Source organism: Arthrobacter sp. NPDC097144 (assembly GCF_044762205.1).
In the GTDB taxonomy this organism is placed as follows: Bacteria; Actinomycetota; Actinomycetes; order Actinomycetales; family Micrococcaceae; genus Arthrobacter_B.
Genome location: NZ_JBIWDW010000004.1, coordinates 56,109 through 282,082 on the forward strand (window position 1 = coordinate 56,109; position 225,974 = coordinate 282,082).

Below are 225,974 nucleotides of genomic sequence, written 5' to 3' on the forward strand. Positions count from 1 at the left end.
GCCGAATCAGGCCGCCGCCGCACCCAGCTGAGCAAGCTGCGCACCGCCGCAGCGGGGTCGGTTCTGGCGGCCGTCTCCATCACCGGCGTCGGCGTTGCTGCAGCTCCTGCCGGAGCGGCCGAGCTGCGGTCGTTCCTGGCACCGCTGGAGGGTTTCGACGACGCCGCACCGGACACCGGCAGGGCAGAGGATGCCGCCGGATCCGCCGCAGCGAAACGCCTTTCCGGAATCCGCGAGGACCTGGCCAACGCTGTTGCCTGGGGATCGGTAACGCAGCAGCAGGCCGATTCGTTCTACGCGCAGATGCAGTCCAGGATCTCCCGAGGGCTCTAACCGGAGGTGGGTGTTGAGGGCCCGCAGATGAGGTGTTTGGATCTCGATTCGTATCTTGGGCAAAAGTTCTGTAAAGTTATTTGAGCCGCAGTCGCTTGCGGCAGTCTTCCGCGAAGAGGTTGATCGCGAAGATGTTCGGCAGATTACCCGAGCGGCCAAAGGGGGCTGACTGTAAATCAGCTGGCAACGCCTTCACTGGTTCGAATCCAGTATCTGCCACCGAACGGGAAGAACCCGCTCCACCAGGAAACTGGTCGGGGCGGGTTTTTTCTTGCCCGCGCCGGGTAGGCGCCTTCACCGTTGAGCGAACAGCTAGAGACATCTCCGGGCACGGCCGATAGCGTTGGAGGATGGCAACTATCGACATCACCGAGGCAACGTTCCCCGAGACCATTGAGGAAAACGACATTGTGTTCGTGGACTTCTGGGCGGACTGGTGCGGCCCCTGCAAGCAGTTCGCGCCGGTTTACGACGCCGTTTCCCAGAAGCATGACGACATCACCTTCGCGAAGGTGGACACCGAGAAGGAGCAGGGGCTGGCAGCGGCTGCCGGCATCACCTCCATCCCCACGCTGATGGCTTTCCGCGAGAAGGTCCTCGTCTTCTCCCAGCCCGGCGCACTGAACGCCTCCCAGTTCAGCGAACTGGTGGACGCGGTCAAGGGACTGGACATGAAGGCCGTCCACGAGCAGATTGCCGCTTCCGAGAGCGGTCAGGCAGCCGCCGGTTCCGACGGCCAGGCCAACTAGCAGTACCCGGCACGGCCACAACGGCCCTGTCCGTACGACGGCGGCAGCCCGTCCGGCCGCGGAGGTTCCCCTGGGAGCCTCCGCGGTTTTTTATTGCCTCTGCGCCACTCTGTTCCCGCACCCCTGGGAGTTGTAGGCTCGGGTGCACCCTGAGCGGAGCCGCTTGGTCCGGTGTACCTTGCCGGCATCCGAGGCTGCCGCGGGGTCCATATCAACGACGATAGGACGAGGCCAAGACCCATGAGCGGAAACCGCGGAGTAGCCTACATCGAACCCGGTGTCGTGGAAGTGCAGGACATCGACTACCCAACATTTGAACTCCGGGACGGTCCCGGAGTAAATCCCGCCAATGTGGGACGCAAGGTGCCGCACGGCGCGATCCTGAAGGTGGTGACCTCCAACATCTGCGGATCGGACCAGCACATGGTCCGCGGACGCACCACTGCACCACCCAATCTGATCCTGGGGCACGAAATCACCGGCGAGATCGTGGAAACCGGACCGGACGTGGAATTCCACTCTGTGGGAGACCTGGTATCGGTTCCGTTCAACATTTCCTGCGGGCGCTGCAAGAACTGCAAGGAACGTAAGACCGGAATTTGCCTGAACGTGAATCCGGACCGTCCCGGCAGTGCCTACGGATATGTGGACATGGGCGGCTGGGTGGGCGGGCAGTCCGAGTACGTGCTCGTTCCGTATGCGGACTGGAACCTCCTGCGGTTCCCGGACAAGGACCAGGCCATGGAGAAGATCCTGGACCTGACCATGCTCTCGGACATCTTCCCCACCGGATACCACGGTGCTGTCACCGCCGGGGTGGGGGTGGGCTCCACCGTCTACATTGCCGGAGCAGGGCCCGTGGGGCTGGCCGCGGCTGCCGGAGCGCAGCTGCTGGGCGCCGCCGTCGTCATCGTCGGTGACCTCAACAAGGAGCGCCTGGCACAGGCGCGCAGTTTCGGCTGCGAGACAGTGGACGTCTCCCTCGGGGATCCAAAGGACCAGATCGAACAGCTCCTGGGTGTTCCCGAAGTGGACTGCGCCGTGGACGCTGTCGGGTTCGAGGCGCGCGGACACGGCCACGGCTCGGCCACGGAAGCCCCGGCCACGGTGCTGAACTCCCTGATGAACATCACTGCTGCCGGCGGCGCACTCGGCATTCCGGGGCTCTATGTGACGGGCGATCCCGGCGGGGTGGATGAAGCGGCGCAGAAGGGGTCGCTGAGCCTTGACCTGGGGACCGGCTGGGCAAAATCGCTTTCCTTCACCACCGGGCAGTGTCCGGTGATGAAGTACAACCGGGAGCTGATGATGGCCATCCTGCATGACAAGGTGCAGATCGCCAAGGCCGTGAATGCCACGGCGATCAGCCTGGACCAGGCACCGGAGGCCTACCGGGAGTTCGATTCCGGGGTGGCCCGCAAGTATGTGATCGATCCGCACGGGATGGTGCGCGCCTAACCGCTCAGTACCGCGGGTTTGGCGGCGCCTGCTGCCGGAGAAACGCAAAGGGCCGAAGCCGGAACGGTTTCGGCCCTTTGCGTGCGCCCAGTGCGCAGTTGCCTTCTCCTGGCTTTGTCCACGGAAGTAAGCTCAATGCGCCGGGTCCAGCTGTGCCAGCGGCCCCGGTGCACTCACTCACCTGATGCAGAGCCGGAAACGGGGATGTCATGTCCATTTGCAAGCCCGCCGCTCCACCCCTTCACAATGACCGAGCAGTTCACCGCTGTGCCCGCACCGTCAGCACCGGTAGCGGAGCCGTATTTCACCGGGACGGCCGGCCGTGAACGGCGCGGATACCGCCTGGGTCCTCATATGCGCGGGACTTGTCCTGTTCATGACCCCCGGGCTGGCGCTCTTCTACGGGGGCATGGTTCCGGTCCGCAACGTCCTGACCATGATGATGCAGAACATTATTCCGCTGGGCATCATCACCATCACCTGGGTTCTCGTGGGTTACACGCTGGCGTTCAGCAACCAGGGGAACTCACTGGTGGGGGAGTTTGACGCGTTCGCCCTGATCGACGTCGACACCCCCCAGTTCCACACCGTGGCCGCAGGAATCACCATCCCCACGCTTGCTTTTGTGGCCTACCAGATGATGTTCGCCATCATCACGCCGGCGCTGCTGACAGGTGCGACGGCGGGACGGCTGAAGTTCGCGGGCTGGACTGTTTTCCTGGCCGCCTGGTCCATCATCGTCTACCCCCAGGTGGCGCGCTGGCTGTGGAACCCCAAGGGATGGCTGACGCAGCTGGGCGCGCAGGACTGGGCCGGCGGAATGGTGGTGCATGCATCTGCCGGTGCCGCTGCCATCGCCGTGCTGCTGGTCGTGGGCCGCAGGCGGGGCTGGCCGAATCCCAAGACCTCTCCCAACAACTTGCCGGTCATGCTTGTTGGCGCAGGAATCCTGTGGTTCGGCTGGTTCGGGTTCAACGCCGGTGACGGACTGCAGGCCAATGACATCGCGGCCCAGGCCCTGATCAACACGCATGTTGCCGGCGGCGCCGCCATGCTGACCTGGCTGCTCGTGGAACGCCTGAGCAGCGGCCACTCGACCCTGGTGGGGGCAGTGTCCGGAGCGGTTGCCGGCCTGGCCACCATTACTCCGTGCGCGGGTTATGTGGGTACCGGGGCAGCACTCCTGATCGGGATGATTGCCGGCTGCGTGTGCTGCTTCGCTGTGCGGCTCAAGCACGTACTGCACTATGACGACGCGCTCGATGTCATTGCCGTCCATTTCCTTGGCGGTGTTCTGGGTTCGTTGCTGCTGGGCTTTTTTGCGGACAGCTCAATCAACTCGGTCAGCGAGGACGGCGTCTTCTCCGGCGGCGGCGGTCTGCTGCTCTGGCACCAGATTGTGGCCGTTGTCTGCGTGGTGCTGTTTTCCTTCGTCCTGAGCTGGATTATCGCCGTGATTATCGACCGCACCATGGGGCTGCGCGAGCCCGGTCCGGAACAGGAGGACTTGGACCGTATCCAGCAGGGTGCTTCCGGCTATGCGCTCAGTGGCATAACGTCCCGGCCCACCACCAGCGGACGGGGCGCGGAAACCGGCCTGCCCGCGGGCACCGGGACCGACGGCCTGCCCAATCCGCCGATCCATCTGATCAGTGCGGCAGTGGACACGGACCGCATCGACGGACTGCGGGATGCGTTGCTGCTCGCCGGCGCCAGATCCATGGAACTGGCCGATGCCGCCGTCTACTCCGGCAAGGTCCGCACGGAGAACTTCCGCGGCGACCAGCGGAAGATGGACTTCGAGGACCGCCTGCGGGTTCAGGTCGCCGTGGACGATGAGCACGAAGAGTCCGTGACGGCAGTGCTCAAACGGTTCGGTGCCGATTCAGCAAGCATGTACCGGGTGGCCATCACGCCGTACTAAACACCGGTTCCCTACTTAATTCTCCGCGGCGGCGGGGCTATTTGCTCACACGGCAACTCTTGGTAGCGTTCGGGGCATTGAATGCCCCGCAGCCAAAGGAGCCTGCCTTGACCTCATATGCCTCGTCGCCCTCCCCGGTGCCCCTGCTGCTGGAAACCATAGGAGCGAACCTGGACCAGGTTGCTCTGCGTTATCCGGACTCCCGGGCAGTGATTGATGTCCCGTCCGGGCGGACCTGGACCTATGCGGAGTTCAACAGCGACGTCAATGATCTTGCTGCCGGCCTCATCGCGCGAGGAATCCGCGCCGGAGACCGGGTGGGTATCTGGGCACCCAACTGCCCGGAATGGACCCTCATCCAATACGCCACCGCAAAAGCAGGCGCCGTCCTCGTCAATGTGAATCCTGCGTACCGCCAGAGCGAGCTGGATTTCGTGGTGAAGCAAAGCGGCATGCGGATGCTGTTCACCGCGCCCAGCGATCCCCGGAACGATTACGAAGCCATGGCCACCAGGGCACTGACCGTTGCCGAATCCCTGACCGAGCTGGTGGTCCTCACCGGGCAGGCTGGTGACGGTTTCGGTGCACTGGCTGACGACGGGCGCCGTGCCGGAGGCGGACCGCTGACGGAACGGATGGCCGGACTTCACCCCCAGGACCCGATCAACATCCAGTACACTTCCGGGACCACAGGCTTCCCCAAGGGCGCCACGCTCACGCACTCCAACATCCTGAACAACGGGTACTTCATCGGCGAACTGCTTGGCTACACGGAAGCGGACCGCGTGGTGCTTCCGGTCCCCTTCTACCACTGCTTCGGCATGGTGATCGGAAACCTTGCGGCTCTCTCCCACGGCGCCGCCACGGTCGTTCCGTCCCGGACCTTCAACGCGGCTGCCGCGCTTGAAGCGGTACAGGCTGTTCAGGCCACCTCCCTGTACGGGGTTCCCACCATGTTCATTGCCGAGCTGGCCCTGGACAATTTCGCCGACTATGACCTCTCCTCGCTTCGCACCGGCGTCATGGCAGGCTCACCCTGTCCGGAGGAGATCATGAAACGGGTCATCCGGGACATGAACATGTCCGAGGTGGCCATTTGCTACGGCATGACGGAAACCTCTCCCGTGTCCACCATGACCCGCCGCGGAGATTCACTGGAGCGGCAGACACGAACCGTGGGACGCACCATGCCGCATCTGGAGACCCAAGTGGTGGATCCGGGCACCGGCGAACAGGTTCCTTTGGGGACGATCGGCGAGTTGTGCACCCGCGGATACAGCGTGATGTCCGGGTACTGGAATGAACCGGAGAAAACCGCCGAAGCAGTCGACGCCGAGGGCTGGATGCACACCGGTGACCTGGCCCGGATGGATGAGGACGGTTACGTCAGCATTGAAGGCCGGATTAAGGACATGGTGATCCGCGGCGGTGAGAACATTTATCCGCGTGAGATAGAGGAGTTCCTCTACTCCCATCCGTCCATTCAGGATGTGCAGGTGATCGGTGTGCCGGATGAGCGCTACGGGGAGGAGCTGATGGCCTGCATCATTGTCGTTCCCGGGGCTCCGGAACCCGACGCCGCCGCCATTGCGGAGTTTTGCCGCGGACGTTTGGCGCACTACAAAATCCCGCGGTACGTGCAGGTTCGCGGCAGTTTCCCCATGACGGTGTCGGGAAAAATCCGCAAAGTGCAGATGCGGGCGGAAGCAACGGAACAACTGGGAGCGGGCTCGCCGGATGCGCCGGCTTCGGCCCGGCCCTAACGGTTGCGGTGGTCCTCCGGGGTTAGCCGCGGGCCGTAGGTCTGCTTGCGGAAACCGCTGAGGACCAGCAGCCGCACCACCCGCTGCCGATGCCCGCGCCAAGGTTCGAGCAGCGCCAGCATCCCGGCGTCGTCCGTCCTGCGCCCGGTCAGCGCGTCACCCACATACGCGGCCAGATGGAAGTCGCCCACGGACACCGAATCCGGTGCTCCATGGGTGCGCTGGGTGATTTCCGCAGCGCTCCACGGACCGATTCCGGGCACCGAGCACAAGCGGGCCGTCAGGTCCTCACCGAGCGGAACGCCCGCCAGACGTTCCAAACCGGAGGCGACGGCGCAGGCCCGCAGGATGGTTCGGGAGCGGTGCAGATCCACCCCGGCGCGGTGCCACTCCCAGCTCGGGACACGGCGCCAGGCCGACGCAGCGGGCGGAACCTTGAGCCCGGCCGGTGCCGGTCCCGGCGCATCGGCGCCGTACCGGGACAGCAGATACCGCCACGAATAATAGGCCTCCATGGCCGTGACCTTCTGTTCCAGGATGACGGGAACAATGCTGTCCAGCATCCGGCCGGTCGCGGGAAGCCGCAGTCCGGGGTTCCGGCGTCGGGTCTGCGCTACCGCGGCGGGGAGGGTGGCAGTGAAATCCGGGTCATCGAAGGAGGTCCAGTCGTCGGTTTCCCCGAGCAGGGCGGGAACACCTGCCAGCGCTGCCTCCGCGCCGGGCCCCCAGGCACGGGCCAGTACACGGGCCCCCGGTGCGGGGGCGGGCTGTTCGGTGAGGGCAAGGGTGGCGTCGCCTTCCGGCGTCGAGAACGCCAGCCACACAACACCGGGACCGATCCGTACCGCTGGATCCTTCCGCCCGTGGGCGAGGATGCCCAGTGACTGGGCTAAACGGAACGGCCGGTTCGATTCCCACAGCAGGGAAAGGGACGCGGCTCCGGGTCCGGAAGCAGCGGACACCGGTACAGACAGGGACATAACTCCATCGTCGCACGCACCTCCGACAGCCTTCCCCCGGGAGCGGGAACAGCCGGTGTGGCTTTTGCTACGCTGCGTTCCGGGGAAAGCTGGACCGTTCGGGGTGAACAAGTAACGTGTTGCACATGAAGTATGCCAACACAGTCCTGGACCTAATCGGCAAGACCCCGCTGGTGAAGCTGCACCACGTCACGGAGGGCATTGCGGCCACCGTGCTGGTGAAACTGGAATACCTGAACCCGGGCGGATCCATCAAGGACCGCATCGCGGTCCGGATGATCGAGACCGCGGAACGGGAGGGCAAACTCAAGCCCGGCGGAACCATCATTGAGCCCACCAGCGGCAACACCGGCGTCGGCCTGGCCCTGGTGGCCCAGCAGAAGGGCTACCGCTGCATCTTCGTCACCCCGGACAAGGTGGGAGTGGAAAAGCGCAACGTGCTGCGCGCCTACGGTGCGGAAGTAGTGGTCACGCCCACCGCCGTCGCGCCCGAAAGTCCGGACTCCTACTACGGGGTTTCCGACCGTCTGGTGCGTGAAATTCCCGGTGCCTACAAGCCGGACCAGTTCTCCAACCCGTCGGCCCCGGTGAGCCACTATGAGTCCACCGGCCCGGAAATCTGGGATGACACGGACGGCACGCTGACCCACTTCGTGGCAGGAGCCGGCACCGGCGGCACCATCACGGGCACCGGCCGCTACCTCAAGGATGTGTCAGCGGACCGCCCCTCCGGTCCCGTGCGGATCATCGCAGCTGACCCGGAGGGTTCGGTCTACTCCGGCGGCACCGGGCGTCCCTACTTCGTGGAGGGCGTTGGCGAGGATATGTGGCCTGGCAACTATGACCCTGCCGTTCCGGACGAGGTCATTGCCGTGAACGACGCCGAATCATTTGCCATGACCCGCCGGCTCGCCCGGGAGGAAGGACTGCTGGTGGGCGGCTCCTCGGGGATGGCGGTGGTTGCGGCGCTGCGCGCGGCACGCGGGCTGGGCCCGGACGACGTCGTGGTGGTGGTGCTGCCGGACAGCGGCCGCGGCTATATGGGCAAAATCTTCAACGATGAGTGGATGCGCTCCTACGGTTTCCTGCAGGGGACCGAGCAGGAGTCTGCCGTGCAGGATGTCCTGGCCACCAAGGACGGATCGCTCCCGGATTTGGTGCACACGCATCCGAATGAAACCGTCCTGGATGCCATCAATATCCTGACCGAATACGGGGTCTCCTGCATCCCCGTCCTCTCCCAGGAACCGCCGGTGCGGATCGGCGAGGTTCTCGGATCAGTCGACGAGCGCTCGCTGACGGAGAAGCTGTTCCGCGGCGAAGCCAAGCCCACGGACAGCATCAGTGAACACATGGGACCGCAGCTGCCGCTGATCGGCGCCGGGGATTCGGTGAAGGCCGCCAGGGAGCGGCTGCGGGAGCACGACGCCGTCATGGTCACCTCCGAGGGGGCGCCGGTGGGAATACTCACGCGGCATGACCTGCTGTCCTACATGAGCGTCTAAGCAAACAGCCAGTTGAGCAAGGAGCAAACCATGAGTGAAGGCTTTAACACCCGCGCCATCCATGCGGGCCAAACCCCTGATCCCACCACCGGTGCGGTAATTCCGCCCCTGTACCAGAGCACTACCTACGCCCAGGACGGCATTGGCGGACTGCGCAACGGATATGAATACGGACGGGGCACCAACCCCACCCGCGATGCCCTGCAGGACCAGCTTGCCGCGCTGGAAGGGGGCGCCCACGCGTATTCGTTCAGCTCCGGGCTGGCCGCGGAAGATGCGCTCATCCGTGCGCTGCTGGCGCCGGGGGACCATATTGTCCTGGGCAACGATGCGTACGGCGGAACGTACCGGCTGATCAACAAGGTCCTCTCCGCCTGGGGCATCACCAACGCCGCCGTGGACATGTCCGACGCCGGTGCCCTCACCGCAGCCATCGCCGCCGGCAACACCAAGATGGTGTGGCTGGAAACGCCGTCGAACCCGATGATGAAGATCTCCGACATCGCCGCCGTCGCCCAGGCCGCGCACGACGCCGGAGCCTGGCTGGTGGTGGACAACACCTTCGCGTCGCCGTATCTGCAGCAGCCGCTGGCCTTCGGCGCGGATATCGTGGTGCACTCCACCACCAAGTACATTGGCGGGCACTCGGACGCGGTGGGCGGAGCGGTCATCCTGAACGACGACGCCGCCGCCGAGAAGATCGGCTTCATCCAGTTCGCGGTGGGCGCAGTGTCTGCACCAATGGAAGCATGGCTGACCACGCGCGGGCTGAAGACCCTGGGCGTGCGCATGGACCGGCACTCTTCCAACGCTCTGGCCGTTGCCACCTGGCTGCAGGACCAGCCGGCCGTGGAAAACGTGCTCTACCCGGGGCTGGAAAACCACCCCGGCCATGCCCTGGCCAAGGCCCAGATGAAGGACTTCGGGGGAATGGTCTCGGTCACTTTTAAGGGCGGAGAAGCTGCCGCGCGGAAGGTGGCGGAATCAACGAAGGTATTCACCCTGGCCGAGTCCCTGGGCGGGGTCGAATCCCTGATGAACTACCCGTCAGAGATGACTCACGCCTCCGTCAAGGGCACCGAGCTGGCGGTTCCGGAGAACCTGCTCCGGCTTTCGGTCGGGATCGAGGACGTCGAGGACCTCATCGCTGACCTCGAGCAGGCGCTGGGACGGCTCTAACCGGGAACCGTGATCCGGGGGCTACCGCCGGCCGAAGAAGCGCCGCCGGGCCTTCGGATCACGTTCCTGGAAGAACCTGCTGCTCTGCGGAAGCCAGAGAATCAGCACACACAGCAGCAGCAGGGCCGCCAGGGCAATCAGGGCCGGGCCGCGGAACAGCAGCGGCACCCCCACGATCAGGCCCACGGTGGTGAGTGTTTCGCGTGCGCTGCGCTTGCCGGTCCGCAGCCGCAGGACGGTGAACACGATCAGCAGTGCCACCGCCAGCACCACGCAGCCCAGCCCGGTCAGTGCGGCGGTGTCCCGGTGCTGGGTGTGGGCAGAGACGATGAAGGAAACTCCGGCTGCACCCACCAGGAATGCCGCGGCCAGCCAGGCAGCTGAAGCAGCACGGATGATCGAGGGCAGGGGAGTGCGCGGGCTGCGCGGCGCCGGCGGGCGGATGGCGGCTCGGATCACTGGCGGCCGGCCACCACGGGCGTCCGGGTCTCCGTGTCATAGCGGTAGACTTCACGGCCGCCGATCCACACCTTCAGGGCCCGCTGCATCACGTCCAGCGGGTCTCCGCTCCACAGGACGATGTCGGCGTCCTTGCCAGGTTCCAGTGAACCGATACGGTCCGCCAGACCCAGGACCTTGGCCGGATTGATGGTCACCGCGCGCAGCGCCGTCTCCGGGTCCAGTCCTTCCTTGACGGCCAGGGCCGCCTGGTAAATCAGGAAGTTGATGGGAACCACCGGGTGGTCGGTGATGATGGAGATTTCCACGCCCGCGTCCGCCAGCTTTCCGGGGTTTTCCATGCTCCGCTGGCGCAGCTCCACCTTGGACCGGGTGGTGAACAGCGGGCCGATCAGCACCGGCACGCCGCGCTCGGCCAGCACATCGGCCAGCAGATGCGCCTCCGTGCCGTGGTCCAGGACCAGGTCATAGCCGAACTCGTCGGCCAGCCGCAGGGCCGTGCCTATGTCGTCCGCCCGGTGGGCGTGCTGGCGCCACGGAATTTCCCGGCGCAGCACCATGGCGAGCGCCTCAAGCTGGGGGTCGCGGTCGTCGTCGTCGTTCTTGCCCATGTGGTTCTGCGCATCCATGAACGCCTTGCGGATGACGAGCGCTGTGCCCAGGCGGGTGGAGGGTGTTTGCTTCTTGTCGCTGTAGACCCGCTTGGGGTTCTCGCCGAGGGCGGACTTCAGTCCGCTGGGGGAGCGGAGGACCATTTCCTCCACATACCGGCCGTGCGTGTGCAGGGCGACGGCGAGGCCGCCGATCGGGTTGCCGGAGCCGGGGTTAATGTTCACCGCGGTGACTCCGCCGGTCAGCGCGTCATCAAAACCGAGGTCATGCGGGTTCACGCCGTCAATGGCGCGGACACCGGCCATGACCGGATCCGTCATTTCGTTGGTGTCGTTTCCGGCCCAGCCTTCGCCCTCTTCATGCACGCCGAGGTGGGTGTGTGCGTCCACCAGGCCCGGCAGGAGCCACTGGCCGCCGGCATCGAGCACTTCCGCGCCCCCGGGAACCTGCACGTCCGGACCCAGCTCCCGGATTTTTCCTTCAGCCAGCACCACGGTGCCGGTGAACGGAGGGGCTGTGACGGGAACAACGCGTGCATTGATGATGGCCAGAACCGGTGCGGACATGAGCAACCTTCCAAGGGCGGATTGAGTGCGCCCAGCCTATCCTGCGCCCGGGAAAGTCCGTGGAGGCGCGGCCCGCCGGTAGACTTGCGAACGTAATATCTAGGCTGGCTGTAGTGCAGGGAGAATCATGGGCCTGAAGACCCGATCCGGAACGGCCCGGCTGGCGGTGACGCTGGCAGCTCTCCTCGCAGCAGTTGCCCTGGCCGTGGCCGCCTTTGTGATTTCCCCGCGGCACGGACTCGATTTCAGTGTCTACCTGACCGGCGGGCAGAGCGTGCTCGACGCCGGCGGCGCGCTGTACACCAAGGAACTGCAGTACCGCGAAGGCAGCAGCCTGCTCTTCACCTATCCGCCGTTCTCCGCTCTGGTGTTCGCTGTTTTGGCACCCTTCGGGCAAAGCATCGGGTTGAACATTTTCACCGGTATTTCGCTTCTGATTGCTGCAGCCACAGCTGTACTGGGAGTGCGTTACGCTTTCCGCCAGCCCAGCGTCCGGGCGGTCCTGCAGAACCACCGGCTGCGGCCGCTGGCCCTGGCCGCCATCGGTTTTGTGATTCTGCTCGGCCCGTGGCGGGAAACCCTGGCCTTCGGGCAGATCAATATCCTGCTGTTCGGGCTGATCATGGCGGACTTCCTGGTCAAGCGCGAAGGCTGGCCCGCCGGGCTGCTCACGGGTGTTGCCGCGGGCCTGAAGCTGACGCCGCTGGTCTTTGGCCTGTATTACCTGGCGCGCGGTGACTGGCGCGGTCTGCGCAACATGGCCTTTGGCTTCCTGGCCACCTTCGGGCTGGGTTTTTTGATCCTGCCGCGCGAATCCCGCACCTACTGGGCCGAGCTGCTGCCGGACACCTCCCGGATCGGCGGGGCGGGGTATGTGGACAACCTGGGCATCAAGGGCGCCATCCTGCACTTCACGGGCCCGGATTTCCCGGTGGACCTGCCCTGGCTGCTGCTGGCGCTGCTGACGGTGGCTGCTTCCACCATGATCATCCGGCTGGCCGGCAACCGCGGAGACCTGATGACCGCCCTGGCGGCAACGGCCCTGCTGATGCTCCTCATCTCCCCGGTGTCCTGGTCCCATCACTGGGTGTGGGTGGCCCTCTTCATTCCCGTGCTCTGGCGCAACATTGCGGATTACTCGCAGAAGGGCAGCGCAGTGCGGCGCTGGGGGATGGTTCTGCTGGTTTCCTCCTTTGTGGTCTTCCTGCTTTCTCCCAAGGCCATCGGCTGGCTGATGGGAGCACCCAACCTTGATTCCCAGGTGCCGACGGCGTGGCTGATGGCCTCCAGCATCGGCGTTTTCTGGGGTGTCGGACTGATGGTCTGGTGGCTGGTGGCGCTGTGGAAGAGCCGTCCGCAGCACTGGTGGACGCAGTCCGTGTCCGAGCAGATCCCCGCGCCCCGGGCGAACAAGGTCCAGTCCTAGCTGCACCGACCCCTCCGGCCCGTCGAGTGTCGCGAAAATGCCTCTGTCAGCGCGCCATTCGTGCATATTCTCGACAACCGATGTGTCTATCCGGCGGGATCTCGTCACTCGAGGAGAACCGCGAGTTCTCCGCAAACCGGTGACTGCCGGGGCAACCATCAGCGATGCCATCCGTTGTCCCGGAGGGCCCGGCGGGCCGGGGCAAGGACGGCCGCCTCGGGTTGGCGCAGCTGCAACCGGTTGACCTTGATTTGGCGCCACCCTGCCAGTGCGGTCAGCGCATCCCGTTCATTGTCCGAGGCCTGCTGCTCGGGCGTCAGATGATGCAATCCGTCATATTCGATGCAAACGCGGTACTCCGGGCTGCCTAAATCACTCCATACTGCCCGGTGGATTCGGGGCGATTCTATGCGGCAGTTGACCGTGAATTCCGGCAGGCCTCCGCGCAGCATCATTAGTCTGAGACGCGTTTCCGGTGGTGAATCCACTCCCACCCTCACGAGCGCCAGAGCTTCTTCGATCCGCCGCAGGAAGCGGGTGCCGTGAAGCGAAGCAACATAGGAATGCAGCTCCGCCAGGGGAATCTTGGGGATTCGCGGTGGACCGAAATCACGCCGGTGCGCGCTCACCATCCAGTCGGCAGCGGCAACTAAACTGTCCAGGTCCAAGCGGCCGGCTACATCGACCCAGGTCCGGGCAAAACCGGTTAGAGGTATCCCTGCGACGTCCTCGATTTCCGCCGGTGAAAGCCCTCGCCGATGCCCCTGGACTCCCTGCCGGACTATTGCCGCGCTTCCGGCAGGACGGGTGAAGTGCAGCAAGTCCTCGGCTTCCATCTGTGGAGGCAGCGGCATCCCGTACAGCTGCGCCGCGGTCACGTCGCTGACCACGGCGTCCGGCAGCAGAACAAGATGAGGGCGGATACGCTGAGCCAGCGATTGCTCCACGCCAACCGGCACCCGCACGCCACGGCTGACGGTTCTCAGGTCCCTGGCCCGGGTGCGTCCGCGGGAAACACCGCAGGCATCCGACTCCGGCAAGGCAAATGATCGCTGGGCCAGGGCAGAAGGAAGTTCAGATGCGGTGCGCACGCGTGGATCCTTTCAACACCGGTGCCGGCTGGTGTCGGACATCCTGTAGCAGTGGATTTGAGTTCCCGCGTGGAACAAAAGGCCGGCCTGTGCAGGGACTACGCCATCTCCTCAGCAGCAGGCCCGAGCCGAGTGTGGACATCACGCTGCTTCCGGCCATCGAGAGTAGGGATGGCGCCGCTTCGGGGCGTTCATTGCGGCATCGTCCCGACACTCGGCATCTCGGCCATTCGCCCGGCGGGCGGCCCGCAGCGCGGAAATGCTCCGTCGTGGAGGAGTGCCAATCGGGAAGCAGGCCTCGTAGGATGATCGGCATGACCCCGGGAACCCTGCTGGCCGTGTGCCGTGTCCATGAACTGCTGCCCACCACCGACAACACCGGCGTGACCGCGATCGACAAGCGCCCCGTCGCCGGCCCGGTGAAGGTGCACGGCCTCGGGTTGAGCGGGGACATCCAGGCCAGCCGCAAGCATCACGGCGGAGTGTCGAAGGCGGTGTACGCCTATTCGCAGGACGACGCCGATTACTGGGCAGAGGAACTGGGCACCGCCATCCGCCCCGGACTCTTCGGAGAAAACCTGCGCATCAGCGGCATGCCGGTGTCCGAGGCGGTGATCGGTGAGCGCTGGCAGATCGGGGACAGCACCGTCCTGGAGGTGACCTGTCCGCGCACTCCGTGCCGTAACTTCGCCGTGCGCATGAAGCAGCCGCGCTGGGTGCTCCGGTTCGCCCAGGCGGGCCGGACCGGAACCTACCTGCGGGTCATCCGCAACGGCAGCATCACTGCCGGGGATCCGGTCACCGTTATTGCCCGGCCCGAGCATGGAATCACCTCGGGAGACGTTTTCCGGGGGCTGACACCAGAACAGGCCGGCGTCCTCAGTGCTGCCGCAGCCGCCGGAAAGGTCAAGCCCTCGCCGGAAATCCTCAAGGTGCTCCGGACGCTGCAGGCACGGGAAACAGCCGGAGTTACCGCACCGGCACCGGTCCGGTAGGGCCCGATGCGGTGCCTCTGTGCCCAAGCTCACCGCGCGGTATGGACGGTCCGGCCCCTGCATGCCGTACACTTGAAACATCCCCCACTCCGGTATTCCCTTATTTTCCTGCGGTTTCTAACCGCAAGGTACGTTGTGTTGGGGCCCGCATTCTCGAATGCGGGCAGATTCATCTTTTGGGAGCGCCGGCAAAGAAATCGTCACACCGGCCACTGATCACAATCCAGTGAAATTGGTCTACAGCTGTGACGGAAAGTCCTGCCATGGGATTGCAATAGCGCCGGACTTACGTCCTGCGGCCGTTATGGCCGCACATCCCAATTGAATGAGGATTATTTCTTTTGCTTGACTCTGTAGAAAACACCGAAACCGCAGCAAACGCCGCTCCCGAGGCTGAAGAGAACCAGGTTCTCTTCACCGATCTCGGTCTTGATTCCCGCGTTCTGCAGGCCCTGGTTGATGTCGGATACGAAAAGCCGTCCCCCATCCAGGCAGCCACCATCCCCCTCTTGCTTGAAGGCCGCGACGTCGTCGGCCTGGCGCAGACCGGTACCGGCAAGACTGCCGCGTTCGCCGTTCCCGCCCTGTCCCTGATGGCGGCCCTGCCGGCCACCAAGGACACCCAGATCCTGGTGCTGGCACCGACCCGCGAACTGGCCCTGCAGTCCGCTGAAGCCTTCGCTTCCTACGCCAAGTACATGGACAACTTCACCGTCCTGCCCGTCTACGGCGGATCCGCTTACGGCCCCCAGCTGGCCGGCCTGCGCCGCGGTGCACAGGTTGTTGTCGGTACCCCCGGCCGCGTCATCGACCACATCTCCAAGGGCTCCCTGGACCTGTCCAACCTGCAGTACCTGGTTCTGGACGAGGCCGACGAAATGCTCCGCATGGGCTTCGCCGAAGACGTCGAGCAGATCCTGGCGACCACCCCCGCCGACAAGCAGGTGGCACTGTTCTCCGCCACGATGCCCGGCGCCATCCGCAAGATCGCCAAGAAGTACCTGAACAACCCGGCGGAAATCACGGTCAAGTCCAAGACCACCACCGGTGCGAACACCCGCCAGCGCTACGTGCAGGTCATGGGCCCGCACAAGCTGGACGCGATGACCCGCATCCTGGAAAGCGAAGACTACGACGGCGTCATCGCCTTCGTCCGCACCAAGATGGCTACCGAGGACCTGGCTGACAAGCTCAAGGCCCGCGGCTACCTCGCGGCAGCAATCAACGGTGACATCCCGCAGCAGCAGCGCGAGCGCACCGTCGAGGCCCTGCGCAGCGGCAAGATCGACATCCTGGTTGCCACCGACGTCGCCGCCCGCGGTCTTGACGTTGAGCGCATCAGCCACGTCATCAACTACGACATCCCGCATGACACGGAGTCCTACGTCCACCGCATCGGCCGCACCGGCCGTGCAGGACGCACCGGCGACGCCATCCTGTTCATGACCCCGCGCGAGAAGTACCTGCTGCGGGCCATCGAGAAGGCCACCCGTCAGCCGGTTGAGCACATGCAGCTTCCGAGCATCGACATTGTGAACAACAAGCGCCTGGCGAAGTTCTCCGAGCAGATCACCGAAACCCTGGCATCCGAGGATGTCTCGGTCTTCCGCGACCTGGTCACGACCTACCTGGCCGACCACGACGTCACCGCCGAGGAAGTTGCCGCAGCCCTGGCCGTTATGGCCCAGGGCGGCCGTCCGCTGCTGATGGAAGAAATTCCCCAGGCTCCGGCCCGCCAGCGCGAGCGCTCCGAAGGCCGCAATGACGGCAACGGCTCCCGCGGCCCGACACGCCCGCTGACCGAAGGCAATGCGACGTACCGCATCGCCGTCGGCCGCCGCCAGCGCGTCATGCCCGGCTCCATTGTTGGCGCCATCGCCAACGAAGGCGGACTCTCTTCGGCGCAGATCGGCGGCATTGACATCCGCGCCGACCACACGCTCGTCGAGCTCCCGGCTGACCTCAGCCAGGACCAGCTGCGCGCCCTGTCCCGCACCCGGATCGGCGGCGAGCTGATCCACCTCGAGCTGGACAACGGCCGCAAGCCGGCCCGCGAACGCGAAAGCGGCGGCTTCAATGACCGCGGCGACCGCGGCGGCTTCAAGAAGGATTTCAAGAAGCGCGACGGCGAGCGCAGCTTCGGTGACCGCAGCGGCAGCGACCGCGGCGGTTTCAAGAAGCGCGACGGCGACCGCGGCGGCTTCAAGCCGGCCGGCACCCGCGCACCGCGTTTCCGCGACTAATCACTGCATGAGCCGGTGCGGTGCCGAGAGGCGCCGCACTGACGCTGCGGATTGACGCACAAAAGAAGGGCACCTCTTCGGAGGTGCCCTTCTTTTCTCATTTATGCGCAGCGGTTCAGGGCCGCACAAGGCGCCCGGCCGGCGGCGCGGTTACGAAACGAGGGCGCGCTGGCCGTCCAGCCTCAGTTCAAGGTCATTCATGACGATGGCGGCCAGATCCTTCAGGGTCCGCACCTCACTTTCGGTGAACTCGCGCGGTTCCCGGTCCAGAATGCACAGGGTGCCCAGGTTGTAGCCGTCACGGCTTTGCAGCGGCACCCCGGCATAGAACTGCAGGCCGAACTCACCGGCCACCAGCGGATTGGCCAGCGTTCGCGGATCCACCCGTGCGTCGGAAACCACCCAGGCATCGTTCTGGAGGATTGCGGAGGCACACAGCCCCGGATCCCTGCCGATTTCTCCCACATCCGTTCCATGGGCGGACTTAAACCAGATGCGGTCCGTGTCCACCACGCTCACAATGGCCACCGGAACGGAGAACAGCCGTGCGGCCAGGGCCGTGATGCGGTCAAAGGCGCCGTCAGGAGGAGTGTCCAAGAGGTTGTAGCTGCGTACCGCTGCGAGCCGCTCAGCTTCATCAGCCGGAATCAGCGGCAGGCTCCTCCGGTGGCGGGAGCGCGGCGCAACAGCCAGTTCATACAGGGCGAGCGACGCCTCATGGGCGGATGGGCGGTCCTGCGGCTCCAAGGCCGTCATTGCACGCAGCAGGACCCGGAACCCTTCTTCCACGCTCTGAGGGATGGCAGGAGGGCGCAGGAGGCGTGCCACGGCACTTTCCAGGGCAGGCCCGGGGTAGGCGGAGACTCCGGTGAGGCACTGGAGCAGCACCAGGCCCAGGGAGTAAATGTCACTTTCAGGGCCCACGGCGTCGCCGCGGGCCTGTTCCGGGCTCATATAGGCCGCTGTGCCGGTGAAGGTTCCGCTCTGCGGCTGGGGATCCCGGGCGATCAGTGCCACGCCGAAGTCGGTGAGCTTGGCACGCAGCCGGGTGTCGTCGCCGCGATAGTCAAAAAGCATGATGTTGGCCGGTTTGACGTCCCGGTGCACAACGCCTTCGCCGTGCATGTAGTCGAGCCCCACGGCCAGGTCATAGCCCAACTGGGCCACGTTGCGGGGGTGCAGCGGACCGTCCTGCAGCCGGCGGCGCAGGTCCGGGCCTGAGACGAGTTCCATGACCAGATACACCTGGTGTTCTTCAGCACTGCCCGAGGTACGGTCCCCGGTGCGCAGATGGGTTCCGGCATCCAGCAGGGTGACCAGGCTGTGATGGTTCAGCCGCGCCAGGACTTTGGCCTCGACGTCGATCTGCTGCTGTTCCTCCGGAGTCGATGCTCCTGAACGGACCAGCTTGACTGCCACGTTCCGGTCCAGGAACTCGTCCCGGGCCCGGTGCACCGTGCCCATGGAACCGGCACCGATCATGTTCTCCAGACGGTATCGCCCGCCCAGCAGGGCACCGTCCGGGTACTGCGGTGAAACTGTCACCTATGCCTACTTTCTCGTACCATAAGCATACTGACAAGCAGGGGTCCGGCTTACCGTTTTTTGGTGTGCCGGGAGCCTCGAATAGGGCTCCGGGAGGGGGTCCCGGACACCCGGCAGGCAGTGGCGCGGATCACCTAATTGGTGCGGATTTTCGCCGATTTCACGTTCTCGAAAAGTGCTGGTAGAGTATTTACTCGTTGCCCCGATAGCTCAGTGGTAGAGCGCCATCTTGGTAAGATGGAGGTCCCGGGATCGATTCCCGGTCGGGGCTCTCAATGGGAGGGCCCGTGTTGCTAAGGCTGTTTGTTTTTGCAGAGGCCATTTAGGGACACGGGCTTCACTCATTTAGTGGCGGTGTAGCTCAGTTGGTTAGAGCGCACGACTCATAATCGTGAGGTCGGGAGATCGAGCCTCCCCACCGCTACCAGCAAAAACCCCCGGTTTATCCGGGGGTTTTTTGTTTGCCCAAACCCCGGCGGCAGCTGCCCGTCGCTGTGCGGCCGAATCAGCAGCCGAGCCCCTGGACTTTTAGTCAGGTTGCTTATTGTTGCCCTTCCTTCCTAGGGTGGAGACACCGAACCAAACGTTCCCGGGGCGGACCCCGCCCCAGGAACTCTGCGAAACGGAGGCAACATGTCTGATCATGATATTTCCGGCAAGAAGGTCGCTTTTCTCCTCACTGACGGTGTGGAGCAGATTGAGCTCACCAGCCCCTGGGAGGCCGTGAAAGCGGCCGGAGGCGTACCCACCCTGGTCTCGCCGTCCACTGGCACCATCCAGGGATTCGACGGTGTGGACAAGGGTGAAACGTTCACCGTTGACCTGGCCGTGGCGGACGCCAGCGCCGATGACTTCGACGCCCTAGTCCTGCCCGGCGGCGTAGTCAACGCGGACTTCCTGCGCGTGGACAAGGACGCACAGGCCTTCACCCGCGCGTTCTTCGAAGCGCACAAGCCCGTAGCCTCCATCTGCCACGGACCATGGCTGCTGATCGAGGCCGGCGTCGTCAAGGGCCGGGATGTGACCTCATACCACACGCTGGCCACGGACCTGAAGAACGCCGGAGCAAACTGGAGCGACGAGGAAGTGGTGGTGGACCAGGGCCTGGTCACCAGCCGCAACCCGGACGACCTGCCGGCGTTCAACGACAAGCTGCTGGAAGAAATCGCCGAGGGCGAGCACGAAGGGCAGCACGCCTAAGCACGTTCGGGACACGCGGCGCCAGCGCTGCGGCCCGTCCGGTCCGGGCGGGATAATGGGGCGGGAACGCGAATGCGTCTCCCGCCCCATTGCTTTAACTACGAACGTCGGAGGTCAGCTTGTGGGCACTGCTGTTGGCCGGTATCTGTCGGCGGGGATTTCCTGGGACGACGGCGGCCCGTACCTTGCGCTGAGCTCTCCTGACGGTGCTTCCCGGCAGCTTCGGCTCGACGCCGGAACACGGTTGTCCTACCGGGTGCTCCCCGGCGACGGCGGCGTGCTGAGGCACTGCCTGGGGTCGGTCCAGGTGCAGGACCGGCACAGCAGAATCTCCCGGCCCTGCCCGGCACATTCGCCCGCTGAACGCGGCTACCAGTGCGGGCCCTGCTTTGCCCGGGACGACTGGCGCCTGGTCCACAACGTCCACCGGTCGGGAATTGCCCCACCAGGACTGAAGCTCTACCTGGCCCAGCCGCACTGGCTTTACATCGCCACCTTCGCGGATGGAACCACCAAGGTGGGGACCGCCGCGGAGGGCCGCAAACGCCTGCGCCTGGTGGAGCAGGGCGCGGTGGCCGCCCGGTACATTGCCCGCGCTGACGACGGCCGGGTGGTGCGCATCCTCGAAGACCTGGTCACAGCGGAAGCGGGACTGGTGCAGGCCGTGCGCTCGGGCACCAAAACAGCTGCGCTGATGCAGCCGATGCCCGACACCGTCCTGGATCGCACCAACTGCGGACACGCTGCCGCAGCGCGCCGGCTGATCACCGGATCCGGCCTCGACGGGTTCACTGTGGCGGATGAGACCTGGCAGCGTCCCGAGCAGGCCGGCACCGTGCTGGGTGCAGCCGCGGCCGTGCCCTATCCGCTGGACCCGGGCGCCGGGGACCACGGCCTGGTCATCGAAGCGATGGTGGGTGCTTCAGCTCTGGTTGCAGCGGACGGCTCCGACACACCGTTCCTGGCGGATCTGGCCCGGCTCAAGGGCCGGCGGCTGCAGCTTGGCTCCTACCGGAGCCAGCTTCCGGCCCTGCAGTCAGCGCTCTTTTAGCCGTCGCATTCAGCCGCCGGGAGACACCGTGCCGCGGAGGTGACGGACGTCCCGTTTCGCGGCCCGAGGCGGGCCCCCTGTATTCTGGGGGGATGCTAAACACCCCGTGGGAGACCGGTTCCGCCCTGTACCGCAAGCTGGTGGTCTCCGCGCTCGTTATCTCCGGCGCCGGAGTGTTGATGGTTCTCATCGGCGCCCTGACGGATGCTCCGCTGCTGATGTACATTGCCGTCCCCGTGATTGTGGTGGGCATGTGCCTGCACCTCGGCGGTATGGTGGTTCGAGCCAGGGATACCCGGCGCAGGATGAAGGGAAGCAAATGAGCATCAACCCCGAGCTGCAGGGCCGCAGCTACCCCGCCGGAGAGCCCTACCAGGTGGGCCGCGAGAAAATCCGCGAGTTCGCCCGTGCGGTCAAGGCCGGCCACGCCGCCCACTATGACGTAGCCGAAGCCGCACGCCTGGGCTACGCCGATCTGGTGGCTCCGCCCACCTTCGCCGTCATCGTGGCCCAGCGGGCCGATGCACAGCTGATTTCCGATCCGGATGCCGGCATTGATTTCACCCGCGTGGTCCACGCAGACCAGCGCTTCACCCACCACCGTCCCATCGTGGCCGGCGATGAACTGATTGCCGAACTTCATGTGGACTCTGTCCGGGCCATGGGCGACGGCGCCCTGCTGACCACCCGCTCGGAAATCTCCACCACGGCGGGCGAGAAAATCACCACTGCCGTGTCATCCATCCTCGTCCGCGGAGAAGGGCAGTAACGCCGTGTCGATTGCATTGAGTGAACTGGCCACCGGACAGGAAATCGGCACAGCCAAACTGGAGATTTCCCGGGCGGACCTGGTCCGCTACGCCGGAGCTTCCGGAGACTTCAACCCCATCCACTGGAACGAGCGCTTCGCCCGCAGCGTGGAGCTGCCCGGTGTCATCGCGCACGGCATGTTCACCATGGGCGCGGCCGTGCAGCTGGTGACGGACTGGATCGGCGATCCCGGCGCCGTCCTTGATTACCAGACCCGCTTTACCCGGCCGGTTCCCGTTCAGGACGTCGACGGAGAGGCGGGCGCCGTCGTCGACATCACCGGAGTGATCGGAGCGCTTAACCCGGACGAGTCCACCGCCCGAGTGGATCTCACAGTGACGTTCAACGGCCAGAAGGTCCTGGTCAAGGCGCAGGCGGTTGTACGGATCTGGTGAGTGCTCTAACTTCTTTGCCCCTGGCCTCGCTGACTACGTCCCGGGTTGGCGGTCCCGCCCGCCGTTACATCAGTGCCGAAACCGAAGACGAACTGATCGGGGCGGTCCGTGCCGCCGATGAAGCGAAAGAGCCGCTGCTGGTGGTGGGCGGCGGGTCCAACCTGCTGATTGCCGATTCCGGCTTCGACGGAGCCGTGGTGCACATCGCCACCCGCGGCCTGGAGATCACCGAACATGAGGGCACCGTTACTGTGCGTGCCCAGGCCGGCCACCCCTGGGATGAGCTGGTGGCCCACACGCTGCGCGAGGGCTGCTCAGGACTTGAAGCGCTCTCCGGCATTCCCGGATTGGCCGGTGCGACGCCGGTCCAGAACGTGGGTGCCTACGGCGCCGATGTCTCGCACAGCATCACCGGTGTCCGGGCGTGGGACCGGGAGACCCGCACCATTGTGGACTTCTCCAATGAGGACCTGCAGTTTGGCTACCGCGACTCGGTGCTGAAGCGGGCCACGGACAACGGCTCGCCGCGCTACGTGGTCCTGACCGTGGACTTTGCCCTGACCCGGGGCATGGAGAGTGCACCTGTGCGCTATGCGGAGCTGGCCCGCGCCCTGGGCGTGGAGGTGGGGGAGCGGGCCGCTGCCGACGACGTCCGCCGCGAGGTCCTGCGGTTGCGTGCAGGCAAGGGCATGGTGCTGAATCCCGAGGATCCGGACACCTACAGCACCGGATCCTTCTTCACGAACCCTGTGGTTCCGGAGGCCGCCGCCGCCCACCTGCCGCCCGAAGCACCCCGCTATCCGGTGGCGGAGCCGGGCATGGTCAAACTCAGTGCGGCCTGGCTGATCGACCGTTCCGGTTTCCCCAAGGGCTTCGGCCTTCCGGAGACCGGCCAGGGAACGGAACTGGCCGGAGGGCGGGCATCGCTGTCCACCAAGCACACCCTGGCCGTCACCAACCGCGGCAATGCGTCAGCGGAGGATCTGCTGGCAGTGGCGCGGGCTGTGGCAGACGGCGTTGAGGACGCCTTTGGTATCCGGCTGCATCCCGAGCCGCTGCTGATCAACTGCTCCCTGTAGGGTCCGGCTGCGCAGTTATCGAATCTGGCACCGCACTGCAGGGTTCCGCTGCACACGGCGGGAAGCAGCGGTGCACCGCAGAACCTGCAGCACCCTGGAACGCGGTGCCGCCTAGGACGTGCTGCCCCGTTCCCGGCGCATGACTTCCGCCGCGGCCAGAACGTCCCGAACCTGCCAGGCATGCCAGGTCCGGTCCACCAGCGCCCGGCTGCAGAGCCACTGCACCAGCCGGGAGGTGAGGCTGACCTGGGTGCGGCGGTCCTGCAGCCCCGGGAGCAGCCACTGGGGCCCCAGAAAGCCGTGCAGCGTATAGAGCAGGTCCTCGGCATCGAAGAGCCGCACAAAGGCGTTCTCCGGCGCAAAAGCCCGCTCCAGATCCAGCAGTGCGGCACGGTCCGGCGTCAGGTACATCCAGCCGTCCGTTTCCAGATACAGCCGCAACTGTGCCAGGACCCTGCCGTACCGCGCTGCGGTAGCCGTCTGCTTGCCTTCGGCGCTGAAGGTGAAGAAAGTGCTGAGGATTTCTTCCACGGTGAACTTGTCCATAGCCGCACCTTTTCACCTGCCACTGACACTCGATGTGCAGACAAAAGCGGACCCCTTCCGCCATGAAGGGGTCCGCTTTTGTCTTGGTCCGGCCTGCGTCCTCGAGGGATTGCAGGCTCGCGTCCGGGCTGGGCCTAGAGGTTTCCGGTGGCGATCCGCAGCATGCGCCGGAGGGGTTCGGCTGCACCCCAGAGTAACTGGTCCCCAATGGTGAAGGCGCTGATGTACTGCGGGCCCATCTCCAGCTTGCGGATACGGCCCACCGGGATGTCCAGGGTGCCGCTGACGGCCACGGGGGTCAGCTCAGCCATGGAAGCTTCCTTGGTGTTGGGAACCACCTTGGCCCATTCGTTGTCTGCGTCGATGATGCGTTCAATCTCCGCCACGGAAAGATCCTCGGTGAGTTTGAGGGTCAGCGCCTGCGAGTGCGAGCGCATGGCGCCGATCCGGATGCATAGCCCGTCAAACGGAATGCGTCCGGCCGTATCCCGGCCCAGGATCTTGTTGGTCTCGGCGCCGGCCTTCCACTCTTCCTTGGACTGGCCGTTACCCAGGTCGGCGTCGATCCAGGGGATCACCGAGCCTGCCAGCGGCACGCCGAACTGCGAGGTGCCAAGGTCAGGATTCTTCTGCTGGGCCAGCACCGCACGGTCAATGTCCAGGATGGCCGAGGCGGGGTCCGCAAGCTGGTCCGCAACCACGGAGTTCAGGGACCCGAACTGGTTGAGCAGCTCGCGCATGTGCCGGGCTCCGCCGCCGGAGGCCGCCTGGTACGTCATCGACGTGCCCCACTCCACCAAGCCGTTGCGGAACAGTCCGCCCAGGCCCATGAGCATGCAGGATACGGTGCAGTTGCCGCCCACGAAGTTGCGCACTCCCTGGGCCAGCCCGGCGTCGATGACGTCCCGGTTCACCGGGTCCAGGACGATGATCGAGTCTGTCTCCATGCGCAGCGTGGAGGCGGCGTCGATCCACAGGCCGTTCCAGCCGGCGTCGCGCAGTTTGGGGTAAACCTCGGAGGTGTAACCGCCGCCCTGGGCCGTGACAATGATCGGCAGCTTGGCCAGTGCCTCAATGTCATAGGCGTTCTGGAGCTCTCCGGCGCCTTCGGCGAAGGCCGGCGCGGCGCCGCCTGCGTTGGAGGTGGAGAAGAACACGGGGTTGATCAGGTCAAAGTCGCCCTCATCCTGCATGCGCTGCATCAGGACTGAGCCGACCATGCCCCGCCAGCCGATGAAGCCCGCGGTGGGTACAGGGGTAGCTGCGAAAGTCATGTGTCCCAGTTTAGGGCAGGGTTGCTCCGCCGTGCTGATTGGTGACGCCGCTCTCGGCATCCCGGTCCCGGGTCCAGAGGGCAATCCGGTAGGAGGTGCCGTTCCCCGCCGTGTGCCAGCCCTCGGCGGGGCTGACCGCGGTAAAGCCCCAGTCCGGGCCCAGATGCGGCGCGTAAGTGTCACCTTCCGTACTGGCATCGATGACGGTGACGACGGCGGCGTCCGCCAGCGGAGCGGCGGCCTCATACAGCTGCGCGCCGCCCACAATCCAGATTTGCTCTCCGCCGGGGCTGTGGCGTGCAGTGTCCAGCGCCTGTTCCAGCGAGGCAACGACGACGGCGCCCGCCGGGGAAATCTCCTCGGCCAGCGTGTCGCTGGAGCTCACCACAATGTTGGTGCGGCCCGGCAGCGGGCGGTAGGCGGCGGGAAAGGACTCCCAGGTGCGCCGGCCCATGATGACGGGATGGCCGGCGGTTGTCTTCTTGAAATGGGCCAGGTCTTCAGGCAGGTGCCACGGCATGCCGCCGTCCCGGCCAATGACGCCGTCGAGGGTCTGGGCCCAGATCATGCCCACCAGCGGCCGCCGGACACCGGCCGGACCGGCGGCAGCGAGTGCCTCGTCCAGGTCCATGCCGGCGGGAGGCACCTCGGCGCGGCTGTCGCTGCCCGTGGGGAAATAGCGGATACCGGTGGATTCACTCAAGACAAGGCCTTTCAGACTGCTATGGGAGCTTTGATGCCGGGGTGGTGGCGGTAATCCAGCACCTCGAAATCCTCCAGCGCGTAATCGAAGATGGAATCCGGCTTCCGGGCCAGGCGCAGCTGCGGGTAGGGGAACGGATCACGGCTGAGCTGTTCGCGGACCTGGTCCACATGGTTGTCGTAGATGTGGACGTCACCGCCGGTCCAGACAAATTCGCCGGGCTCCAGGCCGGTCTGCTGGGCAACCATGAGCGTCAGCAGGGCGTAGGAAGCGATGTTGAAGGGGACTCCGAGGAACAGGTCGGCGGAGCGCTGGTACAGCTGGCAGGAGAGCTTGCCGTCCGCCACGTAGAACTGGAACAGCGCGTGGCAGGGCGGCAGGGCCATGTTGTCCACCTCGGCCGGGTTCCAGGCCGTGACAATGTGCCGGCGTGAATCCGGGTTGGTGCGGATACTCTCGACCACTTTGGCGATCTGGTCAATCTGTCCGCCGTCCGGAGCGGGCCAGGAGCGCCACTGGACGCCGTAGACCGGGCCCAGCTCACCGTCGTCGTCCGCCCACTCATTCCAGATACTGACTCCGCGCTCCTGCAGCCAGCGCACGTTGGAGTCTCCGCGCAGGAACCACAGCAGCTCCAGGGCCACCGACTTGAAGTGCACCCGCTTGGTGGTGATCAGCGGGAAGGATTCGCTGAGGTCAAAGCGCATTTGGCGGCCGAATACGCTGCGCGTTCCGGTGCCGGTACGGTCGGATTTCTGCGTTCCGTTGGCCATGACGTCACGGAGCAGGTCTTCGTACGGGGTTGGGATAGTCACCGCTCCAGTCTAGTCACGGCAGGGCACGGAGAGGGGGCAGCGGGCCCCGCCGGCAGTGCGATGCGCACCACTTGGCGCGGACCGCTGCCGGCAGCCGGCAGCCGACGGCCCGTGACCGTTAGTCGTCGAAGGCCCGAAACCGCTCCAAAGAAACAATCCGTCCCTCATCAGCGGAACTGACCTGGCAGATAACCGCTTCGCCCGGGGCCAGATAGGGGTCCTTCGCCGGCAACCCGATGGCCAGGCCGGTAGGCATGTGCCGTGCGAGTACCTCGAAGGTCAGGGGCAGCACCGGCCGGTGGGTGCACAGCACCACCGGCTTGGCTTTGTCGAACAATGCTTCCACTGCTTTGCGGGCCTTGCCCGGCTTCCGTTTGGCGCTGTGCTCGGTGATGGCGTCCACCGTTTTGAACTTCACAGTCCGGGTTTTCACATACGGGCGCACGGTTTGGACGCAGCGCACCCAGGGACTGGAAATGACCCGGTCCGGCAGCCAGGCACCCAGCAGCCGCGAAACGGCCTGGGCCTGGCGCAGGCCGGTCGCCGCCAGCGGGCGGTCTCCCTCGGCGCGGGTCCAGGAGGAGCGGGGCTTGGCCTTGGCATGCCGGACGATGATCAGCGGCCAGGTCCGCAGCCTGCCGTCCGCATGGGCCTCTTCAAGGGCACGCAGCGGCAGCCGGTCCGAGGGATTGGTCAGCTCGGCATGGGCTTCCGCGGGGGAGCACCAGCGGACTCCGTCCACTTCCTTGCCGTCGGGATGGGGTTTGCCCTCCTGGATGCGGGCCGCCCAGTAGTGGACAATCTTCATGCCTGAGGACACCGGGTACACCGTGGCCGGAAGCGGGATGCCCAGCCGGATCCGCACTCCAACTTCCTCTTCGACCTCGCGGACGGCGCACTCGGGCGTGGTCTCGCCGCTGTCGATCTTCCCCTTGGGCCATGACCAGTCCTTATAGCGGGGGCGGTGGATCATGAGAACTTCCAGTTCCCCGCCGCGGACCCGCCAGCACAAACCTCCGGCAGCAACCACCTTGATGTCTTCGTAGGCGGCAGGGTCCTCCCCGGGAATGGCTTTGCCGCCCGTCGCGTCCGCACCTTTCGTGCTTCGGGCGGAGGAAACCTCGGTGCGCTCACTCATGGAAGTCCCCGGTTCGGTGGACATGGCCATCAGCGGCGGGCGACGGCACGCTGGCGGGACCGGGAGGCGAGCAGCCAGGACTGCACGTCCTGCAGCGGCTCGCCCGCCTCGTCCTTGTGGTGCCGGGTCCAGATGCCGTCACTTTCGAGGTGCCAGCTTGCCGTGGTGGGATCCATGTAACGGTCCAGGAGGGAGATGAGGTTGGCTATGTCGTCCCGGGAGGCCAGCTGCACGAGGGCCTCCACCCGGCGGTCCAGGTTGCGGTGCATCATGTCCGCCGAACCGATGAACACCACCGGATCGCCGGCATTGGCGAAGGCAAACACGCGTGAGTGTTCCAGGAACCGGCCCAGGACGGAGCGGACCGTAATGTTTTCGCTGAGCCCGGGTACGCCCGGGCGCACCGAGCAGATGCCGCGCACTATGACGTCCACGCGGACACCGGCCTGCGAAGCGCGGTACAGGGAGTCGATGATCGCCTCGTCCACCATGGAGTTGACCTTGATGATGACGCGGGCGTTAAGACCGGCCTTCTTGTTGGCGATTTCCCGCTCAATGCGGTCAATCAGGCCGGACCGCACGGACCGGGGAGCCACCAGCAGGCGCTTGAAGGTGGACTTCGGGGCGTAGCCGGAGAGCTGGTTGAAGAGCTTCGTGAGGTCTTCGCCCACCTGCTCGTTGGCAGTCAGCAGCCCCAGGTCCTCGTAGTAACGGGCGGTGCGCGGGTGGTAGTTTCCGGTGCCGATGTGGCAGTAGCGCCGCAGCCCGTCCACTTCCTGGCGGACCACCAGGGAGAGCTTGCAATGGGTTTTCAGGCCCACGATTCCGTAGACCACGTGCACGCCGGCCTGTTCCAGCTTGCGCGCCCAGGAAATGTTGGCCTGCTCGTCGAAGCGGGCCTTGATCTCCACCAGGGCCAGCACCTGCTTGCCGGATTCAGCGGCGTCAATCAGCGCATCGACAATGGGGGAGTCCCCCGAAGTGCGGTACAGGGTCTGCTTGATGGCCTGCACGCGGGGATCCGCCGCGGCCTGCTCCAGGAACGCCTGGACGGACGTGGAGAAGGAATCGTACGGGTGGTGCAGCAGGATGTCCCGGCGCCGCATGGCGGCGAACACGTCCGCCGGCTTGGAAGTCTCGGATTCCTTCAGGAGCGCGCTGGTGTGGGGAACCTGCTTGGGATAATGGAGGTCCGCCCGGTCGATCCGGCTGATGCCGGCCAGTCCTCGAAGGTCCAGCGGCGCGGGCAGCGCATACACCTCGTCCTCTTCGACGCCCAGCTCGCGCACCAGCAGTTCGCGGATGCTGGGGTTGATGTCGGTGGTGACTTCCAGGCGGACGGGCGGTCCGAACCGGCGCCGCAGCAGCTCCTTTTCCAGTGCCTGCAGCAGGTTCTCGGCGTCATCCTCTTCCACCTCCAGGTCCTCGTTGCGCGTGACGCGGAAGGCGTGGTGTTCCATGACGTCCATGCCGGGGAAGAGCTGGTCCAGATGCTCGGCAATGACGTCTTCAAGCGGAATGAAGCGGGCCACCCGGCCGGCGACGTTCCCGGCGCGGGGTCCGTCCACGGAGATCAGCCGCGGCAGCTGGTCCGGGACCTTCACGCGGGCAAAGAACTCCTTGCCGCTGACCGGATTGCGGACCACCACGGCCAGGTTCAGCGAGAGGCCGGAAATGTACGGGAACGGATGCGCCGGGTCCACGGCCAGCGGCGTGAGGATCGGGAAGACCTTGGACGCGAACTGGCGGTGCAGGTAGGCCTTGGCGGCGTCGTCGAGCTCGTTCCAGCTCACCAGGTGGATCTGCTCCTCGGCCAGGGCGGGCCGGATCTGCCGGGCGAAGACCTCGGCGTGGCGCTGCTGGAGGCGGTAGCCGGCCTCCACGATGTGCTCCAGCTGCTCGATCGGGCTCAGGCCTGCGGCGGAGGGAACCGCCAGCCCGGTGGCAATGCGGCGCTTGAGGCCGGCCACGCGGACCATGAAGAATTCATCCAGGTTGGACGCAAAGATGGACAGGAAGCTGACCCGCTCCAGCAGATACAGATCCGGATCTTCGGCAAGTTCCAGGACCCGGGCGTTGAAGTGCAGCCAGCTGATTTCGCGGTCCAGAAAGCGTTCCGGGCTGATATCTCCCTCGGGGACCAGGGCCGGACCAAAATCCGGGATATCAATCCGGTCCTCCGTGGCACGGGGTGCCGACATGGACTCCGCGGACCCGAAAGTGTAGTGCGGCTCAGCGGCGGTATCGGATCCCATGGTCTCTCCCTGCAGTATGGCGGCGGTTCGGACGTGCCCCGGGCTCGCGCCCGGGGTGATGTCCGTCAAATCAACATTACAAGCTGTTTAGGCGTGGCTGGCCGCGTACATGACGTCAGCATCCCAGCGGACAAAACCGAGCCGTTTGTACAACGCCATGGCAGGGGCGTTGTCGGCGTCCACGTAAAGCATGATCGCCTGGAGTCCGGCGTCCTGCAGGTGCCGGATGCCGGCAACGGTGAGCGTGCGTCCCAGTCCCATGCCCTGCGCTTCCGGGAGTACGCCCACCACATAGACCTCGCCCATGGCCGGGTGCCCGCCGGCCCCCGGATGGACCTTGGTCCAGTGGAAGCCGAGGATGGCGCCGTCGTCGTCCCGGACCGCCAGCAGGAAACCTTCGGGATCAAACCAGTCCTCTGCCATCCGGGCGTCCAGGTCGGCACGCGTCATGCTGCCCTGTTCGGGGTGATGGGCAAAGGCTGCAGCGTTGGCCGCCAGCCAGGCATCCTCGTCAGCGCCGGGCCGGAAAGCACGCAGGGAGACGCCCTCGGGCAGGGTGGCAGCCGGCAGGGCTGCGGTGTCCGCACCCCGGGTGAGGCGCAGGCGCAGGAGTTCACGCACGGGGCGGTAGCCAAAGAGCCGGGCCAGTTCGACGGCGGCCTCATGGTTGCCGTGGGACCATGCCTGGGGTGCCGGGAGGGAACCGGCATTCACCTGCTCCTGGACCGAGGACGCAAGCGCGGTGCCCACGCCCTTCTCACGGTACGAAGGGTGCACCACCAGTTCCAGGACTCCCGCTTCTTCCGCGGTGCCGCCGGTCAGGACGGCCACACCGGCCAGCGCCTGGGTTTCTGAGGGACCAGCGGAGCCGTCATTGGCGCAGGTGGCAAAAACCAGCAGTTCGTCCGGGTCGGTTTCGGCCGAGCGCAGGTCAACGAGGGTCTGTTCGGAGAGCGGAGGATTGCCGTCGGCCTCGGCTGCGGCAGCCGCCAGCTCGCGGATTTGGGCAAGCAGATCCGGTTCGGGGGTCCCCTTGGTCAGGGTTACGGTCCAGGGCATCACACGTTCGTCTTTCATTGAAGAAGCGTAGCGCCCGGACGGCGGCGGCGGGCAAGCAGGCAGCAGCGAAAGCAGGTGCGGGCCACGGAGCCTGCCCTGCACTCCGAGCTCAGGCGTCCTGGCTTGCGGCCTGCGCCGATTCGCCGGCAAGGCGGGAGCGGGTGAAACGGTACCCGACGTTGCGTACGGTGCCGATCAGGTTCTCGTGGTCCGGGCCCAGCTTGGCCCGCAGGCGCCGCACGTGCACGTCCACCGTCCGCGTGCCCCCGTAGTAGTCATAGCCCCAGACCTCGTGCAGCAGCTGGTCACGGGTAAAGACCCGCCCGGGATGCTGCGCCAGGTATTTCAGGAGCTCAAATTCCTTATAGGTCAGGTTCAGGGCGGTGCCGTTGACGCGGGCGGTGTAGCTGGCCTCATCAATAACGACGCCGGACGCGCGGATTTCCGATGCTGCCGTATCGGATCCCGAATGGACCCGGGCTGACATCAGGCGCAGCCGGGCTTCCAGTTCCGCCGGGCCGGCGGAATCGAGGATGACGTCGTCGGCCAGCCAGTTGGCAGCCACGGCGGCCATGCCGCCCTCAGTCAGGATGAGGATCATCGGTGTGTCCAGACCCGTTGCCTTGAGCAGCTGCGTGAGGGAGCGGGCGCCCACCAAATCCCTGCGGGCGTCAATAAGCACCACGTCGCTGGGTTCGGTGTCCAGCAGTGCGGTGGGCTCGGCGGGAACAACCTGGACCTTGTGGTTCAGCAGGCCCAGCGCCGGCAGGACCTCCGCAGAAGGTCCCGGGCTGTTGGTCAGCAGCAGTATGTGCGACATGGATCCTCCGAGAGTTTGGGCGCACATCATCGGGCACAAGCTTGGCCACATCCGCAGGGGGCGAAGTGTTGAAAGTATACCCACGGCGCTCCTGCGGACCTGTAGCTTTCATCTGCACCGCGTAATAAGGCAGGATGGCTTAAGTGAAACTTTGGAGCGTAGCGGTGCTGGCGGCAGCAGCCCTCATTGGCATCGTAGGTGCTTCGTACTGGTCCGTGGCGGCAGTCGCGGTCGTGACCGGACTGCTTGCGGTGGCGGTCGGAATCGGCTGGCCGCACCTGTTGGACGTCCCCGCCAAGAAGACCCAGGGTGCCGTGCTGGCGCTCGCCGGAGCAGCCGCCTGTGCCGCAGCCTTTGTGGCCCCGGCCACCGCCCTGCTCGTCTGGCTGCCGGCCGTGGCAGCGGTGGGAGTAGGCGCCATCTTCCTCATCCAGCTGCTCCGGGGAACCGGCCAGGCGCAGCGTCTGGAGTCGACCATCGGCAACATTGCCGGGGTCCTGCTGACCGTCTTCGGATCCGGTTGGGTGGCAGCGGACCGGCTGGCCGCCGCCGACGGCAGCCCGGCGGGCCTCACCATCTCCGCAGCAGGCATCCTCGTGGCGCTGGCCGTCTCGCTCATTCCCCTGCCGGACCGGATTGCCGCACCGTTGGGCGTTGTCGCCGGCGCGCTGGCCGGTGCCCTGGCCGGTGAGGTGCAGCCGGAGGCCGGCGTTCATTTCGCCGCCGCAGCACTGATGGGGGCGGTTGGGGCTGCCGTGATAATGGCTGTGCGCCGGCTGGTGCTTTCCCGGGAAGACATTCCCAACCGCCGCGGACGGCTTGCGCTGGCACTGGCGCCCGTCGTCGCGCTGGGCTCCGTGGTCTACTTCATGGCCGCCCTGCTGATCCCCTGAGCCATCCGCGCAGCTGCCGCGGGCCCAACATTCCGTCCGGGCCGGCGCAGCGGCACGTCATGTGGGGAAACGTCTGCGGCTCCGGTTAGGATGTAGCTATGGATTCGCTCGTAGCTATTGAAATCTTTTACATCGTCCTGCTGGGCATCACCAGTGTTGCCATGGCCGCCTTTGCCGGCCTGGTCATCAGCCGCCTGTACAAAGGGCAGAAGTAACCCACCCGCAGCAACCTAAGGAGCAGGTGAGCGCCATGCCCATGGAGATCCCCACAGATCTAACCCCTGAACTGGTGCCGCTGTCATGGCTCCTTGGTGTCTGGGAAGGTTCCGGCAGGCTGGGAGAAGGCGAGGCCGACTCCGAGCACTTCACCCAGCGCGTCACCTTCAGCCAAAACGGACTGCCGTACCTGAAGTATGAGGCAGAGAGCTGGCTCACGGATGAGGAAGGCACCGTCCTGCGCCCGCTCGCCGTCGAGACGGGCTTCTGGGCGCTTGACCGTCCTCTCAATGAAGCCGACGGCGGCCCGGGACTGACGCCTGCGGATATTGTTCCGGCGCTGCGCAGCGCCGACGAAGTGGAGAAGCTCCGCAATGACAGCGGGGGCTTCGACATCACTGCCACCATTGTTCATCCCGGCGGGATCGCGGAACTGTACTACGGGCAGATCAAGGGCCCGCAGATTCAGCTGAGCACCGACCTCGTCATGCGCGGCGTCAACTCCAAGGAATACACTGCCGCAACCCGGATTTTCGGATTGGTCAACGGGGACCTGTTCTGGCGCTGGGACGTGGCCGACGGCGGCAACGCGCTGAAGGCACACGCCTCCGCCATCCTCAAGAAAACATCCTGATTCCTGTACCGCAGCTGCCGGGCGGAATAGCCGCCCGTTCAAGGACGTTGCACGTTTTATGACTTATCAGAGCCCTCTCCTGTCCCGCCACGGCGCGGTGGAAGCCGGCGGCCTCGATGCCGGCGTCGCCGCCCACTACGGAGACCCCCTGCGAGAACAGCGCGAACTGGCCAGGGGCAATGCCGTGACCGACCTGTCGCACCGCGGCGTGGTCACTGTCACCGGCCCCGACCGGCTGAGTTGGCTGAATACCCTCTCCTCCCAGAACGTGACCAACCTGCAGCCCGGGGAAAGTTCGGAGCTGCTGCTGCTGAGCGTCCAGGGTCGGATCGAGCACGACGCACGGCTGGTTGACGACGGCGCCGCCGCCTGGCTGATCGTCGAAGCAGCCGAGGCGCCGGCCCTTGCCGAGTTCCTGCAGCGGATGAAGTTCATGCTCCGGGTGGAGGTGGCCGATGTCAGTGCCGACTGGGCCGTAGCCGGAACCACCTCAGCCGTTCCGGAATGGTCCGGGTACCGTTCCTGGACCGATCCGTGGCCCAACGTCGGCCCCGGCGGATTTGCGTACTCAGTGGTGCCGGAGGACTCCCATCCCGGACGTGACAGGCCCTGGCAGGAGTACCTCATTCCGGCGTCGGAACTGGAGCAGGCAGTGGAGGCCTCCGGCCGCTCCCTGGCCGGCACCATGGCCTCCGAAGCCCTGCGGATTGCCGCCTGGCGTCCGCGGCTGGGTGCTGAAACCGATGAGAAGACCATTCCGCACGAACTGGACCTGATCCGCACCGCCGTTCACCTGGCCAAGGGCTGCTACAAGGGCCAGGAAACCATTGCCCGCGTGCACAACCTGGGCCATCCGCCCCGCCGCCTCGTTTTCCTTCAGCTGGACGGGTCCCAGCACACCCTTCCCGCGCCGGGGAGTGCGGTTCTGCTGGGGGAGCGCAGGATCGGCACTGTCACATCCGTGGCACAGCACTATGAAATGGGCGCGGTTGCCCTGGCCGTCATCAAACGGTCAGCGGATCCCAGCGTGCAGCTGGTGGTGGACGACGACGGCGAGCCCTACGCGGCTGCCCAGGAAACCATCGTGGCCCCGGACGCCGGCGCCGTCGTGGGACGCGCTACGGGCTTCCTGCGGACACCGCGGCCCTAGCAGCAGCCGGCAAGAAAACGTCAGACCCGGATACATCCCAGAGGAGATCTATGAGCACCCCGGAACCCCGTCCCGAAATCGACGACGACATCATTGAGCTTGCGGGCCTGGTGTTTGACGCCGCGCGGGCCGGAGACACCGACGGTATCCGCAGCTACTTGGACGCCGGGGTCCCGGTGAACCTGACCAACGGCTCCGGGGACACCTTGGTGATGCTCGCGTCCTACCACGGACATGCGGACCTTACCGCGTTGCTGGTGGAACGGGGCGCCCGCGTGGACACTCAGAATGACCGCGGCCAGACTCCGCTGGCAGGCGCCGTCTTCAAGGGCTACACGGAGGTAGTGAAGATCCTTGCAGCCGCCGGAGCGGATCCGGACGCCGGTACGCCTTCCGCCCGGGCAACCGCTGAGTATTTCTCCCGGCAGGAATTGCTGGAACTGCTCTAGCGGCGCTAGGAAGACAGCCGGACTTCCGAGCGGATGCCAACCGCAACGAAACCTGCCCCGGCGGCGGTCCGGGCTGCGCCAACGTTGTCCAGCGGAACCCTGTACTGCGGGATCAGCCCGGCAGCCATGGACTCCTCGACGGCCACGGACGTGATGTGTCGTCCCAGCCCCCGCCGGCGGTACGCCGGAGCGGTCAGCGAGACGATGTCGGCCAGGATCCCGTCACGGATGCTGTAGCCCGCTCCCGCCAGGGGAACAGTTGCGTCGGTGCTCTCATCGACCACTATGAACATCTGTTCCCGGTGTGCCAGGCCCGCCTCCGCCACGTCATCGGGAGGGCACAGGCGTTCCAGCTTCACCGCCAGGCCGCGGTCCTCGCTGACGGCAAGTTCGTCCTCCGGCTCCACCGGCGGCGGGAACGAATCGGCAAAGCAGAGATTCTCGGAACTGACCGTCCGTCCGCCGTACTCCAGGGAGAGGCCGGCGAGGGCAGTGCGCCGGCTCAGCTCGTCCGCTGACTTGCCGCGTGCGCGCCGGATGGCCCATTGGGGCCCGCAGAACACCTCGCGTCCAAACAATCGGGTGAAGGACACGCTGGGCGACTGATCCTGCACACTGTAGATGCGGGTGCCGTCTGCGGCACCCGCCAGTGCATCATCAGCCAGACCGAGGCGCCGGGACCAGGCGAGCTGAATGATCGCAATCGTGCCGGGGTCCAAGTTCATACGTTTCAAATTACACCGGTCTGCAAATTACACCCGTTCACCATGACGCGAAGCCGCTGCCGAATTGCCTGCCCGTTTAGCCAAACAGGATGGATGCTTCGTCGTACCGGCGCTGCGGAACCGTCTTGAGGTTGTCCAGGGCTTTTTCGAAGCCAACGTGTGCAATATCCGTTCCGTGCAGGGCCACCATGGTGCCCCACAGTCCGTCGATGACCGAGTCCACGGCAGCCATGCCGAGGCGGGTTGCCAATACGCGGTCATAGGCGGTGGGAACGCCGCCGCGCTGGATATGTCCCAGGACAGTGGCGCGGGTTTCGATTCCGGTGCGGGCCTCAATTTCCGGGGCCAGCAGTTCTCCGATGCCACCGAGCCGGGGCCGGCCAAAGGCATCCAGCCCGCGTTCGGAGTGGGGGGATTCCATGTCGGTGGTGACGAAGCCTTCGGCGACGACGACGAGAGGCGCACGGCCGCGGTCCCGGGCCTGCGTGACCCACTCCGCGATCTGGTCCAGGCTCTGCGGGTTCTCCGGGATCAGGATGGCGTGCGCTCCGGCAGCCATGCCCGAGTGCAGGGCAATCCAGCCCACGTGGCGGCCCATGACCTCGGCAACCATGCAGCGGTGATGGGATTCGCCGGTGGTCCGCAGACGGTCGATGGCCTCGGTCGCGATCTGCACCGCTGTGTCAAAGCCGAAGGTGTAGTCGGTCGCATCCAGATCGTTGTCCACGGTCTTGGGGACGCCCACGATGTTCAGCCCGGCATCGGTGAGCCGCTGCGCAGCTGCCAGCGTGCCTTCACCGCCAATCGCGATGATGGCATCGACTCCCAGCCGGTCCATTGTGGCCTTGATGTTTTTGGGTCCGCCGTTGGGTCCGTCGAAAGGATTGGTGCGGGAGGTTCCCAGAATGGTTCCGCCCTGCTTCGAGATGCCGCGCACGCTGCTGCGGGGCAGGTCGATGATGTCGCCGTCCACCACTCCGCGCCAGCCGTCCAGGAAGCCCACGAATTCCACGTCATGTACCTTGATCCCCTTCAAAACCGCTCCGCGGATCACTGCGTTGAGTCCGGGGCAGTCGCCTCCGCTGGTCAGGATGCCGATCTTCATGGTTGAAACCTCTGGTTCGGTTGTGGCGGCTGGTGGATCTTCAGCCTCGATTCTAGCCACCGCCGGGCCGGCAGCCATCGCGGCGGGACTCAACCGGCGTCATACGGGGCAAATGAGATGCACCCGGGCCCTTTGTGCCGCCGGGCTAGCGGTTCCCGAGCAGGCGTTCCAGCACAATGGTGCCGTCCGTTTTGGGCAGCAGGAGCCAGGCGGCGAGGTACGTCCAAACGCCTACAAACGGGAGCAGGAAGCTGAGCAGGACGGCGATCCGCACCGCCGAAACATCCCAGCCGTACCGGTCGGCAATTCCTGCGCAGACGCCTCCCGCCCAGCCGCGGGTCCTGCGGACCGGGGAGGAACGCAACATATTAAAGAAACGGTTCATAATCTACAGACTGCCTTTTCTGGAAGTGGATGGAAGGCGTTTCCGCCCGGGGTGAAACTCCATGGAGTTCGGTGCCTGGTTGTCAGGGGTGCTCCCGGTTGCGGCCGCCCATAGCGGCAATGGCACCCCCGACGAGCAGGGCGGCGCCTGTGCCAAGGGTCAGGCCGAGCAGGACGGCCAGCGGATCAAACGCAATATCGGTCAGCAGCCAGACCAGGATCAGGACGCCGGCTGCAGCGAGGAGCAGGCCCCACACAATGGTGCTGGTGCGGGCCGGACGCCGTCCGTCTTCGGCGGCGTCGAAGCGGGCATCGGATGAGGGTGAGGTGTTCATCGTTCGAGATCGCTTTCATTCACGGTTACCAGCACGTTGCTGGCGAAGCCCTTCACATGCACGACAAGCGGATCGCCGCCTGTGCCGTTGAGCCGGCGGTCCGAGGAACGCCAGATGCTGCCGGTCTCGGTAACGGTGCTGCCGTCGTCGATAATCACATTTCCGGCCAGCATGTCCGTACGGACCAGGACAGGAATGTCATTGGGCACCAGGATAGTGAGATCACTCGCGGCCACGGTCACCGGGACCTCCGCTGCCGGCCGCTCTTCATCCGAGAAATAGCGCAGATCAATTTCGCCGTCGACGGCTGCGAGCGCGTAACCGCCGGTGGCCGGAGAGGAGCTGGTGGGAGCCCAATTCGCCTGATGGGCCACGGCGACGTTGGTGTAGCTGCCAATACCCGTGCCGGTAGCTGCCGCGGATACCACGAGTGCTGCTGCCGTCAGTCCCGGAAAACCGGAGGAACGGCCGGCAGCGCCAAGCACCACGATCGCCAGGCCGTTGACCACGGCAGCTGCCGCAAGGGCGACCGCCACCGGCTGCTCGGGAGTAATCACGGAGAGGTAGTCCAGGGTCAGGACAGTTCCAAAGGTGAGCAGGACTGCTCCCAGGATGAGGGCGACTGCGGCGCCGCCGGGGCTCGTCCGCCGTCTGGCGGGAGCGGGCGGCTGAAAGGGCGGAGAATCAGTCCGGAAGCCGGCAGATGAGGGGCTCGGTTCTCCACCTCCAGCCCCCAACCCGTCCGGAGCCCGTGTCCCGGCCGCACCGCCGCTTCCGGATCGGGTCGCCAGCCAGTAGATAATCAGGCCAACACCGGCAACCGAAAAAAGCGTCCAGAAGAAACCGCCGAATACCCCGTCGTCAGCCCACCAGATGCTGGGCCCCGTGCCCAGGATGGTAGCGGTCAGGGCACCGGTGGTACCGGTGGTCCAGGTACCGCGCAGGGCCTCCTCCGCATGGATGCGGCCGTCCGGCTCGGGCAGAAAGGCCCACGCCAGGCCGTACAACAGAAGCCCGGCCCCGAACAGGGCAAGGACCACAAAAAGGCCGCGGACCAGGACAGGGTCGATTCCAAGGCGGGCGGAGATGCCGGAGCAGACGCCGCCGGCCCAGCGGTCGGTGCCGCGGACAATTCCCAGCGACCGGAGCCAGGGGAAGAACCCGTTGGGCCCCTGGCCGGTGCCGTTGTTTCCCGTGCCGGAAGGACGGTCCTGCTCGGCGTTGGGTATCCGGTGGGAGCCTGCGGCACCGGCAGGTGGAGGCAGGGGGCGGGTGGGAGCTGCGTCAACCGGCAGGGACTGCGTGGTTTCGCCGGCTGAAGCATCGGCGGGCGTTAGGCGATCGTTTCCGGCAGGGCCGGGATCTGATGGGTGCGGGGTCATGGTTCCATTCTGTCGGCGGAACTGTCCGACCGGATCCGGGATTTCCCTGAGATATCCCTGAGCGGGCCCTGAGAAAGCCGCCGGAGGCGCCTGAGGGCCGCCGCAGGGGCCCTCAACGTGCTTGGATAAGTGCATGAAGGCACCACTGCTCCGTCCTGACGCCCGTATGGTTGCGGGCGTCTGTTCCGGCCTTGCCGGGCACCTGGGCTGGTCCGTCAACCTCATCCGCGCGTCGATGGTGCTGCTGGCTGCAGCCGGAGGTGCCGGCCTGGTGCTCTATGCCTGGCTGTGGGTCCTGGTGCCCACAGCTGCAGAGGCGGAAGACAGTGCCGACAAAGAGCACCGCCCCCGCAGCCTGGCGCAGAATTTTGCGGCCCACTTCGGCGGACCTTCCGCCGCCGGCACCCGCACTTCCGGCGTGGAGGGCCCAAACGCCGAGGGGCCCGCTTCAGACGCCGGGGCGCCCGCTTCCCGCCCCCCGGCCGCTGCCCGCGGCTGGAGCCAGTTCGCTGCCGGCCGTGATGTCCTGGCTGGTCTGGCGCTGCTCGCCGTTGCCGCCGTCGTCATCGCCCAGCGGTTTGGCGCCGACGTGAACTGGCAGGTCCTGTTCCCGCTGGGCGCCATTGTTGCAGGGGCCGTGCTGGCCTGGTCCCAGCTCGATGATGCGCGCCGGGCCGGACTCATCAGCAGTGCCGGCGCGGACCGCCGAACCGGGGTCCTTCGGTTGGCGGCAGGGTTGCTGCTGGTAATTGTCGGAGTGCTGTTGATGGTTTCCGGCGCGTTCGCCTGGGACATCCTGCTCGCCGGGCTGCTGGCCGCCGCAGCTGTCCTGGGCGGCGTGGGGCTGGTGTTCGCACCCTGGGCCGTCAAGTACTGGCGTGACTTGGAAGCAGAGCGGGCAGGGCGCATCCGGGAACGCGAACGGGCCGAAATTGCCGCCCACCTGCACGACTCAGTGCTGCAGACCCTTGCCCTCATTCAGAACCGGGCCGGTTCAGAGCAGGACGTTCTTCGTCTTGCCCGCGCACAGGAGCGCGAGCTGCGCCGCTGGCTCTATCTCGACGATCCGCGAACGGCCGGTCAGCTGTCCGAGGCCGTCACCGCCGCAGCAGCCCATGTCGAGGACGAATACGGGTATCCCGTGGAAGTGGTGGCCGTAGGCGATGCATCCCTGACCTCCGCAACGGAGGCCATGGTGCTGGCGGCACGGGCAGCACTGATCAATGCGGCCCAGCACGCACCGGGCCCGGTGTCCGTCTATGTTGAATGCACCCCGGACCGGGCGGAAGTGTTTATCCGTGACCGGGGGAAAGGGTTCAACCCGCAGCAGGTTCCCCCGGACCGCCTCGGTGTCCGCGAGTCCATTGTGGGACGAATGAAGCGCCATGGAGGCACCGCCGTCATCCGCAGCGGCCCGGAGGGAACAGAAGTACGCCTGGCGCTTCCCCTCACCCGCACGCCTCCGGAAAGCACGGAGAACCACCCCGCAGCAGACATTCCCCACACATCGGAGCACCCATGATGACCGGCCCCATCGACGTTGTAGTCGTGGACGACCACGCAATTTTCCGCTCAGGCCTCAAGGCAGACCTGGACGCCCGGCTGCGGGTGACTGCTGAGGCGGACACTGTTGAGTCAGCCGTTGCCGCGATCCGGGCGCACCGCCCCGCCGTCGTCCTTTTGGATGTCCATCTGCCCGGCGGGGTGGGCGGCGGCGGAGCGGAAGTCATTGCCGGCTGCCGGGACCTGCTCGGAACCACGCGCTTTCTGGCCCTGAGCGTTTCGGATGCCGCTGAGGACGTGGTGACCGTGATCCGCGCCGGAGCCCGCGGCTACGTCACCAAGACCATTTCCGGCGCGGAAATCTCCGACGCCGTCGTCCGGGTGGCCGGCGGCGACGCGGTGTTTTCACCCCGGCTTGCAGGATTTGTGCTGGATGCCTTCGGGACAGCGGCGGTGGCGGCGGTCGACGACGAACTCGACCGCCTTTCCGCCCGGGAACTGGAAGTGATGCGGCTGATTGCGCGGGGCTACAGCTACAAGGAGGTGGCCCGGGAACTGTTCATCTCCGTCAAGACGGTGGAAACCCATGTATCAGCCGTCCTGAGGAAGCTGCAGCTCTCCAACCGGCACGAACTCAGCCGGTGGGCCGCCGACCGGCGCCTGCTCTAGGCGGCGCGGCCGAGGAATTCCGTCAGGCGGGACATGCCCTCGGCAAGGTCCTCATCGCCCAGGGCGTAGGACAGGCGAAGGTAGCCGGAGGGGCCGAACGCCTCGCCGGGAACCACCGCCACCTCCACCGTCTCCAGGATCAGGGCGGCCAGCTCCGCGGAGGTCTGCGGGCGGAGCGGACCGTTCACACCCGGGAACTCCTTGCCGAGCAGCCCGCGGACGTCCGCATAGGCATAGAAGGCACCTTCGGGCATGGGGCATTCGATGCCGTCAACGGAGTTAAGTGCCGCGACCATGGCCTTGCGGCGGCGGTCGAAGGCCTGCTTCATTTCCTCGACGGCGGTCAGCGGACCGGAAACGGCGGCAAGCGCCGCCATCTGGGACACATTGGCAACGTTCGAGGACAGGTGTGACTGCAGGTTGGTGGCGGCCTTGATGACGTCGGGGGCGGCAATCATCCATCCCACCCGCCAGCCGGTCATGGCGTAGGTCTTGGCAACACCGTTGAGCACAACCACCTTGTCGCCCAGCTCCGGTGCCGCCGTCGCAATGGAGGTGAACTCCACGCCGTCGTACGTCAGGTGCTCGTAAATTTCATCGGTGACCACCCACAGTCCGCGGGCAGCAGCCCACCGGCCGATTTCGGCAACCTGCTCCGCGGGATATACGGCGCCGGTGGGGTTGGAGGGGGAGCAGAACAGCAGCAGCTTGGTCTTATCGGTGCAGGCAGCTTCCAACTGCTCAACGGTAACCATGTAGCCCTGCTCGGGGCCCGCGAAGACCTCCACCGGAATGCCGCCGGCCAAACGGATGGCCTCGGGATACGTCGTCCAGTAGGGGGCCGGCAGCAGGACTTCATCGCCGGGATTCAGGAGGGTGGCAAACGCTTCATACACGGCCTGCTTGCCGCCGTTGGTGACCAGTACCTGGGACGGCTCCACGGGATAACCGGAATCCCGCAGGGTCTTGTCCGCAATGGCCTGCTTCAGCTCCGGGAGCCCGCCGGCGGGGGAGTAGCGGTGGAAACGCGGGGTGCGCGCGGCCTCAACTGCTGCGTCGACGATGTAGCCGGGGGTCGGAAAGTCGGGCTCACCGGCACCGAAGCCGATCACCGGACGGCCCGCTGCTTTGAGGGCTTTCGCCTTGGCGTCTACGGCAAGGGTTGCGGACTCCGCGATGGAGGCGATGCGCTCTGAAATTCGGCCGGTGGAAGGCATGGCGTTCCCGTCTGTGGTTGCAGTTTGATTCCCAATGGGACATGTGGAGTGCAGGGCCGCCTACTTCCAGGCGGCCACTTCCAGTTTAGGTGCAGCAGCGTGCGGCCGCGGTTTCTTACGCGGGCCGCTGGTGGAAGAAACGGCAGGTGAAGCCGCTTTTACGTGCCCCGACGGCGGTTCCGGAAGGCTTCCGGGAACACTGGGTGCGGCTGCCCAGGGACACCGCAGGGGCACCGCCGGGACGCTGTCCGGAGCGCCGGTTCGACGGGAGGCGAATCTTTGAGTAGACTTGATCTTCGTGTTGAAGTCATGACACTGGTCTGTGCCTGTCGGCGGTTCGCTGACGAGGGGTATTACCGGTAGAGTGGGTTCTTCCATAGGGTAGTGGCGCAATTGGTAGCGCAGCGGTCTCCAAAACCGCAGGTTGCAGGTTCGAGTCCTGTCTGCCCTGCGCACGGCTGTCATCACGGCAGCTCAGCAGAAGTCCTTCATGAAGCAGCAGTCCCAGCACATGCTGCGGCTGTGAACCGAACAGATGAGTGAGGCGATGGTGACCGAGACAGCTGCCAGCAGCTCCAAGGGACACCCCTCCAGCGGGCCCAAGAAGCGCGGCTTCTTCGCGGCAATTGCGCTCTTCCTGCGTCAGGTTATTGCGGAACTGAAAAAGGTGGTCACTCCCACCCGCAAGGAACTGCTGAGATACACCATTGTGGTTCTGGCCTTCGTGGTCGTGATGATGATTATCGTGACAGTTCTGGATTTTGTCTTTGGTGCAGGCGCGCTGGCGATCTTCGGCTCGGGCAGCGGCGAAAGCTGACTCCGGGCCTGCGTTTCGCCCCAAGGGCAGGAACCTCAGGCCTTTGAGCTAGAGCCAGTGACAAACCCCATAGAGCTCTGAAGAAGAAAGCAGGAATCTACGTGTCCGAGCAAGAACTCGAATCACAGATCAATGACGAAGCCGCTGATCTGGATGCCGAGGATGAAACAACCGCAGCAGACGCCGTTGAGGCGCCCGCCGAGGCTGACGTTCCGGCAGAGGATGCCGACGCCGCCGACGAGGTTGTGAACTCTGATTCCGCAGACTCCGAAGACTCAGAAGAAGAGCCCGAGGAAGATCCCGCAGAAGCCTTCAAGGCGAAGCTGCGCCGTCAGGAGGGTGACTGGTACGTCATCCACTCCTACGCCGGTTACGAAAACCGCGTGAAGGTCAATCTTGAGACCCGCATCCAGACCATGGACATGGAAGATAACATCTTCGAAATCCAGGTTCCGATGGAAGAAGTCGTCGAGATCAAGAACACCACCCGGAAGATCGTGAACCGGGTCCGTATTCCCGGCTACGTTCTGGTCCGCATGGAACTGACCGACGCCTCCTGGGGCGTTGTGCGCCACACCCCCGGTGTTACGGGCTTCGTGGGCAACGCCCACAACCCCGTGCCGCTGAGCCTCAAAGAGGTTTACTCCATGCTGGAGCACACCGTGGTTTCCCCGAAGATCGAAGCCGGCAAGCCCGCGCAGGAATCTTCCAACTATGCAGTGGACTTCGAGGTTGGCGAGCCCGTCACGGTCAACGAAGGACCGTTCGAGACGCTCCAGGCCACGATCTCCGAGATCAAGCCCGAGTCTCAGCAGCTGGTGGTCCTCGTGACCATCTTCGAGCGCGAGACTCCGGTGACGCTTGGCTTCGGCCAGGTCACCAAGCTGCAGTAGTACCAAAGACTTCGTTGTCTGCAGGTCCGCTTTACCCTGCCGGCAGCGTCCGGCCGCCACGCCATGGCGGCCACCAACCCGGACGGACGCTCCTGTTCCCCGGGAACATAATTTAGAGAAGGACCCTTTCATGGCCCCCAAGAAAAAGGTCACCGGCCTCATCAAGCTGCAGATCAACGCAGGTGCCGCCAACCCGGCTCCTCCTATCGGTCCGGCACTTGGCCAGCACGGTGTCAACATCATGGAATTCTGCAAGGCGTACAACGCTGCAACGGAATCCCAGCGCGGCAACGTTATCCCGGTTGAAATCACCGTTTACGAAGACCGTTCGTTCACCTTCATCACGAAGACCCCGCCGGCTGCACAGCTGATCAAGAAGGCTGCCGGTGTTGCCAAGGGTTCGGCAACCCCGCACACCGCCAAGGTTGCCAACCTGACCCAGGCTCAGGTCGAAGAGATCGCCACCATGAAGATGGAAGACCTCAACGCCAACGACGTCCAGGCTGCTGCCAAGATCATCGCCGGCACCGCCCGCTCCATGGGCATCACCGTAGAGGGCTAATTAGCTTTTTTGGTGAGGCGGGTCCGCCCGCCGAGCAAACATTTACACTTTCAAAAAGCTGTTCGTGCCACAGGGCACGACGGCGCGTGGCAGGGCCGAGCGCGGTCCGACAGACCACAACTGCACAAGGAGAAAAAGCAGATGGCAAAGCGCAGCAAAGCATATGAAGCAGCTGTAGCCAAGATCGATGCGGACAAGCTGTACGCACCGGTTGAGGCTGTAGAGCTGGCAAAGGAATCCAACCCCTCCAAGTTTGATGCGACCGTTGAGGTTGCTTTCCGACTGGGCGTTGACCCCCGCAAGGCCGACCAGATGGTCCGCGGCACGGTTAACCTGCCCCACGGTACGGGTAAGACCGCCCGTGTCCTGGTTTTCGCAACGGGCGAGAAGGCAGAGCAGGCTATTGCAGCCGGCGCTGACTTCGTCGGTTCCGATGACATGATCGAAAAGGTTGCAGCAGGCTGGGTCGACTTCGACGCCGCCGTTGCCACCCCGGACATGATGGGCAAGGTTGGCCGCCTGGGCCGCGTGCTCGGCCCGCGTAACCTGATGCCGAACCCGAAGACCGGCACGGTTACCCCGAACGTTGCCAAGGCTGTTAGCGACATCAAGGGCGGAAAGATCGACTTCCGCGTTGACAAGCACTCCAACCTGCACTTCATCATCGGCAAGGTGTCCTTCGATCAGCAGAAGCTGGCCGAGAACTACGCCGCAGCCCTTGAAGAAGTTCTGCGCCTGAAGCCGTCCGCGGCCAAGGGACGCTACATCCAGAAGGCAACCGTTTCCACCACGTTCGGCCCGGGCATCTCCGTTGACCCGAACGTCACCAAGGTTCTTGCCGACGCATAGTCCGGCTTAGGGGCGCCCGCGTCCCGGATCTGTCGCAGAGGCGGCCGCAGCATTTCGCTGCGGCCGCTTTTTTGTGCTCAGGCGCCAGGTCAGGCAGGATGTGGGCCATGACACTTCCTGCCGCAGAGATAGCACTGATGCCCATTCCGGCGAGCCTGGATATAACTGATCCTGGCGCGGCGGGTTTCACAGCGGCTGTTGAGCTCCTGAATGCGAATCTGCGGGAGATCTGGGGCAACGATGACTTTCGGGACGCGCCTGCGACGCAGCTGGCTGGCTTCCTTCCGTCCGCGATGCGGCGGCGGCTCCTGCTCGGGGCATGGGTTGGTGATGAGCTGGCGGGGGTGGCAACACTGAAACTGCCGCTGATGGATAACACCCATTCCGCCTGGGTGCATGTGACAGTGGCTTCGGCTTTCCGCCGCTGCGGCCTGGGACGCCGGTTGTATGCTGCAGCTGAACAGGCGGCGGCAGCCGACGGGCGAACGACCCTTCTGGGGGAAACGGACCACCCGGTGCGGTCCGGCGTTGCTGCCTCTTCCGTGCTGGCGCCCAAGAGCGGGACCGGGGCTATCCCCGGGGACAGTGCCGCATGCTTCGCCGCGGGACGGGGCTTTGAGCTCGAGCAAGTGGAACGGGTGAGCCTCCTGGACCTGGCAGGTACCACTGACTGGCAGGAGCTGCTGGACTCGGCCGTGGGCGCCGGCTCCGAGGATTACGCTCTGGAATTCTGGCAGGGGGCCTGCCCTGAACACCTTGTGGATGCCTATGCGCTGCTGCGGCAGAAAATGAGTACCGATGCCCCGATGGCAGGCCTGGACCTCGAGGAGGAACAGTGGGACGCGGCACGGGTGCGCGAGGGGGAACGGAAAGTGCGTGAAATGGATGCGGAGGAGCTGGTATGCGCCGTTCGCCACGTTCCCTCCGGACAGCTGGCCGGACATACGGTGCTCATGGTGTTCAACAGCAACCCCGAGGTGGCCTTCCAGGATGACACCCTGGTTTTGGAGGAGCATCGGGGACACCGGCTGGGCCTGCTGCTCAAGGCAGCAAACCTGGTGCGGCTGCGCGAGGCACTTCCGGGGGCGTTGCGGGTCTGGACCTGGAATGCTGCCGAGAACACGTACATGCTGTCCATTAATGAGATGCTCGGCTTCACCCCGGTCGGTTATTCGGGGGAGTGGCAGAAGGCAGCTGCGAAAGCCTGACCGGAGCGGATTTGGCCCGGCCGTGTTTGTCCCGTACTCTGGATATACCAAAGACCGTCGGTCGATGTGCTTTCAATCCCACTCTCATCCTGGATCTCCGGGACCGCGGGTGGACTCCGGTTGATCGGACATCCGAAAGTCCCTTCAGAGGGCGGCCTGCGCAGGTGAACGAACTCAGCCAAATGGTGCGCGTCAACGCGTTCCTGCTGCTAAGCCCCGTGCATCTGCCCGGGGCGTTTTTTATGTTCGGGACCCGATCCACCGGCACTATTCCCCGGAAGGAGGGTTATGGCAACGCCAACAAAGGTAACGGCAGTTGAAGAAATCACCACCGATTTCAACGAATCAACCGCTGCTGTCCTAACCGAATACCGCGGGCTCACCGTTGCACAGCTCAAGGAGCTGCGTCGTTCGCTCGGCCAGGACACCAAGTACTCGGTCGTCAAGAACACCCTGACTGGCATTGCAGCCAAGGAAGCCGGCATCGACGCGTTCGACGGCCAGCTTACCGGCCCCACTGCAATTGCCTTCATCAAGGGTGACGCAGTTGCAGCTGCAAAGAGCCTGACGGATTTTGCCAAGACCAACCCGCAGCTGATCATCAAGACCGGTGTCTTCGAGGGCAATGCCCTGGACGCTTCCGGTGTTGCCGCACTGGCTGCCCTTGAATCCCGTGAGCTCCAGCTTGCACGCGTCGCCGGTGTCCTCAAGGCACCGATGTCCATGCTGGCACGCTCGGTCGACGCTCTGCGCGTGAAGCTTGAAGAGGGAAGCGATTCTGCTCCCGCCGCGGAAGAGGCTCCGGCCGCCGCAGAAGAAGCTCCGGCCGCAGAAGCAGCCACCGAAGAGTAATCGCTCTTCCAATCCACACTCCGGTGCCGACGCACCAATAAGGTGCCCGCGCACCACTTATAGGAAGGACGCCACACCATGGCGAAGCTGACCAACGAAGAGCTCATTGAAGCCTTCAAGGAACTGTCCATCATCGAGCTCTCCGACTTCGTGAAGCTCTTCGAAGAGACCTTCGACGTTACCGCTGCTGCTGTTGCAGTTGCCGGTCCCGCCGCCGGTGCTGCCGACGCCGAGGAAGAGAAGACCGAATTCGACGTCATCCTCGAAGCTGCCGGTGACAAGAAGATCGCAGTCATCAAGGAAGTTCGTGCCCTGACTTCCCTGGGCCTGAAGGAAGCCAAGGACGTTGTAGACAGCGCCCCGAAGGCTGTCCTGGAAGGCGCTACGAAGGAAGCCGCAGAGAAGGCAAAGGAAGCCCTCGAGGCTGCCGGCGCCACGGTTACCGTCAAGTAGTAGATTTTCCCCCGCAGCTCCGGCTGCCGGATTCATCAAGGCCGCGTTCCGCAAGGAACGCGGCCTTTTTGCATATCCGGGTTGCCTGCCGTGAAGCCGCCGGTCCGGAAGAAGCACCCTGCCCGGCAGCAGGCACTACTGTGGATCCCGTTGATGCGGGCCTGACGGCGTGCTTCGGAGAATCAGGCGGGGGAGGGAACAGGGTCTATGGCACGGATGGTGCTGCTGTGGATTCTGGCCGCCGGCGCTGCTGCCTGTATTCTCACGGGCGCCCTGCCGCTGTCCGAGACCCGTGAACTGCTGGAACGAATAGGGCCGGTCCTGCTCTTCGTCACGGCGGCTACCGTCGTCAGCTGCCTTGCAGATGCAGCCGGGCTGTTCCGGGTGGCCACCCGCTTCATTTCGAGGGCAGGCCGGGGCCGCATCTTTATCCTGTGGCTTTTGGTGCTGGCGCTGACTGTTCTCTCCAGCATTTTTCTCTCGCTGGACACGGCCGTTGTGCTCGTGGCTCCGCTGGTGGTCTCCCTGGCCTGGTCCGCGCGGATTCCGCCCATCATCTTTGCGGTGAGCACAGTGTGGCTGGCGAACACCGCCTCACTGCTGCTCCCCGTGTCCAATCTGACGAATCTCCTGGCCCAGCAGCGGGCGGGCCTCCATCCGGTCGCCTATGCCGGACTCGTCTGGGCTCCCGCGCTGGCCGGGATCCTGGTTCCTGCCCTGCTGCTGTGGCTGGTCTTCCGCCGGCAGCTGCGGGGACGCTACCTGCCGCCGCGGGACCCGGTCCCGGTGCCGGACCGCGGGCTCCTCGTATTGAGCATGGTGGTGGTGGGCCTGCTGCTGCCCGCGCTGGTCAGCGGTATCGACGTATGGATCCCCGCCTGCCTGGCGGCGCTGGTGCTCGCCGGCGGATTCCTCGCCAAGCAGCGCTCTGCCCTGCGGCTGGACATTCTGCCGGTGCAGCCGGTAGTTCTCTCTGTCAGCCTTTTCGTCCTGGTCCAGGCCGCTCACGCCCAGGGACTCACCGGGTTTCTTGCCCAGGCAGCGGGGTCCGGCGAAACCTTCGGCGCGCTCCTGCAGCTGGCTGGCGCGGGTGCACTCGCTTCCAACGCAGTGAACAACCTTCCGGCGTATCTGGCACTGGAGCCGTCGGCTGAGAGTCCCGTCCGGCTGGCAGCCCTGCTGCTCGGCGTGAATCTCGGCGCCATCGTAACTCCCTGGGGCTCGCTTGCGACGCTGCTCTGGTATGACCGCATGCGTTCGCTTGGCGTGAGAGTCCGCTGGGGGCGATTCATTGCTGCCGGCCTGGCTGCCGCCGTCGTTACCGTGGTGGCGGCGACGGCAGCCCTTGCGCTGTCCAGCTGATGCGGGGTTACGCCTCGTCGCGGTACAGCAGCAGCGCTTCGCCCTGTCCGCCGCCTCCGCAGAGGGCAACGGCGGCCTTCCCCGAGCCGCGGCGCTGGAGCTCGAGGGCCGCGGTCAGGGCCAGCCTGGCCCCGGAGGCACCGATGGGGTGGCCGAGGGCAATTGCTCCGCCGTAGAGGTTGCACTGCTCCAGATCCATGCCGAGCTCATTGAGGGACTGCACGGCAACCGCTCCGAAGGCCTCGTTGATCTCGATGAAGTCCAGGTCCGATGTGCTCCAGCCAGCCCGGTCAAGGGCGGCGTATACAGCGTTGGAAGGCTGGGAGTGCAGGCTGTTGTCGGGGCCGGCCACCTGTCCCGGCGCGCCGACGACGGCGAGCACCTCCAGGCCGTTCTCCTCCGCGTAGGTGCGGGTGGTGAGGATCAGCGCGGCAGCCCCGTCGGACAGGGGAGAGGAGTTTCCGGCCGTGATGGTGCCTTCGGCGTGGAAAGCCGGGCGCAGGCCCGCCAGCGTCTCCGGGGTCGTATTGGGGCGGATACCCTCATCCGCGGTAAGGACAAGCGGCTCCCCGCGGCGCCGGGGAACTGTGACCGGCACGATCTCGGCGTCGAAAATTCCTGCTGCGACGGCGGCTGCGGCCCTCCGGTGCGAGGCAGCGGCAACTTCATCCTGCTCGATCCGCTTGATCGCCAGCTTGGTGTTGCCGCGTTCGGTGGAGACACCCATGGAGTCATTGTCGAAGGCGTCGGTGAGGCCGTCGTGGGCCACCGAATCAAGGACTGAGATGTTGCCGTAGTTCCAGCCCTGGCGGGAACCGGGCAGCAGGTGCGGGCCGCGTGTCATGGATTCCTGCCCGCCGGCCACCACCACGGTGGCTTCTCCGGCCCGGATGAGCCGGGCGGCGTCGGTCACGGCGGCCAGGCCGGAGAGGCAGACCTTGTTGACCGTGACTGTGGGGACGTCCCAGCCGATGCCCGCCTTGATGGCGGACTGGCGCGCAGGATTCTGCCCGCAGCCGGCCTGGACCACGTGGCCCATGATCACGGCGGAGACATCTTCTGTCCGGACGCGGGCCTTCTCCAGTGCCCCCGCGATGGCAAAGGCGCCGAGTTCAACGGCGGTGAAGGGCGCCAGTTGGCCGTTCAGCCGTCCCTGGGGGGTGCGGGCGCCGCCGACAATGACCACTTCGGTTCCGGCTGCGGCATCTTGGAATGGGCGGTTGCTCATGGCTGGGAAGTCACTTTCGTCGTTGAAATCTATCGTTGAAATCTCGGGTTTTTCCGGCGATTGTTCCGGCAAGGCAAACCCGCAGCAGACCGGACCAGCGCAGGGCAGCGGCGCTGGGCACACACTTCGCGCTGCAACAAGGGTACGCCAAGCAACCGGGGCCGGGGAGAGCAGGATCACAGGGCCGTGATGCACAGGGCGCCCCCGGCGCACGGATTCGGGCCATCGTGCGGTAAGGTGTCTGTATCCGATGCGTCAGCGGTGCGCCGGTGTAGCCTGTAGTTCCCCGTAGAAACGGTGTTCAGGAGATCCAATCCAGAGCAGACCGGCGGGTTGAGCATGACGCAGGGCAGGGGACCGGGTAGACTTGTCTGCCCATAATGCCCTATAGTGGATATTTGCTTCCCTCTCTTAACCTTCAGCCTTCATATAGCGGTGGGCTTTGTCCTGTGCCAGGCAGCGTTTCGCGCGCCCGGCAGGACGCAAGGACGCACACGGACCAGGTCCGTTAGTGCAGAGAAGGAGGCGCGAAACACGCCTGAAGGTCTGTGGAAGGATCCCTCTTGGTCGCCTCGAGCACCTCTAATAATGCAACCGCTAACATTCCGGAGAACATCGCTCCCCGGATTTCATTCGCAAAGATTCACGAACCGCTTGACGTTCCCAATCTTCTTGCCCTGCAGACCGACAGCTTTGACTGGCTTGTCGGCAACGAGCGCTGGAAAGCGCGCGTAGAAAAGGCAAAGCAGACCGGGGAGCAGGGCATTGCCACTACTTCCGGTCTGGCTGACATCTTCGAGGAAATCTCCCCGATCGAAGACTTCCAGGGCACCATGTCCCTGAGCTTCTCCGAGCCGGAGTTCGCCGACCCGAAGTACACCATGGCTGAGTGCAAGGACCGGGACGCCACGTACTCGGCCCCTCTGTACGTTAAAGCCGAATTCATGAATAACAACACGGGTGAAATCAAGCAGCAGACCGTGTTCATGGGCGACTTCCCCCTCATGACAGACAAGGGAACGTTCGTCATCAACGGCACCGAGCGTGTTGTTGTTTCCCAGCTGGTCCGTTCCCCGGGTGCCTACTTTGAGCGCACCGCTGACAAGACCAGTGATAAGGACATCTACACCGCGAAGATCATTCCTTCCCGCGGTGCATGGTTCGAACTGGAGATCGACAAGCGCGACCAGGTGGGCGTCCGCCTGGACCGCAAGCGCAAGCAGTCCGTCACCGTGCTGCTGAAGGCACTGGGCTGGACCGAGGGCCAGATCCTGGAAACCTTCGGTGAATACGATTCCATTCGCGCCACCCTGGAAAAGGACCCGACGGAAACCCGCGAGGATGCCCTGCTGGACATCTACCGCAAGCTCCGTCCGGGCGAGCCGCCCACGGTTGAGGCTGCCCAGACCCTGCTGGACAACCTGTACTTCAACCCGAAGCGCTATGACCTGGCCAAGGTTGGCCGCTACAAGATCAACCGCAAGCTGGGCATCGACAAGCCGCTGACGGATTCCGATGCTTCGGTCCTGAACAATGACGACATCGTCGCCATGATCAAGTTCCTGGTTGCCCTGCACGCCGGTGAAAAGACCGTTCCGGGCAAGCGCAACGGCGAAGATGTTGACATCCGCGTTGAGGTTGATGACATCGACCACTTCGGCAACCGCCGCATCCGCGCCGTGGGCGAGCTCATCGAGAACCAGATCCGCACGGGCCTGTCCCGCATGGAGCGTGTTGTCCGTGAGCGCATGACCACTCAGGACGTCGAGGCCATCACGCCGCAGACGCTGATCAACATCCGCCCCGTCGTGGCCGCGATCAAGGAGTTCTTCGGAACCTCCCAGCTCTCGCAGTTCATGGACCAGAACAACCCGCTCGCCGGACTGACGCACAAGCGCCGCCTGTCCGCGCTGGGCCCGGGTGGTCTGTCCCGTGACCGCGCAGGCATGGAAGTCCGAGACGTCCACCCCTCGCACTACGGCCGCATGTGCCCCATCGAAACCCCTGAAGGCCCGAACATTGGTCTGATCGGTTCGCTGGCGTCCTACGCACGGATCAACGCGTTCGGTTTCATCGAAACTCCGTACCGCAAGGTTGTCGACGGCGTTGTCACCGATCAGGTTGATTACCTGACCGCTGATGACGAAGTTGAGCGCACCATTGCCCAGGCAAACGCTCCGCTGCGCGAAGACATGCACTTCGCCGAGGACCTCGTCCTCGTCCGTGCCCGCGGCGGTTCCGGCGAGCCTGTTCTCGTTGAGCCTGAAGGCGTCGAGTACATGGACGTCTCCCCGCGCCAGATGGTGTCGGTGGCTACGGCCCTGATTCCGTTCCTGGAACACGATGACGCCAACCGCGCCCTCATGGGTGCGAACATGCAGCGCCAGGCTGTGCCGCTGCTCCGTTCCGAGCGCCCCGTTGTGGGTACCGGCATGGAGAAGTACGCCGCCGTCGACGCCGGTGACTCCGTTACCGCCGCCAAGCCCGGTGTTGTCACCGAGGTCTCCGCTGAGCTCGTTACCGTTATGAACGACGACGGCACCGAGTCCAACTACCCGATCATGAAGTTCGCACGCTCCAACCAGGGCAACGCGTACAACCAGCGGGTACTGGTTTCCGAAGGCGCACGCGTCGAGGTCAACAGCATCATCGCCGACGGTCCCTCCACGGACCAGGGTGAACTGGCTCTGGGTAAGAACCTGCTCGTGGCATTCATGTCATGGGAAGGCCACAACTACGAAGATGCCATCATCCTCTCGCAGCGCATGGTCTCCGACGATGTCCTGACCTCCATCCACATCGAGGAGCACGAAGTTGATGCCCGCGACACCAAGCTTGGTGCCGAGGAAATCACCCGTGACATCCCGAACGTGTCCGAGGAAGTGCTCTCCCAGCTGGACGAGCGCGGCATCATTCACATCGGTGCCGAGGTTGAAGCCGGCGACATCCTGGTTGGCCGCGTCACCCCCAAGGGTGAAACGGAACTGACCCCGGAAGAGCGTCTGCTGCGCGCCATCTTCGGCGAGAAGAGCCGCGAAGTCCGCGACACTTCCCTGAAGGTTCCCCACGGCGAGTCCGGAACGGTCATCGGTGTCCGCATCTTCGACCGCGACAACGACGACGAGCTGCCCCCGGGCGTGAACCAGCTGGTGCGCGTCTACGTGGCGCACAAGCGCAAGATCACGGACGGCGACAAGCTGGCCGGCCGCCACGGCAACAAGGGCGTCATCTCCAAGATCCTTCCGATCGAAGACATGCCGTTCATGGAAGACGGAACCCCCGTTGACATCGTCCTGAACCCCCTGGGTGTTCCGGGTCGTATGAACGTGGGCCAGGTTCTGGAAATCCACCTGGGCTGGGCTGCCAAGCAGGGCTGGAAGATCGACGGCAATCCGGAATGGGTCCAGAACCTGCCGGCCCTGCCGCGCGAGTCCGGTCCCACCACGGTTGCCACCCCGGTGTTCGACGGTGCCAGCGAGGACGAGATCACCGGCCTGCTGGATTCCACCAACGTGACCCGTGACGGCAACCGCCTGATCGGTGCTTCCGGTAAGGCCAAGATGTACGACGGCCGCTCCGGCCAGCCGTTCCCCGAACCCATCTCCGTGGGTTACATGTACATCCTGAAGCTGCACCACCTTGTTGATGACAAGATCCATGCACGCTCCACCGGCCCGTACTCCATGATCACGCAGCAGCCGTTGGGTGGTAAGGCACAGTTCGGTGGCCAGCGCTTCGGTGAAATGGAAGTTTGGGCCCTGGAAGCGTACGGCGCCGCCTACACGCTGCAGGAACTGCTCACGATCAAGTCCGATGACATCCATGGCCGCGTGAAGGTCTACGAAGCCATCGTCAAGGGCGAGAATATCCCGGAGCCAGGCGTTCCCGAGTCCTTCAAGGTGCTCATCAAGGAAATGCAGTCGCTCTGCCTGAATGTGGAAGTACTCTCCACCGAGGGCAACACGATTGAAATGCGTGACTCGGATGAAGAAGTCTTCCGGGCCGCGGAAGAACTGGGTATCGATCTGTCCCGCGCAGAGCCCAGCTCCGTAGAAGAGGTTTAGCCGAGCCGGCCGGTCCGCATCAGCGGGCCGGCCTCCGGCCGCCCCTTCCCGTACCCGAGACATTCAGATTTAGAGAACAAGAGAGAACAGGGACCCATGTCCAACGATTCCACGTTCGGCCTCATGCGAATCGGCCTTGCCACTGCGGATGAAATCCGCGGCTGGTCTTACGGCGAAGTCAAGAAGCCGGAAACCATCAACTACCGAACCCTGAAGCCGGAGAAGGACGGTCTTTTCTGCGAAAAGATCTTCGGTCCTTCCCGCGACTGGGAATGCTACTGCGGTAAGTACAAGCGCGTGCGCTTCAAGGGCATCATCTGCGAGCGCTGCGGCGTCGAGGTTACCCGTGCCAAGGTGCGCCGCGAGCGCATGGGCCACATTGAGCTTGCTGCTCCCGTGACCCACATCTGGTACTTCAAGGGTGTCCCGTCCCGTCTGGGCTACCTGCTGGACCTGGCTCCGAAGGACCTCGAGAAGGTCATCTACTTCGCCGCCTACATGATCACCTCGGTGGACGAGGAAAACCGCCACGCGGAACTTCCGAACCTGCAGGCTGAGCATGACCTGGAGCGCAAGCACCTGGTTGACCAGCGCGACGCTGACATTGCTGCCATTGCCAAGGACCTTGAGGGCGAAATTGCCCGTCTTGAGGGTGAAGGCGCCAAAGCAGCGGACAAGAAGAAGGCCCGCGACTCCGCCGACCGCCAGATGGCCAAGGTCCGCCGCGACGCCGACAACAACATCGAGCGCCTCGAGCAGGTTTGGGAGCGCTTCAAGAACCTCAAGGTCGGCGACCTGGAGGGTGACGAGGGCCTGTACCGCGAACTGCGGGACCGCTACGGCCTGTACTTCGAAGGCTCCATGGGTGCCGAAGCCATCAAGCAGCGCCTTGAGGACTTCGACATGCAGGCTGAGTCCGAGCTGCTGCGCGACATCATCCAGAACGGCAAGGGCCAGCGCAAGACGCGTGCCCTGAAGCGCCTGAAGGTTGTCAACGCATTCCTGACCACCACCAACAGCCCGCTGGGCATGGTCCTGGACGCCGTCCCGGTCATCCCGCCGGAACTGCGCCCGATGGTCCAGCTCGACGGCGGCCGTTTCGCGACGTCCGACCTCAACGACCTGTACCGCCGCGTCATCAACCGCAACAACCGCCTGAAGCGCCTGCTGGATCTCGGTGCCCCCGAGATCATCGTGAACAACGAAAAGCGCATGCTCCAGGAAGCTGTTGACTCCCTGTTCGACAACGGCCGCCGCGGCCGTCCGGTCACCGGACCGGGCAACCGCCCGCTGAAGTCGCTCTCTGACATGCTCAAGGGCAAGCAGGGTCGTTTCCGCCAGAACCTTCTGGGTAAGCGCGTTGACTACTCCGGCCGTTCCGTCATCGTTGTTGGCCCGCAGCTGAAGCTGCACCAGTGCGGTCTGCCCAAGCAGATGGCGCTGGAGCTCTTCAAGCCGTTCGTGATGAAGCGCCTGGTTGACCTCAACCACGCACAGAACATCAAGAGCGCCAAGCGCATGGTTGAGCGTTTCCGCCCGCAGGTCTGGGATGTTCTGGAAGAGATCATCACCGAACACCCGGTGCTGCTCAACCGTGCACCCACCCTGCACCGCCTGGGTATCCAGGCATTCGAGCCGCAGCTGGTGGAGGGCAAGGCCCTTCAGCTGCACCCGCTCGTCTGCGGTGCGTTCAACGCTGACTTCGACGGTGACCAGATGGCAGTACACCTGCCGCTGAGCCCGGAGGCCCAGGCCGAGGCGCGCATCCTGATGCTCTCCTCGAACAACATCCTGAAGCCCTCGGACGGCCGCCCGGTGACCCTGCCTTCGCAGGATATGATCATCGGCCTGCACCACCTCACCACCAAGAAGGAAGGCGCAGCAGGCGAGGGCCGGTTCTTCTCCACCGTGTCCGAAGCCCTGATGGCGTTTGACCTCGGTGAGCTGGACCTGAATGCCCAGGTCAGCATCCGCCTGGACGGCTTTGTGCCGTCTGCGGACCGGCCGGCTCCGGAAGGCTGGGAAGAAGGCACTCCCGCCCTCATCCAGACCTCCCTCGGCCAGGTCATCTTCAACCAGACCCTGCCGGCGGATTACCCGTGGGTTGAGAAGGTTGCAGACAAGGGCCAGCTGTCCACCATCGTGAACGACCTGGCAGAGCGCTACCCCAAGGTCATGACGGCGGCAACGCTGGATAACCTGAAGGACGCCGGTTTCTACTGGGCTACCCGCTCGGGCGTTACCGTTGCCATCTCGGACATCTCTGCGCCGATCGATAAGCCCGCCATCATGGAGGTTTACGAAGCACAGGCTGCCAAGGTTGAAAGCCAGTACGGCAAGGGTCTGATCGCTGAAGACGAGCGCCGCCAGGAGCTCATCGATATTTGGAACAAGGCAACGAACGAAGTTGCTGCGGCCATGCGTGCGAACATGCCCAAGGAAAACAACATCAACCGCATGGTGTCTTCCGGTGCCCGTGGTAACTGGCTGCAGGTTCGCCAGATTGCCGGTATCCGTGGCCTGGTGGCCAACCCTAAGGGTGAGATCATCCCCCGCCCGATCAAGTCCTCGTACCGCGAGGGTCTGTCGGTGCTGGAGTACTTCATCGCCACCCACGGTGCCCGTAAGGGTCTTGCCGATACCGCTCTGCGTACCGCCAACTCGGGTTACCTGACCCGTCGTCTGGTGGACGTTTCCCAGGACGTCATTGTCCGTGAGGAAGACTGCGGCACCGAGCGCGGCCTGAACGTGACCATCGCGGTTCCGGACTCCAACGGTGAGCTGCAGCTGCACGAAGAGGTCGAGAACTCGGCGTACGCCCGTACGCTGGCCACCGACGTCGTCGATCCCCAGGGCAATGTCCTGGCCAAGGGCGGCGACGATGTGGGCGACGTCCTGATCGCAAAGCTGTTCGAAGCCGGTGTCACCGACATCAAGGTCCGCTCCGTACTCACCTGTGAGTCCGCTGTCGGTACCTGTGCACTGTGCTACGGCCGCTCCCTGGCCACGGGTAAGACCGTGGACATCGGCGAGGCCGTGGGTATCATCGCTGCACAGTCCATTGGTGAGCCGGGTACCCAGCTGACCATGCGTACCTTCCACACCGGTGGTGTTGCTTCCGCGGAAGATATCACCCAGGGTCTGCCCCGTATCCAGGAGCTCTTCGAAGCACGTACCCCTAAGGGTGTTGCTCCGATCTCCGAGACCGCGGGCCGTGTCACCATCGAAGAGTCCGACCGCCAGATGCGTCTGGTTGTCACTCCCGATGACGGCTCGGAAGAAATTGCGTACCCGGTCCTGCGCCGTGCCCGCCTGCTGGTTGCCGACGGTGACCACGTTGAGGTTGGCCAGCAGCTGGTCTTCGGCGCGGTGGATCCCAAGCAGATCCTCCGTATCCTCGGCCCGCGCAAGGCACAGGAATTCCTGGTGGACGAAGTCCAGCGCGTGTACCGCAGCCAGGGTGTAGGCATCCACGACAAGCACGTGGAGGTCATCGTCCGGCAGATGCTGCGCCGTGTGACCGTGATTGAGTCCGGCGATTCGGACCTGCTCCCCGGTGAGCTGGCTGAGCGCCGCCGCTTCGAGAACGAGAACCGCCGCGTGGTTTCCGAGGGCAAGCGACCGGCTTCCGGCCGTCCCGAGCTCATGGGTATCACCAAGGCGTCGCTGGCAACCGAGTCCTGGCTGTCCGCTGCTTCCTTCCAGGAAACCACCCGCGTCCTGACGCAGGCGGCCATGGAAGGCAAGAGCGATCCGCTGCTTGGCCTCAAGGAAAACGTCATCATCGGTAAGCTGATCCCGGCCGGAACGGGCCTGCCCCGTTACACCGAGGTCACTGTCGAGCCGACCGAAGAAGCAAAGGCCAATCTGTTCACCGGCCCCAGCGCCTTCAGCGACTTCGACTACGCCGGAGTGGACGGCGGCCTGAGCCCCGAGTTCCATGCCATCCCGCTGGATGACTACGACATGGGCAGCGACTTCCGCTAACCCGCAACGCTGCCGCTGGCTTCCCGGCCGGCTGCAGTAAGGAAAGGTCCCGCACCGTTTGGTGCGGGACCTTTTGCGTTCCGGAAGGCCACCGGAGTCATATTCTGTTCGCATAGTGAACATCTGTACACTTGGCGAACAAATGGGTAGGGTGATCTCAACCACGTCATGCCGGGCAGCGGTGCAGGCAGGGCAGGGAACATCAACAAGGGAGAACCATGGAAATGGATGAAGGCCTGTTCCAGGACAGCCACGTTATTGAGGGGCCGGACGCCGCCCAGGCTTCCCAGGATGAAATCTCATCGGAAATTCGTGAGATCCACTCCGCCTACCGCAAGGGCGTGGAAGACGGGTTGCCGCCGGAGACCCAGCCGCGGCGGGACTTTGCCCCTTACCGCAGCTCGATCCTTCGCCACCCCACCAAGGACCTGCACCATGCCGATCCCGAGACCATTGAACTGTGGTCCCCTGCGTTCGGCCATCAGGACGTTCATGCACTGGAAAGCGACCTCACCATCGCGCAGAACGGAGAACCGCTGGGGGAGCGCATCATCGTGAAGGGCCGCGTCCTCGACGGCACCGGGCGCCCGGTACGCAACCAGCTGGTGGAGATCTGGCAGGCCAACTCAGCGGGCCGGTACATTCACAAACGGGATCAGCACCCCGCGCCGATCGACCCCAACTTCACCGGCGTCGGCCGCTGCCTCACCGGTGAGGACGGCAGTTATGAGTTCACCACCATCAAGCCCGGACCGTATCCCTGGAAGAATCACTACAACGCCTGGCGCCCGGCCCACATTCATTTTTCGCTCTTCGGCACGGATTTCACGCAACGCCTGGTGACCCAGATGTACTTCCCCGGTGATCCGCTCTTTGCACTGGATCCGATTTATCAGACGATCACCGATGCCAGGGCGCGGGAGGCACTCATTGCCACCTACGACCACAACGTGACAGCCCATGAATGGGCCACCGGCTACACCTGGGACATTGTGCTCAGCGGCAGCAACCGCACCTGGATGGAAGACGAGGACGCAGAGTGAACCCCGAGCAGAAACTCCAGCCCACCCCGGCACAGACCGTCGGTCCGTTCTACGGATACGCCCTGCCTTTTGACCGGGACAACCAGCTGCTGGCTCCCGGCCTGCCCGGAACCATTCGGCTGCACGGCACGGTGTACGACGGCGCGGGGGAACCAATTCCGGACGTCCTGCTGGAGATCTGGCAAGCGGACTCCGCCGGCAATATTTCCCGGGAAGCCGGTTCCCTGGTGCGCGACGGGTATACCTTCACCGGATGGGGCCGCACCGCCGTGGACGGAGCAGGAAACTACACCTTCACCACCGTGAATCCCGGTGCCGTCGAGGAAGGAGCAGCGCCCTTCATTTCGCTGCTGATCCTGGGCCGCGGGCTAACCCACAAGCTCCACACCCGCATCTACCTGCCGGAGGACGAGGAGGCGCTGGCAGGAGACCAGCTGCTGTCATCCCTGCCGCGGGAGCGCCGGAACAGCCTGATTGCCGCACGGGAAACCGACGGCGGGCTGCGCTTCGACGTATACCTGCAGGGTGAAAACGAAACCGTCTTCCTGTCTTTCCCCGGGGCCTAGACGATGGCATCATCAGCGGACGCGACGGACGCCGCAGATTACGGGCTGCTCTCACCGGTGTGGGCGGGTACTGCCGGGGCAGCTCAAACCGGTGACCGCCGGATCATTCAGGCAATGCTGGACGTCGAACTGGAATGGCTGCGGGTCCTGGCCGGCGCAGGTGTGATTGATCCGAGCCTGCCCGACGACGCCGCCCCCTCCTGCCGTGCGGAACTGTACGACCCCGCATCCCTGGCTGCCCGGTCCGCCGGCGGAGGCAACCCGGTGATCCCCCTTCTCGCGGATCTCCGAGCTCAGGTGCGGCACACCTCGCCGTCAGCGGCGGAAGCAGTGCACACTGCTGCCACCAGCCAGGACATCCTGGACACTGCGCTGATGCTCATCGCAGCGGAGTCAGTGGACGGCATTCTCGGTGATGCGCGGCGAACCATGTCCGCTCTGGCCGGACTTGCCGCCGAGCACCGCAGCACCCTTTGCGTGGCCCGCACGCTCACCCAGCATTCGCTGCCAACTACTTTCGGCCTCCGTGCCGCCCAGTGGCTGCAGGGGATGGGACAGGCGGCCGAAGCCCTCCAAACCGCAGCCGCCCGCCTGCCGTTGCAGTGGGGAGGCGCGTCCGGCACACTCGCGGCCCTGCGCGCGGCTGTGGATGCGCGCGGATCAGCAGCCGCGCCGCTGGAGCTTGCCGACGAGCTTGCCGTGCGGCTGGGACTGGCTGCGCCGCCCGCTCCCTGGCAGGGAAACCGGCTGCCCGTCGCTGCAATCGGTGCCGCCCTGCAGGACCTGCTGGCGGCTGCAGGCAAGATCGCCAATGACGTCCTGCTGATGAGCAGGCCCGAGGTCGGAGAGGTATCCGAGCCGCGGGCGGCCGGCCGCGGGGGGTCCTCGGCCATGCCGCAAAAGCGGAACCCGGTGTTGTCCGTGCTCATCCGCAGTGCCGCGCTGGCGGGGCCGGGCTTCGGCGTGCAGCTCCAGACAGCAGCCGGAGCGGCCGACGACGAGCGTCCCGGCGGCTCCTGGCACGCGGAGTGGCAGGCACTGCGTTCCCTGCTGCGGCTGGCCTCGGGTGCGGCAGGGAAGCTGGCGGAACTGACCGAAGGCCTCACTGTCAACACCGGCGCCTTGCAGGAAAACCTGGCCGCGGCCGGGCCGCTGGTGGTCAGCGAACGCCTCATGGCCACAGTCGCGCCGCTGCTGGAAGAAGCCGGACCGGGCAGCGGCAAGGCCCGTTTGCAGGCTTTGGTCAGCGCTTCCCAGACCACCGGCGATTCGCTGGCTGCACTGCTCAGGAAGGCAGTGCCGGCGCAGATGCTGTCCGATGCCGAGCTTGCCGCACAGCTGGATCCCGCCAACTACGTCGGTGAGGCCGCAGCTCTGATCGACCGTATTCTCGCCGCCTACCCCGTTGTTGCCGCCCACCCTGTAAGGAGCTCCCGGTGAGTCAACCCATCCTTAAGGCCAGCGTGCTCAGCAGTGCCGGTCCGTTTGCTCCGGTCCTGATCGCGGGGCCCTCACTGGGTACCTCCGCGGCGGCACTGTGGTCGGCCGCTGCAACTGCGCTGGAACAATTTACTGTGATTGCCTGGGACCTTCCCGGACACGGCCTTAGCCCCGCGGCAACCGAACCGTTCAGCGTGGCCGACCTGTCCGACAGTGTTGCCGCGCTGGTTGCCGGAGCACGAGCCGGCGGTGACATCGCTGACCGGCAAAGCGTGTATTACGCCGGAGTCTCCCTGGGCGGGGCTGTGGGACTGCAGCTGGGGCTGGACCACGCCGCCAGCTTCGAAGGGGTGGCGGTCTTGTGCTCCGGCGCGAAGATCGGCGATGCCGACGGCTGGGCCGGGCGCGCTGAAACGGTTCGAAACCAGGGCACCCCCGCGGTCCTGACCGGTTCCGCCGAGCGGTGGTTCGCCCCCGGCTTCATCGACCGGGAGCCAGCCGTCTCTGCCGCGCTCTTACACTCTCTCCAGGACGCGGACCGGTTCTCCTATGCCTTTTGCTGCGAGGCTCTGGCTGAATTCGACGTGAGTGACAGGCTCGGCGACATCACCCTGCCCCTGCTCGCACTGGCTGGCGGGCAGGATGCAGTCACCCCGCCGTCGTTCGCGCAGTTCCTTGCCGAACGCACCCCCAACGGTGCCGGCGCCGTCGTCGACGATGCCGCCCATCTGCTCCCCGCCGAAAAGCCGGCGGAAACCGCCGAACTGCTGCGCCGCTTTTTTGGCGCCGCGTATCAGGAAGGACTGTAGGACGCCGTGATTGAGGATGCAGGCAAGACCCAGCAGGACGTGTACAACGAGGGCATGGCGGTTCGGCGCGAGGTGCTCGGCGCTGCCCACGTGGATCGGGCGAACGCTGCCACGGATGCGTTCACTGAAGATTTCCAGGAACTGATCACCAAATACGCCTGGGGGAGTATCTGGACCCGTCCGGGCCTGCCCCGGACCATGCGCAGCGCGATAACGCTCACCGCGCTGATTGCCCACGGACACAGTGAAGAGTTTGCGATGCATGTTCGCTCGGCACTGACCAACGGACTGACCCGGAATGAAATCAAGGAAATCATCCTGCAATCGGCCATCTACTGCGGTGTTCCGGCCGCAAACTCCGCGTTCAAAACGGCGCAGCAGGTATTCGCAGAGCTTGACGTCCAGGAGATCCAGTGAACCAGGCCTACCTGTACGACGCTGTGCGCACACCGTTTGGCCGGTTCGGCGGTGCGCTGGCCGGAGTGCGGCCCGATGACCTGGGAGCGCAGGTCATCCGTGCCTCCGTGGACCGTGCACCCGGCCTGGATCCCGCGGCTGTGGATGAAGTGGTGTTCGGCAACGCCAACGGTGCCGGCGAGGAAAACCGCAACGTCGCCAGAATGTCTTCGCTGCTGGCGTCCCTGCCCACCTCGGTGCCGGGAACCACGGTGAACCGGCTGTGCGGCTCTTCACTGGATGCCGCTATCATCGCCTCCCGGCAGATCAACACCGGGGAAGCGGATCTCATGCTCGTTGGCGGCGTCGAGTCCATGAGCCGCGCACCCTGGGTGCTGCCCAAAAATGACAAGGCTTATCCCGCCGGAAACCAGACGCTGGCTTCCACCACGCTGGGCTGGCGGCTCGTGAATCCCGCCATGCCCGCGCAGTGGACGGTGTCACTGGGGGAAGCAACCGAGCAGCTGCGCGAAAAGTACGCCATCACCCGGGACCGCCAGGATGAGTTCGCGGCAAAGTCCCATGTGCTGGCCGCCAGAGCATGGGACGAGGGCCATTATGCGAACCTGACCGTCGCCGTCGACGGCGTTGCCCTGGACCGGGATGAATCCATCCGGACAGGCTCGACGGTTGAGAAACTCTCCACCCTCGCCACAGTGTTCCGCCCCGCCGGAAATGGTGCCTCCGGCGGGACCGTCACCGCCGGCAACGCTTCGCCGCTGAACGACGGCGCGTCCGCCGCCTGGCTGGGGAGCGAGGCAGCGGAGCGTCTTCTCGGGCTGGCTCCGCTGGCCCGCATCGCCGGGCGCGGCGCCGCCGCCAACGAACCGCAGTATTTCGGCTACGCCCCCGTGGAGGCGGCAAACCTCGCCCTCAAGCGTGCGGGGATCAACTGGAGCGATGTTGGTGCCGTTGAACTCAACGAAGCGTTCGCCGCCCAGTCCCTGGCCTGCATGGATGCCTGGGACATCGACCCCGGGATCGTCAACGCGTGGGGCGGCGCAGTGGCCATCGGTCATCCCCTCGGGGCCTCCGGCACTCGGATTCTGGGGACGCTGGCACGCCGGCTCCAGGCCTCCGGAGAACGGTGGGGCCTTGCCGCAATCTGTATCGGCGTCGGCCAGGGCCTGGCCATCGTGCTGGAAAACTCAACCACTACAGGAACCTAGGGGAAATCATGCTCAGGATTGTGCAGGATGTGGACGAAGCCGTTGCGCCCATTACCGACGGCGCCACCGTCATGATCGGCGGATTCGGCAAAGCCGGACAACCCGTGGAATTGATTGAGGCACTGCTGAGGCAGGGGGCCGCGAACCTGACGGTGGTGAACAACAACGCGGGCAACGGCGAGAACGGCCTGGCTGCGCTCATTGGAGCCGGCCGGGTGAAGAAAATCATCTGCTCCTTTCCGCGGCAGTCCGACTCGCAGGTTTTCGATGCGAAGTTCCGGACCGGAGAAATCGAACTCGAGCTGGTGCCGCAGGGCAACCTGGCCGAGCGGATCCGTGCCGCGGGTGCGGGCATCGGCGGCTTCTTCACGCCCACGGGGTACGGAACCATGCTCGCCGAAGGCAAGGAGACCCGAATGATCGACGGCCGGGGTTACGTCTTGGAATCCCCGCTCGCTGCGGACTTCGCCTTGGTCAAAGCACTGCGCGCCGACCGCAGCGGAAACCTCGTCTACCGCAAGACCGCCCGCAATTTCGGTCCCATCATGGCCGCGGCCGCCGCGAACGCCATCGTCCAGGTCCGCGACGTCGTGGACCCCGGAGACATCGATCCGGAGAACGTCATCACTCCGGGCATCTACGTGAACACCTTGGTGCGCGTGGCAAAGGAACAGGAGCCGGCAGCAGCATGAATACCTCAGGTACAGCTACCCGAACGGACACCGGCACGCGCCTGGACAAGTTTCAGCTCGCGGAACTGGTGGCGCGGGATATCGCTCCGGGCTCTTACGTCAACCTGGGCATCGGCCAGCCGACCCTGGTGTCCAACTACCTTGTGCCGGAACAAAGCATCACCCTTCACACTGAGAACGGGATGCTGGGGATGGGTCCCCAGGCGCAGGGAAATGACATCGACGGCGACCTGATCAATGCCGGAAAGATCCCGGTTACTGAGCTGCCGGGAGCGGCGTACTTCCACCACGCGGATTCCTTCGCCATCATGCGCGGCGGGCACCTGGATGTCTGCGTGCTGGGAGCATTCCAGGTCTCGGCTTCGGGCGACCTGGCCAACTGGCACACCGGTGCCGCCGATGCCATCCCTGCGGTCGGGGGAGCCATGGACCTGGCAACCGGCGCAAAAGACGTCTATGTCATGATGTCCCTGTTCACCCGTGAAGGGATCAGCAAACTGGTCCGGCAGTGCAGTTACCCCCTGACGGGGGTGGGCTGCGTGACCCGCGTCTACACTAATGAAGCGGTCTTCCTGCTGAAGGAGGGCGGCGTGCACGTGCGCGAAACCTTCGGAATCAGCTTCGAGGAGCTGAGTGCCGCGATGGACGTTCCGCTGATCCGCGATCCGGCCGGCGCCTGAGACAGGGCCGGCACCGCTATCCATAAGGGAGACATGAGCGAGAACTCCGCTGCCAGCGGCCAGCACGTCCAGTCACTGGCCCGCGGCCTGAACGTGATCCGGGCATTTGACGCCGACCACGTCAGCATGACCCTGAGCGAAGTTTCCCGCCGAACCGGACTTACCCGCGCCACCGCCCGGCGGTTCCTGCTGACCTTGGCGGACTTGGGCTACATGCGCACCGACGGCCGCAAGTTTGAGCTGACGGCCCAGGTGCTGAACCTGGGCTATTCCTACCTCTCGGGGCAGACATTCCCGCAGCTGGCTCAGCCTTTGCTGGAAGACCTCTCCCGCACTGTCCTGGAGTCAACGTCCGCGTCCATCCTGGATGGTCAGGAGATCGTCTACGTAGCCCGTATCCACACGCGTCGGCTGATGCGGGCCGGTATCGCCGTCGGTACCAGGTTCCCGGCCTACGCCACCTCTATGGGCCGGGTATTGCTGGCCGGCCTGCCGGATGCGGACCTGGAGCGGTACCTTTCTCACGTGCGGCCGGAGCCGCTCACGGAGCGGACCATAACCGCGGTTCCTGCTCTGCGTGAACAAATCCGCCGGGTACGCCAGGCCGGCTGGGCGGTGGTGGACCAGGAGCTTGAGGCGGGGCTGCGGTCTGTGGCCGTACCGGTCCGCGGTCCCGGGGGAGATGTGATTGCAGCCATCAACACGTCCATGCAGGCAACGCTGGGCGCCGCCGGGAGTACGCTGGATGAAGCTGTGGCGGCGGTGCTGCCGCATTTGCAGCAGACATCGGCGAAGATTACCGCCGCACTGGTGGCCGGGAGCTAGCTTCCGAATGTGATTCCACCCATACCGGCCGGCAGTGGAGCTTAAGTCTGTTAGACTTGTAATCAATTGTTTGTGTGGCAGTGGATGAAGGACGCTCAGCGTAGCGGACCTGTTTCCGGGTTGCAGGGTTCCTGTGCAACGAATGCCACACTTTTGCACGCCTACGGTCGCTTTCGGTGAGAGCTTCTGAGCTTTCACGGCATTGCGGCAACGACGACTTACGCGCATCGCCTCGGCTGTTTCGACAGCTGACAGCGGGGCGGAGCAACCAAGAGAATTTATCTCGAGAAAAAACGGAGAACACGAAAGTGCCTACGATTCAGCAGCTGGTCCGCAAGGGCCGGTCACCCAAGGTCTCTAAGACCAAGGCTCCTGCCCTCCAGGGCAGCCCGATGCGCCGTGGTGTCTGCACCCGCGTTTACACCACCACCCCGAAGAAGCCGAACTCTGCGCTCCGTAAGGTTGCCCGCGTGCGCCTGAACGGCGGCATCGAAGTTACTGCTTACATCCCCGGTGTGGGCCACAACCTGCAGGAACACTCCATCGTCCTCGTTCGCGGTGGTCGTGTGAAGGACCTGCCCGGTGTTCGTTACAAGATCGTTCGCGGCGCACTTGACACCCAGGGTGTTAAGAACCGCAAGCAGGCTCGCAGCCGTTACGGCGCGAAGATGGAGAAGAAGTAATATGCCCCGCAAGGGTCCGGCCCCCAAGCGGCCGCTCGTACTGGATCCCGTTTACGGCTCCCCGCTGGTCACTCAGCTGATCAACAAGGTTCTCGTAGACGGCAAGAAGTCCACCGCTGAGCGCATTGTTTACGGTGCACTCGCAGGCGCTCAGGAGAAGACCGGGGGAGACCCCGTTGCAGCCCTGAAGAAGGCCATGGACAACATCAAGCCGAGCCTTGAGGTCAAGTCCCGCCGCGTCGGCGGCGCCACCTACCAGGTTCCGGTTGAGGTCAAGCCGGGCCGTGCAACTGCACTGGCCCTGCGCTGGCTGGTTGGCTACTCCAAGGCCCGCCGCGAGAAGACCATGACCGAGCGTCTTCGCAACGAAATCCTGGACGCTTCCAACGGTCTTGGTGCAGCTGTGAAGCGCCGCGAGGACACCCACAAGATGGCTGAGTCCAACAAGGCCTTCGCCCACTACCGCTGGTAAAAAGCCTGGCCGACGGCGGCCGCTCCTGAAGGCCCTGCATCCCGCTTTGGCGGGGTGCAGGGCCCAAAGCAGATAAACGCAGTCGAACCGGCGAACACCAAATATAGGGAGAAACCGTGGCACTTGACGTGCTTACCGACCTGAACAAGGTCCGCAACATCGGCATCATGGCCCACATTGATGCCGGCAAGACCACCACCACCGAGCGCATCCTGTTCTACACCGGTGTCAACCACAAGATTGGCGAGACGCACGATGGTGCGTCCACCATGGACTGGATGGCACAGGAGCAGGAGCGGGGTATCACCATTACCTCCGCAGCAACCACCTGCTACTGGGACAACAACCAGATCAACATCATCGACACGCCGGGTCACGTTGACTTCACTGTCGAGGTTGAGCGGTCCCTGCGCGTGCTTGACGGCGCCGTAGCCGTATTCGACGGCAAGGAAGGCGTGGAGCCGCAGTCTGAGACTGTTTGGCGCCAGGCTGACAAGTACAACGTTCCGCGTATCTGCTTCGTCAACAAGATGGACAAGCTCGGCGCTGACTTCTACTTCACCGTCGACACGATCATCAACCGTCTTGGTGCCAAGCCGCTGGTTCTCCAGCTGCCCATCGGTGCCGAGAGCGAATTCGAGGGCGTCGTCGACCTCCTCGAAATGCGCGCCCTGACCTGGCGCGGCGACTCCAAGGGTGATGTCACCATGGGCGCCAAGTACGAAATCGAGCCGATCCCCGCAGACCTGCAGGAAAAGGCCGAAGAGTACCGCGCCGCACTGATTGAGACCGTTGCAGAAGCCAGCGACGAGCTGATGAACAAGTACCTCGAGGGCGAAGAAATCTCCATCGAGGAACTCAAGGCCGGCATCCGCCACCTGACCATCAACTCGCTGGTCTACCCGGTTCTCTGCGGCTCCGCGTTCAAGAACCGCGGCGTTCAGCCGATGCTTGACGCCGTCGTCGACTACCTGCCCAGCCCGCTTGACGTCCCGAACATCAAGGGCCACGACATCCGCGACGAAGAGGTCATCCTCGAACGCGCCGCTGATGCCAACGCTCCGTTCTCGGCTCTGGCATTCAAGGTTGTGACGCACCCGTTCTTCGGCCGTCTGACCTACATCCGCGTGTACTCCGGTCACGCTGCTTCCGGCGCCCAGGTCATGAACGCGACCAAGCAGAAGAAGGAGCGCATCGGAAAGCTCTTCCAGATGCACGCCAACAAGGAAAACCCGGTTGACGAGATCACGACGGGTCACATCTACGCTGCGATCGGCCTGAAGGACACAACCACGGGTGACACCCTGTGCGACCTTCAGAACCCGATCGTGCTGGAATCCATGAGCTTCCCGGAGCCCGTGATTTCCGTGGCCATCGAACCGAAGACCAAGGGTGACCAGGAGAAGCTCTCCACGGCCATCCAGAAGCTCTCCGAAGAGGACCCGACCTTCCAGGTCTCCCTCGACGAAGACACAGGCCAGACCATCATCGCCGGTATGGGCGAGTTGCACCTGGACATCCTGGTTGACCGCATGCGCCGCGAGTTCCGCGTCGAAGCCAACGTGGGCAAGCCCCAGGTTGCTTACCGCGAAACCATCAAGCGCGCTGTGGCCAAGCATGACTACACGCACAAGAAGCAGACCGGTGGTTCGGGCCAGTTCGCAAAGGTCCAGATCGCCATCGAGCCGCTGGACACTTCTGACGGCACGTTCTACGAGTTCGAGAACAAGGTCACCGGTGGCCGTATTCCTCGCGAATACATCCCCAGCGTTGACCAGGGTATCCAGAGCGCGCTCACCGATGGTGTCCTCGCCGGTTACCCGGTTGTCGGTATCAAGGCAAGCCTGCTTGACGGTGCTTACCACGATGTTGACTCCTCGGAAATGGCGTTCAAGATCGCCGGGCGTCAGGCTTTCAAGGAAGCCGCACGCATGGCGAACCCTGTTCTGCTCGAACCGCTGATGGATGTTGAAGTCCGCACCCCTGAGGAATACATGGGTGAAGTTATCGGTGACATCAACTCCCGCCGCGGACAGATGCAGTCCATGGAAGACGCCGCAGGCGTGAAGGTCATCCGCGCCCACGTGCCGCTGTCCGGCATGTTCGGGTACATCGGCGACCTGCGTTCCAAGACGCAGGGACGCGCTGTGTACTCCATGTCGTTCAACAGCTACGCCGAGGTCCCGAAGGCAGTTGCCGACGAGATCATTCAGAAGACGCGCGGAGAGTAAAACCCTGGTTGGTGTTCCGGGGGAAACTTTGGAACACCAGCCGTGTGCAGCGGGCCAGGGCTTCGGCCGGAAGCCCGCTGCATAGCCAGACTGAGCGGCCTCGCCAGGCTGCTGCGGATATACGGCAATTTCATCAAATAAACAGCCCCCAGTAGACTTACATCAGTTTCAGCAGCGAGAAGCGCTGTTGGAGATTGAGTCTTCAACCTTTCTAGGAGGAACCCGTGGCGAAGGCAAAGTTCGAGCGGACTAAGCCGCACGTCAACATCGGCACCATTGGTCACGTTGACCATGGAAAGACGACGTTGACCGCTGCCATTTCGAAGGTGCTTGCTGACAAGTACCCTGATCTGAATGAAAAGCGCGATTTCGCTGCTATCGACTCTGCACCTGAAGAGCGCCAGCGCGGCATCACCATCAACATCTCGCACATCGAGTACCAGACCGAGAAGCGCCACTACGCACACGTAGACGCCCCCGGTCACGCTGACTACATCAAGAACATGATTACCGGTGCAGCTCAGATGGACGGCGCAATCCTCGTGGTTGCCGCTACCGACGGTCCGATGGCTCAGACCCGCGAGCACGTTCTGCTCGCCCGCCAGGTTGGTGTTCCCTACCTGCTGGTCGCACTGAACAAGTCCGACATGGTCGACGATGAGGAACTGCTGGACCTCGTTGAAATGGAAGTTCGCGAACTGCTGAGCTCCCAGGAATTCGACGGCGACAACGCTCCCGTCGTACGCGTCTCCGGCCTCAAGGCTCTGGAAGGCGACCCCAAGTGGGTTGCGTCCGTCGAAGAGCTGATGGAAGCCGTTGACAACAACGTGCCGGACCCGATCCGCGACAAGGACAAGCCGTTCCTGATGCCGATCGAGGACGTCTTCACGATCACCGGTCGTGGAACTGTTGTCACGGGCCGCGCCGAGCGCGGTACCCTTGCCATCAACTCCGAGGTCGAGATCGTCGGTATCCGTCCGGTCCAGAAGACCACGGTTACCGGTATCGAGATGTTCCACAAGCAGCTTGACGAAGCATGGGCAGGCGAGAACTGTGGTCTCCTGCTCCGCGGCATCAAGCGCGAAGACGTAGAGCGCGGCCAGGTCATCGTGAAGCCGGGTTCCATTACCCCGCACACCGACTTCGAAGCCAACGTCTACATCCTGTCCAAGGATGAAGGCGGACGCCACAACCCGTTCTACTCGAACTACCGCCCGCAGTTCTACTTCCGTACCACGGACGTAACCGGCGTTATCACCCTGCCTGAGGGCACGGAAATGGTTATGCCCGGCGATAACACTGAGATGACCGTTGAGCTCATCCAGCCCATCGCCATGGAAGAAGGCCTCGGCTTCGCTATCCGTGAAGGTGGCCGCACCGTTGGTTCAGGCCGCGTCACCAAGATCATCAAGTAATTTTATTTACTTGCTGAGTCTTCGGTAAGGATCCGGCCTTCGGGCCTGGAAACAAGCCGATGAACGTCCCCGCTGCGCAAGCAGCGGGGACGTTCTTGCGTTAACGCGGCTTTAGCTCGCAGGCACCGGTGGAAGCCGCTATCCCCGGACGCCTGGCAAATGCTGCGGACGGTGCTGCAGGACCGGATTCACCGGGGGCGGCTTGGGGCAGCTGACGCGGACGGCCCGGTGGGGGAGTACCGAAGTGCTGGTGCTGCTTCTGGGCTTTGGCGTCGGTTGGTTCGCGCGGGGGAGCAGTCCGGCCTCCGGTGCGGCGGCCGGGCAGGCCGGTGGAATTGGAGAGCGGAACCAGACAGAACTTCTTGCCCGGGCATACGACGACGGATATGAGCTTGGCCGGCGATCAGCGTCCGGTGCCGTTGGCGCAGGAGTGCTCGCAGCGAGCCCGGAAGCGCCCGCCGAACGGGCGTCTTCACCCGCCTCACCTGCTGCGGTTGGCCGCCTGCGGGCGCTCCACAGCCTGCGGCCGTTGAGCAGGTGTTGGGAGGCTGTTTACGGTATGGGGAGCGGCCGGAGTCGCCTTTGCCGTCCTCTGGTACCTGCGCGGCTACATCTTTCTGGTGTGGGCCCTGCTGGCCGCGGGTCTGGCCGTCTGGCCGTTGAACCGGGTGCGGGCAGACACCGCCGCCGGGCCCGGTACCTAAACTCTGTCCGCCGCACGGCCTGGGGGCCGGCCAGCGGTTGGTTTAGGATCGTGTGATGGAACTGTTGATCATCCTTGCCGTGATTGTGGCTGTGGCCGGAGCCGTTGCCTGGGGACGCCGCACCTTTCGGCATGAAATTGACCGGACAAAGCGGATTCGCCGATCAAACCGCCGCCCTTAGGCGCGAGAGGGTGGGCTGACCGCGGTTTTCCGCGGCCGCTGCCCTGCGCTAAACTGGGGAACGTTGGCTTAGCGGACAAAGGCTGACCACGGCAACCGCCCGTGCGCAGACCAATGGCGCAGGGGCGTTCGCACCCTTAGTCCGACAAAGCACCACAGGGCCAAACAGCTGCGGATGACCGCGGCGGGCCCAACGGCAGCGATGCCGCCGATTGGCGCTATCGCCGCCGTTCTGGCAGACTAGAGAAGTTGTTCAAGCGCTTTTGTGCCCACATGTCTCCGGTTGATCTGAACAGATCGGCAAAAGGAACGTGATGAGATTGCGTCCCGGTCAGGATAATGCCTGATGCAGGGTCGAATCCTTCAGGGGAAAAGCCCATATATAACCCGCCCCCAATCTTGCCCAGGGCGTCGCAGATACAGCATCCGCGACACGCCCGAGCGCGGGGGTCGGAGCCTCGGCAGGGTGAGGAACCCGGATTTATCCGGATTCAGTCTGTTGGAGGAGTGCCAGGCCGTAAAGGCAGCTAGGTACAAAAACTGTACAGAGAGCAATACTCGAAGAAAGAGGCACGACGCCATGGCGGGACAAAAAATCCGCATCCGGCTGAAGTCGTATGACCACGAGGTCATCGACGTATCAGCACGGAAGATCGTTGAGACGGTCACGCGTGCAGGCGCAACGGTAGTAGGCCCCGTGCCGCTGCCCACGGAAAAGAACGTGTACTGCGTTATCCGTTCGCCGCACAAGTACAAGGACAGCCGCGAGCACTTTGAAATGCGCACGCACAAGCGTCTGATCGACATCATTGACCCCACGCCTAAGGCCGTTGACTCGCTGATGCGTCTTGACCTGCCTGCAGACGTGAACATCGAAATCAAGCTGTAGGGGGGGAGCGGATACTTATGTCTACTTCACTTACACGCCAGGTCAAGGGCCTTCTGGGCACCAAGCTGGGCATGACCCAGGTCTGGGACGAGAACAACAAGCTCATCCCCGTCACGGTTGTCCAGGCTGACTCAAACGTCATTACTCAGCTGCGCAACGCGGAAAAGGACGGCTACACCGCCGTTCAGATCGGCTACGGCCAGATCGACCCGCGCAAGGTGACCAAGCCGCTGGCCGGCCACTTTGAAAAGGCAGGCGTTACGCCTCGCCGCCACGTTGTTGAACTGCGTACCGCAGACGCCGACACCTACGAGCTGGGCCAGGAACTCTCCGTTGAGATTTTCGAAGCCGGCCAGAAGGTCGACGTCACCGGAACCTCCAAGGGCAAGGGCTTTGCCGGTGTCATGAAGCGTCACGGCTTCCACGGCGTCGGTGCCTCCCACGGTGCACACAAGAACCACCGTAAGCCCGGTTCCATCGGTGGCGCATCCACCCCGGGCCGCGTCTTCAAGGGCGTTCGGATGGCTGGCCGTATGGGCGCCGTCCGCCACACCACGATGAACCTCACGGTTCACGGTGTGGACGCTGAGAAGTCGCTGCTTCTGATCAAGGGTGCCGTTCCCGGCGCCCGCGGCCAGGTCGTCCTCGTACGCACCGCCGTGAAGGGAGCTTAGTCTCATGGCTAACGAAACCACTGTTGAATTCCCCGCAGCGCTCTTCGACGTTCAGACGAACGTTCCGCTTCTGCACCAGGTAGTAGTTGCTCAGCTTGCAGCTGCCCGCCAGGGTACGCACAAGACGAAGACCCGCGCAGAGGTCTCCGGTGCAGGCCGCAAGCCGTTCAAGCAGAAGGGTACCGGCCGCGCCCGTCAGGGTTCCATCCGTGCACCTCACATGACCGGTGGTGGCGTGGTTCACGGACCGACGCCCCGCGACTACAGCCAGCGCACCCCCAAGAAGATGATTGCCGCCGCACTTCGCGGAGCACTCTCCGACCGGGCACGCAACGGCCGCATCCACGTGCTGGAAACCCTGGTAGCCGGCGAAACGCCGTCCACCAAGGCTGCACGCGAGTCCCTGCGTTCACTTACCGAGCGCAAGAACATGCTCGTTGTCATCGAGCGCGCCAATGACGTTGCTGCACTGTCCGTGCGTAACCTCACCGCTGTTCACGTGATCTACGTAGATCAGCTGAACACGTACGACGTGCTGGTTGCCGACGACGTGGTCTTCACCAAGGCTGCCTACGACGAGTTCGTCGGCAAGAACACTGTCAAGGAGGACGCCAAGTGAGCGCGACCACCGCTAAGGACCCTCGCGACGTAGTGCTTGCACCCGTCGTTTCGGAAAAGAGCTACGGCCTGATCGACGAAGGTAAGTACACCTTCCTGGTCGACCCCCGCTCCAACAAGACCGAGATCAAGCTGGCCGTGGAGAAAATCTTCTCCGTCAAGGTCGACTCGATCAACACCATCAACCGTGCCGGTAAGCGCAAGCGGACCAAGTTCGGATGGGGACAGCGCAAGAACACCAAGCGCGCCATTGTCACCCTGAAGGACGGCACAATCGACATCTTCGGCGGTCCGCTCAGCTAGGGCGGAGACCACTTTAACGAGGAATAAATAATGGGAATCCGTAAATACAAGCCGACTACCCCGGGCCGTCGCGGCTCGAGCGTAGCCGACTTCACTGAAATCACGCGGTCGACGCCGGAAAAGTCGTTGGTACGCCCGCTGCCCAAAAAGGGCGGCCGTAACAACACCGGTAAGATCACGACCAGGCACAAGGGTGGTGGACACAAGCGTCAGTACCGTCTGATCGACTTCCGCCGCCACGACAAGGACGGCGTCGACGCTCGCGTTGCCGAGATCGAATACGATCCGAACCGTACCGCTCGCATTGCGCTGCTGCACTACGTTGATGGCACCAAGCGTTACATCATTGCTCCGAACAAGCTCAAGCAGGGCGACCACGTAGAGGCCGGAGCCGGCGCTGACATCAAGCCCGGCAACAACCTGCCCCTGCGCAACATCCCCGTGGGTACCACCATCCACGCAGTTGAGCTGCGTCCGGGCGGCGGCGCCAAGATGGCCCGCTCCGCCGGTGCATCGGTTCAGCTTGTTGCCAAGGAAGGCCGCTTCGCCCAGCTGCGTCTGCCTTCCGGCGAAATCCGCAACGTTGACGCACGCTGCCGCGCAACCATCGGCGAGGTCGGCAATGCCGAGCAGTCGAACATCAACTGGGGTAAGGCCGGCCGTATGCGCTGGAAGGGCGTACGCCCGACCGTCCGCGGTGTCGCCATGAACCCGGTCGACCACCCGCACGGTGGTGGTGAAGGTAAGACCTCCGGTGGACGCCACCCGGTCAACCCGAACGGTAAGCGCGAAGGCCGCACACGCCGCCCCAATAAAGAGAGCGACAACCTCATTGTGCGTCGCCGTCGTTCCGGCAAGAACAAGCGATAGGAGCCTGGAAACATGCCACGCAGCCTGAAGAAAGGCCCCTTCGTCGACCAGCACCTGTTCCTTAAGGTAGCGGCCGAAAACGAAAAGGGCACCAAGAACGTCATCAAGACGTGGTCCCGTCGTTCGATGATCATCCCCGACATGCTCGGGCACACGATCGCCGTTCATGACGGACGTAAGCACATTCCGGTGTTTGTCACCGAGTCGATGGTCGGGCACAAGCTCGGCGAATTCGCTCTGACGCGGACATTCCGCGGCCATGTGAAGGACGACCGCAAGGGCAAGCGCCGCTAGGCGCTGCTCTTTCGGCAGAAGACGAGAGAAGGAAAGCAATGGAAGCCAAGGCAATTGCGCGTCATATCCGCGTAACGCCTATGAAGGCCCGGCGCGTCGTCAACCTTGTTCGTGGCAAGCAAGCGAATGAGGCTCTGGCAATTCTGAAGTTTGCCCCCCAGGCAGCATCGGAGCCGGTACTTAAGGTAGTTCAGTCGGCCATGGCCAACGCACGAGTCCTCGCGGACCGTGACGGCGTGGCCTTCGACGAGGGTGACCTCTTCATCAGCGAAGCATTCGTTGACGAAGGGCCCACCATGAAGCGGTTCCAGCCCCGTGCACAGGGCCGCGCGTACCGCATCAACAAGCGGACCAGCCACGTCACTGTGGTTGTCGCAACCCCCAAAATCGAGGAGGAACGCTAAGTGGGACAGAAGGTAAACCCGCACGGGTTCCGACTCGGCATCACCACTGACCACGTATCGCACTGGTTTGCTGACAGCAACAAGCCGGGCCAGCGTTACAAGGACTTTGTCCGCGAGGACATCAAGATCCGTCAGCTCATGTCCACCGGCATGGATCGCGCCGGCATCGCCAAGGTTGAGATCGAGCGCACCCGTGACCGTGTCCGCGTGGATATCCACACGGCACGTCCGGGTATCGTTATCGGCCGCCGCGGCGCTGAAGCAGACCGCATCCGCGGCGAGCTGGAGAAGCTCACGGGCAAGCAGGTTCAGCTGAACATCCTCGAGGTCAAGAACCCCGAGATGGAAGCACAGCTTGTTGCCCAGGGTGTTGCAGAGCAGCTCTCTTCCCGCGTGGCTTTCCGCCGTGCAATGAAGAAGGCCATCCAGTCCGCACAGCGTGCAGGCGCCAAGGGTATCCGTATCCAGTGCTCCGGCCGTCTGGGCGGCGCTGAAATGAGCCGTTCGGAGTTCTACCGCGAAGGCCGTGTGCCCCTGCACACCCTCCGCGCGCAGATCGACTACGGTTTCTTCGAAGCCAAGACCACCTTCGGCCGCATCGGCGTGAAGGTATGGATCTACAAGGGCGACGTCACCGCTAAGGAACTGGCTGCACAGCAGGCTGCTGCACCGTCCCGCGGCCGCTCCAGCGACCGTCCGGGCCGTGGCCCGGCTGACCGCGGAGACCGTGGCGGCGACCGTCGTCGTCGTCCCGAGCGCGGCGACAAGGCTGCCGCTCCTGCTGCTGCAGAGGCTCCGGCCGCTGAGGCAGCTGCCCCCGCAGCAGAAGGAGGACAGGCTTAAATGCTTATCCCACGTCGAGTCAAGTTCCGTAAGCAGCACCACCCGGGTCGTTCCGGCGCTGCAACCGGCGGCACCGCAGTCAGCTTCGGCGAGTGGGGCATCCAGGCTTTGACGCCTGCGTATGTCACCAACCGTCAGATTGAAGCTGCTCGTATTGCCATGACGCGCCACATCAAGCGCGGCGGTAAGGTCTGGATTAACATCTACCCTGACCGTCCCTTGACGAAGAAGCCGGCCGAAACCCGCATGGGTTCCGGTAAGGGTTCTCCGGAGTGGTGGGTTGCAAACGTCAAGCCGGGCCGCGTTCTCTTCGAGATCTCCGGTGTTAATGAAGAGGTAGCTCGTGAGGCCCTGCGCCTGGCGATCCATAAGCTGCCGTTGAAGGCACGCATTGTGCGTCGCGAGGGTGGTGAATAGAAATGGCAATTGGTTCAAAGGAACTGGCACCGAAGCAGCTTGACGGCTTCGATAAGGACCGTCTCGTTGAGGAACTTCGCAAGGCCAAGGAAGAGCTGTTCAACCTGCGCTTCCAGTCCGCAACCGGTCAGCTGGAAAGCCACGGCCGTCTGCGCGTCGTAAAGCGCGACATCGCACGTATCTACACCGTGCTGCGTGAGCGCGAGCTGGGGATTCGTCCCGAGGTTGTTGCTCCCGTTGAGGAAGCAGCTCCTGAAAAGGCAGCGAAGAAGTCCAAGAAGAAGGCTACTGAGTCTGAAGCTGAAGCCAAGGTCGCTGAGGATGATGCCAAATGAGTGAAAACAAGAATGAGGCAGCAGTGACAACTGACGCAAACGGAGCCGGGCCCCGCGGGGACCGGAAGACCGCACGCGGCTACGTGGTTTCTGACAAGATGGATAAGACCGTCGTTGTTCAGGTTGAAGACCGCGTCAAGCACGCCCTGTACGGCAAGGTGCTTCGCCGCACTTCGAAGCTCAAGGCCCACGACGAGCAGAATGCTGCCGGCGTTGGAGACCTCGTGCTGATCGCCGAAACCCGGCCGCTCTCCGCTACGAAGCGGTGGCGCCTGGTCGAGATCCTCGAAAAGGCTAAGTAACCAGCAGTACATCCGGCCGGGCGCCGGCGGGCTGATCCCCTGGGGATGAGCCTGCCGGCAACCGCCAACCGGCGACAGGGCCCCGGCCGCGTTATCATCCGATTTCGCTTCCGGGGCCTTTTCGCGATAAACTTGAAATCTTGTCTGTGCGGTGCGGAAGTGTGTCCAGTTTTGAACTGCTCCTCCTCACCGCCGTATGAGACAAAAGCCCGATAATCTTGTTCGGCACTTTGCCGCGGTCCGCCGCGGTGCACCCCTGGCGGGGAAGTGCTGAGTACCAGTATTACGGGGTCCACCCATATCCGTTCCGCAAGGCTCATAGTGAGAACCGGCGCGACGACAGGAGTAATAAGTGATTCAGCAGGAGTCGCGACTGAAGGTCGCCGACAACACGGGTGCCAAGGAAATCTTGACCATCCGCGTTCTCGGTGGATCCGGCCGTCGCTACGCAGGCATTGGCGACACCATCGTTGCCACCGTCAAGGATGCAATTCCCGGCGGCAACGTCAAAAAGGGCGACGTGGTTAAGGCCGTCATCGTCCGTACCAAGAAGGAACGCCGCCGCCAGGACGGTTCCTACATCAAGTTCGATGAGAACGCTGCAGTGATCTTGAAGAATGACGGAGACCCCCGCGGTACCCGCATCTTCGGCCCGGTCGGCCGCGAACTTCGCGACAAGAAGTTCATGAAGATCATTTCGCTGGCTCCGGAGGTGCTGTAGTCCATGGCAAAAATCAAAAAGGGTGACCTGGTTCAGGTCATCACCGGTGCAAAGGCTGACCGCGGCGGCGACCGCGGCAAGCAGGGCAAGGTTCTGAAGGTTTACACCGACACCAACCGCGTTCTGGTTGAAGGCGTCAACACGGTTAAGAAGCACACCAAGGTTGGACAGTCCTCCAAGGGCTCCAAGACCGGTGGCATCGAGACTGTCGAAGCCCCCATCCACGTTTCCAACGTCGCAGTGGTTGACCCGGAAACGAAGAAGCCGACCCGTGTTGGCTACCGCCAGGAAATCGTCGAAAAAGACGGCCGTGAGCGCACTGTGCGTATCCGCGTCGCCAAGGGCTCTGGGAAGGACCTCTAATGACTGAGACCGTCACCAAGACCGTCCCCCGTCTGAAGACCCGCTACGCAGCGGAAATCAAGCAGACCCTGCAGGACGAATTCAACTACTCGAACGTCAACCAGGTTCCCCGCCTTGTCAAGGTGGTTGTGAACATGGGTGTTGGAGATGCCGCCAAGGACTCCAAGCTCATTGACAGTGCAGTCAAGGACCTGACCCAGATCACGGGTCAGAAGCCGCAGGTTACGAAGGCCCGCAAGTCGATCGCACAGTTCAAGCTGCGCGAAGGCATGCCCATCGGCTGCCACGCAACTCTGCGTGGAGACCGCATGTGGGAATTCGTCGACCGCCTGGTCACCCTGGCTCTGCCGCGTATCCGCGACTTCCGCGGCCTGAACGGCAAGCAGTTCGACGGCAACGGCAACTACACGTTCGGTCTGACCGAACAGTCGATGTTCCACGAAATCGATCAGGACAAGATCGACCGCGTACGCGGCATGGACATCACCGTGGTTACCACCGCAAAGACCGATGACGAGGGACGCGCGCTGCTGAAGGCGCTCGGCTTCCCGTTCAAATCCGAAGATTAATTACTACGTAACAGGTCCGACGGACTCCCGGCCAGGTGCGCCTGAGCCGGATATCCGCAGGAAACCGTTACGAGGGAGGGCAAGAGCCCAATGACAATGACAGATCCTGTCGCAGACATGCTCACGCGTCTGCGCAATGCAAACTCGGCATATCACGATTCCGTGTCCATGCCTTACAGCAAGCTCAAGGCGCGCGTTGCTGACATCCTGAAGGCCGAGGGCTACATCGCCGGCTGGAAGGAAGAAGAAGCCGTGGTTGGCAAGAAGCTGACCCTTGATCTCAAATTCGGTCCGAACCGCGAGCGTTCCATCGCCGGCGTGCGTCGTATCTCCAAGCCCGGTCTGCGCGTTTACGCGAAGTCCACCAACCTGCCGCGTGTTCTCGGTGGTCTGGGTATCGCAATCCTGTCGACGTCGTCAGGTCTCCTGACCGACCGCCAGGCCGCCAAGAAGGGTGTAGGTGGGGAAGTCCTCGCCTACGTCTGGTAGCAGGGAAGGGAAAGAAAAATGTCACGTATTGGACGTCTGCCCATCCCGGTTCCTGCCGGAGTAGATATCGCGATCAACGGCAACGTTGTATCCGTCAAGGGTGCCAAGGGAGAGCTGAGCCACACTGTGCCCAGCCCGATCACCGTCACTCTTGACGACAGCACCATCACCGTTGCCCGCCCGAACGACGAGCGCGAATCCCGTGCCCTTCACGGCCTGACCCGCACCCTGATCAGCAACATGATCACCGGTGTGACCGAGGGTTACAAGAAGGACCTGGAAATCGTTGGTACCGGTTACCGCGTCGTAGCCAAGGGCTCGGACCTCGAGTTCGCCCTGGGTTACAGCCATCCGGTTCCGGTCTCGGCACCCGAGGGCATCACGCTCACCGTCGTGGGCCCCACGAAGGTCACAGTGTCCGGCATCGACAAGCAGCAGGTGGGCGAGGTTTCGGCCAACATCCGCAAGCTGCGTAAGCCCGATCCCTACAAGGGCAAGGGTATTCGTTATGCCGGCGAGATTGTCCGCCGCAAGGTCGGAAAGGCTGGTAAGTAACCATGGCCATCAGCATTAATAAGAAGCGCAATTCCAAGAGCAAGTCGGCTGCGCGTAACCGCCGCCAGCTTCGCATCCGCAAGCGTATCTCCGGCACCGCGGCTCGTCCGCGTCTGGTGGTAAACCGCTCGGCCCGCCACGTATTCGTCCAGGTTGTCGATGACACCCGCGGCGTAACCGTGGCATCGGCTTCCACCATGGAAGCTGACCTGCGCGCACTGGACGGCGACAAGACCGCCAAGTCCAAGCGCGTTGGCGAGCTCGTCGCAGAGCGCGCCAAGGCTGCCGGCGTCGAAGCCGTTGTCTTTGACCGCGGTGGTAACCGCTACCACGGCCGCATTGCTGCAGTTGCAGACGGCGCACGTGAAGGTGGGCTGGCACTGTGACCGAGGTAAACAAGGAAAAGGAAAATCAGGTGACTGAAGCTACAGCTGCTGAGGCAACTGAGACCAAGGACGCCGCCGCTCCCGCCACTGACGACCGCCGCGGCGGACGCAAGGGCGAGCAGCGCTCCGACCGTGGAGGCCGCGGCGAACGCGGTGGCCGCGGTGGCCGCGATGGCGGACGCAACGATGAGAAGGACAAGTTCATTGAACGCGTCGTGACCATCAACCGCGTTGCCAAGGTTGTCAAGGGTGGTCGTCGCTTCAGCTTCACCGCTCTGGTAGTTGTCGGTGACGGCAACGGCATGGTCGGTGTTGGTTACGGCAAGGCCAAGGAAGTTCCCTCCGCAATTGCGAAGGCCGTTGAAGAAGCCAAGAAGACTTTCTTCCGCGTCCCGCGCATCGGTGGAACCATCCCGCACCTGGTCCAGGGCGAAGCTGCTGCAGGCGTCGTCCTGCTGCGTCCGGCTTCCCCGGGTACCGGTGTTATCGCCGGTGGTCCGGTCCGCGCCATTCTCGAATGCGCCGGTATCCACGACGTACTGTCCAAGTCGCTCGGGTCCTCCAACGCCATCAACATCGTGCACGCCACGGTTGATGCGCTGAAGCGCCTCGAAGAGCCTCAGGCAGTGGCTGCACGCCGCGGCCTGCCGCTGGACGAGGTTGTGCCTGCTGCGATGCTCCGCAACATGCAGAAGGCAGGTGCCTGATGACTACTCCGAAGAACGTTGCTGTCAGCACGGCAACTCTGAAGATTACTCAGATTAAGTCCACCATCGGTGGTAAGCAGAATCAGAAGGACACGCTGCGCTCACTGGGCCTGCGACACATCGGTGCTACCACCGTTCGTACCGCAGACGCCGTGACTGTTGGCATGATCAACACGGTTCCGCACCTCGTGAAGGTTGAGGAGGCGAATTAACATGGCCGAAGAAAACAACAATGAGCATGCGCTCAAGGTCCACCACCTTCGTCCGGCACCCGGTGCCAAGACGGCCAAGACCCGTGTTGGCCGCGGTGAAGGTTCCAAGGGTAAGACTGCAGGCCGCGGTACCAAGGGTACGGCTGCGCGCTACCAGGTCAAGGCCGGTTTTGCCGGCGGCCAGCTGCCGCTGCACATGCGCCTGCCGAAGCTTCGCGGCTTCAAGAACCCGTTCCGCGTCGAGTTCCAGGTTGTAAACCTGGACAAGATCTCGGAGCTGTTCCCCGAAGGCGGCGACGTCACGGTGGCCGATCTGGTTGCCAAGGGTGCCGTTCGCAAGAACCAGCCCGTCAAGGTCCTCGGAACCGGCGACATCACCGTCAAGGTGAACGTCACCGCCGATGCCTTCTCCGCCAGTGCGGCAGAGAAGATCACCGCAGCAGGCGGAACGACCACGGCGCTCTAAGCACCGTGTCCGTTTCGTGCAGCGACGTCGGACGGCCGGGAAACCGGCCCCCGACGTCGCCTGCGCGGCAAGCAGGACGTGAACTAAACTCTTGGCGGGCCGCAGCGCGGCCCGCTGGGGGTTTAGTTTTGTTTTAAGGCACTACCGCGCCGCGGGCTCCGGTAACGTTGTACGGAGCTTGAGCGGATAGACTCTGTTTTTGTTACCAGTCCAATCGGACTTCATATACTTCAGATCTCATTCAGGAGGACGCTTGCTTAGCGCTATTGGCCGGGCTTTCCGGACGCCAGACCTGCGACGCAAGCTGTTGTTTACGCTGGGAATCATCACTATCTTCCGCATGGGTGCTTTTATCCCGGCCCCGGGTGTTGACTACGGCAATGTACAGCAGTGCTTAGCTCTGGGTGCCACTTCGGGTGGCCTCTACGAATTCGTTAACCTATTTAGCGGCGGCGCCCTGCTGCAGGTCTCCATCTTTGCCCTGGGCATCATGCCGTACATCACCGCCAGCATCATCGTTCAGCTGCTGCGCGTTGTGATCCCGCACTTCCAGGCACTGTATGAGGAAGGCGCGCAGGGTCAGTCAAAGCTGACGCAGTACACGCGTTACCTCACCATTGCGCTGGGCCTGCTCAATGCCACCACGGTGGTCTCCCTGGCCCGCACCGGTGCGCTGTTCAACAACGCCTGCTCCGTGCCGATCATCCCGGACGACAGCATCATCACGATCCTGCTCCTGATCATCACGCTGACCGCCGGCACCGGCCTCATCATGTGGATGGGTGAACTGGTCACTGAAAAGGGCGTCGGCAACGGCATGTCCCTGCTGATCTTCACGTCCATTGCCGCCGGATTCCCGAGCTCCCTCGGCGCGATCCTGAGTGCCCAGGGCTGGACGGTGTTCCTTGGTGTCCTTGCCCTTGGCGTGCTGGTGGTGGCCCTCGTGATCTTCGTCGAGCAGTCCCAGCGGCGTATCCCGGTCCAGTACGCCAAGCGGATGGTGGGACGCCGTACCGTCGGCGGCACCAACACCTACATCCCGATCAAGGTCAACATGGCCGGCGTGATTCCGGTGATCTTCGCATCCTCGATGCTCTACCTGCCGTCGCTGATCGCCCAGTTCAACACTCCCGCCGAAGGTTCTCCGGCGGCTTGGGTCGTCTGGATCAACAACTACCTGACCAAGGGCGACCACCCGGTCTACATGGCGGTCTACCTTCTGCTGATCGTGTTCTTCACGTACTTCTATGTGTCGATCACATTCAACCCGGAGGAAGTCTCCGAAAACATGAAGAAGTACGGCGGCTTCATCCCCGGCATCCGGGCCGGCCGTCCCACCGCCGAGTACCTGCAGTACGTGCTTTCCCGCATCACCCTGCCCGGCGCCATCTACCTGGGCATTGTTGCCCTGATCCCGCTGATCGCCCTGGTGGCGATCGGTGCCAACCAGAACTTCCCGTTCGGCGGAACCTCGATCCTCATCATGGTTGGCGTGGGGCTCGAAACAGTCAAACAGATTGATGCACAACTGCAGCAACGTCACTATGAAGGGTTATTGCGATGACAAGAATGCTCATTATCGGGCCTCCCGGCGCCGGTAAAGGTACCCAGGCCGCCCGAATTTCGGAGCGGCTGGGAGTCACGGCAATCTCCACCGGAGACATCTTCCGGGCCAACGTAAAGAATGAAACGCCGCTGGGCGTCGAAGCCAAGAAGTACATCGACGCCGGCAACTTCGTGCCGGACTCCGTCACCAACGAGATGGTGCGCAGCCGCCTGATGGAGGACGACGTCAGGGACGGCTTCCTCCTGGACGGTTACCCGCGCACCGCTGCGCAGGTTGAGGAACTGGACGACATCCTGGCCAGCAAGGGCCAGAAGCTCGACGTCGTCCTGCAGCTGACCGCCGATGACGAAGAACTCGTCCAGCGGCTGCTCAAGCGTGCCGAGATCGAAGGACGCGCCGACGACAACGAGGATGTTATCCGCCACCGCCTGGAGCTCTACAAAGCCCAGACCGCCGACGTCGTGTCCAGCTATGACAGCCGCGGCATTGTGGCTCGGGTGGACGGGCTGGGCGGCATCGACGATGTCACCGAGCGCGTGATGGAAGCCCTCAAGGATATTAACTAAAGAGTTAGAAGAGATATGTTCGGCCAGCCTCGAATCCAATACAAAACCAACTCGCAGATGCGCACCATGCGCGAAGCGGGCCTCGTGCTGATCCGGGCGCTTGATGCAGCTGTCGAGTCTGCGGTGGTGGGGGCAACCACCGCAGATATTGACGCAGCATTCGCAGCAGTGCTCAAGGAGGCCGGCGCAACGTCCAACTTCCTCGGCTACCACGGCTACCCGGCAACGGTGTGCGTATCAGTCAATGAAGAGGTTGTGCACGGCATCCCCGGGAAGCGTGTGCTGGAAGACGGGGACATCCTCTCGATCGACGGCGGCGCCGTGGTCAACGGATGGCATTCGGACTCTGCCCGCACGGTCATTGTCGGTACTCCGGATCCGGAGGACCAGCGGCTGTCGGACGTCACGGAGGAAGCCATGTGGCACGGTATCGCCGCTGCCGCCAAGGGCCGCTTCGTGGGAGACATCGGTGCAGCCATCGACGACTATGTTTCCGGCGTCCCGGGCAAACCGCTGGGAATCCTCGAGGACTACGTCGGCCACGGCATCGGAACGGAAATGCATCAGGCCCCGGATGTGCTCAACTACCGGACCTCCCACAACGGACCGAAGCTGCGCCCCGGCCTCTGCCTGGCCATCGAGCCGATGCTGGTTCGCGGCAAGATCGAGACTGTCACGCTGGAAGATGATTGGACCGTGGTGACCACGGACAAGTCGCGTGCTTCCCAGTGGGAGCATTCCGTAGCCATCCATGACAAGGGAATCTGGGTTCTTTCGTCCCCTGACGGGGGAGCCTCACGGCTTGCCCCGCTGGGCGTGACGCCGGTGCCGATTCCCGAAGACTAGGCCCCGCCCGAGTGGTGCGCAGCCCGTTCCGGACTCCCGGGGCGGGCTGCTGCCTTTTCCGGCCTGCGGGCCGGCCGCCGGCGGGATTTAACTTAATGGCCGGTGTCGAGTAGTGTTATCTGTTGGTTGTCTCTACATTCGTGCCCATTTCCAACGTCACGGGCCGCTTCAAAACGGCCTGCCGCGCTGGAAGCCCGGCGGAAGCAACGAGGGAACCAAAGACATAAACCGTCCTGCGCGCATGCGCACGGACACAGACGTTAGCGGAGGATATGGCCAAGAAAGACGGCGTCATTGAGATTGAGGGCTCGGTCAACGAAGCCCTGCCCAACGCGATGTTCCGCGTTGAGCTGGCCAACGGCCACATTGTGCTCGCACACATCTCGGGAAAGATGCGTCAACACTACATTCGCATCCTCCCCGGAGACCGCGTTGTGGTGGAACTTAGCCCGTACGACCTCACTCGGGGCCGTATCGTCTACCGCTACAAGTAAAGACCCGCATCAACCAGCGTCCCGGACATTTGGGATGACGGCTGCCTGCGGTACAACCCTGCAACCACGCAAAGGATAACCATGAAGGTCCAGCCGAGCGTCAAGCAGATCTGCGATAAGTGCAAGGTGATTCGCCGTAACGGTCGAGTCATGGTGATCTGCGAGAACCCGCGCCACAAGCAGCGCCAGGGCTAATTTCCTGCTCACAGGGACGGCCCACGCGTAGTAGTAATTCAATATGGCAGTGCAGCGCTGATACGCGTAGCGCATACCCCCGGCACGGAGGCCGGGGACCTGGCAACAGGGACGCACTGCTTCAGACCTCCGGTGACACAAGAGGAGAACCGCCAATATGGCACGTCTCGCTGGCGTTGACATTCCCCGCGAAAAGCGGGTAGTGATTGCGCTTACCTATATCTACGGCGTGGGCAAGACCCGTGCAGACCAGACCCTGGCAGAGACCGGCATCAGCCCGGACACTCGCGTCAAGGACCTCACGGACGCTGAACTCGTTCAGCTGCGTGACTACATCGAGGGCAACTTCAAGGTTGAGGGTGACCTCCGCCGCGAGGTAGCCGCTGACATCCGCCGCAAGGTTGAAATCGGCAGCTACCAGGGTATCCGCCACCGTCGTGGCATGCCCGTTCACGGCCAGCGCACGAAGACCAACGCTCGTACCCGCAAGGGCCCGAAGCGTACGGTTGCCGGTAAGAAGAAGGCCGCCCGCTAAACCTAGCGGTGTGAGGCTACGGCCCCTTTAGCGGGCCACCAAAACCAAACTCTTTGTAGGAGAAGTAATGCCCCCCAAGACTCGTGGAGCGGTCCGCAAACCGCGTCGCAAGGATAAGAAGAATATCGCGCTGGGTCAGGCGCATATCAAGAGCACCTTTAACAACACCATCGTGTCCATCACGGACCCGTCCGGTGCTGTTATCTCATGGGCTTCCGCCGGTGAGGTTGGCTTCAAGGGCTCGCGTAAGTCCACCCCGTTCGCTGCGCAGATGGCTGCTGAAGCCGCTGCAAAGCGTGCCCAGGAGCACGGCGTCCGCAAGGTCGACGTCTTCGTGAAGGGTCCGGGATCCGGCCGCGAAACCGCTATCCGCTCGCTCCAGGCCACCGGCCTGGAGGTTGGCTCCATTTCGGACGTCACCCCGAGCGCGCACAACGGCTGCCGTCCCCCGAAGCGCCGCCGCGTCTAAGCAGCACTTGCGGTTCCGGTAATATCCGGCGGGCGGTCCACCCTTTGGGGCGGGCCGCCCATCGGACGCCTCCGGCTCCGGGCACGTGGCTGTTAAGCCGTCCAAGACGCCCGCGGAAAGACCCGTCGTCGTCGTTTCCACCATTTGTGTTGCGTCATATAGCGGACGCTCGCTGAAAGGAAATGCAAGTGCTCATTGCACAGCGCCCCACCCTCACTGAAGAAGTCGTAGCTGACAACCGTTCACGGTTCATCATCGAACCGCTGGAACCCGGTTTCGGCTACACCCTTGGCAACTCCCTCCGCCGTACGCTCCTGTCCTCGATCCCGGGTGCTGCAGTAACCAGCATTCGCATCGACGGCGTGCTGCACGAGTTCACCACGGTTCCGGGCGTGAAGGAAGATGTCACCGAGATCATCCTGAACGTCAAGAACCTGTCGGTCTCCTCGGAGCACGACGAGCCCGTGGTCGCCTACCTGCGCAAGCAGGGTCCCGGCGTCGTCACGGCTGCGGACATTGCTCCGCCGGCCGGCGTGGAGTTCCACAACCCGGATCTGCACATCGCCACCCTGAATTCGAAGGGCAAGTTCGAACTCGAGCTGACCATCGAACGCGGACGCGGCTACGTTTCCGCCAGCCAGAACAAGTCCGGTGACCAGGAGATCGGCCGTATTCCGGTTGACTCCATCTACTCACCGGTCCTGAAGGTGACCTTCCGCGTGGAAGCCACCCGTGTTGAACAGCGCACCGACTTCGATCGCCTGATCGTTGACGTTGAAACCAAGGATGCCATTGCACCGCGCGACGCAGTCGCCTCTGCCGGTACCACCTTGGTTGAACTGTTCGGCCTGGCCCGTGAACTGAACAGCGCTGCTGAAGGTATTGAAATTGGCCCGAGCCCCACGGATGCCGCACTGGCCGCCGATATGGCACTGCCGATCGAAGACCTTGAGCTGACCGTGCGTTCCTACAACTGCCTCAAGCGTGAAGGCATCCACACTGTGGGTGAACTCGTTGCCCGCTCCGAGGCTGACCTGATGGACATTCGCAACTTCGGTGCAAAGTCCATTGATGAGGTAAAGGCAAAGCTGGTCGAGCTGGGTCTGTCCCTGAAGGATTCCCCTCCCGGGTTTGATCTGGCCGCCCGTGCCGCAGCTATTGAAGAGGACGAGTCCGAATACTCGGACGACGAGCTCTAACACACGCAAAATATTGCCGTGCGGACGCTAAAGTCGCGTGCGGCACCGTTTGAGGAGAAAAAGTAATGCCTACACCCACCAAGGGTAAGCGCCTCGGAGGCAGCCCGGCCCACCAGCGCCTGATGCTGGCGAACCTGGCAGCCCAGCTGTTCGAGCACAAGCAGATCACCACCACGGTGACGAAGGCCAAGCGCCTGCGTCCCTACGCCGAGCGTCTGATCACGTTCGCAAAGCGCGGAGACCTGTCTTCCCGCCGCCGCGTCCTGGGCCTGATCTCGGACAAGGGTATTGTCCACGAGCTCTTCACCGACATTGCTCCGGCAGTCGAGAAGCGCGACGGCGGCTACACCCGCATCACCAAGATCGGCAACCGCAAGGGCGACAACGCTCCCATGGCTGTCATCGAACTGGTTCTGGAGCCCCTTTCGGCCAAGCAGGCCGTAGTGGCCGAGGCCGAAACCGCAGCTGCTGTGTCAGCTCCGGTTGAGTCCGCTGACTCGGCTGAGTCCGCTGAGTCCGCTGACTCGGTCGATTCGGCTGAGTCTGCCGACTCGGTTGATTCTGCCGACGAGGCAGTCGCAGAGACCGAAGAGAAGAAGTAATTTTTCCTCTCGCACTCCGTCCCTTAATATTGAGGGCATGAGTATTGAAAGGCCCGCCGTACCTGCAGAGGACGGCGGGCTTTTTCGTGTCCGGATGGACCTGTCCTACGACGGCGCCTCCTTCTACGGGTGGGCCGCGCAGGATGACCTGCCTACCGTTCAGGGAAGCCTCGAAGCAGCCCTCGAAGTCCTGATCCGCCGGCCCGTACGGGTTACCGTGGCTGGCCGGACGGACTCCGGCGTCCACGCCCGCGGACAGGTGGTCCATTTCGACCTCACGGGAAGGGAATGGCAGGGCCTGACCCGCGGAGCGTCGCTCACGCCGGAAGAGGCGCTGCTCCGGCGCATGCGGGGAATCCTCAACAAGGACCTCACCATGCCGCTGCGCAAGGCCAAGGCTGCCAAACGGGTCATACACGCCATGGAGGGGGCCATTACCGTCCACTCTGCGGCTCTGGCCCCCGAGGGATTCGACGCCCGCTTTTCTGCCCTGTGGCGCCGGTACAGCTACCGGATAGCGGACCGCGAAGCCAGCCGTGACCCGCTGACCCGCTCCGTGACCCTGTGGCATGACTTCGCGCTGGACGAGGACCGCATGAACCGCGCGGCGGAAGAGGTCCTGGGCGTTCGGGATTTCTTGTCCTTCTGCAAACCCCGCACCGGTTCCACCACAATCCGGGAGCTCCAGGAGTTCTCCTTTCTCCGGCGGCCTGACGGCGTGATCGAGGCCCACCTCAAGGCGGATGCCTTCTGCCACAACATGGTCCGTTCGCTTGTTGGCGGAGCAGTCCTTGTGGGAGCGGGGGAGCGGAGCCCGGAATGGCTGGGGCAGAGGCTCCAGGCCCGTATCAGGGATTCAGACTCCATGCTGGCCCCGCCGCACCCTTTGATTCTCGAAGAGGTCAGGTATCCGGCTGAGGAAGAGATGCGGCGCCGCGCGGAGAGCACACGCGCCATGAGGGCCCTGCCGGGCTTTTGACCTGGACCGGGAAGCAGGCTATTGTTTATAGTCGTTGTGCGTGTCCTACCTCGATAGGTCTATGCCCACGGGAGCGGCTCAGTTGCAGAGCCACCTGGCCCCGGGGAAATAGCCGAGTACATCAGGACCACTGGTTACATCAGTCCTCACCTGACCATCCGGTAAACGCATAGAGAAGCTGCGGAACATGTGGCATCCATATGGTCCGCGCCACCTAAGAAGAAGAAACGAAGGCAAAAACCGTGCGTACGTACACCCCGAAGCCCGGCGACATCAACCGCCAGTGGCACGTCATTGACGCCACCGACGTTGTCCTAGGCCGTCTTGCCAGCCAGACCGCAACACTGCTGCGCGGAAAGCACAAGCCGACCTTCGCTCCCCACATGGACATGGGCGATTTCGTCATCATCATCAACGCTGAGAAGGTTGCCCTGACCGGCGCCAAGCTCGAACAGAAGCGTGCCTACCGCCACTCGGGTTACCCGGGCGGCCTGTCCTCCGTCAACTACGCAGAGCTGCTGGAATCAAACCCGGTACGTGCAGTTGAGAAGGCCATCCGCGGCATGCTGCCCAAGAACTCCCTGGCTGCCCAGCAGATCAGCAAGCTCAAGGTCTACCGCGGTGCAGAGCACCCGCATGGAGCCCAGCAGCCCAAGACCTTCGAAATCACCCAGGTCGCCCAGTAGTTCTGGCCCGCCAACTAAAGAATTAATTCAAGGAGAATCGTGGCTCAGAACACTGAAGAGCTCAATGAAACAACCGAGGAGCTTTCCAGCTACACCTCGGAAACCCCTGATGCAGCTGAGGCTGCTGTCAAGGAACGCCCGGCACTGACCGTCGCCGGTTCGGCCGTTGGCCGCCGCAAGCAGGCAATCGCCCGCGTGCGCGTTGTTCCGGGCAGCGGCAAGTGGTTGGTGAACGGCCGCGACCTGGCCGCTTACTTCCCGAACAAGCTGCACCAGCAGGACGTCAACGAACCGTTCAAGATCCTTGATCTCGACGGCGCCTACGACGTTATCGCCCGCATCCACGGTGGCGGCCCCTCCGGCCAGGCCGGCGCACTGCGCCTGGGCGTGGCTCGGTCGCTGAACGAGATCGACCGCGACAACAACCGCGCAACCCTGAAGAAGGCCGGCTTCCTGACCCGTGACGCCCGCGTCATCGAGCGCAAGAAGGCTGGTCTCAAGAAGGCACGCAAGGCACCTCAGTACTCCAAGCGCTAAAAATGCGCCTACCCTGGCTGCTGCCGCTGCGCGTCAGCAGCCAGGGGTCTCCGGCGTTTTTGCGCGTTTGTCTCCACAAACGCTGATTCAGCGCCGTACCGAAAGGCCGTCCGCTTCTGCGGGCGGCCTTTTGGCGTACCCGGGGACAGTTTCAGGCCGGATCAGGTGCTTAGGGGAAAGGGGCGGAGTACCCGGAAGGTACCTCTTTTGCTGCCGGACGAGGGTACGGGAGGGTGATGTTGGCCGCTGAACCGCTCCCAAAAACCCGCCCCTTACCGGCATCCGCTTAGTAGCCCGCTCCGATAGGGTGGCACAATAGCCCAGTGGGCTGCCGGTTAGGCGGCCTCCGGCCCTGCCCCCTGTTTGAGGATTATGTGCGATGACTAGATTGTTTGGAACCGACGGCGTGCGTGGACTGGCCAATGGCCTGATCACCGCTGAAGTGGCCCTTGGCCTGGCGCAGGCGGCCGCCGTCGTTCTGGGGCACCGGCGCGTGGAAGGCGGCCGGCGTCCAGTTGCGGTTGTCGCCCGCGATCCCCGCATCAGCGGTGACTTCATCTCCGCTGCGGTGGAAGCAGGACTGGCAAGCTCCGGAGTGGACGTTTACGACGCCGGTGTGCTCCCGACACCCGCTGCGGCCTTCCTGATTGCTGATCTCGATGCAGACTTCGGCGTCATGATTTCCGCTTCCCACAACGCCGCTCCCGACAACGGCATCAAATTCCTGGCCCGCGGCGGCCAAAAGCTCGACGACGCCGCTGAAGACGACATTGAACGTGAAATGAGCAAGCCCAACCTGAGGCCCACCGGCGCCGAGGTGGGACGCATCCACCGCTTCGCTGACGCTGAAGACCGCTACGTGATCCACTTGCTCCAGACTCTTCCCAATCGGCTGGACGGACTCAAGGTTGTCCTGGACTGCGCCCACGGTGCGGCCAGCGGCTGCTCGCCGCAGGTCTTTTCAGATGCCGGAGCGGAAGTGGTGGTCATCGGTGCCGATCCCGACGGCATCAACATCAACGACGGCTACGGTTCCACTCACCTTGAAAACCTGCAGGCCTCGGTTCTGGCGCACGGCGCGGACCTGGGCATCGCCCACGACGGCGACGCCGACCGCTGCCTGGCCGTGGACCATGAAGGCACCGTGGTGGACGGGGACCAGATCATGGCCATCATGGCCGTTGCCATGAAGGACGCGGGCAAGCTCAAGGACAATGCCCTCGTGGCCACCGTGATGAGCAACCTGGGCCTGAAGCTCGCACTGCGCGAGGCCGGCATCTCCGTCATCGAAACCGGCGTGGGTGACCGCTATGTTCTGGAAGGCATGCGCGCAGGCGGGTACAGCCTGGGCGGCGAGCAGTCCGGCCACGTCATCTTCTCCGAGTTCGCCACCACCGGGGACGGCGTCCTCACCGGTCTCCAGCTCGCAGCGCAGGTCAAGCGGACCGGACGCACGCTGAAGGAGCTCACCGAAATCATGACCAAGCTTCCCCAGGTCCTGATCAACGTCAAGGGAGTGGACAAAGCGGCCGTCAACAGCAACGAAGCTGTCCGGCAGGCTGTCCTTGAGGCCGCGGAAACGCTGGGGGAGACCGGCCGTGTCCTGCTCCGCCCGTCCGGCACCGAACCCCTTGTGCGGGTCATGGTGGAAGCGGCGGACATGGAAACCGCAGCGTCCGTGGCCTCGAAGCTGGCCGAAACCGTTGAAAGCAACTTGGCGCTGGAGCCCTTCGCCCGCGCCTGACCGGTGCTGCTGCGCCCTGACAGGTACGCCGGACCCGGGGCGCTGCTGCTGCGGCTTACGTCTTGCGCAGCAGCATCCGGGTCACCGCATGGTCTGCATTCTTGGTCAGCACCAGCTGGGCGCGGCCGCGGGTGGGGAGCACATTGGTGACGAGGTTCGGTTCGTTGATGCGCTTCCAGATATCCAGCGCCGTGGCCCGGGCCTCTTCATCGGTGAGGGCTGCGTAGCGGTGGAAATACGATTCCGGATCCGCGAAAGCCCCGTTGCGCAGCGAGAGGAAACGCCGAACGTACCATTCTTCGATGTAGGAGGTACGGGCATCCACGTAGATGGAGAAATCGAAAAAGTCGCTCAGGGCCAGGCCGGCGCGCCCGTCAGCGCGTGTCCGGGCCGGAGCGAGGACGTTCAGGCCCTCGACAATCAGCACATCGGGACGCCGGACCACGATCTCCTGGTCCGGAACAATGTCGTAGGTCAGATGTGAGTACCGCGGCGCCCGGACTTCCTCTGCACCGCTTTTCACGGCGCTGACAAACCGCAGCAGCGCCCGGCGGTCATAGGACTCCGGGAAACCCTTCCGCTCCATCAGCCCGCGCCGCTTGAGCTCGGCGTTCGGGTAGAGGAAACCGTCGGTGGTGACCAGCTCCACGTTGGGGGTTTCCGGCCAGCGGCGCAGCATCTCCCGCAGCACGCGCGCGGTGGTGGACTTGCCCACAGCCACCGAGCCGGCAACTCCGATGACAAAGGGCGTCCGGGTGGTCTTCTCACCCAGGAATGTGGTGGTGGCGCTGTGCAGGCGGCCTGCAGCCGCCACATAGAGGTTCAGCAGGCGGGACAGCGGCAGGTACACCTCGCGCACTTCGTCAAGGTTCAGTTTTTCCCCGACGCCCCGCAGCCTGTGGATATCGTCCTGGTTCAGCGGGGACTTGATTTCGTTGGAGAGCCGGGACCATGTTTGCCGGTCCAGCTCCACAAAGGGCGTGTTGCCGTTCTCCGCTCCGTTGCCGGAGCCCTTGGCCGCCGGATATGAGCCTGGGTGTGATGTTCGGTCTGCCACTTTATGATTCTGCCCTGCCGGGCAGTCAAACCAAAACGCCGTCACCCCGGGCGTAGGACGGTGCCTTGGGGCACACCCCCGCTTGGCGCGGCTGCCGCTCTTCCCGGTACTCTTACGGGTATGTGTGGAATTGTTGGATATGCAGGCCGCCGCCCCAGTGCCGCCGCCGCAGCTCAGCTGAACAGTCATGAGCATGGCGCCCTTGACGTGGTCATGGAAGGCCTGCGCCGGCTCGAGTACCGCGGTTATGACTCCGCGGGTGTAGCAGTACTGACCGAGGCCGGGATTGACTCCCGCAAGAAGTCGGGCAAGCTGGCCAACCTGGTCGCCGAGCTGGAGGCCGCACCATTGCCCGAAGCCACCACCGGGATCGGCCACACCCGCTGGGCAACGCACGGCGGACCCACGGATGAAAATGCCCATCCGCACCTGGCCGACGAAGGACGCCTGGCCCTGATTCACAACGGGATCATCGAAAACTTCGCGGAGCTCAAGGCCGAGCTGCTGGAAGCCGGAGCGGAATTCATCTCCGAAACTGACACCGAGGTAGCCGCAGCCCTGCTGGCAGCCATCTACCGCGGCGAAGGCGGAGGGGACCTGGCCCGCTCCATGCAGCTGGCCTGCCGCCGGCTGGAAGGCGCCTTCACGCTCCTGGCCATTCACGCTGATTCGCCCGACGTCGTCGTCGCGGCCCGCCGAAACTCCCCGCTCGTCGTCGGACTCGGAGACGGCGAGAACTTCCTGGGCTCGGATGTTTCCGGGTTTATCGACTTCACCCGGCGCGCAGTTGAACTGGGCCAGGACCAGATCGTCACCATCACCCCGGAGCACGTCGAGATCACCGACTTCTACGGCAACCCTGCCGAGGGCACCGAGTTCAAGGTCGATTGGGATGCCGCAGCCGCGGAAAAGGGCGGCTACCCCTCCTTCATGGAGAAGGAAATCAACGACCAGCCGCAGGCCGTGGGCGACACGCTGCTGGGCCGCTCCGATATTGAGGGCCGGCTGACCCTGGACGAACTGCGCATCGATCCCGAAGACCTGAAGTCGATCAACAAGATCATGGTCCTGGCCTGCGGCACCTCGGCCTACGCCGGCCAGGTTGCCAAGTACGCCATTGAGCACTGGTGCCGGATCCCCGTTGAGGTGGAGCTGAGCCACGAATTCCGTTACCGCGATCCGATCGTGGACGGCAACACGCTGATCGTCGCGATCTCGCAGTCCGGCGAGACCATGGATACCCTGATGGCCGTGCGTTACGCCAAGGAACAGGGTGCCAAGGTACTGGCGATCTGCAACACCAACGGTTCCACCATTCCGCGTGAATCCGACGCCGTGCTGTACACGCACGCCGGTCCGGAAATCGCGGTGGCCTCCACCAAGGCCTTCCTGGCGCAGATCACCGCCGCCTACCTGCTGGGCCTGTACCTCGCCCAGCTGCGCGGGGACAAGTTCCAGGGGGAGATCAAGGACCTGCTGGCTGATTTGGGCAAGGTACCCGCAAAGATCCAGCAGGTGCTGGATAACTCGGGACAGATCAAGGAACTGGCTGAACTCATGGCCGACACCAAGTCGGTGCTGTTCCTGGGTCGCCACGTTGGCTTCCCGGTGGCCATGGAAGGCGCCTTGAAGCTGAAGGAGCTGGCGTACATCCACGCCGAAGGCTTTGCCGCCGGCGAGCTGAAGCACGGTCCGATTGCCCTGATCGAAGAAGGGCAGCCGGTGTTCGTGGTGGTTCCCTCCCCGCGCGGCCGCGACTCGCTGCATGCCAAGGTGGTTTCCAACATCCAGGAAATCCGCGCCCGCGGAGCCAAGACCATCGTCATCGCCGAAGAGGGCGACGACGCCGTCAAGGCCTACGCCGAGCACGTGTTCTATGTGCCGGAAACGCCTACCCTGCTGGCGCCGCTGCTGACCACGGTTCCGCTGCAGATCTTCGCCTGCGCACTGGCCACGGCCAAGGGGTATGACGTTGACCAGCCGCGCAACCTCGCCAAGTCCGTCACGGTTGAATAACCGATGATCATTGGCATTGGTGTTGACGTTGTTGACATGCCCCGGTTCGGACGCCAGCTGGAGCGGACACCGGGGCTGCGTACCCGCCTGTTCGTGCCGGCCGAGCGGGAGCTGAACCTGCGGTCACTTGCGGCGCGTTTCGCCGCGAAGGAAGCGGTGGCGAAGGCGCTCGGAGCTCCGGCCGGCATGAACTGGCAGGACTGCCAGGTGGATCTTGACGCCGCCGGCGCGCCCAGCGTGAGCGTGCGGGGCACGGTCGCTGCGGCCGCCGAGGCGAAGGGCGTACGCACGTGGCACCTTTCCCTGAGCCACGACGGCGATGTAGCCACCGCCATGGTGGTAGCCGAGGGTTAGTCTGTAGGCATGATCAGCGCCTACTCGGGCACCGCTGTGCGGGCCGCCGAAAAACCGTTGCTCGAGGCCGGGGACGGTCCGGAACTGATGCAGCGGGCCGCGTACGGGCTGTACGCGGTCTGCGCACGGGAGCTGCTTCGCCGGCGCGGCTCGCTGTACGGCAGCCGGGTCACCGTGCTTGCCGGTGCCGGCAACAACGGCGGCGACGCTCTCTACGCAGGGGCACGCCTGGCCGGCCGGGGCGCCGCGGCGACGGCGGTCCTCACCGCTGACTCCGCCCATCCCCAGGCCCTGGCCGCCTTTCGGGCGCAGGGCGGGAGAGTTATCCCCCTTGCTTCAGCAGCGGAGGAGGCTGTCCGGACCTGCGCCGATTCCGACGTGGTGATCGACGGCGTTCTTGGAACCGGCGGCAGGGGCGGGCTGCGGGGACCTGCGGCACGCCTCGCGCAGGAGCTGAATGGACGCACCGCCCCCACCGGCCGCGGCCCCCTCATGATCGCCTGCGACCTGCCAAGCGGCGTGGACGCGGACACCGGGCAAGCGGACGGCGAACACTTCACCGCGGACGTTACGGTTACCTTCGGTGCGCTCAAGACCGGCCTGATGGCCGGACCGGGGGCGGTGGCCGCCGGCCGGATTGAGCCGGTTGACATCGGCCTGGGAACGCCGCCGGGGCCGCGGGTGCAACGGCTCGAGACAGCGGACGTTGCACAGCTGCTGCCCGTTCCCCGCAAGAACGACCACAAGTACACCCGCGGCGTGCTGGGCATTGCGGCCGGGTCCGCGACCTACCCGGGAGCCGCGGTCCTGGCGACCGGAGCGGCCCTGGCCACCGGCGTCGGCATGGTCCGCTACCTGGGCCCGGAATCGGTGTGCCGGCTGATCAACGCTGCCCATCCGGAGGTGGTCTGCAGCAGCGGAACGGTTCCGCCCGCCCACGTGCAGGCCTGGCTGGCCGGTCCCGGGGCGGGAACGGATGAGGAACAGCGCCGCCGGGCCGTGGATGCCATGGCCTCCGGGCTTCCCGCGGTGATTGACGCAGATGCCATCAGCAGTGTGGAGCGCGGACTCGGCCCGCAGGTAATCCTGACTCCGCACGCCGGAGAGCTCGCGGCACTCCTGAGCAGGCTCAGCGATACTGTCAGCCGTGACCTGATCGAAGGTGACCCGCTGCGGTACGCCCGGCAGGCTGCCGAACTCACCGGCGCCACCGTGCTGCTCAAGGGGTGGGCCACCATCACCGCTGCTCCCACCGGGGAAACCTACAGCCAGGCTGACGCCACCCCGTGGCTCGCCGCCGCTGGATCAGGGGACACACTTTCGGGAATCCTGGGTGCCCTGCTGGCTACGGACCGGGACAGCCGGGACGCTGGGACTCCGCCGCCGCCCGGGCATTACGCCGCTTTCGCCGCCGCTGCCGCAAGTATCCACGGCCGCGCGGGCAGTCTGGCTGCGCAGGCGGGCCCGGTCTCGCCGTCGGCCTTGCCGGCCTCCGTGCGCGCCGTGATCGCAGAGCTGCTGACGGCTCGGGGCGGCATGAAACAGCCGGGAAAGCACCGCTCCGGCAAGGGTTAAATATGGAGTAGTAATTCCACTCGTTTAATGCTTGGCCCCAACTGGGGTAAAAACATAAGTAGACATACTATTTTTGTGTTGTCATCTGGAACTAGTCAGGAGCTCTACATGGAAGTTTGGCCGGGAGAAGCCTATCCGCTGGGCGCTACGTACGACGGAAACGGCACCAACTTTGCGCTGTACAGCGAAGTTGCGGACTCCGTCACACTTTGCCTGTTCGACGAGGACGGCAACGAGGAGCAGGTCAAGCTGACCGAGGTCGACGGTTACGTTTGGCACTGCTACCTGCCGCAGGTTCAGCCGGGGCAGAAGTATGGCTTCCGCGTGGACGGACCGAACGATCCCGCGAACGGCAACCGCTGCAATCCGAACAAGCTGCTGCTGGATCCCTACGCCAAGGCTGTTGCCGGCGAGATTGACTGGGACCAGTCGCTGTTCGGCTACAACTTCGGTGACGAGCATTCCCGCAATGACGAGGATTCCGCCCCGCACATGATGATGGGCGTGGTGATCAACCCGTTCTTCGACTGGGACGGCGACCGCAAGCCCAAGGTCCCGTACCACCAGTCGGTGATTTACGAGGCGCACGTCAAGGGCCTGACCCAGCTGCACCCCGACGTTCCCGAGGAACAGCGCGGCACCTACGCCGGCGTGGCGCACCCGTCGGTTATTGCGCATCTGCAGAAGCTGGGCATCACCGCCATCGAACTGATGCCGGTGCACCAGTTCGTGAATGACTCCACCCTTCAGGAGAAGGGCCTGTCCAACTACTGGGGCTACAACACCATTGGCTTCTTTGCCCCGCACAACGCCTACAGTGCCACCGGCGACAAGGGCCAGCAGGTGCAGGAATTCAAGGCCATGGTGCGCGCACTGCACCTGGCCGGGATCGAAGTGATCCTCGATGTGGTCTACAACCACACGGCCGAGGGTAACCACATGGGCCCCACGCTCTCCTTCCGCGGAATCGACAACGCGTCCTACTACCGGCTGGTGGAGGATGACAAGCAGTACTACATGGACTACACCGGCACGGGCAACTCACTGAACGTGGGCAACCCGCACTCCCTGCAGCTGCTGATGGATTCGCTGCGTTACTGGGTGACGGAAATGCACGTGGACGGCTTCCGCTTTGACCTTGCCTCCACGCTGGCCCGTGAGTTCTACGACGTCGACCGCCTGTCAGCCTTCTTCGAACTCGTGCAGCAGGACCCGGTAGTTTCCCAGGTCAAGCTGATCGCCGAGCCGTGGGATGTTGGCCCCGGCGGCTACCAGGTGGGCAACTTCCCGCCCCAGTGGACCGAATGGAACGGCAAGTACCGCGACACGGTCCGCGACTTCTGGCGCGGAGAGCCGTCCACCCTGGGTGAGTTCGCCTCCCGCATCACCGGCTCCGCTGATCTCTATGAGTCCTCGGCCCGCCGTCCGGTTGCCTCCATCAACTTTGTCACCGCCCACGACGGCTTCACACTGTATGACCTGGTGTCCTACAACGAAAAGCACAACGAGGCCAACGGCGAGGACAACAACGACGGCGAGTCCCACAACCGGTCCTGGAACTCAGGCGTGGAAGGGCCCACCGATGATCCGGAGGTCCTGTCCCTGCGTGCCCGGCAGCAGCGCAACTTCCTGGCCACCCTGCTCCTGTCCCAGGGCGTTCCCATGATCGCCCACGGTGACGAGCTGGGCCGCACCCAGCAGGGCAACAACAACACGTACGCGCAGGACTCCGAGCTGAGCTGGATCAACTGGGAGAGCATGGACGCCCCGCTGATGGAGTTCACCGCTGCGGTCAACACGCTGCGCGCCGAACATCCCACCTTCCGCCGCCGCCGGTTCTTCGACGGCCGTCCGGTTCGTCGCGGCGAGGGCGAGGCGCTGCCGGACATTGTTTGGCTCAGCGAAGACGGAAACCCGATGACCCAGGACGACTGGGACACCCCGGTGTCCCGCTCCCTGGGGGTCTTCCTCAACGGGCAGGGCATCTCCGGCCGTGACGCCCGCGGAGAGCGGATCACGGACCTGAACTTCCTGCTGTACTTCAACGCCCACGAGGAAGCGGTGAAGGTAACCCTTCCGCCGAGGGAATATGCCCCCATGTGGGACGAAGTCATTGACACTGCGGGCGAGTTTGCCGACTCGGGCTCCATTCCCGCAGAAGCGAAAATAACCATCGCTGCCAAGTCCATGGTGGTCCTGCGGGCGCACGAAGAGGAAGAGGAGCACGACCACTCGGTTGCGGCTTCCCTGGCGGCGCTGGCCGGTTCCAAGCAGCACAGCGGTGAGGCTGCCGTATGAGGACCCCGCTGTCCACGTACCGGCTTCAGATCCGTCCCTCGTTCACGCTGTTCGACGCCGCAGAGCTGGTGCCGTACCTCGCGGACCTTGGGGTGGACTGGGTCTACCTCTCGCCGATCCTGACTGCCGAAGAAGGGTCCGACCACGGCTATGACGTGGTGGACCCCTCTTCGGTCGACCCCGCCCGGGGCGGCGCCGAGGGGCTCAAAGCCCTCTCCGACGCCGCCCATGCGGCGGGCATGGGTGTGCTGGTGGACATTGTTCCCAACCACATGGGTGTTGCCACTCCTGCTGCCAACGCATGGTGGTGGTCCGTCCTGGAACAGGGCCGCGGCTCCCGCTACGCAGAAGCCTTCGACATCGACTGGGACGCCGCAGCCGGAAAGCTGCGCCTGCCCGTCCTGGGCGACGGCGACGACGAACTGTCCGCCCTGAAGCTGGTGGACGGTGAGCTGCACTATTACGACAACAGGTACCCGGTGGCACCGGGCACGGCATCCGAGGGGGACTCGCCCCGGGATGTCCATGCCCGCCAGCACTATGAACTGGTCAACTGGCGCCGCGCGGACAATGAGCTGAACTACCGCCGGTTCTTCGGGGTCAACACCCTGGCCGGCATCCGGGTGGAAGAGCCCTGGGTCTTCGATGAAGCCCACGCCGAAGTGAAGCGCTGGTTCGACGAGGGCCTGGTCGACGGGCTCCGGATTGACCATCCGGACGGACTGGCTGACCCCAAGGCCTACCTGTCCCGGCTGCGCGAACTCGCCAACGATTCCTACATCTTGGTCGAAAAGATCCTGGAACCGGGGGAAAAGCTGCCCGCGGAGTGGGAAACGGAAGGCACCACGGGCTATGACGCCCTGGCTGACGTTGACCGGTTGTTCGTTGACCCTTCCGGTGAGGAACAGCTCACCGCACTGGTACCCACCGAGCCGTACACCGACATGATTCACGGCACAAAGCGTGGCATCGCAGACCACCTGCTGAACTCGGAAGTCCAGCGCCTGGTGCGCCTGCTGCCGGCGGACTCGGGCCTGGATGCCGGGACAGCCGCGGACGCCATTGCTGAACTGCTGGCCTGCTTCCCGGTCTACCGCAGCTACCTGCCCGTGGGGGAGCAGTATCTGACGGACGCTGTCATTGCGGCTACGGTCCGCCGTCCGGACCTGGCTGCTGCGCTGCGGGTTTTGCACGGGCTGCTGAACCCGCTGGAGGCCGGCAGCACGGAACCCGTATCGCTGAAGGCCCTGGGCGAACTGGCTGCGCGTTTCCAGCAGACCTCCGGGATGGTCATGGCCAAGGGGGTGGAGGACACCGCCTTTTACCGGTATTCCCGCCTCACGTCGCTGAACGAAGTGGGTGCGGATCCGGCTCATTTCGCTGTGGAACCGGCTGAGCTGCACGCGCGGCTGCTGCGCCGGCAGCTGGAGCAGCCGGCCGCCATGACGGCGCTGACCACCCATGACACCAAGCGGAGCGAAGATACCCGGGCACGGATTTCGGTGCTCGCGGAAGTCCCCGGCGAATGGGCGAAAACCTTCACTGCCCTGGAGGAGCTGGCACCCATGGGTGACGGGGCCATGGCCAACCTGTTGTGGCAGGCCATTGTTGGCGCGTGGCCGCTCAGCCGTGACCGCGCCCATGCCTACGCCGAGAAGGCTTCGCGGGAGGCGGGGGCCAGCACCACGTGGACGGCGCCCAACTCCGAGTTCGAGGACCGCATGCATGCCGCCGTCGACGCCGCTTTCGACAACCCTGAGGTGAACGCGCTGGTGGTCTCCCTGGTGGAGCGGATCCGCAGCGCAGGGTACTCGAACTCCCTTTCCGCCAAGCTCCTGCAGCTGACCATGCCCGGCGTGCCGGACGTGTACCAGGGCACGGAGTTCTGGGACCGCTCCCTGGTGGATCCGGACAATCGGCGCGAGGTCGACTTTGACCGCCGCCGACAGGTGGCGGCGTCGTTTACCGGCGGCTCCGCCCCCGCAGCGGATGAGGACGCAGCGGCAAAGCTGCTTCTTACTACTCGGGCCCTGCAGCTCAAGCGGGAACGCCCGGAACTGTTCAGCTCCTATGTTCCGGTATCCGTTGAAGGCCCCGCCGCGCAGCACCTGTTCGGGTTTGACCGCGGCGGTGCGATTGCCCTGGTAACCCGTCTTCCGCTGAACCTGGAGCAGGGCGGCGGCTGGCAGGACACCGCCGTCGTACTGGAAAGCGGCACCTACCGTGACGTGCTCACGGACAGGACCCATCAAAGCAGCGGCCGGCTGGCGGCTGCGGATCTGTTTGGCATTTATCCGGTGGCACTGCTGGTTCGGGAGGACGGGGAATGAGGACCAATTTTGATGTGTGGGCTCCCAAGGCCAGCACAATGACCCTGGTGGCTGACGGCCGGAAGCTGTCGATGAGCCGCGGTGACAACGGCTGGTGGCATGTCCAGCACGCTGAGCTGACCGAAGATGTTGACTACGGCTACCTCATTGACGACGCGCAGACGCCGGTCCCGGACCCCCGGTCCCGGCGCCAGCCGGACGGTGTCCACGGCCTCTCGCGCACCTTTGATCCCGACCAGTACCGCTGGAATGACGCGGGCTGGGTGTCTCCGGGACTCGACGGCGAAGCAATCTACGAGATGCACATCGGCACGTTCACCCCCGAAGGGACGCTGGATGCTGCCATTGGCAAGCTGGATTACCTGGTGGACCTCGGCGTGCGCTACGTGGAGCTGCTGCCTGTCAACGCCTTCAACGGAACCCACAACTGGGGTTACGACGGCGTGCTCTGGTACGCCGTCCAGGAGACGTACGGCGGCCCCGAGGCGTACCAGCGCTTTGTTGACGCCGCGCACCAGGCCGGCCTGGGCGTCATCCAGGACGTGGTGTACAACCACCTTGGCCCCAGCGGGAACTACCTGCCGATGTTCGGCCCGTACCTCACCGAGGGCAAGTCCAATACCTGGGGAGATTCGCTGAACCTGGACGGTCCGCTGTCCGACACCGTCCGCCAGTACATTGTGGACAACGTCCTGATGTGGTTCCGCGACTACCACGTGGACGGACTGCGCCTGGATGCCGTGCACGCCCTGCATGACGAGCGGGCCGTCCACATCCTGGAGGAGATCGCTGTTGAGACGGAAAAGTGCGCACTGGAACTGGGCAAGCCCCTGTTCCTGATTGCTGAATCCGACCTCAACGACCCCCGCCTCATTACGCCCCGCGACGCCGGCGGCTACGGGTTGGACGGCCAGTGGTCCGACGACTTCCACCACGCCGCGCACACCAACCTCACCGGTGAAAACGGGGGCTATTACGAGGACTTCGATTCCATGGGTGCCCTCGCCAAGGTGCTGACCGAGGGGTTCTTCCACAACGGAACGTTTTCCTCCTTCCGGGGCCGCTGCCATGGAAGGCCCCTGGATAAGGACACCGTGTCGAGCCGGCAGCTGGTAGTGGCAACCCAGAACCATGACCAGATCGGCAACCGCGCGGCAGGGGACCGGCTCAGTGCAAGCCTGAGCTACCCGCAGCTGGCCCTCGCGTCCGTGCTGAACCTGACGTCCCCGTTTACGCCCATGCTCTTCATGGGCGAGGAATTCGGTGCCTCCACACCATGGCAGTTCTTCACGTCGCACCCCGAGCCCGAGCTGGGCAAGGCAACCGCGGAGGGACGTCTGCTGGAATTCGAGCGGATGGGCTGGGATCCGGACACCGTACCCAACCCCCAGGACCCTTCCACCTTCAGCAATTCCAAGCTGGACTGGTCGGAAGCGGACCAGGGCGACCACGCGAAGCTGCATGACCTGTACCGTCAGCTGCTGACCCTCCGGCGGGACCGGCCGGACCTGACGAATCCGGACCTCGGCAGCGTGGAAGTGGAGTATGACGAGGTGGGCCGCTGGCTGGTGCTGCAGCGCGGGGAAACCGCCGTCGCACTCAATTTCTCCGATGCTCCCCGCGAGGTCCCGGTTCCCTTCTCCGAGTCCACGGTGCTGCTCCAGACCGAACCCGCCGAGCTGTACGGGGATGCCCTGCAGCTCCCCGGCTACGGCGCTGCAGTCCTCGCGGCAACGAATGGCAGGATGTAATCCATGACATACATTGCCGCGGATAACCGCTACGATTCCATGCCCTACCGACGGGTCGGCCGCAGCGGGCTGCATCTTCCCGCCGTGTCCCTCGGACTGTGGCACAACTTTGGTGACGACAAGAAGTTTGAAACCCAGCGCGAGATCCTCCGCAGGGCCTTCGACCTGGGCGTGACCCATTTCGACCTGGCCAACAATTACGGCCCGCCCTACGGTGCTGCTGAGACAAACTTCGGCCGCCACTTCAAGGACGATTTCCGGCCCTACCGGGATGAGCTCGTCATCTCCTCCAAGGCCGGTTATGACATGTGGCCGGGGCCCTACGGCAACTGGGGATCCCGCAAGTACCTGCTCGCCAGCCTGGACCAATCGCTGGAGCGCATGGGCCTTGATTACGTGGACATCTTCTACAGCCACCGGCCCGATCCGGAAACCCCGCTGGAAGAGACCATGGGCGCCTTGGACACGGCCGTACGCTCCGGCCGTGCCCTCTACGCCGGCATCTCCTCCTACTCTCCGGAGAAGACGATAGAAGCTGCACGGATCCTGCAGGACATGGGAACGCCGCTGCTGATCCACCAGCCCTCCTATTCCATGCTGAACCGCTGGGTGGAGCACGGAGATCCGAACCTGTTTGCCGCACTGGAAACGGCAGGGGCCGGTTCAATCGCGTTCTCGCCGCTGGCCCAGGGGCTGCTCACCAACAAGTACCTCAACGGGGTGCCTGACGACTCGCGGGCTGCTGCCGGCAAGTCGCTGGATCAGTCCCAGCTCTCCGAAGACAACCTCCGGCGGGTGCGGGCACTCAATGACCTGGCCGAATCCCGTGGCCAGACGCTGGCCCAGATGGCCATCGCCTGGGTGCTGCGCCCGCAGGCCGGCGGCGGAGCGATCACCTCCGCGCTGGTGGGTGCCTCGAGCGTGAAGCAGCTGGAGGACAGCCTGGCGGCGGTGAACAACCTCGACTTCACGGCCGAGGAACTGGAAACCATCGACAAGCATGCCGTGGATTCCGACATCAATTTGTGGGCCGCCGCACTGGAAGCCTAAACCGTGCGGCTGCAACCTCCTCCTGGTGGTGCAGCCGGCGGGTTTTCGCGTGGTTTCCCCTGCACAGGGTTCTCCTGTGCAGGGGAGCCCCCGCCGGGAATGAAATAATGGTCGAGTGAATGACCAACAAGATGCTCCCGCCGTCGAACGCCAGGCCCTCATTGACCTAGCAGCCGTGCGGCACAACGTCCGTCACCTCGTTCGGCTAGTAAGCCCGGCCCGGGTGATGGCAATCGTCAAGGCCGATGCCTACGGCCACGGTGCCGAGCAGGTGGCACGCACCGCTCTGGAAGCCGGAGCCTCCTGGCTCGGCGTCGCCCACATCACCGAAGCCCTGGCGCTGCGAAGCGCCGGAATGACTGCGCCGGTCCTGGCTTGGCTGCATACCGTGGACAGCCCCTTTACTGAAGCCGTAGCCGCCAACGTTGACCTCGGCATTTCCGGATGGGAACTGGAATCCGTGGTGGCCGCCGCCCGGAAACTGCAGATCCCGGCACGCGTGCACCTGAAGATCGACACCGGCCTGGGCCGCAACGGCTGTCCGCCGGACAAGTGGGAGGCCCTTGTGGGCCGGGCCCTGGCCTATCAGGAGGAGGGGCTCCTGCGCGTGGTGGGCATCTTCTCGCACTTCTCCGTGGCCGATGAACCGGACCGTCCGGAAACCGACGAGCAGCTGGAACGGTTCCGCACCGCCGTCGCCGTCGCCGAAGACGCCGGAGTGGACCACGAAGTCCGGCATATCGCCAATACCCCGGCGGCGCTGTCCCGTCCGGATTCACACTTTGACATGGTGCGCGTGGGCCTGGGACTTTACGGCCTCTCACCCTTTCCCGGCCAGACGCCGGATGAGTTGGGCCTGCGCCCTGCCATGACGCTGAAGACCACCATTGCCAACTGCAAAGAAGTTCCCGCCGGCCAGGGGGTTTCCTACGGGCTGCGCTACTCCACCACCGAGCCCACCACCCTTGCCCTGGTGCCGCTGGGCTACGCCGACGGCGTTCCGCGGGTGGGCACCGGCGGTCCGGTCTGGGTGGACGGAAACGTCTATCCGGTGGTGGGCCGCGTTGCCATGGACCAGATGGTCATTGACCTGCAGACCACCGGGATCGCAGGAACCGGCAAGGATCTGGTGGGCCGCGAAGCCGTGCTGTTCGGCGGAGTCGGCCTGCCCTCGGTGGATGAATGGGCCGAAGCCAGCGGCAGCATCAACTACGAGATCATTACCCGCATCAGCTCCCGCGTTCAGCGGACCTACATCGACTCCGAGGCAGCCCAGGCATGAGCGAAGCAGTCAGCACCGGCGCATCGGCGCCGGTCTGGGAAGAAGAAATCCGCACCACCGACGCCCTGCAGACGCAGGCAGCGGCTGAAAGGTTGGGCCGGCGGCTGGCAGCGGGGGACCTGCTGCTGCTGACCGGTGAACTGGGCGCCGGCAAAACCACGTTCACGCAGGGCCTGGGCCGCGGACTCGGAGTCCGGCCGGGAATTATTTCCCCCACATTCGTGCTGGTGCGGATCCATCCCAGCCTCGGCCAGGGCCCGGATCTGGTGCATGTTGATGCCTACCGCCTCGGCTCCAGCGGTGAGATTGATGACATCGACCTGGAAAACACGATGGACACCTCGGTCACCGTCGTGGAGTGGGGGCGCGGGCTCGTGGAGCACCTCTCCGACAGCCGGCTCGACATCACGATCATCCGTCCCACCGGCGGCGGCTCCGCGCCGGTGCAGGGAACCGCAGGCCTCAGCTTCGACTACGACGACGATCCCGACGAAGAACGCGTTATCCGAATCGCCGCCTACGGACCGCGGTGGAAGGACACCCGGCTTTCCTAAGCACCTGCAGGCCGCGGCCGGCTGCGGAAAGCGGGCACCCAAAGGAGACGTAAAATAGGCACCGTGCTTATTCTCTCCATTGATACCTCCGCTATTGCCAGTGCGGCACTGCTGACCGGGGAAGGGGAGATCCTGGCCGAGTTCGCCACGGAGGACACCCGTTCCCACGCCGAAGTGCTGGCGCCGGGCATCTCCGACCTGATGGAAACCGCCGGCGTCACGGCCGCGGACATCGACGCCGTCGTCGTTGGGGTGGGACCCGGGCCCTTCACCGGTCTGCGCTCCGGCATTGTCACCGCCCGTACGCTTGGCTTCGCCTGGAACACGCCTGTGCACGGGGTGATGAGCCTTGATGCCATCGCCGTGGATGCGGCCCTGGACGCCTGGCGGCTGGGCGTCGACGAATTCGTGGTCGCCACCGACGCCCGGCGCAGGGAAGTGTACTGGGCGCATTACCGCAGCACCGGAGGAACAGCGCAGCTCCTGGCCGGACCGTTCGTCACTGACCCCGCAGAGGTCCCGGACCTGCCGGCCTACGGTGCGGGCGCAGGCCTGTACCCGGAGGTGCTGCGCGGTGTTGCGGACTTCGCCGGCACCCAGCCCACGGCCGCCGCGCTGGGGCGCACCGCCGTCGTGCGCCTGGTCCGCGGCCTGCCGCTGCTGGACACCACGCCGCTGTACCTGCGCGAGTCCGATGCCAAGGTGCCCGGACCGCGGAAGCGCGCCCTGTGAGCCGCGGCGCCGGAACCGCCGGCATGGCAATCCGGGCCATGACCGCCGATGACATAGCAGCAGTGGACGTCCTGGAGCGGGCACTGTTCCCGGTGGACGCCTGGCCGCTGCAGATGTTCCATGACGAGCTCAGCCAGGTCGATACGCGCTCCTACTACGTGGCCTGCGACGCCGACGGCACGGTGATCGGCTATGCCGGCCTCATGTGCGTCCTGCCGATCGCTGATGTGCAGACCATTGCCGTGGCCCCGGAGGCCGAAGGAGCCGGCATCGGCTCGGCTCTCCTGGCCACGCTCATTGACGAAGCCAAGTCCCGCGGTGCCGAAGACGTGCTGCTGGAAGTGCGGGCGGACAATCCCCGGGCGCAGCGGCTCTACCGATGGTTCGGGTTTGAACAGATCCACATCCGGCCGCGCTACTACCGCGACGGCACGGACGCACTGATTATGCGGCTGGCCCTTTCCGCCTGGAACGGGTCTCCGCGCGCAACAATGAAGGACGGGAAATGAACCGCACCGAGCCTCTGGTGCTTGGCATCGAATCATCGTGTGACGAAACGGGCGTCGGCATTGTCCGCGGCAGTGCCCTGCTGACCAACACGGTGTCCTCCTCCATGGATGAGCACGTCCGCTTTGGCGGCGTCATCCCTGAGATAGCCTCCCGCGCCCACCTGGATGCTTTTGTGCCCACGCTGCAGCAGGCCCTGGACGAGGCGGGGGTGACCCTGGCGGACATTGACGCCATTGCCGTGACCTCCGGACCCGGGCTGGCGGGGGCGCTGATGGTGGGCGTATGCGCCGCCAAGGCGCTGGCCGTTGCCACCGGCAAGCCGCTGTACGCGATCAATCACCTGGTGGCGCACGTTGGCGTGGGCGTGCTCGACGGCGGTGAACTGCCGGACAACCTTGGCGCACTGCTGGTTTCCGGCGGCCACACCGAAATCCTCAGCGTGAAATCACTGACCGGCGATGTGCAGCTGCTCGGGTCCACCATCGATGACGCCGCCGGTGAAGCCTACGACAAGGTGGCCCGCATCCTCGGGCTGGGCTACCCCGGTGGGCCGGCCATCGACAAACTGGCCCGCCAGGGAAATCCCAAGGCCATCCGTTTTCCGCGCGGCCTGACCCAGGCCAAGTACATGGGCTCCGCGGAGGAGCCCGGCCCGCACCGCTACGACTGGTCCTTCTCCGGCCTGAAGACCGCGGTGGCCCGCTGCGTGGAAGCCTACGAAGCCGCCGGCGAGGAACTGCCGGTGGCGGATATCGCTGCGTCCTTCCAGGAAGCGGTGGTGGATGTCATTACTGCAAAGGCGGTCCTGGCCTGCACTGAGCACGGGATCACGAACCTGCTCCTGGGCGGGGGCGTGGCGGCCAATTCCCGGCTCCGCGAGCTGACCCGGCAGCGGTGCGAGGCCAAGGGCATTTCCCTGCGGGTGCCGCCCATTTCGCTGTGCACCGACAACGGGGCCATGGTGGCTGCGCTGGGAGCCCAAGTGTTGATGGCAGGCGCCGAACCGTCCGGAATCGGGTTCGCGCCGGATCCGTCGATGCCGGTCACCAGCGTCCACCTCTGACCCGCAGCACCCAGGGAGCGGATATTGCCGCCGCCTCTTCGGTGCGGCGGCGGCCGAAGCTATATTGGCGTTACCTGTGGCAATTGCCTACCGAAGGAACGTCATGCCTGATGCGATGGTGCCCGGCGCCAAGACGAAGTTTTTGGAAACCAGTGCTCCCCTGACCGAGTCGGTCGGGGAGCTCACTGCTGAACAGTGGGCGGCCGAGTCGGCCTGCTCGGGCTGGAGCCGGGCGGATGTGGTGCTGCACCTCATCGATACCCAGCGCGAGTTTTTCGCCGGCCACGGAATGCGGCTCGGACCGCCGCCGGAGACCGGTGATCCCGCGGCCGCGTGGCGCACCCACCGGCAGGACGTGGCGGATCTTCTTTCGGATCCCGATGTTGCCGGACACCGGTTTGAGGGCTGGTCCGGAGAAACAACGGTGGGCAGGACCCTGAACGATTTCTACGGCTTTGACATGCTGGTGCACGGCTGGGATGCCCTCGCGGGAACCGGAGCCGACCGGGTGTTCTCCGACGCCGAGATGGACGATCTGGAAACCGCCATTGCAGGCTTTGGCGACCAGCTGTACGCGGAGGGAATCTGCCGGGGCCCGCTGGCCGCTCGGGAGGATGCGGACCGTCAGACCCGTATCCTGGCCAGGCTGGGCCGCCGGGGCTAGCGCGCCCCGGTCCTGCTCAGGCCTCGCCGCGCAGCTGCCGGATTCCGTCCTGAACGACGGCGCGCAAATCGCCGTCGTTCTCCGCCGCGATCCTCCGCTGGCGCTGGTAGCCGGCGCCGCGCTCAATGATTGCGGCTACGTCCGCCAGTTCGGCAGAGCAGCCGAGCTTCTCAGCCACGGGAGTCAGGCGGGGGAGGACGTCCTCCAGGAGATGGTCTGTCACGAGCTTTTCGTTGCCGGCAGCATCAAGGATGATGATGGCGTCGAGTCCGTAACGGGCGGCGCGCCACTTGTTTTCCTGAACATGCCACGGCGGCATGGTGGGAATGGTTCCGCCGTTTTCCAGGATGGTGGAGAACTCGTCCACCAGGCACTGGGTCAGGGCTGCCATGGCGCCCACGTCCTCAATGGTGGCCATGCCGTCGCAGATGCGCATTTCAATGGTGCCAAGGCCCGGGACCGGGCGGATGTCCCAGCGGATTTCACTGATGGAATCGATGACCCCGGTGGTGAACATGTCCTGCACATAGGACTCGTACTCGGCCCAGGAACCAAACTGGAAGGGCAGGCCAGCTGTGGGCAGCTGCTGGAACATCAGGGCACGCTGGGAGGCGTATCCCGTGTCCTCGCCGGACCAGAACGGAGAGGAAGCGGACAGGGCCTGGAAGTGCGGGAAATAGTTCACCAGCCCGTCCAGGACCGGCAGCACCTTGTCCCGGCTGTCCAGGCCCACGTGGACGTGCACCCCGTAGATGAGCATCTGCTGGCCCCACCACTGCGTGCGGTCAATCAGCTTGGCGTAGCGTTCCTTGTCCGTGACCGGCTGCGAGCGCGGGGCACTGAACGGATGGGAACCGGAACAGAAGAGCTCAACGCCCATGGGGTCGGTGACCCGGCGCAGTGCTTCGAGGGAGCGGGTCAGGTCCGCCTTGGCATCCTTGACGGTGTGGCAGATGCCGGTCACCAGCTCAACGGTGTTTTCCAGCAGCTCCTGTTTGATGTGCGGGTGCTCGTCCCCTTCACTGATGCCGGGGTGGGCGGCGCTGACACCGCGCAGGACCTCATCGGCTACCGACATCAGCTCGCCGGTTTTCCGGTCAACAAGTGCCAGCTCCCATTCAACGCCGAGGGTTGACTGTGCTGACTGGGCGAAACCGATGTGCAAACTGTCTCCTGCTGTATACGTAACCGTTGGAGGAACTCGGTCCCGCATGAAAGCGCGTGAGAACCTCTTTCAATCCTAGCGGCGGGAAACCGGGATGCCGTCCACCAGCCGGGACAGGGTCCCGGCTGTCATCGCGGTCCATACCGGGACTGCCTTCACCTGAATGTGCTCGCTGCGGGCATGCGCCCCTCCGCCCACTGCCCCCAACCCGCACAGGACGGGCACGCCCAGCGCGGCCACAAAGTTGGCATCGCTGGCTCCGCCCACGGACACATCCTGCAACTGCAGCCCGACGTCGGCGGCTGCCTCCCGCGCTGCCTGCAGCAGCGGGTTGATCTCCGGCGGCGCCATGGGCGGACGGTTCCAAAAGTGCTCGACGTCGATATCCACGCGCGCGTCGGACACGGCAATGGCATCCAGTGCTGTGTCCACCCGCTTCATTTCAGCTGCGTTCCTCACCCGGATGTCTATGACGGCGGTGGCGGACCCTGCGGCCACGTTGCTGCCGGATCCACCCTCGATCAATCCCACATTCAGGGAGGTGCCGCGGTCCAGGTCCGCCACCTGCACCGCATGGACCACGAACTCGGCCAGTGCGTGGATGGCACTGGCGCCGGCGGTTGGATCCAGGCCAGCATGGGCTTCCACGCCGGTGGCGCGAACGGTGAAGATTCCCACTCCCTTGCGTCCGGTCTTGACTGCTCCGTCAGCGCTCGCCTCCAGGACCAGCACGGCGTCCGCTTCCAGGGCTGCCTTCTCGATGAGCGGGCGCGAGTACACCGAGCCGATTTCCTCGTCTCCGTTGAACAGGAAGGTGACAGTGGGGCAGGGAATGTCCGCGTCCCTCAGCAGCTTCAACGCCCAGATGCCCTGCACCAGTCCGGTTTTCATGTCAAAGATGCCAGGACCGGACAGTACGCCGCCGTCGTCACCCCCGGCTGGGCCCTGCCAGCCGGCCAGGGTCCCTGCGGGCCACACGGTGTCATAGTGGCCCACGACCAGGACACGTCCGCTGCCGCTGCTTTCGTAGGTCAAGGTGAGCACCTCTCCGTACGTGCCGTCGCCGTCGAGGGTTTCGCGGTCAGGTTCGCCGAGGCGCTTGACGGCGAGATCCCGGACTGCAGCGCGGGCGGTCTCCAGCGCCGGCAGATCCCTGCTGTGACTCTCCAGCTCCACCAGGCCAATGATGTCCGCAAGGAGCATATCCGCGGCTTCCCGGGCCTTGCTGCCGAGGTCCACTGCGGCCTCTCCGGATTCAGTGTTTGTCGTATCCATGGTTCTCCTGTGGTGAATTGTTTCTGCGGTTGTTGGTTGGGGCTGCCGGTCAGATACCGAAGGGCAGTTCCAGGGCGTACCAGAGCATGAAAAAAGCAATCCAGACAACCCAAATGACCATGGCCAGCGGAATGGTGAAGGAGGCCAATGTGCCGATGCCTGCCGAGCGGCGGTACTTCTGGACAAATCCGAGGGCCATCACAAAGTAAGGGCTCATGGGGGTGACGCAGTTGGTCACTGAATCGGCGATCCGGTACATCGCCTGCGTAGTGGCCGGTTCAATGTCCAGCAGCATCAGCATCGGCACGAAGATTGGAGCGGCCAAAGACCACATGGCAGATCCGGAGGTGATGATGAAGTTCATGATGGAAATCAGGACGGCGATGCCCAGAAGGATGGCCCAGCCCGGAGCATTGATGCTGTCCAGGGTCCGCGCTCCGCTGATGGCAAGGACCTCGCCCATCCCGGTCCACTTGAAATAGGCCAGGAACTGCGAGATGGCAAAGAAGAGCACCAGGATCGGAGCCATCGACCTGATGCCTTCAACCATGGCCCCGGTGACGTCGGAACCCTTGCTGAAGGTGCCCGCAGATCGTCCGTACACCACGCCGACCAGGGCGAAGAAGAGGCCGATGACGAAGGCCATCCCGCCGATCACCGGAGAATTCAGGACCCCTCCGGCTTCGCCGCGGAACGGTGAATTGCCCGGCACGAGTGCTGCGGCAACCGCGGCAAGGAACACAAGGGCAGCAGCGCCCGAAAAGCGCAGCGCCCGCCGTTCCCTGGTGGAGATGCGCAGATCGCCGATTGACCCCGCAGCTTCCTCGCTGGCATCTGCTTCCAGATCGGGACGCTTCGACAGGACTTTTTCCACCACCACGGTGATGGTGAGGGCGATCAGCACCGAAGAGGCCAAGCTGAAGAAATAGTTCGCCAGCGGAGTTACTACAACGGCGGAGTCAATGGTGCCGGCTGCTGCCGTGGTGATCGAGGACAGCAGAACATCAGTGGTGGTCAGGGACGGGGAAGCATCGTATCCGGCGGAGATGGACACGAATGCCACGATCGCTCCCAGGACGGGGCTTTTGCCGACGGCCCTGAACACCAGGGCACCGAGCGGAATCAGGGTGACGTAGGCGGCATCGCCGGCAACGTGCCCGAGCATGGCAGCCATGGCGAGGGCAAAAGTCACATACTTGGCGGGCACCTTAGTGACCGTGTTGCGCAGGAGCGTGTCAATCAGCCCGCTCTTCTCGGCAATGGCGATGCCGAGCATCGTGGTCAGGATAGTGGCCAGCGGCGGGAAGGACGCAAAGTTCTCAACGGCGTCACCGATCATGGTCTGAATTCCCGCTGCGCTCAGGAGGCTTTTCACTGTCACGGCATCGCCGGTGCCGGGGCTGACGGCGGAGACTCCTGCCGCTTCCAGTGCTGCGCTGAGGACAATGACCACGCCGGCCAAAATGCAGAACAGCCAAAACGGATGCGGAAGAAGGTTGCCGACTCTTTCAATCGCCGAAAAGACCCGGAATGCCCTGCGCATTCCCCTGGACTGCTCAACTGCTGCGGCCTGCGCCATGGGTGCTCCCTGCTGAGGTGTAGTGACAGATCCTTGTCAGGCAACCTAGTGCAGGAAACGGTTCCGGAAAAAGAATGACTCGCGGCAGATTCCGGCTTTTGACACCGCGGCCGGAACGCGGCTAATCTCGCCCGCTTCATTCCGGGCTGCCACCGTGCCCGGACATAATGGGAGGATGCCCATCCTGAATAAAGACATGACGCTGTGCATTTCCCTGGCAGCGAGGCCGTCAAACATCGGAACGCGTTTCCACAACTACCTGTATGACCTGCTGGACCTGAACTTTGTCTACAAGGCGTTTGCCCCCGCGGACCTCGCCCAGGCGATAGCGGGCGTCCGCGGCCTGCCGATCCGCGGCTGCGCGGTCTCCATGCCGTACAAGGAGGACGTTATGGCGCTGGTGGACCGGATGGATCCCTCAGCGCAGGCCATCAGGTCGGTCAACACCATAGTGAACGACGACGGCGTCCTCACCGCCTACAACACCGATTACCTCGCCATCGCCCGGCTGCTCCGTGACCAACATGTCCCGGTCTCCTGGTCGGTGCTGCTCCAGGGGTCGGGCGGCATGGCCAAGGCAGTGGCAGCGGCGCTTCGGGATGCGGGATTCTCGGACGTCACCATCGCGGCCCGCAACGAGGCAACGGGCCGGGCGCTCGCTGACCTCTATGACTTCAACTGGCGGCCGAACACCGGTGAAAGCACCGCGGACCTGATCATCAACGTCACGCCGCTGGGTATGGCCGGAGAACACGAAGATGTCCTGGCCTTCTCCGAGACCACGCTGGCTGCAGCGCGCACGGTGTTCGACGTCGTCGCGCTGCCTTCCGAGACACCGCTGATCACCGCAGCCCGGGCCGCCGGAAAAGCCGTGATCACCGGCGCCGAGGTGATAGCGATCCAGGCCGAAGAACAGTTTGTGCTGTACACCGGTGTGCGCCCGACCCCGGAACAGGTCCGCGCTGCCAGCGAGTTCTCCCGCGCCTAAGCCGGGGCAGGGGCGGGTACCGGCTCCACCACAATGGCCACGCGGTCCTCACCCAGACGGGTCAGGATCAGGGTTGCCTTGCTGCGGCCCTTCCCGGAGCCGGTCAGCAGCTGCTTGCGCACTTCTTCGGGCGTGACGGACATGCCGCGCTTTTTGATGTCCAGGACACCGATCCCGTTGGCCTTGACCCACGCCTTGAGCGCCTTGACGTTGTACGGCCGGACTTCCAGCACCTTGTAGGCGCGGGCAAAGGGGGTTTCCAGCAGTTCGGGAGCCCCGATGTAGGCAATGTGCGGATCCAGCAGGTGCCCGCCGAGGGAACGCGCGGTGTCGGCGACCAGGCCTGCACGGATCACCGCGCCGTCGGGCTCGTACAGGTAGGCATCCACGGGGCCGACTGGAACGTCCTCCTTGCCGGGGGCATAGTCCAGGGGTGAGGTCAGCTCGGCCGCACCGTTGGGCCCGATCACCAGGGCCGCCCGGCGCACACCCTCGCGGCGCAGGGCGTTGAACCACAGGGTGGCTTCGGTGACGTCGCCGTCCACGGACACCCACTGCACTTCACAGTCTTTCGGCAGCGCCTCGTGCGGGATGCCCGGGCCCATCTTCACGCCCACCGGCAGCCCGCGCCCGGCCAGGGCTTCCACGAAGGACAGGGGCGGGGAAAAAGCCTCGGGATCAAAAATACGTGTGGTGCCCGAGGTGGAGGTGGTGCGGCGGGCCGGATCCAGCCAGACGGCGTCGAACCCGCTCAGGTCAAAGTCCTCGGCCGCGCCCTGCACCACCGATGCGTTGGGCCAGGGCATGAGGTTGATGGTGGCGGCAGCGGCGGTGATCTCGTCCAGCTCCACGGCTGTGACCTCCCGGTCCAGGGTGGCCAGGGCCAGGGAATCGGCACCGATTCCGCAGCCCAGATCCGCAACCTTCTCCAGTCCGGCCTGGACATAGCGCTGCGCGTGCAGGGCCGCAACGTTCAGGCGGGTGGCCTGCTCCAGTCCCGGTGCCGTGAACAGCATGTGTTCAGCAAAGGGCCCGAATTTGGTCCGCGCCTTCATCCGCAGCTTCGCCTGGGTGAGGACGGCGGCGACGACGTCGGGGGAGTGGCCGGCCTTGCGCAGGTCTGTGTTCAGCTTGAGGGACTCGGACTCCAGATACGGGCCCAGGGAGTTCAGCAGCTCCCAGCCTTCGGAGGTCAGAACGTGGGCAAGGGAGGTATCGGGCATGCTTACCAGCGTAGTAGTTCTGCCGCCGCACACGTTAGCTGTAGGTTGGGCGGCATGACGAAGATTGCCGCCGAACCGCTGTCCCTGCTGCGTGCGCGCACCAGTTACAAATGGCAGACCTATCCGGCTGACGTCCTGCCGCTGTTCGTGGCGGAAATGGACTATCCGCTGGCCGAACCCGTGCAGCAGGCGATCATTGGCCGGGTCCTTGCCTCGGACACGGGCTACGTTGCCGGCCCCGATCCAGTTGCCGCAGCCTTTACCCGGTATGCCGGACGGACCTGGGACTGGAATCCGGACCCCGGGGACGTGCGGATCACCACCGACGTCAGCGTGGCCATCGTGGAATGCCTTCGCCAAACTGTGCCCGTGGACGGCTCGGTGGTCATTACTCCGCCGGTCTACCCGCCGTTCTACGAATTGCCGCTTGAAGCAGAGGCTTCAGTGGTTGAGGTTCCCCTGCTGCTGACCGGCAGGGGCTGGCAGCTGGACCTGCCGGCAGTGGAACGGGCCTTTGCCCGCGGTGCCGATGCCCTGCTGCTGTGCAATCCGCACAACCCGCTGGGCATGGTGCACTCCGCGGAAACCCTGCGCGCGCTCGCGGACCTCTCCGCCAGGTACGGGGTTGCCGTGATCAGCGATGAGATCCACGCTCCGCTGACCTACGCGCCCAACACCTTTACCCCCTACCTTTCGGTCTCGGATAATGCCCGCGAGTTCGGCATCTGTGTCACGGCCGCCAGCAAGGGATGGAACATCGCCGGAACAAAGTGCGCGGTGATGGTTGCCTCCAGCGCCCGCACCCGCCTGCAGCTGGATTCCATGCCGGCGGAGGTCTCCGCGCGGACCTCCATCCTGGGGCTGCACGCCGCGGTGGCCGCGTACGACGACGGCGGGCCCTGGCTGGCGGGCGTCCTTGCCTCCCTGACGGACAACCGGCGGCTGCTGGGCGAGCTGCTGGCAGCCGAGCTGCCCGAAGTTACGTACCATCCGCCGTCGGCCGGCTACCTGGCCTGGCTGGACTTCCGCGGCCTGGGCTGGGGCACGGATCCCGCCGCAGTGGCCCTGGAACAGGGACGGGTAGCCCTGGAACCGGGCCTGAAGTTCGGCCGGCTGGGGGCGGGCTTTGCCCGGCTGAACTTTGCCTGCTCACCGGAGGTGCTGACCGAGGCCGTGGCACGCCTGGCCCGGGTGAGGGAGACTTCGGCGGGCGGCGACCAGCCGTGAGGACCGGCAGGCTGGAGGCCTTCAGCGATGGTGTCCTCGCCATCATCATCACCATCATGGTGCTGGAGTTCCATGTGCCCGCCGAACCCACGTGGCATGGGCTGGCTGAGGTGTTCCCCACCTTCTCCAGCTACCTGCTCAGCTTCATCTATGTGGGGATCTACTGGAACAACCACCATCACCTGATGCAGCTCTCCGCCACCGTTACCGGAGGAATCCTGTGGGCAAACCTGCACCTGCTGTTCTGGCTCTCGCTGATACCTTTCTTCACCCGGTGGATGGATGAATCCGGGTTCGCCCCGGTGCCTGTCCTGGTGTACGGGCTGAACCTGCTGCTGGCCGCCGTGGCCTTCAGCATCCTGCAGTACGCGCTGCTGCGCAGGGAAGGGCCGGACAGTCCGCTGGCAGCTGCCCTGGGACGGAATACCAAGGGCAGGATTTCGCCCCTGATCTATGTGGCCGGATGCGCCCTGACGTTTGTGCATCCCCTCGCAGGGGTAGCGGCCTACGCGGGTGCAGCCGCCCTGTGGCTGATTCCCAACCGGCGGATGGAGGCGCTGGTGGGATCAGCCGGCGGAAGCGGCGGGGGTGCGGAAAGCTAGGCCGAGTGCGGCCTGGCCGCCGAACCAGGTGGAGCTAGGCCGCGGGGGCCAGGATGCTCAGCTGCCGCGGGGCAAGAGCCGCTGTCCCGCGCCCGCCCAAAAGGGGCAGTGCCCCGGTTTCGGACGTACGGCGCAGCTCGGAGAGAGCCTTGGGGGTACTCGTGGCCTGATGGAGGTCCAGCACCACGTTCAACCCGGGGAGCGTGGCATTGGCACGGCGGGCCAGGACATACAGGACCCTGCTGTTTTGTTCGGTGACTCTGCCCCGCACCACCAGCCGTATCTGGCGCAGGTCGATGTCGAGCTGGATGACGACGCGAAGCTTTGGCTCCATGGACGGCCTTCCTCAGTGTGCCCGGCCCTTTGACCGGATCCCCACGCTAAAAGGCGCCCGCGGCGCGCCGCAACGGTGAAGCGCGATACTCCCTCAGGCGGAGTCAACTTAGGCCGAGGCGAGTAACCGGGCTAGGCGAAATAGACGCCGATCCGGTTGCCGTCGATTTCTTCAATCCTGATGTCGATGTCGTAAATGTCGCGCAGCACCGCCGGTTGCATGATCTGCACCGGCGGGCCCTGGTGGATCAGCCGGCCCCCGCGCATGGCAATGATGTCGTCCGAGTAGCAGGAAGCGAAGTTGATGTCGTGGATGACCAGCACCACGGTTTTCCCGAAGTCGTCGGTAAGCCGGCGCAGCAGGCGCATCATTTCCACTGAGTGCTTCATATCCAGGTTGTTCAGCGGCTCGTCGAGCAGCAGGTAATCGGTGCCTTGGGCCAGCACCATGGCAATGAAGGCCCGCTGGCGCTGGCCGCCGGAGAGCTCATCCACAAACCGGTCCGCCAATGCCGTGAGGTCCAGGTAGGCCATGGCCTCGTCGATGAACGCCTTGTCGGCGGCGGTGGGCCGTCCGCCGTTGTACGGGTAGCGGCCAAAGCCCACCAGGTCCCGCACGGTGAGGCGGACCGTCAGTGTGTTGTCCTGGCGGAGGATGGCCATTTTGCGTGCCAGATCCTTGCCCGGGGTTGCCGTGACATCCAGGCCGTCCACTTCAACGGTCCCGGTGTCCATCTTCAGCAGCCGGGAAACCATGGACAGCAGGGTGGATTTTCCGGCGCCGTTGGGCCCGATGATGGAGGTGATGCCGCCTTCCTTGATCTCGCAGCTGACGGAGTCGACCACTATCTGGCCGTTGTAGGACTTGGAGACGCCGGTTACGGAGATCATTTGACGTTGCCTCTCAGCAGCAGGATAAGGAAGACAATGCCGCCCATGAACTCAATGACGATGCTCAGCGCGGTGTCGAACGCGAAGATCCGCTCCAGGACCAGCTGTCCGCCCACCAGGGCAATGATCCCGAGCAGGACGGCGATGGGCAGCACCGCCGTGTGGCGGAAGTGGGAGCACAGCTGGTAGGCAAGGGAGGCAACGAGCAGGCCGAAGAAGGTCACCGGACCCACCAGGGCGGTGGAGACTGCCACCAGCACGGAGCAGATCACCAAAGTGGCGGTAACAGCGCGGGTATGGTCCACGCCGAGGTTGACGGCGGTGTCCCGGCCCAGTGCCAGCACATCGAAGGACCGGCGCATCCGCCAGGCCGGAATACTGACCAGCACCACAGCGGCGGCGGAGTACCCCAGCAGCGCGCCGTCCACGTTGTTGAAGGACGCAAAGAACAGATCCTGCAGGATGATGAACTCGCTGGGGTCGATCAGCCGCTGCAGCAGGGATGAAAAGCCGCGGAACATGGTGCCGAAAATGATGCCCACCAGCAGCATGAGGTGCAGGGACTTGCCGCCGCCGGTAAACAGCCAGCGGTAGAGCAGGAACGAGAAACCCACCATCAGGACGATCTCGATGACAAAGCGCAGCGGTTCGGACATGGAGAGGACAAACTGCCCGCCGAGGACAAAGACCAGAACGGTCTGCAGCAGCACATAAAGGGCGTCAAAGCCCATGATCGAGGGCGTCAGGATGCGGTTGCAGGTCACCGTCTGGAAGAGCACGGTGGACACGCCCACGGCATAGGCCACCAGGATCATGGAGGCGACCTTGATGGCGCGGCGCGGAAGGATGTATCCGAGGTTTCCACGCAGTTCGATGGTCATGAAGAGGGCCACAAGGGCGGCGGCGGCAATTCCGAGCGTAATGATCCAGAACTTGGGCGGCAGGGACCGCACCGGATGCCGGCGGTGCGAGACAAGGGCGGTGGGAAGCGGATTGGTGGGGGCTTCAGCGCCGGATTTCGTGCCGGGTTCAGCCACGGGAGGCACGCTTTCGCAGGAGCAGGTACAGGAACAGGACGCTGCCGATGGCGGAGACGATCACGCCCACCGGAATTTCATACGGGTAGCGGATGGTGCGCCCGATGATGTCGCAGGCGAGCACAAACCCGGCGCCGAAGACTGCCACCCAGGGCACGGCACGCCGGACATTGTCTCCGATCAGCAGCGAGACCAGGTTGGGAACGATCAGGCCCAGGAAGGGAATGGAGCCCACACTGACAACCACGACGGCGCTGATCAGGGACACGATAACCAGGCCCAGGGCCATCACCCGGTTGTAGTTCAGGCCCAGGTTGGTGGTGAAATCCGCGCCCATGCCGGCAACGGTGAAGCGGTCCGCCGCCAGGTAGCCGACGACGGTGAGGATTCCCACGATCCACAGCAGCTCATAGCGGCCGCGCAGGACACCGGAGAAGTCCCCGACCATCCAGCTGTTCAGGGTTTGCAGCAGATCAGTGCGGTACGCGAAGAAAGTGGTGACGGCGGAAATGACGCCGCCAAGCATGATGCCCACCAGGGGGACCAGGAGTGTGTTGCGCAGCGGAAGGCGGCGCAGGATGAGCAGGAACAATGCGGTGCCGGCCATGGCGAACACCGTGGCCGTGGACATCTTCATCATCAGGGAGGCACCGGGCAGCAGGACCGTGACCACCAAAATACCCAGCGACGCCGATTCCACGGTGCCCACCGTGCCCGGTTCCACGAACTTGTTCCGGGCCATCAGCTGCATGATCAGGCCGGCGACGCTCAGCGCCGTGCCCGCGAGGATAACGCTGAGGGTGCGGGGGACCCGGCTAACCCAGAACACCTGCCAGGCAACGGGGTCCCCGGACAGCAGCGAGCTCAGGGAGACATCGCTGACCCCCACGAACATGCTGGCCACGGCCAGCACCAGGACGGCAGCGGCACCCAGGGCGAGGCTTACAGCGGTACGCGGAAGCCGCCGTCGTCGGGCGGCAGCGGCGGCGGAGGGTGGAAGCGGTGCAGGGGGAGGAACCTGGGTGGAGGCAGGCACGGCGGCGGCGCTCATAATTCTGTCCGGTCTCGTTGGGTTCCGGCTCCGGCGCCGGAACCCAACGGTGAGAGAGGGTTAGGAGACGGCGTCCTGAACGGCGGAAACCATGCTGTCTACGTTGTTCAGTCCGTATCCGACGAGGTACCAGCTGGAGGCATCCAGCATCGTGATGTTGCCGTTCTTCGCGGCCTTGGTGCCGTCCACGAGTTCGTTGCTCATCACGGCGGAAGCGGCCTCGCCGCTCTGGCCCACGGCTACGTCGCGGTCAATCACGAACAGGTGGTCGGGGTTCTGGCTGGCGATGAATTCCGCGGTGATGGACTCGCCGTGGGACCCGTCGTGCTTGATGTCGGCCACCGGCGTTACGCCGAGGACGTCGTGGATGATGCCAAAGCGGGAACCGGCGCCGTAGGCAGTCATTTCACCGCCGCTGGTCATGACGATCAGGCCGGTGCCGGCTTCTGCGGTAACAGCCTTGGTTTCCTCGATGCGGGTATCGATCGCGGCGAGCTTTTCCTCAACCATGTCTTCCTTCTCGAAGATGCGGCCCAGCGTGCCTGCCGCTTCCTTGAAGGAATTGATGGAGTCCGCAGCGTCCACGCTGAGGTCGATGGTGGGGGCAATCTTGCTGAGTTCCTCGTAGGAGCCTGCAACACGGCCGGAGATGATGATCAGGTCCGGGGCGCCTTCGCTGATGGCTTCGAAGTCCGGCTCCTTCATGCTGCCGATCTTCTCGTACTCGTCTCCGGCGTATTTGGAGAGGCTTGCGGGATACGTGGCGGCAGGGACACCGTCGACATCGACGTCGAGGGCATCCATGGTGTCCAGCGCACCCAGGTCAAAGGTGTACACGGTTTCAGGGTTGACCGGAACCTCGGTGCTGCCCTGGGCGTGCTCCACGGTGATCGTGGACGGCTCAGCCGAAGCATCCGCTGAGGCTTCGGTTTCTGATCCGCAGGCGCTCAGCGCAAGAAGGGAAGCGAGTACGGTCCCGGCGACAAGGCGGGATTTGGCGGGAGTTTTCACGGTAGGGGCTCCAACTGCTTGGGTCGATCGTCCGGCCCGGTGGGGAACCCCACCAATAGGACAGAAATTTTCATTAGGACACAAAAACATTTGCTAATTCTGCGCGCCCTAGAAAACTACCGTGTTAGGACAGCCTAAGCAACTTTGGCGTCCCATCATGCGTCGCAGGTTCTCCCTGCGGCACTGAATGCCGCAAAAATTGGCACTCGCCTTGACCGAGTGCCAGCCCTTGCATAAAGTCGGACCTAGCACTCTCCTAGGGAGGGTGCTAATTCCCGAGGGAAGCGCCAACCGGCACCGCGACGACGGCCAGCGCCCACCGACGGTCCCCATCCGTTAGTAACTACGCAAAGGAGAGCCCGAGTGTCGGTCTCGATTAAGCCCCTTGAGGATCGCATTGTTGTCCGCCCCCTCGAAGCCGAGCAGACCACTGCTTCCGGCCTCGTCATCCCGGACACTGCAAAGGAAAAGCCCCAGGAGGGCGAAGTTGTTGCAGTAGGCCCCGGCCGCGTTGATGACAACGGCAACCGCGTTCCCGTGGATGTTTCCGAAGGTGACGTAGTCATCTACTCCAAGTACGGCGGAACTGAAGTCAAGCACGGCGGCCAGGAGTACCTGGTGCTGTCCGCCCGCGACGTGCTGGCCATCGTCGTTAAGTAGTTCACAAAGGAAAGCCCCGGCCAATCTGGCCGGGGTTTTCTGATGCAGGTGCAGATGTAGCTGTCGGAAAGGACACACACATGGCAAAGCAATTGGAGTTCAACGACTCCGCCCGCCGCTCGCTGGAGGCCGGCGTCGACAAGCTGGCCAACACCGTCAAGGTGACCCTCGGCCCGCGCGGCCGCAACGTAGTGCTCGCCAAGACCTGGGGCGCTCCCACCATCACGAATGACGGCGTGACCATCGCCCGCGAAGTCGAGCTGGATGATCCGTATGAGAACCTCGGCGCGCAGCTGGCCAAGGAAGTAGCCACCAAGACCAACGATGTTGCCGGCGACGGCACCACCACGGCCACCGTCCTGGCGCAGGCCCTGGTCAAGGAAGGCCTGCGCAACGTTGCTGCAGGCGCTGCTCCGGGCCAGCTCAAGCGCGGAATGGAGACTGCCGTGGAAGCGGTAGCCGCCCGCCTGCTGGAAAACGCCAAGGAAGTTGAAGGCAACCAGGTGGCGCACGTCGCCGCCATCTCCGCGCAGAGCATGGAGATCGGCGAACTGCTGGCCAAGGCTTTTGACACCGTCGGCAAGGACGGCGTCATCACCATCGAGGAATCCTCCTCGACGCAGACCGAACTGGTCATCACCGAGGGCATGCAGTTCGACAAGGGTTACCTGTCCCCGTACTTCGTGACCGATCCGGAACGCCAGGAAGCCGTCCTCGAAGACGCGCTGATCCTGATCAACTCCGGCAAGATTTCCTCCGTGGCCGAGTTCCTGCCGCTGCTGGAAAAGGCGCTGCAGGCCTCCAAGCCGCTGTTCATCATTGCCGAAGACATCGAAGGCGAAGCCCTGTCGACCCTGGTGGTCAACAAGATCCGCGGCACCCTGAACGTGGTTGCCGTCAAGGCTCCCGGTTTCGGTGACCGCCGCAAGGCCATGATGCAGGACATCGCCACCCTCACGGGTGCACAGGTTGTCTCCCCGGACCTGGGCCTGAAGCTGGACCAGGTTGGCCTGGAGGTGCTGGGCTCCGCCCGCCGCATCACGGTCACCAAGGACAGCACCACCATTGTTGACGGTTCCGGTTCGGAGTCGGACGTGGCGGACCGCGTTGCCCAGATCCGTGCAGAAATCGAACGCACGGACTCCGACTGGGACCGCGAAAAGCTGCAGGAACGCCTGGCCAAGCTCTCCGGCGGCATCGGCGTGATCAAGGTCGGTGCAGCCACCGAGGTTGAGCTGAAGGAAAAGAAGCACCGCATCGAAGACGCTGTGTCTTCGACCCGTGCAGCCCTGGAAGAGGGCATTGTGGCCGGCGGCGGTTCCGCACTGGTTCACGCTGCCAAGGCCCTGGACACCGATCCCGAGGTCCTCAAGCTTGAGGGCGACGCCGCCACAGCAGTGGGCCTGGTGCGCCGCGCCCTGGCACAGCCGCTGCGCTGGATCGCCGAAAACGCCGGCGCCGAAGGCATGGTTGTTGTTGCCAAGGTCACCGACCTCGAGGTCAACAACGGCTTCAACGCCGCCACCGGCGAGTACGAGAACCTGATCGAGGCCGGCATCATTGACCCGGTCAAGGTCACCCGTTCCGCCCTGCGCAACGCTGCGTCCATCGCCGCGCTGGTCCTCACCACCGAAGCTCTTGTGGTGGAGAAGCCGGCCGACGACGACGATGACAGCAACGGCCACCAGCACTAGGTGACCTGTTAGCCCCGGTGCCCGCGGTATCCCTGTGCGGCACCGGGGCTTTCGCGTGTCCGGGGATTTGCACCTCCGCAGCCGCAGAGGAACCGCTGTGATGGATGCCACCAGTAAGGATTTGGAATAGGGACCGGCCGTCTTTCGTTTTAGGATGGTAAGAAGCCCGCCGGTCCGTTCTCCGGCTTTTTCTTCCATTTCTCCATCCCTCCGGTCCTTCGCGAAAGAGGCGCAGTTTTGAGCCAGCAGTCCCCAGAGCATGACCCGTTCGGCTTCATTGGCCTGACCTACGACGACGTCCTGCTGCTGCCCGGCCCCACGGACGTCATCCCGTCCGAGGCGGACACCTCCTCACGGCTGTCCAAGCGGATCACCGTGCACACGCCGCTGCTTTCCGCTGCCATGGACACGGTTACGGAATCCCGCATGGCCATCGCCATGGCCCGCCAGGGCGGTCTCGGCGTGATCCACCGCAACCTGTCCATTCCGGACCAGGCTGAGCACGTGGACCGGGTCAAGCGCAGCGAATCCGGCATGATCACCAACCCGGTGACCATCGCACCGGACGCCACCCTGCAGGAACTGGACGACCTCTGCGCTCACTTCCGGGTATCCGGCCTGCCCGTGGTGGACGCCGACAATAAACTGCTCGGCATCGTGACCAACCGCGACACCCGCTTTATCCCGCGCGCCGACTACCCCCGCCGCAAGGTCAATGAAGTCATGACCCGTATGCCCCTGATTACCGGGCGCGTGGGGATCAGCGCCGAGGAAACCGTGGAGCTGCTGGGCAAGCACCGCATCGAGAAGCTTCCGCTGGTCGACGACGCCGGCCGCTTGCAGGGCCTGATCACGGTCAAGGACTTCGACAAGGCCGAACAGTACCCCCTGGCCACCAAGGACGAGGAAGGCCGGCTGCGCGTTGGTGCCGCGATCGGTTTCTTCGGCGACGGCTATGAGCGCGCCATGACCCTGGTCGAGGCCGGCGTTGACCTTCTCGTGGTGGACACCGCCAACGGCCACAGTGCCGGCGTGCTGGACATGATCGCCCGCTTGAAGAAGGATCCCGCCGTCGCGCACGTGGACATCATTGGCGGCCAGGCAGCTACCCGTGAAGGCGCCCAGGCGCTGATCGACGCCGGAGCTGACGCCATCAAGGTGGGCGTGGGACCGGGCTCCATCTGCACCACCCGAGTTGTCGCCGGCGTGGGCGTACCCCAGATCACCGCCATTTACGAAGCTTCCAAGGCCGCCATCCCGGCCGGCGTACCGCTGATCGCCGACGGCGGTCTCCAGTACTCGGGCGATATCGGCAAGGCGATTGTGGCCGGCGCCGACACCGTGATGCTCGGCAGCCTGCTCGCAGGCTCCGCCGAAAGCCCCGGGGACCTGGTCTTCGTCAACGGCAAGCAGTTCAAGTCCTACCGCGGAATGGGCTCCCTCGGCGCCATGCAGAGCCGCGGCAAAAACACGTCCTACTCCAAGGACCGCTATTTCCAGGCCGACGTACCCTCGGATGAAAAGCTGATCCCGGAAGGCATCGAAGGCCAGGTTCCGTACCGCGGTCCGCTGTCCGCCGTCGCCCACCAGCTCGTTGGCGGCCTGCGCCAGACCATGTTCTACACCGGCGCCCGCACCATCCCCGAGCTGAAGGCCAAGGGGAAGTTTGTCCGGATCACTCCGGCCGGGCTGAAGGAATCCCATCCGCACGACATCATGATGACGGCGGAAGCACCCAATTACGGCACCCGCCGCTAATACCGCAGCTCAGCAGCGCAAGCCGCGTCCCCCGTGTTTGTCACGGCAGGGATGCGGCTTGCGCTGTTTTAAGCCCCGGGCTCGTGGCTGGGATAACCTAGGGGTGTGAGTAATGAGATTGAAATTGGCCGTGGCAAGCGTGGGCGCCGAGCCTACTCCCTCGATGATGTGGCGATTGTGCCGTCCCGGCGTACCCGGGACCCGCAGGACGTTTCGATCAACTGGCAGATAGACGCCTATCAGTTCGAGATGCCGGTGATGGGCGCGCCGATGGACTCGGTGATGTCTCCTGCCACCGCCATCGCCATGGGCAAGCTGGGCGGCCTGGGCGTGCTGAACCTGGAGGGCCTGTGGACCCGTTACGAGGATCCGCAGCCCCTGCTGGATGAAATCGCCGTCCTGAGCGAAGAGAACTACAACCCCGAAGCCACCCGCCGGCTGCAGGAAATCTATGACGCACCCATCCAGGCGGAACTGATCACCTCCCGTCTGGCTGAAGTGCGCGACGCCGGCGTGACCGTTGCCGGGTCCCTGACCCCGCAGCGCACCCAGGAGTTCTACAAGACCGTACTGGCTGCCGGCGTGGACATCTTTGTCATCCGCGGCACCACCGTCTCAGCCGAGCACGTCTCCAAGACCGTTGAACCGCTGAACCTCAAGCAGTTCATCTACGAACTGGACGTTCCCGTCATCGTGGGCGGCGCCGCCGGCTACACCCCGGCCCTGCACCTGATGCGCACCGGCGCAGCAGGCGTCCTCGTCGGTTTCGGCGGGGGAGCGACCACCACCACCCGCCGGGCGCTGGGCATCCACGCCCCCATGGCCACCGCGATCGCCGATATCGCCGAGGCACGGCGCGATTACATGGATGAATCCGGCGGCCGGTACGTCCATGTGATCGCCGACGGCGGCATGGGCACCAGCGGGGACATCGTCAAGGCCATCGCCATGGGCGCCGACGCCGTCATGCTGGGTTCCGCGCTGGCCCGCGCGGAAGAAGCTCCCGGCCAGGGATGGCACTGGGGCCAGGAAGCGCACCACAGCGAACTTCCCCGCGGGGACCGGGTCCGGCTGGACACGGTTGGCCCGCTGCAGGAAGTCCTCTGGGGACCTTCGCACCACACCAACGGCACGTCCAACCTGATGGGCGCACTGCGACGTGCCATGGCCACCACCGGTTACTCGGATGTGAAAGCGTTCCAGCGCATCGAGGTGCTTGTGGCCCCCTACCTATCCAGCATGTAGTTCCCTAGAGTGGCTGCAGCGGACGCAGCGCCGGCGGGTCCCAGAGAGGAATCTGTTCCATGAGCAAAGATGCACTCAGCCCGGAATACCGGGAAGACGCCCTGGCCGCGCTGCGGTCCACAGCAGAACCCGGCCAGGAACTGGACATCCTGATTGTGGGCGGCGGCGTGGTGGGCGCCGGAGCTGCCCTGGACGCGGTGACCCGCGGTCTCAAGGTGGGCATGGTGGAGGCCCGGGACTGGGCTTCGGGCACGTCGTCGCGCTCCTCCAAGCTCATCCACGGCGGGCTGCGGTACCTGGAGATGCTGGACTTCGCGCTGGTGGCGGAGGCGCTCAAGGAACGCGGGCTGCTGATCCAGCGGATCGCTCCGCATCTGGTCAAGCCCGTACCGTTCCTGTACCCCCTGACGCACCGCTTCTATGAGCGCCCCTACGTGGGTGCGGGCATCATGCTCTACGACACCATGGGACTGACCTCGGGCAATTCCCGCGGGGTGCCCATGCACAAGCACCTCAGCAAGAAATCCACGCTCCGGGCGGCGCCCAGCCTCAAGGATGACGCCATGATCGGCTCCATCCGCTACTACGATGCCCAGGTGGATGACGCCCGGTACGTGGCGAACATGGTCCGGACCGCGGCGCACTACGGCGCCACCGTGGCCAACCGGCTTTCGGTGGTGGACTTCCTGCGCGAAGGCGAACGCGTGGTGGGCGCCCGGGTCAAGGATTCCGAGTCCGGACGGGAATTCGACATCTTCGCCCGCCAGGTGGTCAACGCCACCGGGGTATGGACCGATGAAACGCAGGCCATGGTCACCGACCGCGGGCAGTTGAAGGTCCGGGCTTCCAAGGGCGTGCACCTGGTGGTGCCGCGGGACCGGATCCAGTCCACCGTCGGGATGATCCTGCGCACGGAAAAATCCGTCCTCTTTGTCATTCCCTGGGGCAGGCACTGGATTGTGGGTACCACGGACACGGACTGGAACCTGGACAAGGCGCATCCCGCGGCCACCTCAGCGGACATCGACTACATCCTCGAGCACGTGAACCGGGTCCTCAAGACCCCGCTGACGCGCGAAGACGTTGAGGGCGTGTATGCCGGACTGCGCCCGCTGCTCGCCGGCGAGAATGATTCCACGGCCAAACTGTCCCGTGAACACGTCGTGGCGCATCCGGTACCGGGACTGGTGGTGGTGGCCGGCGGCAAGTGGACCACCTACCGTGTGATGGCCAAGGACGCCGTGGACGAGGCGGCCCGCGCCCTGGACGACAAGGTGCCCGAAAGCTGCACCTCCACCATCCCGCTGCTGGGGGCGGTGGGCTATAAGGCCGCCTGGAACCGCCGGCACCGCACCGCAGAGCACTACGGGGTGCACGTGGCACGGGTGGAGCATCTGCTGAACCGCTACGGTTCCCTGGCCACCGAGGTCCTTGAACTGATCCGCCAGAATCCTGAGCTGGGGGAGCCCCTGCCGGGAGCGGATGACTACCTGCGGGCTGAAGTCGTGTACGCCACCACCTCCGAGGGAGCCCGCCACGTGGAAGACGTGCTGGCCCGCCGCACCCGCATCTCCATTGAGTCCTGGGACCGAGGGGTGTCCGCGGCTCCCGTAGTGGCGGAGCTGATGGCTCCGGTCCTGAACTGGGGGCCCGAGCGGGTGCAGCAGGAAGTGGCCCATTACGAGGCCCGGGTGGAAGCCGAACGGCTCAGCCAGGAACAGCCGGACGACATCTCGGCGGACGCCGCCCGGCTGAAGGCCCACGATATTGCGCCGCTCATCTGACGTGGAACCCGAGCTCTCCCTGCAGGAAAGGGACGCAGTGCTGACGGTGCCTGAGATGGTGATCCTGGAGATGGAGGCGGCCGACCGCACGGACGCCGCCGCCCAGCTTGCCCAAAAGATGTACGAGCAGGGGCGAATCGATGATCTTGACGCGTTCCTTGAACAGGTAAACGCCCGGGAACACCAGATGGCCACCGGCCTGCCCGGAGGAATCGGCGTGCCGCATGCCCGCAGTAAGCATGTGCTGCAGACCTCGATCGCCGTGGGGATCACCCGCTACGGGCACAGCGTCGATTTTGGTGCGTCCGACGGCCCGGCCACCGTGATACTGCTCATAGCAACGCCGGCGGGTGCGTTCTCCGAACATCTGGAAGTCCTGGCCACCCTGGCGCGCTCATTGTTTCGCCCGGCCTTCCGGGATTCACTCCGCCGGGCCCATGATCCCGAAGTCATTGCCGAACTCATTAACTCCTCACTGGTCTTTTTTGATCACTGACGGCTGCGGAGGCCAAGCTGCCGGCATTGGGTTTTCCGCAGGGTTACGACGTACGGTTAAAAGGTGCTGAAAACTGCCCTGCAACCCCGCTGGATCCTCGCGCTGCTCTTTGCCCTCGCGCTGTCCGCGGTATTTGTCCTCCTGAGCCAGTGGCAGTTTTCAACCGCCGAGAGCGAGCCGCCTCCCGCAGCCTCCACCACCGAGGAAATCCGGCCCCTGATCGACGTCTTCACCCCCGGGGTGGAATTGACCGGCAGTGCAGCTGACCAAGTGGTGTCCATGAACGGATCCTTTAGCGTCGACGACACGGTGCTGATCGGCGAGCGGCTGTACGACGGTGAGACCGGCTACTGGGTGGTGACCGCATTTACCGTCGACGGAGCGCCCCAAGACGCCGTCATGCCGGTGGTCCGTGGCTGGGTTGCCGACCCGGACGACGTCGAGCCGGCCCCCTCCGGTGCCGCCGCCGTCGTCGGGCGCCTCCTTCCGCCCGAAGGCCCCATTCCGCAGGCCCCGGACGAGGACGGCATCCTGCCCAGCCTCGCCAGCGCCGAACTGATCAATATCTGGGACACCCCGGGCTATGCCGCCTTTGTGTCCGCGAATGAGATCACCGTGGGCGGCGAGGCTGCCCCGACCGGCAGCATGCGCACCGTGGACGTGGCAGCCCAGCCCCAGGAAACCTCGGTAAACTGGATGAACATTTTTTATGCCGTCGAGTGGTTTGTCTTTGCCGGGTTCGCCGTCTTCCTGTGGTGGCGCCTCGTGGCGGACGCCTACCGCAGCTCCCTCGAGGATGACGACGAGTACTACGAAGACGACGAAGACGACGACGAGGGCCCCGCGCCCGTGCGTCCGGCCCCAACCAGTGAGGTACAAAAGTGAGTGATCCCACAACTGCAGCAGCCCGGAAACCGCGCCGGAAGAAGCGCCGTTTTGGCGGCACCCACGCGCAGATCCGTTCTGCCCTGACGTTTTACAAGGTGTTCTCCTACGTCACGGGTGTGTTCCTGCTGCTGCTGTGCGTGGAGATGATCCTCAAGTACGGCCTGAAGATCGAAGAAATCACCGTTGGCCCGCTGAACCTGTTCACCGGCGTCCTGATTGCACACGGCTGGCTGTATGTGGTTTACCTGCTCTCCGACTTCCGCCTGTGGCAGCTGATGCGCTGGCCGTTCTCCAAGTTCATCCTGATTGCCCTCGGCGGTGTCGTCCCCTTCCTGTCCTTCATCGTGGAAGCCCGGACGCACAAGCAGGTCCTTGCCGAGCTGGCTGCCCACCCCGAAGCTGCTAAGCGCTACTGAAAAACCGGGAGTGCCGTGCACCACAGCAGTCCGGTGGATGTGCGGCTTGCAAGCTCCGGAGACTATCCTTGGAGGGTGACTAACTCCGCGACCCCTCCCATAGAAGAGCGCCCTGTCCTAGTTGTGGACTTCGGCGCCCAGTACGCCCAGCTCATTGCCCGCCGGGTACGCGATGCAGATGTCTATTCCGAGGTGGTGCCCCACACCTGGACCACGGAACAGATCATGGCCAAGAACCCGGCAGCGATCATTCTTTCCGGCGGCCCTTCCAGCGTGTACGCGGAAGGTGCACCTGCTGTCAGCGAAGGCCTGTTCGACGCAGGCGTCCCCGTCCTGGGGATCTGCTACGGCTTCCAGGCCATGGCCAGCGTCCTCGGCGGCAAAGTCGCCGAGACCGGCCTGCGCGAGTACGGCTCCACCGACGCCACAGTGGTGGGCGGTGCCCGCTCCATCCTCGAAGGCACCCCCGAGCACCAGAACACCTGGATGAGCCACGGCGACAGCGTCCAGGAAGCCCCTCCCGGATTCGACGTCCTGGCCACCACGGCCGGCGCCCCGGTTGCCGCCATCGCCAACGAAGAGAAGCGTCTCTACGGCGTCCAGTGGCACCCCGAGGTGAAGCACTCCGTGCACGGCCAGTCCGTCCTGGAGAACTTCCTCTTCAAGGGTGCAGGACTGGACCGCAGCTGGACCACGGGCAACATTGTCGAAGAGCAGGTCGAAAAGATCCGCGAGCAGGTGGGCAGCGCCCGGGTGATCTGCGGACTTTCCGGCGGCGTCGACTCCGCCGTGGCAGCAGCACTGGTGCAGCGCGCCGTCGGCGACCAGCTGACCTGCGTCTTCGTGGACCACGGCCTGCTGCGCGAAGGCGAAGCCGAACAGGTGGAACGTGACTTCGTGGCATCCACCGGCGTCAACCTCTACGTAGCCAATGAGCAGCAGCGCTTCCTGGAAGCCCTGGCCGGCGTCACCGACCCCGAAACCAAGCGCAAGATTATTGGCCGTGAGTTCATCCGCGCGTTCGAAGAAGCTGAACGCGCCATCATGGCCGAAGCAGAAGCTTCCGGCGAACCCATCCGTTTCCTGGTCCAGGGCACCCTGTACCCGGACGTCGTCGAATCCGGCGGCGGTGAGGGCGCAGCCAACATCAAGAGCCACCACAACGTGGGCGGCCTGCCCGAAGACCTGAAGTTCGAACTGGTGGAACCGCTGCGTGCCCTGTTCAAGGACGAGGTCCGCGCCGTGGGCCGCGAGTTGGGCCTGCCGGCGGAAATCGTTGGACGCCAGCCGTTCCCCGGCCCGGGCCTGGGCATCCGCATCATCGGCGAGGTCAACCAGGAACGCCTGGACCTGCTGCGCCGCGCCGACGCCATCGCCCGCGCCGAGCTCACCGCAGCCGGCCTGGACAATGATGTGTGGCAGATGCCGGTTGTCCTGCTGGCCGATGTCCGCAGCGTGGGCGTCCAGGGTGACGGCCGGACCTACGGCCATCCGATCGTCCTGCGTCCGGTGTCCAGCGAAGACGCAATGACCGCTGACTGGTCGCGCCTGCCGTATGACCTGCTGGCACGCATCTCCAACCGCATCACCAATGAAGTCGACGGGATCAACCGAGTGGTTCTGGACGTCACGTCCAAGCCGCCGGGAACCATCGAGTGGGAGTAGATTGACCGCGGGGGACAGCCGAACAGGCTGTCCCCCGCGTTGCTATGCCGGGCAAACGCGGCAAAAAGCGATAGTTTGGAAGGTATGCCAATTTGGTCAAGATCGTCGCGCGGAAGTGCAGAAAAGAGGGCATCAGTGTCTGAGCAGAATCCCGGGGACAGCGCCTCGGACTTCCTGCTGCCGTGGCTGGGACAACTGGGACAGCATGCCGGATCGGACACGTTGCTTCACTTCACCCCGTCAGCGTCCAACAGCATCGACCTGACTCACGCGCATCCCTCAGGGCTGGCCCAGTTGCTGGCAGGACGCCGCACGCGGCTGTCCACCCTGCTGCGTGACTCGGAGCAGTACGGAGCCGCCATGAAGGCCGGGCGCCTCCTGCGCGCAAAAATCTACGAACTAGGCACGGACCGGGGGATCGACGTCGGCTATCTGGCTGCAGGCACGGCCTCCTGGCGCTACGCCGCGGACGACGCCGTCCGCCCCGAGTCGCTCACCGCTCCGGTGCTGCTGACTCCGATTTCACTGACCGTGCACCCCTCCCAGGACGACTACGAGCTTCAGCTGACGGACAAGGCAGCCCTGAACCCGGCATTTATCCGCCACCTGCAGTACGAGCAGAACCTGGACCTCGATGCAGAAGCCCTGGCCCGGCTGGCCTACGGCACCGCGCGCCTAGATCCGCATCCCGTACTGGAGAAACTGCGGGCGGTCACCGAGCATGTCCGCGGCATCAACATCGAACACCAGCTGCTGGTATCCACCTTCGCCGACCTCTCCGATCTGGCCGAGGACAGCGCCCTGGACCCCGCCCACCCCATCCTGAGCGCGCTCATGGATGCAGCCCGCGGCAAGACCCCCTCCATTCCGGAAATGACGGACCCGGGACTCCCTCCCCTTGATGACCGGCTTCCCGCGGATGAGCTGCTGATCCTGGACGCTGACAGCGAGCAGCAGGACGTCCTGGACCTCATCCTGGACGGCCAGTCCATGGTGGTCTCCTCTCCTCCCGGAACCGGCCAGACGCAGACTGCGCTCAACGCCGCTGCCGCGCTGATGCATGCCGGCAAGTCCGTGCTTGTGGTTGCCGAACGCCGGGGAACACTGAACCAGTTTGTCTCCGAGCTTGATTCCCAGCACCTGGGATCCGCGGTCCTCCAGCTCAACGCCGGTTTGACCGAGCAGCAGATCAAGGACCAGCTGGTAAGGGCCATCGTCCGGAACGAGAAGTCCACTGCTCCCGAGCTGGAGAGCCTGCACCGGGTCCTCATCTCCAACCGGCATCAGCTGCGCGACCATGTGAAGTCCCTTCACAACGTCCGCGACCGCTGGGGCTGCTCGCCCTACCAGGCCATGCAGTCCCTGGCGGAGCTCACCTCCATGTCGCCTGCGCCGGCCACGCCTGTCCGGCTCAAGCGGAGCGTGCTGGACAGCATCACTGACCGCACCGAACTGACCGGCCGGCTCCGCCGCGCCGCCGAGCTGGGAAGCTTCAGCCGCGCCGCCACCAGCAGCCCCTGGTTCGGCGCCAAACTGCTCAACCGCAAGGAAACCGAAGAAGCCTTCGAGCTGACCCAGAGCCTGGCCAAGGACCTCCCCGAGCTCCGCGCCCAGGTGCTGGCTGTTGCCGAACATTCACAGATCCGCCTGGGAGAAACCTTTTCGCAGTGGGGTGAGCAGCTTGAACTGATGGTCGCCGTGCGTGAAAGCCTGGACAAGTTCACCCCGGATATCTTTGACCGGCCGGTGAGCGACCTGATTTCCGCCACCGCTTCCTCATCCTGGCGCCGCGAACGCGCCGTGGACATGAGCTCCATGACCCGGTCACGGCTCCGGCGCGTGGCCAAGGAATACATCCGTCCCGGCGTGCACATTTCAGACCTGCACTCCTCGCTCGTCGAGGTCCAGCAGCAGCGCGCGGTATGGGCCCGGTATGCCACCACCCAGCGCCATCCGTCAGTGCCCACCGGACTGGCGGACATCAACCGGTCCTACATCACCGTCAAGGACCAGCTGGACACCCTCACCGGCATCCTCGAGGGAACACCCTCCAAGCCGGACCTCGCCGAGCTGCCCCTGGATGAGCTGGAGAAGCAGCTCGATGCTCTGGCCGGAGACCGCGAAACCCTGGAAACGCTGCCCGAACGCACCCTGCTGCTGGACGAAATGCGGGATCAGGGCCTGGGTGAACTGCTTGACGACCTTGAAGCCCGTGAAGTGGAAGCCCGTCAAGTGGGATATGAGCTGGAACTGGCCTGGTGGCAGTCTGCCCTGGAAGCCATGATCAGCGGCGACGACTACCTGGCCATGTCCGATGGTGACAGCCTGCGCCGTCTGGAAGCCGAATACCGGTTGGCAGACAACGCCCATATTGCCTCCGGCAGTTCACGGGTGCGGTCTTCCCTGGCTGACCGCTGGCGCCGCGGCGTCAAGGCATCGGAATCCGACGCCACGATCCTGCGCGACGCCATCAAGAACGGTCCGCTGACGCTGGCGGACCTGTGCACGCAGTCCCCGGAACTGGTTTCCTCGCTGCTGCCGGTCTGGACCGCCAGCCCGCTGGTTCTGCCGATGGTCCTGCCCGGCAACTGGTCCTTTGACGCAGTCCTGGTGCTCGACGCCGAGTCCACGTCCCTGCAGGCCGCTGTTCCCGCCCTGGCGCGCGCTGCGCAGGTAGTGGCGTTCGGAGACGGGCAGCTTGGCGGTCCGCGTCCGTTCACGATTGGCGTGGAGCCCGTACCGGCAGCCGCGGTGCAGCAGGACATGGTCAGTGTCTTCGAAGCCCTGGCCAAGATCCTTCCCACCCGCACCCTGTCCACTGTTTACCGCGGCACGGACCGTGCGCTGCTGAACCAGCTGAGCCGCAGTTTTTACGACGGCCGGCTGACCACCGTTCCGCGCGGCTCCGACATTTCCTCCACTGAACGCTCGCTGGTTGTCGAGTATCTTGCGGACGGCACCGGCATGCCCAGTTCGGAGCATGAAGGCGTCGAAAGCGTCGCGGCCGAAGTGAACCGAGTGGTTGACCTGGTGTTCGAGCACATCCGCCGCCGCCCCCACGAGTCACTCGCGGTGGTGACGGCAAGCCCGCGGCACGCCGTACGGGTTGCCGAAGCAATCCGGGTCCAGATGGCCAACTTCCCGTGGGCCTCGGACTTCTTCACCCCGGGCAAAGAGTCCTTCCGCGTGGTTCCGGTGGACCGGGCAGCAGGTCTGGTTCGGGACAGCGTGATCTTCTCGCTTGGTTTCGGCCGCACCCCGCACGGCCGCGCACTGCACACTTTCGGGCCGCTCTCCTCGTCCCACGGACGTGGAAAGTTCCTCACCGCCATGACCCGCGCCCGCAGCAGGCTGCACGTCCTGACGTGCTTCCGGCCTGAGGACCTGGACAAAACACGGTTGGGCTACGGTGCCCTGGACTTCTACGAGCTCATCAGCCGTGAACTGGACTCCTCCGCGGCAAGCACTGCCCGGCGCGGCAGCGCGGCAGCGGATTCCGCTTCCCGCAGGTCCGACGGCGCGGGCGGAATCATGGATGAAGACGCACTGGTGGCGGATCTGGTGGAGCGGCTGCGTGCGCGCGGTGCGAAAGTCTGGGACCACTATCAGGGAACCATCGACATTGTGGCCACAGTTGACCGCAGCAACGCGGACGGTGAACCGACCGTTCCCATGGCCATCGAGTCCGACGGCACGGAGCATTACCGGACCATGAGCGTGCGTGAACGCAGCCGGCTGCGGCCGCAGCTGCTGGAACGGATGGGATGGCGCTACATGCCGCTGTGGACCATAGAGGTCTTCAGCGATCCCTCAGCCTGCGCCGACCTGGTGGGACGCTACCTGAACCTTCCCGCTCCCCGTGAAAATGACGGAAGGTCCGCCCGAACCGGGGGCACCTCGGTGAGCGGTTCACTTGCGCGCCGCGGCAGCCTTCTCTCGGCTCCTCACGGCAGCACCCGTGCGAAGGCAAATACGGCAGAGTCAGCCCGGCCCGCGCAGGCCAGCGGTTCGGAAGGCCCCGCACGGGAGGCCCGCCGGCCGTGACACCGAGGAAGCTGCACCGCCGCGCCAGCGGAGGAACCGTCAGCGGGCAGGCGAACCGGGAGACGCCCCCGGCGCCTGCCGGCAAGCCGCCCGCTGAACGGGCGGTTCCGAAGGTGAAGGCGGCCGAGGACGATCCCCGGGTGTGGGGGGACACACCGGAAGACCGGGATTCCTGGCTTCTGAAACAGCGTCCCCCGCACTGGGGCTGAGGCGGGGAACTAGCCTCCGGTCAGGATCAGATGAACCTGGCCGGAGCCCGATGCCGCGGCCAGGGCGGCAGCCTGGGCGGGGGCGGCAGCCAGCACCACCAGGGCACCGGTTTCAGCGGATCCCGGCCAGGCGGAAGCGCCGTCGGCCGCAGTCCACAGCACCGGCACAGCGGATGCCAAAAGAAGGGGATCGGCGGATACCGTGCCGTCCGAGCTGCCCGCCACCACGTCCACCAGCTGCCCCGGAGAGAGCAGCCGGGCCATGGCCGGGTCTGCGGGGCGGACAGACACTGCAACGGTCCCGGGGGGAGCTCCGGTCAGGAGTCCGGTTCCCACCAGAGATGTCTGCATCAGCGGACTGCCGCTGGCCAGGGGAGTAGCCAGCCGCCGGCCTGCAGCCTGATCGGGCGAGGTGAAGGAATCCGGGGGGACAGCGGCGGCGGGCATTGCCACCGTGCGAAGGTCCCCGGCGGTGAGCACTGCGCCCGCCGGCAGATCTGCGGCGGACACCACCACCGCATGGCCGCCGGATTCCGCAGGCAGCAGCGACTGGACGGCAATGCCGGCTGCTGCGCAGCACATGAGGGCGGCAAGCAGACGCCTGCGACGAAGGATGAACCGCCGCAGACGGAGCCTAAGACGGGATTCGGAGCGGGAGGTTGCCGCTGGATATGGCTGCACCCTCAGACCGTAGGCCGGATGCCCGCCGGGCTAAGACGCCCCGGGGGAATTGTGGACGGCCGCTCCCCGGATGTCCGGTGGGGAGGAGGGGCATCGAACGCGGTGCCTAGGAGGCGGCGGAACCGGTCCCGGCCGATGCGCCTGCTGCAGAGGAGGAAGCTGAAGAGCCCGAACCCGAAGATGCCTTGGCCGGGGCGGAGGCCGGAGCCGAGTCCGTCTTCGAAGGGGCCGCGGGAACCGAGTTCTTCGCGTCGCGCGAATCAGTGCGGTAGAAACCGGATCCCTTGAAGACCACCCCTACGCTGTTGAATTTCTTGCGCAGGTTGCCGCTGCAGGCAGGGCACACCGTCAGGGTGTCATCGGTAAAGGACTGCTGGATGTCAAAAGCGTGACCGCAGTCCTTGCAGGCATAGGCATACGTAGGCACTGTTACTTACTCCTCCTGAGAACCAAGATGTCAGGCCCCCGGCCCCGCTGGCCCGTGAAACGGCAGCTGGCACTCGGTGGCCTTGAGTGCTAACTATACACCGGGGGTGCCGGGAGCTCCGTCCACTGTGAGGGGGTCAACACACCGGTGACCGGTTCATCCAGGGAATCAGAGGTCCAGGATCCTGCGGGAGCAAATTCCGAGTCGTAGACCACTGCCACCGCGGGAATCGAATTGCCGGCCGACCGCAGTCCCGCCAGGAATCGGTCGTAGTAGCCGCCGCCCTTTCCCAGCCGGACTCCGTCCCGGTCGACGGCCAGGGCGGGAACGAGGAGAAGCTTCAGATCCGGAAGTTCCTCCACCTGCAGGCGCGGACCGGCCGGTTCGGGAACGGATGGAAACAACCCCGGGACAAGAGGCACCCCGGGTGTCCACCGGCACCAGGAGAGCATCCGGTCCGGCTCGCAGACAGGCACGACGACGTCGTATCCGCGCTCATGCAGCCCTGTCAGCAGCGGTGCAGTGTCCGGTTCCCGTCCCGCCGACAGATACGCGGCAACGGTGGCGGAGGAAGGAACAATCTCCGCCATGACGCTGAACGCCCGGGCGGCAAGTGCGCGGCCTGCAGCCGGCGGGACGTCGGCGGGAAGCTCCCGGCGGCGCCTGCGGTAGGCGGTCCGGGCAACGTCCTTGGGAACAGCAGAGCCAATCATGTGTCCATTGTCGCAAATGGCCCTTGCCAAATGACGGGCATTTGGGAAAAAGGGTCTGCGCTTATGTACTCTTACGGACATGACTTCTCGCGCCACCGTAACCAAAGCCGTAATTCCCGCAGCCGGGTTGGGTACCCGTTTCCTGCCGGCAACTAAAGCCATGCCGAAGGAAATGCTGCCGGTAGTCGATAAACCCGCCATCCAGTATGTGGTGGAAGAAGCGGTAAATTCCGGTATGTCGGACATCCTGATGATCACCGGCCGCAACAAGCGTTCACTGGAAGATCATTTTGACCGCGTTCCCTTCATCGAAAAAACGTTGGAAGACAAGGGCGACCTTGAAAAGCTGGCCATGGTCCGCGCCGCTTCCGAACTGGGAGAAATCCACTACCTGCGCCAGGGCGACCCCAAGGGCCTGGGCCACGCAGTGCTGCGTGCCAAGCTTCACGTAGGGGACGAACCGTTTGCCGTACTGCTCGGTGATGACCTGATCGACGCCCGTGACGAACTCCTGACCAAAATGGTGGAGGTCCAGGCCAAGACCGGCGGCTCGGTCATCGCACTGATCGAAGTTGAGCCCTCCCAGATCAGCGCCTACGGCTGCGCCGACATCTCCGTGGTCGAGGGTGAAGATTACGTCCGCGTCAACAAGCTGGTGGAAAAGCCCGATGTTGACGAGGCACCCTCCAACCTTGCCGTCATCGGCCGCTACGTCCTGCACCCGTCAGTCTTCGAAGTACTGGAGAACACCGGCCCCGGCCGCGGCGGAGAAATCCAGCTGACCGATGCGCTGCAGACCCTTGCCGCCCGTGAAGAGGGTGAAGGCGCAGGCGTTTACGGTGTTGTGTTCCGCGGCCGCCGCTACGACACCGGTGACAAGCTCAGCTACCTGAAGGCAGTTGTGTCCTTGGCCTCCGAGCGTGAGGACCTTGGACCGGACCTGCGCGAGTGGCTCAAGGAGTTCACCGGAACGCTCGAAAGCTGATGCTGTGTGGGGGTCGGTCATCTGGCCGGTAACGCTGGAATGCGGTGACGTGGGGCTGCGCCCCATCCGCTACCGCGACCAGCGTGAATGGACCGGCCTCCGCAGCCGCAATGCCGCCTGGATGGCGCCCTGGGAAGCGAGCAACCCGCTTCCCGGCGGAGACCTGCCGTCCTACGCAGGCATGGTGCGCAGCCTGAACCAGCAGGCCCGCCAGGATTCCGCCCTTCCGTTTGTCATCACCGAACGCGACGGACTGCGTTCGGTGCCGGCCATTGCCGGCCAGCTGACCGTCTCCACCATCGTGTGGGGATCTGCCCGCATGGCAACCCTGGGCTACTGGGTGGACGAGGCAAGAGCCGGCCGAGGGATCGCACCGACGGCAGTCGCGCTGGCCACCGACCACTGTTTTCAGACACTCGGACTGCACCGCATGGAAATCAACATCAGGCCGGAAAACAGCGCCAGCCTTCGCGTTGTCGAAAAGCTGGGTTTCCGTGATGAGGGACTGCGGAAGCGGTACCTGCATATCGCGGGGCAGTGGGCGGACCACCGAAGTTTCGCGCTGACAACCGAAGATGTTCCCGACGGCCTGCTGAAACCGTGGCTGGCGTCCCGATAAGGGAAAATGGGTCATTTTTTACCGGTGAAGCCCGACACACCGGCAGTAATGCGCTGTCCGATGTGGACTTTCTCATACCGTCATAGATGTGGACTTCCCTCTTAACAGCTCCCTGATCCTGGCCGTCACCGTTGGCCTCTGGCTGCTGTGGGTTGCCCCCTATCTTTTCCGCCGATCCAAGACCGCTGCCATGCCTGCCGCCGCGGCACCCGCAGCTGCCGCACCCGCAGCTGCCGCACCCGCGGTCCTGCCGGCTCCCTCGTCAACAGCCATCCGCTCTTCCATCTCCGCCGATGGACTGTCCCAGCAGGGGAACACCATGCATAACGACTCTTTCCACCAGCCCGGGAACGCCGGGGCAGGAACGGGCTCCGCACCCGCTAACCGGGGCATCGCGGGCACGCCGGAAACGGCTTCGCCGCGCCCCGATTTCTCGATCCGCTACGGCCGGACCGCCCTGGCCCTCGCCGGCGCCCTGGCTCTCGCCGTCGTCGTCATTGGGTTTCCGCTGGCCGTTTTCGGTGCCGCCTCATGGTGGCTGCCGGTGAATGCCCTGCTCGTGGCGGCCGGGGCAGTCGCCTCCCTGCGCGCCCTGGCCGTGCGGGACCGGCGGCTTCGCGTGGAGGCAGCGTTCCGTGACGCCATGAGTGTGGGCCGGCAGCCGTCGCCCGCACCGCAGCCCGATCCCGAGCCCCTGCCTGTTCCCGAGAAGCCCGTGCAGCGGCGGGAAACAGTCCTGTTCGACCGCGAGAGCTCCTCGGGTGCGAAAGCCGCCGCGAACAAGGGCACGGGCGCTTCCGCTGAAGCAAAGACCATTACGGCACCGGGATCTTCGGACCGCCCGCTTACTCCCGCGGAACTTCGCACCGCAGCTCTTGAGAGCGCCGCAGCTTCTGCGAAGAAGCCGTCCGACCGTCCCGCAGGCCCGCCCAAAACTTCCACCACGCCGTGGGAACCCGTAGCTGTGCCCAAGCCCATCTATGTTGAAGCACCCGTGGCCCAGCGCCCCGTTCCGGCACCCCTGGTTCCGCCGGAGACGCCCAAGTCCACTGCCCGGACCCCCCTCCGGCCCGGAGCAGCACCGGTAACCGGCAAGATCAACCTGGATGATGTCCTGCAGCGCCGCCGCGCCTAGAACACCGCGCCGACGCCGAACCGGCAGGAACCGCACAGCATGAACCGCACAGCATGAACCGCAGCACCCGGACCGCCGTCACCGGCGCGGAAGCTGTTCATAAGGCCAGGCTGGAGGGCCCGCACATGTCCGGGCCCCTGACGGCGGCACTGCGCCCCCTGGGGCTGGTGCCGCTTTCCTTTACCCATGTGCGCTCCCATCACCGTCCGGGCGCCGGCATCAGCGCCCTCTACCGGGTGCAGGCCGTGCCCCGCCGCTCGCGTTCCGCCGGCCAGCCTGCAGGCGCACCGGTGTGCCTGCAGATCGGTGCCACTACGGCGTCCCTTACCCCGGAACAAAGCAGGAACACGGTGCGGGGGGCACTAGGCGGCACGGACATGCGGCTCTGGGTCCATCCCCGCGATCCTGTCCTGAGCGGCCTGCCCTGGGCCACCAACGCCGCTGCCGTGGCACGCGGCGTGTTCGGCGGAGAAACGGACGGCAGGCACGCCGTGCTAAAGCTGGCTGCCTACCGTCCCCTTCGCCGGGCGGTAATCCGGGCAACCTTTCAAGAATCCACCGTGTATCTGAAAGTCCCGCAGCCGGAGCTGGCCGCGGGCCTTCGCCGCCGCGTGGAAGTGGCAGCTGCCGCCGGCCTGCCCGTTCCGCCGTTGCTGGTTATAGCACCGGAAGAAAACCCCGCCTCGGAATCGGTCCTGGCGCTGGGTGCGCTGCCCGGTGTGTCCCTCCACCGCCGGCTCAGCTCTGAGCCTGCTGCGGGTTTCGATCCGGGCTCCCTGACAGATCTCCTGGCCCGGCTGCCCGCCGCGGCCCTTGAATTTCCGGGCAGACCGTCCTGGGCCGAGCGGGTACTGGATTATGCCGCGGGTTCGGCTGCAGTCCTTCCGGCCTACGCAGAGCGGATCATGAACTGTGCCAGGGACGCCGACGCGGCGGCCCGTGCCGCGGATGCCGGGCCGGTGGTGCCTACCCACGGCGACTTTCACGGCGGAAACCTTCTGGCAATCCCCGGCCGCGGCGGCCCCCAACTCAGCGGACTGCTGGATCTGGACGGGCTCGGGCCCGGACACCGGGTGGATGACCTGGCGTGTTTCCTCGGGCATCTGTTCGTCTGTACCGCGTTGAATCCCGGCGTTGACGCGCTGCGCAGCACGGCCGAACGGTGCGCCGCGGCGTTTGCAGCCGAGACGGACCCGGCGGCACTCTACTCGCGGTCCGGGGCCGTCGCACTGACACTGGTTGCCGGTGCCGCCGGCCGGGGTCGCCTGGAAGCAGAACAAACCCTCGCCGCGGCGGAAGGACTCGTGGGACGCTCCCGCAGCAGTTCCTGACGGCCGGCCGCCCTAGGAGGGCGCCAGCTTTTCCAGCAACGGCTCGGTCCGGTACGGGATGTGTTCGTGCAGCGCCAGCACCGTTTCGCTGCGGATGACCCCTTTGATCCGCAGCACAGAGCGCAGCGCCTGCTGCAGGTTCTGGGTATCGGTGGCGGTGAGGCGGCACCAGACATCACCGCGGCCAGAGATCTCATGCACCTCAAGGATCTGCGGAAGGGTCCGCAGTCCCGCAATGACCGTGTCCAGTTCCCGGTGGGAGACCTCGAGGGTAACGAAGGCGAGGACGTCATATCCCAGGCGGGCCAGATCGACGTCGCGTCCGCCCGGGCGGACCAGCCCGGCCCGGTCCAGATGCTTCAAATGGCTTTGGGTGGTGTTGCGGGCAATGCCCAGCGTTTCACTGAGCTCGCCAATCTGTGCGCGGGGGTCGCGAACCAGTTCCAGCAGCAGCTTCAAGTCAAGGGCGTCGAGGTTGCCCATAGCGCTCATCTCCTCTCAAGGAAAACGGAGATATTGATCAAAACTGTCAAAATCGGGCAGATTTGACGCAGATCGGGTGCGGCAGGCTCCATCCTAAAGGGAATTCCATCAGAACCGTTCACGCGGTGACAAATGGAAGGGCCATCGGCACCGAGCACAAAGGGTAGGAAAAGCGCGTTGACAGTCCTTAGTGAACTGCGGATGCAGCCGGCTCCGGCGGGACGCCGCGAATGGGACGCCGCCCGCAGGCCGCGGCTGCTGCTGACCCTGGCGGTCATGACCATGCTGCTGGTGGGCGCCAATATCGCCACCCCGCTGTATCCGCTGCTGGGAGACCGGCTGGGCCTGACCTCCTTTGGTGTCACCGTGGCCTTCGCCTCCTATGTCATTGTCCTCGTGGCGGGACTGCTGCTGGTGGGGCACTGGTCCGACTTCATCGGCCGCCGGGCAGCCCTGGTGCTCGCCGGCGTCGTAAGCCTCCTGGGCGGCGTGCTGTTCGGAACCGCCTCAGGCATGGGCGCGCTGATTGTCGGCCGTGCCCTGCAGGGAGCATCGGTGGCCCTGGCCACGGGTGCCAGTTCCGCGGCGCTGCGGGAACTGCTGCCGCACCGTCCGGAATGGGCCACCCGCTTCACGCTCATGGTTTCCGCCGGGGGAGTGGCGGCGGGACCGGTGATCGGAGGCCTGCTCTCGCTGCTTCCCGCCCCCACGCTCACGCCGTTCCTGATCCATTCCACCGTTCTGGCGGGGCTGTTGATTCCCCTGTGCCGGCTCAAGGCCCGTCCTGCCATTGCCGCTCCGCCGCCCGGCAGGGTGCTGAAGGCACTGCGCCCGCGGCGGCTGGCCGTGTCTCACCGCGCCCGGGCCCAGTTCTGGATGGCTTCGGTCACCGGATTCCTGAGCTTCGCCGTCTTTGGCTTCTACCTGTCCCTGGCACCGACGTATTTCGCCGGCATCGCGGGGACGTCCTCCCGGCCCGTCATCGGCCTGCTGGCTGCCCTGGCCCTGGCCGCCTCCGCCGTCAGCCAGCTCACCGGCATCCGCGGCCGCTGGGTGGTTCCGGGCGGCCTGGCCCTGATGGCAGCCGGCGTGGCCCTCATCCCGGCCGCCGGCGCCCTGGGCAGCGTGCCCGTCCTGGTGCTGGCCTCCCTGGCGGCAGGATTCGGCCAGGGCATGGCGTTCCGTGCCGTCTTCAATGACGTTGCGGCCAGCGTTGAGGCCGCCCAGCATGCGCAGATCATCAGCACGGTGTACGTCATAACGTACCTGGGCAGCGCCATTCCCGTCCTGGGCCTGGGTGCTGCCGGCGCAGCCTGGGGGCTGTCGGTGTCGGTCATCTGGTTTGCCGCGGCAATTGCCCTCAGCTGCACCGTCTTGTGCATTTTCGCCCTGGTCCGGACCGTCCGCGCCGCCCGGCGCGCAGCCTGACCACTTTGGTCCCGGATCCCTGGAAGACCGGTGGACCCTGACCGCTGCCTAAAACGTGCCGATCGGTGCCGGTGGAAAGTAGGCTGGGCAAATGGATATTGTGCGGGGTAAACCAGCCGCGGGTTCAGGCACCCGAGTCATCGGGCTGGACATCGGCGGAACCAAGACCCAGGGGCTGCTCCTGGTGGACGGCATCCCCGCGGCCGAGGCCATGGCCGGCAGCGCCAACGTTCAAAACGTGAGCCCGGCGCAGGCAGCGGCCAACCTGGCGGAAATCTTCGCCTCCCTGGGCGCGGGAGCGGTGCAACGCGTCATCGCCGGGTCCGGAGGCATTGACACCGACGACGACGCCGCCGCCCTCCGCGCGCTGATCAGCCCGCATGTGCCGGGCGCGGTGGTGGATGTCATCCACGACACGAGGCTCATCCTGGCGGCGGGCGAAAGCCCCGCAGGCATTGCCCTGATCGCCGGCACCGGCTCGGTGGCCTGGGGGCTCAGCCCTGCAGGCGAAGAGGCACGCTCCGGCGGCTGGGGCTATCTCCTCGGTGACGAGGGCAGCGGCTACTGGGTGGGCCGGGAAGCCGTGCGTCACACCCTGCGCCGCTTCAACCTCGGGCAGGAACCGGATGAGTTGTCCGCCCTGCTGCTCGCTGCCTGCTCGGTTGATGAACCGGAGGATCTGATTTCGCTGTTCCACTCCGCCGAAACCGGACGGCGCTACTGGGCGTCCAAATCCGCCGTCGTTTTTGCCGCTGCCGTGCAGGGCAGCGCCGCCGCACAGGAGATTGTGGCAGCTGCGGCACGCCACCTGGCCGGGCTGGCTGCGGACACCGCCCGCCTGCTCGGCATCGACGGACCGGTGGTGGTTGGCGGCGGGCTCGGCATGAACCAGCCGCTGCTGCAGGACCGCCTGCGCCAGGATCTGGAGCGGTCCGGCTTGACCGGTATCCGGTTCCTGACACAGGACCCCGTTCACGGCGTGCGGTACCTGGCCGGACGGGACATCCAGCGTGGCTGATTTCGACACGCGCGTCGGCGCCTACGCGGTAATCATCCGCGACGGCAGCATCCTGCTGTCCCACTGGAGGGACCACGGCCACTCCAGCTGGACCCTGCCCGGCGGTGGACTGGAAATGCGCGAAGACGCCCCCGCCGCCGTCATCCGGGAGGTCCGCGAGGAAACCGGCTACACCGTGGAGCTGGAAGAGCTGCTCGGGGTGGACAGCATCTTCATCCCGCCCGAACACCGCTTTCCCGGTGAAGATCCCCGGCTCCTGCACGCGCTGGGGATTATCTACCGCGCACGGGTAACCTCGGGGGTGCTGACCCATGAAGTGGGAGGCAGCACGGACCAGGCAGCCTGGGTGCCGCTGGAGCAGGTTGCCGAACTGGGTGAAGCCGCCCTGGTGCAGGTGGGGCTGGAGATAGCCATCCGGACGCCCGCCTGTTCCGAATGAACTCAGAACGAACTGCTGGACTGCGTCCACCGTGTGTCCTACCGTGAACACACGGCAAGGACACACGCTCCGCAGGACTCCCCAAAACCCAACGGAAGGTATCCCCATGACCCCGCCGGAACCCGCACCTCGGGCCGCCCAGCCCATGATCAGTTTCCGCGGTGTCACCAAATCCTTTGCCGGGTCTGCGGCTGCTGCCGTCGAAAACCTCAGCATGGATATTGAGCGCGGTGCCATCACTGTGTTCGTGGGGCCTTCCGGCTGCGGGAAGACCACGTCGCTGCGCATGATCAACCGCATGGTCGAACCCACGGCCGGCTCCATCACCGTGGACGGCACGGACGTCAGCGGCGTCAAGGCCCCCGCCCTGCGGCGCTCCATGGGATACGTCATGCAGTCCGCCGGCCTGATGCCGCACCGCACGGTTCTGGACAATATCGCCACGATTCCCCGGTTGAACGGGCAGTCCAAGGCCGGCGCCCGGGCGCGCGCAGCGGAACTGCTCGACGTCGTCGGGCTGGCCTCCTCGATGGGCGGGCGCTACCCGGCCCAGCTCTCCGGCGGACAGCAGCAGCGCGTGGGAGTGGCCCGCGCACTGGCAGCCGATCCGCCGGTGCTGCTGATGGATGAACCCTTCAGTGCGGTGGACCCGGTGGTCCGGGCGGAGCTGCAGCAGGAATTGCTGCGGCTGCAGCAGGACCTGGCCAAGACCATCGTCTTTGTCACCCACGACATCGATGAAGCGACCATTCTGGGAGACAAAGTGGCCGTCTTTGCCGTGGGCGGACGGCTGGCCCAGTACGCGGCACCCGAGGAAATCCTGCGCGCCCCCGTGGACGACTTTGTGGCCGGCTTTGTCGGCCGCGACCGGGGCTTCCGGCACCTCTCCTTCCAGACCGGGCAGGGAGTGCCGCTGCATCCGATCCAGCTGCTGGATCCCGCCCGGCTGGCCGATCCCTCCGTGGCTGTGGAGGAGGACTGGGCGCTCGCAGTGGACGACGGCGGGCTGCCGCTGGGCTGGGTGCCCGCCTCCCGCCGCGAGCAGATCACCACACCGGCGCAGCTGGTCCCGGGCGGATCGCTGTACCGGGAAGGCCGAAACCTGCGCCAGGCCCTTGACGCCGCCCTGTCCTCCCCCGCGGGCCTGGGCGTCGCGGTGGACGGCGACAACCGGGTGATTGGTGCCATCCGTCCCGATGAAGTGCTGGCCATGATCGAGGCGGCCCGGCTGCAGCGGAGCGCGGGCTGAGATGGAGTGGTTCCTCGCCCACACTGACCAGGTGTTCCGGCTGACCGGGCTGCACCTGTACCAGTCGATCGTTCCGCTTGTCCTGGGCATCATCATTGCGGTGCCCCTCGCCGCCCTGGTCCGCAGGAACAAACGCCTGCGCGGGGCCGTGCTCGCCACCGGATCGCTGCTCTACACCATTCCGTCCCTGGCGCTTTTCGTCACCCTGCCGGCCATCCTCGGCACCCGCATCCTGGACATCAGCAACATCATCGTTGCCCTGACCATCTATGCCGTGGCGCTGATGCTGCGGGTGGCAGTGGATGCCTTTGATTCAGTGGACGACGGCGTGCGGCAGGCTGCCGTGGCCATGGGCTACCGGCCGCTGCGGCGTTTCCTGACCGTGGACCTGCCCTTGTCCGTGCCGGTGCTGATTGCCGGCCTGCGCGTGGTGTCCGTCAGCAACATCTCCATGGTCAGCGTCGGGGCTCTGATCGGAGTGGAAAACCTGGGCTTCTTCTTCCGGGACGGCCTGCGGCGCTACTTCATCACCGAGATCTTGGTGGGCATCATTGCCACCCTGGTCCTGGCGTTCCTCATGGACCTGGTCTTTGTCCTGCTCCAGCGCGCGCTGACCCCCTGGCTGCGCGCGGGAAACACCGGCGGCAGTGCCGTGGGCGGACGGGGCAAGCGGAAGAACCGCCGCGCCGCTGCGGCGGGCACCGGCGACGCCGCGTCCGCAGACGGAAGCACCCCCGTGCCCAGCACCCTGACCGCCCCCGACGCCGCGCTGAAGGGGGCATAACCCGTGGCCCTGAACATTCCCTGCACCCAATACACCTCCACGAACGCCCTGGGCCAGGGCTGGGAGTGGCTGACCGATCCCGCCAACTGGACCGGCGCGGCCGGCATCCCGATGCGCACACTGGAGCATCTGGGGTACACCGGCCTGACCCTGCTGATCGCAGTGGTGATCTCCGTGCCGATCGGCCTGTACATCGGCCACACAGGACGCGGCCAGCTCGCCGTCGTGACGGCCTCCGGGCTGCTGCGTGCCCTGCCAACCCTGGGCATGCTGACCCTCTTTGTCCTGTTGGCCGGCCTGGGCCTGATGCCGCCCATCTGGGCCCTGGTCCTGCTGGCCGTTCCGCCGCTGCTTGCGGGAACCTATTCAGGCATAGCCTCCGTGGACCGCAGCATTGTGGATTCGGCCCGCAGCATGGGCATGACCGAGCTGCAGGTCCTGTTCAAGGTGGAAATCCCCAACGGACTGAAAGTGCTCTTCGGCGGGCTGCGGGGTGCCACCCTCCAAGTGGTGGCAACAGTGGCCGTGGTGGCAACCATCAACCTCGGCGGGCTGGGACGGTACCTGATTGACGGCGTCGCGCTGGCCGATTACGGACGCGTTTTTGGCGGAGCGGTCATCATTGCTGCACTGGCACTTGCCGTGGACGGCGTGATTGCGCTGGCGGCACGCCTTTTGATTTCGCCCGGGCTGCAGGAAGGCCGCGCCTTAGCGGCGGATGCAGGCGCCGGGACAGTAACCATACCGACCGGCGGCGGATCTGCCGCTGCCGGCTCACAAGGAGGAAAACAATGATGCAGCACAAGCGCCGGAACTCCCGGCCCAAGGGCCTGACGGTCCTGGCCGGAGGCTTCACTCTGACCGCCCTCGCCCTGGCGGGCTGCAGCGGCGGGGGCGGGGATCCCCTGGCCTCGGAATCGCCGTCGGAGAGCGCAGCATCCGGTGCCGCCGCCGCCACCATTGTGGTGGGCTCCGCCGACTTCCCCGAGTCCGAGACCCTCGCCGAAATCTATGCAGGTGCGCTGAACGGCGCCGGCATCCCCGCGGAGACCAAGCTCAGCATCGGTTCGCGCGAGGTATACCTCCCGGCGCTGCAGGACGGGTCCATCAACCTGATTCCGGAGTACACGGGCGCGCTGCTGGTTGGCGTGGATCCGAGCACCGAACTCGTGGACGCCGGTGAGATTGTTGATGCCCTGCCGGCGGCCCTGCCCGAGGGGCTGGAGATCCTGGAGCCCTCCGATGCGGAGGACAAGGACGCGATGGTGGTCACCAAGGCCACGGCGGAGAAATACGATCTGGAGAGCATCGAGGACCTGGCCAAGGTGTGCGACCAGCTCACCCTCGCCGCACCGGCGGAATTCGCCGAGCGGGCGCAGGGGCTGGCCGGCCTCAAGGACAAGTACGGCTGCGAGTTCAAGGAATTCACGCCCATCGGCGACGGCGGGGGACCGCTGACAGTGGATGCCCTCCTCAAGGACGATGTGCAGGTGGCGGATATCTTCACCACCACGCCGGCAATTGCGGAAAATGATCTGGTGGTCCTGGAAGATCCCAAGCAGAACTGGCCTGCCCAGCAGGTGGTTCCGCTTGGCTCTTCCGCAGTGCTCACTGATGAAGCCGCCGAGGTGCTCAACAAGGTGTCAGCGCAGCTGACCACTGAAGACCTGATCCAGCTGAACCAGGAAGTCAGCGGTGACCAGAAGCTGGATCCCAGCGAAGCCGCCAAGATGTGGCTCGTAGAGAAGGGCTTCGTCCAGTCCTAGACGGACCGTCTGCAGCCCTGGCCGCTGCAGTAACCGGTTCCGGATTACCCAGTCGCAGGGGCCCCTTTCCGCTTCACATGTGCGGGGAGGAGCCCCTGCCTGTGGCACCATGTTTTCATGGCCGAATTCAAGCAGTCCCACAAGCTCCATAACGTTCTCTACGACATCCGTGGGCCGCTGCTGGAGCACGCACAGCGTATGGAAGCGGCCGGGCAGCGGATCCTGAAGCTGAATATCGGCAACCCGGCGCCCTTCGGTTTCGAGGCGCCCGAAGCCATCTTGGTGGACATGATGCGCCACCTCCCCAAGGCCCAGGGCTACAGTGACTCCCGCGGGATTTTCTCCGCCCGCACCGCCGTCGTGCAGTACTACCAGAGCCGCGGCATCCAGAACATCGACGTCGATGACGTTTACCTCGGCAACGGGGTCAGCGAACTCATCACGCTCTCACTGCAGGCACTGCTGAACAACGGCGACGAGATCCTGGTTCCCGCGCCCGACTATCCGCTGTGGACTGCGTCGGTTTCGCTGGCCGGCGGCACCGCCGTGCACTACCTCTGCGACGAAGACCAGCACTGGTGGCCGGACGTTGAGGACCTTGAGTCCAAGATCACCGACCGCACCAAGGGCATTGTGCTCATCAACCCCAACAACCCCACCGGAGCGGTGTATCCGGAACACATCGTCAAGGCCATCGTTGACCTGGCCCGCAAGCACGGGCTGATCATCTTCTCGGACGAGATCTACGAAAAGATCCTGTACGACGAGGCCGTGCATGTGAACTCAGCCACGATCACCGGCGAAGACGTTTTGTGCCTGACCTTCAGCGGCCTGTCCAAGGCATACCGGATTGCCGGGTACCGCAGCGGCTGGATGGCCATCTCCGGGCCCAAGCATGAGGCGCTGGACTACATCGAGGGCATCAACCTGCTGGCCAACATGCGGCTGTGCGCCAACGTTCCGGCGCAGCACGCAATCCAGACCGCGTTGGGCGGTTACCAGAGCATCAACGATTTGATCCTGCCCGGCGGCAGGCTCAAGGCGCAGCGCGACCTGGCCCACAAAATGCTCAATGACATTCCCGGTGTGAGCTGCGAGCTGTCCATGGGTGCCCTGTACCTGTTCCCGAAGCTGGACCCGGAGGTCTATCCGATCGCCAGCGATGAGCAGTTTGCGCTGGACCTGCTCAAACAGCAGAAAATCCTCATCTCCGTGGGCACAGCCTTCAACTGGGTGCGGCCGGACCACTTCCGGATGGTGACCCTGCCCAACGTGGATGACATCGAGGACGCCATGGTCCGGCTCGCGGAGTTCCTCAGCACCTACAAGCAGTAGGCCTACTCCCCGCTGGCCTGCTCCCGGGCGGCGTCCAGGCGGCGGCGGGCGCCTTCCAGCCAGGACTCGCAGCGGGTGGCCAGCTGCTCGCCGCGCTCCCACAGGGCCAGGGATTCCTCCAGCGACGCCCCGCCTGTTTCCAGCCGGCCAACCACTGACACGAGCTCGTCCCGGGCCTGTTCATAGCTCATGGCTTCAATGTCCGCGGGGATGGCTGCTGCTTCGTTTGCTGCGGGGCTCATGGGGTGTTTCCTTCTGTTGGCGTGGTGTTCGTTGAGGGTTCCGGCGTGAGGGCTTTGGGGGCTGCTGCGGTGGCCGCCAGCTCACCCACGGCAACCCGGATGCGCAGGTGCGCCGCTTCCGGCACGGCAGCCGCTTCCCGGACCACGGCGCCGTCCGCCAGCTGTACGACGGCGTAGCCGCGGTCCAGGGTGTTTTGCGGCGACAGTGCCCGGACCTGGGCACGGAGGTGGGAAATGCGGTCGGTGTCCCGCCGCACTTCGGAGCTCATGAAGGCCAGGGTGCGCTCCCGGAGCCGGGAAACTTCCTGCGCCCGCACGTCGATCATGGTGTGGGGAGCAGCCAGCACCGGACGGGAACGGACGTGGTTCAGGCGTTCCATTTCGCGGCCGACGGTCAGCTCCACAATGCGTCGCAGCTGGGCACGGGCCGCGCCGATGCGCTGCAGTTCCTCGCCGACGTCGGGAACAATCCGCTTGGCCGCATCAGTGGGCGTGGAAGCCCGAAGGTCCGCAACCTCATCAAGCAGCGGGCGGTCGGCTTCGTGTCCGATGGCGCTGACCACCGGGGTGCCTGCGGCTGAAACGGCGCGGACCAGGTCTTCGTGGCTGAACGGCAGCAGATCCTCCAGGGAGCCGCCGCCGCGGGCAATGACAATGACGTCAACTTCCGGCATGGCGTCCAGCTGGGCCAGCGCGCGGGTCACTTCCGCCACCGCGTTGACGCCCTGGACGGCCACCTCACGCACTTCGAAGGCCACTGCCGGCCAGCGGAGCGCCGCGTTGCGCATGACGTCCTTCATGGCGTCGGAGTTGCGGCCGGTGATGAGCCCGATGCGTCCGGGCAGCAGCGGCAGCGGCAGCTTCCGGTCTTCGCGGAACAGTCCCTCCGCAGCCAGCGACTGGCGCAGCCGTTCAATCCGGGCCAGGAGATCGCCGACGCCCACGGGACGGATGTCCCGGGTCTGCATGGAGAGCCGCCCGGTCTTGACCCAGAAATCCGGTTTGACCTGGGCCACCACCCGGGCGCCGCGTTCCAGCGGCAGCTCCAGCCGGTTCATGACCGTGCTCCAAACGGTCAGGGACAGCGAGATCTCCGCGTCGACGTCGCGCAGCGTGATGTAGGAGGCGTTGGCACGCTTGTTCAGCTCGATAATCTGCCCCTCCACCCAGGTGGCGGGGGCGCGGTCAATGTAGCTTTTGAGGTTCCGTGAGAGCAGCTGCAGCGGCCACGGATTCTCGGGACTGGTTTCCGCGGCAGTCTTCGGCAGGCTCGTCGGAACGGCGGGCTCGTCGGGACCGGGTCGGTCTGTGGGGTCTTGCATAAGTTAATGTCTATCAGGTGCCGCCCCCATCGGTGGTTCCGGAACTCGAGTGAGGAAACAACAGATGCGCACATTCGGCTCGGCCATCCTGGGTTTGGTTGCCGTCCTGCTGGCAACGGCGGCGTTGTGTTCGGCCTGGCTGGCGGACAGCGTCGTGTCCGAAGACGGGTTCGTTGCCCTGGGCCAGCCGCTGGGCACGGACGCAGCCTTCCAGCAGGACCTCTCGGAGGAGATCGGCTCGCAGGTGGCGCAAAGCATCCAGCTGCCCGACGCCGTCGCCTCCTTCGTGGAGCCCCTGATCACCAGTGCGGTGCAGGGAGTGCAGTCGCTGCCCGGCTATCCCGAGGCCTGGGATGAGACGCTGCGGCGCTCGCAGGCCCAGACGTTCGACGGCGACGGCGGAGTCACGCTGGACCTTGCCCCGGTGGTCGGGCTCGTGGCGCAGGAGCTCGGCAGCGGAACCGGGATTGATATTCCGGCGCCGGAGCAGTCCCTGATTGAACTTGGCGGCGCGGACCAGCGCGATGACATTCAGCTGGCAGTAAACGCGGCCAATGCCTGGCCGTATCTCGCTGTGGGATCCGGCGTGGCCGCACTGCTGTCGCTCCTGGCAGCCCGGCGCCGCGGTTCGGCCCTGGCCTGGATGGGAACGGGTGCTCTCCTTGCGGGGGGAGCGCTCTGGTTTGCCGCCGGCAGCTTGCCGTCGCTGGCCGAGCGCCCGGCCTACTCAAGTGCGCTCGCCGAAACATTCGCCGCCGGTTTTGCGTCCGAAGCGTCGGGCAGCCTGCAGGCGTGGACCATTCCCTTCATGCTCGGCGCCGCAGTGCTGCTGGTGCTGGGGCTGCTCCTTGGCGCGGTGGGCGGGCGGCGGCGGCGCTAAGCCCGGCGCGGCAGGGGCGCGGCCGTTCCGGTCCGCCCCCGGGCATCGCTCTGGTCACACCTCCTGCGCCCACAGCGGACGCAGGGCCGGTGCGGACATTCGGTGCCGGGGCACCCGATACCATGGAGGCATGACCAGCACTGCCGTTTCCGTGCCTATGCCCACCGTGCCGCGCAGGCGCCGCAGTCCGCAGGAGGTAGCCGCCGCCGCACCCGTTTCCGGCGCCCGCCGCGTCCTGCTGGCCGCACCGCGCGGCTATTGCGCCGGCGTCGACCGCGCAGTGATTGCCGTGGAAAAGGCGCTGGAAGCCTACGGCCCGCCCGTGTACGTGCGCAAGCAGATCGTTCACAACCTCCACGTGGTCCAGACACTCGAGGAAAAGGGCGCCATCTTCGTTGATGAGACCGACGAAGTCCCGGAAGGCGCACGGCTGATCTTCTCCGCGCACGGCGTCTCTCCCGCCGTCGTGCAGTCCGCGAAGGACCGGAACCTGCAGACCATCGACGCCACCTGCCCGCTGGTGACCAAGGTTCACAAGGAAGCGGTGCGGTTTGCCCGCGACGACTTTGACATCCTGCTGATCGGGCACGAAGGCCACGAGGAAGTGGAAGGCACCTACGGCGAAGCGCCCGAACACACGCAGATCGTCAACGGTCCCGAAGACGTGGACAAGGTTGTGGTCCGGGATCCCGACAAGGTGATCTGGCTGTCCCAGACCACCCTGAGCGTGGACGAAGCCATGCACACGGTGAACCTGCTGCGCAAGCGTTTCCCCACCCTGCAGGATCCGCCCAGCGATGACATTTGCTACGCCACCTCCAACCGGCAGGCCGCCATCAAGAAGATTGCCCCCGAGGCGGATCTGGTGCTGGTGGTGGGATCGGCGAACTCCTCGAACTCCGTCCGTCTGGTGGAAGTTGCGCTGGAGTACGGCGCCAAGGCCTCGCACCGCGTGGACTTCGCCAACCAGATCGACGAGAGCTGGTTCGAGGGCGTTGCCACCGTCGGCGTGACGTCCGGCGCCTCCGTGCCGGAAAACCTGGTGCAGGATGTGCTGCAGCTACTGGCCGAGTACGGCTACGGCGACGTTGAGGAAGTGGTCACCGCGCAGGAAGACATCATCTTCTCCCTGCCCAAGGAAATCCGCGCCACGCTCAAGGCGATGGGGGACACCTCCCGCGGTCTGGGCGGGCGGCGCGCCGGAGCCTGACGGCCACCGGTATGATTGGTTAACGTGGCTCTTACTATTGGCATCGTCGGCCTGCCCAACGTCGGCAAATCAACCCTGTTCAATGCGCTGACCCGCAACAACGTTCTGGCGGCGAACTATCCGTTCGCCACCATCGAACCGAATGTCGGCGTCGTGTCCCTTCCGGATCCCCGTCTGGCCAAGCTGGCCGAGATTCACGGTTCCGCGCGCATCCTCCCGGCAACGGTGTCCTTCGTGGACATTGCCGGCATCGTGAAGGGCGCGTCGGAAGGCGAAGGGCTGGGCAACCAGTTCCTGGCGAACATCCGTGAGGCCGAGGCCATTGCCCAGGTCATCCGCGTGTTCGATGACCCGGACGTCATCCACGTGGACGGCAAGGTGGATCCGCGCTCCGATATGGAGACCATCAACACCGAACTGATCCTTGCCGACCTGCAGACGCTGGAAAAGGCGATCCCGCGGGTTGAAAAGGAAGTCAAGATCAAGAAGCGCGACGCCGCGCAGCTGGCGGCCATGCAGGCCGCCCAGGCCGTGCTGGAGCGCGGCGACACCATCTTCTCCTCCGTGGCCAGCGACAAGCTGGACATGGAACACCTGCGCGAGCTGAGCCTGCTCACTGCCAAGCCGTTCATCTACGTGTTCAACGTGGACGACGCCGTGCTGGGCAACCCGGAGCGCCAGGAGGAGCTGCGCGCCCTGGTAGCCCCTGCGGACGCCATCTTCCTGGACGCCAAGCTCGAAGCCGACCTGGTGGAGCTGGACGAAGAAGAAGCCCGGGAGATGCTCGAGATGAGCGGCCAGGAAGAGTCCGGCCTGGACAAGCTGGCGCGTGTTGGCTTCCACACCCTGGGCCTGCAGACCTACCTGACGGCCGGTCCCAAGGAAACCCGTGCGTGGACCATCCGCAAGGGTGACACCGCGCCGCAGGCTGCCGGTGTCATCCACTCCGACTTCCAGCGCGGCTTCATCAAGGCCGAAGTTGTGTCCTTCGATGATCTGGTGGAGGCCGGTTCCATGGCCGAGGCCAAGTCCCGCGGCAAGGTCCGCATTGAAGGCAAGGACTACGTCATGGCCGACGGCGACGTGGTGGAGTTCCGGTTCAACGTCTAGGACACTGGCTTGAAATTTATAGAGATGCCGCCCTCGTGTGAATGAGGGCGGCATCTTTGTTTTCTGTTTTTGTACCTGGCGGTCAGCTAGTCTGACTCCATGCAACGCAAAAGCATCGTCGTCGCGCTTGTGTTCGTCTCTGTGACGGTGCCAGCCGCGGGGTGCCGCAGCGATTCTGCTGTCCCTTCATCGCCTGCCTCCCGTGGTTCCTGCCGATTCGGTAACCCACCGCCCCAGCACGGACGAGCCCGGAGATGAATACTGGACGCCGGAGCGGATGGAAAGTGCTCTGCCGGCGATGCCCACCGAAGATTGAGTCCTGTCCGGGCAGGCCGGTTGCCTTCCGATTCTGACACTAGGCACCCAGGGTCACGACCGGCAGTACTTTGAGTAGTTCCGCGGCTGAGCCCTGGCCGATTTAACCCGTCAGTACAGGTTCTTTAGAGGTTGTCCGGCTGAGAGAAGGTGGTGTACTTCCCGCCGGAGGCCTTACGTCAGTGCCCGACGGTGAAACGTTGGCGGGGGTGTGCGCGGTTCTCTATCTCGTCGACGAAGGCCAGCGCGAAGTCGGTACCGGAGATCTCCGAGGAGCCGTCTTCCTTGGATACCAGGACGTCTCCGCCGGTCCGGTAAGCGCCGGTGGTCTCGCCGGGAGCGAAGGCACCGAAAAGGCCAGCCGGGCTGATGTAGAACCAATCCAGATCCTCGGGAGCCTGCCGCAGTGCTTCGAGGACCTCCGCGTGTGCCAGGGCCTCGGGCTTCCAGTCGGCGTGGAAGTCCGGGGTGTCGACCAGACGCGGGCCGTCCTCAGCTACCAGCGATGAGCCGGCACCGCCAACGAAGGAGAGCCGCACGCCGTTGGTCCGCGCAGCGTCGATCAGCTGCGGCACATAATCGGTGAGCGGGGCGCCGTCGACGTCGGCTCCGTGCACGGCCACAACGAGGTCGTCGGCATCGGCGGCGGCATCCGCGAGCACCTCCGGCGAGGCCAGCGAACCGATGCGGTACTGAACTCCGTCCAGCGGCTGGTCCGGGGCATTGCGGGAGTAGGAGATGACCTCGTGCCCGCGCGACACCGCTTCGCGGGCGATATTTCCGCCGGCGTATCCGGTTCCACCGAAGATGACTACTCGTGACATGTCTGTTCTCTCCTCGCAGTTTCTGGCCGGCCGGTGCCGGTGAAGGGGGAACTTCCAGCACAAGCAGCGTATTCCCGGTCCGGAGACTGGGGGAGGAGCATGTGCCCATCCGCGGCGGCTGAGATTCCTTTGCAGCTGTGTCGGCGGAGCATTGCGCGTGAACGCGGCGCCACCGAGAATCGCCGTATGGGTCAGCTCACTTTCAGCTTCAATGTCACGTTGGACGGCTGTATCGACCACCGCGAGGGGATTGCGGACGAGGAGACGCACGCCCACTACACACGGCTTCTGGACGAGAGTGGTGCAATGCTCTGGGGCCGAACCACCTACGAGCTGATGGAAAGCTACTGGCCCCTGGTCGCCCGCGGAGATGTGGAAGCCCCGCCAGCGATTAGGGAGTGGGCGCTCACACTGGAGGACAAACCCAAATACGTGGTATCCGCGACGCGCAGCGATTTCCCGTGGAACAACAGCCACCGAATCGAAGGGGACGTGTACGGCGGAGTGCAGGAGCTCAAAGACCGGACTCCCGACGGCGTTCTCCTCGGCAGCAGCAAGCTCGCCTCCGGGCTGGACCGGCTGGGCCTGATTGACGAGTACCGGTTCCTCGTCCACCCCATGATCGCCGGGCACGGCCCAACCCTGTATCAGGATCTTCTGCCCGGCACACGCCGCCTGGAGCTCATCTCTGCCGAGCCGATGCGCAACGGTGCAATCTCTGTGCACTACCGGCGGGCTGACTGACACGGCTCCGGCCATTTGACCTGTGTCGCCGGGTCGGGCAAGGATCAGGGCATGGGGAAACAACCGGCACCGCCGCTATGAGCCTTTACTCGTTCCACCTCGCCGCTCTGCCGCCGCTCACCGCCGTCGGCGCCATGCTGCAGCCATTGAAAGCGCCAGGCCTGGTTCACGCCGAAGTATTCGCGGGAATGGCACTGGGAGCGCCGATCGTTTCCCCTCGCCGGATGCAGCTAAAGCGCACGGCGGTTTTCGCTCATTGGGCGGACGAGCAAGCGCTGTCGTCCTTTCTCTCCAGCGATCCCTTAGGACGCAAACTGGACCAGGGCTGGCACGTCCGGCTGCGGTACCTGCGCCGCTGGGGCGAGGTTTCCGAGTTCAGCGGGCTGCCGGAAACGGCGGAGCCCTCGAGGCCGGATGAGCCGGTCGTCGCCGTGACACTTGCCCGGCTCCGCCTCCCGGAACTGCCGCGGTTCATCCAGTGGGGCCGCCCGGTGGAACGCCAGATTCGGGACCACCCCGAAGCAACGCTGGCCCTGGCAGGGCTCCGGCTCCCTCGGACAGTCTCGACGTTCTCCATCTGGACCAGTACCCGTGCGATGACCGGGATGGTGTCCGGCCGCGACGACGGGGAAGCAGCCCCCCGCCATGCGAAGGCAATGGCTGAACGCGAACGCCGGGACTTCCACCACGAATTCACTACGCTGCGCTTTCGGCCGTTGTCAGAGCATGGTTCCTGGGAAGGCCGGTCTCACTACATTCCCTGGCGCGAATAGGGGAGAGGCTGCCCGGGGCGGCGTCACCATTGCCGTCACCGAGCATGGACGCATTGGCCCGCTGCGTCTCCTGCTCCACGGCCCTACGCGGCGCGGCTCCACAGCAGATAGGCCTGAGCCAGCTGCGCCTGGACTTCCGGGGCAGCATTGCGGATGGCGGCGACCTGCGGGCGCGTGATCGTCGAAACCGCAACAATAACCTCCAGCGCCGTAAGCGACTGCCGCACCGCCCCCTTGGCCTTCAGGGCAGCCAGCACCTCATCCAATGCCTCTACGGCAGGGCGTTGCACCTGCGCCAGGGGTGTGGCCTCCAAGTCGGAGGCGCTGCCGGCCTGCAGCGCGAGCCCGTCGGTCAACGCCCCCAGCTCCATGGACATCAACTGCGATAAAAGCCGTTCCCAAGATGCGGCAGCGCCTGTCCCAAGTCCCGCCTGAGCTTCGCGGGCAGCGTCAAGGATGCCCTCCACGGTGTCCTGAACGACGGCGCGCACCAGATCATCGCGGGACGGGAAATTGCGGTAGAGGGTGGCTATGCCCACGCCGCTCGCCGCGGCCACGGCCTCCAGGGCAACATCCCCGCCCCGCTGGGCAAAGATGTGCCTCGCATGGCTAATGATCGCTTCTCTCCGACGTGCGGCGTCAGCCCTCATTCCGGCTCCCTTCAAGTTGACTTCCAGTCTAAACCGGAGGAATATCATCCGGTAGTTGCGGAGGAAAATCCTCCAGTTAGGAATGTTGAAGGACCATGACAGCTCAAGCGCCGGCATCCGGCTCCCATCGCAAGCACGCCGCCATTTGGGCGGGCCTCACCGTCGGACTCTCGGTCATCCTGCTTGCCCTGCTGATGCTCTTTATCTCACCCTCCCTCCATTCCGGGCCGCGGGACCTGGGACTGGGTGTAGTCGGATCGCAGGAGAAAGCCAATGCGGTCTCCGAAACGCTGGAGTCGCAGTCACCGGGCGCCTTCGCCGTGCAGGCCTATGAAAGTGCCGACGCGCTGGAGCAGGGAATCCGGGATCGGGAAGTTGTCGGCGGCGTCGATTTCTCGAATCCGCAAGACCTGCAGGTGTACGTGGCAAGTGCCGGCTCAACGGCTGTGTCGGGCACCATCAGCAATGTCGGCGCCACGATGGCGGGCAGCATGGGGCAAACGGCCGAGATCGTGGACGTGGTTCCGCTTCCCTCCGCAGATCCGACGGGCGTGGGCATCGGCGGTCTGGCCTTCCCCCTGGTATTCGGCGGCATTGTCCCTGCGGTAGCTTTCCGCTCCATGCTGTCCGGAAAACGCTGGTGGATCTTCGCCGGCCTCACCGGTTTTTCAGTCGCCGGCGGATTCGTGGTTGCTGCCGTGTTGAAGTACCTCTTCGGCAGTATCGAGGGCCCCATCCCCCCGGTCGCGGCCAGCGTGGCCCTTGGGATCGCGGCGCTGGCCCTGCCGCTGGCCGGCCTCAACGAGTGCTTTGGCACCAAAGGATTCACCATTGCTGCCATGTCCATGATGTTTGTGGGTAACCCCTTTGCCGGCATCTCCACCAGCGCACAGTGGCTTCCTGCCGGGGTGGCCGCGATCGGTCAGCTGCTGCCGCCCGGGGCTGCCGGCACCCTGGTCCGTTCCGTGGCGTACTTCGACGGCGTCGGCGGAGGCGTTGCGGCCCTGACTCTGGGCGTCTGGGTGCTGGCGGGGATCGTGCTGTGGTTCAGCGGCCCGCGCATCGCGGCTGCCAAGGCCCGGAAAAAGGCAGCACTCGCAACGGTCTGACGGGCCGCCCTGTCGGAAGCAGGCACCCATCTCTGATGTTGGCGAAGTCGGTGGCCCGGAAGAGAGCGTCGGCGACACGAGGTTGTTCGAGTACGGAACGTGGTCTAAATCAGAAGGAATGCCGTCCTCCGCGAGAGCAAATAAGGGCGGCCTTTCTTACAACAGGACCGAGGGCTGGCGGGGCGTACCCGGACTGGATAGATATCTTGCGTCTGGTAGTTACGCATGACTCAGGATGCCCCTATTAGTCCTATACCGCGCCCTTGACGCCTGTCACGCTACTCTTGGCGCAAACGAAATGATTTGGCCAGATAGGGGGCGGGGTGAAAGCCCCGTCAAACCAAGAATGCCGATCACGGTAGCGGAAGCCAATCCGGATTACGACGAGCATAGATGGAGAAACGTTGGGTGCGTTGACTGAGGCATACGGGGATTTATCCGCCAGCGGGACTGCTTTCGCTCACTTGGGACTCCGCCAGGTTGAGGAGGACGAAATTATTCAAGCCATCGAATCGGGCAGAGTGCTGAATTCAGGTGGTGATCCTGCCGCAGTCGAGGATATCCCGGCCGACGAAGACGTCACCGGCCGCTACCTGGATATTGAGGCCGACCCACCTTTGGCAACCGCCGTTCTGGATGGCGGCACGCTTCGGAAGGTACTTCTTCGCTACGCGGGCCAGTCTCGCGGCGATGAAAAGTACGACCCCCGCGGATTGCGACTTGAGCAAGTGGTCATCACAGGAGACATGAACTGGTCATGGCTGGATCTGCCTTTCCCGATCGGATTCTGGGGCTGCGCATTTCATGAGTTCTTCATGAACCTGGACCATGCGCGCGTCCCCCGGCTCGTGTTCGACGGGTGCCTCTTCGGACCGCCGCGCTGGGGGAGCAGCGCATTCAATGCAACGGAGTCCAAATTCGACAGCGCGATCCGATTTCTTGATTGTGAGGGACTCAGCCAGCTCTTCCTGTTGGATTGCGAGCTGGGAACATTCGAACTTCGGGACCATCCGGGAGGTACCGAGGAGAAATTCCGCCTCGTTCTAACGGGGTCGACGATCAACCAGTTCATCGTCTTTGGAGACAACGATCCCAAGGAAACGATTCCAGCGAAGGACGGGCTCGACGGAATTCGGATCCAACGGCTCACAGCGTGGGGATGGGATGAAGCACTCAATCGGACTGACGCGTGGAAGGCCAATTGGATTCAGGAGTGGCTCGCTGGAGGGGTCATCCCACACCCGTTGCGCAAACAGCGGGCGGCACGCGCGGCACTTAACCCGCACCGCCGACAAGTCTGGTCTGAGTTCGCTGATGCGCTTGATCGCGACTATCTCGAAGAGCCAGCGATGGCAATTCGCATCGCTGCCGAGCGACACCGAGACTCGAGCCAACGCTGGCTCACTCGAGCGGTTCGGTGGCTTACGCTCGACGTGACCGTGCGGTACTTCTATAGAAATGTCCGCGCCATTGGCTGGCTTGCGTTGATTTGGTTGGTCGTTGCGACCCTCGCCTGGTGCAACATTCAAGATCTGTACCGGGATGGTACCGGGTCTGCCCCCGTTGGCCCGCTCGAGGCCGGGACCAATGGGGTCCTGTGGGCAATCGCCTACGGCCTTGATATCGTCATTTCTCCGCTGCAACTCGGATTTGGTGCTGTTTGGCCGACCGCTCCGCTGCTCACAGTGGTATTTGCGGTCCTTAAATTGCTGGCGATCGCAATGTTCGGTCTCTTCATCGTAGGGATATCGGGAGTGGTCCAGCGCCGTCGGAGCTGAGCGAAGCAAGCGCCGGCGGTGAGCCCTTGGAATTCGCGTCAGCTGGCCCGCCGCGCGTGCTGAGTGTCGGGTACCTAACGCGTGTGTACCGACAGCTACGATCAGCTCGGCGATATGGACGCATCAATCGCCGGAATGGGGTGCGGTGTGGGGGACGGAACCATCAAGACTGATCAACGCGGCCAAAGCCGCACGGCCTGGCAGGCTGCCAGGGACAACCCGGTGCCCGACGACGTCGCACGCCTTCTGGCGAGCGTCCCGGAGTGGTTCGGGCAGCCGGAGTCGAATGCCGAGTACATCGAGGCCGCCCGATGCAAGGAAACCTGGACCGTGCGCGACGACGCCGGCACCGTCGTCGGAGTCACGCTGGTTGACCGGCACCTCCCTCACACAGCCGAAATCCACCTCACGGTGGTGGACCGCCCCGCCCACGGCGCCGGTGTTGGAACCGCGATGCTCGCCGCCGTAGAGGCAGATGTGATGGCGCGGGGTATCCGTCTGCTGGAGGTGAAGACTCTCGGTCCGTCGCATCCGGACGCCGGGTACGCGCTGACCCGGCACTTCTATGAGAAGTCGGGATTCCTTGCTTTGGAGGAAACGGATCTGTGGGGCGCAGGAACTCCATGCCTGATTATGGTGAAGCCGCTGGGTTCGCAATCCTCGTCCGGCCACTCTCCCCGCCCCACCGTGCAGAAGACCGTCGGCTACGTTATTCACGAGGAACGCCTCCTGGTGTTCACGCACAATCACGTACCGCTGGAGATCACCGGTGTGCAGGTACCCGCCGGAACCATCGAGCCGGGAGAACATCCGGCCGAAGCGGTGGTCCGTGAAGTCTATGAAGAGACCGGACTGCGAACGCGCGTCGTCCAAGCGCTCGGCGTTGAGCAGTACGACGTGTGGCCCTCGAAGCCCGAGGTTCATGAGCGGCATTTCTTTCAGCTCGAGCTTGTCGATGAGGTGTTCGAGGAGCGTTGGACCGCAGGAGAAGAGTATCCGTCCGACGGCGGTGAACTTCAGTCCTGGACATGCTGGTGGATGCCGCTGCATGACGCGCATGTCCTGAGTGCGGGCTTTGGTACGAGGTTGGGCGGGCTTGAGATTAAGACGCCAAAACTCTGTGACTCCCAAACCCCGAATCTGCGACCGTAGTGCACGGTGGGCGCTATGGTTGCTGACAAAGCTGGCTAATCGCGATATCCGGGACCATGAATTGATCTCTGGATAGTCGGTGCCAACCCAACGGGGGAGGGAACGGATTGGACCGACTTGACCAAGTGTTAGCCCCGTTTGCATGGGTGAACTCCAGATTGGGGGAAGGCCGCACGCCCGGCGAGGTTTTCGTCCTAAGCGTGCTTTTCTACGCCCTGTTGTTGCTAATCGTCGGCGTTCTCGCTCACGAAATGTCGAAAAAAGTGGCCCGCATAATACGGGGGTCCGCGCGGCGTCTCGCTCGTGGAGCCGTGCTGAGCGACGTGGTGCGACTTGAGTCGAGCAGTGCACGGATAGAAAGCGCACTCTACTGGGTAGGGTCCCGTATCGTCCGGTCTTCGTACGGGGTGCCCGATCGAATCGAGCATGTCCCGGATGAGGGTGGCGAGCGAACCCTTGTGCGTGCCGGGCGGTGGCTGCTTCGCAGCCTATGGTTGTTGCTGATCGGCCTTTTGGCAGCCCTCTCCGCGCTGCCGGGCTTTGTGCTGACGGCATTCGGCCTCAGCGTGCTTGTCCTTGCCTTCTTCACGGCGTTCCCGGACCTCGTTCACGATACTGCGGTCACCATAGGGGCCTTCGTTGCGGGCGCAAGCTGGTCCGAAGCATCTGCGATTACAGCGATCACAGTAGGCGCGGCGGTTGTGCCCATCGCCGTGATTGTCACCAAGGTTGCGGTGAGCGAGCCAGCGACCGCGCGCAGATCGGTCCGACGGCGAAGGAATGAGGCTGCGCTTGAACAACTTGCCACTGCCGAAACGGCTATTGCAGCCTTGGCAGAAGCGATTCGTGACCAGATGTACGACTTGGTGCGCCTGTTCGAGGTCGAGAAGCGTTCAGCTCAGCAATGGTTCGAGTGGACTAGAGCCTCATCCCCGCTGCCGGGCAGATGGCAGCAACTGTCCGAGGATCATCTGGAATGCAGCCGAAAGTGCCTTGACCCGCAGGTGGGCGGTCTCGGTGCTCGCGCCTATGAGGACAACTTGCAGGCGGCCGTATCCGCTGTAGAACAGGCCTGGAGAGACGGCTTGAACGAGAATCGGTGGATTCTGGCCAGTCTTATGAGCAGAAGGGCACGCAGAGGGCTTCATGGACTCAGCTGGTGCTTCTCGAGCTCAGGCGAATTCTGGATGACGAAACTGCCGTGCACCGACGAGTGGCGGAGGCGCCGCATCACTTGGCAGCACCGCTATCTCACCCATGGACCCCTGACTCCCGCAGATATTCAGGCTAATCGGACGGTAGCTATCCGCCCCGGAATTGCTCCAGACGTGCGTTGGCTGGAGACGGACCTTCTCCGACTCGTATGGGACCTAGCGGAGCTGTGCCGTGAACTCGATGACCTGGCCGATTACACGCAGTCGCTTTCTAGGCCGCGTCGCTTCGAGCGGGTCATGCGCGCAACAGAGTGACGCCCCTAAGCTCTGTCTTAGCTGCTCACCCCAAGGGCTTTGCCAATGGTGGACTCGTCACCGAGAATCCCGAGCATGCAGGCAGCAAGGTCCCGGCGGGGAATCGAGCCGCCCAGCCGCCCGCCGTCGCCCGTTTCCAGCGCCTTCCAGGTGCCGGCCGGCTCCTTGTTCGTGAGCCCGGTGGGCCGGACGATGGTCCAATCCAGGCCGGAACCCTGAACAGCAGCTTCCTGCTCGTTGTGGTCGGCCAGCGCCTTGGCCAGCACCGCCTGCATGACAACACGCAGCGGGGCCGGCATCTGAGAACCCGAATCTCCGGCGCCCAGCGAGGACTGCACCAGGAGCCGGCGCACCCCGGCAGCCTGCATCGCCCCGATGACAGTTTTGGTAACGGCAGCGCGCTGCCGGGGAGCTCCCTTGGCGCCGCCCACGGTGACGACGACGGCGTCGGCTCCCGCGACGGCCCGCGCTGCCACGGCGGGATCGGAGGCGTCCCCGGCGACGGCCCTCATGCCGGCGGGTGCGCTCCCGGTACGGGAAACGACGGTGACTTCGTGGCCCGCTTCATGCGCGAGCGCGGCCAGCAGGGCTCCGGTGCCTTTGGATCCGCCAACAATGGTGATTTTCATAAGAGTCCTCCGGTTTGATGGCCGCGCTGTTGAAGCCTGCGTCCATCGTATCCGTGCCAATCGTGCCGGAGGTGTGCAGAAGCAGAGCCGGGCCGGGGCTGGCCGGGCTCCGCCCCAATGCTCGTGGGAACCGGGGCGGTGTGCAATTATCACTGAGTGTGCGATCGACGCCATACATCCCGGGGAGCCCAGAATGCGTTTGAACCGCCTGACCAAGTTGGGTGCCGCATGTGCTGCCGCCACCCTGGCGCTCAGCGCCTGTACCGCCGAAGCCGAAAACACCGCGGAAACGCCCGGCGCCTCACCCACACCGGGAGGCCAGGTCCAGATTGCCGAGACCGGAACTTTCAGTTCATTCAATCCCCAGTCGGCAGCGGGCAACACGGAAATCAACCATCGGATCGCGTACGCCACCCACTCCGGCTTCAACTACGTGGACAACAACCTGGACATTGTTCCGCTGGATGAGTTCGGCACGTATGAGAAAGTCTCCGAGGATCCGCTGACGGTTAAATACACGGTAAACGAGGGAGTGGCCTGGTCCGACGGCGCCCCGGTGGGAGCGGATGACATGATGCTCGCGTGGGCAGCGGCATCGGGCCGCTTCAACGACGAGCTCAGGGCCACCAACGGCACCGTCCTCTCCGGCACGCGCTATTTTGACCACGCCGGATCCACCGAGGCCCTGGCCCTGACCGGGCTGCCGGAAATCAGCGAGGACAACCGCTCAATCACGCTTACCTACTCCCAGCCGTATGCGGACTGGGAGACCGCGTTCGGTTCGCTGACGGACGACGGCGGAATCGGCGTTCCGGCGCATATCGTGGCCCAGCGTGCGGGGCTGGCGGATGAAAAGGAGCTGACCTCACTGATCCGGGACACCCCGGCCGGGAATGTCCTCGATCCCGCTCCTGAGAATCCGCGCCTGCGGGCCGTCGCCGACTACTGGAACACTGCCTTTACAGCCCGGAGCCTGCCCGAGGATCCCGCGCTCTACCTCTCCACCGGTCCGTACATTGTGGAAAAGATCGATCCGGGCGTTTCCCTGACCCTGGTCCGGAACGCGGACTACACCTGGGGTCCCAGGCCGGAACTGGACGAAATCGTCGTCAGTTTCATCCAGGATCCTTCGGCCCAGGTGTCCGCGCTCAGGAACGGTTCGGTGGATGTCATCTCGCCGCAGCCGGACCCCGGCACACTGCCTGCCCTTGGCGCCATGGGCAACATCAACCTGCATCAGGGGGACCAGCTCGCCTACGAGCATGTGGACCTGAACTTCACCGGTGTTTTTGCCGAGGACAGCGTCCGCGAGGCCTTCCTGAAAACGGTGCCGCGGGCGGACATCATCGAGGAGACCGCGGCGCAGCTCCGACCCGAGGCGGAACCGCTTGACTCGCAGGTATTCCTGACCGATCAGGCTGGCTACGAGGATGCCGCGTCCACGAACGGATCCGACGGATTCGCGGAGGCGGATCTGGACCGCGCACGGAAACTGCTCGACGGCGCAGCGCCTCAGGTGCGGCTCCTGTACAACCGGGACAACGCCAGCCGTGCAACGGCTTTCAAGCTGATCGAACAGTCGGCGGAGGAAGCAGGGTTCGACGTCGTCGACGGCGGCCTCCCGGCCGACCAGTGGGCCGCTCAGCTGGGGACGGACACCTACGACGCAGCCATCTTTGGCTGGACGGCGTCGGGCGTAGGCGTTGCCGGCATACCCCAGGTCTTCCGCACCGGCGCGGCGTCCAACTACAACGGGTTCTCCAGCCCGGAGGCGGACACCCTCATGGATGAACTTCTCGCCGAGACCGATTCCCAGCGCCGTGATGACCTGCAGGCCCGCATCGACCGGCTGATCTGGGATGCACGCTACGGGCTGCCGCTGTACCAGGTTCCGGGCCTGCAGGCATCCGCGGACACCATTGAGCACGTGGAGTACATGCCCAACTCCACCGGTTTGTGGTGGAACTTCTGGGAATGGTCCGTCGCCCGCTAGCAGCGGCGGGCCCGGCGGCCACGGGCGGGAATAATGCCATGCAGCGAAGCAGAAAGATACCTTTGTGTCGTAACACGACCGCCGTATGCCAAATCGTTACCTGTGCATGTTTTTCTATATATTTCCTAACGAGGGGCCGGTTGAGGCCCCCCTCACACCCGTCCGAAGCACTCCGCCGGTCATTTGCCTGCTCCTGTGATTAGTACGGTGTACTCCAAAGCAATATGCTTTTGAACTTGTGAGTCGGCTCACTGTCCCGAGAGCCGCAGTGCTGACGCTCAGTCAGCCTTATTTCAGAACATAGGAGGCGGAATGCGCTACACACGCACTTCCAAATTGCTCAGCGTCGCAGCAGTTGCTGCTCTGGCGCTTAGCGCCTGCGGCGGCGGCGACGATTCGGCCCAGTCCGGCGCGGAGGGCGACACCAGTCGCGTCATCATCGCGGATGGTTCCGAGCCCCAGAACCCGCTGATCCCCACCAACACCAACGAGGTTGGCGGCGGCGCCATCTTGGATCTGCTGTTCGCAGGCCTCGTCAGCTATGACGCAGACGGCAAGCCTCAGAACGAGATGGCAGAGTCCATCGAGACCGAGGACGCCCAGAACTACACCATCAAGCTGAAGTCGGGCAAGACTTTCACCAACGGTGACCCGGTCACCGCTTCGTCCTTCGTGGACGCTTGGAACTACGGTGCAGCCGCCAAGAACGCCCAGCTTTCCGGCACCTTCTTCGAGAGCATCGAAGGCTACGCCGAAGCCAGCGCTGAAGGATCCACCCTGGATTCCATGTCCGGCCTGACCGTCGTTGACGACACCACCTTCACGGTGGCCCTGAGCCAGCCCGAGTCCGACTGGCCGCTGCGCCTTGGCTACAGCGCGTTCTACCCGCTGCCTGCCGCAGCTCTGGCGGACCCCGCTGCCTACGGTGAAAACCCCGTCGGCAACGGCCCGTACAAGTTCGACGGTGAAGGCGCCTGGGAGCACAACCAGCAGATCAAGCTGGTTCCCAATGAGTCCTACGACGGACCCCAGAAGGCCCAGAACGCCGGTGTGACGTTCAAGATCTACCAGAGCGACACCACGGCCTACCAGGACCTGATCTCTGACAACCTGGACGTCCTGAAGACCATCCCGACGTCTGACGTCAAGAACTTCAAGAGCGACCTCGGCGAGGACCGCTCCATCGAGTCCCCGTACGCCGGCAACCAGACCATTGCCATCCCGTACTACCTCCCGAACTGGAGCGGTGAAGCCGGAAAGCTCCGCCGCCAGGCCCTCTCCATGGCGATTAACCGTGACGAAATCACCCAGGTGATCTTCGCCGGCGGCCGTACGCCTGCTGAGGACTTCACCGCACCGGTGCTCGACGGCTACGACGCCGATCTGCCGGGCAGCGAAAACCTGGAGTTCAACCCGGACAAGGCCAAGGACCTGTGGGCCCAGGCGGAGAAAATCTCCCCGTACGACGCCTCGCAGCCCCTGACCATTGCGTACAACGCGGACAAGGGTGATCACAAGACCTGGGTTGAAGCCGTAGTCAACGGTGTCAAGAACAACCTCGGCATTGAGATCACCGGCAAGCCGTACGCAACCTTCAAGGAAGCCCGCACGGAGGCCACCAACGGTGTCCTCACCGGTTCCATCCGTTCCGGCTGGCAGGCTGACTACCCGTCGCTGTACAACTTCCTGGGCCCGATCTACACCAAGGGCGCAGGCTCCAACGATGCGCGTTACGACAACCCTGAGTTCGAGGCCATGCTGGACAAGGGCCTGGCCGCCACCTCGGTTGAAGAAGGCAATGAGACGATGAACCAGGCGCAGGAAATGCTCCTGGAAGATCTGCCCGCTATTCCCCTGTGGTACCAGGTTGCCCAGGGCGGCTGGAGCACCAACGTAGACAACGTTGAGTTCGGCTGGAACGGCGTGCCGCTGTACTACGCCATCACCGGCAAGTAATCCCTCACAGCCTAAGGGGCCCGGCTGCGACTGCAGCCGGGCCCTTGGGCCGCTCCAATGTAAAGGTGCTCTTTCGAATGAGTTTCACCAACCCCCCGCAGCATGCGCGTCACGTGCCAGAGGCTGACGTCTGATGGCCGGCTATGTCCTGAGGCGCTTCCTGCAGCTGATCCCCGTATTCCTGGGTGCCACGCTGCTTTTGTATTTCCTGGTCTTTAGCCTGCCGGGCGATCCCACGGCAGCCATCTGCGGCGAAAAGGGCTGCACGCCCGCCGTCGAGGCCGCGCTCCGCGCCCAGTACAACCTTGACCAGCCTTTCTGGATCCAGTACCTCACATACCTTAAAGGCGTCCTGACCTTCGACCTCGGCACCAACTTTGCCGGCCGTGAAATCTCCACGATCATCGCCGAGGTCTTCCCGACCACCGCGAAGCTGGCCATCATGGCGCTGGTTTTCGAAGCTGTCTTCGGCATTGTCTTCGGCCTGCTGGCCGGACTGCGCAAGGGCAAGATCTTCGACTCCTCCGTCCTGGTCCTCTCCCTGGTCGTTATCGCCGTTCCGATCTTCGTGCTCGGCTTCCTCATGCAGTTTGTCTTCGGCGTTAAGCTCGCCTGGACCAATCCGACTGTCAGCGGCGACGCCACGTTCACTGAACTGCTGCTGCCCGCGATCGTGTTGGGGCTGGTTTCCTTTGCCTATGTACTGCGCCTGACCCGCACCAGCGTGATCGAAAACGCCAACGCGGATTACGTGCGCACGGCTACGGCCAAGGGCCTGAGCCGCCGCCGCGTCGTCGTCGTACACATCATGCGCAACTCCATGATTCCCGTAGCCACCTTCCTGGGTGCGGACCTTGGTGCCCTCATGGGCGGCGCGATCGTGACCGAAGGAATTTTCAACGTCAACGGCGTCGGCAACACCCTGTACCGCGCCGTGCTTAACGGAGAGGCTCCGGTGGTCGTTTCGATCGTCACCGTGCTGATCCTGATTTTTTGCCTCGCCAACCTTTTGGTAGATCTGCTGTACGCGTGGCTGGACCCGAGGATTCGATATGCCTGAGAATAACCAAGCACTGACCCCCGCAAACCGCGGCAAGGTCTCGCAATACCCGATTGAACACTTCGTGGCCGACGTGGAGGAAACTCCGGTCGCGGCGGTTGACAGTTCCACCGCCGACGGAGCTCCCCGCAGCCTCTGGAGTGAAGCGTGGCGCAGCCTGCGCAAGCAGCCGCTGTTCATCATCAGCGCCCTGCTGCTGCTGGCCGTGCTTGTGGTTGCTATCTTCCCCGGCATCTTCACCAACGAACAGCCGAATGACAACTGCCTGCTGATCAACTCTGACGGCGGATCGGCTCCGGGCCACCTGCTCGGGTTCACCCAGCAGGGCTGCGACGTCCTGGCGCGGGTGGTTTACGGAACACGTTCGTCCCTGACCGTTGGCCTCTTCGCCACTCTCGGCGTCGTGGTTCTTGGCGGCATCATTGGTGCCCTTGCCGGATTCTTCGGCGGCTGGGTGGATGCCATCCTGGCCCGCGTGGGAGACATCTTCTTCGCACTGCCGATGATCCTGGGCGCAATCGTCGTCGTCCAGCTCCCGTTCTTCCGTGAAAACCGCAATGTCTGGACCATCGTCCTGATCCTCGTAACCTTCGGATGGCCGCAGGTGGCCCGTATTACCCGCGGCGCCGTCCTCGAGATCCGCAACGCGGACTTCGTCACGGCGGCCCAGTCGCTGGGTGTTTCCCGGATGTCGGCGCTGATCAAGCACGTTATCCCGAACGCGCTGGCCCCGGTGATCGTCATCGCGACCATTTCACTCGGAACCTTCATCGTGGCCGAATCGACGCTGTCCTTCCTGGGCATTGGCCTGCCGCCGGACGTCATGTCCTGGGGCAACGACATCTTCTCCGCGAAGTCCTCCCTGCGCAGCAACCCGTGGGCCATGTTCTGGCCCGGCCTGGCACTGTCCCTGACCGTGCTGTCCTTCATCATGCTCGGCGATGCCCTGCGGGATGCGCTCGACCCCAAGTCGCGTAAGCGATGACTAAGGATCTAAACATGTCTACGCAAAGCATGAACCAGGCGCAGGCCCTGGGAGGGCAGCCCCAACCGCTGCTCGAACTGCGGGACCTCGCGATTACCTTCAAGACGAACAACGGCGATGTTCCGGCCGTTCGCAACGCGCATCTGACGATCATGCCCGGTGAAACGGTCGCGATCGTAGGGGAGTCCGGATCCGGCAAGTCGACGACGGCGCTTGCCGCCATCGGCCTGCTGCCCTCCAACGGTTCGGTGTCCGGCGGAAGCATCATTTTCGACGGGGAGGACATCACCCACGCGAGTGAAAAGCGCATCATCGAACTGCGCGGAAACTCGATTGGCATGGTCCCCCAGGATCCGATGTCCAACCTGAACCCGGTCTGGAAGATCGGTTTCCAGGTTAAGGAAACGCTGCGGGCCAACGGCCTGCCGCACGATGCCAAAGACATTGCCCAGGTCCTCAGCGAGGCCGGCCTGCCGGACGCTGCGGACCGGGCCAACCAGTACCCGCACGAGTTCTCCGGCGGCATGCGCCAGCGCGCGCTGATTGCCATTGGACTCTCCTGCCGACCGCGCCTGCTCATCGCCGATGAGCCGACGTCGGCCCTGGACGTCACGGTGCAGCGCCAGATCCTGGACCACCTGGACCGGATGACGGATGAGCTGGGCACTGCTGTCCTGCTCATCACGCACGACCTCGGCCTTGCCGCCGAGCGCGCGCACAAGGTTGTGGTGATGTACAAGGGGCAGGTGGTCGAAGCCGGTCCCGCACTGGAGCTGCTAACCAACCCGCAGCACCCGTACACCCGCAAGCTCGTGGAATCAGCACCGTCCCTCGCTTCCCGGCGGATCCAGACAGCCAAGTCCCTGGGCATGGAGGGTTCGGAGGTCCTGGCTTCCAGCCCTGAAGCGGTCAGGAACGAGAGCATCATCGAAGTGAAGCACCTCTCGAAGGTGTTCAAGCTGCGCGGTGCCCTGGGCAAGTCCACGGACTTCACGGCTGTTGATGATGTGTCCTTCTCGATTCCGCGCGGTACCACCACCGCTGTGGTGGGGGAGTCGGGTTCCGGCAAGTCCACCGTGGCGCGCATGGTGCTCGGCCTGGAAAAGGCCACCGGAGGAGACATCCTGTTTGACGGCGTGGACATCACCACGCTGAACCGCAAGAAGATGTTCGACTTCCGGCGGCGCGTACAGCCGATCTTCCAGGACCCCTACGGTTCCCTGGACCCGATGTACAACATCTACCGGACCATTGAAGAGCCCCTGCGGGTGCACGGCATCGGAAACTCCAAGAGCCGGGAAAAGAAGGTCCGCGCACTGCTGGACCAGGTCTCCCTGCCGGCGTCGATGATGCAGCGCTATCCCAATGAACTCTCCGGCGGGCAGCGGCAGCGCGTGGCAATTGCCCGCGCGCTGGCGCTGGATCCTGAAGTGGTGATCTGCGATGAGGCGGTGTCCGCCCTGGACGTCCTGGTCCAGGCGCAGATCCTGAACCTCCTGGCCGACCTGCAGTCGGAACTGGGCCTGAGCTACCTGTTCATCACCCACGACCTCGCCGTTGTGCGCCAGATCGCCGATCAGGTCTGCGTCATGCAGAAGGGCCGGATTGTCGAGACCGGTTCCACCGACGATGTGTTCGACAACCCGCAGCAGGAGTACACCCGGGCCCTGCTGGCAGCGATTCCCGGTGCGGGCCTGATGCTCCCGCCGGCCGTTGCCTAACGGGTAGTACACCGCGACATACAGGGAAGGCAGGCAGCCCGTCGGGCCGCCTGCCTTTCCTGCATCTGCAAACCTGCCCTGGGGTGTAAAACACGCCCATTAGGGAACTTATGGTCTTCGGATTAGAATAGTAGCGTGCCCGCTGACGGCGGCGCCTTCGGTACATTCTTACGGAGCATACGTGCAGAGCGGGATTCGTACAGAACGGCCGGATCAACCCGGACACATGACCGGGCTACTGTGCACCACCTTCGAACTTATCTCCTATGAATTGAGTCCTCACGCATGTCAGAAACCAACACGGCTGTAAACACCGCAGTACGAAGCGATCTCCGCAACGTTGCGATTGTGGCCCACGTTGACCACGGTAAGACGACGCTCGTCGACGCCATGCTGAAGCAGACGAACTCGTTTGCATCCCATGGTGACGTGGAAGAACGCGTGATGGACTCCGGTGACCTGGAGCGCGAAAAGGGCATCACGATCCTGGCCAAGAACACCACGGTGTTCTACAACGGACCGGCTGCCAAGGGTGAAACCATCACCATCAACGTCATCGACACCCCCGGCCACGCCGACTTCGGCGGCGAGGTCGAGCGCGGCCTGTCCATGGTTGACGGCGTTGTCCTCCTGGTCGATGCATCAGAGGGCCCGCTGCCCCAGACCCGCTTCGTCCTGCGCAAGGCCCTGGCCGCCAAGCTGCCCGTTATCCTGCTGGTCAATAAGACCGACCGTCCTGACTCCCGCATCGATGAGGTTGTCAGCGAAGCCATGGACCTGCTGCTGGGCCTGGCCTCCGACCTCGCGGACGAAGTTCCGGACCTGGACCTGGACCTCGTCCTGAACGTCCCGGTTGTCTACGCCGCAGCCCGCGTTGGAGCTGCCTCCCTGGAGCAGCCGGCCGACGGCGAAGCTCCCGCCAATGACAACCTGGAACCGCTGTTCCAGACCATCATTGATCACATCCCGGCTCCCACCTACGACCCCGAGGGTGTCCTCCAGGCTCACGTCACCAACCTGGACGCATCCCCGTTCCTGGGCCGCCTGGCACTGCTGCGCATCTTCAACGGCACCCTCCGCAAGGGCCAGACCGTTGCCTGGGCCCGCGCCGACGGCACCATGAAGACCGTGAAGATCACCGAGCTCCTGGCCACCAAGGCCCTGGACCGCGTACCGACCGAATCCGCCGGTCCGGGTGAAATTGTTGCTGTTGCCGGTATCGAGGACATCACCATTGGTGAAACCTTGACCGACGTTGACAACCCCAAGCCCCTGCCGCTGATCACCGTGGACGATCCCGCGATCTCCATGACCATCGGTATCAACACCTCGCCGCTGGCCGGCCGGGTCAAGGGTGCCAAGGTCACGGCCCGCCAGGTCAAGGACCGCCTCGACAAGGAACTGATCGGTAACGTATCGCTGAAGGTCCTTCCGACCGAGCGTCCGGATGCCTGGGAAGTCCAGGGCCGCGGCGAGCTCGCCCTGGCCATCCTCGTGGAGCAGATGCGCCGCGAAGGCTTCGAGCTGACTGTCGGCAAGCCGCAGGTTGTTACGAAGGTCATTGACGGCAAGATCAATGAGCCGATGGAGCACATGACCATTGACGTACCCGAGGAATACCTCGGCGCCGTCACGCAGCTGATGGCTGTCCGCAAGGGCCGCATGGTCAACATGGCCAACCACGGCACCGGCTGGGTCCGCATGGAATTCATCGTTCCCGCCCGTGGCCTGATCGGCTTCCGCACCAAGTTCCTGACGGAAACCCACGGTGCAGGCATCTCCGCATCCATCGCCGAGGGCTACGAGCCCTGGGCCGGCCCGATCGAGTACCGCACCAACGGCTCGCTCATCGCTGACCGCTCCGGCGTCGTCACCCCGTTCGCGATGATCAAGCTGCAGGAACGCGGCTCCTTCTTCGTGGAGCCCACCTCCGAGGTTTACGAGGGCATGATCGTTGGCGAGAACTCCCGCGCCGATGACATGGACGTGAACATCACCAAGGAAAAGCAGCTCACCAACATGCGTGCCGCTTCCTCGGATACCTTCGAGAACCTGACCCCGCCGCGCAAGCTGACTCTGGAAGAGTCCCTCGAATTCGCCCGCGAAGACGAGTGCGTGGAAGTTACCCCGGAGGCCATCCGTATCCGCAAGCTCGTCCTCGGTGCTTCCGAGCGTGCCAAGGTTACCCGCGCCCGCGCCAAGAGCTAATCCCATTACCACGGCATCAGCGCCGCTGCACCGGGTCCCGCTCTGGCGGGGCCCGGTGGCTGCGGTGCTCGGCGGCCTGCTGGCCTCTGTGCTGGGAACGGGACTGCACGCCCAAATCCTCTACCTCGGGGATACGGGCCTGCCGCTGGGTGCGATTGCCGCACTGATTCTCAGCTGCGCTGCCACCGTGTTTGCCGGCCTCTGGGCAGGCAAAGCGGTGTGGAGCGCCGCGGCAGGGCTGCTGGCCTACCTGGTGCTGGGACTCTTTACGCTGGACCTGTGGGACAGTCCGCTGATCATCACCGGCACTTCCCTCGCTGAACAGCCCGGCATAGTCCTGGCCGGGCGTATCTGGCTCTTCGGGCAGGCTGCGGCCACCATCGTCGCCCTGGTGATCACCTCGCGGGTCCTGGCCAGTGACCGCCGCGCTGCCGCTGAGAATGCGGCGGCAGGGCAGATTGCCGTTCAGCCCCCGTATCCGGGCTAGCAACAAGTTCACAGCGCTCAGTCTTAAAAAGAACGACGGACGCCGCGGGAAACCGCAGCGTCCGTCGTTCTTTTTAACGTTGGTGCGGCCCTGGCCTCGGTGGTGCGGCCCTGAAAGCGGCGGCCCGCGCGAGTCCAGGGTGCTCCGGTGAAAGCGGCGCTCAGCGCCGCGGAGCACGCCGTTCCGGGGGCGGAGGCACCTGCTTGGCGGCGGTTACCAGGGCATAGGGCACGGTCACATTGCCGCGGCGTCCAGCCACCGTCACGGCCGCTGCGTCCGCTGAAACCAGATAGCCGAGCACATCGGTGAAGCCGCCTTCGATGCGGTACCGCACCACCACCCGTGCGCCGTCGGGCAGGGCTTGGAGGAGGGCGGCGGGGCTCGGAACGTTCACCGTTACATGGTACGCGGGCACTGCCCGGCTGGGAGATAATGGTCTGGGCTACTAACGTGGAACCAACACTTCGCGGATTTCCCGTCGGGACGATCCGCAGATCAGGAAGGCAAGGGACGTGACGTACGTAATTGCGCAGCCATGCGTAGATGTGAAAGACAAGGCATGCATTGAGGAATGCCCGGTGGACTGCATCTACGAAGGTGAACGCTCCCTCTACATCCACCCGGACGAATGCGTCGACTGCGGTGCCTGTGAGCCCGTCTGCCCCGTGGAAGCGATTTACTACGAGGATGACACGCCCGAAGAATGGGCCGACTACTACAAGGCCAACGTCGAGTTCTTCGATGACCTTGGTTCTCCCGGCGGAGCCGCCAAGATCGGCAACACGCACAAGGATCACCCGATCATTGCCGTGCTGCCGCCGCAGAACCAAGAGGCATGAGCACCATACCGTCCCGCGCCTTCGGGCTGGATTTGCCGGAGTACCCGTGGGAAGCCATGGCGCCCTACGTCGAGCTGGCATCAGAACACCCGGACGGTGCGGTCAACCTGTCCATCGGAACACCCGTGGATCCAACTCCGTCGGTAATCCGTGAGGCCCTGACCGCTGCCGCTGATGCTCCCGGATATCCCACCACGCACGGAACGCAGTCGCTTCGCGAAGCAATTGCCCAGTGGTACGCACGACGGCGCAATGTGCCCGGACTGGATCCGCAGGACATTATGCCCACCGTCGGTTCCAAGGAACTGGTGGCCTGGCTGCCGCTGCTGCTGGGACTGGGGGAGGGCGACGTCGTCGTCCGTCCCACGGTTGCCTACCCCACCTATGACATGGGCGCGGTCCTGGCCGGTGCCACCCCTGTGGCCGCCGACAACTTGGATGAGCTCGACGACGACGTCCGCGCCCGGGTGCGGCTGGTCTGGGTCAACTCGCCCGGCAACCCCACGGGGATCGTGCGGTCCGCGTCCTCGCTGCGCACCCTGGTGGATTCCGCCCGGGCCGCCGGCGCGGTGGTTGCCTCCGATGAATGTTATGCCGAACTCGGCTGGGGACAGTGGGATCCGTCCCGCGGAGGGGCCCCGGTGCCGAGCATCCTGGACCCCGCAGTAAGCGGCGGCAGCAATGAACTGCTGCTCTCCGTCTACTCCCTCAGCAAGCAGTCCAATATCGCCGGCTACCGGGCAGCCTTTGTGGCCGGGGACAGCGCGATCATCGCTAACCTGGTCAACAGCCGCAAGCATGCCGGCATGATTGTCCCCGCACCCGTACAGGCTGCCATGCAGGCCGCGCTGGCGGATGACGCGCACGTGGCCGAGCAGAAGGACCGGTACCGTGCACGCCGCGAGCTGCTGGTGCCCGCGCTGGAAGCATTCGGGCTGCAGATCCACCACTCCGAAGCCGGCCTGTATCTCTGGGCCACAGCGGGGGAGGACACGTGGACCACGGTGGAGCGGCTGGCCCGGCTGGGCATCGTCTCCGGACCGGGCGTCATCTACGGTGAGGCCGGGGCCGGCTTTGTCCGGATAGCCCTGACGGGTTCCGACGAGCGGGTGGCCGCCGCCGCTGACCGGCTCAACGCTGCCGGCTTATAACCTGCCCTGGCCAAGACCTGTATGTTTCGGCTACACAACAACGCGGCCCTCGATTAGTCGTAGGGCCCGCCTAAAGGGTAGCGTTTTGCCTAAATAGATTTAGCGGAATTGACACTATGGGCGCTCCCATCCATGCGGCGCCCGTAGCTCTGGTTTCTTCAAACTCCTGAAGGAGACTTAATGACTGAGCGTCCCAGTGCACAGCTGCACTACGGGGAAAACACCGAAGACCGCCTGGAACTTCCCCGGGTTCGCGCTGTGGAAGGCAACGAGGGCTTTGATGTCTCCAAGCTGCTGAAGCAGACCGGAACCGTCACGTATGACCCCGGCTTCATGAACACCGCCTCCACAAAGTCCGCCATTACGTATATTGACGGCGACGCCGGCATCCTGCGCTACCGCGGATACCCCATTGAACAGCTGGCAAAGAACTCCAGCTTCCTGGAAACTTCCTACCTGCTGATCTACGGGAATCTCCCCACCGCTTCCGAACTGGAAGATTTTGACCAGCGGATCCGCCGGCACACCATGCTGCACGAAGACCTCAAGAGCTTCTTTGGCGGCTTCCCCCGGGATGCCCACCCGATGCCGGTGCTGTCCTCGGCGGTGAGCGCCCTCTCCACCTTCTACCAGGATTCCCTGGACCCCTTCGATGAAGAGCAGGTGGAGCTCTCCACCATCCGCCTGATGGCCAAGCTGCCCGTCATCGCTGCCTACGCGCACAAGAAGAGCATGGGCCAGCCCATGCTCTACCCGGACAACTCCATGAACCTCGTGGAGAACTTCATGCGCCTGAGCTTCGGCCTTCCGGCCGAGCCGTATGAAATCGACCCGGACCTGATCAAGGCCCTGGACCAGCTCCTGGTCCTGCACGCTGACCACGAGCAGAACTGCTCCACGTCCACGGTCCGCCTGGTCGGCAGCGCCGGCGCCAACATGTTCACCTCCGTATCCGCCGGGATCAGCGCCCTCTCGGGCCCGCTGCACGGCGGCGCCAACGAGGCCGTGCTGAACATGCTCCGCGAAATCAAGTCCACGGGCATGGCACCGGAAACCTTCATGGAGAAGGTCAAGAACAAGGAAGACGGCGTGAAGCTCATGGGCTTCGGGCACCGCGTCTACAAGAACTACGATCCGCGCGCCAAGATCGTCAAGGCCACCGCGCACGACATCCTGGCCAAGCTCGGCGGCAACGACGAGCTGCTGGAAATCGCCATGCGCCTGGAAGAAAAGGCCTTGGCCGATGATTACTTCATCGAGCGCAAGCTGTACCCGAACGTGGACTTCTACACCGGCCTGATCTACAAGGCCATGGGCTTCCCCGAAAAGATGTTCACGGTGCTGTTCGCCATTGGCCGCCTGCCGGGCTGGATTGCCCAGTGGCGCGAAATGATGCTGGACCCGCAGACCAAGATTGGTCGCCCGCGCCAGCTGTACACGGGCTCACCCGAACGCAACTACCCCATTCGCTAGGCCCGCAAAGCCTGGACATAAGGAAAGGCCCCCGGAATCCGCTTGGATTCCGGGGGCCTTTTCACGTCAGCGCTTGGATCAGGACGCGGCGTAACCCTGCGGGTTGTTCTTCTGCCAGCGCCAGTGGTCCTCGCACATGGCGTCCAGGCTGCGCTCCGCAGACCAGCCGAGATCCGCCAGGGCGGCGGAGGGATCGGCGTAGCTCACGGCGGCATCACCGGGACGCCGGTCGGCGAACTCGTACGGGATTTCCTTGTCCGCTGCCTTGGAGAAGGCGGCGAGGACCTGCAGCACGGAAGACCCGTTGCCGGTGCCCAGGTTCCAGCGGTGCACACCGGGCTTGGTGGTGATGAATTCCAGAGCGGCGAGGTGTCCCGCGGCGAGGTCCACCACATGGATGTAGTCGCGCACACCGGTGCCGTCCTCGGTGTCGTAATCGTTGCCGAAGACCATCACCTTTTCCCGGCGGCCCACCGCAACCTGCGCCACGAAGGGCAGCAGGTTGTTGGGTACGCCCGTGGGGTCTTCACCAATCCGGCCGGACTCATGGGCGCCGGCGGGGTTGAAGTAGCGCAGCAGGGCAATGTTCCAGCGCTCGTCCGAGGCACCCAGATCAGCCAGGATGTCTTCGATCTGTTCCTTGGTGCGGCCGTAGGGGTTCACGGCATCCATCGGCATGTCTTCGGTCAGCGGAACCTCTTCGCTGGCACCGTAGACCGTGGCGGAGGAGCTGAAGACCAGGGTCCGGACATCGTGCTTGTCCATCATGCGCAGCAGGTTCAGGGTGCCGCCCACGTTGTTGTGGTAGTAGTACAGGGGCTTTGCCACAGATTCGCCCACGGCCTTCAGCCCAGCAAAGTGGATCACGGCGTCGATCCGGTGGTCGGCAAAGACGCTGTCCACAGCATCCTCATCCAGCAGGTCAGCCCGCACAAAGACGGCGCTGCGCCCGGCCAGGTCCTGGACCCGGTTCAGGGATTCCTCGCTGGAGTTTGCCAGATTGTCCAGGACCACAACGTCGTGGCCCGCTTCCAGCAGCGCCAATGTCGTATGGGATCCGATGTATCCCGTGCCTCCGGTAACTAGTATTCGCATATCAACAGACTAGTGGATTCCCCGGATCAATCCGGGTTAGGACTGGTCCATCATTCGAAAGACTGTGACGACGACGGCGTTTCCCGAGGAGGGTGCCGCAGCCCAGGTGCCGCCGGCACGGGTCCAGCGCTGTTCGTCGAACGCCACTGAATCCAGGGAGAGGGCAGCGGCGTTGGCCACGGCCCATTGGGCCAGGGACCAGCCGTAGGCGTCGGTCCCGGCAACGGTGATGCGGTCTCCTTCAACAGTGGCATCCACCGATCCGTACACCGCGGTCATCGCCGCCAGGACGGCATCCGGACTGCCGGAAGCCGTGGGCGGATCCAGGGTGCAGGTGAGGGCCGCCGGGGACTGGCCGGTCAGGGCGGAAGCGAACGCCTTCGCTTCCGCCTCGTGATCGGCATACGCCTCGGGAAATGCACTGCGCTGGACGGTCTGCGCAGCGACCGTCAGCGGCAGCTCCGCGTAGTTCGGTACTTTTTCCAGCGCGTCATAGAAGGCATTAACGGCGTAGACCGGATCCATCACCTGGTCTTCGCTGCCCCAGCCTTGGGACGGACGCTGCTGGAACAGCCCGCGGGAGTCCGGACCGGCGTCGTCCCCGTAGTCAAGGTTCCGGAGGCTGGACTCCTGGATGGCGGTGGCCACAGCAATGGAAGCGGCCCGCGCCGGCATGCCTCGGCGGACGGAGATCCCCGAGATCAGCGCGGCAACTTCGGCGCGTGCCGGAGGCAGCGAATAGGAAGCACCGTTCACCGTCGCCGTGCAGGCAGCGGGATCCCGCCTCTTCTCCTCCGGTTCCCTGAGCACCGATACCGCATACACGGTGACGCCCACCAGGAAAAGGACCACCAGCACCATGACCGGGAGATATCCGAAGCGGTGCTGTGAGCGGGAATCCGGAGGCACGGGCAGCCGCTGCTAGTTGGCGTGCAGGGCAGCGTTGAGTTCCACGCTGGCACCGCTGCGGGCGAGGGCCTCCACCGCCCCGGTTGTTGAGTTGCGGCGGAACAGCAGGTTGGGGACGCCCGAGAGTTCCACGGCCTTGACCACCTTGGGTTCCTCGCCGGGAACCAGCACGGACACCCGGGTGCCGGCGGTAATGTAGAGGCCGGCTTCCACCACGGACTCGTCGCCGATGCTGATGCCCACGCCTGAATTGGCGCCCAGCAGGACGCGCTCACCCAGGGCGATCTTCTCGCGCCCGCCGCCGGAAAGGGTGCCCATGATCGAGGCGCCGCCGCCCACATCGGTTCCGTTGCCCACCACCACGCCGGCGGAGATGCGGCCCTCCACCATGGAGACGCCCAGCGTGCCGGCGTTGAAGTTGACGAAGCCTTCGTGCATCACAGTGGTGCCTTCGGCGAGGTGCGCACCCAGGCGCACCCGTCCGGCGTCGGCGATGCGTACGCCGGAGGGAACCACGTAATCGGTCATCCGCGGGAACTTGTCCACGCCGAACACTGTCAGCGGGCCGCGTTTGCGCAGGCGCAGCCGGACTGCCTCAAAGTCATCCACGGCGCAGGGCCCGAAGTTGGTCCACACAACGTTGGGCAGCTTGCCAAAGATGCCGTCCAGATTGAGCGAATTGGGAGCGGCAAGGCGGGTGGAGAGCAGATGCAGGCGCAGGTAGGCGTCGGCGGTGTCCGCGGGAGCGGCGTCGAGGTCGATTTCGGTGCGCAGCACCTCGCCGTGCGTGCCGCGGTCGGCGTCGGTCATGGCAGCTGCGGCCGCTTCCAGCTCAGGCGCGAGGGCAGCGGCGGCAGGGGAATCGGCGGCGTCCCGGGCATCAAGCACGGGCCGCGGGTACCAGACGTCCAGCACCGTGCCGTCTTCGGTGATGGTGGCCAGGCCCAGGCCGGAGGCAATGCGGGCGGTCGGGGAGGAAGAGCGTGAAGTCATGGAGCAAGTCTACCGATCAGTGTCTTCTACTGATCGGTGGCTGTCAGATGGCGGCACCGGCCCGGCTTCCCGCCCGTCACTCCAACATCGGTAGGGTGGAAACATGTTGAATTCTTCCGCCGGACCCCTGGACCTGACCCGTGACGTGGCTTTGCTGACCGCAGACCTCATGGACATTGAAAGCGTGTCAGGCAATGAAAAGCGCCTGGCCGACGCCGTGGAGGAAGCCCTGCGTGCCCTGCCCCATCTGGAGGTGGTGCGCGACGGCGACTCCGTCATGGCCCGCACCTCGCTGGGCCGCGCCGAGCGCGTGATCCTGGCCGGACACCTGGATACGGTACCGCTGCCCACGGTTCCGGGCTCCCGCGGCACCGTGCCCTCGTCCTGGGACGGCGAAGTGCTGTACGGACGCGGAGCCACGGATATGAAGGGCGGGGTCGCCGTGCAGCTGGCGCTGGCCGCGGAGCTGACCGACCCCTCCCGGGATGTCACCTACGTGTTCTATGACCACGAGGAGGTTGAGGCGTCGCTGTCCGGACTGGGACGCCTGCAGGACAGTTACCCGCAGTGGCTGGAAGCCGACTTTGCGGTGCTGCTGGAACCCACGAACGGCACGGTGGAGGGCGGCTGCAACGGAACCATGCGCTTCCATGCCACCACCGCCGGCCGGGCCGCTCACTCGGCCCGCGCCTGGATGGGCGAGAACGCCATCCACGCCGCTGCGGAGATCCTGACCCGGCTGCGGGACCACGAACCGGCCACCGTCTCTGTGGAAGGCCTGGACTACCGGGAATCCCTCAACGCCGTGAAGATTTGGGGCGGCACGGCCGGAAACGTCATTCCTGATTCCGCCACGGTGGAAATCAACTACCGCTTTGCTCCGGATAAATCGCTGGAAGAGGCTGAGGCCTACGTGCGGACCCTGCTGTCCGGCTTTGACCTGGTCCGCACCGACGCCGCCGCAGGAGCCCGCCCCGGACTGGACCGGCCCGCCGCGGCAAGCTTTGTGGCCGCGGTGGGGGAGGAGCCCAAGCCCAAATACGGCTGGACCGACGTCGCACGGTTCAGTGCGCTGGGCATCCCAGCCGTGAACTTCGGTCCGGGGGATGCCCTGCTGGCGCACACCGACAATGAGCACGTTACCGCCGGTGCGGTGCGTGCCTGCCTGTCCGCGCTGCGGACCTGGCTGAGCTAGCAGGACGCAAAAAGGGGAGGCCCGGCATCTGCCGGGCCTCCCCTTTCACGTTTCTTCGGTCCGGTGTTTCAACCGCCCGGCTATTTCACCGGAGCTTCCACGCCTTCCGGGTCAATGACATCCTCACGGACCAGGAGCTTGCCGGCACGTGCACCCAGCAGGCGCGAGAGCCGCTGCGCAGTGAAGGTCAGCAGGATGTTGATCACGATGAAAATGGCTGCAGCCACCAGAAGGGCCGGCAGCATATTGCCTTCACCTGCCCCGAGCCGCTGGGCATTGGCCAGCAGGTCGGAGTAGCCAATGATGTAGCCCAGGGCCGAGTCTTTGAGGATAACCACAAACTGGCCCAGCAGGGCAGGCAGCATGGCCACCAGGGCCTGCGGAATTTCAATGCTGCGCAGGGACTGCCCGGGGGTCAGGCCGATCGCCAGCCCTGCCTCCCGCTGTCCCTTGGGCAGCCCGAAGACGCCCGAGCGGACCAGCTCGGCAATCACTGAGCCGTTGTAGAGGGTCAGCGCCACCACCACGGCGGCGAAGGGAGCGTTCGCTGCCTCCATTGGGGTGGACTTGGCGAAGAACTGGTACAGGAAAATCATCATCAGCAGCACCGGGACGGCACGCAGGAATTCGACGACGACGTCGCACACCCACCGCAGCGGAGCCAGCCCGGAGAGACGGCCGAAGCCGAAGAGCAGGCCGAAGGCAATGGAGGTGACCACGGCGACGCCGGCGGCTTTCAGCGTCTGCAGCAGCCCGGGGAGCAGCGTGTAGCGCCAGGTGGACCACTCCAGGAACGGCGTCCATTTGGCCGCCTCGAACTGGTCCTTTGCGGCCATTCCATTCACGATGAAGGCGAGGATTCCCAGCACGATGAGCGCGCCGAGGATGTTGAAGATGAGGATCCGGCTGCGTGCCTTGGGTCCCGGGACGTCAAACAGAACTGCCTGTGTACTCATCGGGCAACCGCCAGTTTCTTCGAAGCCCAGGTGGTGAGCAGGCCGATGGGGATGACAAGCACCACGAATCCGAGCGCGAAGACCAGGAAGATCTGGGTCATGACGTCGGGCCGGAATTCGATCAGTGTCTTCATGAGGTTGGACGATTCCACCACGCCGGCAGCGGCGGCCACAGTGGTGTTCTTGACCAGGGCTATGAGCACATTGCCCAGCGGCACCACTGCCCCGCGGAACGCCTGCGGCAGGATGATCAGCCGGGCAGCGGGCAGGAAGGACAGGCCGATGGACCGGGCTGCTTCCGCCTGGCCCAGGGGAACGGTGTTCACGCCGCTTCGAATCGCCTCGCACACGAAGGCGGCGTGATAGACGCTCAGGGCCACCACTGCCAGCAGGAAGAAGTTCAGCGTGAAGTCGGAGCTGAGGCTGATTTGGAGTTGCCCCCAGAGACCCAGCACGGAGAAGACCATGATGATGGTCAGGGGAGTGTTGCGGAAGATGTTGACGTAGGCGGTGCCGAACCAGCGCAGGCTGGCGATCGGGGAAATCCGCATCACCGCCAGGAGCGTTCCGAGCACGAGCGATGCGAGGCCGGCCCAGAACGCGAGCTTGATATTGACCCAGAACGCGGCGGGAACGTCCTCGAAGAGGGCGAAGAAATCACCCATGTTGTACCTCTTCTATGGTGGAAACCGGTGCATGTGCAGGAAGGATGCCTCCCTGCACATGCACTCTGGCGGAGAGCCGGCGGGCGGGCCGGATATCGCGGTTAGGCGCAGGCTTCGGGCTCCGGCGGGTTCAGGGCTTCGTTGTAGGTGTAGTCGGCACCTTCGGTGTTGGCCTTGATGGACTCTTCCCAGGAACCGTCCTCAATCATCTTGCGGATGGCCGTGTTGATGGCCTCGCACTGGTCGCTGTCCTTGGAGATGCCCACGCCGTACTTCTCCTCGGTGAACGGGTTGCCGACCACCTTGAACTTGCCGGCGTTGGCGTCCGTGGAGGCCAGGCCGGCGAGGATGATGTCATCGGTGGTGACTGCATCAATCTGGCCGCCCTGCATGGCGGTCACACAGTTGGCGTAGCCGCCCTGTTCCAGCAGGTTTACGTCCGAGGCCAGCGTGTCCTTGACCTTCTGGGCGGACGTGGAACCGCTGACGGAGCAGAGGTTCTTGCCGTTCAGGTCCTCGGGACCGTTGATGTCCGTGTTGTCCGCGTTGACCAGCAGGTCCTGGCCGGCCACGAAGTACGGTCCGGCAAAGGCGACGCGTTCCTTGCGGGCATCGGTGATGGAGTAGCTCGCGAAAATCATGTCCACCTCACCGTTCTCCAGCACATTTTCACGCTGCAGGGAGGGGGTTTCCTTCCATTCGATCTGGTCTTCGGAGTAGCCCAGTTCGTTTGCCACGTACTTGGCAACATCAATATCGAAGCCGCTCGGCTCGTTGCCTTCCATGAAGCCAACGCCGGGCTGGTCGAACTTGATGCCGATGGTGACCTTGTCTCCGGAGCCTGACTCTCCGCTTCCGGCTTCGTTGCCGGAGTCGCCTCCGCAGGCGGACAGGGACAGTGCGGCGGCAGCGGCGAATGCCACTGCGGCGTAACGGGTCTTGCGCATGATTTCTCCTTGCATAGCGGCCTCCCGGACGGGTCGGCCTTCTTCAAGGGGTTGCCCCCATCTGGTGAATCTGGTGGATCTGGTGCGGGTGGAACGAGGAAAACCGCCGAGCTGTGGAGCTGCGGCCATGACGTGCGGTGCCCTAGTGGGCGAGGATCTTGCCCAGGAAATCTTTGGCGCGGCGGCTCTGGGGGCGGGTGAAGAACTCTTCCGGAGTGGCCTCTTCAACGATCTGTCCGTCGGCCATGAACACCACGCGGTCCGCGGCCTTGCGGGCAAACCCCATTTCGTGGGTCACCACGATCATGGTCATGCCTTCCTTGGCCAGGCTCACCATGGTGTCCAGCACTTCATTGATCATTTCCGGATCCAGCGCTGACGTTGGTTCGTCAAAGAGCATGACCTTGGGCTGCATGGCCAGTGCACGGGCAATGGCCACCCGCTGCTGCTGGCCGCCGGAAAGCTGGGCCGGGAGCTTGTTGGCCTGGTTGGCCACGCCCACCCGCTCCAGCAGTTCCATCGACAGCTTCTTGGCTTCGGCGGATTTCATGCCCTTGACCTTGACCGGGCCCAGGGACACGTTGTCGAGGATTGTCTTATGGGCAAACAGGTTGAAGGACTGGAAAACCATGCCGACGTCGGCACGAAGCTTTGCGAGGGCCTTTCCTTCTGCCGGCAGCACTTTGCCGTCGATGGAGATTTCTCCGTCATCAATCGTCTCGAGCCGGTTGATGGCGCGGCACAGTGTCGACTTTCCGGAACCGGAGGGGCCAATCACCACCACCACTTCGCCGCGGGCAACTTCAAGGTTGATGTTGCGCAGGACGTGGAGGTCGCCGAAGTGCTTGTTGACGTTCTTAAGCGAGACAAGAGGAGCAGCAGAATCAGGCGTCGCGCCTTCAGTTGTGTCACGGGTCATAAGAAGAAAGATATCCAATGATTGTGTCCAAGATGTGTCCTGGTCCACATTTCGCCCGCATCGTGACGCAAGAGCAACCAAACCGCACCCGCGGCGGGTGTGAGATCCCGGACACGCATGTGGCTACCCTTGAATCATGGAATTCAGCGACAACACATCCCGCGGACGAACAGGCGCACCCCGCAAGCGCGGTCCAGTGGAGCTGCGCCGGGCGCAGGCCCGGGCGCCCCAATCAGACCGCTACCTGCTTGACTCCTCCGACCACACGCATTTCACGCATACGGACCCGTGGCGGGTGCTGCGCATCCAAAGTGAGTTCGTGGAGGGGTTCGGCAGCTTGTCGGAGCTGGGTCCGGCGGTCAGCGTATTTGGCTCCTCCCGCAGCCTGCCGGGTTCTCCCTATTACAAGCTGGGCGAAGAAGTTGGCCGGCTGCTTGCAGAAGAGGGACTGGCCGTCATCACCGGAGGCGGCCCCGGCTCCATGGAAGCAGCGAACAGAGGGGCCGTCGAGGCCGACGGACTGTCGGTGGGCCTGGGAATTGAGCTTCCGTTCGAAACCGGCCTGAACGACTGGGTGGACCTGGGCATCAACTTCCGGTACTTCTTTGTGCGCAAGACCATGTTCGTCAAGTACGCGCAGGGCTTCATTGTGCTTCCCGGCGGGTTCGGAACCATGGATGAACTTTTCGAGGCCATGACCCTGGTCCAGACGCAGAAGGTTACTTCCTTCCCGATCGTGCTCATCGGAACGGACTTCTGGAGCCCCCTGATGGACTGGATCAAGGGCACCCTGCTGGCCGAGGGGATGATTTCTGCGAAGGATCTGGACCTGATCCACATCGTGGACGACCCGGCGGAAGCCGTTGAGCTGATGATCAGTGACAGTGCCGGACACGTCTCGCCGTAGGCCGGCGTCGGCACCGGAATCAGGAAGGGCCTGCGGCCGGTCTGGCACGATGGTCCTGTGACAACCTTCTTGGTCTTCGTAGCCGTAATAGCAGCAGGGGCTGTGGCTCTGGCAGCAACAGGGATCCTGCACCGCCGCAGGGCCGGCGGGGTTGCCGGTCCGGTTGCTGCCGGCTCTCCCGGTTTGGCCGAACCTGATCCGCGGCTGCCGCCGGTCCTGTTGCCGGATCACGTCCGGCCGGCGGATATCGGCAGGCTTCGGTTTTCCGTGGCGCTGCGCGGGTATCGGATGGACCAGGTGGACGCCGTCCTGGCCCGGCTGGAATCCGCCCTTGCCGAGCGTGATGCCGCGCTCGCAGCAGCTGCCGAACGGCCTCCGGGCAGTGACCCCCGGGATCCGGGGACGCCTTCATGAGCACTGTGGCAGGAGCCGACGGGCAGCTTCGGTGCCCCTGGGCCGTCGCGAGCCCCGATTACCAGCAGTACCACGATGAGGAATGGGGGCGGCTGGTGACGGGTGAGAGTGCCCTCTATGAACGTCTTTGCCTGGAGGCCTTCCAATCCGGGCTGAGCTGGATCACGATCCTGCGCAAGCGGCCCGCCTTCCGGGAGGCATTCGCGGGCTTTGATCCGGAAGCGGTGGCCCGGTTCACTGAAGCGGACCGGGAACGGCTCATGGCAGACGCAGGCATTGTCCGTAACCGGGCAAAGATCAACGCCGCCATCGCCAATGCCCGTGCGCTCCTGGACCTGCCCGACGGCGAGAGCCTGGAGTCGCTGCTCCTGGCGCACCGGCCGGACTCTTCACGGCCCGCACCGCGGGATATCTCCGACGTTCCGGCCACGACGCCGGAGTCAACGGCCCTGGCGAAGGCCCTCAAGAAGCGGGGCTTCCGGTTTGTGGGGCCCACCACCGCCTATGCAATGCTGCAGGCTACGGGTTACGTGAACGACCATTTGGAAAGCTGCTGGGTCCGCAATGCGCGATAGCGCGGCTCCGGAACGGGAGATCCGTCCGCCGTCGCGCGTCAACGCTGCACTGATACGCACTGCGGGCCGCGCGGCTGCGGTCTTCCAGCGATGGCCGTGGTACTGGAAGGTCCTGGCGATCTGGGCGCTGGCCCGCCTCTTCTCCTTCGCCGTGCTGCTGGCTGTGGCTGCACAGCAGGGGCTGAACCCCTGGGGGTGGGCCGGAACGCCGTCGTACCTGCAGTTCATCGGAGCCTGGGACAGCGAGTGGTACCAGCGCATATTTGCCGGCGGCTACCCCGGCGAAATCCCGCGCGATGCGACGGGACGGGCCCAGGAGAACCAGTGGGCGTTCTACGCATTGTTCCCCGCTGTGGTGCGGGCGCTTGCGGCCGTTACCGGGCTGGGGTGGGAAATCCTCGCCCCGCTGGCGGCCACTGCTGCGGGGTTTGCTGCCGCCCTGATGATGTACCGGCTTTTTGTGCTGCGGGCCTCTTCGGCTGCGGCGCTCTGGGGAGTCCTGTTCGTGGCCGTAAGTCCGGTATCTCCCATCCTGCAGATTCCCTACGCGGAGTCGCTGAACCTGCTCCTGCTGTCGGCGTCGCTGTACCTGCTGGTGACGCGCCGGTACCTGGCCGCAGTGCCGGTGGTCCTTTTGATGTGCCTGTCCCGTCCGGTGGGCGTGGCCTTTGCCCTGATGATGGGTATTCTCTTCCTGCGCCGGTGGATGCTCCGGAAGCAGGCCGCCTTCCCCCGGGCCGAGGTGCTGCAGATGGGCATCCTGACGGCAGCCTCCGGCATCGGAGCCCTCGCCTGGCCGGCACTGGCCTGGGCCTGCACGGGGGACATGCGTTCCTACACGGACACGGAGACGGCATGGCGAGGAGACACCCTGCTGTTGTTCCAGCCGTGGATTGTTGAAGCTGAACGCCTTTTCGGGTCCGTCATGGGCCCGGTGGCCCTGCTGATACTGCTGGCGCTCACGGCAGCATGCTTATTGTCCGAGCCGGTGCGCAGGCTCGGCGTGGAGATGCAGGTGTGGTGTGCGGCGTATGTGCTGTACCTGCTGGCTTTCCTCAACCCGCTGACCAGCACCTTCCGGCTGCTGCTGCCGCTCTTTCCGCTGGGCCTGGCCCTGGCATCCCTCAGCGGCTCCCGCGCCTACCGCACCGCTGTGGCACTGGCCTTCCTGGTACTGCAGATCGTCTGGGTGGCATGGCTGTGGAGGTGGACTCCGCTGCCCGGCGGAGGGGATTATCCACCCTAGGCCTGTGGCGGGGAACACACGAAATTTCGTTTGCGTCACCTTTGTACGGAATAATGAAGGCAATTGCCGCCGGAGCAGCTTTTGAAGCCGTGCGACAGAGGATTACATGTGACTGGGGGACAGCCCGCAGCGCATTGTGAAAGGGGAACTGGAACATGGCTGCTATGAAACCGCGTACAGGGGATGGGCCAATGGAGGTCACCAAGGAAGGGCGAAGCCTTATCCTGCGGGTGCCGATTGACGGTGGCGGACGCCTTGTTGTTGAGCTGAACGCCGAGGAAGCGGGAATGCTCAAGGACTGCCTTCTGGGCGTTACGAGCTAGGACACCACCCATGCAGCGAGCTCCCAGAGGTTCATCCAAGACCGCCCCGTCCACCGGGGAGGCCTCCGGGCCTGCGATGCCGGACACCGCCATGACGGCCGTATCCGCAGCGGAGCGGCTGCACCCCCGGACCGGCGCCCCCACCGCCGGCACCGGGCTGCACCCGGCACCCGAGGAGGGAATTGACGTCCTGGCCGTGGCCATGGCGGCAGCTCCGCAGACCTCAGTGCGCGATGATACCGAGGAAGCGCTGCATCCCACTCCGCAGCCCCGCCGGGGTTCCGTTGAAACGGCCCTCTGGTACGAGGTGGATGTTGCCGCGCGGGCGGCGACGGCGGGGGTCACCGGCAAGGCCGGAGAAACCCTGCTGGTGGAACCGCCGTCGGGCAAAACCGGTGAGTTGCCCGCAAAACTGATTTATCTGGGTGTCGGAGATGAGAGCACGGCCGGCATGCGCCGCGCAGGTGCTGCGTTTGCCCGGGCAACCAGGGGCGCCCGCCGGATCCGGGCAGCCGTGGTTGACGGACTGGCACCCGAGGTACAGCAGGCCTTCCTGGAAGGCTTCTTCCTGGGCGGGTACCACGCACCGCGGCAGGGCAAAACACCGGCCGGGCCGCCCATGGCCCGGGAGATGCAGCTGACCGGCCTGGATCCGGAAGCGCTCCGCCTGGCCCAAATCACTGCCCGCGCCGTTTGGCTGGCACGGGACCTGACCAACCTTCCGCCGGATGTTGCCACTCCGGAATGGATGGCGGTTCAAAGCCGTGCCGTCGCTGACCGTTCCGGTCTTTCCATCACCGTGCTGGACGAGGCAGAACTTTCACGGCGGGGATTCGGCGGCCTGACGGCTGTGGGATCCGGCTCGAGCAATCCGCCGCGGCTGGTGCAGGTCTCCTATCAGCCGGCCGCAGCGGCAGCGGATTCTGGACAGCATATTGTCCTGGCAGGCAAGGGCATCACGTTCGACTCCGGCGGCATTTCGCTGAAGCCGCGTGAAGCGATGATGAGCATGAAAATGGACATGGCCGGAGCAGCAGTAGTCCTCGCCGCTGTTGAGGCAGCCGCCGCGCTGGAGCTGCCCCACCGGGTTACCGGAATCCTGGCCCTGGCCGAAAACGCCATTGGCGCTTCCGCATACCGTCCCGGTGACGTTGTTGCCACCTACGGTGGAACCACGGTGGAGATCGGCAACACGGACGCTGAAGGCAGGATTGTCCTGGCCGACGCGCTCGCCTATGCGGCTGCCGAGCTGGCCCCGGATGTCCTGGTGGACATCGCCACCCTCACCGGGGCTGCGGCTCTGGGCCTGGGCCAGCAGTACGGGGCCGTATTCTCCAATACCGCGGAGCTGCTCAGTGCGATGGAAAAGGCGGGAAGCGCCTCCGGTGACCGGGTCTGGCCGCTGCCGCTGGTGCAGGAGTATGGCTACGCCCTTGCCTCGGACACTGCAGACCTTGCCCACGTAGCGCCTCCGGCCCTGAAGTTCGGTGCCGGAGCAATTGTTGCCGCCTTGTTCCTGGAAAAGTTCGTTGACGGTACCCGGTGGGTGCACCTTGATATTGCCGGGCCAATGCGGGCCGGAACGGACAGCCATGAAACAGCGAGGGGCGCCACCGGCTTCGGGACACGTCTGCTGATCAGCTTCCTCCGGGACGCGTCAAGCCTCCGGCTTCCTGCGGAATAGTTTTGGTTTCCCGCCGGTCCGGCTAGCTGACTTTCACGGCCAGCAGCAGGCCGTCACCGGTGGGGAGCAGGGATGAAACGAGCGCGTCATTTTCCCGGATTGCTTTCCCCACCTTGCGCATGGTGTTCGTGGTGGCTTCGCGGATGGCGGGGTCTGAAACCTTGTCATGGTCCAGGGCATCGTTGACCACCAGCAGTCCGCCCGGCTTGAGGAGGCGAACGGCCTGCGTTACGTAGAGCGGGAAGGACGGCTTGTCGGCATCGATGAAAACCATGTCATAAGCCGCGTCCGTAAGCCGGGGGAGGACCTCGGCGGCCCGTCCGGAAATGGTGCGCGTCCGGTTGCCGGGCACTCCGGCCTCACGGTAGGCCTCCCGTGCCGCACGCAGGTGATCCACGTCCGAATCGATTGTGGTCAGGACCGACTGGCGTCCCAGCCCCCGCAGCAGGCAGACGCCGGAGATGCCGGCACCCGTGCCGATTTCCACCACTGTCTGCGCCTTGGATGCTGCAGCCAGGACGGTGAGAGCGGCTCCGACCCCCGTGGACACCGGAGTGACGCCCAGTTCATGGGAACGTTCCCGAGCGCGCAGCAGCACTTCGTCCTCGAAGGGCAGCCCCTCCGTGTAGGACCAGCTCGTCTGCTTGTCGGCGCTCATGGGTTTCACTTTCATTGGAGTGGTCAATGCTCTGTCAAGCTTAAGGCCCGGCGGCCGCGTGCTCCGCACCGGGCAGGACCTGCGCCGCTGCCCTGCTCTGCACTTGTGCGCCCGAACTGAGGGTGCTAACAGAGAATTCCCAGATTGATGCGTCAACATTATATGCAGGATTACTGCAAGGGATTCGTTTCGCCGCGTGCGGGATGCCATTGCCCCAGGGAAGGAGGAAGACCTTGACGAACACGTCCCCAGCGCCAACCGAAGGCCCGGTGGAATCTGAGTGGGTTCGGCCCAGCTGGGAGGAAGTGGTAACGGCACATTCGGCCAAGGTTTACCGGCTGGCCTACCGTCTGACCGGTAACCGGCACGACGCCGAGGACCTCACCCAGGAGGTGTTTGTCCGTGTCTTCCGTTCACTGGCGAATTTCCAGCCCGGCACCCTCGACGGGTGGCTGCACCGCATCACCACCAATCTTTTCCTCGACCAGGCCCGGCGCAAGAGCCGGATTCGTTTTGACGGCATGACCGAAGAAGCGGAAAGCCGGCTGCCAAGCAACGGACCGGGGCCCGAGCGAAGCTTCGAGTTCAATAACCTTGATGTGGATATAGCCCGGGCTTTGGACGAGCTTCCCCCCGATTTTCGCGCGGCCGTGGTCCTCTGCGATCTTGAAGGGCTGTCCTATGACGAAGTGGCGAAGGCCCTCGGGGTTAAGCTGGGCACTGTCCGGTCCCGGATCCACCGCGGCAGGACCATGCTGAAAGAGAAGCTGGCACACCGGAACCCCACGCTCCGCCCGCAGAGCGCTCCGCGGCTCAAGCTTCCCCGAGTGGCGGGCGCCAGCTGAGATCCATGCGACATCCCAAACGCCTCTTGCAGGAGTACCTGGACGGCCAGGCAACCCCCGCCCGTGCTGCGGCAGTGCAGGCCCACCTCCAACGCTGTGCTGCGTGTCGAGCCGAAGCAGCCAGGGAACGCCGACTCCGCAGCCGCCTGCGTTCCCTGGAAGTACCGGCGCCCAGCCCGGATTTGCGTGCCCGGATTGAGCACACCGTACAGATAGCCGGGAACCGGACGGCCGGGAACGGGAGTAGCGGGGGCTATGCTGCCACACCTGCGTCTTCCCCTTCCAGAACGCATCGCCGCAGAATGCTAACGGCCGCCGGACTCCTCGCAGCGGCAGCCTGTACGGTTTTGTCCACTGCCTATCTCCTGGGTGGATGGGCGGAGAACCCGTCCCCCCAGGCGGCATCTCCGGGGTTGGCTGCCGGGTGGACCGAAGTCACCGGAGGCGAGGAGGCCCATGCGCTGGCCCCGGAGCAACTGGCGCAGTTGCGTGCACGCGGCTGGGCATGCCCCGAGCTTGCTTCCGCAGGCATGACCATGGTGGAAGCCAAGGCGGCACGCGTTGACGGCCAGCCGGCCGTGATCATGACGCTGGAAGGCAACGGCAGCACCGTGACTGTGTACGAGACACACCCCGATTCCTCGTCCGAAGAAGCAGCGGTGGACGGGGTGAGCGGACGCCCTGTGTCAGATGAGGGATTTGTCCTCCGGGAACAGGCTCCCGGCCGCCCGCAGGTTTGGACGCATCCGCAGCGTCCGCACCGGGCCATCCTGGCCTCCAGCCGGGTGACCTACACCGTTGACGCAGCGCCGCCGGGGGACGTCCTGGAGGAAGCTGTCGCCGAGATCTCGCTTTCAGAGTCTTCCCGCCTGGTGCTGCATTCGCCGGATACCGCCCAGGGCGTATGGGACCGCATCCGGAACGGTCTGGCCGTGATGGCCGGCGGAGGGCCGAGGGAATGACCGGATCTCGGACAGGGAATTGGAGTCGCCCGTCAACTGGCCCGGAGCGCTGCTGGAAAGGTAGTCTTCACAGGTGATCGGAATCAACGGCTATGAGCTGCTCGTCCTGGCAATCCTTGCCGTGGCGGTGCTGGGCCCTGAGCGGCTCCCGGAATATGCCTCCCAGCTTGCCCGTCTTGTCCGCGAAGTGCGGCGGATGGCCACGGGCGCCCGCGAGCAGCTCCGCGAAGAGGTCGGCCCGGAAATCGACGAGGTGGATTGGCGCAAGCTTGATCCGCGCCAGTATGATCCGCGCCGGATTATCAAGGAAGCCCTGCTTGACGATTTTGAGAACGCCGTAAAGCCCGTCAATACGCGGCCAGCCGCCGCCGCTCCGCGCGGCAGCACCCACGCCCCGGGAACGGAAAATGCGGCACCGTCTGCTCCGCCGGCGGTCAAACCGCTGATGCGGCTGCAGAACGGCGAGCGCGCTCCTTTCGACACCGAAGCCACCTAGGCCCGGCGGACAGCTCAGCGCGGCGAAACACCCAGCAGCAAACCGGACAATCCCCGGGGACGACGCGCCAGGGACGCTGCAATGCGCCGCAGCTCCGCGCCCGCAGAGCCTTCCACAGCGGCTGCCTCCGAGAGCACCACCGGTGCTCCGGCGTCCCCGCCCGTGCGCAAATCCACATCCAGCGGAATGCTGCCCAGCAGCGGAATGTCCTTGCCGAGCGCATCACTGAGCCGCTGAGCGACCAGGGCTCCTCCGCCTGAGCCGAAGAGCTCCATCCGTTCGCCCGTGGGCAGCTGGAGCCAGGACATGTTCTCGATGACGCCCGCCACGCTCTGACCGGTTTGGGAAGCCACTGTTCCCGCACGCTCAGCGACGTCCGCTGCGGCTGCCTGCGGCGTGGTTACCACCAAGATTTCCGACTGCGGCAGGAGCTGGGCCACGGAAATGGCAATGTCTCCGGTACCGGGGGGAAGATCCAGGAAAAGGACGTCGAGGTCCCCGAAATACACGTCAGTGAGAAACTGTTCCAACGCGCGGTGCAGCATGGGCCCGCGCCAGGCCACCGGAGCGTTGTCTGCAACGAACATGCCGATGGAGATGGTCTTGATGCCGTAAGCCACGGGCGGGAGGATCATTTCGTCCACCCGTGTGGGCGCCTGCGTGATGCCCAGCAGGCCGGGAACGGAGAACCCGTGCACGTCCGCATCCACGATTCCCACCCGCAGGCCGGCGGCGGCCATTGCCGCGGCGAGGTTCACGGTGACGCTTGATTTCCCTACGCCGCCCTTGCCGCTGGCCACCGCGTAGACGCGGGTGAGCGAGCCCGGCCGGTTGAAGGGAATGTCCTTGACGCCTCCGGGGCCCCGCAGTTTTTCCTTCAGGGCGGTGCGCTGATCAGGGGTCATGACACCAAGGTCCACCCGGACCCCGGTGATTCCCTCGACGCCGGACAGGACGCGCTCGACGTCGGCGGTGATCGTCTGGTGCAGCGGGCACCCGGCGATGGTGAGCAGCACGCCTACGGAGGCGACGCCGTCGTCGTCCACCGAGACGGTGCTGACCATCCCCAGTTCTGTGATGGGACGCCGCAGCTCCGGGTCCAGGACCGCATCCAGTGCGGCAAGGGCGCGGTCGGCGATCGATTGCAGTGGTGCCACGCTTTAGTTTTCCCTCCCGCCGGGATTGAGCTTGGGCATGTGTTCGATCACCGCGGACGCTCCCGAATTATCCGGACGGCGGCGCTGGCTGCGCCTCGAAGGACCATCATCGGACGAGTCGTTGGCTTCGAGTAGTTCTTCAAGGAGGCTGCGCAGCTCTGATCGGACGTAGTCACGTGTGGCGACTTCACGCAGGGCGATCCGCAGCTCCGCGATTTCCCGGGTCAGGTACTCGGTGTCCATCAGGTTGCGCTCGGCGCGTTCACGGTCCTGGCGAACGGAGACCCGGTCCCGGTCATCCTGCCGGTTCTGGGCAAGCAGCAGCAGGGGAGCGGCGTAGGAGGCCTGCAGGGAGAGCATCAGGGTCAGCACGGTGAAGCCCAGCGCTGCCTGGTCAAACCGGAGGGGTTCGGGGCCCCAGGTGTTCCAGGCCAGCCAGACGGCGCAGAAAACGGTCATGTAGACCAGGAACTGCGGCGTACCCATGAAACGGGCGAAATTCTCCGTGGCGTGGCCGAAGGCGTCCGGGTTGGGAGACAGCCGGGGAAGCCACCGTGTACGGGCGGTCCGGGGTGTATCCAGGCCGCTGGTCTGCGACTTGATTTTTTCAGCCATGGGTCCTTCCCTGCTTTGCATCTGTAGGGGCGTCGTCGGAGGCACGCCAGTCATCGGGGAGCAGGTGGTCCAGGACGTCATCCACTGTCACCGCCCCCACCAGACGGCCGCCGTCGTTGACGACGGGCAGCGAATTGAGGTTGTAGGTGGCCAGCATCCGGGATACTTCGCTGATGCTCGCGTAGTCCCGGACGGGTTCCAAGTCCGTATCAAGGATATTCCCCAGCGCTTCGGGGGGAGCCGAGCGGAGCAGCTGCTGGATATGCACCACGCCGAGGTAGCGTCCCGTGGGGGTTTCCAGCGGAGGCCTGCACACGTAGATGGAGGACGCCAGTGCGGGCGTCAGCTCCTCGCGGCGGACATGCGCGAGGGCTTCGGCGACAGTTGCCTCGGGCGGGAGGATGACCGGAACAGGGGTCATCAGCGACCCTGCGGTGTCTTCCTCGTAATTCAGCAGCCGCCGGACATCACGTGCGTCCTCGGGGTCCATCAGCTGCAGGAGCTCTTCCTTCTGCTCTTCCGGCAGCTCGTTGAGCAGGTCAGCGGCGTCGTCGGGGTCCATTTCCTCCAGCACATCGGCCGCGCGCTCAACGTCCAGGGACTGCAGGATCTGGACCTGGTCATTGTCCGGCAGCTCCTGCAGCACGTCGGCGAGCCGCTCGTCCTGGAGCTCGCTGGCCACTTCAATGCGTCGCTTGCCGCTCATTTCGTGCAGTGCGTCGGCGAAGTCCGCGGCCTTCAGGTCATCGTTCTGCGCCACAAAAGAGGTGGCCGCCTGGGGTCCGGAGGTGTCCCAGTGGATGATGTCCTTCCAATCCACGATCATCTGTTCGCCGCGGCGGCGCAGGGGACGCAGACGGGATTCCGGTCCGCCCCGGCGCACGAAGAGGTTGGAGACGTGCCAGTCACCGGCACGGTTCTGTTCAATGGCAATGTCTTCGATGGTTGCGGTGCCGCTGCCGTCGCGCAGCTCCACCCGGCGGTCAAAAAGCTCTCCAACCACCAGCATTTCGGCGCCGCGCTGATCAAAGCGGCGCAGATTCACCAGGCCGGTGCAGATGATCTGCCCCGGATCCATCGAGGTGACGCGGGTCAGCGGGACGAACACCCGCTTCTTTCCGGGAACCTCCACCACAATGCCCACGGCCTGCGGCGGGCGCCCGGGGCCGCGGTCCAGTACGACGGCGTCACGCAGGCGGCCCAGACGGTCGCCCAGGGGGTCGAAAACGTCGAGGCCGAGCAGGCGTGCGATGAAGACGCGGGTAGGATTTTTGCTCACATTCTTAGGCTACGTGGTGCCCGCCCCTTCCGCCGTATCGGGGGCCGCTGCCCGGCACCCCTGCCCCGACCCGGCGGGAGCGGTTCCGGTGCCGTTCGTTCACTTCGAGCGATACCTCCACCATGCCGGCCCGTTGTGGGAGAGAATGGACAAATGTCTAACCTCTTCGGTTCAAAGCCGCCACGCGATCAAGGCCGCGCCCTCCCTCAAGGGGAAACGGTGGGCCGCTACACCGCCTACCTGGACGCCCAGAAAGCAGTGGACTATCTGGCAGACAACAAGTTTCCGGTTCAGATGGTTTCCATCATCGGAAACGAGCTGAAGTCGGTGGAACGCGTCACCGGCAGTTTGTCCTACCCCAAGGTGGCACTGTCCTCCGCCGCCACCGGTGCCTGGTTCGGCCTCTTCGTTGGATTGGCGCTGATGCTTTTTGCCGGCGGAGAAAGCTATGTTTCCCTGCTTCCGCCCATAGCCCTTGGTGCTGTCTTCTGGCTGCTGTTCGGGGTGCTGGCCTATGCCCTTCAGCGCGGCAGGCGGGACTTCACCTCCATCAGCCAGGTGGTTGCCACCAGCTATGACGTCATCGTGGCACCGAAGGCTGCCAATGACGCCCGGCGGCTGCTTCAGCAGCTGCCGATGGTGGGACAGCACGGTCATCCGCAGCCCCCGCAGAACCGTCCTCCCTACCAGGGTCCGTATCAGGGTCAGGGTCCGTACCAGGGCCAGCAGGGCGGGCCCGCCGGCCCCGCACCGGAACGGCCCGCAGGATGGTCCGATCCCTACTCCGGCGGGAACGGCCAGAACCAGCCGGCCGGCACCGGAGCGCACAGCGCCGGCCACAATCCCGCTGCAGAGGCCCAGGCACCTGCCGCAGGGACGCCCCGCGGCCAGTTCCCCGATCTCCCTGACGGCCGTCCGCAGTACGGCGTCCGGCTTCCTGCCGCTCCTGCTTCGGCCCCCCGGAATGACCGGCCGAACCAAGACCCTGATGCCCCGAAGGCGCCGCCGGTTACTGCTGCACATCCCTCCGGTGAGGGACAGAATTCCGACGGCGACGCCGGAACAGGCAACAGGTAACAGCAGGCTTCAATAACGGCAGGCTTCATTAACGGCAGGCTTCATTAACGGCAGAGGCTCCGCACCATGGGTGCGGAGCCTCTGCCGTTATTTGCTCCCGGTGTCAGCTGGACGGCGGTTTCCGGGACGCCGGTGATGCGTTATTCGGCGGCGTAAATTCCGGCCATCCAGTTTTCGACATCTTCCGGGTTGCGGGGCAAAGCGGCGCTGAGGTTTACGGGGCCCTCGGCCGTGATCAGGATGTCATCTTCGATCCGCACCCCAATGCCGCGGTACTCCTCGGGAACGGACAGGTCCTCGTTCTTGAAGTAGAGGCCCGGCTCGATCGTGAACACCATTCCCTCGGTGATGACGCCGTCCAGATACAGTTCCTTGCGGGCCTGCGCGCAGTCGTGGACATCCAGGCCGAGGTGGTGGCTGGTGCCGTGCGGCATCCAGCGCCGGTGCTGCTGTCCCTCATCCGAGAGGGCCTCTTCCAGGGACACCGGCAGCAGGCCCCAGTCGGACAGGCGCTCGGCCAGGACCTTGACGGCTGCTGCATGGACATCGCGGAACTTTGCGCCCGGCTTGGCCGCAGCAAACCCTGCGTCAGCGGCGTCGAGGACCGCCTGGTAGATCTTGCGCTGGACCGGCGAGTAGGTGCCGTTGACGGGCACCGTGCGGGTGATATCGGCCGTGTAGAGGCTGTCCGCCTCAACGCCCGCGTCCAGGAGCAGCAGTTCACCGGCGTTGACGGTTCCGTTGTTGCGGATCCAGTGCAGGACGGTGGCGTTGTTGCCGCCGGCGGCGATGGTGTCGTAGCCGAGGTCGTTGCCTTCTTCCCGGGCGCGGGCAAAGAAGGCGCCTTCGACAACGCGTTCGCCGCGGGGATGGGCGATGGCGCGGGGCAGTGCCTTGATGACCTCGGTGAAACCGTTGACGGTGGCGGCTACTGCTGCCTCCATCTGCTTCACTTCCCACTCATCCTTGATCAGGCGCAGCTCGGACAGGGCTTCGGTGAGTTCGCCGTCCAGAGCGTCAAGCGCGCTGAGGTCCACGTTTTCGGGGTCCATGGCGGTGTTGTAGCGGACGGTGTCCACCAATGCATCGACCATCTCGTCCACTTTGCGGAGCAGGCGCACGGAGATGCCGCCGAACTGGGGGTCGCCCACGTTGTTGGTGATGGCTGTTTCGGCCTCATCCAGGTGGCGGGTCGGCAGGTCCAGCATGGCGCTGACCTGTTCCAGGCCCAGGCGTGAGCCGATCCAGAACGCGCCGTAGCGGGCATTGGAGTAGAACTCTTCGCTGTCGGTTCCGGCCAGCGGACGGAAGTACAGGACGGCAGTGTGGTTGCCGCCGTCGTCGCCCGTTCCCGGTTCCACCGGCTCCATGACCAGTACGGCGTCGGGCTCGCGGTCCAGGCCCAACCCGGTCAGGTGGGCAAAACCGGAATGCGGCCGGAAACGGTAATCCGTGTCATTGGATCGAACCTTCAGCGGCCCGGCGGGAATGACGAGGCGCTCGCCCGGGAAACGCTCGGACAGGGCACGGCGGCGCTGGGCGGCGTACGGGGCAACTTCGTCGCGGGCGGGAAGCCCTGCGGCGTCCTCGGCCCAGCCGGTGGACATAAATGCCTTGTAAGCCGCATTGGAGGGCTTTTGCGAGCGGTTGTTTACGCGGTCATCCAAGGGCTGCCCTTCGGACAACTCCCCGATTCCCGACGTGTCGGCGGTGGTCAATGGATTCGCATCAGTAGTCACCCTTCAATGGTCTCACTGAGCGGACGGGGCGGCCAAACACCACCGGAAGGTTCCCCCTGCGGGTCCACCCGCCGGAAAACGCCGGAGCAAGTAGATTGATCAGGTGAGAATCGACCTGCACACACACTCGACAGTGTCCGACGGAACCCAGCCGCCGGCGGAGGTGATGCGCTCAGCCAAAGAAGCCGGGCTGGACGCAGTGGCGCTGACGGACCACGACTCCACAGCGGGGTGGCAGGAGGCTGCGGACGCCGCACGGGAACTGGGCATCACCCTGGTGCCCGGGATGGAGGTGTCCTGCCGCAGCAGCGAAGGCATCAGCGTTCATGTGCTCTCCTACCTCCACGACCCCGCAAGCCCGGAACTGCTGGCAGAGATCGCCCGGTCCCGGTCGGCGCGGGTGTCCCGCGCGGAGATGATGGTCCAGCGTCTTTCTGAGGATTTCCCCATCGACTGGGAGCTGGTGCAGCAGCATGTGGCTCCCGGGGCCACCATCGGACGGCCGCACATTGCGGATGCGCTCGTGGCCGCGGGCGTTGTCCCGAACCGCTCGGCTGCCTTTTCCGGCATCCTTACGGCACGCTCACGCTACTTTGTGGCCCACTATGCCCCGGACCCGGCCCGCGCCGTCGAACTGATCCGGAAAGCCGGCGGAGTGCCCGTGTTTGCCCACCCTGTGGCCTCGTCGCGGGGCCGCGTGGTGGGTGAGCCGACGTTCCGGGAGATGATCGACGCCGGTCTCCTGGGGGTGGAAGTGGACCACCGCGACAATCCGGATCAGGGCCGTGCCTGGCTGCGGAAGCTGGCAGCGGAAAACTCCCTGCTGGTCACCGGCTCCAGCGATTACCACGGAACCGGGAAACCCAACCGGCTCGGTGAATGCACCACTGCGCCCGAGGTTCTGGAACAGATCGAGCTCCGGGCCACCGGGTCGCCCGTGATCCGGTCCTAAGGCGCTACACCGCTCCGGCTGCTGCTGACGCTGCTGCTGAGCCGAGGGAAACGACGTCGGCCGCATGCCCGAGCCGCTTGGTCATCACCTCGATGGCCTGCGGGTTGGCGTCCACGCAGACAAACTTGCGGTTCAGCTTGGCGGCAACGGCACCGAGCGTGCCGGACCCGGCAAAGAAGTCCAGCACCCAGTCGCCTTCACGGCTGCTGGCAGCTACGGTGCGCCGGAGCAGTCCCTCGGGCTTTTGCGTGGGATAGCCGGTCTTCTCCTTGCCGGTGGGAGAAACAATGGTGTGCCACCAGACGTCGGTGGGCAGCTTCCCCAGTGCCACCTTTTCCGGGGTGACCAGGCCCGGCGCCATGTACGGCTCGCGGTCCACTTCAGCATTGTCGAAGTGATACGAGGCCGGGTTCTTGACGTAGACCAGGATGTTGTCGTGCTTGGCGGGCCAGCGGTTCTTGGCCCGTCCGCCGTAGTCGTAGGCCCAGATGATTTCGTTGAGGAAACAGTCCCGGCCGAACAGGGCATCCAGCATGACCTTTGCGTAATGCACCTCGCGGTAATCCAGGTGCACGTACAGCGTCCCGTCGTCGGCGAGCAGCCGCCAGGCTTCCGCCAGCCGAGGCTCCAGGAAAGCCCAGTAGTCCTCAAACGCGTCGTCGTAGCTGGACAGCAGGCCCTTGACGGTGCTGTAGCTGCGGCCCTTGAAGCCGATGCGGTCTCCGCTGCCGTCGGTGTTGCGGACCATGGTGGTCTGCTGGCGTCGCTGGGACCGGCCGGTGTTGAAGGGCGGGTCCACGTAAATCATGGTGAAGGCGCCGTCCGGCAGGGTTGGCAGGAACACCGCGTTGTCCGCGTGTACCACCAGCGACCTGCCGGACGGTGACCAAAGGGGAATGCTCATGGGCTGTGGTGCTGCCCGGCTATTCGGCTGCGGGTGCTGAGTTGCCCACCACTTCGCCGTTGCGGCGGCGGGTGCGGCTGCGGCTGCGGCGGGGACGGTCCGCAGCGGTATCCGTGGCCGCAGCAGTTGCCTCGGCAGTGCGTGCGGGCGCTGCCTGCTGGTCATCGGAACGGCGTGAATCGTTTCGCTTTTCGGAGCGTCCACGGTCTCCGCCGCCGCTTCGGGGGCGGTCGCCGCGGGTGCCGCCGGCGCGTTTCCGGTCTCCGCCGCGGTTGCTGTCACGCGAACCGTCACGGGCAGGAGCCGCGGCGTTCTTCTTGCCGGTCTCGCCCAGGTCCTCAATCTTCTCCGCGTCGATGCCCGCGTGCGTGCGCTTGTTGCGCGGCAGCCGTCCCTTGGTGCCCGCCGGAATGTTCAGGTCCGTGTACAGGTGCGGCGAGGAGGAATACGTTTCCACCGGCTCGCCCTGGTCCAGGCCCAGGGCCTTGTTGATCAGGCCCCAGCGGGGAACATCGTCCCAGTCCACAAACGTGACGGCGGTTCCCTTGTGGCCGGCGCGGCCGGTGCGGCCTACGCGGTGCAGGTACGTCTTCTCGTCTTCGGGGCACTGGTAGTTGATGACGTGGGTGACGTCGTCGACGTCGATGCCGCGGGCGGCAACGTCGGTAGCCACCAGCACGTCCACCTTTTCGTTGCGGAAGGCCCGCATAGCCTGCTCACGGGCGCCCTGGCCCAGGTCTCCGTGCATGGCGGCGACGGCAAAGCCGCGGTCCGTCAGCTCTTCGGTGAGCTTGGCAGCGGTGCGCTTGGTCTTGGTGAAGATGATGGTGCGGCCGCGGCCCTCGGCCTGCAGGATCCGAGACACAACTTCGCTCTTGTCCAAGTTGTGGGCACGGTAGACAACCTGGCGGATGTCCTTCTTGGTCATGCCTTCATCATCGGGATCCGCTGCCCGGATATGCGTGGGCTTGGTCATGTAGCGGCGGGCCATGGCGACGACGGCGCCGGGCATGGTGGCCGAGAACAGCAGGGTCTGGCGTACTGCCGGAGTAGCAGCCATCAGCGTTTCAACGTCCGGCAGGAAGCCGAGGTCCAGCATCTCGTCGGCTTCGTCAAGGACCACAATGCGTACGTTCTTCAGCGAAAGGTGCTTCTTGTTGTACAGGTCGATCAGGCGTCCCGGAGTACCAACGACGATTTCCACGCCGGCGGTGAGGGCCTCGATCTGGGGTTCGTAGGCACGGCCGCCGTAGATCGTGACGATGCGGGCACCGCGGCGCTTTGCAGCGGTGGACAGATCCCCGGCCACCTGGACTGCCAGTTCACGGGTGGGGACCACGATCAGGGCCTGGGGAGCACCGGGAACGGCGAGGGACGCGTACGCTTCGTCGTCGGGCGCGATCACCCGCTGGATGGCGGGAATGCCGAACCCGAGCGTTTTGCCGGTACCGGTCTTGGCCTGGCCGATGATGTCATGGCCGCCCAGTGCAACGGGCAGCGTCATTGACTGGATCGGGAAGGGATGCGTAATCCCGGCCTCGGAGAGGGACTGCACGATGTCGGAGCGGACACCAAAGTCTGCGAACGTCAGTTCCGGGATAATGGCCGCTGCCTGCGAAGTGGCAAGCGTTTCGGCCACGTTCAAAGCTTCATTGCTGTCATCAGCGGTGAGGTGCCGGGTTTCGTCTACCTGGGAGAGTTCAGAGTTCAATTAAATACCGTTCAGTTAGGCATCGCGGCACCATGCTCAACGAGTGGCTGTGGAAGCCCATACCGGAGCTAATGGCGCGCGCAGGATGCGTCCAGCGGAAGCCGATCGCGGGCTAACAACTGCAGGTCCGCCGCGGTGCATCGGGCACGGGCGACGGCCAAAAATATCAAGATCGCGTAGGTATTGCGGGTCTGGCTAAGGTCTTTCAGAGATGTGTAAGACGACCGGGCATCCATTACTACCCTTTAAGTCTACCCGGTGGGCGGCGGTGACTGCGCATTGGCGGCGCAGGCGCGCTGAGCGTCAGATCCGCCGTGAACGGCCCGGCGGCACGGATTCGCCGCTGCGGGTTTCGTCCGCCCGCGGCGGTACGCTGGGTTCCATGACACACCGGACTCCTACCGAGCTTGATTCCGTTACTTCCCAGCCGGTTGCGGGCGGCATGTACCACCGGTTCCTGGCTGATCTTTTTGGAGTCATGGCTTACGGGGAGCTTTCTGCATTTGAACGCATGTCCTCCGATGCCAGGTTTTCCCCGACGCTGCACGACCGCACGGTTCTGGGTGGACTGGCGGTGCGCGAATACGAGCATTTTGAGCGCGTCACCGGGCACCTGCGAACGCTGGGAATCGACCCCGAGACGGCAATGCTGCCGTTCCAGGCGTCGCTGGATGCCTTCCACGACCGGACCAGGCCGGCGGACTGGTTTGAGTCGCTGATGAAGTTCTACGTCACCGAGGCCATCTCCGATGACTTCTACCAGCAGATCGCCTCCCGGCTGGATGCACTGACGGCCGAGCTGGTGCTGGGGCTTCAGGAGCCGCAGCCCGCGGGCGACATCCTGGAAGCCAGGCTCCAGCAGGCGCTCTCTGATGACCCGAGGCTTGCTTCCCGGCTCGCCTTGTGGGGCCGCCGGCTGGTGGGCGAGGCACTGACTCAGGCCCAGCGCGTGGTCCTGGAACGCGCGGTCCTGGGCGGGCTGCTGCAGGGAACGGACCAGGGACTCTGCGAGGATGAGCTGAAGCCGATGTTCGCTGCGATGACCCGCAACCATTCGCGCCGAATGAGCCGGCTGGGACTCACCGCCTAGCAGAAAGAATCCGCTGTTCCGGCGCTGGCGCGGCGCACCTGAGCCGGGCGGCGGCGGGTATACGCTGTGCCCGTCGGGTGGGGACTCTTCTCCCCGGCCCGAAGCCGGTCAGGATCGCCGGCGAAACCTTATCGTCCCCGGGGGGACAGTCTTTGGGGGACGGCATGGCCGGCAAATCTGCCTTGAAACGCACTGTCTTGAAGCGCACTGTCTTGAAGCGCACTGTGTTGTATGCCTGCGCAGCGGCACTGTCCGTGTCGGGAGCGTCGATGGACAGCTCTGCCCCGCGGCCGGATGAGCAGCGCGTTTCGGTGCAGGCCGAGGCAGGAGACGGGCAGGTGGCCGCCGAGGCCGAGGAAAGGCTTTCCATGTCCGGCCGGCAGGACCTAGGCGCCGTCGGAAAACTGGGGACAGGTTCGGAAGTTTCCGCCCGCCCCGACCGGCCCGCAGCATGTCCGGCACCGGTCGCCTGCAGCCGGCCGCTCCCCACGGAAGTGGTCCGCTGGACCGCCGAGACGGGAGCCGTGACCCTGAACAAATCGGTGGATGAGCTGAGCCGGCGGGAGGACTTTGCATATCTGGGACGGCCGTCGGGCTCCGAATACAGCAGCGCCGGGGTGTACCGCACCGACTTTGAGCATGGTGCTCTGATCCGTGTGCCGGAATTGAACCGGATCATGACCCTGGAAGCCAACGTCGCCGGATCGGCCGTCGTCATCGGCGACTCGCAGGCCGGACCCGGCAGCTGGATGGACCTGGGGCTGGCCGGGCTCGGCTACCGGACGTACCTGCGGGGCGCCGGCGGTACGGGCTATATCGCGGGCAATGGCACCGTGGGCAACTATTACACCGCCTTAACCACGCAGCAGTGGCTGCTGCCGTGGGGCAACCCCAAATTGGTGGTCCTCCAGGGCGGAGGAAATGATGCCGGGAGGGGAACAGATGCGGAGATTGCTGCCGAGGCGGCTCGCATGATCGGCGAAGTCCGCCGCACCTATCCGCACTCCCGCTTAGTGATGATCGGGGTCATTTCCTCCGGCAGCGATGCCTTCGGAAGCCAGCGCACTGCAGTGGACTCGCTGCTGGGCGAAGTGGCCTCGAAACACGGGGTGGAGTTCCTGAGCGTGGGGAACTGGTGGAGCAGGTTTGGGCTGGGCGGCTATCTTGAGCCTGACGGCCGGCATTTCACAGCCGCCGGTCAGAAAGCGGCCGCTGCAGTCCTGGCACGCGAACTTGGGGCCCTGCTCGCTGCCGGCCCGGGAAACACCGGAGCCGGCAGCTGAACCGGGACAACTAGAGGCGCAGCACCCGCTCGAGTTCGGCGGTGTCCCGCGCTTCGCGCCGGGGAGCAACCGCCAGCGCCGTAATGACTGCGGCCACCGCGCCGGCACAGGGCGGCAATGCCCACACAAGCCAATGAAGATCCGGATCCGATCCGGTGCCTCCCAGCTGCAGCAAAACCCACAGCACCATGGCAGCAGCCACGCAGACCCCCGGGAGCAGGAAAACTCCATAGCGGGACCGGCGGCGGTCCAGCGCCCGGATCAGGAAACCAGCCGACAGTGCGGCGAGCGCAGCAACCACCAGGCTGATCATTGTCCGGACTCCTGTGCGACGGGACGCAGTGTGCAGGTCCTCATCTGCGGACCCGCGCTGAATAACGAAGAAACCTACAGGGCGCCGAAACCGACGCGGCGGACCTCTTCGGCGCCGATTTCCACATAGCCGATGACTCCCGCGGGAACCATGATGAGGCGGCCCTTGTCATCCTTCAACCGCAGTTCCTTCTGGCCGTTCAGGGCCTCCGCCACGACGTCGGCAACGGCGTCAGCGCTCTGGCTCGACTCAAAGACGATTTCCCGGCCAACATTCTGAATGCCGATTTTTACTTCCACCGTGGTGCCTCCTGTATTAACGAAACGTAGCTGCTGAAAAATCTACTCTAGATTTCCTTGGGGAACCGGCTGATTCCGCGCCAAGCTAAACGATAGACAAGTTCGGAGGCCGCATCGATGTCCAGGTCTCCGTCCGTCTCGAGCCAATAACGGGCGCTGACCTGCGCCATTCCAGCCAGCGCACGCCCCAGCAGGGTTGCCTCCACGGGGGAGAGCTTGGTGTCCTCGGCAATGACGCCGGCGATGCTGGCCGCGAAGCGCGCATTGAATTCTTCGATTCGTGCGCTAATTTCCAGGTCATTCGTCAGATCGGACTCAAAAACCAGCCGGTGGCCCTGGCTGTCCTGGGCTACGAAACGGAAGTACGCCCGCATGGTTTCCCGCACCCGCAGTTTGTTGTCCGTAGTGGAGTTCAAGGCAGTGGTGAGGAACTCCGTCAGGGTTCCCAGATGATCCTCCAGCAGCGCCAGATACAGTTCCCGCTTGCCCGGGAAATGCTGGTAGAGAACCGGTTTGCTGACCCGGGCTGCCTCCGCGATGTCATCCATGGCCGCACCGTGAAAGCCGTTGCTGACGAAGACTTCCTGCGCGGCACTCAGCAACTGGCGCCGGCGTTCCTCCCGGGGGAGCCTGGTCGACTTGCCGGTTTGCTGGTTGCTCACGTGTACGGACCTCTCAAGGGCTGCGGGCCAAGGTGGCCGGACAATAGCCCCCAGTTTACCCACGGGTACTGCGTCCAACAGGTTCCGCAGCACGTTTGGGGACTAGATTGGGAGTCATGAGTGAGCCAAGCACAGCGCTGCCGCCGCTGGTGGAACCCGCGGCCGGACTGACGGACGAGGAAACACTGCGCTATTCACGGCACCTGATCATTCCGGAGTTTGGCATGCCGGCCCAGCAGCGGCTGAAGAATGCCCGTGTCCTGGTCATCGGCGCCGGCGGACTCGGATCTCCTGCGCTGCTTTATCTTGCCGCCGCAGGAGTGGGAACCCTGGGCATTGTCGACGACGACGCCGTGGACGCCTCCAACCTGCAGCGCCAGATCATCCACGGAGTGTCCGACGTGGGCAGCTCCAAGGCCGAGTCCGCGCGCCGCAGCATCCATGAACTCAATCCCCTGGTGCACGTCCGGCTGCACACGGTGCGCCTGGACGTCACGAATGCCCTGGAGATCTTCGCGGACTATGACCTGATCCTGGACGGCACCGACAACTTCGCAACCCGGTATCTGGTCAATGACGCGGCGGAGATCCTCGGCAAACCCTATGTCTGGGGTTCAATCCTGCGCTTTGACGGCCAGGTCAGCGTGTTTTGGGGCCGGCACGGGCCCACCTACCGGGACCTCTATCCCGAGGCTCCGCCGGCCGGTTCGGTACCTTCCTGTGCTGAAGGCGGGGTGCTGGGCGTGCTCTGCGCCCAGATTGGCGCTGTCATGGTCAATGAAGCCGTCAAACTGATCACCGGCACCGGAGTAACGCTGCTGGGCCGGGTCCTGGTGCTCAATGCCCTGGACATGTCCTGGCGCGAAATCCGGGTCCGCAAGGACCCGGCAGCGGTGCCGGTGACGGAGCTGGAAGCGGATTATGACGCTTTCTGCGGGCTGCCGGCCAACGCCGGAAGCGAGGACAGCCGGGAGGAGGTTCCCGCCGTCGGCGTTCGGGAACTGCAGCAGCTGCTCGCAGCCCGGACCGCGGGGGAGCGGGACTTTGATCTGCTGGATGTCCGGGAGCCCGGGGAATACGCCATCGTGAGCATCGACGGCTCGGTGCTGATGCCGCGGTCCGGAATACTCTCCGGGGAAAGTCTTCCCGAGCGCGGCCGAGACCTGTACGTGCACTGCAAATCCGGCGGGCGCTCAGCGGAAGTGGCAGCGTTCCTCATAAGCCAGGGTTACGAGCGGGTGTTCAACGTTTCCGGCGGAATCCTGGAATGGGTGCGAGACATCGAACCTGCGAAAACCCTGTACTGATTCCGAAACCCCTTTACGGATTCCGGGCCTGGTTCAGGCGGAGGCGGCGGTGTCCGTGCCGTCTTCGGACGCGGAGGAGCCGGCGTCGGGCCTTCCGTGTTCTGCGTGGGGCGATGCCGGGCGCCGGCGTTCCACCGGCTGGTCAGGGGTGATTCCAAACAGGGCCTCAAGGCCCTTGATGTAGTCATCCTGCTGCCCGCTGGCCGCAAGTTCACGGGCACGGACAGTGGGAACGTGCAGGAGCTGCTTGACCATGCGGCGCATGGCGAACTCAACTTCCTCCGCCGCACCGGTGCAGCCGTGCTGGGCACGCACCTTTTCCAGCTCGGAATCCAGGACGTTCAGGGTATGCCGGCGCAGGGCCACAATGGCGGAGTCCATCTGGCGGCTCAGCTGGAGCTCGGAGAAGGCCTTGGCTGCGTCGGCCACAATGCCGCTGGCCTGCTTGAGCGATTCGGCCTGTTCGGCCGGGGCCGCCAGCCGCACGGACTCCAAAGTGATCAGGTCTACGCCGTCCACTTCGCGGACATCGGGGTCGAAGTCGTGGGTCAGGGCGAGGTCGATGATGATCAGCGGCTTGTTGCTGGCGGAGCGGACGCGGCGGATGTCCTTGGCTCCCACCTGGCTTTCGCTGCCGCTGCAGCCAATTACGACGTCCGCTGCAGCCAGCGCTGCCGGCAGCGATTCACGGGTCAGCGGAGTGCCGCCGCGCGACGCGGTGAAGGACTCGGCGCGGCCCGAGGAGGAATAGACGCTGACGCGGGTGCAGCCGCGCTCCTTGAGCAGGGCCATGGTGGCTCCGGCATAGGCGCCGGTGCCGAACACCACAACATCCTTGGCGGACCAGTCCGCGTCCATGGACAGGTCGGTGGCCAGCTCCAGCGCCACGGACACAATGGAAAGCCCCCGTTTGCCGAGGGCTGTCAGTGCTCCAACATCTTTGGCTGTGCGTGAGGCTGTCTGGAAAAGCCGGGTCAGGCCGCCGCTGGCGGTGCCTTTTTCCTGGGCTTCGATCAGGGCCCGCCGGACCTGGCCGGCGATTTCGCGTTCGCCCACGACGGCGGAGTCCAGCCCGGCTCCAACGGCGAAAAGGTGCTTCGCCACTGATTCGCCGGTATTCGTGGCGAAGGAGCGGGACACCAGATCCTTGGTGAGTCCGGAGTGACGGCTGATTTCTGCGACGACGGCAGAGCGGGCTGCTTCAATGTCCGCCTCCGACTTGGCCTCGCAGTAGACCTCAAACCGGTTGCAGGTGGCCAGGACCACGGATCCGGTCACCGCCGATCCGGTTTCTAGCAGGGAGGAAGAGACCTGGGAGGCGCCGGCGCTGAGGCGGGCAACGGTTTCCAGATCAACATCGGAGTGCGTCGCAATAAGTGAAAGTAGAACCACAGTGCCTCAATACTAGCCACCGTCGTCGGAATCACCCCAATAGGACGCCCTTACCTGGGCCCTTTTGGACCGTGTTTCCCGTCACCGTAAAGCTACGGAAAGGCTCGTCAGGACCGCCCGGTTATCCTTCACGAAGAATTTTGGAGAGAATCAGGGTATGACTCTTAGCGCCTCTCATCCGCTCATGGATGGCCGCACGGCCGATTCCCCCCTGATAACGGCATACCGGGGTGGAACTCCGTCCCGCCGGCCGGTCTGGTTCATGCGCCAGGCCGGAAGGTCGCTGCCGGAATACCGCAAGCTCCGGCAGGGCATCGCCATGCTGGATTCCTGCCTGGATCCGGCGCTGGCTTCGGAAATCACCCTGCAGCCGGTCCGCCGGCACGACGTCGATGCCGGCATCTTCTTCTCGGACATCGTCATTCCGCTCAAGCTGGCCGGCGTGGACGTGGACATTGTTCCCGGCGTGGGACCCGTCCTGGGGACCCCGGTGCGCACCGCAGCGGACGTTGCTGCCCTGCCTGTCCTGACCGAGGAGGCGCTGGAACCCATCCGTGAGGCTGTCCGGCTCACCGTGGCGGAGCTGGGAAAAACGCCGCTGATCGGTTTTGCCGGTGCCCCCTTCACGCTGGCCGCCTACATGGTGGAGGGCAAGCCGTCCCGTGACCACCTCGGTCCGCGCACCATGATGCATGCTGACCCCGAAGCCTGGAGCGCCCTCACCCGGTGGGCGGCCGATGCCTCCGGGATGTTCCTGCGTGCGCAGCTTGAAGCAGGGGCAAGCGCAGGGCAGCTCTTCGACTCCTGGGCCGGCTCGCTGGGCCTGGCTGACTACACCGCCCATGTGGCCCCGGCCTCGGCCCGTGCGCTGGATCATGTCCGGGACCTCGGAGCGCCTCTGGTGCATTTCGGCACAGGCACCTCCGAGCTGCTCGGTGCCATGCGCGACGTCGGCGTGGACGTGGTGGGCGTGGATTACCGGCTGCCGCTGGATGAAGCCAACCGCCGCCTCGGCGGGACCACGCCGCTCCAGGGCAACATTGACCCCGCGCTGCTGAACGCTCCCTGGCCGGTCCTGGAAGCACACGTCCGTGAGGTACTGGCTGCCGGAGCCGCCGCGCCGGGCCACGTGGTCAACCTGGGCCACGGCGTTCCGCCGGAGACGGATCCTGACGTCCTGACGCGGGTGGTCGAGCTCATCCATTCGGTGGAGCCGTAACCATGCCGCACCGTCCCGTTCTTCCCCATTTCTCCACGGCACTGCCCCATTTCCCCCCAGCACGGAAAACCGCTGTGGAGACTGAGGCTGCAGAGCCGGCGCCGCCGCGCGTCAGCGCCGTAGTGGTGGGCGGCGGTATTTCCGGACTGATCGCAGCCCGGGACCTGGCCCTCAGCGGCCTGGCCGTGACGCTGTTTGAGGCCGGCACCGAGCTGGGCGGGTGCGTGGGCACCCACCAGGTGGCGGGGCTGACGCTGGACAGCGGGGCCGAATCTTTCGCCACCCGCTCGCGGGCGGTGCCTGAACTCATTGAGGAATTGGGGTTGGGTGACGCCGTCGTGGCTCCCGTTCCGGGCGGAGCCTGGCTGCAGCTGGCCGGGGATGACCTTCCGTCCGCTGCCCAGCGGATGCCCCAGACCGGCTTGCTGGGCATTCCGGCCGACCCCCGTGCTCCGGAAATTGTCCAGGCCATTGGACGCACCGCGGCCGCACGGGCAGCCCTGGACAAGGTGCTGCCCGTGGGCAGCCTGGCCCGCCGGGAGACCGTGAGCCTGGGCGAAGTGGTCCGGGCGCGGATGGGCGAGGTGGTGCTGCGCCGCCTGGTGGCCCCCGTAGTGGGCGGTGTGTACTCCTCGGATCCTGATGTCCTGGACGTGGACTCGGTGGCGCCGGGACTGCGCGCAGCGCTGGCCAAGCACGGCTCCCTGGCCGCAGCAGTGGCCTCCATGCGTGCCTCGGCACCCGCCGGCTCCGCTGTAGCCGGACTGTCCGGAGGCATGGGCATGCTCACCCGTGCCCTGGAAAAGGAACTGGTGGCCCTGGGCGTCAATCTGCGCACCGGCACACCCGTTGCCGCCGTGGAGCGGCGCAGCGGCGGCGGCTGGCTGGTTGCCCCGGCTGCAGCCGACCCGACCGCCGGGGCCACGGTGTCCGCGGACGTTCTGGTGACCGCCACCGACGGCCCCTCCGCCGTGGACCTGCTGGCCGGAAGCGTTCCGGAACTGGCGGCGGCCCGCCCCGGTCCCGGACCCGGCGTCGCCCTGGTCACTCTGGTGGTGGACCAGCCGGACCTGGACGCGCACCCCCGCGGCACCGGGATCCTGGTGGCCGCGGACGCTGAAGGCGTGGATGCCAAAGCCCTGACCCACGCCACCGCCAAGTGGCAGTGGCTTGCCGACTCCACCGGACCGGGAACGCACGTGCTGCGGCTCTCCTACGGGCGGGCACTGAGCGCTGCGGACGCTGCCGCTGCGTCCCGGCCCAGCGCTGTGGACCGGAAGGACGATGACCTCTTTGCCCAGGCCCTGGCGGACGCGTCGGCACTGCTGCAGGTGCCCCTGGGTGTCGATGATGTTGTGGGCTGGGACGTTGTCCGCTGGGTCGGCGCCCTGCCCTCGGCCGCCGTCGGGCACCGTGACCGGGTGGCCTCGGTGCGCGCCGCAGTGGAAAAAGTGCCCGGCCTGGAAGTGGTGGGTGCCTGGCTGGCGGGAACCGGACTGGCTGCCGTCACTGCCGATACCCGCACCCGGATGACCCGCCTGCTGGAGCAGCTGGACCGGGTGTGACATTAAGCACTTTCTACAAGAAGTAGAAGTGGAGTATTTCGTCTAAGGCTGTCCAAAAGGGCAGACTGTTAATCATGAGTGAGCCCATGGGTCAGAGCACCGCAGAAACAGCCGTCACCGAAGAACAGTTCTTTACCCTCTGGACCGTTTTCAAGCGGTCCGCCGCGGGTGGAATCACCGCAGCGGCTGAGGATTCCGAGGAAAACGTCAGGGCCTTTGAAGCGCTGGCTGCCCAACTGGCTGATCGCCACGTAACTCTGCGCGGACTGTACGACGTCTCCGCGATGCGTGCCGACGCCGACGTCATGGTGTGGCTGCACGGCGGCCGCGCCGAGGACCTGCAGTCCGCCGTCCGCGACATCCGCCGCTCCGGCCTCTTCACCGGCACGGAGATCGCCTGGTCCGCCATGGGCGTGCACCGCGACGCCGAATTCTCCAAGAACCACTGGCCCTCCTACGCACGGGGCATCGATCCGGAAGCCTGGATCTGCGTCTACCCGTTTGTCCGCTCCTACGAGTGGTACCTGCTGCCCGCCGAGGAACGCGGCAAGATGCTGCGCGACCACGGCATGCTGGGCCGCGAATTCCCGCAGGTCCTCGCCAACACGGTGGCTTCCTTTGCACTGGGGGACTGGGAATGGATCCTGGGCCTGGAAGCTCCCAACCTGGTTGACCTGGTGGACATGATGCGCCACCTGCGCTCCACCGAGGCCCGCAACCACGTCCGCGAAGAAATCCCCTTCTATACCGGCCGGCGCATTGCCGCCGCCGAGGTCGCCGAGGTACTGAAATGACGATGTCCCTGAACCACGACTCCGCTGAGCCCGCTTCCTTCAACCCGCTTGAGGGTGTCGACGAGAACGGCCGGATGGAACCAAAACATTACGACGCCATCCTGCTGGCCTCCTTCGGCGGTCCGGAAGGGCAGGAAGACGTCATTCCGTTCCTGCGCAACGTCACCCGCGGCCGGGGCATCCCGGACGAGCGGCTGGAGGAAGTGGCCACCCACTACCGCGCCAACGGCGGCATCAGCCCGATCAATGAGCAGAACCGCGCGCTGAAGGCAGCCCTCGAGGGTGAGCTGAAGCGCCGCGGCATCGACACACCGGTGCTCTGGGGAAACCGCAACTGGGCCCCGTACATCAAGGACGTGCTGCAGGAAGCCTATGACACCGGCTACCGCCGCCTGCTGATGGTCACCACCAGCGTGTACTCCTCGTACTCCAGCTGCCGCCAGTACCGCGAGGACCTGGGCATGAACCTGCTCGCCACCGGACTGGACAAGAAGCTCCAGGTGGACAAGGTCCGCCAGTACTTTGACCACCCGGGCTTCGTGGAGCCGTTTGTGGAGGGCGTCCGCGACTCCCTGGCACAGGTCCGCGAACAGCTCGCCGCTGCGGGCAAGGCAGACGGGAAGGTCGAGATCCTGTTTTCCACGCACTCCATTCCCACGGCCGACGCCGAGGCCTCCGGCCCGCGCGACCGCGAGTTCGAAGAGGGCAGCGCCTACGTGGCACAGCACCTCGCCAACGCCCGGGCCATCATGGACCGCATTCCGGAAGCTGCCGGGCTGGACTGGCAGCTGGTCTACCAGTCCCGGTCCGGATCCCCGCACACCCCCTGGCTGGAACCGGACATCAATGACGCCATCGCCGAGCTTCCGGCCAAGGGCGTCCAGGGCGTCGTCATCGTGCCGCTCGGTTTTGTCAGCGACCACATGGAGGTCCTTTGGGACCTGGACACCGAGGCAATGGACACCTGCAAGGAACTGGGCCTGGCCGCGCACCGCGCCCCCACGCCCGGCATCCATGACACCTTCGTTGCCGGCCTGGTGGACCTGCTCTGCGAGCGCACCGTCGAGAACAACATTTCCGACCGTCCGGCCCTGACCAAGCTCGGACCCTGGTACGACGTCTGCCGCCCCGGCTGCTGCGCCAACCTGCGCGGCGAAAAGCCCACCATCGCGGGCGCCGATTCCACTGTGGGGATTCAGTAGTGGCTCATTCGCCGGTCCTGATCGGAACCCGGGGCAGCGCCCTGGCCGTCACCCAGACCACCACGGTGGCCAACGCGCTTGCTGAACTGGGAGGCTTTGACGTTGAGCTGGTCCGGGTCCGGACCGAGGGTGACATCAACCGCGCGGCACTGTCCCAGATTGGCGGCACCGGCGTATTCGTGGCCGCGCTGCGGGACTCGCTGCTGCGCGGAGACTGCGACGTCGCCGTGCACTCCCTCAAGGACCTGCCCACCGGGCCAGCGGACGGCCTCACCATCGGCGCCATCCCGGCGCGGGTGGACGTGCGCGACGCGCTGTGCGCCCGCGATGGCCTGACCCTGGCCCAACTGCCGGCCGGTGCGCGCGTGGGCACCGGATCGCCGCGGCGTGCCGCGCAGCTGCGTTCGGCACGTCCTGATCTTGAGGTCGTGGACATCCGCGGCAACGTGGACACCCGCCTGGGACGCGTGGCAGGGCTGGTTGAGGGCGCCCCCGGCGACCTCGACGCCGTCGTGCTGGCTGCCGCGGGACTGGCCCGCCTGGGCCGGCTGGCGATGGTTTCCGAATTCCTGGACCCCTCCGTCATGCTGCCAGCCCCGGGCCAGGGCGCGCTGGCCGTGGAATGCCGCACCGCCGATGCCGCGGAAGGTCCGCTGAGCCGAGCGCTGGCCGTCTATGACAACAACGCCTCCCGTCTGACGGTGACTGCCGAGCGGGCGCTGCTGAACCGGCTGGAAGCCGGCTGCACCGCTCCCATCGGCGCGCTTGCCACCCTGACCGACGAGCGCCTGCACCTGGAAGCAGTGGTCTGCAGTGACGACGGCGGTAAGGTGCTGCGGCGTTCGGCCGCCACCGCCGAACTCGGCGAAGACGGTGCCCGGGCCCTGGGCATCCGCCTGGCCGAGGACCTGCTCGCCGCCGGCGCAGCATCCCTGACGGATCTCGCAGTCAGCTAATGTCCTTGACCGGGAGCCGCTGACATGCCGGAGCAGCAGGAAACGCGGCCAAATCTGGCCGGGCTGAATGTCGTGTTGCCGCGCACCCCGGACCGCGCCGCCGCAATGACCGCCGAACTGGCGGCCTGCGGGGCGAAAGTGTCCCTGATGCCGCTGATCGATTTCCAGTTCCCCGATGACACGGCAGAGCTGGACGGCGCGCTTCGGTCCCTGCGCTCCGGACGGTTCGCCTGGGTGATCTTCACCAGCGTGACCACGGTGCGGGCGATGGTGCGGCGCTGCGCTGCCCTGGGCCTGCCGGCGGCCTCGGTGATTCCCGCCGGCACGCGCATCGCCGCTGTCGGCAGCGGAACGCGGACGGCGCTGGAGGACATTGGGCTGGACCTTGACCTGATGCCCGAGGGCGACCAATCCGCGCGCGGACTCGCTGAATCCTGGCCGCACCCCGAGGACTCCGACCCCGAGGGCGGGGCACTGCGCATCCTGCTGCCGCAGGCAAACCTGGCGGACCCTGCTCTCCGCGAGGCCCTGACTTCCCTGGGATGGGACGTCCGCGCCGTGACCGCATACTGCACCGTGGATTATCCCGCCACGGGCGTCCGTTTTACTCCGGCCGCCGATGCCGGCCCCTCCGGCGGAGACCTCCTGATGACGCCGCAGGAATTCGCCGCCGCCGCACCTGCCGGCCCCCGGGCCGTGGTGCTGACCTCACCAAGCATCGTCCGCCGGTTCCTTCGGCTCTGTGCGCCCGTGCCGCCGGGCACCGTGCTCGTTGCCATCGGGGACAGCACCGCCGCGCAAATGGCTGAACTCGGCATGCCCGCGGATGCAGTGGCGGACCAGCCAACCCCTGAGGGAATAGCGCGGGCACTGTCTGTTGCTATGTCTACGGGTCCTACAAACTAGTTCCCCATCATTACCGGAAGGCAGATTTACCTCTATGAGCTTCCCCCAGCACCGTCCCCGCCGGCTCCGCACCACGCCCGCCATGCGCCGGCTGACCGCCGAATACCGGCTGGATCCGGCCGAGCTGATCCTTCCCGCCTTTGTCCGCGAAGGCATTACCGAGCCCAACCCGCTCACCTCCATGCCCGGCGTCGTCCAGCACACCCTGGATTCCCTGAAAAAGGCCGCCGCAGAGGCTGTTGAGCTGGGCGTGGGCGGGATCATGCTCTTCGGCATTCCCGCAGAGCGCGACGCCGTCGGCAGTGCCGGCACGGACCCCAACGGCATCCTGAACCGCGGCATTGCCGCTGTCCGCGAGGAAGTCGGCGATGACCTGGTCATCATGAGTGACGTCTGCCTGGACGAATTCACGGACCACGGACACTGCGGCGTGCTGGATGAAAACGGCGTGGTGGACAATGACACCACCTTGGAGATTTACGGGCGGATGGCTGTGGAGCAGGCACGCGCCGGTGCGCACGTCCTGGGCCCCTCCGGCATGATGGACGGCCAGATCGCCGTGATCCGCCAGGCCCTGGACGAGGCCGGTTTCACCGATGTTTCATTGTTTGCCTACGCAGCCAAGTACGCCTCGGCGTTCTACGGCCCGTTCCGCGAAGCTGTGGATTCCCAGCTGCAGGGCGACCGCCGCACCTACCAGATGGATGCCGCGAACCGTCGCGAAGCCCTTCTCGAAGTGGAACTGGACCTTGAAGAAGGCGCGGACATGGTGATGGTCAAGCCGGCCATGAGCTACCTGGATGTGCTGGCTGACGTGGCCGCCATGTCCCCGGTCCCGGTGGGCGCCTACCAGATCTCCGGCGAGTACGCGATGATTGAAGCCGCCGCCGCCAACGGCTGGATTGACCGCCGCCGGTCCATCGAAGAGTCCGTCCTGGGCATCAAGCGGGCTGGCGCGAACATGATTCTCACCTACTGGGCCACCGAACTGGCGGCCTGGCTGAAGGAAAGCAAGTAATGTCCTCTCCTGTCTCACCGTCTTCCTCCGAAGAACTCTTCGACCGCGCCCGGGCACTGATGCCCGGCGGCGTGAACTCACCGGTCCGGGCCTTCGGCTCTGTGGGCGGAACGCCGCGCTTCATGGTCTCCGCCAAGGGCCCGTACATCACGGACTCCGAAGGCCGCGAATACGTGGACCTTGTCTGCTCCTGGGGGCCGGCCCTGGTGGGGCACTCCCACCCGGACGTCATCGCCGCCGTGCATGCCGCCGTCGACAACGGGCTGTCCTTCGGCGCCTCCACCCCGGCCGAGGCCGAACTGGCACAGCTGGTCATGGACCGGGTGCCGGGAGTGAAGCGCCTGCGCATGGTTTCCACCGGCACCGAAGCGACCATGACCGCCGTCCGGCTGGCCCGCGGCTATACCGGCCGGAACCTGATCATCAAGTTCGCCGGCTGCTACCACGGCCACCTGGACGGACTGCTGGCCTCCGCCGGCTCCGGACTGGCCACCCTGGCGCTTCCGGGCTCCGCAGGCGTCACCGCTGCCACCGCCGCGGAGACGCTGGTGCTGCCGTACAACGACGTCGCTGCCGTTGAGAAGGCCTTTGCCGAACACGGCGCGGACATTGCCGCCGTCATCACCGAAGCGGCTCCGGCCAACATGGGTGTGGTGACTCCGGCGCCGGGCTTCAACGCGGCCCTGTCCCGCATCACCGCCGAAAACGGCGCCCTGCTGATCCTGGACGAGGTCCTCACCGGCTTCCGCACGGGTCCGGCCGGCTACTGGGGCCTCACCGGCGCGAAGGAAGGCTGGACACCGGACCTGTTCACGTTCGGCAAGGTCATTGGCGGCGGCATGCCCGTCGCCGCTCTGGGCGGCCGCGCCGACGTCATGGACTATCTGGCCCCGCTGGGCCCGGTCTACCAGGCCGGCACCCTCTCCGGCAACCCGATCGCCATGGCTGCCGGTGTTGCCACGCTCAAGGCCGCCACCGCTGAGGTCTACGCCACCGTGGATGCACGCTCCGCCGAGCTCTCCGCCGCGGTGTCCGCCGCCCTGACCGATGCCGGTGTGGACCACAGCATCCAGCGGGCCGGCAGCCTCTTCAGCGTTGCTTTCGGCACCTCCGCCACAGGCGTGCACAACTATGAGCAGGCCCAGGCGCAGGAAGCCTTCCGGTACAAGCCCTTCTTCCACTCCATGCTGGAGAGCGGTGTCTACCTGCCGCCGTCGGTCTTTGAGGCCTGGTTCCTGTCCGGCGCGCACGACGACGCCGCGATGGAACGCATCTACGCTGCCCTTCCGGCGGCCGCCAAGGCTGCCGCCGACGCACAGCCGTAGGCCCAACGCATAAGAACCCCGCACCTCCCTTTCGGGACGTGCGGGGTTCTTTGTTTGTGGCTGTTGACTGCTGCTAGAAGGCGGCGGTCACGTCACCGTTGGGCCAGGTCTTTTCAATGTATGCCTTGACCTCGGGGGAGTGCAGCAGCTCTTCGAGCTTGTCGATCCGGGCATCCTTGGCGCCGGTCTTCCAGGCCAGGAAGTTGGCATACGGGTTGTCCTCGACAGATTCCACCAGCAGGGCGTCATCGGTGCTCAGACCGGCAGCCAAGATGTAGTTGCCGTTGAGGATGGCCAGGTCCACAGTGGGATCACTGAGGTCGTTGACCAGCAGCTCCGGCTGGTTCTCCACGAAGTCCAGGCCCTTGGGATTCTGCTCGTCCGTCAGGGCGAGCACCGAAGCGTCAGCCTGGATGTTCTCCAGCAGCCCGGCTTCCTGCAGCAGGGTCAGGGCACGGGCCTGGTTGGAGGGGTCGTTGGTGATGGCCACGCGGGCGCCGTCGCCAACGGCGGAGATGTCCGTCAGTTTTTCCGAGAACACGGCGTACGGCTCAACGTGAACGCCGGCGCCGTGCTCAAAGTCGTACCCCTGGGATTCAACCTGGGATTCAAAGTACGGCAGGTGCTGGTAGTAGTTCGCATCCAGCGAGCCGTCGTTCAGGGCGATATTCGGCGTGACGTAGTCATCGAATTCCTTGATATCCAGTTCGAGGCCGGCGTCGGCCGCGAAGTTGTCGGCCACATACTCCAGGATCTGGCCCTGCGGCAGCGGGCTGGCACCCACCGTCAGGGTTACCGGGTTCGCCGGATCCAGAGTGTCAACGGATTCGCTGGAGGTATCGGAGCCTCCGCAGGCGGACAGCGCCAGGGCAGCGGCCACACCGGTGGCAACGAGAGTCAGTGATTTACGCATCGGGTGCGTTCCTTTCAGGGAACCCGGGCCGGAAGACATCCAACCCGGACAGTGGGCAGCTAGCGGCTACTGGCTGCAGATTCCCGTCCAAACCGCGGCCGGCAAAGGCAGCGGACGGCGGGAAAAGATCAATGATCAGCGGCGGATGTCCGCTGTATCGGGGACGCTGGGGTCGGGAACGTGATCCGAGCCGGCCGGCGGCGCAACAACGCTGACGTCGAGGGCAGCGGCACCGGGGGCACCGGCGGAAGCGGTCCGACGGCGGCGCTTGGACCCGCCGTCGGCGGAGCGGTGATCCACTCGGCGGGCCACAAGGTCTCCGGCGATCTGGATGATTTGGACAATCACCACAATCACGATGATCGTGACCAGCATGACCCCGCTGTCGAAGCGCTGGACTCCGTAGTTGTAGGCCAGCTTGCCCAGGCCTCCGCCGCCTACGATGCCCGCCATGGCGGAGTAACCCACCAACGTGACCATGGTGGTGGTCAGGGCAGCAACCAGACCCGGCATGGCTTCCGGAAGCAGGACCTTGGTGATGACCTGCGTCTTGGTGGAGCCCATCACCAGGGCCGCGTCGATCTTGCCGCCGGAAACGTCCCGCAGTGCGGTTTCAACCAGCCGGGCGAAGAACGGGATGGTGCCGATGCTCAGGGCCACGCACGCAGCGATCGGGCCGATCGAGCTGCCGGTGATGAACCGGGCGAGCGGAATGAGCGTCACCATGAGGATCGCGAAGGGAACCGAGCGGGTGATGTTGACGATGACACCGCTGACAATCCGGTTGGTGACCGGCATGGGCCGCAGCCCGCCGGATGCACTGGTGTGCAGGAAGATGCCCAGCGGGACACCGACCAGCAGAGTGACCAGCCCGGAGATTCCCACCATCTGGAGGGTTTCCACCAGGGCGTCCGGCAGGGCTTTGGTGATGCCGGGGTTGTTGAAGAGTTCAGTCAGGAAATTCATGCGGCCACCTCCACGGCGACGCCCTGATTGGCGAGGTAGTCGGTTACGGCGGTCATGTCCGTATGCACGTCCAGCTGGATCCGCAGACGGCCGAAGCGGCTGCCGGCGAGTGTCTCGACGCTTCCGGCGAGGACATTGACATCGGTGTTGAAGCGCCGGGTGAGGGCGGAGAGCACGGGCTCGGTGGCATTGCCGCCGGTGAGCAGCAGCTCCAGCACGGGGCCGGTGGGATCTCCGGGCAGAAGCGGGGTGGCGGGCAGCGGAATGAGCTGTTTGGCCAGCCTGCCGCGCAGGTTCGAGGCCACCTCGCTCAAGGGGCCGTGCTCCGCCACCCTTCCTGCTTCGAGCAGGGATACGGAGTCGCAGATGCGCTTCACGACGTTCATCTCATGGGTGATGATCAGCACCGTCAGGCCCAGCCGGTGGGACAAATCCGAGATCAGGTCCAGGATGTCATCGGTGGTGCCGGGGTCCAGGGCCGAGGTGGGCTCGTCGCACAGCAGGATGTCCGGATCCGAGGCCAGCGCGCGGGCAATGCCCACCCGCTGTTTCTGTCCGCCGGAAAGCTGCGCGGGATAGGCGCCGGCAAAACTCTCCAGTCCCACCAGGCGAAGGAGGCTGGCCACCTTGTCCTTAATGTCCTGCTTCTTGGCTCCGGCGAGTTCCAGCGGATGCGCGATGTTGGCGGCCGCCGTGCGTGAATCCATCAGGTTGGCGTGCTGGAAGACCATGCCGATGCGGCGCCGGGCGGTGCGGATTTCGGAGTCCTTGACCGCGGTCAACTCCCGCCCGTCAATGGTGACTGAGCCCGACGTCGGCCGGTCCAGCAGCGTCAGGCACCGCACCAGGGTGGACTTGCCGGCGCCGGAATGTCCGATGATCCCGTGAATGGATCCCCTGGGCACGCTCAGGCTCACGCCGTCGAGCGCAGTGACGTCTCGGTCGCCCTGGCGGTATACCTTGCGCAGGTCCGTAACTGTGATCATTGATCCTCGTGGTCTGTTAATCGGGGCTGGTCATCGGACAGCTGCCAGGGCACGCAAGGGTGCCGGGGCCGTCCGTATGCCGGGGCCAACTGGAGGTGTCTGCCAATCGCGTGGCACGAGACGCGGGACCGCGGGAGGAACCCCGCCACAGGGTTCTCCAGGGCACGCCTGGGGCGCCATCAGCGCCTAACACAGCTGCAAGTATCTCATGCAGAGGCCCCAAGGCATGATTCGTTGGTGCTGTGTGAAGCAGTGCTTCGGGGTGCGGCTCCGTATTACGCCGTACACCTGCCGTCCCGTCCTGCAGCCGGGGGCTGCGGCGGCAGGATGTCCTTTAGCCGCGGGCCGGCCAGGTCCCGTCCACCACCGCGCCCGGATCCTTGCGCCGCAGATAGTCCTGGAAACTGGCAGCCTGTTCGCTGGCCCACCGGACCTGGTCCCGGTGGAGCTGCGAGGCGTCACCATGCAGTACGGGGAACTTTCCGGCCAGGGCCCGCGCGACGCCAATCGTGGCCATGACATCGGCAGCGGAGGTGTGGGCGTTTTCGAAGCCGATGCCGTAATGCTCGGTCAGCGCCGTCAGGGTGCGCTTTCCCCGCCGGTAACGGTCCACCTGCTTGTCCAGGATGTAGGGGTCGATCACGGGTGCGGGAACCGGAGCAGACAGGCCGAAGCGGCTGCACTCGCGGTTCAGGACGGTGAAGTCGTAGGAGGCATTGAATGCAAGGACGGGAATGCCGGCGGAGAACATGCTGCCCAGCACCCCGGCGATTTCGGCGGTTACCTCGGCAGCGGGACGGCCCTGTGCACGGGCGTGTTCCGTGCTGATGCCGTGGATGGCTGCCGCCTCGGCGGGAATGTCTTCTTCCACGGCGGCGAGCCACTCATGGTGCTGCAGAACTTCCCCCCGGCCGTTCACGAGAATGATGGACGCGGTCACGATGCGTGCCGTCTGCGGGTCGCGGCCGGTGGTCTCAAGATCAAAGGCCGCGTGGGGAAGTTCATGCCAGCTGTTCATCAAATAAACGTACCGTTGGCCACTGACATTCGAAGATTCGGGCGTCCCTGCCGCCGGGACTACGCTGGTGACATGCGCAGGAACTATGTCGACGCCGTGCGTTCGGTGGTTGGGCTGATTCCGCCCGCACATGTCCTTTCTTACGGGGATGTGGCGGAGATCCTCAGCCAGGGCGGTCCGCGGCAAGTGGGCGCCGTTCTGTCCCGGCACGGATCGGGGCTGCCCTGGTGGCGGGTGATCCGCGCCGGCGGCGAACCTCCGCGGTGCCACGGCCGGCGGGCCTGGGACCATTACGCGGCCGAAGGCACCCCGGTGAAGGGGACCCCGGACGACGACGGCGGCGGCTACCGGGTGCGGATCGGCGCGGCACGGTGGTTCCCCTCGGAAGCGGACTGGGCAGCACTCGAGGCATTGCGTGCCGGGCTGGCTGAAGCCGGTCCGAAAGTGTCGGCAGGACGTGATGAAGTAGAGGCATGAGCGTAAAACTGCACCTGGTGGGGCCCTCGGCGGCAACTGCACAAACCCCGGAGCTGACCCCGGACCAGCAGACAGTGGTGGACCTGCCCGCCGGCAGCGGGCCGGTCCTGGTGCTGGGCGCCCCCGGCACGGGCAAATCCACGGTGCTGGTCGAAGCCGCCGCTGCCCGGATCAACCGCGGCCTCGATCCCGCGGGACTGCTGCTGCTGGCCCCCACTCGTCTGGCCGCGGCGGCCCTGCGCGATGCCCTTTCCGCCCGGCTGCAGGGCACGCTGAGCACGTCCCCCGCCCGAACCTGGGCTTCCTATGCTTTTGACCTGATCCGGCGCGCCAAGGCGGAGGGCCGCCTCCCCTACCTGACGCGGGCTCCCAAGCTGCTGTCGGGTGCGGAGCAGGACGTCATCATCAAGGAACTCCTGGAAGGGCACGGCCAGGACGGCATTCCTGCCCTGCCCTGGCCTGAGTCACTGGACCTTGCCCTGCCTACGCGGGGCTTCCGGCAGGAAATCCGGCAGCTGTTCGACCGCATCATTGAGTACGGGATCTCCTCGGAAGAGGTAGCCGATCTGGGCCAGCGGCACAACCGGCCTGACTGGGTGGCTGCCGCCGCCCTGTACGCGGAATACCGGGACGTCCTGGACATCCGCATGCCGGAAGCCTTCGACCCGGCCGGGATCATCACCACCGCATTGGAAATCCTGGAAGCCGATCCGGAATTCCTGGCAGCAGAACGTGCCCGGCTGCAGCTCATCCTCGCGGACGACCTGCAGGAGGCCAACCCTGCCATCCACGCCCTGCTGGGCCTGCTCGCCAAGGACAGGGACGTGGTGGTGACCGCCTGCCCGGATACCGTGGTGCAGGGCTTCCGCGGAGCCCGTCCGGACCTGCTGGGCACACTGCCTGCCACGCTGGGCGAAGGACTGCAGACCTTCGTCCTGTCCGGTCCGCACCGGCTCACGGGGTCCATTGCCGCCGCCTGGCTGCGCACTGCCTCCCGCA

Annotated in this window: 221 protein-coding genes, 4 tRNA genes and 2 pseudogenes (2 of these 227 cut by a window edge); 165 read left to right on the forward strand and 62 right to left on the reverse strand. The window is 64.8% G+C overall.

Features of this window, described 5'->3' with window-relative positions; translation table 11 throughout:
• The 6 genes from ACIQXM_RS10145 to ACIQXM_RS10170 form a co-directional block, all read left to right on the forward strand.
• Positions 1 to 333: the 3' portion of a hypothetical protein gene (locus tag ACIQXM_RS10145; RefSeq protein ID WP_400931056.1), read on the forward strand. 24 nt of this gene lie to the left of the window's left edge; 333 of the gene's 357 nt are visible here — the last part of the coding sequence; the start codon falls outside the window, past its left edge; its stop codon occupies positions 331 to 333.
• Positions 334 to 470: 137 nt separating this feature from the next.
• Positions 471 to 552 (forward strand) — tRNA-Tyr (locus ACIQXM_RS10150).
• 131 nt (positions 553 to 683) lie between these two features.
• On the forward strand, positions 684 to 1,082 hold the full coding sequence (gene trxA, locus ACIQXM_RS10155; RefSeq protein WP_400931058.1) for a thioredoxin: 399 nt from the start codon (positions 684 to 686) through the stop codon (positions 1,080 to 1,082).
• A 240-nt stretch (positions 1,083 to 1,322) separates the two neighbouring features.
• Entirely contained in the window at positions 1,323 to 2,540 is a 1,218-nt protein-coding gene (gene fdhA / locus ACIQXM_RS10160) for a formaldehyde dehydrogenase, glutathione-independent (protein ID WP_400931060.1), read from the forward strand.
• A 322-nt stretch (positions 2,541 to 2,862) separates the two neighbouring features.
• A complete protein-coding gene (gene amt / locus ACIQXM_RS10165) occupies positions 2,863 to 4,464 on the forward strand; it encodes an ammonium transporter (RefSeq protein ID WP_400931062.1) in 1,602 nt (533 codons plus the stop codon).
• A 107-nt stretch (positions 4,465 to 4,571) separates the two neighbouring features.
• Positions 4,572 to 6,227 (forward strand): AMP-binding protein, encoded by a 1,656-nt coding sequence (locus ACIQXM_RS10170; protein WP_400931064.1) that lies wholly within the window; start codon positions 4,572 to 4,574, stop codon positions 6,225 to 6,227.
• Here the strand turns inward: ACIQXM_RS10170 and ACIQXM_RS10175 are convergent.
• Entirely contained in the window at positions 6,224 to 7,207 is a 984-nt protein-coding gene (locus tag ACIQXM_RS10175) for a DNA-3-methyladenine glycosylase family protein (RefSeq protein ID WP_400931066.1), read from the reverse strand. The genes ACIQXM_RS10170 and ACIQXM_RS10175 overlap by 4 nt on opposite strands.
• A gap of 125 nt (positions 7,208 to 7,332) precedes the next feature.
• Between ACIQXM_RS10175 and ACIQXM_RS10180 the strand changes: the two genes are divergently transcribed.
• Both ACIQXM_RS10180 and ACIQXM_RS10185 read left to right on the forward strand, forming a co-directional pair.
• Positions 7,333 to 8,712 (forward strand): cystathionine beta-synthase, encoded by a 1,380-nt coding sequence (locus tag ACIQXM_RS10180; RefSeq protein WP_400931068.1) that lies wholly within the window; start codon positions 7,333 to 7,335, stop codon positions 8,710 to 8,712.
• A 30-nt stretch (positions 8,713 to 8,742) separates the two neighbouring features.
• A complete protein-coding gene (locus ACIQXM_RS10185) occupies positions 8,743 to 9,891 on the forward strand; it encodes a cystathionine gamma-synthase (protein WP_400931070.1) in 1,149 nt (382 codons plus the stop codon).
• Positions 9,892 to 9,912: 21 nt separating this feature from the next.
• On the opposite strand, the gene ACIQXM_RS10190 is transcribed toward ACIQXM_RS10185, so the two are convergent.
• Together ACIQXM_RS10190 and ACIQXM_RS10195 are read right to left on the reverse strand one after the other, a co-directional pair.
• A complete protein-coding gene (locus ACIQXM_RS10190) occupies positions 9,913 to 10,350 on the reverse strand; it encodes a hypothetical protein (protein WP_400931072.1) in 438 nt (145 codons plus the stop codon).
• On the reverse strand, positions 10,347 to 11,528 hold the full coding sequence (locus ACIQXM_RS10195) for an amidohydrolase (protein WP_400931074.1): 1,182 nt from the start codon (positions 11,526 to 11,528) through the stop codon (positions 10,347 to 10,349). Before ACIQXM_RS10195 ends, ACIQXM_RS10190 begins: the two co-directional genes overlap by 4 nt.
• 127 nt (positions 11,529 to 11,655) lie before the next feature.
• Between ACIQXM_RS10195 and ACIQXM_RS10200 the strand changes: the two genes are divergently transcribed.
• Complete coding sequence (locus ACIQXM_RS10200; RefSeq protein ID WP_400931076.1) at positions 11,656 to 12,954, forward strand: glycosyltransferase 87 family protein; 1,299 nt, start codon at positions 11,656 to 11,658, stop codon at positions 12,952 to 12,954.
• Positions 12,955 to 13,112: 158 nt separating this feature from the next.
• Here the strand turns inward: ACIQXM_RS10200 and ACIQXM_RS10205 are convergent, their stop codons facing one another.
• A complete protein-coding gene (locus tag ACIQXM_RS10205) occupies positions 13,113 to 14,045 on the reverse strand; it encodes an endonuclease domain-containing protein (RefSeq protein WP_400931078.1) in 933 nt (310 codons plus the stop codon).
• A 314-nt stretch (positions 14,046 to 14,359) separates the two neighbouring features.
• Here ACIQXM_RS10205 and ACIQXM_RS10210 point away from each other — a divergent pair, with 314 nt between their 5' ends.
• A complete protein-coding gene (locus tag ACIQXM_RS10210) occupies positions 14,360 to 15,040 on the forward strand; it encodes an MOSC domain-containing protein (RefSeq protein ID WP_400931080.1) in 681 nt (226 codons plus the stop codon).
• Positions 15,041 to 15,381: 341 nt separating this feature from the next.
• Entirely contained in the window at positions 15,382 to 17,283 is a 1,902-nt protein-coding gene (locus tag ACIQXM_RS10215) for a DEAD/DEAH box helicase (protein WP_400931082.1), read from the forward strand.
• 150 nt (positions 17,284 to 17,433) lie between these two features.
• Here ACIQXM_RS10215 and ACIQXM_RS10220 read toward each other — a convergent pair whose 3' ends face one another.
• On the reverse strand, positions 17,434 to 18,828 hold the full coding sequence (locus ACIQXM_RS10220; protein ID WP_400931084.1) for a GAF domain-containing serine/threonine-protein kinase: 1,395 nt from the start codon (positions 18,826 to 18,828) through the stop codon (positions 17,434 to 17,436).
• A gap of 199 nt (positions 18,829 to 19,027) precedes the next feature.
• On the opposite strand from ACIQXM_RS10220, the gene ACIQXM_RS10225 reads away from it, so the two are divergent.
• From ACIQXM_RS10225 to ACIQXM_RS10260, 8 genes are all read left to right on the forward strand, one after another.
• Positions 19,028 to 19,099: transfer RNA gene (locus tag ACIQXM_RS10225), tRNA-Thr, on the forward strand.
• A 79-nt stretch (positions 19,100 to 19,178) separates the two neighbouring features.
• A tRNA-Met gene (locus ACIQXM_RS10230) sits at positions 19,179 to 19,255 on the forward strand.
• Positions 19,256 to 19,461: 206 nt separating this feature from the next.
• The gene (locus tag ACIQXM_RS10235; protein WP_400931086.1) at positions 19,462 to 20,028 is read left to right on the forward strand and encodes a type 1 glutamine amidotransferase domain-containing protein; all 567 of its coding nucleotides are present in this window, start codon (positions 19,462 to 19,464) and stop codon (positions 20,026 to 20,028) included.
• Between the two features lie 121 nt (positions 20,029 to 20,149).
• Complete coding sequence (locus ACIQXM_RS10240) at positions 20,150 to 21,079, forward strand: DUF2797 domain-containing protein (RefSeq protein ID WP_400931088.1); 930 nt, start codon at positions 20,150 to 20,152, stop codon at positions 21,077 to 21,079.
• Between the two features lie 92 nt (positions 21,080 to 21,171).
• Positions 21,172 to 21,402: a hypothetical protein gene (locus ACIQXM_RS10245; protein WP_400931090.1), complete on the forward strand. Its 231-nt coding sequence runs from the start codon at positions 21,172 to 21,174 to the stop codon at positions 21,400 to 21,402.
• The gene (locus ACIQXM_RS10250) at positions 21,399 to 21,848 is read left to right on the forward strand and encodes a MaoC family dehydratase N-terminal domain-containing protein (protein ID WP_400931092.1); all 450 of its coding nucleotides are present in this window, start codon (positions 21,399 to 21,401) and stop codon (positions 21,846 to 21,848) included. The genes ACIQXM_RS10245 and ACIQXM_RS10250 overlap by 4 nt, the downstream gene beginning before the upstream one ends.
• 4 nt (positions 21,849 to 21,852) lie before the next feature.
• Positions 21,853 to 22,284, forward strand: a complete 432-nt coding sequence (locus tag ACIQXM_RS10255; RefSeq protein ID WP_400931094.1) for a MaoC family dehydratase — start codon at positions 21,853 to 21,855, stop codon at positions 22,282 to 22,284.
• The gene (locus ACIQXM_RS10260; RefSeq protein WP_400931096.1) at positions 22,281 to 23,363 is read left to right on the forward strand and encodes a UDP-N-acetylmuramate dehydrogenase; all 1,083 of its coding nucleotides are present in this window, start codon (positions 22,281 to 22,283) and stop codon (positions 23,361 to 23,363) included. The genes ACIQXM_RS10255 and ACIQXM_RS10260 overlap by 4 nt, the downstream gene beginning before the upstream one ends.
• A 111-nt stretch (positions 23,364 to 23,474) precedes the next feature.
• Here the strand turns inward: ACIQXM_RS10260 and ACIQXM_RS10265 are convergent, their stop codons facing one another.
• From ACIQXM_RS10265 to ACIQXM_RS10300, 8 genes are all read right to left on the reverse strand, one after another.
• Positions 23,475 to 23,909: a hypothetical protein gene (locus ACIQXM_RS10265; RefSeq protein ID WP_400931098.1), complete on the reverse strand. Its 435-nt coding sequence runs from the start codon at positions 23,907 to 23,909 to the stop codon at positions 23,475 to 23,477.
• A gap of 134 nt (positions 23,910 to 24,043) precedes the next feature.
• Positions 24,044 to 25,183, reverse strand: coding sequence for an aspartate-semialdehyde dehydrogenase (gene asd / locus ACIQXM_RS10270; protein ID WP_400931100.1), 1,140 nt, complete (start codon positions 25,181 to 25,183; stop codon positions 24,044 to 24,046).
• 10 nt (positions 25,184 to 25,193) lie between these two features.
• Positions 25,194 to 25,886 (reverse strand): dihydrofolate reductase, encoded by a 693-nt coding sequence (locus ACIQXM_RS10275; RefSeq protein WP_400931102.1) that lies wholly within the window; start codon positions 25,884 to 25,886, stop codon positions 25,194 to 25,196.
• Between the two features lie 11 nt (positions 25,887 to 25,897).
• Positions 25,898 to 26,701, reverse strand: coding sequence for a thymidylate synthase (locus ACIQXM_RS10280; protein WP_400931104.1), 804 nt, complete (start codon positions 26,699 to 26,701; stop codon positions 25,898 to 25,900).
• A 118-nt stretch (positions 26,702 to 26,819) separates the two neighbouring features.
• Positions 26,820 to 27,839: an NUDIX domain-containing protein gene (locus ACIQXM_RS10285; protein WP_400931106.1), complete on the reverse strand. Its 1,020-nt coding sequence runs from the start codon at positions 27,837 to 27,839 to the stop codon at positions 26,820 to 26,822.
• Positions 27,840 to 27,868: 29 nt separating this feature from the next.
• Positions 27,869 to 30,094: an RNA degradosome polyphosphate kinase gene (locus ACIQXM_RS10290; RefSeq protein WP_400931108.1), complete on the reverse strand. Its 2,226-nt coding sequence runs from the start codon at positions 30,092 to 30,094 to the stop codon at positions 27,869 to 27,871.
• A gap of 87 nt (positions 30,095 to 30,181) precedes the next feature.
• Positions 30,182 to 31,153 (reverse strand): mycothiol synthase, encoded by a 972-nt coding sequence (gene mshD / locus ACIQXM_RS10295; RefSeq protein WP_400931110.1) that lies wholly within the window; start codon positions 31,151 to 31,153, stop codon positions 30,182 to 30,184.
• Between the two features lie 109 nt (positions 31,154 to 31,262).
• On the reverse strand, positions 31,263 to 31,973 hold the full coding sequence (locus tag ACIQXM_RS10300) for a winged-helix domain-containing protein (RefSeq protein ID WP_400931112.1): 711 nt from the start codon (positions 31,971 to 31,973) through the stop codon (positions 31,263 to 31,265).
• Between the two features lie 143 nt (positions 31,974 to 32,116).
• On the opposite strand from ACIQXM_RS10300, the gene ACIQXM_RS10305 reads away from it, so the two are divergent.
• The 4 genes from ACIQXM_RS10305 (at position 32,117) to ACIQXM_RS10320 (ending at position 35,315) form a co-directional block, all read left to right on the forward strand.
• Positions 32,117 to 32,866, forward strand: coding sequence for a hypothetical protein (locus ACIQXM_RS10305; protein WP_400931114.1), 750 nt, complete (start codon positions 32,117 to 32,119; stop codon positions 32,864 to 32,866).
• Between the two features lie 250 nt (positions 32,867 to 33,116).
• The gene (locus ACIQXM_RS10310) at positions 33,117 to 33,716 is read left to right on the forward strand and encodes an FABP family protein (protein WP_400931884.1); all 600 of its coding nucleotides are present in this window, start codon (positions 33,117 to 33,119) and stop codon (positions 33,714 to 33,716) included.
• 58 nt (positions 33,717 to 33,774) lie between these two features.
• A complete protein-coding gene (locus ACIQXM_RS10315) occupies positions 33,775 to 34,866 on the forward strand; it encodes a YgfZ/GcvT domain-containing protein (RefSeq protein ID WP_400931116.1) in 1,092 nt (363 codons plus the stop codon).
• A gap of 50 nt (positions 34,867 to 34,916) precedes the next feature.
• Entirely contained in the window at positions 34,917 to 35,315 is a 399-nt protein-coding gene (locus tag ACIQXM_RS10320; protein ID WP_400931118.1) for an ankyrin repeat domain-containing protein, read from the forward strand.
• A 5-nt stretch (positions 35,316 to 35,320) separates the two neighbouring features.
• Here the strand turns inward: ACIQXM_RS10320 and ACIQXM_RS10325 are convergent, their stop codons facing one another.
• From ACIQXM_RS10325 to ACIQXM_RS10345, 5 genes are all read right to left on the reverse strand, one after another.
• Complete coding sequence (locus ACIQXM_RS10325) at positions 35,321 to 36,040, reverse strand: GNAT family N-acetyltransferase (RefSeq protein WP_400931120.1); 720 nt, start codon at positions 36,038 to 36,040, stop codon at positions 35,321 to 35,323.
• Positions 36,041 to 36,116: 76 nt separating this feature from the next.
• Positions 36,117 to 37,145, reverse strand: a complete 1,029-nt coding sequence (locus ACIQXM_RS10330) for a 6-phosphofructokinase (RefSeq protein WP_400931122.1) — start codon at positions 37,143 to 37,145, stop codon at positions 36,117 to 36,119.
• A 145-nt stretch (positions 37,146 to 37,290) separates the two neighbouring features.
• A complete protein-coding gene (locus tag ACIQXM_RS10335) occupies positions 37,291 to 37,530 on the reverse strand; it encodes a PspC domain-containing protein (RefSeq protein WP_400931124.1) in 240 nt (79 codons plus the stop codon).
• Between the two features lie 82 nt (positions 37,531 to 37,612).
• Positions 37,613 to 37,864, reverse strand: coding sequence for a hypothetical protein (locus ACIQXM_RS10340; protein WP_400931126.1), 252 nt, complete (start codon positions 37,862 to 37,864; stop codon positions 37,613 to 37,615).
• A complete protein-coding gene (locus ACIQXM_RS10345) occupies positions 37,861 to 39,246 on the reverse strand; it encodes a PspC domain-containing protein (protein WP_400931128.1) in 1,386 nt (461 codons plus the stop codon). Before ACIQXM_RS10345 ends, ACIQXM_RS10340 begins: the two co-directional genes overlap by 4 nt.
• A 133-nt stretch (positions 39,247 to 39,379) precedes the next feature.
• Between ACIQXM_RS10345 and ACIQXM_RS10350 the strand changes: the two genes are divergently transcribed.
• Positions 39,380 to 40,768, forward strand: coding sequence for a PspC domain-containing protein (locus ACIQXM_RS10350; RefSeq protein ID WP_400931130.1), 1,389 nt, complete (start codon positions 39,380 to 39,382; stop codon positions 40,766 to 40,768).
• Positions 40,768 to 41,418 (forward strand): LuxR C-terminal-related transcriptional regulator, encoded by a 651-nt coding sequence (locus ACIQXM_RS10355; protein WP_400931886.1) that lies wholly within the window; start codon positions 40,768 to 40,770, stop codon positions 41,416 to 41,418. The genes ACIQXM_RS10350 and ACIQXM_RS10355 overlap by 1 nt, the downstream gene beginning before the upstream one ends.
• Here ACIQXM_RS10355 and ACIQXM_RS10360 read toward each other — a convergent pair.
• Positions 41,415 to 42,635 carry a pyridoxal phosphate-dependent aminotransferase gene (locus ACIQXM_RS10360; RefSeq protein ID WP_400931132.1) on the reverse strand — a complete coding sequence of 407 codons (1,221 nt, stop codon included), beginning with the start codon at positions 42,633 to 42,635 and terminating at the stop codon, positions 41,415 to 41,417. The two genes, ACIQXM_RS10355 and ACIQXM_RS10360, sit on opposite strands and share 4 nt — an antisense overlap.
• Positions 42,636 to 43,013: 378 nt before the next feature.
• Between ACIQXM_RS10360 and ACIQXM_RS10365 the strand changes: the two genes are divergently transcribed.
• From ACIQXM_RS10365 to ACIQXM_RS10405, 9 genes are all read left to right on the forward strand, one after another.
• Positions 43,014 to 43,086 (forward strand) — tRNA-Trp (locus ACIQXM_RS10365).
• An 84-nt stretch (positions 43,087 to 43,170) separates the two neighbouring features.
• Positions 43,171 to 43,452 carry a preprotein translocase subunit SecE gene (secE, locus tag ACIQXM_RS10370; protein ID WP_400931134.1) on the forward strand — a complete coding sequence of 94 codons (282 nt, stop codon included), beginning with the start codon at positions 43,171 to 43,173 and terminating at the stop codon, positions 43,450 to 43,452.
• 101 nt (positions 43,453 to 43,553) lie between these two features.
• Positions 43,554 to 44,345 (forward strand): transcription termination/antitermination protein NusG, encoded by a 792-nt coding sequence (gene nusG, locus ACIQXM_RS10375; RefSeq protein WP_400931136.1) that lies wholly within the window; start codon positions 43,554 to 43,556, stop codon positions 44,343 to 44,345.
• A 130-nt stretch (positions 44,346 to 44,475) separates the two neighbouring features.
• The gene (gene rplK, locus ACIQXM_RS10380) at positions 44,476 to 44,907 is read left to right on the forward strand and encodes a 50S ribosomal protein L11 (RefSeq protein WP_146361026.1); all 432 of its coding nucleotides are present in this window, start codon (positions 44,476 to 44,478) and stop codon (positions 44,905 to 44,907) included.
• A 141-nt stretch (positions 44,908 to 45,048) separates the two neighbouring features.
• Positions 45,049 to 45,756, forward strand: a complete 708-nt coding sequence (rplA, locus tag ACIQXM_RS10385) for a 50S ribosomal protein L1 (RefSeq protein ID WP_400931139.1) — start codon at positions 45,049 to 45,051, stop codon at positions 45,754 to 45,756.
• 107 nt (positions 45,757 to 45,863) lie between these two features.
• Complete coding sequence (locus ACIQXM_RS10390) at positions 45,864 to 46,964, forward strand: GNAT family N-acetyltransferase (protein WP_400931141.1); 1,101 nt, start codon at positions 45,864 to 45,866, stop codon at positions 46,962 to 46,964.
• Positions 46,965 to 47,252: 288 nt separating this feature from the next.
• Positions 47,253 to 47,816: a 50S ribosomal protein L10 gene (rplJ, locus tag ACIQXM_RS10395; protein ID WP_400931143.1), complete on the forward strand. Its 564-nt coding sequence runs from the start codon at positions 47,253 to 47,255 to the stop codon at positions 47,814 to 47,816.
• Positions 47,817 to 47,894: 78 nt separating this feature from the next.
• Positions 47,895 to 48,269 carry a 50S ribosomal protein L7/L12 gene (rplL, locus tag ACIQXM_RS10400; RefSeq protein ID WP_400931145.1) on the forward strand — a complete coding sequence of 125 codons (375 nt, stop codon included), beginning with the start codon at positions 47,895 to 47,897 and terminating at the stop codon, positions 48,267 to 48,269.
• Between the two features lie 207 nt (positions 48,270 to 48,476).
• Complete coding sequence (locus ACIQXM_RS10405) at positions 48,477 to 49,631, forward strand: SLC13 family permease (protein ID WP_400931147.1); 1,155 nt, start codon at positions 48,477 to 48,479, stop codon at positions 49,629 to 49,631.
• A 7-nt stretch (positions 49,632 to 49,638) separates the two neighbouring features.
• Here ACIQXM_RS10405 and ACIQXM_RS10410 read toward each other — a convergent pair whose 3' ends face one another.
• Positions 49,639 to 50,859 carry an acetyl-CoA C-acetyltransferase gene (locus ACIQXM_RS10410; protein WP_400931149.1) on the reverse strand — a complete coding sequence of 407 codons (1,221 nt, stop codon included), beginning with the start codon at positions 50,857 to 50,859 and terminating at the stop codon, positions 49,639 to 49,641.
• A 563-nt stretch (positions 50,860 to 51,422) separates the two neighbouring features.
• Here ACIQXM_RS10410 and rpoB point away from each other — a divergent pair.
• The 48 genes from rpoB to glmM all read left to right on the forward strand — a co-directional run bounded on the left by rpoB (position 51,423) and on the right by glmM (position 93,111).
• Positions 51,423 to 54,923 (forward strand): DNA-directed RNA polymerase subunit beta, encoded by a 3,501-nt coding sequence (gene rpoB / locus ACIQXM_RS10415; RefSeq protein WP_400931151.1) that lies wholly within the window; start codon positions 51,423 to 51,425, stop codon positions 54,921 to 54,923.
• A 96-nt stretch (positions 54,924 to 55,019) separates the two neighbouring features.
• A complete protein-coding gene (locus tag ACIQXM_RS10420) occupies positions 55,020 to 58,910 on the forward strand; it encodes a DNA-directed RNA polymerase subunit beta' (protein ID WP_400931153.1) in 3,891 nt (1,296 codons plus the stop codon).
• A 224-nt stretch (positions 58,911 to 59,134) separates the two neighbouring features.
• Positions 59,135 to 59,953, forward strand: coding sequence for a protocatechuate 3,4-dioxygenase subunit beta (pcaH, locus tag ACIQXM_RS10425; protein ID WP_400931888.1), 819 nt, complete (start codon positions 59,135 to 59,137; stop codon positions 59,951 to 59,953).
• Positions 59,950 to 60,519 (forward strand): protocatechuate 3,4-dioxygenase subunit alpha, encoded by a 570-nt coding sequence (gene pcaG, locus ACIQXM_RS10430; RefSeq protein ID WP_400931155.1) that lies wholly within the window; start codon positions 59,950 to 59,952, stop codon positions 60,517 to 60,519. The genes pcaH and pcaG overlap by 4 nt, the downstream gene beginning before the upstream one ends.
• Positions 60,520 to 60,522: 3 nt before the next feature.
• Positions 60,523 to 61,959: a lyase family protein gene (locus tag ACIQXM_RS10435; RefSeq protein WP_400931157.1), complete on the forward strand. Its 1,437-nt coding sequence runs from the start codon at positions 60,523 to 60,525 to the stop codon at positions 61,957 to 61,959.
• The gene (locus tag ACIQXM_RS10440; RefSeq protein WP_400931159.1) at positions 61,956 to 62,768 is read left to right on the forward strand and encodes an alpha/beta fold hydrolase; all 813 of its coding nucleotides are present in this window, start codon (positions 61,956 to 61,958) and stop codon (positions 62,766 to 62,768) included. Before ACIQXM_RS10435 ends, ACIQXM_RS10440 begins: the two co-directional genes overlap by 4 nt.
• 6 nt (positions 62,769 to 62,774) lie before the next feature.
• Complete coding sequence (gene pcaC / locus ACIQXM_RS10445; protein ID WP_400931161.1) at positions 62,775 to 63,185, forward strand: 4-carboxymuconolactone decarboxylase; 411 nt, start codon at positions 62,775 to 62,777, stop codon at positions 63,183 to 63,185.
• Positions 63,182 to 64,393: a thiolase family protein gene (locus ACIQXM_RS10450; protein ID WP_400931163.1), complete on the forward strand. Its 1,212-nt coding sequence runs from the start codon at positions 63,182 to 63,184 to the stop codon at positions 64,391 to 64,393. Before pcaC ends, ACIQXM_RS10450 begins: the two co-directional genes overlap by 4 nt.
• Before the next feature lie 8 nt (positions 64,394 to 64,401).
• Complete coding sequence (locus ACIQXM_RS10455; protein WP_400931165.1) at positions 64,402 to 65,085, forward strand: 3-oxoacid CoA-transferase subunit A; 684 nt, start codon at positions 64,402 to 64,404, stop codon at positions 65,083 to 65,085.
• On the forward strand, positions 65,082 to 65,765 hold the full coding sequence (locus ACIQXM_RS10460; RefSeq protein ID WP_400931167.1) for a 3-oxoacid CoA-transferase subunit B: 684 nt from the start codon (positions 65,082 to 65,084) through the stop codon (positions 65,763 to 65,765). The genes ACIQXM_RS10455 and ACIQXM_RS10460 overlap by 4 nt, the downstream gene beginning before the upstream one ends.
• A gap of 33 nt (positions 65,766 to 65,798) precedes the next feature.
• Positions 65,799 to 66,590 carry an IclR family transcriptional regulator C-terminal domain-containing protein gene (locus ACIQXM_RS10465; protein WP_400931169.1) on the forward strand — a complete coding sequence of 264 codons (792 nt, stop codon included), beginning with the start codon at positions 65,799 to 65,801 and terminating at the stop codon, positions 66,588 to 66,590.
• Positions 66,591 to 66,898: 308 nt separating this feature from the next.
• Positions 66,899 to 67,273, forward strand: a complete 375-nt coding sequence (rpsL, locus tag ACIQXM_RS10470) for a 30S ribosomal protein S12 (protein ID WP_104052742.1) — start codon at positions 66,899 to 66,901, stop codon at positions 67,271 to 67,273.
• Between the two features lies 1 nt (position 67,274).
• Entirely contained in the window at positions 67,275 to 67,745 is a 471-nt protein-coding gene (gene rpsG, locus ACIQXM_RS10475; RefSeq protein WP_104052741.1) for a 30S ribosomal protein S7, read from the forward strand.
• 116 nt (positions 67,746 to 67,861) lie between these two features.
• Positions 67,862 to 69,976: an elongation factor G gene (gene fusA / locus ACIQXM_RS10480; protein WP_400931172.1), complete on the forward strand. Its 2,115-nt coding sequence runs from the start codon at positions 67,862 to 67,864 to the stop codon at positions 69,974 to 69,976.
• Between the two features lie 224 nt (positions 69,977 to 70,200).
• The gene (gene tuf / locus ACIQXM_RS10485; RefSeq protein WP_341393387.1) at positions 70,201 to 71,391 is read left to right on the forward strand and encodes an elongation factor Tu; all 1,191 of its coding nucleotides are present in this window, start codon (positions 70,201 to 70,203) and stop codon (positions 71,389 to 71,391) included.
• 1,464 nt (positions 71,392 to 72,855) lie between these two features.
• Positions 72,856 to 73,164, forward strand: a complete 309-nt coding sequence (gene rpsJ / locus ACIQXM_RS10490; protein ID WP_003803825.1) for a 30S ribosomal protein S10 — start codon at positions 72,856 to 72,858, stop codon at positions 73,162 to 73,164.
• Between the two features lie 17 nt (positions 73,165 to 73,181).
• Complete coding sequence (gene rplC / locus ACIQXM_RS10495; protein WP_400931176.1) at positions 73,182 to 73,838, forward strand: 50S ribosomal protein L3; 657 nt, start codon at positions 73,182 to 73,184, stop codon at positions 73,836 to 73,838.
• Positions 73,839 to 73,842: 4 nt separating this feature from the next.
• Complete coding sequence (gene rplD, locus ACIQXM_RS10500) at positions 73,843 to 74,457, forward strand: 50S ribosomal protein L4 (protein WP_400931178.1); 615 nt, start codon at positions 73,843 to 73,845, stop codon at positions 74,455 to 74,457.
• The gene (rplW, locus tag ACIQXM_RS10505) at positions 74,454 to 74,759 is read left to right on the forward strand and encodes a 50S ribosomal protein L23 (protein ID WP_104052736.1); all 306 of its coding nucleotides are present in this window, start codon (positions 74,454 to 74,456) and stop codon (positions 74,757 to 74,759) included. The genes rplD and rplW overlap by 4 nt, the downstream gene beginning before the upstream one ends.
• 30 nt (positions 74,760 to 74,789) lie before the next feature.
• Positions 74,790 to 75,629, forward strand: coding sequence for a 50S ribosomal protein L2 (gene rplB / locus ACIQXM_RS10510; protein WP_152219783.1), 840 nt, complete (start codon positions 74,790 to 74,792; stop codon positions 75,627 to 75,629).
• 12 nt (positions 75,630 to 75,641) lie between these two features.
• The gene (rpsS, locus tag ACIQXM_RS10515) at positions 75,642 to 75,923 is read left to right on the forward strand and encodes a 30S ribosomal protein S19 (RefSeq protein WP_104052734.1); all 282 of its coding nucleotides are present in this window, start codon (positions 75,642 to 75,644) and stop codon (positions 75,921 to 75,923) included.
• 38 nt (positions 75,924 to 75,961) lie between these two features.
• Entirely contained in the window at positions 75,962 to 76,327 is a 366-nt protein-coding gene (gene rplV, locus ACIQXM_RS10520) for a 50S ribosomal protein L22 (RefSeq protein WP_400931181.1), read from the forward strand.
• Positions 76,328 to 77,170 carry a 30S ribosomal protein S3 gene (gene rpsC / locus ACIQXM_RS10525; protein WP_341393392.1) on the forward strand — a complete coding sequence of 281 codons (843 nt, stop codon included), beginning with the start codon at positions 76,328 to 76,330 and terminating at the stop codon, positions 77,168 to 77,170.
• Positions 77,171 to 77,587, forward strand: coding sequence for a 50S ribosomal protein L16 (gene rplP / locus ACIQXM_RS10530; RefSeq protein ID WP_104052731.1), 417 nt, complete (start codon positions 77,171 to 77,173; stop codon positions 77,585 to 77,587).
• A 2-nt stretch (positions 77,588 to 77,589) separates the two neighbouring features.
• Entirely contained in the window at positions 77,590 to 77,922 is a 333-nt protein-coding gene (gene rpmC / locus ACIQXM_RS10535; protein ID WP_268910959.1) for a 50S ribosomal protein L29, read from the forward strand.
• Positions 77,919 to 78,224 carry a 30S ribosomal protein S17 gene (rpsQ, locus tag ACIQXM_RS10540; RefSeq protein ID WP_400931185.1) on the forward strand — a complete coding sequence of 102 codons (306 nt, stop codon included), beginning with the start codon at positions 77,919 to 77,921 and terminating at the stop codon, positions 78,222 to 78,224. Before rpmC ends, rpsQ begins: the two co-directional genes overlap by 4 nt.
• A gap of 352 nt (positions 78,225 to 78,576) precedes the next feature.
• Entirely contained in the window at positions 78,577 to 78,945 is a 369-nt protein-coding gene (gene rplN, locus ACIQXM_RS10545; protein ID WP_055239356.1) for a 50S ribosomal protein L14, read from the forward strand.
• A gap of 3 nt (positions 78,946 to 78,948) precedes the next feature.
• The gene (gene rplX, locus ACIQXM_RS10550) at positions 78,949 to 79,308 is read left to right on the forward strand and encodes a 50S ribosomal protein L24 (protein WP_400931187.1); all 360 of its coding nucleotides are present in this window, start codon (positions 78,949 to 78,951) and stop codon (positions 79,306 to 79,308) included.
• Entirely contained in the window at positions 79,308 to 79,877 is a 570-nt protein-coding gene (gene rplE, locus ACIQXM_RS10555) for a 50S ribosomal protein L5 (RefSeq protein WP_400931189.1), read from the forward strand. Before rplX ends, rplE begins: the two co-directional genes overlap by 1 nt.
• 90 nt (positions 79,878 to 79,967) lie before the next feature.
• On the forward strand, positions 79,968 to 80,366 hold the full coding sequence (gene rpsH, locus ACIQXM_RS10560; RefSeq protein ID WP_104052725.1) for a 30S ribosomal protein S8: 399 nt from the start codon (positions 79,968 to 79,970) through the stop codon (positions 80,364 to 80,366).
• A gap of 18 nt (positions 80,367 to 80,384) precedes the next feature.
• Positions 80,385 to 80,921: a 50S ribosomal protein L6 gene (gene rplF / locus ACIQXM_RS10565; RefSeq protein ID WP_400931192.1), complete on the forward strand. Its 537-nt coding sequence runs from the start codon at positions 80,385 to 80,387 to the stop codon at positions 80,919 to 80,921.
• Between the two features lie 2 nt (positions 80,922 to 80,923).
• Positions 80,924 to 81,307 carry a 50S ribosomal protein L18 gene (gene rplR / locus ACIQXM_RS10570; protein ID WP_400931194.1) on the forward strand — a complete coding sequence of 128 codons (384 nt, stop codon included), beginning with the start codon at positions 80,924 to 80,926 and terminating at the stop codon, positions 81,305 to 81,307.
• A 29-nt stretch (positions 81,308 to 81,336) separates the two neighbouring features.
• Entirely contained in the window at positions 81,337 to 82,014 is a 678-nt protein-coding gene (gene rpsE / locus ACIQXM_RS10575) for a 30S ribosomal protein S5 (RefSeq protein ID WP_181032224.1), read from the forward strand.
• Positions 82,014 to 82,226 carry a 50S ribosomal protein L30 gene (rpmD, locus tag ACIQXM_RS10580; RefSeq protein WP_104052721.1) on the forward strand — a complete coding sequence of 71 codons (213 nt, stop codon included), beginning with the start codon at positions 82,014 to 82,016 and terminating at the stop codon, positions 82,224 to 82,226. Before rpsE ends, rpmD begins: the two co-directional genes overlap by 1 nt.
• A gap of 1 nt (position 82,227) precedes the next feature.
• On the forward strand, positions 82,228 to 82,692 hold the full coding sequence (gene rplO / locus ACIQXM_RS10585; protein WP_400931196.1) for a 50S ribosomal protein L15: 465 nt from the start codon (positions 82,228 to 82,230) through the stop codon (positions 82,690 to 82,692).
• Positions 82,693 to 82,945: 253 nt separating this feature from the next.
• Positions 82,946 to 84,256 (forward strand): preprotein translocase subunit SecY, encoded by a 1,311-nt coding sequence (gene secY, locus ACIQXM_RS10590; RefSeq protein WP_400931198.1) that lies wholly within the window; start codon positions 82,946 to 82,948, stop codon positions 84,254 to 84,256.
• Positions 84,253 to 84,825 carry an adenylate kinase gene (locus tag ACIQXM_RS10595; RefSeq protein WP_400931200.1) on the forward strand — a complete coding sequence of 191 codons (573 nt, stop codon included), beginning with the start codon at positions 84,253 to 84,255 and terminating at the stop codon, positions 84,823 to 84,825. Before secY ends, ACIQXM_RS10595 begins: the two co-directional genes overlap by 4 nt.
• Before the next feature lie 15 nt (positions 84,826 to 84,840).
• Positions 84,841 to 85,671: a type I methionyl aminopeptidase gene (map, locus tag ACIQXM_RS10600; protein WP_400931202.1), complete on the forward strand. Its 831-nt coding sequence runs from the start codon at positions 84,841 to 84,843 to the stop codon at positions 85,669 to 85,671.
• A gap of 272 nt (positions 85,672 to 85,943) precedes the next feature.
• On the forward strand, positions 85,944 to 86,165 hold the full coding sequence (infA, locus tag ACIQXM_RS10605; RefSeq protein ID WP_055239372.1) for a translation initiation factor IF-1: 222 nt from the start codon (positions 85,944 to 85,946) through the stop codon (positions 86,163 to 86,165).
• Between the two features lie 81 nt (positions 86,166 to 86,246).
• Positions 86,247 to 86,360, forward strand: coding sequence for a 50S ribosomal protein L36 (rpmJ, locus tag ACIQXM_RS10610; protein WP_012397712.1), 114 nt, complete (start codon positions 86,247 to 86,249; stop codon positions 86,358 to 86,360).
• A gap of 157 nt (positions 86,361 to 86,517) precedes the next feature.
• Positions 86,518 to 86,895, forward strand: a complete 378-nt coding sequence (rpsM, locus tag ACIQXM_RS10615) for a 30S ribosomal protein S13 (RefSeq protein WP_104052716.1) — start codon at positions 86,518 to 86,520, stop codon at positions 86,893 to 86,895.
• Between the two features lie 67 nt (positions 86,896 to 86,962).
• A complete protein-coding gene (gene rpsK / locus ACIQXM_RS10620; RefSeq protein WP_104052715.1) occupies positions 86,963 to 87,364 on the forward strand; it encodes a 30S ribosomal protein S11 in 402 nt (133 codons plus the stop codon).
• Between the two features lie 188 nt (positions 87,365 to 87,552).
• The gene (locus ACIQXM_RS10625; protein ID WP_104052714.1) at positions 87,553 to 88,563 is read left to right on the forward strand and encodes a DNA-directed RNA polymerase subunit alpha; all 1,011 of its coding nucleotides are present in this window, start codon (positions 87,553 to 87,555) and stop codon (positions 88,561 to 88,563) included.
• A 65-nt stretch (positions 88,564 to 88,628) separates the two neighbouring features.
• Positions 88,629 to 89,165 (forward strand): 50S ribosomal protein L17, encoded by a 537-nt coding sequence (gene rplQ / locus ACIQXM_RS10630; protein WP_400931206.1) that lies wholly within the window; start codon positions 88,629 to 88,631, stop codon positions 89,163 to 89,165.
• Positions 89,166 to 89,202: 37 nt separating this feature from the next.
• Positions 89,203 to 90,144 carry a tRNA pseudouridine(38-40) synthase TruA gene (gene truA / locus ACIQXM_RS10635; RefSeq protein WP_400931208.1) on the forward strand — a complete coding sequence of 314 codons (942 nt, stop codon included), beginning with the start codon at positions 89,203 to 89,205 and terminating at the stop codon, positions 90,142 to 90,144.
• Positions 90,145 to 90,386: 242 nt separating this feature from the next.
• Positions 90,387 to 90,830 carry a 50S ribosomal protein L13 gene (gene rplM, locus ACIQXM_RS10640; protein ID WP_104052711.1) on the forward strand — a complete coding sequence of 148 codons (444 nt, stop codon included), beginning with the start codon at positions 90,387 to 90,389 and terminating at the stop codon, positions 90,828 to 90,830.
• A 39-nt stretch (positions 90,831 to 90,869) separates the two neighbouring features.
• The gene (gene rpsI / locus ACIQXM_RS10645; RefSeq protein WP_400931210.1) at positions 90,870 to 91,367 is read left to right on the forward strand and encodes a 30S ribosomal protein S9; all 498 of its coding nucleotides are present in this window, start codon (positions 90,870 to 90,872) and stop codon (positions 91,365 to 91,367) included.
• Between the two features lie 379 nt (positions 91,368 to 91,746).
• A complete protein-coding gene (glmM, locus tag ACIQXM_RS10650) occupies positions 91,747 to 93,111 on the forward strand; it encodes a phosphoglucosamine mutase (protein ID WP_400931212.1) in 1,365 nt (454 codons plus the stop codon).
• Between the two features lie 55 nt (positions 93,112 to 93,166).
• Here the strand turns inward: glmM and coaA are convergent, their stop codons facing one another.
• Positions 93,167 to 94,084: a type I pantothenate kinase gene (gene coaA, locus ACIQXM_RS10655; RefSeq protein WP_400931890.1), complete on the reverse strand. Its 918-nt coding sequence runs from the start codon at positions 94,082 to 94,084 to the stop codon at positions 93,167 to 93,169.
• Positions 94,085 to 94,288: 204 nt separating this feature from the next.
• Between coaA and glmS the strand changes: the two genes are divergently transcribed.
• The 13 genes from glmS to ACIQXM_RS10720 all read left to right on the forward strand — a co-directional run bounded on the left by glmS (position 94,289) and on the right by ACIQXM_RS10720 (position 110,347).
• Positions 94,289 to 96,184: a glutamine--fructose-6-phosphate transaminase (isomerizing) gene (gene glmS, locus ACIQXM_RS10660; RefSeq protein WP_400931214.1), complete on the forward strand. Its 1,896-nt coding sequence runs from the start codon at positions 94,289 to 94,291 to the stop codon at positions 96,182 to 96,184.
• Positions 96,185 to 96,187: 3 nt separating this feature from the next.
• Positions 96,188 to 96,538 carry a holo-ACP synthase gene (locus ACIQXM_RS10665; RefSeq protein WP_400931216.1) on the forward strand — a complete coding sequence of 117 codons (351 nt, stop codon included), beginning with the start codon at positions 96,188 to 96,190 and terminating at the stop codon, positions 96,536 to 96,538.
• 9 nt (positions 96,539 to 96,547) lie between these two features.
• Positions 96,548 to 98,113: an NAD(P)H-hydrate dehydratase gene (locus ACIQXM_RS10670; RefSeq protein WP_400931218.1), complete on the forward strand. Its 1,566-nt coding sequence runs from the start codon at positions 96,548 to 96,550 to the stop codon at positions 98,111 to 98,113.
• Positions 98,114 to 98,221: 108 nt separating this feature from the next.
• A complete protein-coding gene (glgX, locus tag ACIQXM_RS10675; protein WP_400931220.1) occupies positions 98,222 to 100,411 on the forward strand; it encodes a glycogen debranching protein GlgX in 2,190 nt (729 codons plus the stop codon).
• Positions 100,408 to 102,741: a malto-oligosyltrehalose synthase gene (treY, locus tag ACIQXM_RS10680; protein WP_400931222.1), complete on the forward strand. Its 2,334-nt coding sequence runs from the start codon at positions 100,408 to 100,410 to the stop codon at positions 102,739 to 102,741. Before glgX ends, treY begins: the two co-directional genes overlap by 4 nt.
• Positions 102,738 to 104,492, forward strand: coding sequence for a malto-oligosyltrehalose trehalohydrolase (gene treZ, locus ACIQXM_RS10685; RefSeq protein ID WP_400931224.1), 1,755 nt, complete (start codon positions 102,738 to 102,740; stop codon positions 104,490 to 104,492). The genes treY and treZ overlap by 4 nt, the downstream gene beginning before the upstream one ends.
• 3 nt (positions 104,493 to 104,495) lie before the next feature.
• On the forward strand, positions 104,496 to 105,542 hold the full coding sequence (mgrA, locus tag ACIQXM_RS10690) for an L-glyceraldehyde 3-phosphate reductase (RefSeq protein WP_400931226.1): 1,047 nt from the start codon (positions 104,496 to 104,498) through the stop codon (positions 105,540 to 105,542).
• Positions 105,543 to 105,657: 115 nt separating this feature from the next.
• Positions 105,658 to 106,824 carry an alanine racemase gene (gene alr / locus ACIQXM_RS10695; protein WP_400931228.1) on the forward strand — a complete coding sequence of 389 codons (1,167 nt, stop codon included), beginning with the start codon at positions 105,658 to 105,660 and terminating at the stop codon, positions 106,822 to 106,824.
• Positions 106,821 to 107,378 carry a tRNA (adenosine(37)-N6)-threonylcarbamoyltransferase complex ATPase subunit type 1 TsaE gene (gene tsaE, locus ACIQXM_RS10700; RefSeq protein WP_400931230.1) on the forward strand — a complete coding sequence of 186 codons (558 nt, stop codon included), beginning with the start codon at positions 106,821 to 106,823 and terminating at the stop codon, positions 107,376 to 107,378. Before alr ends, tsaE begins: the two co-directional genes overlap by 4 nt.
• 63 nt (positions 107,379 to 107,441) lie before the next feature.
• Positions 107,442 to 108,110: a tRNA (adenosine(37)-N6)-threonylcarbamoyltransferase complex dimerization subunit type 1 TsaB gene (gene tsaB, locus ACIQXM_RS10705; protein WP_400931232.1), complete on the forward strand. Its 669-nt coding sequence runs from the start codon at positions 107,442 to 107,444 to the stop codon at positions 108,108 to 108,110.
• 23 nt (positions 108,111 to 108,133) lie between these two features.
• A complete protein-coding gene (gene rimI, locus ACIQXM_RS10710) occupies positions 108,134 to 108,619 on the forward strand; it encodes a ribosomal protein S18-alanine N-acetyltransferase (RefSeq protein ID WP_400931892.1) in 486 nt (161 codons plus the stop codon).
• Entirely contained in the window at positions 108,616 to 109,683 is a 1,068-nt protein-coding gene (gene tsaD, locus ACIQXM_RS10715) for a tRNA (adenosine(37)-N6)-threonylcarbamoyltransferase complex transferase subunit TsaD (RefSeq protein ID WP_400931234.1), read from the forward strand. The genes rimI and tsaD overlap by 4 nt, the downstream gene beginning before the upstream one ends.
• A 103-nt stretch (positions 109,684 to 109,786) precedes the next feature.
• Positions 109,787 to 110,347: a maleylpyruvate isomerase N-terminal domain-containing protein gene (locus ACIQXM_RS10720; protein WP_400931236.1), complete on the forward strand. Its 561-nt coding sequence runs from the start codon at positions 109,787 to 109,789 to the stop codon at positions 110,345 to 110,347.
• 16 nt (positions 110,348 to 110,363) lie between these two features.
• On the opposite strand, the gene ACIQXM_RS10725 is transcribed toward ACIQXM_RS10720, so the two are convergent.
• The 3 genes from ACIQXM_RS10725 to ACIQXM_RS10735 all read right to left on the reverse strand — a co-directional run bounded on the left by ACIQXM_RS10725 (position 110,364) and on the right by ACIQXM_RS10735 (position 114,366).
• Complete coding sequence (locus tag ACIQXM_RS10725; protein ID WP_400931238.1) at positions 110,364 to 111,512, reverse strand: glutamate--cysteine ligase; 1,149 nt, start codon at positions 111,510 to 111,512, stop codon at positions 110,364 to 110,366.
• Positions 111,513 to 111,587: 75 nt separating this feature from the next.
• Entirely contained in the window at positions 111,588 to 112,787 is a 1,200-nt protein-coding gene (locus tag ACIQXM_RS10730) for a M20/M25/M40 family metallo-hydrolase (RefSeq protein WP_400931240.1), read from the reverse strand.
• Positions 112,788 to 112,836: 49 nt separating this feature from the next.
• On the reverse strand, positions 112,837 to 114,366 hold the full coding sequence (locus ACIQXM_RS10735; protein ID WP_400931242.1) for an AbgT family transporter: 1,530 nt from the start codon (positions 114,364 to 114,366) through the stop codon (positions 112,837 to 112,839).
• 175 nt (positions 114,367 to 114,541) lie between these two features.
• Here ACIQXM_RS10735 and ACIQXM_RS10740 point away from each other — a divergent pair, with 175 nt between their 5' ends.
• Entirely contained in the window at positions 114,542 to 115,354 is an 813-nt protein-coding gene (locus tag ACIQXM_RS10740) for a shikimate 5-dehydrogenase (RefSeq protein WP_400931244.1), read from the forward strand.
• On the opposite strand, the gene ACIQXM_RS10745 is transcribed toward ACIQXM_RS10740, so the two are convergent.
• Positions 115,351 to 116,577, reverse strand: coding sequence for an SAM-dependent methyltransferase (locus ACIQXM_RS10745; protein ID WP_400931246.1), 1,227 nt, complete (start codon positions 116,575 to 116,577; stop codon positions 115,351 to 115,353). The two genes, ACIQXM_RS10740 and ACIQXM_RS10745, sit on opposite strands and share 4 nt — an antisense overlap.
• A gap of 54 nt (positions 116,578 to 116,631) precedes the next feature.
• Between ACIQXM_RS10745 and ACIQXM_RS10750 the strand changes: the two genes are divergently transcribed.
• A complete protein-coding gene (locus ACIQXM_RS10750; protein ID WP_400931248.1) occupies positions 116,632 to 117,804 on the forward strand; it encodes a MalY/PatB family protein in 1,173 nt (390 codons plus the stop codon).
• A complete protein-coding gene (locus ACIQXM_RS10755) occupies positions 117,801 to 118,406 on the forward strand; it encodes a TMEM175 family protein (protein ID WP_400931250.1) in 606 nt (201 codons plus the stop codon). The genes ACIQXM_RS10750 and ACIQXM_RS10755 overlap by 4 nt, the downstream gene beginning before the upstream one ends.
• A gap of 34 nt (positions 118,407 to 118,440) precedes the next feature.
• Here ACIQXM_RS10755 and ACIQXM_RS10760 read toward each other — a convergent pair whose 3' ends face one another.
• The 5 genes from ACIQXM_RS10760 to ACIQXM_RS10780 form a co-directional block, all read right to left on the reverse strand.
• Positions 118,441 to 118,740: a hypothetical protein gene (locus ACIQXM_RS10760; RefSeq protein ID WP_400931252.1), complete on the reverse strand. Its 300-nt coding sequence runs from the start codon at positions 118,738 to 118,740 to the stop codon at positions 118,441 to 118,443.
• A gap of 131 nt (positions 118,741 to 118,871) precedes the next feature.
• Positions 118,872 to 119,630, reverse strand: coding sequence for an ABC transporter ATP-binding protein (locus tag ACIQXM_RS10765; protein WP_400931254.1), 759 nt, complete (start codon positions 119,628 to 119,630; stop codon positions 118,872 to 118,874).
• Positions 119,627 to 120,667 (reverse strand): iron chelate uptake ABC transporter family permease subunit, encoded by a 1,041-nt coding sequence (locus ACIQXM_RS10770; RefSeq protein ID WP_400931256.1) that lies wholly within the window; start codon positions 120,665 to 120,667, stop codon positions 119,627 to 119,629. The genes ACIQXM_RS10765 and ACIQXM_RS10770 overlap by 4 nt, the downstream gene beginning before the upstream one ends.
• Entirely contained in the window at positions 120,660 to 121,718 is a 1,059-nt protein-coding gene (locus tag ACIQXM_RS10775; RefSeq protein ID WP_400931258.1) for an ABC transporter permease, read from the reverse strand. The genes ACIQXM_RS10770 and ACIQXM_RS10775 overlap by 8 nt, the downstream gene beginning before the upstream one ends.
• Positions 121,719 to 121,778: 60 nt before the next feature.
• Positions 121,779 to 122,729: a siderophore ABC transporter substrate-binding protein gene (locus tag ACIQXM_RS10780; RefSeq protein ID WP_400931260.1), complete on the reverse strand. Its 951-nt coding sequence runs from the start codon at positions 122,727 to 122,729 to the stop codon at positions 121,779 to 121,781.
• Positions 122,730 to 123,092: 363 nt separating this feature from the next.
• Here ACIQXM_RS10780 and groES point away from each other — a divergent pair, with 363 nt between their 5' ends.
• The 10 genes from groES (at position 123,093) to ACIQXM_RS10830 (ending at position 137,379) form a co-directional block, all read left to right on the forward strand.
• Positions 123,093 to 123,389, forward strand: a complete 297-nt coding sequence (gene groES / locus ACIQXM_RS10785; protein WP_152219702.1) for a co-chaperone GroES — start codon at positions 123,093 to 123,095, stop codon at positions 123,387 to 123,389.
• Between the two features lie 80 nt (positions 123,390 to 123,469).
• Complete coding sequence (gene groL / locus ACIQXM_RS10790; protein ID WP_400931262.1) at positions 123,470 to 125,083, forward strand: chaperonin GroEL; 1,614 nt, start codon at positions 123,470 to 123,472, stop codon at positions 125,081 to 125,083.
• A 237-nt stretch (positions 125,084 to 125,320) separates the two neighbouring features.
• The gene (guaB, locus tag ACIQXM_RS10795) at positions 125,321 to 126,841 is read left to right on the forward strand and encodes an IMP dehydrogenase (RefSeq protein WP_400931264.1); all 1,521 of its coding nucleotides are present in this window, start codon (positions 125,321 to 125,323) and stop codon (positions 126,839 to 126,841) included.
• 105 nt (positions 126,842 to 126,946) lie between these two features.
• On the forward strand, positions 126,947 to 128,086 hold the full coding sequence (locus ACIQXM_RS10800) for a GuaB3 family IMP dehydrogenase-related protein (RefSeq protein WP_400931266.1): 1,140 nt from the start codon (positions 126,947 to 126,949) through the stop codon (positions 128,084 to 128,086).
• Positions 128,087 to 128,145: 59 nt separating this feature from the next.
• Positions 128,146 to 129,870: a glycerol-3-phosphate dehydrogenase/oxidase gene (locus ACIQXM_RS10805; RefSeq protein WP_400931268.1), complete on the forward strand. Its 1,725-nt coding sequence runs from the start codon at positions 128,146 to 128,148 to the stop codon at positions 129,868 to 129,870.
• A gap of 55 nt (positions 129,871 to 129,925) precedes the next feature.
• Complete coding sequence (locus tag ACIQXM_RS10810; protein ID WP_400931894.1) at positions 129,926 to 130,366, forward strand: PTS sugar transporter subunit IIA; 441 nt, start codon at positions 129,926 to 129,928, stop codon at positions 130,364 to 130,366.
• 63 nt (positions 130,367 to 130,429) lie between these two features.
• On the forward strand, positions 130,430 to 131,251 hold the full coding sequence (locus tag ACIQXM_RS10815; RefSeq protein WP_400931270.1) for an SURF1 family protein: 822 nt from the start codon (positions 130,430 to 130,432) through the stop codon (positions 131,249 to 131,251).
• Entirely contained in the window at positions 131,248 to 131,670 is a 423-nt protein-coding gene (locus ACIQXM_RS10820) for a DUF3817 domain-containing protein (RefSeq protein WP_400931272.1), read from the forward strand. The genes ACIQXM_RS10815 and ACIQXM_RS10820 overlap by 4 nt, the downstream gene beginning before the upstream one ends.
• A 75-nt stretch (positions 131,671 to 131,745) precedes the next feature.
• Entirely contained in the window at positions 131,746 to 133,335 is a 1,590-nt protein-coding gene (guaA, locus tag ACIQXM_RS10825; RefSeq protein WP_400931274.1) for a glutamine-hydrolyzing GMP synthase, read from the forward strand.
• A gap of 135 nt (positions 133,336 to 133,470) precedes the next feature.
• Entirely contained in the window at positions 133,471 to 137,379 is a 3,909-nt protein-coding gene (locus ACIQXM_RS10830) for a DUF4011 domain-containing protein (protein WP_400931276.1), read from the forward strand.
• A 218-nt stretch (positions 137,380 to 137,597) separates the two neighbouring features.
• Here ACIQXM_RS10830 and cpaB read toward each other — a convergent pair whose 3' ends face one another.
• The 3 genes from cpaB to ACIQXM_RS10845 all read right to left on the reverse strand — a co-directional run bounded on the left by cpaB (position 137,598) and on the right by ACIQXM_RS10845 (position 139,409).
• Positions 137,598 to 138,269: a Flp pilus assembly protein CpaB gene (gene cpaB, locus ACIQXM_RS10835; RefSeq protein ID WP_400931277.1), complete on the reverse strand. Its 672-nt coding sequence runs from the start codon at positions 138,267 to 138,269 to the stop codon at positions 137,598 to 137,600.
• A 106-nt stretch (positions 138,270 to 138,375) separates the two neighbouring features.
• Positions 138,376 to 138,696: an FmdB family zinc ribbon protein gene (locus ACIQXM_RS10840; protein ID WP_400931279.1), complete on the reverse strand. Its 321-nt coding sequence runs from the start codon at positions 138,694 to 138,696 to the stop codon at positions 138,376 to 138,378.
• A gap of 89 nt (positions 138,697 to 138,785) precedes the next feature.
• Complete coding sequence (locus tag ACIQXM_RS10845) at positions 138,786 to 139,409, reverse strand: 5-formyltetrahydrofolate cyclo-ligase (protein WP_400931281.1); 624 nt, start codon at positions 139,407 to 139,409, stop codon at positions 138,786 to 138,788.
• A 79-nt stretch (positions 139,410 to 139,488) separates the two neighbouring features.
• Here ACIQXM_RS10845 and galU point away from each other — a divergent pair, with 79 nt between their 5' ends.
• The 4 genes from galU to ACIQXM_RS10865 all read left to right on the forward strand — a co-directional run bounded on the left by galU (position 139,489) and on the right by ACIQXM_RS10865 (position 143,479).
• Positions 139,489 to 140,394 (forward strand): UTP--glucose-1-phosphate uridylyltransferase GalU, encoded by a 906-nt coding sequence (galU, locus tag ACIQXM_RS10850; protein WP_400931283.1) that lies wholly within the window; start codon positions 139,489 to 139,491, stop codon positions 140,392 to 140,394.
• A gap of 4 nt (positions 140,395 to 140,398) precedes the next feature.
• A complete protein-coding gene (locus ACIQXM_RS10855; protein WP_400931285.1) occupies positions 140,399 to 141,013 on the forward strand; it encodes a GNAT family N-acetyltransferase in 615 nt (204 codons plus the stop codon).
• Positions 141,014 to 141,101: 88 nt separating this feature from the next.
• Positions 141,102 to 142,148, forward strand: a complete 1,047-nt coding sequence (locus ACIQXM_RS10860; protein WP_400931287.1) for a hypothetical protein — start codon at positions 141,102 to 141,104, stop codon at positions 142,146 to 142,148.
• Between the two features lie 53 nt (positions 142,149 to 142,201).
• Complete coding sequence (locus tag ACIQXM_RS10865; RefSeq protein ID WP_400931289.1) at positions 142,202 to 143,479, forward strand: phosphotransferase; 1,278 nt, start codon at positions 142,202 to 142,204, stop codon at positions 143,477 to 143,479.
• 12 nt (positions 143,480 to 143,491) lie between these two features.
• On the opposite strand, the gene ACIQXM_RS10870 is transcribed toward ACIQXM_RS10865, so the two are convergent.
• A complete protein-coding gene (locus tag ACIQXM_RS10870; protein WP_400931896.1) occupies positions 143,492 to 143,962 on the reverse strand; it encodes an Lrp/AsnC family transcriptional regulator in 471 nt (156 codons plus the stop codon).
• 177 nt (positions 143,963 to 144,139) lie between these two features.
• On the opposite strand from ACIQXM_RS10870, the gene ACIQXM_RS10875 reads away from it, so the two are divergent.
• The 8 genes from ACIQXM_RS10875 to ACIQXM_RS10910 all read left to right on the forward strand — a co-directional run bounded on the left by ACIQXM_RS10875 (position 144,140) and on the right by ACIQXM_RS10910 (position 151,981).
• Positions 144,140 to 145,390: an MFS transporter gene (locus ACIQXM_RS10875; RefSeq protein WP_400931291.1), complete on the forward strand. Its 1,251-nt coding sequence runs from the start codon at positions 144,140 to 144,142 to the stop codon at positions 145,388 to 145,390.
• Positions 145,391 to 145,481: 91 nt separating this feature from the next.
• Positions 145,482 to 146,408, forward strand: coding sequence for an N-acetylglucosamine kinase (locus ACIQXM_RS10880; RefSeq protein ID WP_400931293.1), 927 nt, complete (start codon positions 145,482 to 145,484; stop codon positions 146,406 to 146,408).
• Entirely contained in the window at positions 146,401 to 146,847 is a 447-nt protein-coding gene (locus ACIQXM_RS10885) for an NUDIX hydrolase (RefSeq protein ID WP_400931295.1), read from the forward strand. The genes ACIQXM_RS10880 and ACIQXM_RS10885 overlap by 8 nt, the downstream gene beginning before the upstream one ends.
• 106 nt (positions 146,848 to 146,953) lie before the next feature.
• Positions 146,954 to 148,096: an ABC transporter ATP-binding protein gene (locus tag ACIQXM_RS10890; RefSeq protein WP_400931297.1), complete on the forward strand. Its 1,143-nt coding sequence runs from the start codon at positions 146,954 to 146,956 to the stop codon at positions 148,094 to 148,096.
• Between the two features lies 1 nt (position 148,097).
• Complete coding sequence (locus ACIQXM_RS10895) at positions 148,098 to 148,880, forward strand: ABC transporter permease (RefSeq protein ID WP_400931299.1); 783 nt, start codon at positions 148,098 to 148,100, stop codon at positions 148,878 to 148,880.
• A 9-nt stretch (positions 148,881 to 148,889) separates the two neighbouring features.
• On the forward strand, positions 148,890 to 149,675 hold the full coding sequence (locus ACIQXM_RS10900; protein WP_400931898.1) for an ABC transporter permease: 786 nt from the start codon (positions 148,890 to 148,892) through the stop codon (positions 149,673 to 149,675).
• The gene (locus tag ACIQXM_RS10905; RefSeq protein ID WP_400931301.1) at positions 149,672 to 150,646 is read left to right on the forward strand and encodes an ABC transporter substrate-binding protein; all 975 of its coding nucleotides are present in this window, start codon (positions 149,672 to 149,674) and stop codon (positions 150,644 to 150,646) included. Before ACIQXM_RS10900 ends, ACIQXM_RS10905 begins: the two co-directional genes overlap by 4 nt.
• 117 nt (positions 150,647 to 150,763) lie before the next feature.
• A complete protein-coding gene (locus ACIQXM_RS10910) occupies positions 150,764 to 151,981 on the forward strand; it encodes a pyridoxal phosphate-dependent aminotransferase (RefSeq protein WP_400931303.1) in 1,218 nt (405 codons plus the stop codon).
• Between the two features lie 2 nt (positions 151,982 to 151,983).
• On the opposite strand, the gene ACIQXM_RS10915 is transcribed toward ACIQXM_RS10910, so the two are convergent.
• Both ACIQXM_RS10915 and xseA read right to left on the reverse strand, forming a co-directional pair.
• On the reverse strand, positions 151,984 to 152,223 hold the full coding sequence (locus tag ACIQXM_RS10915; protein ID WP_400931305.1) for an exodeoxyribonuclease VII small subunit: 240 nt from the start codon (positions 152,221 to 152,223) through the stop codon (positions 151,984 to 151,986).
• A complete protein-coding gene (gene xseA, locus ACIQXM_RS10920; RefSeq protein WP_400931307.1) occupies positions 152,220 to 153,545 on the reverse strand; it encodes an exodeoxyribonuclease VII large subunit in 1,326 nt (441 codons plus the stop codon). The genes ACIQXM_RS10915 and xseA overlap by 4 nt, the downstream gene beginning before the upstream one ends.
• 64 nt (positions 153,546 to 153,609) lie before the next feature.
• On the opposite strand from xseA, the gene ACIQXM_RS10925 reads away from it, so the two are divergent.
• The 3 genes from ACIQXM_RS10925 to ychF all read left to right on the forward strand — a co-directional run bounded on the left by ACIQXM_RS10925 (position 153,610) and on the right by ychF (position 156,745).
• Entirely contained in the window at positions 153,610 to 154,425 is an 816-nt protein-coding gene (locus tag ACIQXM_RS10925; protein ID WP_400931309.1) for a hypothetical protein, read from the forward strand.
• Positions 154,426 to 154,555: 130 nt separating this feature from the next.
• Positions 154,556 to 155,635, forward strand: coding sequence for a 4-hydroxy-3-methylbut-2-enyl diphosphate reductase (locus ACIQXM_RS10930; RefSeq protein WP_400931311.1), 1,080 nt, complete (start codon positions 154,556 to 154,558; stop codon positions 155,633 to 155,635).
• A 24-nt stretch (positions 155,636 to 155,659) separates the two neighbouring features.
• Positions 155,660 to 156,745 (forward strand): redox-regulated ATPase YchF, encoded by a 1,086-nt coding sequence (ychF, locus tag ACIQXM_RS10935; RefSeq protein WP_400931313.1) that lies wholly within the window; start codon positions 155,660 to 155,662, stop codon positions 156,743 to 156,745.
• A gap of 494 nt (positions 156,746 to 157,239) precedes the next feature.
• On the opposite strand, the gene ACIQXM_RS10940 is transcribed toward ychF, so the two are convergent.
• Entirely contained in the window at positions 157,240 to 157,884 is a 645-nt protein-coding gene (locus ACIQXM_RS10940; protein WP_400931315.1) for an NAD(P)-dependent oxidoreductase, read from the reverse strand.
• 186 nt (positions 157,885 to 158,070) lie between these two features.
• On the opposite strand from ACIQXM_RS10940, the gene ACIQXM_RS10945 reads away from it, so the two are divergent.
• On the forward strand, positions 158,071 to 158,628 hold the full coding sequence (locus tag ACIQXM_RS10945) for a dihydrofolate reductase family protein (protein ID WP_400931317.1): 558 nt from the start codon (positions 158,071 to 158,073) through the stop codon (positions 158,626 to 158,628).
• A gap of 77 nt (positions 158,629 to 158,705) precedes the next feature.
• Positions 158,706 to 159,401 carry a hypothetical protein gene (locus ACIQXM_RS10950; RefSeq protein WP_400931319.1) on the forward strand — a complete coding sequence of 232 codons (696 nt, stop codon included), beginning with the start codon at positions 158,706 to 158,708 and terminating at the stop codon, positions 159,399 to 159,401.
• Positions 159,402 to 159,484: 83 nt separating this feature from the next.
• Here the strand turns inward: ACIQXM_RS10950 and ACIQXM_RS10955 are convergent, their stop codons facing one another.
• A complete protein-coding gene (locus ACIQXM_RS10955; protein ID WP_400931321.1) occupies positions 159,485 to 160,051 on the reverse strand; it encodes a TetR/AcrR family transcriptional regulator in 567 nt (188 codons plus the stop codon).
• 95 nt (positions 160,052 to 160,146) lie between these two features.
• Here ACIQXM_RS10955 and ACIQXM_RS10960 point away from each other — a divergent pair, with 95 nt between their 5' ends.
• The 4 genes from ACIQXM_RS10960 to ACIQXM_RS10975 all read left to right on the forward strand — a co-directional run bounded on the left by ACIQXM_RS10960 (position 160,147) and on the right by ACIQXM_RS10975 (position 165,559).
• Positions 160,147 to 161,160: a hypothetical protein gene (locus ACIQXM_RS10960; RefSeq protein WP_400931323.1), complete on the forward strand. Its 1,014-nt coding sequence runs from the start codon at positions 160,147 to 160,149 to the stop codon at positions 161,158 to 161,160.
• Positions 161,161 to 161,573: 413 nt separating this feature from the next.
• Positions 161,574 to 162,938: a hypothetical protein gene (locus ACIQXM_RS10965; protein ID WP_400931325.1), complete on the forward strand. Its 1,365-nt coding sequence runs from the start codon at positions 161,574 to 161,576 to the stop codon at positions 162,936 to 162,938.
• 114 nt (positions 162,939 to 163,052) lie between these two features.
• Positions 163,053 to 164,090 carry a GNAT family N-acetyltransferase gene (locus tag ACIQXM_RS10970; protein WP_400931327.1) on the forward strand — a complete coding sequence of 346 codons (1,038 nt, stop codon included), beginning with the start codon at positions 163,053 to 163,055 and terminating at the stop codon, positions 164,088 to 164,090.
• A gap of 146 nt (positions 164,091 to 164,236) precedes the next feature.
• On the forward strand, positions 164,237 to 165,559 hold the full coding sequence (locus tag ACIQXM_RS10975) for a hypothetical protein (protein WP_400931329.1): 1,323 nt from the start codon (positions 164,237 to 164,239) through the stop codon (positions 165,557 to 165,559).
• 17 nt (positions 165,560 to 165,576) lie between these two features.
• Here the strand turns inward: ACIQXM_RS10975 and ACIQXM_RS10980 are convergent, their stop codons facing one another.
• Entirely contained in the window at positions 165,577 to 166,188 is a 612-nt protein-coding gene (locus ACIQXM_RS10980) for an NAD(P)-dependent oxidoreductase (RefSeq protein WP_400931331.1), read from the reverse strand.
• A gap of 193 nt (positions 166,189 to 166,381) precedes the next feature.
• On the opposite strand from ACIQXM_RS10980, the gene ACIQXM_RS10985 reads away from it, so the two are divergent.
• The 7 genes from ACIQXM_RS10985 (at position 166,382) to ACIQXM_RS11015 (ending at position 176,598) form a co-directional block, all read left to right on the forward strand.
• Complete coding sequence (locus tag ACIQXM_RS10985) at positions 166,382 to 168,181, forward strand: ABC transporter family substrate-binding protein (protein ID WP_400931333.1); 1,800 nt, start codon at positions 166,382 to 166,384, stop codon at positions 168,179 to 168,181.
• Between the two features lie 312 nt (positions 168,182 to 168,493).
• Entirely contained in the window at positions 168,494 to 170,137 is a 1,644-nt protein-coding gene (locus ACIQXM_RS10990; protein ID WP_400931335.1) for an ABC transporter substrate-binding protein, read from the forward strand.
• A 133-nt stretch (positions 170,138 to 170,270) separates the two neighbouring features.
• Entirely contained in the window at positions 170,271 to 171,197 is a 927-nt protein-coding gene (locus tag ACIQXM_RS10995) for an ABC transporter permease (protein ID WP_400931337.1), read from the forward strand.
• Complete coding sequence (locus ACIQXM_RS11000; RefSeq protein ID WP_400931339.1) at positions 171,190 to 172,182, forward strand: ABC transporter permease; 993 nt, start codon at positions 171,190 to 171,192, stop codon at positions 172,180 to 172,182. The genes ACIQXM_RS10995 and ACIQXM_RS11000 overlap by 8 nt, the downstream gene beginning before the upstream one ends.
• Positions 172,183 to 172,196: 14 nt before the next feature.
• Positions 172,197 to 173,903 (forward strand): ABC transporter ATP-binding protein, encoded by a 1,707-nt coding sequence (locus ACIQXM_RS11005; RefSeq protein WP_400931341.1) that lies wholly within the window; start codon positions 172,197 to 172,199, stop codon positions 173,901 to 173,903.
• Positions 173,904 to 174,188: 285 nt separating this feature from the next.
• Positions 174,189 to 176,111, forward strand: a complete 1,923-nt coding sequence (gene typA, locus ACIQXM_RS11010) for a translational GTPase TypA (RefSeq protein WP_400931343.1) — start codon at positions 174,189 to 174,191, stop codon at positions 176,109 to 176,111.
• Between the two features lie 55 nt (positions 176,112 to 176,166).
• Complete coding sequence (locus ACIQXM_RS11015) at positions 176,167 to 176,598, forward strand: hypothetical protein (RefSeq protein WP_400931345.1); 432 nt, start codon at positions 176,167 to 176,169, stop codon at positions 176,596 to 176,598.
• A gap of 160 nt (positions 176,599 to 176,758) precedes the next feature.
• Here ACIQXM_RS11015 and ACIQXM_RS11020 read toward each other — a convergent pair whose 3' ends face one another.
• Positions 176,759 to 176,992, reverse strand: coding sequence for a hypothetical protein (locus ACIQXM_RS11020; RefSeq protein WP_400931347.1), 234 nt, complete (start codon positions 176,990 to 176,992; stop codon positions 176,759 to 176,761).
• Between the two features lie 118 nt (positions 176,993 to 177,110).
• Between ACIQXM_RS11020 and fdxA the strand changes: the two genes are divergently transcribed.
• The 3 genes from fdxA (at position 177,111) to ACIQXM_RS11035 (ending at position 180,061) form a co-directional block, all read left to right on the forward strand.
• A complete protein-coding gene (gene fdxA, locus ACIQXM_RS11025; RefSeq protein ID WP_104052634.1) occupies positions 177,111 to 177,437 on the forward strand; it encodes a ferredoxin in 327 nt (108 codons plus the stop codon).
• A complete protein-coding gene (gene dapC / locus ACIQXM_RS11030) occupies positions 177,434 to 178,588 on the forward strand; it encodes a succinyldiaminopimelate transaminase (RefSeq protein WP_400931350.1) in 1,155 nt (384 codons plus the stop codon). The genes fdxA and dapC overlap by 4 nt, the downstream gene beginning before the upstream one ends.
• 180 nt (positions 178,589 to 178,768) lie before the next feature.
• On the forward strand, positions 178,769 to 180,061 hold the full coding sequence (locus ACIQXM_RS11035) for a citrate synthase (protein WP_400931352.1): 1,293 nt from the start codon (positions 178,769 to 178,771) through the stop codon (positions 180,059 to 180,061).
• Positions 180,062 to 180,139: 78 nt separating this feature from the next.
• Here the strand turns inward: ACIQXM_RS11035 and galE are convergent, their stop codons facing one another.
• Genes galE through dapD form a run of 3 tightly spaced genes read right to left on the reverse strand, consistent with a single transcriptional unit; the run spans position 180,140 to position 183,058 of the window.
• On the reverse strand, positions 180,140 to 181,156 hold the full coding sequence (gene galE / locus ACIQXM_RS11040) for a UDP-glucose 4-epimerase GalE (RefSeq protein ID WP_400931354.1): 1,017 nt from the start codon (positions 181,154 to 181,156) through the stop codon (positions 180,140 to 180,142).
• Positions 181,157 to 181,192: 36 nt separating this feature from the next.
• Positions 181,193 to 182,065, reverse strand: coding sequence for a hypothetical protein (locus tag ACIQXM_RS11045; protein ID WP_400931356.1), 873 nt, complete (start codon positions 182,063 to 182,065; stop codon positions 181,193 to 181,195).
• Positions 182,066 to 182,077: 12 nt separating this feature from the next.
• Entirely contained in the window at positions 182,078 to 183,058 is a 981-nt protein-coding gene (dapD, locus tag ACIQXM_RS11050; protein WP_400931358.1) for a 2,3,4,5-tetrahydropyridine-2,6-dicarboxylate N-succinyltransferase, read from the reverse strand.
• Positions 183,059 to 183,161: 103 nt separating this feature from the next.
• On the opposite strand from dapD, the gene dapE reads away from it, so the two are divergent.
• The gene (gene dapE / locus ACIQXM_RS11055; RefSeq protein WP_400931360.1) at positions 183,162 to 184,253 is read left to right on the forward strand and encodes a succinyl-diaminopimelate desuccinylase; all 1,092 of its coding nucleotides are present in this window, start codon (positions 183,162 to 183,164) and stop codon (positions 184,251 to 184,253) included.
• Between the two features lie 80 nt (positions 184,254 to 184,333).
• On the opposite strand, the gene ACIQXM_RS11060 is transcribed toward dapE, so the two are convergent.
• The 4 genes from ACIQXM_RS11060 to ACIQXM_RS11075 all read right to left on the reverse strand — a co-directional run bounded on the left by ACIQXM_RS11060 (position 184,334) and on the right by ACIQXM_RS11075 (position 187,740).
• A complete protein-coding gene (locus tag ACIQXM_RS11060; RefSeq protein WP_400931362.1) occupies positions 184,334 to 185,209 on the reverse strand; it encodes an amino acid ABC transporter permease in 876 nt (291 codons plus the stop codon).
• Complete coding sequence (locus ACIQXM_RS11065) at positions 185,206 to 185,874, reverse strand: amino acid ABC transporter permease (protein WP_400931364.1); 669 nt, start codon at positions 185,872 to 185,874, stop codon at positions 185,206 to 185,208. The genes ACIQXM_RS11060 and ACIQXM_RS11065 overlap by 4 nt, the downstream gene beginning before the upstream one ends.
• Before the next feature lie 101 nt (positions 185,875 to 185,975).
• Positions 185,976 to 186,821 carry a glutamate ABC transporter substrate-binding protein gene (locus ACIQXM_RS11070; protein WP_400931366.1) on the reverse strand — a complete coding sequence of 282 codons (846 nt, stop codon included), beginning with the start codon at positions 186,819 to 186,821 and terminating at the stop codon, positions 185,976 to 185,978.
• Positions 186,822 to 186,963: 142 nt separating this feature from the next.
• A complete protein-coding gene (locus ACIQXM_RS11075; protein WP_400931368.1) occupies positions 186,964 to 187,740 on the reverse strand; it encodes an amino acid ABC transporter ATP-binding protein in 777 nt (258 codons plus the stop codon).
• A gap of 136 nt (positions 187,741 to 187,876) precedes the next feature.
• On the opposite strand from ACIQXM_RS11075, the gene ACIQXM_RS11080 reads away from it, so the two are divergent.
• The 6 genes from ACIQXM_RS11080 (at position 187,877) to ACIQXM_RS11105 (ending at position 192,889) form a co-directional block, all read left to right on the forward strand.
• Positions 187,877 to 188,647: a TIGR00730 family Rossman fold protein gene (locus ACIQXM_RS11080; protein WP_400931370.1), complete on the forward strand. Its 771-nt coding sequence runs from the start codon at positions 187,877 to 187,879 to the stop codon at positions 188,645 to 188,647.
• Between the two features lie 57 nt (positions 188,648 to 188,704).
• Complete coding sequence (locus ACIQXM_RS11085; protein ID WP_400931372.1) at positions 188,705 to 189,061, forward strand: DivIVA domain-containing protein; 357 nt, start codon at positions 188,705 to 188,707, stop codon at positions 189,059 to 189,061.
• The gene (locus tag ACIQXM_RS11090) at positions 189,058 to 189,636 is read left to right on the forward strand and encodes a DNA-3-methyladenine glycosylase I (protein ID WP_400931374.1); all 579 of its coding nucleotides are present in this window, start codon (positions 189,058 to 189,060) and stop codon (positions 189,634 to 189,636) included. Before ACIQXM_RS11085 ends, ACIQXM_RS11090 begins: the two co-directional genes overlap by 4 nt.
• Complete coding sequence (locus ACIQXM_RS11095) at positions 189,626 to 190,882, forward strand: hypothetical protein (protein ID WP_400931376.1); 1,257 nt, start codon at positions 189,626 to 189,628, stop codon at positions 190,880 to 190,882. Before ACIQXM_RS11090 ends, ACIQXM_RS11095 begins: the two co-directional genes overlap by 11 nt.
• Before the next feature lie 155 nt (positions 190,883 to 191,037).
• Entirely contained in the window at positions 191,038 to 191,205 is a 168-nt protein-coding gene (locus tag ACIQXM_RS11100; protein ID WP_354177852.1) for a DUF3117 domain-containing protein, read from the forward strand.
• A 10-nt stretch (positions 191,206 to 191,215) separates the two neighbouring features.
• Positions 191,216 to 192,889 (forward strand): leucyl aminopeptidase family protein, encoded by a 1,674-nt coding sequence (locus ACIQXM_RS11105; protein WP_400931379.1) that lies wholly within the window; start codon positions 191,216 to 191,218, stop codon positions 192,887 to 192,889.
• 22 nt (positions 192,890 to 192,911) lie between these two features.
• On the opposite strand, the gene ACIQXM_RS11110 is transcribed toward ACIQXM_RS11105, so the two are convergent.
• On the reverse strand, positions 192,912 to 193,547 hold the full coding sequence (locus ACIQXM_RS11110; protein WP_400931380.1) for an O-methyltransferase: 636 nt from the start codon (positions 193,545 to 193,547) through the stop codon (positions 192,912 to 192,914).
• Positions 193,548 to 193,780: 233 nt separating this feature from the next.
• Between ACIQXM_RS11110 and sigE the strand changes: the two genes are divergently transcribed.
• The 4 genes and pseudogenes from sigE (at position 193,781) to ACIQXM_RS11130 (ending at position 195,850) form a co-directional block, all read left to right on the forward strand.
• A complete protein-coding gene (gene sigE / locus ACIQXM_RS11115; protein WP_400931382.1) occupies positions 193,781 to 194,392 on the forward strand; it encodes an RNA polymerase sigma factor SigE in 612 nt (203 codons plus the stop codon).
• 5 nt (positions 194,393 to 194,397) lie between these two features.
• Positions 194,398 to 194,490 (forward strand): annotated as a pseudogene (locus ACIQXM_RS11120) (zf-HC2 domain-containing protein); the annotation flags it as partial.
• 204 nt (positions 194,491 to 194,694) lie between these two features.
• Entirely contained in the window at positions 194,695 to 195,354 is a 660-nt protein-coding gene (locus ACIQXM_RS11125) for a hypothetical protein (protein WP_400931915.1), read from the forward strand.
• A gap of 73 nt (positions 195,355 to 195,427) precedes the next feature.
• Complete coding sequence (locus ACIQXM_RS11130) at positions 195,428 to 195,850, forward strand: Sec-independent protein translocase TatB (RefSeq protein WP_400931384.1); 423 nt, start codon at positions 195,428 to 195,430, stop codon at positions 195,848 to 195,850.
• Positions 195,851 to 195,864: 14 nt separating this feature from the next.
• On the opposite strand, the gene ACIQXM_RS11135 is transcribed toward ACIQXM_RS11130, so the two are convergent.
• The 3 genes from ACIQXM_RS11135 to ACIQXM_RS11145 are packed head-to-tail and all read right to left on the reverse strand — an operon-like array spanning position 195,865 to position 198,901.
• Positions 195,865 to 197,007, reverse strand: a complete 1,143-nt coding sequence (locus ACIQXM_RS11135; protein WP_400931386.1) for an Mrp/NBP35 family ATP-binding protein — start codon at positions 197,005 to 197,007, stop codon at positions 195,865 to 195,867.
• A 3-nt stretch (positions 197,008 to 197,010) separates the two neighbouring features.
• Positions 197,011 to 197,622 (reverse strand): DUF1003 domain-containing protein, encoded by a 612-nt coding sequence (locus tag ACIQXM_RS11140; RefSeq protein WP_400931388.1) that lies wholly within the window; start codon positions 197,620 to 197,622, stop codon positions 197,011 to 197,013.
• Positions 197,615 to 198,901 carry a magnesium transporter gene (locus ACIQXM_RS11145; RefSeq protein ID WP_400931390.1) on the reverse strand — a complete coding sequence of 429 codons (1,287 nt, stop codon included), beginning with the start codon at positions 198,899 to 198,901 and terminating at the stop codon, positions 197,615 to 197,617. Before ACIQXM_RS11145 ends, ACIQXM_RS11140 begins: the two co-directional genes overlap by 8 nt.
• Before the next feature lie 153 nt (positions 198,902 to 199,054).
• On the opposite strand from ACIQXM_RS11145, the gene ACIQXM_RS11150 reads away from it, so the two are divergent.
• Positions 199,055 to 199,978 (forward strand): general stress protein, encoded by a 924-nt coding sequence (locus ACIQXM_RS11150; protein WP_400931392.1) that lies wholly within the window; start codon positions 199,055 to 199,057, stop codon positions 199,976 to 199,978.
• 140 nt (positions 199,979 to 200,118) lie between these two features.
• Here ACIQXM_RS11150 and ACIQXM_RS11155 read toward each other — a convergent pair whose 3' ends face one another.
• The gene (locus ACIQXM_RS11155) at positions 200,119 to 201,645 is read right to left on the reverse strand and encodes an aminopeptidase P family protein (RefSeq protein ID WP_400931394.1); all 1,527 of its coding nucleotides are present in this window, start codon (positions 201,643 to 201,645) and stop codon (positions 200,119 to 200,121) included.
• Positions 201,646 to 201,820: 175 nt separating this feature from the next.
• On the opposite strand from ACIQXM_RS11155, the gene ACIQXM_RS11160 reads away from it, so the two are divergent.
• Positions 201,821 to 202,669 carry a PHP domain-containing protein gene (locus tag ACIQXM_RS11160; protein ID WP_400931396.1) on the forward strand — a complete coding sequence of 283 codons (849 nt, stop codon included), beginning with the start codon at positions 201,821 to 201,823 and terminating at the stop codon, positions 202,667 to 202,669.
• A 4-nt stretch (positions 202,670 to 202,673) separates the two neighbouring features.
• Here ACIQXM_RS11160 and ACIQXM_RS11165 read toward each other — a convergent pair whose 3' ends face one another.
• Both ACIQXM_RS11165 and ACIQXM_RS11170 read right to left on the reverse strand, forming a co-directional pair.
• Positions 202,674 to 203,573 (reverse strand): DNA-methyltransferase, encoded by a 900-nt coding sequence (locus tag ACIQXM_RS11165; RefSeq protein ID WP_400931398.1) that lies wholly within the window; start codon positions 203,571 to 203,573, stop codon positions 202,674 to 202,676.
• Positions 203,574 to 203,592: 19 nt separating this feature from the next.
• Entirely contained in the window at positions 203,593 to 205,212 is a 1,620-nt protein-coding gene (locus tag ACIQXM_RS11170; protein ID WP_400931900.1) for a DEAD/DEAH box helicase, read from the reverse strand.
• 340 nt (positions 205,213 to 205,552) lie between these two features.
• On the opposite strand from ACIQXM_RS11170, the gene ACIQXM_RS11175 reads away from it, so the two are divergent.
• On the forward strand, positions 205,553 to 206,374 hold the full coding sequence (locus ACIQXM_RS11175) for a ferritin-like fold-containing protein (protein WP_400931400.1): 822 nt from the start codon (positions 205,553 to 205,555) through the stop codon (positions 206,372 to 206,374).
• A 269-nt stretch (positions 206,375 to 206,643) separates the two neighbouring features.
• A complete protein-coding gene (locus ACIQXM_RS11180) occupies positions 206,644 to 207,657 on the forward strand; it encodes an SGNH/GDSL hydrolase family protein (protein WP_400931402.1) in 1,014 nt (337 codons plus the stop codon).
• 10 nt (positions 207,658 to 207,667) lie between these two features.
• On the opposite strand, the gene ACIQXM_RS11185 is transcribed toward ACIQXM_RS11180, so the two are convergent.
• The 3 genes from ACIQXM_RS11185 to ACIQXM_RS11195 all read right to left on the reverse strand — a co-directional run bounded on the left by ACIQXM_RS11185 (position 207,668) and on the right by ACIQXM_RS11195 (position 208,931).
• On the reverse strand, positions 207,668 to 207,970 hold the full coding sequence (locus ACIQXM_RS11185; protein ID WP_400931404.1) for a hypothetical protein: 303 nt from the start codon (positions 207,968 to 207,970) through the stop codon (positions 207,668 to 207,670).
• A 74-nt stretch (positions 207,971 to 208,044) separates the two neighbouring features.
• Positions 208,045 to 208,269 (reverse strand): DUF3107 domain-containing protein, encoded by a 225-nt coding sequence (locus ACIQXM_RS11190; RefSeq protein ID WP_290169651.1) that lies wholly within the window; start codon positions 208,267 to 208,269, stop codon positions 208,045 to 208,047.
• Positions 208,270 to 208,316: 47 nt separating this feature from the next.
• Positions 208,317 to 208,931: a TetR/AcrR family transcriptional regulator gene (locus tag ACIQXM_RS11195; RefSeq protein WP_400931407.1), complete on the reverse strand. Its 615-nt coding sequence runs from the start codon at positions 208,929 to 208,931 to the stop codon at positions 208,317 to 208,319.
• A gap of 116 nt (positions 208,932 to 209,047) precedes the next feature.
• On the opposite strand from ACIQXM_RS11195, the gene moeB reads away from it, so the two are divergent.
• Complete coding sequence (moeB, locus tag ACIQXM_RS11200; protein WP_400931409.1) at positions 209,048 to 210,238, forward strand: molybdopterin-synthase adenylyltransferase MoeB; 1,191 nt, start codon at positions 209,048 to 209,050, stop codon at positions 210,236 to 210,238.
• Positions 210,239 to 210,271: 33 nt separating this feature from the next.
• Here moeB and ACIQXM_RS11205 read toward each other — a convergent pair whose 3' ends face one another.
• On the reverse strand, positions 210,272 to 211,630 hold the full coding sequence (locus ACIQXM_RS11205; RefSeq protein WP_400931411.1) for a glutamyl-tRNA reductase: 1,359 nt from the start codon (positions 211,628 to 211,630) through the stop codon (positions 210,272 to 210,274).
• Between the two features lie 157 nt (positions 211,631 to 211,787).
• Here ACIQXM_RS11205 and hemE point away from each other — a divergent pair, with 157 nt between their 5' ends.
• The 8 genes from hemE to hemL all read left to right on the forward strand — a co-directional run bounded on the left by hemE (position 211,788) and on the right by hemL (position 220,615).
• The gene (hemE, locus tag ACIQXM_RS11210; protein ID WP_400931413.1) at positions 211,788 to 212,849 is read left to right on the forward strand and encodes a uroporphyrinogen decarboxylase; all 1,062 of its coding nucleotides are present in this window, start codon (positions 211,788 to 211,790) and stop codon (positions 212,847 to 212,849) included.
• 2 nt (positions 212,850 to 212,851) lie between these two features.
• Positions 212,852 to 214,414, forward strand: coding sequence for a protoporphyrinogen oxidase (hemG, locus tag ACIQXM_RS11215; RefSeq protein WP_400931416.1), 1,563 nt, complete (start codon positions 212,852 to 212,854; stop codon positions 214,412 to 214,414).
• A 74-nt stretch (positions 214,415 to 214,488) separates the two neighbouring features.
• The gene (hemQ, locus tag ACIQXM_RS11220; protein ID WP_400931417.1) at positions 214,489 to 215,208 is read left to right on the forward strand and encodes a hydrogen peroxide-dependent heme synthase; all 720 of its coding nucleotides are present in this window, start codon (positions 214,489 to 214,491) and stop codon (positions 215,206 to 215,208) included.
• Between the two features lie 2 nt (positions 215,209 to 215,210).
• A complete protein-coding gene (locus ACIQXM_RS11225; RefSeq protein WP_400931902.1) occupies positions 215,211 to 216,410 on the forward strand; it encodes a ferrochelatase in 1,200 nt (399 codons plus the stop codon).
• Positions 216,410 to 217,366 carry a hydroxymethylbilane synthase gene (gene hemC / locus ACIQXM_RS11230; RefSeq protein WP_400931419.1) on the forward strand — a complete coding sequence of 319 codons (957 nt, stop codon included), beginning with the start codon at positions 216,410 to 216,412 and terminating at the stop codon, positions 217,364 to 217,366. Before ACIQXM_RS11225 ends, hemC begins: the two co-directional genes overlap by 1 nt.
• Before the next feature lie 24 nt (positions 217,367 to 217,390).
• Positions 217,391 to 218,272 carry a uroporphyrinogen-III synthase gene (locus tag ACIQXM_RS11235; RefSeq protein WP_400931421.1) on the forward strand — a complete coding sequence of 294 codons (882 nt, stop codon included), beginning with the start codon at positions 217,391 to 217,393 and terminating at the stop codon, positions 218,270 to 218,272.
• A 34-nt stretch (positions 218,273 to 218,306) separates the two neighbouring features.
• The gene (hemB, locus tag ACIQXM_RS11240) at positions 218,307 to 219,290 is read left to right on the forward strand and encodes a porphobilinogen synthase (protein WP_400931423.1); all 984 of its coding nucleotides are present in this window, start codon (positions 218,307 to 218,309) and stop codon (positions 219,288 to 219,290) included.
• Positions 219,290 to 220,615 carry a glutamate-1-semialdehyde 2,1-aminomutase gene (gene hemL / locus ACIQXM_RS11245; RefSeq protein WP_400931425.1) on the forward strand — a complete coding sequence of 442 codons (1,326 nt, stop codon included), beginning with the start codon at positions 219,290 to 219,292 and terminating at the stop codon, positions 220,613 to 220,615. Before hemB ends, hemL begins: the two co-directional genes overlap by 1 nt.
• 73 nt (positions 220,616 to 220,688) lie before the next feature.
• Here the strand turns inward: hemL and ACIQXM_RS11250 are convergent, their stop codons facing one another.
• From ACIQXM_RS11250 to ACIQXM_RS11265, 4 genes and pseudogenes are all read right to left on the reverse strand, one after another.
• Positions 220,689 to 221,528, reverse strand: a complete 840-nt coding sequence (locus tag ACIQXM_RS11250; protein WP_400931427.1) for a MetQ/NlpA family ABC transporter substrate-binding protein — start codon at positions 221,526 to 221,528, stop codon at positions 220,689 to 220,691.
• A 288-nt stretch (positions 221,529 to 221,816) separates the two neighbouring features.
• Positions 221,817 to 222,494, reverse strand: a pseudogene (locus tag ACIQXM_RS11255) (methionine ABC transporter permease); the annotation flags it as partial.
• Positions 222,491 to 223,480 (reverse strand): methionine ABC transporter ATP-binding protein, encoded by a 990-nt coding sequence (locus ACIQXM_RS11260; protein WP_400931429.1) that lies wholly within the window; start codon positions 223,478 to 223,480, stop codon positions 222,491 to 222,493. The gene ACIQXM_RS11260 and the pseudogene ACIQXM_RS11255, both read right to left, overlap by 4 nt.
• Positions 223,481 to 223,814: 334 nt before the next feature.
• A complete protein-coding gene (locus ACIQXM_RS11265) occupies positions 223,815 to 224,498 on the reverse strand; it encodes a 3'-5' exonuclease (protein ID WP_400931431.1) in 684 nt (227 codons plus the stop codon).
• Positions 224,499 to 224,570: 72 nt separating this feature from the next.
• Between ACIQXM_RS11265 and ACIQXM_RS11270 the strand changes: the two genes are divergently transcribed.
• Positions 224,571 to 224,975 (forward strand): MGMT family protein, encoded by a 405-nt coding sequence (locus tag ACIQXM_RS11270; RefSeq protein ID WP_400931433.1) that lies wholly within the window; start codon positions 224,571 to 224,573, stop codon positions 224,973 to 224,975.
• On the forward strand, positions 224,972 to 225,974 hold the beginning of the coding sequence (locus tag ACIQXM_RS11275) for an ATP-dependent helicase (RefSeq protein ID WP_400931435.1). 2,324 nt of this gene lie beyond the right edge of the window; 1,003 of the gene's 3,327 nt are visible here — the first part of the coding sequence; its start codon is at positions 224,972 to 224,974; its stop codon lies off the right edge, out of view. The genes ACIQXM_RS11270 and ACIQXM_RS11275 overlap by 4 nt, the downstream gene beginning before the upstream one ends.

Excerpts from the sequence above, each read along its gene's own strand:
- trxA (WP_400931058.1), top strand. The coding sequence starts at position 684 with ATGGCAACTATCGACATCACCGAGGCAACGTTCCCCGAGACCATTGAG.
- fdhA (WP_400931060.1), top strand. The coding sequence starts at position 1,323 with ATGAGCGGAAACCGCGGAGTAGCCTACATCGAACCCGGTGTCGTGGAA.
- ACIQXM_RS10175 (WP_400931066.1), bottom strand. The coding sequence starts at position 7,207 with ATGTCCCTGTCTGTACCGGTGTCCGCTGCTTCCGGACCCGGAGCCGCG.
- ACIQXM_RS10180 (WP_400931068.1), top strand. The coding sequence starts at position 7,333 with ATGAAGTATGCCAACACAGTCCTGGACCTAATCGGCAAGACCCCGCTG.
- ACIQXM_RS10185 (WP_400931070.1), top strand. The coding sequence starts at position 8,743 with ATGAGTGAAGGCTTTAACACCCGCGCCATCCATGCGGGCCAAACCCCT.
- ACIQXM_RS10195 (WP_400931074.1), bottom strand. The coding sequence starts at position 11,528 with ATGTCCGCACCGGTTCTGGCCATCATCAATGCACGCGTTGTTCCCGTC.
- ACIQXM_RS10200 (WP_400931076.1), top strand. The coding sequence starts at position 11,656 with ATGGGCCTGAAGACCCGATCCGGAACGGCCCGGCTGGCGGTGACGCTG.
- ACIQXM_RS10210 (WP_400931080.1), top strand. The coding sequence starts at position 14,360 with ATGACCCCGGGAACCCTGCTGGCCGTGTGCCGTGTCCATGAACTGCTG.
- ACIQXM_RS10235 (WP_400931086.1), top strand. The coding sequence starts at position 19,462 with ATGTCTGATCATGATATTTCCGGCAAGAAGGTCGCTTTTCTCCTCACT.
- ACIQXM_RS10245 (WP_400931090.1), top strand. The coding sequence starts at position 21,172 with ATGCTAAACACCCCGTGGGAGACCGGTTCCGCCCTGTACCGCAAGCTG.
- ACIQXM_RS10250 (WP_400931092.1), top strand. The coding sequence starts at position 21,399 with ATGAGCATCAACCCCGAGCTGCAGGGCCGCAGCTACCCCGCCGGAGAG.
- ACIQXM_RS10265 (WP_400931098.1), bottom strand. The coding sequence starts at position 23,909 with ATGGACAAGTTCACCGTGGAAGAAATCCTCAGCACTTTCTTCACCTTC.
- asd (WP_400931100.1), bottom strand. The coding sequence starts at position 25,183 with ATGACTTTCGCAGCTACCCCTGTACCCACCGCGGGCTTCATCGGCTGG.
- ACIQXM_RS10285 (WP_400931106.1), bottom strand. The coding sequence starts at position 27,839 with ATGAGTGAGCGCACCGAGGTTTCCTCCGCCCGAAGCACGAAAGGTGCG.
- ACIQXM_RS10290 (WP_400931108.1), bottom strand. The coding sequence starts at position 30,094 with ATGGGATCCGATACCGCCGCTGAGCCGCACTACACTTTCGGGTCCGCG.
- mshD (WP_400931110.1), bottom strand. The coding sequence starts at position 31,153 with ATGCCCTGGACCGTAACCCTGACCAAGGGGACCCCCGAACCGGATCTG.
- ACIQXM_RS10300 (WP_400931112.1), bottom strand. The coding sequence starts at position 31,973 with ATGTCGCACATACTGCTGCTGACCAACAGCCCGGGACCTTCTGCGGAG.
- ACIQXM_RS10310 (WP_400931884.1), top strand. The coding sequence starts at position 33,117 with ATGCCCATGGAGATCCCCACAGATCTAACCCCTGAACTGGTGCCGCTG.
- ACIQXM_RS10315 (WP_400931116.1), top strand. The coding sequence starts at position 33,775 with ATGACTTATCAGAGCCCTCTCCTGTCCCGCCACGGCGCGGTGGAAGCC.
- ACIQXM_RS10320 (WP_400931118.1), top strand. The coding sequence starts at position 34,917 with ATGAGCACCCCGGAACCCCGTCCCGAAATCGACGACGACATCATTGAG.
- ACIQXM_RS10325 (WP_400931120.1), bottom strand. The coding sequence starts at position 36,040 with ATGAACTTGGACCCCGGCACGATTGCGATCATTCAGCTCGCCTGGTCC.
- ACIQXM_RS10330 (WP_400931122.1), bottom strand. The coding sequence starts at position 37,145 with ATGAAGATCGGCATCCTGACCAGCGGAGGCGACTGCCCCGGACTCAAC.
- ACIQXM_RS10335 (WP_400931124.1), bottom strand. The coding sequence starts at position 37,530 with ATGAACCGTTTCTTTAATATGTTGCGTTCCTCCCCGGTCCGCAGGACC.
- ACIQXM_RS10340 (WP_400931126.1), bottom strand. The coding sequence starts at position 37,864 with ATGAACACCTCACCCTCATCCGATGCCCGCTTCGACGCCGCCGAAGAC.
- ACIQXM_RS10345 (WP_400931128.1), bottom strand. The coding sequence starts at position 39,246 with ATGACCCCGCACCCATCAGATCCCGGCCCTGCCGGAAACGATCGCCTA.
- ACIQXM_RS10350 (WP_400931130.1), top strand. The coding sequence starts at position 39,380 with ATGAAGGCACCACTGCTCCGTCCTGACGCCCGTATGGTTGCGGGCGTC.
- ACIQXM_RS10355 (WP_400931886.1), top strand. The coding sequence starts at position 40,768 with ATGACCGGCCCCATCGACGTTGTAGTCGTGGACGACCACGCAATTTTC.
- ACIQXM_RS10360 (WP_400931132.1), bottom strand. The coding sequence starts at position 42,635 with ATGCCTTCCACCGGCCGAATTTCAGAGCGCATCGCCTCCATCGCGGAG.
- secE (WP_400931134.1), top strand. The coding sequence starts at position 43,171 with ATGAGTGAGGCGATGGTGACCGAGACAGCTGCCAGCAGCTCCAAGGGA.
- rplK (WP_146361026.1), top strand. The coding sequence starts at position 44,476 with ATGGCCCCCAAGAAAAAGGTCACCGGCCTCATCAAGCTGCAGATCAAC.
- rplA (WP_400931139.1), top strand. The coding sequence starts at position 45,049 with ATGGCAAAGCGCAGCAAAGCATATGAAGCAGCTGTAGCCAAGATCGAT.
- ACIQXM_RS10390 (WP_400931141.1), top strand. The coding sequence starts at position 45,864 with ATGACACTTCCTGCCGCAGAGATAGCACTGATGCCCATTCCGGCGAGC.
- rplJ (WP_400931143.1), top strand. The coding sequence starts at position 47,253 with ATGGCAACGCCAACAAAGGTAACGGCAGTTGAAGAAATCACCACCGAT.
- rplL (WP_400931145.1), top strand. The coding sequence starts at position 47,895 with ATGGCGAAGCTGACCAACGAAGAGCTCATTGAAGCCTTCAAGGAACTG.
- ACIQXM_RS10405 (WP_400931147.1), top strand. The coding sequence starts at position 48,477 with ATGGCACGGATGGTGCTGCTGTGGATTCTGGCCGCCGGCGCTGCTGCC.
- ACIQXM_RS10410 (WP_400931149.1), bottom strand. The coding sequence starts at position 50,859 with ATGAGCAACCGCCCATTCCAAGATGCCGCAGCCGGAACCGAAGTGGTC.
- ACIQXM_RS10420 (WP_400931153.1), top strand. The coding sequence starts at position 55,020 with ATGTCCAACGATTCCACGTTCGGCCTCATGCGAATCGGCCTTGCCACT.
- pcaH (WP_400931888.1), top strand. The coding sequence starts at position 59,135 with ATGGATGAAGGCCTGTTCCAGGACAGCCACGTTATTGAGGGGCCGGAC.
- ACIQXM_RS10435 (WP_400931157.1), top strand. The coding sequence starts at position 60,523 with ATGGCATCATCAGCGGACGCGACGGACGCCGCAGATTACGGGCTGCTC.
- ACIQXM_RS10455 (WP_400931165.1), top strand. The coding sequence starts at position 64,402 with ATGCTCAGGATTGTGCAGGATGTGGACGAAGCCGTTGCGCCCATTACC.
- ACIQXM_RS10460 (WP_400931167.1), top strand. The coding sequence starts at position 65,082 with ATGAATACCTCAGGTACAGCTACCCGAACGGACACCGGCACGCGCCTG.
- ACIQXM_RS10465 (WP_400931169.1), top strand. The coding sequence starts at position 65,799 with ATGAGCGAGAACTCCGCTGCCAGCGGCCAGCACGTCCAGTCACTGGCC.
- rpsG (WP_104052741.1), top strand. The coding sequence starts at position 67,275 with ATGCCCCGCAAGGGTCCGGCCCCCAAGCGGCCGCTCGTACTGGATCCC.
- rpsJ (WP_003803825.1), top strand. The coding sequence starts at position 72,856 with ATGGCGGGACAAAAAATCCGCATCCGGCTGAAGTCGTATGACCACGAG.
- rplC (WP_400931176.1), top strand. The coding sequence starts at position 73,182 with ATGTCTACTTCACTTACACGCCAGGTCAAGGGCCTTCTGGGCACCAAG.
- rplD (WP_400931178.1), top strand. The coding sequence starts at position 73,843 with ATGGCTAACGAAACCACTGTTGAATTCCCCGCAGCGCTCTTCGACGTT.
- rplB (WP_152219783.1), top strand. The coding sequence starts at position 74,790 with ATGGGAATCCGTAAATACAAGCCGACTACCCCGGGCCGTCGCGGCTCG.
- rpsS (WP_104052734.1), top strand. The coding sequence starts at position 75,642 with ATGCCACGCAGCCTGAAGAAAGGCCCCTTCGTCGACCAGCACCTGTTC.
- rplV (WP_400931181.1), top strand. The coding sequence starts at position 75,962 with ATGGAAGCCAAGGCAATTGCGCGTCATATCCGCGTAACGCCTATGAAG.
- rplP (WP_104052731.1), top strand. The coding sequence starts at position 77,171 with ATGCTTATCCCACGTCGAGTCAAGTTCCGTAAGCAGCACCACCCGGGT.
- rpmC (WP_268910959.1), top strand. The coding sequence starts at position 77,590 with ATGGCAATTGGTTCAAAGGAACTGGCACCGAAGCAGCTTGACGGCTTC.
- rpsQ (WP_400931185.1), top strand. The coding sequence starts at position 77,919 with ATGAGTGAAAACAAGAATGAGGCAGCAGTGACAACTGACGCAAACGGA.
- rplX (WP_400931187.1), top strand. The coding sequence starts at position 78,949 with ATGGCAAAAATCAAAAAGGGTGACCTGGTTCAGGTCATCACCGGTGCA.
- rplE (WP_400931189.1), top strand. The coding sequence starts at position 79,308 with ATGACTGAGACCGTCACCAAGACCGTCCCCCGTCTGAAGACCCGCTAC.
- rpsH (WP_104052725.1), top strand. The coding sequence starts at position 79,968 with ATGACAATGACAGATCCTGTCGCAGACATGCTCACGCGTCTGCGCAAT.
- rplF (WP_400931192.1), top strand. The coding sequence starts at position 80,385 with ATGTCACGTATTGGACGTCTGCCCATCCCGGTTCCTGCCGGAGTAGAT.
- rplR (WP_400931194.1), top strand. The coding sequence starts at position 80,924 with ATGGCCATCAGCATTAATAAGAAGCGCAATTCCAAGAGCAAGTCGGCT.
- rpmD (WP_104052721.1), top strand. The coding sequence starts at position 82,014 with ATGACTACTCCGAAGAACGTTGCTGTCAGCACGGCAACTCTGAAGATT.
- rplO (WP_400931196.1), top strand. The coding sequence starts at position 82,228 with ATGGCCGAAGAAAACAACAATGAGCATGCGCTCAAGGTCCACCACCTT.
- ACIQXM_RS10595 (WP_400931200.1), top strand. The coding sequence starts at position 84,253 with ATGACAAGAATGCTCATTATCGGGCCTCCCGGCGCCGGTAAAGGTACC.
- map (WP_400931202.1), top strand. The coding sequence starts at position 84,841 with ATGTTCGGCCAGCCTCGAATCCAATACAAAACCAACTCGCAGATGCGC.
- infA (WP_055239372.1), top strand. The coding sequence starts at position 85,944 with ATGGCCAAGAAAGACGGCGTCATTGAGATTGAGGGCTCGGTCAACGAA.
- rpmJ (WP_012397712.1), top strand. The coding sequence starts at position 86,247 with ATGAAGGTCCAGCCGAGCGTCAAGCAGATCTGCGATAAGTGCAAGGTG.
- rpsM (WP_104052716.1), top strand. The coding sequence starts at position 86,518 with ATGGCACGTCTCGCTGGCGTTGACATTCCCCGCGAAAAGCGGGTAGTG.
- rpsK (WP_104052715.1), top strand. The coding sequence starts at position 86,963 with ATGCCCCCCAAGACTCGTGGAGCGGTCCGCAAACCGCGTCGCAAGGAT.
- rplQ (WP_400931206.1), top strand. The coding sequence starts at position 88,629 with ATGCCTACACCCACCAAGGGTAAGCGCCTCGGAGGCAGCCCGGCCCAC.
- truA (WP_400931208.1), top strand. The coding sequence starts at position 89,203 with ATGAGTATTGAAAGGCCCGCCGTACCTGCAGAGGACGGCGGGCTTTTT.
- glmM (WP_400931212.1), top strand. The coding sequence starts at position 91,747 with ATGACTAGATTGTTTGGAACCGACGGCGTGCGTGGACTGGCCAATGGC.
- glmS (WP_400931214.1), top strand. The coding sequence starts at position 94,289 with ATGTGTGGAATTGTTGGATATGCAGGCCGCCGCCCCAGTGCCGCCGCC.
- ACIQXM_RS10665 (WP_400931216.1), top strand. The coding sequence starts at position 96,188 with ATGATCATTGGCATTGGTGTTGACGTTGTTGACATGCCCCGGTTCGGA.
- ACIQXM_RS10670 (WP_400931218.1), top strand. The coding sequence starts at position 96,548 with ATGATCAGCGCCTACTCGGGCACCGCTGTGCGGGCCGCCGAAAAACCG.
- glgX (WP_400931220.1), top strand. The coding sequence starts at position 98,222 with ATGGAAGTTTGGCCGGGAGAAGCCTATCCGCTGGGCGCTACGTACGAC.
- treY (WP_400931222.1), top strand. The coding sequence starts at position 100,408 with ATGAGGACCCCGCTGTCCACGTACCGGCTTCAGATCCGTCCCTCGTTC.
- treZ (WP_400931224.1), top strand. The coding sequence starts at position 102,738 with ATGAGGACCAATTTTGATGTGTGGGCTCCCAAGGCCAGCACAATGACC.
- mgrA (WP_400931226.1), top strand. The coding sequence starts at position 104,496 with ATGACATACATTGCCGCGGATAACCGCTACGATTCCATGCCCTACCGA.
- tsaE (WP_400931230.1), top strand. The coding sequence starts at position 106,821 with ATGAGCGAAGCAGTCAGCACCGGCGCATCGGCGCCGGTCTGGGAAGAA.
- rimI (WP_400931892.1), top strand. The coding sequence starts at position 108,134 with ATGGCAATCCGGGCCATGACCGCCGATGACATAGCAGCAGTGGACGTC.
- tsaD (WP_400931234.1), top strand. The coding sequence starts at position 108,616 with ATGAACCGCACCGAGCCTCTGGTGCTTGGCATCGAATCATCGTGTGAC.
- ACIQXM_RS10720 (WP_400931236.1), top strand. The coding sequence starts at position 109,787 with ATGCCTGATGCGATGGTGCCCGGCGCCAAGACGAAGTTTTTGGAAACC.
- ACIQXM_RS10730 (WP_400931240.1), bottom strand. The coding sequence starts at position 112,787 with ATGGATACGACAAACACTGAATCCGGAGAGGCCGCAGTGGACCTCGGC.
- ACIQXM_RS10735 (WP_400931242.1), bottom strand. The coding sequence starts at position 114,366 with ATGGCGCAGGCCGCAGCAGTTGAGCAGTCCAGGGGAATGCGCAGGGCA.
- ACIQXM_RS10740 (WP_400931244.1), top strand. The coding sequence starts at position 114,542 with ATGCCCATCCTGAATAAAGACATGACGCTGTGCATTTCCCTGGCAGCG.
- ACIQXM_RS10745 (WP_400931246.1), bottom strand. The coding sequence starts at position 116,577 with ATGCCCGATACCTCCCTTGCCCACGTTCTGACCTCCGAAGGCTGGGAG.
- ACIQXM_RS10750 (WP_400931248.1), top strand. The coding sequence starts at position 116,632 with ATGACGAAGATTGCCGCCGAACCGCTGTCCCTGCTGCGTGCGCGCACC.
- ACIQXM_RS10760 (WP_400931252.1), bottom strand. The coding sequence starts at position 118,740 with ATGGAGCCAAAGCTTCGCGTCGTCATCCAGCTCGACATCGACCTGCGC.
- ACIQXM_RS10765 (WP_400931254.1), bottom strand. The coding sequence starts at position 119,630 with ATGATCTCCGTAACCGGCGTCTCCAAGTCCTACAACGGCCAGATAGTG.
- ACIQXM_RS10775 (WP_400931258.1), bottom strand. The coding sequence starts at position 121,718 with ATGAGCGCCGCCGCCGTGCCTGCCTCCACCCAGGTTCCTCCCCCTGCA.
- groL (WP_400931262.1), top strand. The coding sequence starts at position 123,470 with ATGGCAAAGCAATTGGAGTTCAACGACTCCGCCCGCCGCTCGCTGGAG.
- ACIQXM_RS10805 (WP_400931268.1), top strand. The coding sequence starts at position 128,146 with ATGAGCAAAGATGCACTCAGCCCGGAATACCGGGAAGACGCCCTGGCC.
- ACIQXM_RS10810 (WP_400931894.1), top strand. The coding sequence starts at position 129,926 with ATGGTGATCCTGGAGATGGAGGCGGCCGACCGCACGGACGCCGCCGCC.
- ACIQXM_RS10845 (WP_400931281.1), bottom strand. The coding sequence starts at position 139,409 with ATGATTGGCTCTGCTGTTCCCAAGGACGTTGCCCGGACCGCCTACCGC.
- galU (WP_400931283.1), top strand. The coding sequence starts at position 139,489 with ATGACTTCTCGCGCCACCGTAACCAAAGCCGTAATTCCCGCAGCCGGG.
- ACIQXM_RS10865 (WP_400931289.1), top strand. The coding sequence starts at position 142,202 with ATGAACCGCAGCACCCGGACCGCCGTCACCGGCGCGGAAGCTGTTCAT.
- ACIQXM_RS10870 (WP_400931896.1), bottom strand. The coding sequence starts at position 143,962 with ATGGGCAACCTCGACGCCCTTGACTTGAAGCTGCTGCTGGAACTGGTT.
- ACIQXM_RS10880 (WP_400931293.1), top strand. The coding sequence starts at position 145,482 with ATGGATATTGTGCGGGGTAAACCAGCCGCGGGTTCAGGCACCCGAGTC.
- ACIQXM_RS10890 (WP_400931297.1), top strand. The coding sequence starts at position 146,954 with ATGACCCCGCCGGAACCCGCACCTCGGGCCGCCCAGCCCATGATCAGT.
- ACIQXM_RS10895 (WP_400931299.1), top strand. The coding sequence starts at position 148,098 with ATGGAGTGGTTCCTCGCCCACACTGACCAGGTGTTCCGGCTGACCGGG.
- ACIQXM_RS10905 (WP_400931301.1), top strand. The coding sequence starts at position 149,672 with ATGATGCAGCACAAGCGCCGGAACTCCCGGCCCAAGGGCCTGACGGTC.
- ACIQXM_RS10910 (WP_400931303.1), top strand. The coding sequence starts at position 150,764 with ATGGCCGAATTCAAGCAGTCCCACAAGCTCCATAACGTTCTCTACGAC.
- ACIQXM_RS10915 (WP_400931305.1), bottom strand. The coding sequence starts at position 152,223 with ATGAGCCCCGCAGCAAACGAAGCAGCAGCCATCCCCGCGGACATTGAA.
- xseA (WP_400931307.1), bottom strand. The coding sequence starts at position 153,545 with ATGCAAGACCCCACAGACCGACCCGGTCCCGACGAGCCCGCCGTTCCG.
- ACIQXM_RS10925 (WP_400931309.1), top strand. The coding sequence starts at position 153,610 with ATGCGCACATTCGGCTCGGCCATCCTGGGTTTGGTTGCCGTCCTGCTG.
- ACIQXM_RS10930 (WP_400931311.1), top strand. The coding sequence starts at position 154,556 with ATGACCAGCACTGCCGTTTCCGTGCCTATGCCCACCGTGCCGCGCAGG.
- ACIQXM_RS10940 (WP_400931315.1), bottom strand. The coding sequence starts at position 157,884 with ATGTCACGAGTAGTCATCTTCGGTGGAACCGGATACGCCGGCGGAAAT.
- ACIQXM_RS10945 (WP_400931317.1), top strand. The coding sequence starts at position 158,071 with ATGGGTCAGCTCACTTTCAGCTTCAATGTCACGTTGGACGGCTGTATC.
- ACIQXM_RS10950 (WP_400931319.1), top strand. The coding sequence starts at position 158,706 with ATGAGCCTTTACTCGTTCCACCTCGCCGCTCTGCCGCCGCTCACCGCC.
- ACIQXM_RS10955 (WP_400931321.1), bottom strand. The coding sequence starts at position 160,051 with ATGAGGGCTGACGCCGCACGTCGGAGAGAAGCGATCATTAGCCATGCG.
- ACIQXM_RS10960 (WP_400931323.1), top strand. The coding sequence starts at position 160,147 with ATGACAGCTCAAGCGCCGGCATCCGGCTCCCATCGCAAGCACGCCGCC.
- ACIQXM_RS10970 (WP_400931327.1), top strand. The coding sequence starts at position 163,053 with ATGGACGCATCAATCGCCGGAATGGGGTGCGGTGTGGGGGACGGAACC.
- ACIQXM_RS10980 (WP_400931331.1), bottom strand. The coding sequence starts at position 166,188 with ATGAAAATCACCATTGTTGGCGGATCCAAAGGCACCGGAGCCCTGCTG.
- ACIQXM_RS10985 (WP_400931333.1), top strand. The coding sequence starts at position 166,382 with ATGCGTTTGAACCGCCTGACCAAGTTGGGTGCCGCATGTGCTGCCGCC.
- ACIQXM_RS10990 (WP_400931335.1), top strand. The coding sequence starts at position 168,494 with ATGCGCTACACACGCACTTCCAAATTGCTCAGCGTCGCAGCAGTTGCT.
- ACIQXM_RS10995 (WP_400931337.1), top strand. The coding sequence starts at position 170,271 with ATGGCCGGCTATGTCCTGAGGCGCTTCCTGCAGCTGATCCCCGTATTC.
- ACIQXM_RS11000 (WP_400931339.1), top strand. The coding sequence starts at position 171,190 with ATGCCTGAGAATAACCAAGCACTGACCCCCGCAAACCGCGGCAAGGTC.
- ACIQXM_RS11005 (WP_400931341.1), top strand. The coding sequence starts at position 172,197 with ATGTCTACGCAAAGCATGAACCAGGCGCAGGCCCTGGGAGGGCAGCCC.
- typA (WP_400931343.1), top strand. The coding sequence starts at position 174,189 with ATGTCAGAAACCAACACGGCTGTAAACACCGCAGTACGAAGCGATCTC.
- dapC (WP_400931350.1), top strand. The coding sequence starts at position 177,434 with ATGAGCACCATACCGTCCCGCGCCTTCGGGCTGGATTTGCCGGAGTAC.
- ACIQXM_RS11035 (WP_400931352.1), top strand. The coding sequence starts at position 178,769 with ATGACTGAGCGTCCCAGTGCACAGCTGCACTACGGGGAAAACACCGAA.
- galE (WP_400931354.1), bottom strand. The coding sequence starts at position 181,156 with ATGCGAATACTAGTTACCGGAGGCACGGGATACATCGGATCCCATACG.
- dapD (WP_400931358.1), bottom strand. The coding sequence starts at position 183,058 with ATGACTTCACGCTCTTCCTCCCCGACCGCCCGCATTGCCTCCGGCCTG.
- dapE (WP_400931360.1), top strand. The coding sequence starts at position 183,162 with ATGTTGAATTCTTCCGCCGGACCCCTGGACCTGACCCGTGACGTGGCT.
- ACIQXM_RS11060 (WP_400931362.1), bottom strand. The coding sequence starts at position 185,209 with ATGAGTACACAGGCAGTTCTGTTTGACGTCCCGGGACCCAAGGCACGC.
- ACIQXM_RS11065 (WP_400931364.1), bottom strand. The coding sequence starts at position 185,874 with ATGGGTGATTTCTTCGCCCTCTTCGAGGACGTTCCCGCCGCGTTCTGG.
- ACIQXM_RS11070 (WP_400931366.1), bottom strand. The coding sequence starts at position 186,821 with ATGCGCAAGACCCGTTACGCCGCAGTGGCATTCGCCGCTGCCGCCGCA.
- ACIQXM_RS11075 (WP_400931368.1), bottom strand. The coding sequence starts at position 187,740 with ATGACCCGTGACACAACTGAAGGCGCGACGCCTGATTCTGCTGCTCCT.
- ACIQXM_RS11080 (WP_400931370.1), top strand. The coding sequence starts at position 187,877 with ATGGAATTCAGCGACAACACATCCCGCGGACGAACAGGCGCACCCCGC.
- ACIQXM_RS11090 (WP_400931374.1), top strand. The coding sequence starts at position 189,058 with ATGAGCACTGTGGCAGGAGCCGACGGGCAGCTTCGGTGCCCCTGGGCC.
- ACIQXM_RS11095 (WP_400931376.1), top strand. The coding sequence starts at position 189,626 with ATGCGCGATAGCGCGGCTCCGGAACGGGAGATCCGTCCGCCGTCGCGC.
- ACIQXM_RS11100 (WP_354177852.1), top strand. The coding sequence starts at position 191,038 with ATGGCTGCTATGAAACCGCGTACAGGGGATGGGCCAATGGAGGTCACC.
- ACIQXM_RS11105 (WP_400931379.1), top strand. The coding sequence starts at position 191,216 with ATGCAGCGAGCTCCCAGAGGTTCATCCAAGACCGCCCCGTCCACCGGG.
- ACIQXM_RS11110 (WP_400931380.1), bottom strand. The coding sequence starts at position 193,547 with ATGAGCGCCGACAAGCAGACGAGCTGGTCCTACACGGAGGGGCTGCCC.
- ACIQXM_RS11125 (WP_400931915.1), top strand. The coding sequence starts at position 194,695 with ATGCTAACGGCCGCCGGACTCCTCGCAGCGGCAGCCTGTACGGTTTTG.
- ACIQXM_RS11140 (WP_400931388.1), bottom strand. The coding sequence starts at position 197,622 with ATGGCTGAAAAAATCAAGTCGCAGACCAGCGGCCTGGATACACCCCGG.
- ACIQXM_RS11150 (WP_400931392.1), top strand. The coding sequence starts at position 199,055 with ATGTCTAACCTCTTCGGTTCAAAGCCGCCACGCGATCAAGGCCGCGCC.
- ACIQXM_RS11165 (WP_400931398.1), bottom strand. The coding sequence starts at position 203,573 with ATGAGCATTCCCCTTTGGTCACCGTCCGGCAGGTCGCTGGTGGTACAC.
- ACIQXM_RS11180 (WP_400931402.1), top strand. The coding sequence starts at position 206,644 with ATGGACAGCTCTGCCCCGCGGCCGGATGAGCAGCGCGTTTCGGTGCAG.
- ACIQXM_RS11185 (WP_400931404.1), bottom strand. The coding sequence starts at position 207,970 with ATGATCAGCCTGGTGGTTGCTGCGCTCGCCGCACTGTCGGCTGGTTTC.
- moeB (WP_400931409.1), top strand. The coding sequence starts at position 209,048 with ATGAGTGAGCCAAGCACAGCGCTGCCGCCGCTGGTGGAACCCGCGGCC.
- hemE (WP_400931413.1), top strand. The coding sequence starts at position 211,788 with ATGACTCTTAGCGCCTCTCATCCGCTCATGGATGGCCGCACGGCCGAT.
- hemG (WP_400931416.1), top strand. The coding sequence starts at position 212,852 with ATGCCGCACCGTCCCGTTCTTCCCCATTTCTCCACGGCACTGCCCCAT.
- hemQ (WP_400931417.1), top strand. The coding sequence starts at position 214,489 with ATGAGTGAGCCCATGGGTCAGAGCACCGCAGAAACAGCCGTCACCGAA.
- ACIQXM_RS11225 (WP_400931902.1), top strand. The coding sequence starts at position 215,211 with ATGTCCCTGAACCACGACTCCGCTGAGCCCGCTTCCTTCAACCCGCTT.
- ACIQXM_RS11235 (WP_400931421.1), top strand. The coding sequence starts at position 217,391 with ATGCCGGAGCAGCAGGAAACGCGGCCAAATCTGGCCGGGCTGAATGTC.
- hemB (WP_400931423.1), top strand. The coding sequence starts at position 218,307 with ATGAGCTTCCCCCAGCACCGTCCCCGCCGGCTCCGCACCACGCCCGCC.
- hemL (WP_400931425.1), top strand. The coding sequence starts at position 219,290 with ATGTCCTCTCCTGTCTCACCGTCTTCCTCCGAAGAACTCTTCGACCGC.
- ACIQXM_RS11250 (WP_400931427.1), bottom strand. The coding sequence starts at position 221,528 with ATGCGTAAATCACTGACTCTCGTTGCCACCGGTGTGGCCGCTGCCCTG.
- ACIQXM_RS11260 (WP_400931429.1), bottom strand. The coding sequence starts at position 223,480 with ATGATCACAGTTACGGACCTGCGCAAGGTATACCGCCAGGGCGACCGA.
- ACIQXM_RS11265 (WP_400931431.1), bottom strand. The coding sequence starts at position 224,498 with ATGAACAGCTGGCATGAACTTCCCCACGCGGCCTTTGATCTTGAGACC.
- ACIQXM_RS11270 (WP_400931433.1), top strand. The coding sequence starts at position 224,571 with ATGCGCAGGAACTATGTCGACGCCGTGCGTTCGGTGGTTGGGCTGATT.